Source organism: Luteibacter sp. CQ10, from assembly GCF_040900725.1.
Lineage (GTDB): Bacteria > Pseudomonadota > Gammaproteobacteria > Xanthomonadales > Rhodanobacteraceae > Luteibacter.
In genome coordinates, this window is record NZ_JAEUYM010000001.1 from 1,125,114 (window position 1) to 1,355,799 (window position 230,686).

At 65.8% G+C, this 230,686-nt stretch carries 166 protein-coding genes, 1 tRNA gene and 2 pseudogenes (1 of these 169 running past the window's edge); 79 read left to right on the forward strand and 90 right to left on the reverse strand.

What is annotated here, in order from left to right; genetic code table 11:
- The first annotated feature begins 162 nt into the window (after nt 1-162).
- From JNG39_RS05050 to JNG39_RS05090, 9 genes are all read left to right on the forward strand, one after another.
- A complete protein-coding gene (locus JNG39_RS05050; protein WP_368310065.1) occupies nt 163-735 on the forward strand; it encodes a hypothetical protein in 573 nt (190 codons plus the stop codon).
- 417 nt (nt 736-1,152) lie between these two features.
- A complete protein-coding gene (locus JNG39_RS05055; RefSeq protein WP_368310066.1) occupies nt 1,153-2,688 on the forward strand; it encodes a cation:proton antiporter in 1,536 nt (511 codons plus the stop codon).
- A gap of 560 nt (nt 2,689-3,248) precedes the next feature.
- Nucleotides 3,249-4,529, forward strand: a complete 1,281-nt coding sequence (serS, locus tag JNG39_RS05060) for a serine--tRNA ligase (protein ID WP_368310067.1) — start codon at nt 3,249-3,251, stop codon at nt 4,527-4,529.
- A gap of 97 nt (nt 4,530-4,626) precedes the next feature.
- Nucleotides 4,627-4,716 (forward strand) — tRNA-Ser (locus tag JNG39_RS05065).
- Nucleotides 4,717-5,097: 381 nt separating this feature from the next.
- A complete protein-coding gene (locus JNG39_RS05070; RefSeq protein WP_368310068.1) occupies nt 5,098-6,012 on the forward strand; it encodes a DUF1837 domain-containing protein in 915 nt (304 codons plus the stop codon).
- A gap of 3 nt (nt 6,013-6,015) precedes the next feature.
- Nucleotides 6,016-8,100 (forward strand): DEAD/DEAH box helicase, encoded by a 2,085-nt coding sequence (locus tag JNG39_RS05075; protein ID WP_368310069.1) that lies wholly within the window; start codon nt 6,016-6,018, stop codon nt 8,098-8,100.
- Nucleotides 8,101-8,175: 75 nt separating this feature from the next.
- Nucleotides 8,176-8,961, forward strand: a complete 786-nt coding sequence (locus JNG39_RS05080) for a hypothetical protein (RefSeq protein WP_368310070.1) — start codon at nt 8,176-8,178, stop codon at nt 8,959-8,961.
- Between the two features lie 728 nt (nt 8,962-9,689).
- On the forward strand, nt 9,690-10,013 hold the full coding sequence (locus JNG39_RS05085; protein ID WP_368310071.1) for a hypothetical protein: 324 nt from the start codon (nt 9,690-9,692) through the stop codon (nt 10,011-10,013).
- Between the two features lie 514 nt (nt 10,014-10,527).
- Nucleotides 10,528-10,797 carry a hypothetical protein gene (locus tag JNG39_RS05090; protein ID WP_144914093.1) on the forward strand — a complete coding sequence of 90 codons (270 nt, stop codon included), beginning with the start codon at nt 10,528-10,530 and terminating at the stop codon, nt 10,795-10,797.
- Nucleotides 10,798-10,935: 138 nt separating this feature from the next.
- Here the strand turns inward: JNG39_RS05090 and JNG39_RS05095 are convergent, their stop codons facing one another.
- Both JNG39_RS05095 and JNG39_RS05100 read right to left on the reverse strand, forming a co-directional pair.
- Nucleotides 10,936-12,723: an XVIPCD domain-containing protein gene (locus tag JNG39_RS05095; protein WP_368310072.1), complete on the reverse strand. Its 1,788-nt coding sequence runs from the start codon at nt 12,721-12,723 to the stop codon at nt 10,936-10,938.
- Between the two features lie 17 nt (nt 12,724-12,740).
- Entirely contained in the window at nt 12,741-13,361 is a 621-nt protein-coding gene (locus JNG39_RS05100; protein ID WP_368310073.1) for a hypothetical protein, read from the reverse strand.
- A 341-nt stretch (nt 13,362-13,702) separates the two neighbouring features.
- On the opposite strand from JNG39_RS05100, the gene JNG39_RS05105 reads away from it, so the two are divergent.
- The 3 genes from JNG39_RS05105 to JNG39_RS05115 all read left to right on the forward strand — a co-directional run bounded on the left by JNG39_RS05105 (nt 13,703) and on the right by JNG39_RS05115 (nt 17,357).
- Entirely contained in the window at nt 13,703-15,616 is a 1,914-nt protein-coding gene (locus tag JNG39_RS05105; RefSeq protein WP_368310074.1) for a hypothetical protein, read from the forward strand.
- A 247-nt stretch (nt 15,617-15,863) separates the two neighbouring features.
- Nucleotides 15,864-16,691, forward strand: a complete 828-nt coding sequence (locus JNG39_RS05110; protein WP_368310075.1) for a DUF6216 family protein — start codon at nt 15,864-15,866, stop codon at nt 16,689-16,691.
- A gap of 183 nt (nt 16,692-16,874) precedes the next feature.
- Nucleotides 16,875-17,357 (forward strand): hypothetical protein, encoded by a 483-nt coding sequence (locus JNG39_RS05115; protein WP_368310076.1) that lies wholly within the window; start codon nt 16,875-16,877, stop codon nt 17,355-17,357.
- Between the two features lie 107 nt (nt 17,358-17,464).
- Here JNG39_RS05115 and JNG39_RS05120 read toward each other — a convergent pair whose 3' ends face one another.
- Nucleotides 17,465-17,761, reverse strand: coding sequence for a DUF3761 domain-containing protein (locus tag JNG39_RS05120; RefSeq protein WP_368310077.1), 297 nt, complete (start codon nt 17,759-17,761; stop codon nt 17,465-17,467).
- A 237-nt stretch (nt 17,762-17,998) separates the two neighbouring features.
- On the opposite strand from JNG39_RS05120, the gene lexA reads away from it, so the two are divergent.
- The 4 genes from lexA to JNG39_RS05140 are packed head-to-tail and all read left to right on the forward strand — an operon-like array spanning nt 17,999 to nt 23,726.
- Nucleotides 17,999-18,619: a transcriptional repressor LexA gene (lexA, locus tag JNG39_RS05125; RefSeq protein WP_368310078.1), complete on the forward strand. Its 621-nt coding sequence runs from the start codon at nt 17,999-18,001 to the stop codon at nt 18,617-18,619.
- Nucleotides 18,619-19,242 (forward strand): translesion DNA synthesis-associated protein ImuA, encoded by a 624-nt coding sequence (gene imuA / locus JNG39_RS05130; RefSeq protein WP_368310079.1) that lies wholly within the window; start codon nt 18,619-18,621, stop codon nt 19,240-19,242. The genes lexA and imuA overlap by 1 nt, the downstream gene beginning before the upstream one ends.
- A gap of 12 nt (nt 19,243-19,254) precedes the next feature.
- Nucleotides 19,255-20,652, forward strand: a complete 1,398-nt coding sequence (locus tag JNG39_RS05135) for a DNA polymerase Y family protein (RefSeq protein ID WP_368310080.1) — start codon at nt 19,255-19,257, stop codon at nt 20,650-20,652.
- Nucleotides 20,649-23,726, forward strand: coding sequence for an error-prone DNA polymerase (locus tag JNG39_RS05140; RefSeq protein ID WP_368310081.1), 3,078 nt, complete (start codon nt 20,649-20,651; stop codon nt 23,724-23,726). Before JNG39_RS05135 ends, JNG39_RS05140 begins: the two co-directional genes overlap by 4 nt.
- A 60-nt stretch (nt 23,727-23,786) precedes the next feature.
- On the opposite strand, the gene JNG39_RS05145 is transcribed toward JNG39_RS05140, so the two are convergent.
- The gene (locus JNG39_RS05145) at nt 23,787-24,779 is read right to left on the reverse strand and encodes an SOS response-associated peptidase family protein (protein ID WP_368310082.1); all 993 of its coding nucleotides are present in this window, start codon (nt 24,777-24,779) and stop codon (nt 23,787-23,789) included.
- 42 nt (nt 24,780-24,821) lie between these two features.
- Between JNG39_RS05145 and JNG39_RS05150 the strand changes: the two genes are divergently transcribed.
- The 8 genes from JNG39_RS05150 to JNG39_RS05185 all read left to right on the forward strand — a co-directional run bounded on the left by JNG39_RS05150 (nt 24,822) and on the right by JNG39_RS05185 (nt 38,312).
- Entirely contained in the window at nt 24,822-25,655 is an 834-nt protein-coding gene (locus JNG39_RS05150; RefSeq protein ID WP_368310083.1) for a lysozyme inhibitor LprI family protein, read from the forward strand.
- Nucleotides 25,656-25,881: 226 nt separating this feature from the next.
- Nucleotides 25,882-26,451, forward strand: a complete 570-nt coding sequence (locus JNG39_RS05155) for a hypothetical protein (protein ID WP_368310084.1) — start codon at nt 25,882-25,884, stop codon at nt 26,449-26,451.
- A 461-nt stretch (nt 26,452-26,912) separates the two neighbouring features.
- Nucleotides 26,913-28,433 (forward strand): SulP family inorganic anion transporter, encoded by a 1,521-nt coding sequence (locus tag JNG39_RS05160; protein WP_368310085.1) that lies wholly within the window; start codon nt 26,913-26,915, stop codon nt 28,431-28,433.
- Between the two features lie 98 nt (nt 28,434-28,531).
- The gene (nhaA, locus tag JNG39_RS05165; RefSeq protein ID WP_368310086.1) at nt 28,532-29,755 is read left to right on the forward strand and encodes a Na+/H+ antiporter NhaA; all 1,224 of its coding nucleotides are present in this window, start codon (nt 28,532-28,534) and stop codon (nt 29,753-29,755) included.
- Nucleotides 29,756-30,268: 513 nt separating this feature from the next.
- Complete coding sequence (locus JNG39_RS05170) at nt 30,269-34,027, forward strand: DUF4157 domain-containing protein (RefSeq protein ID WP_368310087.1); 3,759 nt, start codon at nt 30,269-30,271, stop codon at nt 34,025-34,027.
- A 225-nt stretch (nt 34,028-34,252) separates the two neighbouring features.
- Complete coding sequence (locus JNG39_RS05175) at nt 34,253-34,747, forward strand: (2Fe-2S)-binding protein (protein ID WP_368310088.1); 495 nt, start codon at nt 34,253-34,255, stop codon at nt 34,745-34,747.
- Entirely contained in the window at nt 34,744-37,011 is a 2,268-nt protein-coding gene (locus tag JNG39_RS05180; protein WP_368310089.1) for a molybdopterin cofactor-binding domain-containing protein, read from the forward strand. Before JNG39_RS05175 ends, JNG39_RS05180 begins: the two co-directional genes overlap by 4 nt.
- Nucleotides 37,008-38,312, forward strand: a complete 1,305-nt coding sequence (locus JNG39_RS05185) for a cytochrome c (protein ID WP_368310090.1) — start codon at nt 37,008-37,010, stop codon at nt 38,310-38,312. Before JNG39_RS05180 ends, JNG39_RS05185 begins: the two co-directional genes overlap by 4 nt.
- 83 nt (nt 38,313-38,395) lie before the next feature.
- Here the strand turns inward: JNG39_RS05185 and JNG39_RS05190 are convergent, their stop codons facing one another.
- From JNG39_RS05190 to JNG39_RS05205, 4 genes are all read right to left on the reverse strand, one after another.
- Entirely contained in the window at nt 38,396-39,727 is a 1,332-nt protein-coding gene (locus tag JNG39_RS05190; RefSeq protein WP_368310091.1) for a type II toxin-antitoxin system HipA family toxin, read from the reverse strand.
- Nucleotides 39,724-40,086, reverse strand: coding sequence for a helix-turn-helix domain-containing protein (locus JNG39_RS05195; RefSeq protein ID WP_368310092.1), 363 nt, complete (start codon nt 40,084-40,086; stop codon nt 39,724-39,726). Before JNG39_RS05195 ends, JNG39_RS05190 begins: the two co-directional genes overlap by 4 nt.
- A 198-nt stretch (nt 40,087-40,284) precedes the next feature.
- The gene (locus JNG39_RS05200; protein ID WP_368310093.1) at nt 40,285-41,046 is read right to left on the reverse strand and encodes an SDR family oxidoreductase; all 762 of its coding nucleotides are present in this window, start codon (nt 41,044-41,046) and stop codon (nt 40,285-40,287) included.
- A gap of 119 nt (nt 41,047-41,165) precedes the next feature.
- Nucleotides 41,166-42,122 (reverse strand): GlxA family transcriptional regulator, encoded by a 957-nt coding sequence (locus JNG39_RS05205; protein WP_368310094.1) that lies wholly within the window; start codon nt 42,120-42,122, stop codon nt 41,166-41,168.
- A 174-nt stretch (nt 42,123-42,296) separates the two neighbouring features.
- Between JNG39_RS05205 and JNG39_RS05210 the strand changes: the two genes are divergently transcribed.
- The 3 genes from JNG39_RS05210 (at nt 42,297) to JNG39_RS05220 (ending at nt 44,694) form a co-directional block, all read left to right on the forward strand.
- Nucleotides 42,297-42,830: a helix-turn-helix domain-containing protein gene (locus JNG39_RS05210; protein WP_368310095.1), complete on the forward strand. Its 534-nt coding sequence runs from the start codon at nt 42,297-42,299 to the stop codon at nt 42,828-42,830.
- A gap of 91 nt (nt 42,831-42,921) precedes the next feature.
- Nucleotides 42,922-43,947, forward strand: a complete 1,026-nt coding sequence (locus JNG39_RS05215) for an alcohol dehydrogenase catalytic domain-containing protein (RefSeq protein ID WP_368310096.1) — start codon at nt 42,922-42,924, stop codon at nt 43,945-43,947.
- 27 nt (nt 43,948-43,974) lie between these two features.
- Nucleotides 43,975-44,694 carry a hypothetical protein gene (locus JNG39_RS05220; RefSeq protein WP_368310097.1) on the forward strand — a complete coding sequence of 240 codons (720 nt, stop codon included), beginning with the start codon at nt 43,975-43,977 and terminating at the stop codon, nt 44,692-44,694.
- Here the strand turns inward: JNG39_RS05220 and JNG39_RS05225 are convergent.
- Nucleotides 44,613-44,927, reverse strand: coding sequence for an SDR family oxidoreductase (locus JNG39_RS05225; protein WP_368310098.1), 315 nt, complete (start codon nt 44,925-44,927; stop codon nt 44,613-44,615). The two genes, JNG39_RS05220 and JNG39_RS05225, sit on opposite strands and share 82 nt — an antisense overlap.
- Nucleotides 44,928-45,145: 218 nt before the next feature.
- Between JNG39_RS05225 and JNG39_RS05230 the strand changes: the two genes are divergently transcribed.
- The 3 genes from JNG39_RS05230 (at nt 45,146) to JNG39_RS05240 (ending at nt 53,886) form a co-directional block, all read left to right on the forward strand.
- Nucleotides 45,146-50,779, forward strand: coding sequence for an autotransporter-associated beta strand repeat-containing protein (locus JNG39_RS05230; protein ID WP_368310099.1), 5,634 nt, complete (start codon nt 45,146-45,148; stop codon nt 50,777-50,779).
- A gap of 168 nt (nt 50,780-50,947) precedes the next feature.
- Nucleotides 50,948-53,062, forward strand: coding sequence for a TonB-dependent receptor (locus JNG39_RS05235; RefSeq protein WP_368310100.1), 2,115 nt, complete (start codon nt 50,948-50,950; stop codon nt 53,060-53,062).
- Nucleotides 53,059-53,886, forward strand: a complete 828-nt coding sequence (locus tag JNG39_RS05240) for a substrate-binding domain-containing protein (RefSeq protein ID WP_368310101.1) — start codon at nt 53,059-53,061, stop codon at nt 53,884-53,886. Before JNG39_RS05235 ends, JNG39_RS05240 begins: the two co-directional genes overlap by 4 nt.
- 88 nt (nt 53,887-53,974) lie before the next feature.
- Here the strand turns inward: JNG39_RS05240 and JNG39_RS05245 are convergent, their stop codons facing one another.
- Entirely contained in the window at nt 53,975-54,733 is a 759-nt protein-coding gene (locus tag JNG39_RS05245) for a helix-turn-helix domain-containing protein (RefSeq protein ID WP_368310102.1), read from the reverse strand.
- 112 nt (nt 54,734-54,845) lie between these two features.
- Between JNG39_RS05245 and JNG39_RS05250 the strand changes: the two genes are divergently transcribed.
- Entirely contained in the window at nt 54,846-55,676 is an 831-nt protein-coding gene (locus JNG39_RS05250) for an NAD-dependent epimerase/dehydratase family protein (RefSeq protein WP_368310103.1), read from the forward strand.
- A 211-nt stretch (nt 55,677-55,887) separates the two neighbouring features.
- A complete protein-coding gene (gene poxB, locus JNG39_RS05255; RefSeq protein ID WP_368310104.1) occupies nt 55,888-57,609 on the forward strand; it encodes a ubiquinone-dependent pyruvate dehydrogenase in 1,722 nt (573 codons plus the stop codon).
- Between the two features lie 33 nt (nt 57,610-57,642).
- Here the strand turns inward: poxB and JNG39_RS05260 are convergent, their stop codons facing one another.
- Nucleotides 57,643-58,380, reverse strand: coding sequence for a TetR/AcrR family transcriptional regulator (locus JNG39_RS05260; protein ID WP_368310105.1), 738 nt, complete (start codon nt 58,378-58,380; stop codon nt 57,643-57,645).
- On the opposite strand from JNG39_RS05260, the gene JNG39_RS05265 reads away from it, so the two are divergent.
- On the forward strand, nt 58,331-59,197 hold the full coding sequence (locus tag JNG39_RS05265; protein ID WP_368310106.1) for an SDR family oxidoreductase: 867 nt from the start codon (nt 58,331-58,333) through the stop codon (nt 59,195-59,197). The two genes, JNG39_RS05260 and JNG39_RS05265, sit on opposite strands and share 50 nt — an antisense overlap.
- A 76-nt stretch (nt 59,198-59,273) precedes the next feature.
- On the opposite strand, the gene JNG39_RS05270 is transcribed toward JNG39_RS05265, so the two are convergent.
- The gene (locus JNG39_RS05270; RefSeq protein WP_368310107.1) at nt 59,274-61,163 is read right to left on the reverse strand and encodes a S8 family serine peptidase; all 1,890 of its coding nucleotides are present in this window, start codon (nt 61,161-61,163) and stop codon (nt 59,274-59,276) included.
- A gap of 10 nt (nt 61,164-61,173) precedes the next feature.
- Nucleotides 61,174-63,492, reverse strand: coding sequence for a YadA family autotransporter adhesin (locus tag JNG39_RS05275; protein WP_368310108.1), 2,319 nt, complete (start codon nt 63,490-63,492; stop codon nt 61,174-61,176).
- 153 nt (nt 63,493-63,645) lie between these two features.
- Between JNG39_RS05275 and JNG39_RS05280 the strand changes: the two genes are divergently transcribed.
- Nucleotides 63,646-65,361 carry an ATP-binding protein gene (locus JNG39_RS05280; protein ID WP_368310109.1) on the forward strand — a complete coding sequence of 572 codons (1,716 nt, stop codon included), beginning with the start codon at nt 63,646-63,648 and terminating at the stop codon, nt 65,359-65,361.
- Here the strand turns inward: JNG39_RS05280 and JNG39_RS05285 are convergent.
- The 6 genes from JNG39_RS05285 to JNG39_RS05310 all read right to left on the reverse strand — a co-directional run bounded on the left by JNG39_RS05285 (nt 65,348) and on the right by JNG39_RS05310 (nt 71,775).
- Nucleotides 65,348-66,052, reverse strand: coding sequence for a response regulator transcription factor (locus tag JNG39_RS05285; RefSeq protein WP_368310110.1), 705 nt, complete (start codon nt 66,050-66,052; stop codon nt 65,348-65,350). The two genes, JNG39_RS05280 and JNG39_RS05285, sit on opposite strands and share 14 nt — an antisense overlap.
- Before the next feature lie 193 nt (nt 66,053-66,245).
- Nucleotides 66,246-67,139 carry a helix-turn-helix domain-containing protein gene (locus JNG39_RS05290; RefSeq protein ID WP_368310111.1) on the reverse strand — a complete coding sequence of 298 codons (894 nt, stop codon included), beginning with the start codon at nt 67,137-67,139 and terminating at the stop codon, nt 66,246-66,248.
- A gap of 137 nt (nt 67,140-67,276) precedes the next feature.
- Nucleotides 67,277-67,609: a putative quinol monooxygenase gene (locus tag JNG39_RS05295; RefSeq protein ID WP_368310112.1), complete on the reverse strand. Its 333-nt coding sequence runs from the start codon at nt 67,607-67,609 to the stop codon at nt 67,277-67,279.
- A 16-nt stretch (nt 67,610-67,625) separates the two neighbouring features.
- Nucleotides 67,626-68,615, reverse strand: coding sequence for a VOC family protein (locus tag JNG39_RS05300; protein WP_368310113.1), 990 nt, complete (start codon nt 68,613-68,615; stop codon nt 67,626-67,628).
- A gap of 193 nt (nt 68,616-68,808) precedes the next feature.
- Entirely contained in the window at nt 68,809-70,767 is a 1,959-nt protein-coding gene (locus JNG39_RS05305) for a M13 family metallopeptidase (protein ID WP_368310114.1), read from the reverse strand.
- 249 nt (nt 70,768-71,016) lie between these two features.
- The gene (locus JNG39_RS05310; RefSeq protein WP_368310115.1) at nt 71,017-71,775 is read right to left on the reverse strand and encodes an SDR family oxidoreductase; all 759 of its coding nucleotides are present in this window, start codon (nt 71,773-71,775) and stop codon (nt 71,017-71,019) included.
- Between the two features lie 101 nt (nt 71,776-71,876).
- Between JNG39_RS05310 and JNG39_RS05315 the strand changes: the two genes are divergently transcribed.
- Complete coding sequence (locus tag JNG39_RS05315) at nt 71,877-72,803, forward strand: LysR family transcriptional regulator (RefSeq protein WP_368310116.1); 927 nt, start codon at nt 71,877-71,879, stop codon at nt 72,801-72,803.
- Nucleotides 72,804-72,838: 35 nt separating this feature from the next.
- Here the strand turns inward: JNG39_RS05315 and JNG39_RS05320 are convergent, their stop codons facing one another.
- Both JNG39_RS05320 and JNG39_RS05325 read right to left on the reverse strand, forming a co-directional pair.
- Nucleotides 72,839-73,000 (reverse strand): DUF2256 domain-containing protein, encoded by a 162-nt coding sequence (locus tag JNG39_RS05320; RefSeq protein WP_368310117.1) that lies wholly within the window; start codon nt 72,998-73,000, stop codon nt 72,839-72,841.
- 45 nt (nt 73,001-73,045) lie between these two features.
- Nucleotides 73,046-73,510: a hypothetical protein gene (locus JNG39_RS05325; protein ID WP_368310118.1), complete on the reverse strand. Its 465-nt coding sequence runs from the start codon at nt 73,508-73,510 to the stop codon at nt 73,046-73,048.
- A gap of 165 nt (nt 73,511-73,675) precedes the next feature.
- Here JNG39_RS05325 and JNG39_RS05330 point away from each other — a divergent pair, with 165 nt between their 5' ends.
- Nucleotides 73,676-73,927 (forward strand): hypothetical protein, encoded by a 252-nt coding sequence (locus tag JNG39_RS05330; protein ID WP_247374777.1) that lies wholly within the window; start codon nt 73,676-73,678, stop codon nt 73,925-73,927.
- Nucleotides 73,928-74,017: 90 nt separating this feature from the next.
- Nucleotides 74,018-74,485, forward strand: coding sequence for a GFA family protein (locus tag JNG39_RS05335; protein WP_368310119.1), 468 nt, complete (start codon nt 74,018-74,020; stop codon nt 74,483-74,485).
- Between the two features lie 9 nt (nt 74,486-74,494).
- Here the strand turns inward: JNG39_RS05335 and JNG39_RS05340 are convergent, their stop codons facing one another.
- The gene (locus tag JNG39_RS05340; protein ID WP_368310120.1) at nt 74,495-74,752 is read right to left on the reverse strand and encodes a DUF3253 domain-containing protein; all 258 of its coding nucleotides are present in this window, start codon (nt 74,750-74,752) and stop codon (nt 74,495-74,497) included.
- Nucleotides 74,753-74,922: 170 nt separating this feature from the next.
- On the opposite strand from JNG39_RS05340, the gene JNG39_RS05345 reads away from it, so the two are divergent.
- Nucleotides 74,923-76,485, forward strand: coding sequence for a putative bifunctional diguanylate cyclase/phosphodiesterase (locus JNG39_RS05345; protein WP_368310121.1), 1,563 nt, complete (start codon nt 74,923-74,925; stop codon nt 76,483-76,485).
- Here JNG39_RS05345 and JNG39_RS05350 read toward each other — a convergent pair.
- Nucleotides 76,482-77,075, reverse strand: a complete 594-nt coding sequence (locus JNG39_RS05350) for a TetR/AcrR family transcriptional regulator (RefSeq protein WP_368310122.1) — start codon at nt 77,073-77,075, stop codon at nt 76,482-76,484. The genes JNG39_RS05345 and JNG39_RS05350 overlap by 4 nt on opposite strands.
- Before the next feature lie 121 nt (nt 77,076-77,196).
- Between JNG39_RS05350 and JNG39_RS05355 the strand changes: the two genes are divergently transcribed.
- Nucleotides 77,197-78,111, forward strand: coding sequence for an oxidoreductase (locus JNG39_RS05355; RefSeq protein WP_368310123.1), 915 nt, complete (start codon nt 77,197-77,199; stop codon nt 78,109-78,111).
- A 39-nt stretch (nt 78,112-78,150) separates the two neighbouring features.
- Here JNG39_RS05355 and JNG39_RS05360 read toward each other — a convergent pair whose 3' ends face one another.
- From JNG39_RS05360 to glgX, 3 genes are all read right to left on the reverse strand, one after another.
- A complete protein-coding gene (locus tag JNG39_RS05360) occupies nt 78,151-80,043 on the reverse strand; it encodes a glycoside hydrolase family 76 protein (RefSeq protein ID WP_368310124.1) in 1,893 nt (630 codons plus the stop codon).
- Nucleotides 80,044-80,238: 195 nt separating this feature from the next.
- A complete protein-coding gene (locus JNG39_RS05365; RefSeq protein WP_368310125.1) occupies nt 80,239-80,415 on the reverse strand; it encodes a DUF3606 domain-containing protein in 177 nt (58 codons plus the stop codon).
- A 70-nt stretch (nt 80,416-80,485) separates the two neighbouring features.
- Complete coding sequence (glgX, locus tag JNG39_RS05370) at nt 80,486-82,594, reverse strand: glycogen debranching protein GlgX (RefSeq protein WP_368310126.1); 2,109 nt, start codon at nt 82,592-82,594, stop codon at nt 80,486-80,488.
- A 141-nt stretch (nt 82,595-82,735) separates the two neighbouring features.
- On the opposite strand from glgX, the gene JNG39_RS05375 reads away from it, so the two are divergent.
- The 5 genes from JNG39_RS05375 to JNG39_RS05395 all read left to right on the forward strand — a co-directional run bounded on the left by JNG39_RS05375 (nt 82,736) and on the right by JNG39_RS05395 (nt 89,143).
- The gene (locus JNG39_RS05375) at nt 82,736-83,572 is read left to right on the forward strand and encodes a protein-glutamate O-methyltransferase CheR (protein ID WP_368310127.1); all 837 of its coding nucleotides are present in this window, start codon (nt 82,736-82,738) and stop codon (nt 83,570-83,572) included.
- Nucleotides 83,569-84,147 carry a chemotaxis protein CheB gene (locus JNG39_RS05380; RefSeq protein ID WP_368310128.1) on the forward strand — a complete coding sequence of 193 codons (579 nt, stop codon included), beginning with the start codon at nt 83,569-83,571 and terminating at the stop codon, nt 84,145-84,147. The genes JNG39_RS05375 and JNG39_RS05380 overlap by 4 nt, the downstream gene beginning before the upstream one ends.
- The gene (locus JNG39_RS05385) at nt 84,144-85,286 is read left to right on the forward strand and encodes a response regulator (RefSeq protein ID WP_368310129.1); all 1,143 of its coding nucleotides are present in this window, start codon (nt 84,144-84,146) and stop codon (nt 85,284-85,286) included. The genes JNG39_RS05380 and JNG39_RS05385 overlap by 4 nt, the downstream gene beginning before the upstream one ends.
- Nucleotides 85,283-85,657: a response regulator gene (locus JNG39_RS05390; RefSeq protein WP_368310130.1), complete on the forward strand. Its 375-nt coding sequence runs from the start codon at nt 85,283-85,285 to the stop codon at nt 85,655-85,657. Before JNG39_RS05385 ends, JNG39_RS05390 begins: the two co-directional genes overlap by 4 nt.
- A gap of 66 nt (nt 85,658-85,723) precedes the next feature.
- The gene (locus JNG39_RS05395; RefSeq protein ID WP_368310131.1) at nt 85,724-89,143 is read left to right on the forward strand and encodes a response regulator; all 3,420 of its coding nucleotides are present in this window, start codon (nt 85,724-85,726) and stop codon (nt 89,141-89,143) included.
- Here JNG39_RS05395 and JNG39_RS05400 read toward each other — a convergent pair.
- A complete protein-coding gene (locus tag JNG39_RS05400; RefSeq protein WP_368310132.1) occupies nt 89,133-90,383 on the reverse strand; it encodes an ATP-binding protein in 1,251 nt (416 codons plus the stop codon). The genes JNG39_RS05395 and JNG39_RS05400 overlap by 11 nt on opposite strands.
- 236 nt (nt 90,384-90,619) lie before the next feature.
- On the opposite strand from JNG39_RS05400, the gene JNG39_RS05405 reads away from it, so the two are divergent.
- From JNG39_RS05405 to JNG39_RS05415, 3 genes are all read left to right on the forward strand, one after another.
- Nucleotides 90,620-92,119 (forward strand): ATPase domain-containing protein, encoded by a 1,500-nt coding sequence (locus JNG39_RS05405; RefSeq protein WP_368310133.1) that lies wholly within the window; start codon nt 90,620-90,622, stop codon nt 92,117-92,119.
- 70 nt (nt 92,120-92,189) lie between these two features.
- The gene (locus tag JNG39_RS05410; RefSeq protein WP_368310134.1) at nt 92,190-94,136 is read left to right on the forward strand and encodes a response regulator; all 1,947 of its coding nucleotides are present in this window, start codon (nt 92,190-92,192) and stop codon (nt 94,134-94,136) included.
- 57 nt (nt 94,137-94,193) lie between these two features.
- Nucleotides 94,194-94,547, forward strand: a complete 354-nt coding sequence (locus JNG39_RS05415) for a VOC family protein (protein ID WP_368310135.1) — start codon at nt 94,194-94,196, stop codon at nt 94,545-94,547.
- 41 nt (nt 94,548-94,588) lie between these two features.
- Here the strand turns inward: JNG39_RS05415 and JNG39_RS05420 are convergent, their stop codons facing one another.
- On the reverse strand, nt 94,589-95,245 hold the full coding sequence (locus tag JNG39_RS05420; RefSeq protein WP_368310136.1) for a hypothetical protein: 657 nt from the start codon (nt 95,243-95,245) through the stop codon (nt 94,589-94,591).
- A 196-nt stretch (nt 95,246-95,441) separates the two neighbouring features.
- Here JNG39_RS05420 and JNG39_RS05425 point away from each other — a divergent pair, with 196 nt between their 5' ends.
- A complete protein-coding gene (locus JNG39_RS05425) occupies nt 95,442-96,473 on the forward strand; it encodes a YihY/virulence factor BrkB family protein (RefSeq protein WP_368310137.1) in 1,032 nt (343 codons plus the stop codon).
- 183 nt (nt 96,474-96,656) lie between these two features.
- Complete coding sequence (locus JNG39_RS05430; RefSeq protein WP_368310138.1) at nt 96,657-98,666, forward strand: hypothetical protein; 2,010 nt, start codon at nt 96,657-96,659, stop codon at nt 98,664-98,666.
- Nucleotides 98,667-98,736: 70 nt separating this feature from the next.
- On the opposite strand, the gene JNG39_RS05435 is transcribed toward JNG39_RS05430, so the two are convergent.
- From JNG39_RS05435 to JNG39_RS05455, 5 genes are all read right to left on the reverse strand, one after another.
- Entirely contained in the window at nt 98,737-99,549 is an 813-nt protein-coding gene (locus tag JNG39_RS05435; protein ID WP_368310139.1) for a DUF5694 domain-containing protein, read from the reverse strand.
- Nucleotides 99,550-99,622: 73 nt separating this feature from the next.
- Nucleotides 99,623-100,192 (reverse strand): SAM-dependent methyltransferase, encoded by a 570-nt coding sequence (locus JNG39_RS05440; RefSeq protein WP_368310140.1) that lies wholly within the window; start codon nt 100,190-100,192, stop codon nt 99,623-99,625.
- On the reverse strand, nt 100,185-100,907 hold the full coding sequence (locus JNG39_RS05445; RefSeq protein WP_368310141.1) for a PIG-L deacetylase family protein: 723 nt from the start codon (nt 100,905-100,907) through the stop codon (nt 100,185-100,187). The genes JNG39_RS05440 and JNG39_RS05445 overlap by 8 nt, the downstream gene beginning before the upstream one ends.
- Nucleotides 100,904-102,046 carry an acyl-CoA dehydrogenase family protein gene (locus tag JNG39_RS05450; RefSeq protein ID WP_368310142.1) on the reverse strand — a complete coding sequence of 381 codons (1,143 nt, stop codon included), beginning with the start codon at nt 102,044-102,046 and terminating at the stop codon, nt 100,904-100,906. Before JNG39_RS05450 ends, JNG39_RS05445 begins: the two co-directional genes overlap by 4 nt.
- Nucleotides 102,043-103,167: a glycosyltransferase family 2 protein gene (locus tag JNG39_RS05455; RefSeq protein ID WP_368310143.1), complete on the reverse strand. Its 1,125-nt coding sequence runs from the start codon at nt 103,165-103,167 to the stop codon at nt 102,043-102,045. Before JNG39_RS05455 ends, JNG39_RS05450 begins: the two co-directional genes overlap by 4 nt.
- Before the next feature lie 139 nt (nt 103,168-103,306).
- On the opposite strand from JNG39_RS05455, the gene JNG39_RS05460 reads away from it, so the two are divergent.
- Both JNG39_RS05460 and JNG39_RS05465 read left to right on the forward strand, forming a co-directional pair.
- Complete coding sequence (locus JNG39_RS05460) at nt 103,307-103,741, forward strand: nuclear transport factor 2 family protein (protein WP_368310144.1); 435 nt, start codon at nt 103,307-103,309, stop codon at nt 103,739-103,741.
- A 49-nt stretch (nt 103,742-103,790) separates the two neighbouring features.
- Nucleotides 103,791-104,522 carry an alpha/beta hydrolase gene (locus JNG39_RS05465; RefSeq protein ID WP_368310145.1) on the forward strand — a complete coding sequence of 244 codons (732 nt, stop codon included), beginning with the start codon at nt 103,791-103,793 and terminating at the stop codon, nt 104,520-104,522.
- Between the two features lie 118 nt (nt 104,523-104,640).
- On the opposite strand, the gene JNG39_RS05470 is transcribed toward JNG39_RS05465, so the two are convergent.
- Together JNG39_RS05470 and JNG39_RS05475 are read right to left on the reverse strand one after the other, a co-directional pair.
- Entirely contained in the window at nt 104,641-105,162 is a 522-nt protein-coding gene (locus tag JNG39_RS05470) for a hypothetical protein (RefSeq protein WP_368310146.1), read from the reverse strand.
- A 4-nt stretch (nt 105,163-105,166) separates the two neighbouring features.
- Nucleotides 105,167-105,316, reverse strand: coding sequence for a hypothetical protein (locus tag JNG39_RS05475; RefSeq protein WP_368310147.1), 150 nt, complete (start codon nt 105,314-105,316; stop codon nt 105,167-105,169).
- Nucleotides 105,317-105,439: 123 nt separating this feature from the next.
- Between JNG39_RS05475 and JNG39_RS05480 the strand changes: the two genes are divergently transcribed.
- The 4 genes from JNG39_RS05480 to JNG39_RS05495 all read left to right on the forward strand — a co-directional run bounded on the left by JNG39_RS05480 (nt 105,440) and on the right by JNG39_RS05495 (nt 108,068).
- The gene (locus tag JNG39_RS05480) at nt 105,440-107,368 is read left to right on the forward strand and encodes a hypothetical protein (RefSeq protein ID WP_368310148.1); all 1,929 of its coding nucleotides are present in this window, start codon (nt 105,440-105,442) and stop codon (nt 107,366-107,368) included.
- 91 nt (nt 107,369-107,459) lie between these two features.
- On the forward strand, nt 107,460-107,753 hold the full coding sequence (locus tag JNG39_RS05485) for a hypothetical protein (protein ID WP_368310149.1): 294 nt from the start codon (nt 107,460-107,462) through the stop codon (nt 107,751-107,753).
- 10 nt (nt 107,754-107,763) lie between these two features.
- Nucleotides 107,764-107,904, forward strand: coding sequence for a hypothetical protein (locus JNG39_RS05490; protein ID WP_368310150.1), 141 nt, complete (start codon nt 107,764-107,766; stop codon nt 107,902-107,904).
- An 8-nt stretch (nt 107,905-107,912) separates the two neighbouring features.
- Nucleotides 107,913-108,068, forward strand: a complete 156-nt coding sequence (locus tag JNG39_RS05495) for a hypothetical protein (RefSeq protein WP_368310151.1) — start codon at nt 107,913-107,915, stop codon at nt 108,066-108,068.
- Between the two features lie 83 nt (nt 108,069-108,151).
- On the opposite strand, the gene JNG39_RS05500 is transcribed toward JNG39_RS05495, so the two are convergent.
- From JNG39_RS05500 to JNG39_RS05555, 12 genes are all read right to left on the reverse strand, one after another.
- Nucleotides 108,152-108,424 (reverse strand): cytochrome C oxidase subunit IV family protein, encoded by a 273-nt coding sequence (locus JNG39_RS05500; RefSeq protein ID WP_368310152.1) that lies wholly within the window; start codon nt 108,422-108,424, stop codon nt 108,152-108,154.
- On the reverse strand, nt 108,421-109,065 hold the full coding sequence (locus JNG39_RS05505) for a cytochrome c oxidase subunit 3 family protein (protein ID WP_368310153.1): 645 nt from the start codon (nt 109,063-109,065) through the stop codon (nt 108,421-108,423). Before JNG39_RS05505 ends, JNG39_RS05500 begins: the two co-directional genes overlap by 4 nt.
- Nucleotides 109,062-110,651 carry a cytochrome c oxidase subunit I gene (gene ctaD, locus JNG39_RS05510; protein ID WP_368310154.1) on the reverse strand — a complete coding sequence of 530 codons (1,590 nt, stop codon included), beginning with the start codon at nt 110,649-110,651 and terminating at the stop codon, nt 109,062-109,064. The genes JNG39_RS05505 and ctaD overlap by 4 nt, the downstream gene beginning before the upstream one ends.
- Nucleotides 110,638-111,576: a cytochrome c oxidase subunit II gene (coxB, locus tag JNG39_RS05515; protein WP_368310155.1), complete on the reverse strand. Its 939-nt coding sequence runs from the start codon at nt 111,574-111,576 to the stop codon at nt 110,638-110,640. Before coxB ends, ctaD begins: the two co-directional genes overlap by 14 nt.
- Nucleotides 111,573-112,346: an SCO family protein gene (locus tag JNG39_RS05520; protein WP_368310156.1), complete on the reverse strand. Its 774-nt coding sequence runs from the start codon at nt 112,344-112,346 to the stop codon at nt 111,573-111,575. Before JNG39_RS05520 ends, coxB begins: the two co-directional genes overlap by 4 nt.
- On the reverse strand, nt 112,343-112,651 hold the full coding sequence (locus JNG39_RS05525; protein WP_368310157.1) for a hypothetical protein: 309 nt from the start codon (nt 112,649-112,651) through the stop codon (nt 112,343-112,345). The genes JNG39_RS05520 and JNG39_RS05525 overlap by 4 nt, the downstream gene beginning before the upstream one ends.
- Nucleotides 112,648-113,448, reverse strand: a complete 801-nt coding sequence (locus JNG39_RS05530; RefSeq protein WP_368310158.1) for a hypothetical protein — start codon at nt 113,446-113,448, stop codon at nt 112,648-112,650. The genes JNG39_RS05525 and JNG39_RS05530 overlap by 4 nt, the downstream gene beginning before the upstream one ends.
- Complete coding sequence (locus JNG39_RS05535) at nt 113,445-113,975, reverse strand: cytochrome c (protein ID WP_368310159.1); 531 nt, start codon at nt 113,973-113,975, stop codon at nt 113,445-113,447. The genes JNG39_RS05530 and JNG39_RS05535 overlap by 4 nt, the downstream gene beginning before the upstream one ends.
- 137 nt (nt 113,976-114,112) lie before the next feature.
- The gene (locus JNG39_RS05540) at nt 114,113-114,628 is read right to left on the reverse strand and encodes a DUF3341 domain-containing protein (protein WP_368310160.1); all 516 of its coding nucleotides are present in this window, start codon (nt 114,626-114,628) and stop codon (nt 114,113-114,115) included.
- Nucleotides 114,625-115,926, reverse strand: coding sequence for an NrfD/PsrC family molybdoenzyme membrane anchor subunit (nrfD, locus tag JNG39_RS05545; protein ID WP_368310161.1), 1,302 nt, complete (start codon nt 115,924-115,926; stop codon nt 114,625-114,627). Before nrfD ends, JNG39_RS05540 begins: the two co-directional genes overlap by 4 nt.
- Nucleotides 115,923-118,733, reverse strand: a complete 2,811-nt coding sequence (locus tag JNG39_RS05550) for a TAT-variant-translocated molybdopterin oxidoreductase (protein ID WP_368310162.1) — start codon at nt 118,731-118,733, stop codon at nt 115,923-115,925. Before JNG39_RS05550 ends, nrfD begins: the two co-directional genes overlap by 4 nt.
- Nucleotides 118,730-119,377 (reverse strand): cytochrome c3 family protein, encoded by a 648-nt coding sequence (locus JNG39_RS05555; RefSeq protein ID WP_368310163.1) that lies wholly within the window; start codon nt 119,375-119,377, stop codon nt 118,730-118,732. Before JNG39_RS05555 ends, JNG39_RS05550 begins: the two co-directional genes overlap by 4 nt.
- 148 nt (nt 119,378-119,525) lie before the next feature.
- Here JNG39_RS05555 and fdhF point away from each other — a divergent pair, with 148 nt between their 5' ends.
- Both fdhF and JNG39_RS05565 read left to right on the forward strand, forming a co-directional pair.
- Nucleotides 119,526-122,495 carry a formate dehydrogenase subunit alpha gene (fdhF, locus tag JNG39_RS05560; protein WP_368310164.1) on the forward strand — a complete coding sequence of 990 codons (2,970 nt, stop codon included), beginning with the start codon at nt 119,526-119,528 and terminating at the stop codon, nt 122,493-122,495.
- A complete protein-coding gene (locus JNG39_RS05565) occupies nt 122,495-122,971 on the forward strand; it encodes a DUF1641 domain-containing protein (protein WP_368310165.1) in 477 nt (158 codons plus the stop codon). Before fdhF ends, JNG39_RS05565 begins: the two co-directional genes overlap by 1 nt.
- 116 nt (nt 122,972-123,087) lie before the next feature.
- Here JNG39_RS05565 and JNG39_RS05570 read toward each other — a convergent pair whose 3' ends face one another.
- Nucleotides 123,088-123,867 (reverse strand): IclR family transcriptional regulator, encoded by a 780-nt coding sequence (locus JNG39_RS05570; RefSeq protein WP_368310166.1) that lies wholly within the window; start codon nt 123,865-123,867, stop codon nt 123,088-123,090.
- A 162-nt stretch (nt 123,868-124,029) separates the two neighbouring features.
- On the opposite strand from JNG39_RS05570, the gene fucP reads away from it, so the two are divergent.
- The gene (gene fucP / locus JNG39_RS05575; RefSeq protein WP_368310167.1) at nt 124,030-125,316 is read left to right on the forward strand and encodes an L-fucose:H+ symporter permease; all 1,287 of its coding nucleotides are present in this window, start codon (nt 124,030-124,032) and stop codon (nt 125,314-125,316) included.
- Complete coding sequence (locus JNG39_RS05580; RefSeq protein WP_368310168.1) at nt 125,313-125,657, forward strand: L-rhamnose mutarotase; 345 nt, start codon at nt 125,313-125,315, stop codon at nt 125,655-125,657. Before fucP ends, JNG39_RS05580 begins: the two co-directional genes overlap by 4 nt.
- Before the next feature lie 233 nt (nt 125,658-125,890).
- Here JNG39_RS05580 and JNG39_RS05585 read toward each other — a convergent pair whose 3' ends face one another.
- The 6 genes from JNG39_RS05585 to JNG39_RS05610 all read right to left on the reverse strand — a co-directional run bounded on the left by JNG39_RS05585 (nt 125,891) and on the right by JNG39_RS05610 (nt 131,936).
- Nucleotides 125,891-127,033 carry an L-lactate dehydrogenase gene (locus JNG39_RS05585; RefSeq protein WP_368310169.1) on the reverse strand — a complete coding sequence of 381 codons (1,143 nt, stop codon included), beginning with the start codon at nt 127,031-127,033 and terminating at the stop codon, nt 125,891-125,893.
- A gap of 6 nt (nt 127,034-127,039) precedes the next feature.
- Nucleotides 127,040-128,359: an L-fuconate dehydratase gene (locus JNG39_RS05590; protein ID WP_368310170.1), complete on the reverse strand. Its 1,320-nt coding sequence runs from the start codon at nt 128,357-128,359 to the stop codon at nt 127,040-127,042.
- Nucleotides 128,360-128,395: 36 nt separating this feature from the next.
- Nucleotides 128,396-129,253, reverse strand: a complete 858-nt coding sequence (locus JNG39_RS05595) for a fumarylacetoacetate hydrolase family protein (RefSeq protein ID WP_368310171.1) — start codon at nt 129,251-129,253, stop codon at nt 128,396-128,398.
- Between the two features lie 10 nt (nt 129,254-129,263).
- Nucleotides 129,264-130,010, reverse strand: coding sequence for an SDR family oxidoreductase (locus tag JNG39_RS05600; protein ID WP_368310172.1), 747 nt, complete (start codon nt 130,008-130,010; stop codon nt 129,264-129,266).
- A gap of 112 nt (nt 130,011-130,122) precedes the next feature.
- Nucleotides 130,123-130,956: an amidohydrolase gene (locus JNG39_RS05605; RefSeq protein ID WP_368310173.1), complete on the reverse strand. Its 834-nt coding sequence runs from the start codon at nt 130,954-130,956 to the stop codon at nt 130,123-130,125.
- Nucleotides 130,953-131,936 (reverse strand): aldo/keto reductase, encoded by a 984-nt coding sequence (locus JNG39_RS05610; RefSeq protein WP_368310174.1) that lies wholly within the window; start codon nt 131,934-131,936, stop codon nt 130,953-130,955. The genes JNG39_RS05605 and JNG39_RS05610 overlap by 4 nt, the downstream gene beginning before the upstream one ends.
- A 385-nt stretch (nt 131,937-132,321) precedes the next feature.
- Between JNG39_RS05610 and JNG39_RS05615 the strand changes: the two genes are divergently transcribed.
- The 4 genes from JNG39_RS05615 (at nt 132,322) to JNG39_RS05630 (ending at nt 138,496) form a co-directional block, all read left to right on the forward strand.
- A complete protein-coding gene (locus JNG39_RS05615; protein WP_368310175.1) occupies nt 132,322-135,027 on the forward strand; it encodes a TonB-dependent receptor in 2,706 nt (901 codons plus the stop codon).
- A gap of 103 nt (nt 135,028-135,130) precedes the next feature.
- Entirely contained in the window at nt 135,131-136,717 is a 1,587-nt protein-coding gene (locus JNG39_RS05620; RefSeq protein WP_368310809.1) for an alpha-L-fucosidase, read from the forward strand.
- Nucleotides 136,714-137,769, forward strand: coding sequence for a glycosyl hydrolase family 18 protein (locus tag JNG39_RS05625; protein WP_368310176.1), 1,056 nt, complete (start codon nt 136,714-136,716; stop codon nt 137,767-137,769). Before JNG39_RS05620 ends, JNG39_RS05625 begins: the two co-directional genes overlap by 4 nt.
- Before the next feature lie 70 nt (nt 137,770-137,839).
- Nucleotides 137,840-138,496, forward strand: a complete 657-nt coding sequence (locus JNG39_RS05630) for a hypothetical protein (protein ID WP_368310177.1) — start codon at nt 137,840-137,842, stop codon at nt 138,494-138,496.
- A 140-nt stretch (nt 138,497-138,636) separates the two neighbouring features.
- Here the strand turns inward: JNG39_RS05630 and JNG39_RS05635 are convergent, their stop codons facing one another.
- The 6 genes from JNG39_RS05635 to glk all read right to left on the reverse strand — a co-directional run bounded on the left by JNG39_RS05635 (nt 138,637) and on the right by glk (nt 151,112).
- Nucleotides 138,637-140,007: an alpha-L-fucosidase gene (locus JNG39_RS05635; protein ID WP_368310178.1), complete on the reverse strand. Its 1,371-nt coding sequence runs from the start codon at nt 140,005-140,007 to the stop codon at nt 138,637-138,639.
- Nucleotides 140,008-140,029: 22 nt separating this feature from the next.
- Nucleotides 140,030-141,838, reverse strand: a complete 1,809-nt coding sequence (locus JNG39_RS05640) for a beta-galactosidase family protein (protein WP_368310811.1) — start codon at nt 141,836-141,838, stop codon at nt 140,030-140,032.
- A gap of 122 nt (nt 141,839-141,960) precedes the next feature.
- Entirely contained in the window at nt 141,961-144,501 is a 2,541-nt protein-coding gene (locus JNG39_RS05645; RefSeq protein ID WP_368310179.1) for a glycoside hydrolase family 3 C-terminal domain-containing protein, read from the reverse strand.
- A gap of 29 nt (nt 144,502-144,530) precedes the next feature.
- Nucleotides 144,531-146,927, reverse strand: coding sequence for a beta-N-acetylhexosaminidase (locus JNG39_RS05650; protein ID WP_368310180.1), 2,397 nt, complete (start codon nt 146,925-146,927; stop codon nt 144,531-144,533).
- 11 nt (nt 146,928-146,938) lie between these two features.
- On the reverse strand, nt 146,939-149,971 hold the full coding sequence (locus JNG39_RS05655) for a TonB-dependent receptor (protein ID WP_368310181.1): 3,033 nt from the start codon (nt 149,969-149,971) through the stop codon (nt 146,939-146,941).
- 103 nt (nt 149,972-150,074) lie between these two features.
- Nucleotides 150,075-151,112 carry a glucokinase gene (gene glk / locus JNG39_RS05660; protein ID WP_368310182.1) on the reverse strand — a complete coding sequence of 346 codons (1,038 nt, stop codon included), beginning with the start codon at nt 151,110-151,112 and terminating at the stop codon, nt 150,075-150,077.
- A 355-nt stretch (nt 151,113-151,467) separates the two neighbouring features.
- On the opposite strand from glk, the gene JNG39_RS05665 reads away from it, so the two are divergent.
- Complete coding sequence (locus tag JNG39_RS05665) at nt 151,468-151,668, forward strand: hypothetical protein (protein WP_368310183.1); 201 nt, start codon at nt 151,468-151,470, stop codon at nt 151,666-151,668.
- On the opposite strand, the gene JNG39_RS05670 is transcribed toward JNG39_RS05665, so the two are convergent.
- From JNG39_RS05670 to JNG39_RS05680, 3 genes are all read right to left on the reverse strand, one after another.
- Complete coding sequence (locus tag JNG39_RS05670) at nt 151,662-152,573, reverse strand: MASE1 domain-containing protein (protein WP_368310184.1); 912 nt, start codon at nt 152,571-152,573, stop codon at nt 151,662-151,664. The genes JNG39_RS05665 and JNG39_RS05670 overlap by 7 nt on opposite strands.
- A gap of 280 nt (nt 152,574-152,853) precedes the next feature.
- Nucleotides 152,854-153,846 carry an MASE1 domain-containing protein gene (locus JNG39_RS05675; RefSeq protein ID WP_368310185.1) on the reverse strand — a complete coding sequence of 331 codons (993 nt, stop codon included), beginning with the start codon at nt 153,844-153,846 and terminating at the stop codon, nt 152,854-152,856.
- Entirely contained in the window at nt 153,847-154,890 is a 1,044-nt protein-coding gene (locus JNG39_RS05680) for an MASE1 domain-containing protein (RefSeq protein ID WP_368310186.1), read from the reverse strand.
- A gap of 337 nt (nt 154,891-155,227) precedes the next feature.
- Here JNG39_RS05680 and JNG39_RS05685 point away from each other — a divergent pair, with 337 nt between their 5' ends.
- From JNG39_RS05685 to JNG39_RS05705, 5 genes and pseudogenes are all read left to right on the forward strand, one after another.
- Complete coding sequence (locus tag JNG39_RS05685) at nt 155,228-156,817, forward strand: ShlB/FhaC/HecB family hemolysin secretion/activation protein (protein ID WP_368310187.1); 1,590 nt, start codon at nt 155,228-155,230, stop codon at nt 156,815-156,817.
- A 50-nt stretch (nt 156,818-156,867) separates the two neighbouring features.
- Nucleotides 156,868-169,416 (forward strand): hemagglutinin repeat-containing protein, encoded by a 12,549-nt coding sequence (locus tag JNG39_RS05690; protein WP_368310188.1) that lies wholly within the window; start codon nt 156,868-156,870, stop codon nt 169,414-169,416.
- Nucleotides 169,417-169,428: 12 nt separating this feature from the next.
- Nucleotides 169,429-169,941 (forward strand): hypothetical protein, encoded by a 513-nt coding sequence (locus JNG39_RS05695; protein WP_368310189.1) that lies wholly within the window; start codon nt 169,429-169,431, stop codon nt 169,939-169,941.
- 1,522 nt (nt 169,942-171,463) lie between these two features.
- Nucleotides 171,464-171,628: pseudogene (locus tag JNG39_RS05700) on the forward strand (integrase core domain-containing protein); the annotation flags it as partial.
- Nucleotides 171,629-171,708: 80 nt separating this feature from the next.
- A complete protein-coding gene (locus JNG39_RS05705; protein WP_368310190.1) occupies nt 171,709-172,164 on the forward strand; it encodes an Imm63 family immunity protein in 456 nt (151 codons plus the stop codon).
- A 364-nt stretch (nt 172,165-172,528) separates the two neighbouring features.
- On the opposite strand, the gene JNG39_RS05710 is transcribed toward JNG39_RS05705, so the two are convergent.
- The 4 genes and pseudogenes from JNG39_RS05710 to JNG39_RS05725 form a co-directional block, all read right to left on the reverse strand.
- Nucleotides 172,529-172,963 (reverse strand): hypothetical protein, encoded by a 435-nt coding sequence (locus JNG39_RS05710; protein ID WP_368310191.1) that lies wholly within the window; start codon nt 172,961-172,963, stop codon nt 172,529-172,531.
- A 194-nt stretch (nt 172,964-173,157) separates the two neighbouring features.
- A complete protein-coding gene (locus JNG39_RS05715; RefSeq protein WP_368310192.1) occupies nt 173,158-173,985 on the reverse strand; it encodes a sterol desaturase family protein in 828 nt (275 codons plus the stop codon).
- Between the two features lie 54 nt (nt 173,986-174,039).
- A pseudogene (locus JNG39_RS05720) lies at nt 174,040-174,183 on the reverse strand (EF-hand domain-containing protein); the annotation flags it as partial.
- Between the two features lie 151 nt (nt 174,184-174,334).
- Nucleotides 174,335-174,871 (reverse strand): hypothetical protein, encoded by a 537-nt coding sequence (locus JNG39_RS05725; protein ID WP_368310193.1) that lies wholly within the window; start codon nt 174,869-174,871, stop codon nt 174,335-174,337.
- 183 nt (nt 174,872-175,054) lie between these two features.
- Here JNG39_RS05725 and ompR point away from each other — a divergent pair, with 183 nt between their 5' ends.
- From ompR to JNG39_RS05740, 3 genes are read left to right on the forward strand one after another with little or no spacing between them, the layout of a single operon-like run.
- Nucleotides 175,055-175,774, forward strand: a complete 720-nt coding sequence (ompR, locus tag JNG39_RS05730; RefSeq protein WP_368310194.1) for a two-component system response regulator OmpR — start codon at nt 175,055-175,057, stop codon at nt 175,772-175,774.
- 38 nt (nt 175,775-175,812) lie between these two features.
- On the forward strand, nt 175,813-177,036 hold the full coding sequence (locus JNG39_RS05735) for an ATP-binding protein (protein ID WP_368310195.1): 1,224 nt from the start codon (nt 175,813-175,815) through the stop codon (nt 177,034-177,036).
- Between the two features lie 58 nt (nt 177,037-177,094).
- Complete coding sequence (locus JNG39_RS05740) at nt 177,095-177,925, forward strand: alpha/beta hydrolase (RefSeq protein ID WP_368310196.1); 831 nt, start codon at nt 177,095-177,097, stop codon at nt 177,923-177,925.
- Between the two features lie 36 nt (nt 177,926-177,961).
- Here the strand turns inward: JNG39_RS05740 and JNG39_RS05745 are convergent, their stop codons facing one another.
- Entirely contained in the window at nt 177,962-179,275 is a 1,314-nt protein-coding gene (locus tag JNG39_RS05745; protein WP_368310197.1) for a carbohydrate-binding protein, read from the reverse strand.
- A gap of 372 nt (nt 179,276-179,647) precedes the next feature.
- Between JNG39_RS05745 and JNG39_RS05750 the strand changes: the two genes are divergently transcribed.
- Both JNG39_RS05750 and JNG39_RS05755 read left to right on the forward strand, forming a co-directional pair.
- Nucleotides 179,648-180,469 carry a TIGR04325 family methyltransferase gene (locus JNG39_RS05750; protein ID WP_368310198.1) on the forward strand — a complete coding sequence of 274 codons (822 nt, stop codon included), beginning with the start codon at nt 179,648-179,650 and terminating at the stop codon, nt 180,467-180,469.
- A gap of 162 nt (nt 180,470-180,631) precedes the next feature.
- Nucleotides 180,632-181,717 carry an autotransporter outer membrane beta-barrel domain-containing protein gene (locus JNG39_RS05755; protein WP_368310199.1) on the forward strand — a complete coding sequence of 362 codons (1,086 nt, stop codon included), beginning with the start codon at nt 180,632-180,634 and terminating at the stop codon, nt 181,715-181,717.
- A 94-nt stretch (nt 181,718-181,811) separates the two neighbouring features.
- On the opposite strand, the gene JNG39_RS05760 is transcribed toward JNG39_RS05755, so the two are convergent.
- The 15 genes from JNG39_RS05760 to JNG39_RS05830 form a co-directional block, all read right to left on the reverse strand.
- Complete coding sequence (locus tag JNG39_RS05760; RefSeq protein WP_368310200.1) at nt 181,812-183,002, reverse strand: hypothetical protein; 1,191 nt, start codon at nt 183,000-183,002, stop codon at nt 181,812-181,814.
- Entirely contained in the window at nt 182,999-184,168 is a 1,170-nt protein-coding gene (locus JNG39_RS05765; protein WP_368310201.1) for a glycosyltransferase family 4 protein, read from the reverse strand. The genes JNG39_RS05760 and JNG39_RS05765 overlap by 4 nt, the downstream gene beginning before the upstream one ends.
- Entirely contained in the window at nt 184,165-184,803 is a 639-nt protein-coding gene (locus JNG39_RS05770; protein WP_368310202.1) for a polysaccharide deacetylase family protein, read from the reverse strand. The genes JNG39_RS05765 and JNG39_RS05770 overlap by 4 nt, the downstream gene beginning before the upstream one ends.
- Complete coding sequence (locus tag JNG39_RS05775; protein ID WP_368310203.1) at nt 184,800-185,972, reverse strand: glycosyltransferase family 4 protein; 1,173 nt, start codon at nt 185,970-185,972, stop codon at nt 184,800-184,802. Before JNG39_RS05775 ends, JNG39_RS05770 begins: the two co-directional genes overlap by 4 nt.
- Entirely contained in the window at nt 185,969-187,087 is a 1,119-nt protein-coding gene (locus JNG39_RS05780; protein ID WP_368310204.1) for a glycosyltransferase, read from the reverse strand. The genes JNG39_RS05775 and JNG39_RS05780 overlap by 4 nt, the downstream gene beginning before the upstream one ends.
- Entirely contained in the window at nt 187,084-188,439 is a 1,356-nt protein-coding gene (locus tag JNG39_RS05785; protein WP_368310205.1) for a phenylacetate--CoA ligase family protein, read from the reverse strand. Before JNG39_RS05785 ends, JNG39_RS05780 begins: the two co-directional genes overlap by 4 nt.
- Nucleotide 188,440: 1 nt before the next feature.
- The gene (locus tag JNG39_RS05790; RefSeq protein WP_368310206.1) at nt 188,441-189,703 is read right to left on the reverse strand and encodes an O-antigen ligase family protein; all 1,263 of its coding nucleotides are present in this window, start codon (nt 189,701-189,703) and stop codon (nt 188,441-188,443) included.
- Nucleotides 189,691-190,788, reverse strand: coding sequence for a polysaccharide deacetylase family protein (locus JNG39_RS05795; RefSeq protein WP_368310207.1), 1,098 nt, complete (start codon nt 190,786-190,788; stop codon nt 189,691-189,693). The genes JNG39_RS05790 and JNG39_RS05795 overlap by 13 nt, the downstream gene beginning before the upstream one ends.
- A 5-nt stretch (nt 190,789-190,793) precedes the next feature.
- Nucleotides 190,794-191,924, reverse strand: coding sequence for a glycosyltransferase family 2 protein (locus JNG39_RS05800; RefSeq protein ID WP_368310208.1), 1,131 nt, complete (start codon nt 191,922-191,924; stop codon nt 190,794-190,796).
- Between the two features lie 22 nt (nt 191,925-191,946).
- Complete coding sequence (locus tag JNG39_RS05805) at nt 191,947-198,183, reverse strand: amino acid adenylation domain-containing protein (protein WP_368310209.1); 6,237 nt, start codon at nt 198,181-198,183, stop codon at nt 191,947-191,949.
- Between the two features lie 454 nt (nt 198,184-198,637).
- Nucleotides 198,638-205,246, reverse strand: a complete 6,609-nt coding sequence (locus JNG39_RS05810; protein ID WP_368310210.1) for an amino acid adenylation domain-containing protein — start codon at nt 205,244-205,246, stop codon at nt 198,638-198,640.
- A gap of 324 nt (nt 205,247-205,570) precedes the next feature.
- The gene (locus JNG39_RS05815) at nt 205,571-207,508 is read right to left on the reverse strand and encodes a hypothetical protein (RefSeq protein WP_368310211.1); all 1,938 of its coding nucleotides are present in this window, start codon (nt 207,506-207,508) and stop codon (nt 205,571-205,573) included.
- A gap of 30 nt (nt 207,509-207,538) precedes the next feature.
- Nucleotides 207,539-209,611, reverse strand: coding sequence for a hypothetical protein (locus tag JNG39_RS05820; RefSeq protein ID WP_368310212.1), 2,073 nt, complete (start codon nt 209,609-209,611; stop codon nt 207,539-207,541).
- A 73-nt stretch (nt 209,612-209,684) separates the two neighbouring features.
- Complete coding sequence (locus JNG39_RS05825; protein ID WP_368310213.1) at nt 209,685-211,613, reverse strand: hypothetical protein; 1,929 nt, start codon at nt 211,611-211,613, stop codon at nt 209,685-209,687.
- 83 nt (nt 211,614-211,696) lie between these two features.
- On the reverse strand, nt 211,697-213,913 hold the full coding sequence (locus JNG39_RS05830) for a hypothetical protein (protein WP_368310214.1): 2,217 nt from the start codon (nt 213,911-213,913) through the stop codon (nt 211,697-211,699).
- 501 nt (nt 213,914-214,414) lie between these two features.
- Between JNG39_RS05830 and JNG39_RS05835 the strand changes: the two genes are divergently transcribed.
- Nucleotides 214,415-216,955, forward strand: coding sequence for an autotransporter outer membrane beta-barrel domain-containing protein (locus JNG39_RS05835; protein WP_368310215.1), 2,541 nt, complete (start codon nt 214,415-214,417; stop codon nt 216,953-216,955).
- A gap of 368 nt (nt 216,956-217,323) precedes the next feature.
- On the opposite strand, the gene JNG39_RS05840 is transcribed toward JNG39_RS05835, so the two are convergent.
- Nucleotides 217,324-218,022, reverse strand: coding sequence for a hypothetical protein (locus JNG39_RS05840; protein WP_368310216.1), 699 nt, complete (start codon nt 218,020-218,022; stop codon nt 217,324-217,326).
- Nucleotides 218,023-218,113: 91 nt separating this feature from the next.
- On the opposite strand from JNG39_RS05840, the gene JNG39_RS05845 reads away from it, so the two are divergent.
- Nucleotides 218,114-218,764, forward strand: a complete 651-nt coding sequence (locus JNG39_RS05845; RefSeq protein WP_368310217.1) for a J domain-containing protein — start codon at nt 218,114-218,116, stop codon at nt 218,762-218,764.
- 1 nt (nt 218,765) lies between these two features.
- On the opposite strand, the gene JNG39_RS05850 is transcribed toward JNG39_RS05845, so the two are convergent.
- The 4 genes from JNG39_RS05850 to tviB form a co-directional block, all read right to left on the reverse strand.
- Entirely contained in the window at nt 218,766-220,166 is a 1,401-nt protein-coding gene (locus JNG39_RS05850) for a TIGR03013 family XrtA/PEP-CTERM system glycosyltransferase (protein ID WP_368310218.1), read from the reverse strand.
- 158 nt (nt 220,167-220,324) lie between these two features.
- The gene (locus JNG39_RS05855; protein WP_368310219.1) at nt 220,325-221,986 is read right to left on the reverse strand and encodes a GMC oxidoreductase; all 1,662 of its coding nucleotides are present in this window, start codon (nt 221,984-221,986) and stop codon (nt 220,325-220,327) included.
- On the reverse strand, nt 221,967-223,040 hold the full coding sequence (locus tag JNG39_RS05860; protein WP_368310220.1) for an NAD-dependent epimerase: 1,074 nt from the start codon (nt 223,038-223,040) through the stop codon (nt 221,967-221,969). The genes JNG39_RS05855 and JNG39_RS05860 overlap by 20 nt, the downstream gene beginning before the upstream one ends.
- A gap of 12 nt (nt 223,041-223,052) precedes the next feature.
- Nucleotides 223,053-224,321, reverse strand: coding sequence for a Vi polysaccharide biosynthesis UDP-N-acetylglucosamine C-6 dehydrogenase TviB (tviB, locus tag JNG39_RS05865; protein ID WP_368310812.1), 1,269 nt, complete (start codon nt 224,319-224,321; stop codon nt 223,053-223,055).
- Between the two features lie 348 nt (nt 224,322-224,669).
- Here tviB and JNG39_RS05870 point away from each other — a divergent pair, with 348 nt between their 5' ends.
- The 3 genes from JNG39_RS05870 (at nt 224,670) to JNG39_RS05880 (ending at nt 228,553) form a co-directional block, all read left to right on the forward strand.
- Complete coding sequence (locus tag JNG39_RS05870; RefSeq protein ID WP_368310221.1) at nt 224,670-225,320, forward strand: response regulator; 651 nt, start codon at nt 224,670-224,672, stop codon at nt 225,318-225,320.
- Nucleotides 225,321-225,346: 26 nt separating this feature from the next.
- Nucleotides 225,347-227,611 carry an ATP-binding protein gene (locus JNG39_RS05875; protein ID WP_368310222.1) on the forward strand — a complete coding sequence of 755 codons (2,265 nt, stop codon included), beginning with the start codon at nt 225,347-225,349 and terminating at the stop codon, nt 227,609-227,611.
- Nucleotides 227,612-227,686: 75 nt separating this feature from the next.
- Nucleotides 227,687-228,553: an aldo/keto reductase gene (locus JNG39_RS05880; protein WP_368310223.1), complete on the forward strand. Its 867-nt coding sequence runs from the start codon at nt 227,687-227,689 to the stop codon at nt 228,551-228,553.
- A gap of 78 nt (nt 228,554-228,631) precedes the next feature.
- Here JNG39_RS05880 and JNG39_RS05885 read toward each other — a convergent pair whose 3' ends face one another.
- Nucleotides 228,632-230,059, reverse strand: coding sequence for a diguanylate cyclase (locus JNG39_RS05885; RefSeq protein ID WP_368310224.1), 1,428 nt, complete (start codon nt 230,057-230,059; stop codon nt 228,632-228,634).
- Between the two features lie 77 nt (nt 230,060-230,136).
- Nucleotides 230,137-230,686, reverse strand: the end of a protein-coding gene (locus JNG39_RS05890) for an NAD(P)/FAD-dependent oxidoreductase (protein WP_368310225.1). The gene runs 740 nt beyond the window's last position; only the last 550 of its 1,290 coding nucleotides appear in the window; its start codon lies off the right edge, out of view; its stop codon occupies nt 230,137-230,139.

Here is a 230,686-nt window from a genome sequence, read left to right on the forward strand (position 1 = left end):
CGTTCGCTATCAAGGTCTCCATGACCTGCCCTACCAAAGGGGTGGGAGCCGATCGTATCGGCGAACCCTGACGAAGCACGCGCTTCCACCCTGCCGAAAGGCGGATACTCCACGCCCCGCCGCCGCCGTACGCTCTCCCCGAGCCCCCACCGGGAGACGCCCATGCGCATCGCCATCGCCACCCTCATCGGTGGTCTCGTCATGTTCCTCTGGGGCGCCTTCGCCCACATGGTGCTCCCCCTGGGCGAACTCTCCATGCGAGCCCCCAAGAACGAAGACCAGGTGATCGCCGCCTTGCGCGACGGCCTGCCCGCCGAACACGGCATCTACGTGCTCCCGCACTTCGACACCGCGATGCACGCCGACAAGCCCGCCCTCGACGCCTTCTCCGCGAAAACCCGATCCAACCCCTACGCCTACATCGTCTACGCCCCCGAAGGCCGCGACGCCCTGGCGATGGGCCCGCAACTGCTCGGCCAATGGATCTCCGACACCCTCGCAGCTTTGTTGCTGGCCCTGGTGATGATCCGCGCCGGCGTCGGCATGACGAAAGGCGTGATGCTGGGCCTGATGTTCGGCGTGTTCTCCTGGCTATCGCTCAGCGTGCCGTTCTGGAACTGGTACCGCTTCCCCACGGCCTTCACGTTCGGCTACCTGGTGGAGCAGGGCTTCGGTTGGATATTGGCCGGCGCGGCGATGGGGTGGTGGCTGTCGCGCAAACCTAAGATCGCCTGAGCAGGCACGAGCAGGGTCGCCGTAACGCCATTCTTCCCTCACGTCGTTCCCGCGTACGCGGGAACCCAGCGCCTCGCGCCCGAGCAAGCGACACGCTCCCATCGCCACACAGAAACTGACGCGTCAGCCGACGTAGAGCCGCTGCCACCACAGCAACGACGAACCGCCCACTCCCCCTCACGTCGTTCCCGCGTACGCGGGAACCCAGCGCCTCACGTCCGAGCGAGCGACACGCGCCCATCGCCAAAGCACCCGCATCACCTCATCGGCGGAAACCGGCCGCACGGCGCTAGGCTCCTGCCTACGCAGGAGCGACGTGAGGGTATGAGCACGCTGACGAAACACGGAACGTTCTTGAGCCCCCACTCGCCCACGCGTTAGCCTGCAAGGCGGGGACACCAAACCAAGGCCACCACCATGACCTTATTCGAAAGCCTGCTGCTCCTGCTGCTGGCAGCCGTCGTGCTGCTGCAGGTAGCGCGACGCCTCTCGCTCCCATACCCCTCCATGCTCGCCCTTGCAGGCGCGGGCATGGCCTTGCTTCCCGGCACGCCCGATTTTCCCATCGACCCGCGCACGGCCCTGCCGCTGTTCATCGCCCCCGCGCTGATGGACGCCGCTTTCGATTTCCCGGTGAGCACCGTCAAGCGCTTCTGGATTCCGCTCGTGGCCTACGCCGTGGGTGGCGTGATCGTGACGGCGCTGCTCGTGGGCTGGATCGGCTGGGCCTACGCGGCCCTGCCGTTCGCCGCCGCCCTGGTGCTGGGTGCCATCGTCGCGCCGCCGGATGCCGCGGCCGCCACGGCCATCCTCTCTAGCATGTCGATCCCGCGCGCCACCGATGCCATCCTGCGCGGAGAAAGCCTGTTCAACGACGCCGCCGCGCTGCTGCTCTTCGGCGCCGCGCTCACGGCGCAGACCGCCGGCGGACTCACCCTGGGCCAGCTCGGCGGCTTCGCACTCGCCGCTCCCGGCGGCGTGCTCTTCGGCATGGTGGTGGGCATGGTGTTCCCGCCGATGACCCGCGCCATCTGCGGCGCGCTCGACTCCAATCTGATGCAGTTCATCATGACGTTCCTCGTGTGGATCGTCGCCGAGCACCTGCATCTCTCGCCCGTGCTCGCCGTGGTGGCACTGGCGATGACCATCGCCACGCGCAACAGCGCGCCGTCGTCGCCGCGGCTACGCGTGCAGTCGTACGCGGTGTGGAGCATCGTCGTATTCGTGCTCAACGTGCTGGCCTTCCTGATGATGGGCCTGCAGGCGCGCCGCATCCTGACCGGCATGAGCGGCGACCACCTGCGCGAGGCCCTGGCCTTCGCGGGCATCGTATCGGCCATCGTCATCGTCACGCGCATCGTGATGATGATCGGCTTCAATCGCTACGTAGCCTGGTATCGCCGCCTGCGCGGCCTGGAACCGCCCGCGCCATGGCGGCAGGCCCTCTTGGCCGGCTGGTGCGGCATGCGCGGACTGGTGACCCTCGCCACCGCCTTTATCCTTCCGGAAGACTTTCCCCAACGCGACGTGGTGGTACTCACCGCCTTCGCCGTGGTGATCGCCACGCTGGTGGTGCAAGGCCTCACCCTCACGCCGATGATCCGCCTGCTCGGCCTCGACCAGCGCGCCATCACCGAACGCGAACTCGTCGCCGTGCGCCGCGGCCTCGTGCAAGCCGCCATCGATCGCCTCGCCAACGAAACCGGCGACGAGCGTAGCCGCCTCGACGCCACCTACCGCATGGAACTCGACGCCCTCGGCGAATCCACGACCGCCCTCGAACGCCACCGCACCCTGGCCCTCGCGGCCCTGGCCGCCCAGCGCGAAGCCCTGGAACGCAGCCGCCAGCAATTCCAGCTCACCGACGACGACTACAACTTCCTCCTCGAACAACTCGACTGGCGCGAACTGGCCGTCCTCCCACCCGAAACCACCCGAATCGGCGCGGACTAACGACCCGTCGCACCTGCGCACGCAGGTGCCCAGAGCCCCAGTCCGCCAGAAAACCGACCACACCCCAACCCCCGTCGCACCGGCGCAGGCCCCACGACGACACGCTCCCACCCGAAGCCACTCGCATAGGCGCGGACTAACACCCCGTCGCACCTGCGCACGCAGGTGCCCAGAGCCCCAGTCCCCCAGAAAACCGACCACGCCCCAAACTCCGTCGCACCGGCGCAGGCCCCACGGCGACACGCCCCCACCCGAAGCCACTCGCTTAGGCGCGGACTAACGCCCCCGTCGCACCTGCGCACGCAGGTGCCCAGAGCCCCAGTCCCCCAGAAAACCGACCACGCCCCAACCTCCGTCGCACCGGCGCAGGCCGGTGCCCACGGCGACATGCTCCACCAGGGCCTCCACCGCCAAGAGCCGAACTCCGCGCCTGTGCCGACCCAGTCGGCTATTCCCGGGTTACCCGTTAACAACCAGGTGGTTACTCGGTGTGACCTCGGTGGGACATGTTCCCCCGATTTGCGATAATCCCCGGTCAAACCCAACGGAAGCCCCACACCATGCTGGACCCAGCCCTCCTGCGCGGCCGCCTCGCCGAAACGGCCGAGCGCCTCCGCGTCGCCCGGAACTTCGAACTCGACGTCGCCACGATCGAGCGCCTCGAATCCGAGCGCAAGGCGCTCTCCACCGAGACGCAGGAGCTGCAGAACCTCCGTAACACGCGCTCCAAGGCCATCGGCCAGGCCAAGGCCAAGGGCGAAGACGTGGCGCCGCTCATGGCGGAGGTGGCCGGCATCGGCGACAAGCTCAAGGCCAACGAACACGCCCTGGCCGAGGTGCAGGCCAAGCTGGCCGACATCGCCCTGCACATCCCGAACATCCCGGATGCCGAGGTCAGCATCGGCAAAGACGAGACCGAAAACCTCGAGATCCTCCGCTGGGGCCACGCCCGTCCGTTCGACTTCCCCGTGAAAGACCACGTGGACCTCGGCGCCCGCCACGGCTGGCTCGACGCCGATGCCGGCGCCAAGCTCAGCGGCGCCCGCTTCACCGTGCTGCGCGGCCAGCTCGCGCACCTGCATCGCGCGCTCGCGCAGTTCATGCTCGACCTGCACACGACGAAGCACGGCTACCTCGAACACAACGTGCCGCTCATCGTGAACCCCGACGCCATGCGGGGCACGAGCCAGCTGCCGAAGTTCGAGGAAGACCTCTTCCGCACCAAGGTGGGCGACGCCGATCGCTACCTGATTCCCACCTCCGAGGTGTCGCTCACCAACCTCGTGAGCGACACCATCGTCGAAGCCGACGACATGCCGATGCGCCTCGTGGCGCACAGCATGTGCTTCCGCGCCGAGGCCGGCAGCTACGGCCGCGACACCCGCGGCATGATCCGCCAGCACCAGTTCGAGAAGGTGGAAATGGTGCAGATCGCCACCCCGGACACCAGCATGCAGCAGCTGGAGGAAATGGTCGGCCACGCCGAAGCCGTGCTCCAGGCGCTGAACCTGCCTTACCGCAAGGTGATGCTCTGCACCGGCGACATGGGCTTCGCCGCCGCCAAGACCTACGACCTCGAGGTATGGCTGCCCAGCCAGAACACCTACCGCGAGATCAGCAGCTGCTCCAACTGCACCGACTTCCAAGCCCGCCGCATGCAGGCCCGCTGGCGCAACCCAGCCACCGGCAAGCCGGAGCTCCTGCACACCCTCAACGGCTCCGGCCTGGCCGTGGGCCGCACCCTGGTGGCCGTGATGGAGAACTTCCAGCAGGCCGACGGCAGCATCGAGGTGCCCGAGGTGCTCCGGCCGTACATGGCGGGGCTCGAAGCCATCGCCTGAGCTGTTCAGCTACAATCGGCGCGCCGGGGTAGGGGTTAGCCCGGCGCGTCGTTAGCGAGAGACTGTCGAGCTGCAATGGCCCGGCATATGCAAAAACGGAGAGATGGCCGAGTGGTTTAAGGCAGCAGTCTTGAAAACTGCCGTAGGTGCAAGCCTACCGTGGGTTCGAATCCCACTCTCTCCGCCAGAAAAAAAGCCGACACGTCAACGAGTTGGTTTTTTTATGCCTGTTGTTTTTTTTTTGCATGCGCCGACGCGCAGTTTCTAGCTACTCTCCGATGCACCAGGAGAGTAAGGGGACTCTGATGACGATAGCCAAGATGCAGGTTCATCCGCAGCTTATATCTTCGCGTTGCTTTCGCTTTTGTGGGCGCGCGGCCTCGTATCCAGGGAAACGATATCGTCTTCCACGGCCTCCTGCGATTAATAACTTAAAGAGTTATTTCGCTACTTCAACTTAACTAGCACAGGATCTAGATAAGTTGGAAAACGTAGAGTTAGTCATCGGCTCTGAGCTGGTAAACGCTACGGGGAATATGGAACGCTAAAAAGGGGCATGGGGAGTAAGATGGATTTTAAGTTAGCAGTAGAAACAGGATTCGCGACATTTGGCCCTGTCGAATTACATGACGCATGCTTGAGGAAAAGCCTGCTTACGGTTGCTAACGACTTTGAAGATGGGGCTTGGCGTCATAGACGGTTTCATCAATTTGTTTGGGATCACATCGCTGAGACAGCTTTGTCAGCTAGTGAAAGGGCTGCGCTGGGTGATCGGCACGATTCGGTGCTGAGCGAAGCTGTGAAAAATCTTCGCCTGACAGCCTCTAAAAATGACATTGGGCGGGGCGGCGAGATCGCAGAAATTGTGCTGTATGGTCTCACGAGGCGGCACTACGGGGCTCTCGCAGTAGTTCCAAAAATTTTTTATAAGCAAAATAAGAACGACAACGCTAAAGGGGCCGACAGCGTTCACATCGTAGTAGACGGAGACAATTTTTCATTGTGGCTCGGTGAAGCAAAATTCTACTCAAGCATAGAGGACGCTCGTCTGCCTTCTATCATCGCGTCAATTGAGGAGCTTCTTCGAACTGATAAATTAAGAAAGGAAAACGCCATAGTTTTAAACGTCAAGGATATTGACGCGATCGATATAAGCCAGGGTTTACGAAATCGTATACGAATGGCGCTAGCGGATGGAGTGTCTTTAGACGAGCTGAAGCCGAGACTTCACGTTCCAATTCTTCTCCTTCATCAGTGTGAAATTACGGGCAAGGCATCAGTGTGGAGTGATGCCTATCAAACTGAAATACGTAACTACCACGCCGATCGCGCAATTTCTTATTTTTCTAAGCAGTTGAATTTATTGGGAGATAAGATTTCTCTTTACGGAGAAATCTGGTTTCATTTAATTCTCTTCCCGGTTCCAGAGAAAGAGTCGATCGTCGATCATTTCTACAAAAAGGCTTCTTCGTACGAGGATTGAGTTATGGAAGACATATTTGAAGAATGCCGTTCCATCAATCAATATTTAGAGCGCGGTGAAGAACTCGACGCGCGAAATAACCTTATAAGGCTTCTCGATTTTCATGAAAAGAGTGGATTGGCTTACAGTGAATTGGTTAATGCTTTAATTAGGAAGGTGGGATTGTTTCCTTACATGACAATGAAGAATTGTCATTGGTCAGACGAGATCGCTTATCAGTCTTTTGCAGTAGATGCCGGCGACGGGAAAGTTATCTTGCATCGTGAGCAGGCGAGTATTCTCAGTAGACTCCTGACTGGAGACAGCTTGGCTCTGAGTGCACCCACCAGTTTTGGAAAAAGCTTCATTATTGATTCGTACGTAAAAATTAAAAGCCCAAATAACGTACTAATAATCGTACCGACTTTGGCCCTTGCGGATGAAACCCGTCGAAGGTTGCAGCGTAAATTTGGTCGCGAATACAACGTGATTACGTCGACTGAACCTGATCAACTCGGGGAGCGTAATATATTCGTCTTTCCTCAGGAGAGAGCCATCAGTTACGCCGACTCTATTCCAGAACTGGATTTGCTAGTTGTGGATGAGTTTTATAAAGCAAGCATAAAGCATGATTTTGATCGTTCGGCTACTCTAATTAGAGCAATACTCACTTTTAGTGCGCGCGCAAAGCAACGATATTTTCTGGCGCCAAATGTTTCCAGTCTTGCTGAAAATCCATTCACGATTGGAATGGACTTCATGGCGCTTGACTACAATACCGTAGTACTTGATCAGATCGATCTTTATAAACAAGTTGGAAATGACCCCGTAGCAAAGTCCAACGCCTTGCTTGGAGTTTTGGATAAGCATTCCGGGAAGTCGTTGGTTTACGCGGGAACATATAGTGGAATAAAAGAGGTGGCTGCCATTGTTCTTGAAGGACTAAATCCGGGTGAAGGGCATTTGCTTACAGATGCCAGGGAATGGATTGAGTCCTCTTATGGGCCCAATTGGATTCTCCCGCATCTCATGGCTAGAGGTATTGGCATTCATAATGGTCAAATACATCGTTCGCTTAGTCAATTGCAGATCCGATTATTTGAAGAGCGTTTCGGGATACATATATTAATATCTACTTCTTCGATAATTGAGGGGGTTAATACATCTGCTGAGAATGTCATTCTGTGGAAAAATAAGAACGGAAAATCCAAGCTTACCGATTTTGAGTATCGCAATATTATGGGTCGAAGTGGGCGAATGTTTCGTCATTTCGTTGGGCGTATATTCGTCTTAGAGGAGCCGCCTGAAATAAAAGAGAGTCAACTCTCGCTAGAGTTGCCAGAATCCCTTCTTGTCTTTCAAGACGTGCAAGATAATGTTGGTGAATTGACGAGAGACCAAAGAGCCTCCATATCCCGCTTCGACGAATACATGCGCTCCATTTACGGTGGTGAATTACCAGATTTTTCGGCGCTTCATTTGCAGACTAGTGACTCCGAAGTAATAAAAAAAATAGCTGGTGAGTTACGGTATCGCTCTAACGAATGGACTAGATTGGGTTACTTGAACTCAGAAAGAGTCGATGACTGGGACTCGAGTTTATACAAAGTTCTGGCACTTGCTGGAGGAGCGTGGGATGCTCCATATAAAAAATTTGTGGCGTTCGTAAAGATTGCATCTAAGAACTGGATTTGTTCTATCCCAGACTTGCTTAACGAGCTTCAAGATTTCGATATAGATATTGATTTGTTTTTTAAGTTAGAAAGGAACTTAACTTTCAAGCTTGCCACTCTTTTGGGTGATATCAATACACTGGGTAAGACCATTCCCGGGGAGCGGCGATACGATATTTCCGCATTTGTGTTTAAGGCTTCGAATGCTTTTCTCCCTCCTCTTGTGTTTCAGCTCGAAGAATATGGCTTACCGAGGATGCTTTCGCGAAAGTTGCACGATATCGGCTTTATGGATTTTGAAGATCAAGAAATGTCATTGCCCCGTGCTATTAATTTATTTCGCGAGCGTGCCAGTGAATTAAGGTCGCTTGAGTACAAAGGCGCTAAGCGCTTCGAGCGCTATATCATAGACTATTTTTTAGAAGGACTTGGTTGATTTATTGTTAGATGAATATTTATAAGATCTGTCGTTATTAATTGATTTCTTCTGTAATTTGGCCATGGAGGACTCATGCCTGAATTTAGGGTTAAGTTTTTATATCAGCATGCGGACGCTGATGGAGGTCTTCTTCATTTATATGATGCAGCTAAATCATTGGAGGGAATTGCGCGCGCGCTTACAATCACGACGCATGCGTTACTTAATGGAGAAGTTCGAACCAGGGCAGATTCGGCTCACGGTGCGGAACTCTACGTTAAGGCTCCTCAGAGAGGAAGCTTCATATATGAAGCTGTGATCTACGTTGGTGGCGTCGTGACCTCCGGCGTCTTTTACGATTTCTTAAAATATACGTTCAAAGAGGCGATAGGCATCATTGAGGATGAACCACAGAATCGTGCGTTGCAAAGGCGTATTGAGCCAACTATGGGAGAGCTCCCGGCGGTTTTGGAGAATGCCTTGATAGATGTGCACCGACCACTAGTTCGATCGCCCCAGATGACGCTAAAAGTAACTAAGCCACGCGGTGAGGTTTTAGTTGCTTTCGATGAAAATACTGCAAAAGCGCTTCAACCCCAACATATAAATCTTTCGGATCCAATCATCGGACACGTAACTCGGTATAACACTATAAGTAGGTGGGGGAGGATATTCGATTATTCCGAACATCGAGTTATTTCTTTTTTTCTTGCGCCTAATCTTACCGAGCGAGAGCGTTCGCTTGTGACTTGGTCCTTGCATCAAGCTAATACTAATGCTAACGGACGTTTGTATATGAAAGGGACGGCGGTTGTTAGCCCTATGCAACATAAGACGAAGCGCTATCAAATAACGCAAGTCAGCGACCAGCCTTTTTAAGCAATGCTGGTTGATTTCGGTTTGATTGCGATTTAACCGGGTGGCTTGGAAGTCCGGCAGGAGTCAACTTCGTGGCGTTCTTATGCTGATGGAGTTGAGAGCACAGCTGTGCTTGCTTCTTTATGAGAATGCTGGGCGATGTATGTCTCCTTAGCTTGATCGAAAATCTGCGGCGTCACGTCACGTCACGTCATGCATGGCGAAGACCATGCTTTCTCCCCGGGATGCATGCTCCAAATGTGGATTTCCGAACAAATTTGGGTGCTACACCGACAGCTTTGTACCGCCTGTTCAGATGGTAACCCAGGAAGTAAGCTCGACCATTGATGCCGCTAACGGTTCAAATGCCGATGAACTTTAATCGCATGCAACAGGGCTTGAACTGATGAGCGACGGCGAAGTGGGTCTTTTTTCCGGAGTCGCGCCTGGAGTTGGCTGTACGCTGTGGAACCTCACTCTTGGACAGCGAGCGTTGGAGGAGGGCCGGCGCACCATTCATGAGCATAGCGAAATGACGGACATGGCTTCATCGCCGTGGCTGCGATTCTGATACGTATTTCAGCCCTCGTGCTTTGTTCATCCGCAAGTCGGTAAAGGCGTCCGCTAGGCTAAGATGCGGCTACTGGCGATACGCAAATCCTTTATTTGCCGTCACGCACTCGGCGGTTTGCTAGTCATTCTCGAAGGATTTATGGGTGTCGCTGTCGGCCGGGCGTAGGTTCGGGCGCATGAAAGCCGACATGTATAGCGAAGCCTTGTTGCTCGGACTGAGAGCTCTGCTGTCTTCGATTCTGGAAGGCAGAACTATGGATATAGCGGTCCTTCGCCGTGTCGAAGAACTGCGATGTCGCATTGTGCATAGCGACGAAGCCGTCTTTTTCCCCATACGAGCCGCAGTTTTCGATCTGGACGACATTCCAAATGAAGCTCGAGCTTCGTTATTCTCAGAGAAGTTTCTCAATGAGCAGCGGCAAAAAGCGCGGAGTACTTGCGTGACGCTGCGCTCGACATCCGAGCAGCAGCCAAAGCACGCCGGTCTTCCAGCTGGATGAATCACGCTGCAGCCACCCCACCTACAGACAACTGAATGTTGATTTGGTAGGGTCATCACGTCGTCTGCGCTACTGGTCACGTGGTGCCGCAGACGACCATCGCTCGAAGCGGTGAGCGCGGGGCAGAGGTGCGCTAACACCGACTGCCCCGCTGACCACAATCAACACACGAGTTGACCATGGCTAAGCCGAATACTAAGGCATCCACGCGCCCGCCGCTTCCCCGCGGCAGCACCCTCGACGATTACCGGGCCGTCTGGCTACCTTCCAGACGCGGTTGACGAACCGCGGCGCCCGCCGTGTTTACTGCGACTTTTCTCAGCCGTACGACCCGGCGCGTAAGCGCTCGGCCTGAATCCGGCTGACGCCGCACCCCACTTCCCAACCTAAACGCCCGGCGCCCGGACACGGGCAGGCCGTCGAGCCTCATCGTCTTCGAGCGATGGCTCCACCCGCGGCACGCCCTTCAAGGCGTGTCGCACCTAAGGCCGTGGGCAAACACAAGGAGTACCTAATGGACGAACGCAAAGAACCCTGGATGCTCGGCAATGGAAGCTACGGCCTCGTGCCCGAAGCCACCACCGACGAACTGCTCAACGACGCGACCGAATGGCTGCAATACGCCAAAGGTCTGACCGAGCTGGTGAGCGAGATGATCGGTGACTCGGAGATCCTCGATCGCCGTCGACTGATGCTCTCCATGGGCGCCATCAGCGTACTGACCGACATGGGCACGCAATGCGCCATGCAGGCCCATGCGCGTATGCAGTGGGACAAGGTATAGAAGGTGCCGTTTATCTTTCCGACATACCGTGTGCCATCACGGATTCTCGGGCGTAGCGGTCACTCTGTGCGCCGAAAGTCATCCTGGCACTTGAACCGGACGCCCCCGCTTTGGCGGCGTCCGGTGATGTGAGCAGAGTCACATGCCGTGACCACCATGCGTCATGACCGGTCCTTGTGCCTGCTGCGCATTGACTTGCTGGGTTTGGGACTGCTGCTGCTGTGCTTGGGTCTGTTCGAACTGCTGAATGGCCTGCGGCCACCTGGCTCCGCTCTGATCCATAGGAGTCATGGCATCGCTCGTGGGGACGCTGGTTGTCAAGTCAAATAAATGGTCCGTTCGTCCCTGCGGCACCTGTGCACCCCAAAGCCGCTGCCCGTCCGTGGACAGCGCCATCTGGTCGATGCGTTGTAGCCCATCCGCCCTGGCTTGCACGGCAGCGGCCGAGGCCAATTGGTCGGTGTGCCCATCAGTGGCTCGACCCAAGCTTTTGTCGATCGCCACGATGTGTCCACGCGCCTGCTGAAACATGTCGTGGTCGGGATGTGCCGGGTCGTCCAGCCGCTGAGGGGCCACGGGCACGTGTTGGTATGTGTGCGGCCCGTCGGCGGTGTGGTCGAACGCGTGCGGGGTGGCTGGTTGGGTGCTGCTGTCGAGATACGGAAGGGCATTCCTGGAGGGCGACAGGTTCAATCCGGCTCGCTCCATCATCGATTCACTCAAGCCTGCATGTGCCATGTTGATCTGCACCTGCGGCTTAACCCCGTGCGGATGCGCGGCGGCTTGCTCCTCGATGCTGATGACCTGAAGCGCCCAGCCGGCACTGCGGTTGGCGTAATCGCTGACCCCGCCGTGCCCCAGCGCCATGGCCTGCCGGGTGTCGCCCGGTAGCGGGTGCACAGGGCGGTCAAAATAGTTGTAGCCCATCGCGGCGACGTTGGATGGCGTTGCGGTCATGCTGAGGTCGGGATTGAGCGTGACATGGGCTCGCGGCTGCAAGCTACCGTTGGCGCTGACAATGAAGTCGTTCACGCGTCCGGGGGCAATCTTTTGCAGCTCATTCAAGCTGACGCTGCCGTTGTCATGATGCACGCGGCTTCGGAGCGCATTCCACCCGGCGATTTCCGCCCTGGCCTCATCGTCGCGGTTGGTCTGGATGTGCTGTTCGACCAGTGCGGTGTAATCGTGGATCGGGCCCGGTGTTGCTGCCAAGGCGCGCACGCCTTGCACGAAGGCGGCGTCCCTCTGGGCTGCCGCCTGGGCGTTGAATCCGTGCTGCACTTCGTGTCCCACCACGAAGGTGAGATCATGAACGTTGTAGCGCTGAGTCGAGCCCGGCGTGGTGGTGGCCAAGGACTCACTGACCAAGTTCATCGTGTGCGTCGGAGCGCTGAAGCTCCCGCCCACGCCTTCCCCCGGTGCCGTGAAGGCGAAGTGCTCCAGGATGCGATGTTGGGGATGCTGAGGATCTGGTGTAGTCGCCGCCCGCTTAAGTTCGCTGGCAAGCGCAGGCGAACCGTTCATCGTGTCTTGCAGATTCGCGAGCATATCCGGCGTCACCGTATGGGTGGCTCCGCTGCCGTCCACGAACGATTTGCCCGAGAATTCGACAACCATGGCCTGCACCCGTAGCGTCGCGTGCAAATCCGACGATGCCGGAGCGCCCGGTGCCGGAAACGAGGAAGCAGGCAGCGTCACGATGCCTGTGCCTGGCGCATAGTCGCCCACGGGGCGGTCCGGAGCGCCTGGGGCCGACAGGCCAAACCCATGGAGCGTGCCCGCACTGGCGGCTGCGCCGAGGGAAGCCGTCAGGGCGGGGTCGGACGCCAGGGCCGCGCGCAACTGGGCCACCTCATGCGCCGAGACGCCGGCCTGTTGGGCGAACTGGGCAATGGCCGCATCGAGGGCGGGGTGAGGTGTAGCCATGGTTCCCTCCGTATCGCTTAGCGACCGTCCGTGGTTTGCATGCGGGTCAGACATTCGTCCCCGTCGGGTGCGGTTACCAGGTCACGGACGGTGACGGTCAGCACCAAGTCGCCCTTCAGGAAGTCGATCCAATCGAGTCCTCCCGTTTCGGACGGCGTCACGCGTTCAACAAATCCATGCGCCACGAGCTGCTGGCGCAGTGCATTCAAGGTCACCGTACAAACGGGTGTCGGATCAGCCCCCGGCGTCGGGTTGTAAAACCAAAACTCAAAGCCGCGTTTCATGGTCCGGTTGCCCGGCGAGACCGCGATACCATAGTTCCACCCGCCGCCCAGATCGCCACTACGGTACAGGGACCGCTCACCCTCGGCGGTGAGTGTCGCTCCGAACTGCCGACCTACCACGTCGGCCGTTAGGGCCTCACTGGAAGGCACGGTAGTCAGGAAGGTCATCAGCTGCTGCGCAACGTGCGCAGCCGCCGGCGAATGCGACGAAGCGGCGGAGGTCATCGGGTGTCCTTGGGCGGGAAGGCTTGCGTTGGATGTATTGCGCGCGGACGGAAGGGCTGAGGCGGTACACGCGCAGCTCACCGAAGCGGTCAGCAACACAATGCAGGGGGCCAGGAAACGCAGGTTCATCGGTGCGGCATCCTTGATTCCTTAAGCTATCGCATAGCGATGGGATATGGGGCGATGATAACGACCGAGGAGGCATCCCGCATGGACAGCAATGCACACTTTCGGCGCTATATGGCTTGCTCTGGGGGACGCTACCGGTGCGCGACCGGCTAGGGCTCGTCGACGAGCCTGATTCATTGAGGCGGGCGCCTCGCGGTCAATAATTTGGATTTTCGCTGGCAGGTCCATCACGGAGGCCGTATGGCCTTGCTCTGGGAAATTTCGTGGCGAAGGATGCTAAAGATTCTCCGGGTCGTGCCGATAGGCATCGAAAGATCATCAGCGTTGGATGGAGCGCGCACATGGAAAGGATGGACATTGAGGGCGACAGCGCTTTGCTCGCACTGCTCGTCGAATCGAAGGCCGATGACATCGATGTTCTGGTGAGGTATCTCACCGACGATGGAAGGGGCCGGCTGGCATTGCCCGCCGCGGTGAAAGACCTGTTCGTCGAATCGTCCCAACGCGGCATCTATTCGCGCGAGACGCTGCGTCTTTTGATCGGCGAACTGCAGCAATTTGGCGGCCATTCCATCGCCAACCTGGCCCGACGAGGCGGCGTCGCTTATCGTGAGATAGTCGCCGACGCCTTGTCATATGTTGGGGGACAGCCCGATGGCGCCATGCCTGTTGAGCGCATGGAACTCGAGTTCCTCGCCATCCGTTTCGAAAAGGTGTGGCCTGTCATCGACCACGAGCAGCGGCGTGCTTTGAATGTTGGCGAAAAGCTTGTCGACGACAGTGCAGATGCTTCCGCATGGCGCGACGCGATATTGAAGGGTGGCGCCCCGTCGGCTGCCGTTGCACAGTGGTTGTCGCGTACCCCACTGCCGGCCCCCAATACGCCCGCCGCCGTGGCGAAAGCCGTGGGGAAGTTGGCCCTCGGGCGGTTGTTTAACGCGCCCGCCGTGCTGATTGCTGGCGCGAACGACCTTGCCAGTGCGGCGTTTCGGGTCACTATCCCCTGCGTGACTCAGATCGCCTACATGCGCCAAATGCGGCAGTCGACCGCCGCACTCGAATGTAACGGGTGCGGATCGATGGCCCTGGGAAAAGGGCGGTTCTGTGCGCAATGTGGCAAGGCCTTGGTCTGGACGCAACCTGAGGTCAATCAGGGTGACCAGGTCATTTTCCACATCGGTGCGTCGGTTGACGCGCCACTGCTGTCGCTCTCCGGGTTCGACCGTGAGTTGCTGCCCGAACGGGCCCGGCAAGTCGACATCGGTTCCGGACTCGACCGGCTAAGCCCTCTGCTGCAGGCGTTGCCGAGCCAATTGGTGGCCGGTGAAGTCGGTGCGCACCACTATCTCAAATGTGTCGTCAATGGCTCCCTCGCACAGGCCGCTGATGGAAACGGCCTGCGGGGCTTCGTGCATGGTCCCGATGGGAAAATCGTGGAGCATGCGCGGTTCTTCGAAGACGACCGCCTCGGGAATCTGGTCAACGGTGCAGCATTGTTTCAGATAGCCTCGGTCCTTGTCGCGCAAAAGCATCTCGCGGACATCAGTCGCAAGCTCAACGAGGTCCTCGAGGGAATCGGGCGCATCGAGACTTTTCAGCAGAACGAACGAAAGTCCGCCATTGAAGCTGCAATCGGTTATATGCAGGAAGTGGCGCCGCTTATCTTGAGCGGTGACCTCAGCCCTGTTGTGCATGCACAACTGGAGCAGTACGAATCTGGACTTCGTGCGGCACAAAGCCATCTGCAGAAAGACATCGAGGCGGTCATTGCTGAGGTCGCGACGTTCAAGGATCCTGATACTTTTGGCACGGCGGGCGTGACCAAGGCGCTGCGGTTGCGGCAAGAACGCTTCGAGGACCTCGTGACGCAATGGAAATACTGCCTGGCTGCCCGTTTCATGGCTTGTCGGCTTACGGCGTGCTACCCGGAATCGGTGGGTTTTGCGATGAACCGACGAGATGCGCTTGAGAAGGCCGCTCAGGCGCTATCCGGCGCGCAGGGCTTCCTTGAGAGGTTCTCTGCCGCCGTAGAGGCAAGATGTGCCGGCTTCAAGGCGGTTACCGATTCAGCTGTCACCGTCTCTGCCAACCAAGAGCGCCTGCGGCTCTGGGGACAGGCGCGACAACCATCGCTGGCGATGAGCGAACATGTGTCGTTCAATCACCTGGACCGGTTGACCCTGGACCATGCGCAACCCGCTGTCGTCATGCTCGAAGTGCGCGACGGGCAAATTCTCCGCGCGCTGGCCGCCTGAGGATTGCTTCCCGCCCGGCCCGAGGTGGTACGGCAGCGCCTTACCAAGAAGAGTGGCTTCCGCCTCGGTCCCCTGAACGAAGGTGGGCCTCGCTCGAGCAATTTTGGACGCAATGTTTTGCAGAAGCGCTCGATGGGAAAGACGACAAGATAAAGGCGCCTACTGAAAAGGTGCCCACCCCGAAGCGGGAAGTTACCCACTGGCGCCTCTGCTGACATGACTGTAAGCCCCTCCACCCTGGAACCGCATGGACGTCTCAGCCCTTGGCCTGTCGGCCCCGTACGCTTCGGCATTGACCCTCGCACTGGTCATCGCGCCCTTCATCTGGGTCGTTGCGCGGTCGCGGTCATTGTTCATGGTTCGCCACCGTCTTTGGCGACTCCTCCATCGCCGTCCCGAAAACCAGGAGGCGTGGCTCGATGAGGCAATTCGCGAGCGTTTCGAACTCATGCGGTTCCGGGCACTGGTTATGTGGGCCGACTCGCTCGCTGAAGCGCGGCGGATCACGGCATGGGCTAGTGCGCAGGGGATTGATGTAGGGGTTCTGGGCGACTGCGGAAAGTACTTCAATCGTCATAAGCTCGCGCTTCGTGAAAGGCTGCCTCCGCTCCTGAAGGCTAAAGTTGCCACTGGCGTGATCCGGGCGCTTCTCGCAGGAGGCATTGTCATTGCATTGGCGCAAGGTTTCGATCACAGGACCTTGCTTCGTCTTCGGCATGACAGCAGTTGGCTGCTGGCCACACCCACCTCGGCCGAGCCCTTGTGGGGCGGCACCGGCGAGGTCATGACTATCGACGATTGCAAGGCGGGACGCGATCCGTCGGGTTTTGGTGCAGAGAACCGTGCCATTGTCTGCCGCGTGCTCGGTGCCGAAGGACTGCAAAAGTTTCTCGACGAAGGGTTGTTCGCCCAGCGAGCCCTTATAGGCTTCATCATCCTGATGCTTGTAGGCGCCATCGGCGCATTGCAGCACAACCTCTATGCCCTACGGGCTGCATGGGCCATGCATGCGTGCCTGAATTTCAGTGAGGCTGTGCGATCGAGTGCTTCCCCTGAGGGCGCAGCAAGTCGATGAAGAATAGCCCCGCACCCAGGAGGAACAGCTGGGAAGTCCAGTTAAGGCACATGTCTGCACTGCCGAAAACCGTGCTTGGCGGCCGGGATGCTGGACTCGCCACTTGGCGAGTGCCTTTGTAGATATCCGCGCTGCCAACGTTTCACTACTGATCGCCATTGTTGAACTGCTAAGGAACTCACTATGCGCAAGGTCCTCTGTCTCATACCCCTCGTTTTGTCTGGCTGTGCCGCGACGCGTCCGGTGGCGCCCGTTGATCTCCATTGGATTGTTCAGCGTCCCGGAGTTTTCCCTGCTGAACTCACCCAGTCGTTAAATCCCCCGGGCAGCCAGACCGAAGAAACCATCCTCGGCAGCGACCCCCATGTTTCTCCGATGCACTGGCCAGTGCGCATCAAGATCTCCACGACGCTCTCTGCCTTGGATCACGGAGTGCGCCACGCTCACGTCAAAATAGAAGCTGACGAAATGGCCTCCGAGGATATCCGCATGACGAGCACGGCGATGACCATTGGCGGCCAGGTCGTACGCCACCTCCAGCCCGGCGAACATGATATTGAACTCCGCGATGGTGTGCCGGTTAGTGTCGATTTCGCAGACGGCTTTGTGTTCACCGTCGACGCCCGTCTGCCGGAAGACGCTGCCCACCGTGGCTCTATGCGCTGAGCGCTGAGTTCTCTGGATGTTCGTTTTTCGGCGCATCAAGGTAGCGCGAATGCCTCCGCTACTTACGCAGTGACGAAACACGCCACACATTGACCCGCGACGCCGATCTACAACCAGTTCGACACACCCCCATGATGCGAGCATGTCCCGCGACGACTCGCGCTGAAGCTCCATGTGCCATCCCGACACTGCGCGGAGGCTCCCGCCGGCGCGGCACCGTTCGTCGTGTGGGCCGGTCGATGTATCGATTGCCCGTCGTGATTGGTGTAATAGCCACCTTCCACGAGCGTGGCGGCGCTTCCGGAGGGATTGGACAAGGACGATTTACGTCCGCCATCAGCGGCATGGGCAGGCGCTGATCCTAATAGGGCGGTCACGAACAAGCCGATCACTAAACGATGCATTGCCGTACCTCGTCGTCATGGAAAAGGGGGAGGGCCATGCATCGTTCGTTCCACGGGGTAGGGAGCACATGACGAATTCCAGCAAAGACAATCTCGCCCCTTGAGACGCCTTCTCGGCATCGTTTCCCCTGAACCCGCTTCACGTACCGCCTGCGATTGCGGACGCAAGTCCTTGATCCACGCGTGCGCAAAAACCGACCCTTCCATTTTCACCAAAAAGGGTGAAAAGTGACCCCCATGACGCTGCTCCTGACCTCCCGCCAATCGAACATCCTCGACTTCATCCGCGCTCGCCTGACGCGGGACGGCGAGGCGCCGACGCTGGAGGAAATCGGTGCCGCGCTGGGCATCGATCACGTGAGCGCCGTGCTGAAACACGTCCGGTCGCTACAGGCGAAGGGGCGTCTGGTCATCGAGCCAAATCGCGCGCGGGGCATTCGTCTGGTGGAGGAGAGCGATCCCTTGGCGGCCGACACCATGGACCTGCCCCTGGTCGGTCGCATCGCTGCCGGTGAGCCGCTGTTTTCCTCGGAGCGCGTCGAGCGATCGCTGCGGGTATCCCGCTGGCTCTTCAAGCTCAAGCCCGATTACCTCGTCGAGGTGGTCGGCGATTCCATGCGTGACGAAGGGATACTCAACGGGGATCTCGTCGGCGTCCACGCCACGCCGGTCGCACGCCATGGGCAGGTTGTCGCCGCCCGTGTCGGTGGTGATCGCTTCACCATCAAGCGCCTCCATCATCAGGGCGACGTGATTCGATTGCTGCCCAACAGCCCGGGCTATCACCCGATCGACCCCGATCCCACGGACGACTTCGCCATCGAAGGATTGTTTGCCGGTCTGGTGCGGAGAGGCTGATGGGCGCCGTCGTTGCCTTATCCGACCTCGTCGACGCCCGGCGGGTCTGGCGCGGTCGTGCCGAACCGGTACCGGCGGGCGATCAGCCGACCGGATCGGCGGCACTCGACGCCGCACTGCCCACGGCCGGCTGGCCTGATGCCTCGATCACCGAAGTCCTCATGCCGCTGGACGGGGTGGGAGAGTTGCGTCTGGTCCTGCCGACCCTGGCCCGGCTGACCCAGGGCAAGCGGCCGGTGGTGGTCATCGCGCCGCCCTATGTGCCGTTCGCCCAGGGTTGGCGCCAGCGGGGTTTGCGCCTGGCGCAGGTGCATTTCGTGCGCGCGGGCGAGGCCGATGTGCTTTGGGCGGCGGAACAGTGCCTTCGCTCCGGGGCGTGTGCCGCCGTTCTGGTCTGGCCGAAGCAGGCCGACGACCGTGCGTTGCGCCGGTTGCAGGTCGCCGCTGCGGATGGACACGCCCTGGGCTTCGTCTTCCGCGATCGCCGGCACGTGGCGAACAGTTCGCCCGCGCCGCTTCGCCTGGAACTGGCCGCCCAGCCGGCGCCCGCCGTGTGGGTGCGCAAATGCCGTGGCGGCAATCCACCGGCCCGGCCGATCCCGTTTCCGGACACGGTCCATTGAGGGCGGCTGGCGATGCTCTGGGCCTGCGTATTGCTGCCATCCCTGGCGCTGGATGGTGTCCTCCGGCGTCAGCCTGATCCGGGTCCCCTGGTGCTGGTCGACGGGCCGATTCAGACCCGGACCGTGGTTGCGGCCAATGTCGAGGCCAAGGCGGCTGGCCTGCGCGTCGGCCAACGGCTGAGCGCCGCCCAGGCTCTCCTGGCCCAGTTCACGGCGCTGCCCCACGACCCGGCCGACGTGGCGCGATGGCAAACCTTCCTGGCCGGGGTGGCCTATCGGTATTCGTCCGAGGTGGCGCTCCTGCCGCACGCCCTGGTCCTCGAAGTGAGCCGAAGCCGGGGCCTGTTCGGCGAGTGGCCTGCCATCGAGCGGCGTCTCCGTGCGGATGTGGCCGAATTGGGTTTTCGCCACCGATTGGCCGCGGCACCCACGCCGCATGGGGCTTATGTGCTGGCAGGCGTCCGGGACGGTCTGGCGGTGGCGACCGCCGATCATCTGCGCCGCGCATTGGATCCGATCCCCTTGGGCAAGGCGCGGTTACCGGTGGAGGCCGAGCGCCTGCCGGGCATGGGCATCCGAACCGTGGGCCAACTGCTGCGCATGCCTCGCGACGGGTTGCGTCGCCGGTTCGGCACGGGGCTGCTCGATGCGCTGGACCAGTTGCTGGGCGAACGACCGGCGGGGCTCGACCTGTTCGTGCCGCCCGACGCGGTGGACTGGCGCATCGAACTCTCGCACGAAGTGGAGAACGTCTCTGCGCTGGTCTTCCCCGTCCGCCGGATGACGGCGGACCTCGCCGCGTATCTGGCCTGTCGGGATGGCGGGGTCCAGCGCTTCACCCTTCATCTGGAACACCGAGACGGGTCCACCGAGGTCACCATCGGTTTGCTGGCTCCCGAACGCGCGGCCACCACCTTGTTCGAAGCGGCGCGCGGTCGCCTGGAACAGGTGCGTTTGCCGGCACCGGTGCTGGCGTTGCGTCTGCGCGCCGACCAGTTGCCTCCGTTCGTGCCCGAGGGCCGCGACCTCTTCGACGAGCGGCCGGCGAACGCGCTGCCGTTCGGGCAATTGCGTGAGCGGTTGCGTGCCCGGCTCGGCGACGAGGCGGTCTACCAGCTCGCGACCACGATCGATCCCCGGCCGGAGCGATCGCAGCGTCTGGGCTCGCTGGACGAGGGCGAGGCCGAAGTGTTGCCGCGGCCCACCTGGTTGCTGGAACGGCCCATCCCGCTACGCGGTCCCGCGCCCACGGTGCTCGCCGGCCCCGAACGCATGGAAACCGGTTGGTGGGACGGCAACGTGGTGCGGCGCGATTACTACGTGGTGGAAACATCCCAAGGCCAACGCGCGTGGGCGTTCCTGCCTCCCGACGAACACGCGGGCTGGATGCTCCACGGCTGGTTCGCATGAGCGAGCCTCCCGCTTATGCCGAGCTCCACTGCCTGAGCAACTTTTCGTTTCAGCGCGGCGCATCGACCGCGCGCGAGCTGTTCGAGCGAGCCAAGACGTGCGGCTACACCGCGTTGGCCATCACCGACGAATGTTCGATGGCCGGGATCGTGCGCGCCCTCGAAGCCTCGCGACAAACAGGCGTGCGGCTCATCGTCGGCACGGAAATTCAACTGGTGGATGGCCCCAAGCTCGTGCTGCTTGCCGAGACGAAGGCCGGTTACATCGCCCTGTGCCGGATCATCACCCTCGGCCGTCGTGCGGCGGAAAAGGGCACCTATCGATTGACACGTGCGGATCTGGCCGATGGGTTGCCGGGCGTGCTGGCGCTGTGGGTGCCGGGCCGGGAAACGGATGCGGAGCAGGGCGCCTGGGTGCGTCTGGTCTTCGGCGACCGCGCCTGGCTGGCGATCGCGCTGGTCAAGGAGTTCAACGACGCGCGGCGTTGCGCGCAACTCGAAGCCTTGGGCCATCAGTTGGACATGCCGTGCGTGGCCGCGGGCGACGTCCACATGCACGTGCGTCGGCGCCTGGCGTTGCAACACACGATGACGGCCATCCGGCACCGGTTGACCATCGCGGAAGCGGGGGCCGTGCTGTTTCGGAACGGTGAGCGGCATCTTCGGCAACGCGCCGTCCTGGCGTCGTTGTACCCGGCGCACCTGCTCGCCGAAACGGTGCGTATCGCGGACCGTTGTCGGTTCTCGCTCGACGAACTGCACTACGAATACCCGGCCGAACTCGTTCCCTCCGGCTACACCGCCACCGCCTGGCTCAGGGAGCTGACGGAAAACGGCGTGCGCTGGCGCTGGCCCGAGGGAGCACCGGGCAAAGTCCGCCAGCAGATCGAACACGAACTGGGCCTCATCGCCGATCTGCGTTACGAATCCTATTTCCTCACCGTCCACGACATCGTTCGCTTCGCGCGCAGCGAGGGCATCCTGTGCCAGGGGCGCGGGTCGGCGGCGAACAGCGCGGTGTGTTTCGCGTTGGGTGTCACCGAGGTGGATCCCTCGCGTTTCAACCTCCTGATGGAGCGGTTCATCAGCAAAGAGCGCAACGAACCGCCCGACATCGATATCGACTTCGAGCACGAGCGGCGCGAGGAGGTCATCCAATACATCTACCGGAAATACGGGCGTGAGCGCGCGGCGTTGGCGGCCACGGTGATCTGCTACCGGGGCAAGAGCGCGGTGCGGGACGTGGCCAAGGCGATGGGCTTGCCGCTCGAACAGGTGGATTTGTTGAGCAAGGTGTTCGCATGGTGGGACGGTTCCATCCCGCTGGATGACCTGTTGCGTGAACGCGGCTTCGATCCCGCCAGTCCGGTGATCCGGAAAGTCGTCGTGCTCACCGCCGAGCTGATGGACCAGCCGCGTCACCTTTCGCAGCACGTGGGCGGCTTCGTGATCGCCGACGCGCCGCTGCACGAGCTGGTGCCCGTCGAAAACGCCGCGATGGACGATCGGACGATCCTGCAATGGGACAAGGACGACCTCGACACCATGGGGCTGTTGAAGGTCGATTGTCTTGCGCTGGGCATGCTCACGTGCGTGCAGAAATGCTTGAACCTGCTGCGCCGGCACGAGGGCCAGTCATTGACGATGGCCACGTTGCCGCCCGAGGATCCGGCAACCTACGCGATGATCCAGCGGGCGGATACGCTGGGCGTCTTCCAGATCGAATCCCGCGCCCAGATGGCGATGCTGCCGCGGCATCGTCCCGAGAACTTCTACGACCTGGTGATCCAGGTCGCCATCGTGCGCCCCGGGCCGATCCAGGGCGACATGATTCATCCCTACCTGCGCCGTCGACGGAAGGAAGAGCCGGTCGATTACCCCTCCGACGATTTGAAAGTCGTGTTCGAACGCACCCTCGGCGTGCCGCTGTTCCAGGAGCAGGTGATGAAGCTGGCGATCGTCGCCGCCGGCTACACCGCGGGCGAAGCCGACCAGTTGCGCCGCGCGATGGCGGCCTGGAAGCGGCACGGCGGTATGGAAAAGCACCGGGAACGCATCATGGCCGGCATGTTGGAGCGCGGCTATACCACGGCGTTCGCCGAGCAGTTGTTCGAGCAGATCAAGGGGTTCGGCTCATACGGATTCCCCGAAAGCCACGCGGCGAGTTTCGCCGGCATCGTCTACGCGTCGTGCTGGTTGAAGTGCCATCATCCCGCGGCGTTTGCGTGCGCGCTGCTCAACTCACAGCCCATGGGTTTCTACGCGCCCAGCCAGATCGTCCAGGATGCGCAGCGCCATGGCATCGCCGTGCGGCCGGTGGATGTGCGTTACAGCGATTGGGATGGCTCGCTCGAACCGGAACCGGGCGGCGCATGGGCGATCCGGCTGGGTTTCCGGCAGGTGCGCGGGTTTGCCGAAAGCGCTGCGCAAGCGATCGTGCGCGCACGTGCGCAGAAGGCCTTCGTCGACATCGCCGACCTTTGCGCCCGGGCCGACCTCGACAAGCGTCACCAGGACCTCTTGGCCGAAGCGAGCGCGTTGCGTGGGCTGGCGGGTCACCGCCACCGGGCGCATTGGGCGGTCGCGGGTGTGGAACCGCAGTTGCCGCTCTTCGGGGAGAGTCCGCTCGAAACCACCGTCGTGCTGCCGCCACCCACCCAGGCCGAAGATACCTTGGCCGACTATGCCCGTACCGGCGTCACCCTGGGGCCGCATCCCCTCCGACAGATCCGGCACACGCTTCGAGCCGCGCGATGGTTGGACAGCCGGACCCTGCGCGCGTACCCGGATGGGCGGTGGGTGCGGGTGGCCGGTATGGTGAACCTGCGGCAGCGCCCCCAGACGGCCAGCGGCGTCACGTTCGTGACCATGGAAGACGAGCACGGCATGGTGAACGTCATCGTGTGGAAGCGCACGGCGGACGCGCAGAGGCGGGAGTTGCTGGAAACGCAGTTGCTGGGTGTGGAAGGGCAGTGGCAGGTCGCCGACGGTACGTGCCACCTGGTGGCGCGGCGGTTGGTGGACCTGAGTCATCTGTTGGGCGGCCTGGATGCGCGATCTCGCGATTTTCGATAGCCGGGCCGGGAGCGGACGTCGTCGCGTTCGGGCGCCGGGTCCGTCGACACACGATGGATGCTAGTCGCCGGTCTTTTCTCGGTCCACGGGCCGGAACTCGAACATGACGTCGACCGGATCGTCCAGGATCGCCACCATGTCCATGAGTCCTCCCGCCTGCGGATCCAGCCACGCGTCCAGGTGTTCGGGCTTGATCGCGATGACGCTGCGATCGTGGCCGGCGGCAACGAAATCGGGCAGGGGATCGCCGGTGATCGCGGCGACCGTGTAGAACCCCGGTTCGTCGCCTTCGGGTTCGACGTATCGCCAGAGGCACGCCAACAGCAGGTCTTGTTCCGGCTCCGGTCGAAACTCCACTTCTACCGACGTCGGCTTTTCGCCCGGAGCCAAGGGTCGATGCTCGAGGTCATGGAGGGCGACCGACTCATAGATGCGGCGCGCCAGCATGATCCCGTGGGTCTTGCCCCATAGTTCCCGCCAGGCGGTGGTGAGTTTGTCCCGGCGGGCGTTATAGGTGCCGTCCCATTTCTTCTCATCCGCCGTCGTCCAACTGGGCAGCCGGCACCGGTAGCGCATCGGGACCACCCGCCGTTCCCCGGTGGCTGGATCGCGGATGAGCACGGGGGTGATGCCGCCGGGCCAGATGCGGGCATAACCGTCGCCCTTGGCGTGGTCGTGGACTTCGGCGAGCTTGGCCTTCGCGGTGGCGATCTTCTTGGTGGCGACACGCTGGTCGGTTTCGGCCTTCTTCGTCGGTTTCGGTCCGGCCAGGACGGTCCGTGCCTTTGCCAGCCGGGCGGTCTGCTCGGCCAGTTCCTGTTCCAGCGCGAGGGTGGCCGCTTGATAGGCATCGAGTGCCGCGGCCCGGGCTTCCTGCTCGTCCGGTTCGGTGGAGTCGAGGAAGGCATTGCGGATGCCCTTGGGAACGCCTTGTATCCACGTTCCGTTCCGCTTCGACCAGCCGGCCATCTTCACGTAGGCATCGAGGTCGAGGTGACCGCCGAAGCGTTGGTAGGCCTTGAAGTCGGCTTGGATTTGGGCGGAGTAGCACATGAGGCAAAGGATACGTCGAGACGGCGAGCTTTATCGAACGCCATGCGCCATGAAGTTCACATGGGCGGTGGGGTCGAGCTACCCTTCGGGGCAAAAATCCCCACCTCGATAGGACTACTCATGGCCGGTCAAGGGAATCCCAAAAGGCGCCGAAACCGTGCCTGGTTCTTTGGCGTCATCGCGCTTTGCATCTTCGGCGCGGGACACGCCGCGCCCGGAGACCCCTCGGTCGATTACGACACCAAGGACGCGCGCCTGAACGCGGCATACAAGGCACTTCTCGCCTCCCTCGACGATACCGGCCGGAAGGCACTGCGCGACGAGGAGCGTCAGTGGATTCTTGGGCGCAACACCATGTGCAAGGTACCCGCCGACACGGTGGTGAAGAACCCGTGCACCACGACCCAAACCAGCTTTCGTGCCGATGAACTGGAAAAGCGGATGAAGGGCAGGGTGGCCAAGCCCGCTGGCACGATGGTGGCTGCGTCAACCCTGGCCGGCGAGTGGGCTTATCGCAGCGACTGCGATCGCGGGCATTCCGCGGAATTTGCCGTGCAAAAGACCTCGCCCACCGTCGAAGGCACTTGGTCCGACGGGACGAACATTTCTGGAAGCCAAGGCCGGTTCAAGGGTGACTGGCGGGACGGCAAGCTCTACGTTCGCTTTTGCTCGGAAGACGGCGGCATCGGTGACTACCCGGCCTGTCCGGCTTACGCTGACGTGGGCGCTTACGTGGTGCCCGAAGGCACGAAGCTGGCGTGGTATCGCACCGTGGGCGCGCCGTCGGAGAACACCTTCGACAAGTATCTCGTCCTCGGCAGAAAGCCGAATAATGGGGATGTACCCAAGGATTCTACGTGCAAGGACGCTGACTGATCTCTTTCATCATGGGCAGCGTGGTGACGCCCTTGCGGCGGCAGACCGCGCTCTACCGCAACGCGTCGGAGCAAGACCGGGCTCGCATCCTCGCCATGACCGCCATGCGCTCGTTGAGTTGCTTGAGACGGGTCGCATGTCCTCGCGCAGCTGGCTGGCCCGGATTTGTGCATCCTGTTTTCGCACCATACCCCATGCTGCTTCAGTCCATGACCGGAGCGCCAGAATGGCTTTCGCCCGCGTTGTCAGTGTTCTTCCCCTTGTCCTCGCCATTGCTGGGACCGCTTGCACAAGGGACATGGGGCGGGTGTCCCAGGTCCGGATGCACCGGGTCGAGCCGGGCGAGGTCGACAAGGACGTTCTCGCCGGTTTTTGTTGCGGGAAGGCTTCGCCCATCAGGGTGGATTTCGTATCGGACATGGACTACGCGCATCTCATCAAGCATGGCGTACACCTTTCAATCCGGTATGGCTGGTGCCCGATTGACGAGCACCACCACCTCAGTAGCACCGGGCTTTTTGAAGCCAGCGGGAGAGTTGAAGGGACGACCGTCATGACTCCGGTCGGTGGCACCAGGCGGCGTCCGCTGTACGCCTACCACGGCTATCTTCCCGCGTCGTCCCTGCCGCGACGCTACACGGAACCAGGGGAAAGCGATGGCGCCTACGATCTCAGGAAGGCCAAGGGCGACTTTTGTTTTGCTGTCGGGGGCGGGGCGATGTGGTGGGGGCAGCATGGGCAGTCAACGAGCGGCGTCGTACCAAAGGCTGCGATTTTGGAAGCCCTCGGGCCCTAGCCTGTCGTGCCGCTCTCTACTCTTCGCACGAGCCGGCCTTCTCATGGGGCATTTTGACGCCGTGGCTCGGGGCGAGCGTCCCACAATCTCGGCAGGGCCTTTTGCCGACGGTAACGAAGACGCAAGCTAGACGACGTCAGATGAAAGCGCTCGTTCATCGCGTTCTCTGTCGTCGCCGAGGTCCTGGAATTCGTCACTGGGTTATTTTTGCAAGATCGCGCGCACTGATCGCGACGTGGTCGAGGTCGAATCGATTCCGCGCGATAAGCATCCTTGAGGTGACTCCGCGTTGCCAGCTACCGCGGATCGAATCGCCGGACTGGCCGATCGACGTGCTCGGCCGTTATAATCCGGCGCCGCAACACTCACCCGGATCCGCCTTGACCACGCCACCGTAAAGCCAGCGATTTTCCTGAGCTCGCACTCCCGAAACGGAGCGGTGTGTTTTTCGTGTGTCTTTCATGCGGTGGCCTTTCGGCCTCTCCGAGGAAATCCCTTTGAATACGTTTACGCAACTGCGCCAGCAATGGCTGGGCAATGTGCGCGGCGATCTGCTGTCCGGCATGGTCGTTGCGTTGGCCCTCATTCCCGAGGCCATCGCGTTCTCCATCATTGCGGGCGTAGACCCCAAGGTCGGGCTTTACGCGTCGTTTTCCATGGCCGTCGTCATTTCGATAGCCGGTGGGCGGCCGGCGATGATATCGGCGGCTACCGGCGCCATGGCGCTCGTGATGGTCACCATGGTCAAGGAGCACGGCCTCCAATACATGCTGGCCACCACGGTCCTGACGGGGATATTTCAGATCGTGGCTGGCGCGATGAAACTGGGCTCGCTCATGCGGTTCGTGTCCCGGTCCGTGGTGACCGGCTTCGTCAATGCCCTGGCCATCTTGATTTTCATGGCGCAGCTGCCTGAACTGATCGGAGTGCCCTGGCTGGTTTACCCGATGACCGCGGCCGGCTTGGCGATCATCTACCTGTTTCCCTATGTGACGCGGGCCATCCCGTCGCCCCTGGTGGCCATCGTGGTCCTGACCGGCGTGGCCATGTTCTTTCGCCTCGATATTCATCGGGTGGGCGACATGGGCGCATTGCCGGATGCCTTGCCGACCTTCCTGTTTCCGGATATTCCCTGGAACCTCGACACCCTGAAGATCATCCTGCCGACGGCGGCGACCCTGGCCGTGGTGGGCCTGCTCGAATCGATGATGACCCTTCAGATCGTCAACGACATGACCGATACCCGCAGCGACAAAAACCGGGAATGCATGGGGCAGGGCATGGCCAACATCGTCACCGGCTTCATCGGGGGCATGGCCGGCTGCGCGATGATCGGGCAGTCGGTGATCAACGTGAAGTCCGGCGGTCGGGGGCGACTGTCCACGATGGTGGCAGGCGCGTTCTTGCTGATCCTCGTGGTTTTCGGGGCGCCGCTGGTGCGCCAGATTCCGATGGCGGCCCTGGTTGCCGTGATGATCATGGTGTCCTTGAGTACCTTCAACTGGCGCTCGATCCAGAGTCTGAAGACCCATCCCACCGTGTCGAGCATCGTGATGCTGGGCACGGTGGGGGTAACCGTCGCCACGCACGACCTGGCCAAGGGCGTGCTTACCGGTGTGATCCTCTCGGCGGTCTTCTTCGCGCGGAAGGTGGGCAAGGCACTCGACGTCGACAGCTCCGTGCCTCCCGATGGCGACGTGCGGACCTACACCGTCACCGGCCAGGTGTTCTTTGCCTCGGCCGAGGCGTTTGTCGAACTTTTCGATGTCAAGGAGGAGGGCATCGGTCGGGTCCGCATCGACGTAACGGGCGCCCATTTCTGGGACCTGACCGCCGTGAACGCGCTGGATCGCGTCGTCTTCAAGTTCCGCCAGGAAGGCAAACCGGTGGACGTCATCGGATTGAATGCGGCCAGCGCGGGGCTCGTGGATCGCCTGGGAACCCACCACAAGGAAGCGTCGACGCTTCCGCGCGGGCACTGACTCCATCGGCCAGCCGGCGTCCGCCGAGGCGACCCGTTTCATCTTTTTCGCGGGTTGCTTTAGGGTGGGGCGGTTTCTTCTCTACCGATCGCGACTTCATGCTATCCACGTTGATCTGGCGTCCCCTCCAGCGGCTCCTCGACTTCATGTCGGGGTCCGCCACCGGTGGTTTGGTCCTGATGGGCACCGCCGCCCTGGCCATGATCGTGGCCAACTCGCCCTGGGCGGTGGCCTACGAGCACGCCCTCCAATGGGAACTGGGACCGCTTTCGGTGCTCCATTGGATCAACGACGGGTTGATGGCGGTGTTCTTCCTCCTCGTCGGCCTGGAGATCAAGCGCGAGTTCGTGGATGGCGAACTCTCCAGCCCTCGGCTGCGGATCCTGCCTGGGTTGGGTGCGCTGGGCGGGATGGTGGTGCCGGCGTTGATCTACCTGGGCCTCAACGGGACCCATCCGGATTCGCGCAACGGCTGGGCGATCCCGTCGGCGACGGACATTGCGTTTGCCCTGGGTGTCGCGGCCCTTCTGGGGTCCCGGGTTCCCACCTCGTTGAAGGCCTTCCTCGCTGCCCTGGCCATCATGGACGACCTGGGCGCGGTGGTGATCATTGCCCTGTTCTACACCCCGAACCTCCAACTCGGGTATCTGCTCGCCTCGTTGGGCGTGGTCGTGGTCATGGCGGGACTCAACCGGGCCGGGGTCCGGCGATTGAGCCCCTACCTCCTGCTCGGCGCCGCGCTGTGGGGCTTGGTCCATGCCTCCGGAGTCCATGCCACGCTGGCCGGCGTGGCCACCGCCTTGTGTGTTCCCCTGCGCGATGAGCACGGCCGGCCACCCTCCGACGGCGACTGCTCGCACTCGCCCTTGCTCCAACTGGAGCATGCCCTCCACCGCCTGGTGCCGGTGCTGGTCCTCCCCCTGTTCGGCTTCGCCAATGCGGGCATCTCCTTCGCGGGGTTGGGGGCGGACCAGTGGCTCGCTCCCACCACCCTGGGCGTTGGCCTAGGCTTGGCGATCGGCAAGGTCGTGGGGGTGTTCGGTGCCGCGTGGCTCGCGATCAAAGCTGGATGGGCTGAACTGCCCCCGCGGGCCAGTCATGGACAACTCTTCGCCACGGCCTGGCTCTGTGGCATCGGCTTCACCATGTCGCTCTTCATCGGGATGTTGGCATTCCCGAATCACCCCGATCTCCAGGATGAGGTGAAGTTGGGCATCCTGGCCGGGTCGTTGCTGGCCGGCACGGTCGGCGCGGTGATTTTCTCCGCCTTCCCCAAACACTCCGCCCCGATGTCTTCGCCGAACTTACATCTCGAGCGATGAATCCGCGAAGCCGCTCGCGAAACTCGGAATAATTACGCTACCCAGAGTGGGGGAACGTCGGGGGTAGCCTGGATACCCGACGGGGCAAAAAATCAGCATTCTGCTGATAGCACGTCGTCAACCGAGGCGTTACCCTGGGCTGGAGCCTTCACGGGCCTTCAGGGACTCACTACGGAACGCGTGCCGCCCCACCAGGCAGGCGAGCACACGCATGATTGCGGCGCCCCGTCGCCGCGGATCGCCCGGCTTATGGATACGATCCATGACGCATTCCCGGCTCGGACAAAAACATTTCGCTGCTGCGGATCGTCGGGCGACGCTTCATGCATGTCGAGTCATTGAACGGGTTACACGTGCTTTCCCTGTGATGGGCACAGAAGGCGCGTCGACGTGCTTTGGGGCCTATCCCATTCACGCGCACCTTGCCTCAGCCCTACATGAAGTCCTCCGGCGGTTGCGCTTACCGTTGCCGCAAAGGCGTGCCAAGGAAGTCGAGTGGCGCGGGAGGGGAGGGTGAAAACCTTCGTACCCGATTCATCCGGTCATGCGAACCAGGCCGAGTCGCAGCACGGCCAGGTGCAGAGCGCGGCTTCATCCGAGGCGGCCCAGGGGCCGGCCCAAGCCCAGTCGATGGTGGATACGAGTCCGCGCATGGCGGCCTTCCAGGCCAGGGCGGAACGCATGGTTTCCAGCCCACGCGTCGTTGCACAGCGGCAGGCCATGGCACATGCGACCGTGCCCGGTGATCGCGGGCTGCCGTCGTCGCTGAAATCCGGCATCGAAGCGATGTCCGGGTTGTCGATGGATCATGTCAAGGTACATCGCAACTCGACCAAGCCCGCGCAGTTGAATGCGCATGCCTATGCGCAGGGTCACGAAATCTACCTGGGTCCGGGCCAGGAGAGGCATTTGCCGCACGAAGCCTGGCATGTGGTGCAGCAGGCGCAGGGGCGTGTAAAGCCCACGGCGCAGATGCATGGCCGAATACAGGTCAACGACGATGCCTCCCTGGAACAAGAGGCGGATCGGCTTGGCGCGCAAGCGATGCTTGGCGAATCGCCTGTGCATGCGACGCGGGTCGCACCGGTGGGCGCTCCTATAGTGCAAGGGTATTTTACCAAGCGCTCGCCCGGTGCCGTTCAGCCGCCGGGTACGCAGAGGGTGAAACCCCTTGACGTGTACGCGGCCGAGCGGCGTCTCAAGAAGGCGCGCGTGGGTAGCACCTTGGATTTCCGGGCCTTGGCGGATTCAGGCAAGGACGAGGGCGATCTCGATGCCTACGTCGATGCCTACATCCAGGCGCACGAGCCAACGATGGTGTTGATTGAAGGCGATGCGCAGTATGAAGCCTATGTGCCCGATGCATTGATTGCCGCCTACCGTCACGATCTGGCCAACGAGAGTGCCCATTACCTGCAAGAGGCGGAAGGCAACATCATTGCCGAAGAGCTGGGCGTAACGGCGCATGTCATGAACCAGGTGGACGGCATCTTGATTCAGTCGAATGGCATCGACTATGGCACCGGTGGTGACGAGGGCTATCTGCTGCACATCAATGGAAATCACTACATCGTCATTCATCTTTACGAGGGAGACGATCCGCAGTACGTCGATCTGGAAGGCAACGGCTATCAGGAAGGTGAGATCACCGTGGCCGATGGCAATTGCCTGATCGACGGCCTGCATCTGATTCGCCACAACACTCATGCGGAAGCGGAGGAAGTAAGCAGGCTTCGCGGCCTGGCGGCTGCTCCAGAGATCGAGGGTGGTGTGGATGACGACGACATCAGGGCGGTTCTCACCGAGATCATTACCGAGATGGCCAATGGTGAAGCGCCAAACGGCATCGGTTCGAGCACGTGGAGTTACCTGAGGCGCGATCCGACGCTGATGGCGACCTATCGACGCGCCCAGGAAGATGACGCGTCATCGTCCGGGCGGGTCGAAGACGACGACGTGCACGGGCATAGCCATTCGGGCGAATCGGAAAGCTCATCCGGCTCCGATAGCGATGACCGGGGGCGACCATCCACAAAACGCCGTCGATTGGAGCGATCATCGTCACGCATCGTGTCGGACGATCGGGGCTCGCCTTCCGACCTGGAAGAAGAGGAGCCGGACGCCATGGACGAAGGCGACGAGCAAGCTCTCGCGGCGAACGTTACGCGCTACGTGCTCGAATGCAATCGCGTCGGCGAGCATGCGGCGGCCAACACGCCGTTGGCGCGTCGTGTGCAAAGAGGCTGGAAAGCGCGCTTCGATGACGAGGTGCCCGGTCACGCGGCGCTCGTCAAATGGATAGAAAAGCAGGAAAAGGATCTGCACGATTACTTCGGGAGCGATACTGACTCCAGCGAGGACGAAACCTATTCCGATATCGATGAAGCGTCGACGGAGTCGGCCGCCTTCAGCAGGAAAGACCACAAGCTGCTGGAGAAGCTCAACGCCGCCATCAGTCGCGCGAAGAGCGCCGAGGATATCGAGGCCATCCTGAGCGATAAGGCCTATGCACGGTTCGTGGTGCCGCAGTTCCGGGGCATTGCCTATATGACCAACCGTTTCGGCAAGGATAAACGCCGGGAGCACCGCCGGGGGTCGCAGTTGCGCAAGCCGGTGTTCGCCGACGCGGTGCGTCCGGAGGCCATGTCGAGGGAGGATTTCTATACGACGAAACACGGCCAGGGTGGCCCGGTGTGGGAAAACACCCGTGCCTTGAAACGTTGGCTGATTGAAAAGCGCAAGCCCGAACCGTTCGTTGACAGCTCCAGAAAAGTCCAGGGTAGGTCTCGCATCTTCCCCACGTCTTTCCATCTGCTTCAGTCAGACTATTCGCAGAACTACACGAAATCGTCGGCGACGCTAGCCGAGTATTACGCACGCGAACAGCGCCGATCGAAAGACGGAGAGCCCGAAAAGGCCATGGAGGACAAAGTGGCCGCGCCGGTGTCGACCAGCCGGCGCCGGGGCAAGCGCCCGCGCAGGTCGAACAGTGGGCCACAGAGTGCCGTAAATCCGGCCAGGGACAGGGCTTATGCCGGCTTGCCGTTCCGTTCGCATCCCTTCGTATCGACCGCCGACTCACCACGACACGCCGTACGTTATGCCTTGGGCAACAAGCCCATCGCGGCCGAGAAGGCCTTCCGGCTTCGTCCACGCTGGCGATCCGGCGGCAAGCCACAGCACCCTTACTCCGGCAAGGTGTACGTGTCGCTGCATCCGTTGCGCGACTATCTCGCGCCCGATGCGCCCTCGCATGTGTGGAGCGGCCGCAAACTGGGCGCGTTATCGATCGACAACGATACGTCCAAGGAGGGCGAGTCGTCCTTCCTGGGGGCGATCAAGCGCAACCGCGTTGCGCTGGAACAGGTGATCCGTTGGCCTTCGTTGACCGCCGAGAAAGACGACGATGCATCGTTTGGCTTGTCCAAGGACGAGCGGCAGGCCTATCGACGCATTCTGGAAAAACACAAGCCGCACTCCAAGCCGCAGCAGGATCTCAAGAGCAAGACGCTTGGGCCCAAGGTGGAGGCGTATTTTACCCGGCGGATCGAGGCGCTGACGAAGGCCGAGGCGGAGCGGCAGAAGAAGAAGCTGATTTATCGTGGGCTGGATGGCAACTTTCAGCCGACACCGCCCAGCTACGTGACGCCGACCAAGACATCCTCGTCCAAATGGAAGGAGCCCATCCGGGACGCGACGAAAGACGAGGTTTTCAAGCGGATCACCGATGGCCAACAGCCTTTTGGCGGTTTGACCGAAGGCTATTTCGGCGATTGGCCGGATGAAACGTTCTATCAGCAGTTGAGCGACGAAGAAGCGGGCTCGGATGATGGCCATGTCGACTATGGCGAGGAAGACATCGACGATGGCGGCGAGGGGGAATACGAGAAAGATCCGTTCATCGCTTCCCTTCGTGAAGGGTTTGATGGCGTGATCGAAGAAACCAGGGATTCCCTGGGTGCCTTGTCTTCCGCTGTGGGCATAAACGCGACCTTGGAAGGTGCTATCGCGTCGGCGCTGAAATTGGCGAGGCGCGCCGTGCTGGGGCTCCAGGGGTATGGCAAGCTGGAAGACATCCATCTGGAAGAGCTTTATGTGCTATTGGAGGCTCCCGATGAGAGCGCCGAGGCACAGGCGGAATGGTTCGCATCGGAAACCGAGGAGCTGATCGGTCGCCTGTATGCGGTGACCCGGATGCTGTTGGACAAGCTCGTATCCGAGGATGAGGATGCGAAGGAGGGCGGCCCGGCTTCCATGCGCGAGAGCGTGTAGGCCTGGCGAGTCGCGCCCCTGGACGCCAGGCAACGAAAGCCATGGCTTCGCTCCCGAAGGCTCCGCGCCTGCGACGTTCTCGGGCTGGCCGACCTTGGGACATCCGTCCGTCGATCCTTCGAATTCGTCTCTTTCCGACAATGAAGGAGACCCGGGATCGCGGTACGCTACGGGCGTCCGCGCGACAGCCACTCGGGTATCCACCCGACAGCCAGGGGTCCAGTCATGTACACGTTGCATATCAACGGCGATAGCCACCCGGCCGACGTGCCGCCCGACATGCCCCTGCTCTGGGTGCTCCGCGATGTCATCGGACTGACCGGCACCAAGTTCGGCTGCGGCATTGCCCAGTGCGGCGCCTGCACGGTGCATCTCGACGGCCAACCGGTGCGGTCCTGCCAGTTGCGGGTCGCCGACGTCGGTGACCGCGCCATCACCACCATCGAAGGCATCGGCCAGACCCCGGAAGGGGCGAAGGTGCAGCAGGCCTGGCTTGCCGTCGACGTGGTCCAGTGCGGCTACTGCCAGTCGGGGCAGATCATGTCGGCGGCGGCGCTCATCAAGCGCCTGCCGAACCCGACCGACCGCGACATCGACGCGGCCATGGCCGGCAACGTGTGCCGGTGCGGCACCTACGTGCGCATCCGCGAGGCCATCAAGCAGGCGGCGACCGGTCGCCCGTTCGGCCTGCAGGTCGTCGTCGACGGGAGCACGCCATGAACGGACGGCCACACCTCGACGTCATCGACCCGAGCCGCCGGCGTGCCTTGAAGCTCGCCGGGGGCGGCCTCGCGGTGGCTTTCCTCTGGACGGCGGGCCTGGGGCCGGCCGTGGCCCAGATGAGCCCGCGTCGCCAGCCGGGCGATGAAGCGGCGGCCGCCGCCGACGGCAAGCCGCCGTTTGCGCCGAATGCCTTCATCCGCATCGATGCGGACGGCACGATCCGGCTCGTCATGCCGACCGTGGAAATGGGGCAGGCCATCTACACGGGCATCTGCATGATGCTCGCCGAGGAACTCGGCGTGGGCCTCGACCAGATTCGGGTCGAGCATTCCATACCGAGCGACGAACTCTACGGCCAGGTCCTTCTCGGCGGCGGCCAGATCACGGGCGGTTCGACGAGCACCCGGGGGCAGTGGCAGTCCTTGCGCGAGGCCGGCGCGGTCGCCCGCGACATGCTCGTTGCCGCCGCCGCCGCACGGTGGAAAGTCGACCCGGCCACCTGCACGGTCGCCCGTGCGGTCATCACGCACGGACCCACCGGGCGTACGCTCGCGTTCGGTGCCGTGGCGTCGGCCGCGGCGGACATGCCGCAGCCGACCCAGGTCAAGCTCAAGGACCCGAAGGACTTCACCGTCATCGGCAGGCCCCTGCGCCGTGTCGATTCGCCCGACAAGGTCAACGGGACCACCCAGTTCGGCATCGACGTGAAGGTGCCGGGCATGAAATTCGCCGCCGTTCGCACCTCGCCCGAACTCGCCGGCACGCTCGGCGCGGTCGATGACGCGAAGGCCCGGGCCATGCCGGGCGTCATCGACGTCCTCCGGCTCGACAACGCCGTCGCGGTCGTCGGCGAAAACTTCTGGATCGCGTCCCGTGGACTGGAAGCGCTCGATATCGAGTGGCGCCACGGCGTCAACGAACACCTCGACAACAACGCGCTCCTCGACGGTCTGAAGGAAAGCTCGCGCACCGGCCCCGCGTTGGTCGGCCGGAAGCCCAAGGGGGAGGGTGCGGCCGCCGGCACACCGGTGGAGATGACCTTCGTCTCCCCGATGCTTGCCCATGCGCCCATGGAGCCCCTCAACGCCACCGTGCACGTCACCCCGGGCCGGTGCGACATCTGGACCGGCACGCAGGTGCCGACGCGGGCCCAGGCGGAGGCGGCGCGCATCTGCAAGATCCCGGTCGATGCCGTCGGCGTCCACAACCAGTACCTCGGCGGCGGCTTCGGCCGGCGCCTCGAAACCGATCAGGTCGAACAGGCCGTCGCCTTCGCTCGCCAGGTCGGCTATCCCCTCAAGGTCATCTGGAGCCGCGAGGAAGATATCCGCCACGACCGGGTGCGGCCGCTTTACTTCGATCGCATCTCGGCCACGCTCGGCGCGGACGGCAAACCGACATCCTGGAAACACCGGATCACCAGCGGAACGGTGCTCGGCCGTTGGGCACCCGGTGCCATGGGGAAGGACGGCATGGATTCCGACGCCATCGAGTCGGCGGCGGACCTGCCCTACGAGATGGACAATGTCCTCGTCGAATGGGTGCGCCACGACATGCCCCCGGGTCTCGTCACCGGCTGGTGGCGTGGCGTGGGTCCGACGCACAACCTCTTCGTCGTCGAGTCCTTCGTCGACCAGCTCGCCCACGCCGCCGGCAAGGAGCCGCTCGCCTACCGTCGCGCCCTGATGAAGCCCGGCTCCCGTGCGCTCGGTGTGCTCGACCTCGCGGCCGAAAAGGCGGGGTGGGGCAAGCCGTTGCCTCCACGGGTAGGGCGCGGCGTGGCCGTCGGTTCCCCGTTCGGTAGCCATGTCTGCGCCATCGTCGAAGTCGAGGTATCCCCGCAGGGCCAGGTGCACCTTCGGCATGCGGTGGTCGCCGTCGACGTCGGCATCGTCATCAACCCCAGCTCCGTGGAGGCCCAGGTGCAGGGTGGATTGCTCTTCGGACTCAGCGCGGCCCTCTTCAACGGCATCACCATCAAGGACGGCATGATCGAGCAGAGCAACTTCCACGACTACCGGACGTTGCGCATCGACGAGACCCCGATCCTCGACGTCCATGTCGTCAAGAGCGGTGAGTCGCCCGGTGGCCTGGGCGAAGTCGGCACCGCCATTGCCGCGCCGGCACTCGCCAATGCCATCTTTGCCGCGACCGGTATCCGCCTGACCGAACTGCCGGTCGCCCGGACGCCGCTCAACGCGTCGAAGGATGTATTGAACGACGTCACCGACGGCGTGCGTCCCGCGGGAGATCGCGCATGAAACGCTTCCTCTTCGTCGTCGCGATCCTGCTCGTCATCGGTGCGGGCCTTTACCTCTATCTCAACCGCATCGACCCCGCCCCGGGGACCTCCCCCGTGCTCGCCGGCGCCCCCGCCGGCATGAACCCGGTCCAGCGCGGCGAATACCTCGCCCGCATGGCCGACTGCATCGCGTGCCACACGGTTCCCGACACAGGAAAGCCCTACGCTGGCGGGCTTCCGTTCAAGCTGCCGTTCGGAACGATCTATTCGTCGAACATCACGGCCGACGTGGAGACCGGCATCGGCAGCTGGACCGACGACGAGTTCGTCCATGCCGTCCGCGACGGCATCCGCAAGGACGGCAAGCACCTCTATCCCGCTTTCCCGTACACCGCCTACACCGCGCTCAGCCGTGACGACGTGCTGGCCATCAAGGCCTATCTGTTCACCCTGCCCAAAGTCCGGCAGCCCGAGCGCCCCAACGACCTCGGTTTCCCGTTCAACCAGCGCTGGGCGATGGGCTTCTGGAATGCGGTCTTCTTCAAGAACGAACGCTTCCAGGCCGACCCGTCGCGTTCCGCGCAGTGGAACACGGGTGCATACATCGCCGGTCCGCTGGGCCACTGCGCCGAGTGCCACACGCCGCGGAATATCGGTTTCGGCCTCAAGCACGGTGAATCGCTTGCCGGGGCCGAGCTGCAGGGGTGGCGTGCCTGGAACATCACGTCCGACCCGGTGCATGGCATCGGTGGATGGAGCGACGAAGCGCTGACCGCTTACCTGAGCACCGGCCACGCCGAAGGCCACGCCTCGGCGATGGGCCCGATGGGCGAAGCGGTCTCCCACAGCCTGCAGTACCTCACCCCCGAGGATGCGGCTGCCCTCGTGACCTGGCTGCGCACCGTGCCCGCGCGCACGGGCGATCACCCGGTCACGGTCGACCCCCAGCCGGAGGGCGTGCGCACGTCGACCGCCTTTGCGCCAGGCGGCGACGACGAGGCACGGTATGCCGATGGCCGGCGACTGTTCGAGGGGGCGTGTGCGAGCTGCCACCAGTGGAACGGCATCGGGCAGCAGACGCGCTACGCCAGCCTTGCCGGCACCCGGGGCGTCAACGATCCCTCGGGGCTGAACGTCACCCAGGCCATCCTGCAGGGCGTCAAGCTGCACATCGGCGAGACGGAGGTGTACATGCCCGCGTTCGGCCACGCCTACAGCAATCCGGAAATCGCGGCGCTCGCCAACTACGTCATCCACCACTTCGGTGGCAAGGAAGGCACCGTCACGGCCTCGGACGTCGCCAAGCGACGGGACATGTGACGTAGCCTCCAAATTGTTCCTCATCGGTGCCCAACTGGCGCGCCGTGTCCTCGATGTAGACCTCGAGCGACATGGCGCGCGGGTCACCGTCCTTGTGGGCGAGTTTGGGTCGGGATGATGATTTCTCGCCGCATGGCTCGGTGAATGGATTGCGCGGTCTTTTCGGCCACGCCGGCCTGTTCCGCCACGGCCGGCCAGTTTTCTACCTGCGTATGAATCTCGCGGATAACATCCTCGGCTTTTTTTCGTTTGAGGTCACAGAAAACGCCGAACTGGATTAGGTCGGATAGCTCGAAATGATCGCGCTTGCCGTTCAGGCTCATCTGGTGTTGATGAGTCCAGCTGCCACCCGGATTGTAGGCATAGCTGACGTCGAACGCCGGTGACAGCCGCCACTCGCCCTTTCGATTCATGAGGAAGGCGATGTTCTTGACATGGTCGTCCTGGTTTCGGACGAGAATATTGAAAACCGCGCGACGAAACTGCTGCTCGATGTCGTAAGCGGGCAGACCGAGGAGCCGGATCGTCTCGACCGCCTGTTCGTAGGAATAGGCTCCGGCCGCGTTGAAATCATAGTGGCGCAAAGCAGCGAGCGACTGCATGTGGAGCTTCTGGCCGCTGGCGTTGCGATCGAAGCGTTGCGTCATGAAATGCGATCGTCCGCCTTCGTGATGAACGCGGCATTCGGTCATGTCGATGCCGGCGGCGCGAGCCATGAGAAAGAAGCCATACTCGATAAGGCCAAAGCCTTGCGGATCGGCGAGCTCCTTATCACGATTGTTGGAGATGCCGTCGAATTTCATGAGCCAATAGGTGAAGCCTTCACCGGCTTTGACTTGACCGGATCGGAATTCACCTGTCTTCTCGTTCCATGCAAGGATAGCCTTGGCACGCGCACCACCCGCAGACGTGCCGACGCGCAGGATCTCCTGCAAGGTTTCGTGGTCGTCCTCACCCTTGAGGACACCCGCGAGGTTCGCGCGATTGTTGAGGACGTCGTTGGCGAGTTTGGTCAGCTCATCAATTTCAAGGCGATGGGATTTGCGCGGCTCTCTGAGGATCGTGGGATGAAACTCGAGCGCGCCCATGCCGCGTGTACCGATATAGCAAAGGCGCTCTACCGGATTGAAGCTGCCGGCCGAGCGCCCCTGCGTCGCGAGCCATGTATCGATCAGGGCGTTGCCGAATTTGTCGGGGAGGGAGTCGGCGAGCATACCGGGCAGCCCCTTGAAGGCGTCACTCGGCAGACCGGGGAAATCGTATGGGGTCGGCCGCAGCGGCATCATGATCGGCGCCAGAGCGATGGTGCTTTCGACGAACTCAGGCATGTATTGGAATACGCCGATCGCTCTGTCGTCGAGCCAACTAACGGCACCGATGTCTCTGCCCCATAGGCGGACGGTCGCATCCGTCATTGCTCATCCTCCTCGCCCCACGCCCAGTCGCTGGCTTTGGGGGCCTCCGTCTGAGTTCGTGCGCGACGCCGCTCGTGGCCTTCATTTTGAACCCGCTCGACCGGCCGAACATCTGGGTTGGGGAGAATATCGAGAAGGCGGTCGCCCAGGTCGAGTGCTCTTAAGACGCGGAGAAGGGTATCGAGAGAACTGTTCCGGCCGGCCTCCAGCCGCTTGATGCTAGGAAGCGAGGTTCCGGCCTCATGCGCCAACCGTGCTTGGGTTAGGTTGCGGGCGAGACGAACTCTCGCCAAACGCACTCCTAAATCACGCATGGTGATTTCGACGCTCCCTGACTTTGACGCTGCGTTAGGGATCATAAATGAACTCGTATTGGCAGATGACGTACCAATAGTATCAAATATGATCCCTTTTTCAAGGCAACATGAATGCCTTCATGGGATCGCCAGTGATACCTAATAGAGTAAATGTGCTATTAAAGGATCATAAATGATGCGTTGCAATAACGGATGATGCGGCAGGGCGAGTGGCGCGGCGATCAAATGTGGTCGGGATGGTCAACCGACCGGGATGGGGTTGTCGACGAGCGACTGGTTGAAGCGGGCGATCAGCGCGTATTCGCCGGTACCCGGGTTGTCGCGTAGCGCGCGGATGCCGTCGACGATGATTTCTTCCTCATCGGTGCCGAGCTGGCGCATCGTGTCTTCGATGTAGGTCTCGAGCGGCATGGCGCGCGGGTCGCCGCTTTTGTAGATGAGATCGGTGTTGACCCAAGGCGGCGCGATTTCGATGACCTTGACGGGGGTGTCCCGCAAGGCGAAGCGCTGGGTCTGCGTATACGAGTGCAGCGCCGCCTTGCTGGCGGAGTAGACCGCGTTGCCGGCCAGCGGCATGAAGGCCACGACCGAGGTGTTGTGGATGATGGCCGCCGACGGCTGGGCCTTGAGGTGCTCGACGAGTGCCGAGGTCATGCGGATGGGGCCGAGGAGATTGGTCGTCAGGATGGTGAGGCTGACGGCATCGTCGATCTCGGTCGCCGGGTCATCGAACGGCATCAGGCCCGCGTTGTTGATGAGGACGTTGAGCGTCGGGTGGGTACTCACCAGCCACTCGGATACCGATTTGATGCTCTCCGGCGAAGTGATGTCGAGCTCGACGCCCTGCATGCCGGGGTTGGCCGCGGTGACTTCGTCGAGCAGCGCTTTGCGTCGGCCGCTGATGATGACCTGGTTCCCGAGGCGGTGGAACGCTTCGGCAAGACCGCGGCCGATGCCGGACGTGGCGCCGGTGATGAAGATGGTGTTTCCCGACAACTGCATGATGTGCTCCGAACAAGAAGGGAAGGGCGACCGCCCGTGGTCGCCGCCTCGCCTCGTTGTATGGGCGCCATCGGCTCCGTCACATGACGGATGGGCCTCGTTTCCGGACAATCCTCGCGTCAGTCGCCGTTGGCGGCGTCCTGGGCCATCCGGCTCCGCCGGCGCAGTTCGGCCGGCGCCGTGCCCTGCCAACGCACGAAGGCCCGTCGCATCCGCTCGGTATCGCCAAAGCCCGTGTCACGGGCGATGGTTTCCATCGCCAGCGTGCCCTGCGTGATGAGCATCCGCGCCTGCTCCATGCGCAACGCGGCCACCGCTTGCGCCGGGGTCTGTCCGGTCTCCGCGCGGAATGCCCGGGCAAAGTGGCGCGGGCTCAGATGGGCGACGGTCGCCAGCTCGGCGACGCTGAGCTCGTTGCGCAGGTTGCGCCGGGCATAGGCAAGGCTCGCCTGGATCCTGTCGCTCCTCGCATCGATTTCCAGGAGGGTCGAGTGCTGCGATTGGCCGGGTGCGCGTCGGTGGTGGAGCACCATTCCCTTGGCGATCATGGCGGTCAGTTCGCGGCCGTGGTCCTCCTCGACGAGGCCGAGGGCCAGGTCGATGCCGGCGGACATGCCCGCCGACGACCAGATACGCCCGCTCTGCACGTAGATGCGGTCGAGGTCGACCGTGCACTTCGGATACCGCGCGCGCATGCGGTCGCCGAAATTCCAATGCGTGGTGGCCTTCTTTCCGTCCAGCAGGCCCGCGTCGCCGAGCACGAAGCTGCCAAGGCAGATGGAAGCGATGCGTCGCGTGCGCGCACTGGTGTCGACCAGGAAGTCCGACACCGCCGGGTCGTGCGCCGGGACGTCGATGCCGACGCCGACGAGAAGGGTGTCGAAACCGGTGTCGACGAGCGGGACGCACGTCACCTCCTGGCCAAACGAACCCCGCACCGACCTGCCTCCGTTGCCGAGTACCTCGAGGTCATACAGACGCTTGCCCGCCTCGAGGTTGGCGATCTCGAACACGGAGAACGCGGCGAAACACAGCACCTGGAAATCCGGATAGACGATCATCCCCACCCGTTGCATGGACCACACCTCTCTTTGGGACCGCCGAGATTACCATTCGCCGCGCACAACCCCTGCGAGGGACGCGTGTGTTTCAGTCAACGTGCGCGGTCCTTGTCCGTATTTGATGGTATTTCGACCGTCCGATTGTGAAGGCCTTGGGTACTCTCTAACGAAACGGCCCGGAGAGTATCGATGAAGCCGACGGCGGCGCTCTCGCTCCCCTTCATCCCGAATCAGTCCCGGAAAGCGATCCTGGCCCACGGTCCGAGATCGACCACGTGTGACTTCCATGAAACAGCTTCTGGTGAGGCAGCGGTGGCTTTGCGCGTCGTGCACGGCGTGGGATGCCCGGCCCGTGCGTCCGACCAAGCCAGGGGTGGGTTGACGAGCCGCCAGTACGATGTGGCGCTCGCCGGCATCGAACGACAGGTCGGGCGTGCCATCTCCGTCGCCGAACTCGCGCGCGCATGTGGGCTCTCGAAAAACCATTTCTCGAGGGCATTCCGCAAAACGCACGGTGTGTCGCCACGCGAGTGGCTGATCCGGCGGCGCATCGAGCAGGCCAAGGCACTCCTCGTTGGGTCCGACCTCTCCCTTGCCGACATCGCCCTCGAATGCGGCTTCTGTGAGCAGAGCCACTTTTCCCGTCAGTTCACGAAGGTGGTCGGTGCCACCCCCGGCGCATGGCGTCGCGCTGCCCGGGTCGGAGCCGGACGGCACGCGTAAGGTCGCCGGCGATCACGGACGACTTGCTTCTCGAACCCTCTCCCGAGGGAATCATCCTCTCCGGGCCAAAGAGCCCCTCTGGAAACATCGCATGCTGAATAACACGTATCGCGCCGCGCAGGTCACGGCGCCTGGCGTCCTGGACATGGTGACCCGCGACCTGCTCGAGCCCGCGCCGGGATTCGTGCGTATCCGCGTGGAGGCGTGTGGCGTCTGCCACTCCGACGCCGCGACCGTCGATGCGGTCTTTCCGATTGCGTTTCCCCGCGTTCCAGGCCACGAGGTCATCGGCATCATCGACGCCGTGGGGGAGGGTGTCGCCGGCTGGCGCATCGGTCAACGTGTCGGCGTCGGTTTTCTTGGCGGCGCCTGTGGGTGGTGCGAGATGTGCCACGAGGGCGACTTGGTGAATTGTCGCAACCAGGAAATCACGGGCGTTCATCTCGACGGCGGGTACGCCGAGTCGATGCACGCAAGGGCGGCGGCGCTCGTCGCGATTCCTGATGAATTCGAGCCGGAAGAGGCCGCGCCACTGCTTTGCGCGGGCCTCACCACGTTCAACGCGATCCGCAAGTCGCCGGCGCGCGCAGGTGACCGGCTCGCGGTCCTCGGCATCGGCGGACTGGGGCATCTCGCGCTCCAATATGCCCACAAGATGGGTTTCGACACCGTCGCCATCGGGCGGGGCGCGGACAAGGAAGACCTCGCACGGTCCTTGGGTGCAAACCATTACATCGATGGCGACGCGGTCGATGTGGGCGATGCGCTCATGGCGCTCGGTGGCATGCATGTCGTTGTCGCCACCGCCCCCGGCGCGAAGGCTATCTCCGCCTGCCTGAGGGGCCTGCGTGAGCGCGGACGGCTGGTCGTCGTGGCGGCGGCCCACGAGCCGATCGAGATCGCCGCATCGGACCTCATCTTCGGTGGACGTGGCATCGACGGCTCCCTCACCGGTGATATCGCCGCCACCGAGGCGACCCTGGCTTTCAGCCGTCAGGCGAGCGTACGCCCCGTGATCGAAACCATGCCGCTCGAACGCGCGCCCGAGGCGTACGCCGCGATGATGGCCGGCAAGGCGCGCTTCCGCATCGTGCTCACGATGGGCAAGAGCGCTTGACCGTCGCCTTTCGCCCCGGAGTTTTTCATGAACACGTTAGCTCAAGACATCATCAACGCCCACGGCGGACTCGACACCTGGCGAACGTTTCGTCGCGTGAGCGCCACCCTCGACCAGGGCGGCGCGCTCTGGGGTCTCAAGGGCAAGGCCGGCATCCTCGACCTGACGAGGGTGACCGTCGCGACCGATACGCAGTGGGCATCGCATGCGCCGTTCGGGGCGATCGCCGCCCGCAGCGACTTCACGACCCATCGCGTGGCGCTCCTCGATGCGCAGGACCGCGTCGTCTCGGCCCTCGACGTGCCGCGTGACTCGTTTCGGGGACACGCGCTCGACACGCCCTGGAACGACCTGCAGCTCGCCTTCTTCGCGGGCTGTGCCATGTGGACCTACCTCAATACCCCCTTCCTCCTTGCCTGGGACGGCGTCGAATGCGAAGACGCGGGGGAGTGGGTCGAAGACGGCGAGACCTGGCGCAAAGTGTCGTTGCGCTATCCCGACACGCTCGAAGTCTTCAGCAAGGTGCAGGCCCTCTATGTCGGTGCCGACCACCTCGTCCGCCGCCTCGACTACGACGTGGAAATCGCGGGCAATACGCCGGGGGCCCACTACGTCTCCGACTACACGACGGTCTCCGGCATCGCGTTCCCGACGAAGCGCCGCATCTACCCGCGCGGGCCGGACGGGCAGCGCATCCCGGAACCCCTGGTGGTCTCCATCGACCTCTCCGACATCCGCCTTGGCTGAGGTCGGCCCAGGTCCCGCGCGAGGCCCTTGGTCATTCCCCGCAGGGCCGCCTTGGTCATGGCATACACGGCCCCGCCGGCGAACGGCATGCGGTCGGCATGGGTGCTCCCGATACGGATGATGCGACCGCCTCGCGTCATCACGCGTGCGGCCGCGCGGCTTGCGATCACGGCGGCCGTCACAGTGTGCAGGCGGATCGGCACCAACGGTAGAGCCTTTGGACGGGGCGACATCGGCCCGGTGACCGAGCCTCCCGCTTGGACAAAAAAGTGTCACATATCGACTTCCCCTGACATAACTGGAACGCGCGTTGCTGTGACGGGCATCTCACTTTTTTGACAAGTGGCCTTACGTGGGGCTTACAGAAGTCCCCCGGTTGGCATGAATCATGCGAAGGCCATGCGCTACGAGCGTTGGGGCTCGGTCATGTCATCCATCGGGGAAATTCGTTTTGAATAAGGTCTTCAGCATTGTGTGGAGCCGCGCGCTGCGGCAGTTCGTCGTGGCGTCGGAGCTGGTCAACCACGCCGGCAAGGGAGCACGGGCCTCGGGGGGCCGCGCTTCGTCGGGCGCGCTCGGTTCGCGTCGCGCGCTGGTGTTGGCCCTGGGCCTGGTCACGGCGTCCAGTGCGATCGCCCACACCACGTCCATCGGCTACGCCAACTCCGGCAACAATTCGCTGTCGTTCTATTACGGCACCTACCACCAGCTGCCCGAAGCGAACTACACGGAAGGCTCGTTGCACCTGACCAGCACGGCGGGCTTCGACCAGACCGTGTCGTTCAGCATCCTCACGTCGACCAAGCCCGCCGGGCTCGTCGACGGGGATACCAACTTCTATTCGAACGGGACGCAGCTCGTCGGTACCCCGACGATCACCATCTACAACTGGCAGGGCGTCACGTTCAACAACCTGGTGCACGGCACCTACACGTTCACCTACGTGCCGATCGCCAATCCCACGCAGGTGTGGGCTCCGACCGACAACGTCATCCTGTCGAACACCATCACCATCATCAACGCCGACCTGAGCACCGCGCACCGCATCGTGGCGGGTGAGGTCGTCGACCAGACCTATGCCACCGATCCGGTCATCCTCGACGGCGGCAAAGTGCAGAACACGGCCGACGGTACGCTCACCCAGGAGGTCAGCATCACCGCCAACAACGGCACGTTCGACACCAACGGCCACACCCTGACCCTGACCGGCGAGATGGACGGCCGCGGCGCGCTCATCAAGGAAGGCGAAGGCACCCTGAACCTGCGTGGCGACAACACCTCCGTGGGCGAGATCGACCTCAACGGCGGCAACATCAACGTGTTGTCCGACGCCGCGCTGGGCGACGTCAGCAACGACCTCAAGTTCAACGGCGGCACGCTGCAGTGGGGCGCGCAGTTCGACCTGAACGCGGGCCGCGACATGTCGCTCGGCGCCAACGGCGGCACGCTCGACCTGCAGGGCTTCGATACGAACGTCGCCAACGTCATCACCGGCACGGGCTCGTTGACCAAGACCGGCACGGGCACGCTGACCGTTTCGGGCGCCAACACCTATACCGGCGGCACGAACGTTGCCCAGGGCGATGTCGTGGTCGCCAACACGGGCGCGCTCGGCACGGGCGTGCTGACCGTCAATACCGGTTCCACCGTCTCGATGAACAACGCGGCCCAGACCGTGGCGGGCCTCGCCGGCGGCGGTAGCATCGCGCTCGACGGCACGGCGCTCACGCTCAACGGCACGGGCACGAACACCACGTTCGGCGGCGAGCTGTCGGGTACCGGCGGTCTCATCAAGAACGGTTCGGGCACGCAGACCCTGTCCGGCGCCAACACCTATACCGGCGGCACGACGATCAACGGCGGCACGCTCGCCATTTCGGCCGACGACAACCTCGGCGCCGCCAGCCCCGTCACCTTCGGCGGCGGTACGCTGGAGACGACCGCGACGATGACGACCGGCCGCGACCTGCTGCTGTCGGGCAACGGCACGCTGAACACCGATGTGGGCACCACGCTGACCGCGACGGGCGACATCAGCGGCGCCGGCGGTCTCACCAAGGCGGGCCAGGGCAACCTGGTGGCCAGCGGCGTGCTGTCGCAGAGCGGCGGCGTGACCAATACCGCCGGCACGTTGTCGCTCACCGGCAACAACACCTACACGGGCGGCACGCACATGAACGGCGGCACGATCGTCGTCGGCAGCGATGCCAACCTGGGTGACGCGAGCAGCCCGCTCACCTTCGGCGGCGGCGCGCTCGAGCTGACCAACGGCTTCGATACGTCGCGCAACATCACCATGATGGGCACGGGTACGGTCCGGGTCGACCAGGGCGAGGCCAACCTCGACGGTCCGATCAACGGATCGGGCGTGTTGACGGCGGCCGGTCCGGGTAGCGTCTCCATCAACGGTCCGGTCACGGGGCAGGTGGGTCTGGCGGTGTCGCAGGGCGTGCTGGCTGTCACCGGCAACAACAGCTACACCGGCGGTACGTTCGTCAGCGGCACGGGCACCCTGGTGGTGTCCGACGACGCGAACCTCGGCGACGCGTCCGGCGCAATCGACGCCAACGGCGGCAGCATCGTCACCACGGGCGACTTCGCCAGCGCCCGCACGATCGACACCCACGGTGCCGGCCTGCAGTGGTCGGCCGACAACGGCGGCGACACGGTCCTGTCGGGCACCATCCAGGGCAACGGCGGCGTGAGCGTCACCGGCTCGGGCACGACGGTGCTGAGCGGCGCCAATACCTATGCGGGCGGTACCGCGATCCATGGCGGCACGTTGCAGCTCGCCGCCGATGCCAACCTCGGCGCGGCGAACGGTGGGCTGCTGCTGGACGGCGCGATGCTGCACACCACGGCCGACCTGTCCACCAGCCGTGCCGTCACGGTCATGAACGGCTCGTCGTTGTCGACCGACACGGGCACCACGTTGACGGCATCCGGCCCCATCGGCGGCGACACCCTCGTCAAGACGGGTGAAGGCACGCTGGTTCTGGACGGTACGAATACCTACACCGGTGGCACGGTCATCCAGCAGGGCACGCTCCAGGTCGGCAGCGATGCCGCACTCGGCGCGGCCGCCGGCGGCCTGACCCTGCAGGGCGGCACGCTGCACACCACGGCCGACATGGCCTCGGCTCGCGATCTCTCGCTGGCCGGCGGCGACATCGCGGTCGATGCGGATACCACGTTCGCCACCTCCGGCGGCGCGACCGGCGCGGGTGGGCTGGTCAAGAACGGCGAGGGTACGCTCGAGATCGACGGCGTCGCGGCGCACACGGGTGGCACCACGGTCAACCAGGGCACGCTCGTGCTGACCGGCAACAACACGTACACCGGCGGCACGACGCTCAACGGCGGCACGCTGCAGGTCGGTAGCGACGCGAACCTCGGTGCCGCATCCAGCGGTCTGGTCTTCAACGGCGGCGTGCTGCATGCCACCGGCAACGTCGCCGGCAACCGCGCGGTCACGCTCGATGCGGATGCGCAGATCCAGACCGACGCGGGCGCCTCCTTCGCCACCGCCGGTGTCGTATCGGGTGCGGGCGGCATCGTGAAGTCCGGTGAGGGCACGCTCGTGCTGTCCGGTACCAACACGTACGCGGGCAACACCACGCTCGATGAAGGCACGCTCGAGATTTCCGCGGATGCCAACCTCGGTGCGCTGAGCTCCTCGCTGGTGTTCAACGGCGGCATGTTGCATACCACGGCCAACCTCGCCAGCCAGCGCGCCCTCGACCTCGCGCAGACCGCGGTCATCGCCGCCGACGCGGGTACCGTCTTCAGCTCGACCGGCGCCGTGAGCGGCAACGGTGGCCTGGTCAAGGACGGCGCCGGCACGCTGGCCCTGGGCGGCACGCTCTCGCACGCGGGCGGTACCACGGTGAACGACGGCACGCTCGTGCTCTCGGGCAACAACAGCTACACGGGCGGCACGCAGCTCAACGGCGGCACGCTGAGCATCGCCAGCGATGCCAACCTCGGCGACGCCGCCAATGCGGTGACGTTCAACGGCGGCAACCTCACCACGACCGGCAGCTTCTCCACGGCGCGCAGCCTGGTGGTGACCGGTGCGGGCGGCTCGCTCACCACGGCCGCGGGCACCACGCTGACCCAGACCGGCACCATCAGCGGCAGCGGCAACCTCACCAAGCTCGGCGACGGCCTGTTCGTGGTCAGCGGCGCGAATACCTTCACCGGCAATACCTACATCGAAGGCGGCACGGTCCGCATCGACAACGGTTCGTCGCTGGGCTTCGGCGATATCTACCTGCAGGGCGGTACGCTGCAGACGTTCGCCACGCTCGGCACCGGCCAGAACGTGCTCGTCAGCGGCAGCTCGGGCGTGAACGTCACCGGCAACACGACGACCGTGCTCTCGGGCAACATCGACGCCGCGGGTGCGACGGGCTGCTTCGTCAAGAGCGGTTCGGGTGCGCTGAGCCTCACCGGTCACGCCACGCTCGGCGCGGGCACGTGCGTGCAGGAAGGCCTGCTGCGCGCCAACGGCGCGTTGGACAGCGCCTTCGTTCAGGTGGATTCGGGCGCGGCACTGCGCGGCATCGGCAAGGTCACCGGTCCGGTGAACGTCAGCGGACGCCTCGCTCCGGGTAATTCGCCGGGCACGCTGACCGTGGACGGCACGGTGACGATGAATGCCGGCAGCACCTTCGAAGCCGACATCGACGGCTACGGCACGGGCACCGGTCGGGGCAATTACTCGCGCCTGCTCGTGGTCGGCGCCGGCCATCAGTTCATCGCCAACGGCACGCTCGATCCGACGCTCCGCGGCATCACCGGCGATGCCAGCAACACGTTCACCCCGGTGCTGGGCGATTCGTTCCGCATCGTTTCGGCCGAAGGTGGCATCGTCGGCCAGTTCGCCAATATCGCGCAGCCCGCCGAGGGCCTCCCGGCGAACACGCGCTTCCTGGCCTTCTACAACCTCGGCGGTAGCAACAGCATCGACCTGCGCGTGGTGCCTCGTGCCTATAGCGACTTCCTCGGTACGGGCGCCAGCAAGAACACGCTGGCCCTCGCCGGCGCGCTCGACGCCGCGATCGACGCCCAGGCGGCCGGCAACGGCACGGGTTACACCGGTGCGATCAATGCCATCGGTGCGCTCGGCACCGATCGCATCGCCGATACCGTCAAGGCGATGGCGGGTGAAGTGCATGCCGACCAGGCCGCCGCGGCACGGGGCATGGGCCTTGCGCTCAACCGTGACGCCTTCGGTCACCTCGCCGTGGACGGCGTGGACCCGGCGAACAAGGTGTGGGCGAACGTCACCCAGGACGGCCAGCGCTTCGTCGCCGACCACCAGGGCTCGGGCTACAACACCAGCACGAGCCACGTCACGGGCGGCGTGGACCTCCTCTCGAACGAGTCGACCGTGATCGGCGTGGGCGCGTCGCACGGCGAGAGCAACACGATCGCCACGGGTGGGGAAGGCACGATTCGCGGCAACGCCGGCATGATCTACGGCCAGCAGAAGGCCGGTGCGATCTTCCTCGATGGCGTGGTGTCGTACGGCACGTCCGATTGGTCGACCCGTCGCGCGGATCCGTTCGGCAACGGCTCGCTGGAGACGCACGCCGACGGTCACGACACGATGGCCAGCCTCACCGCCCGCCTTCCGCTGGCGACGGCCGGTGGCGTTCGTCTCGAACCGTACGCCAGCGTCATCTGGCAGAAGGTGGAGCGTGACGCGGTGAACGAGACCGGCAACTCGCCGGCCGCGCTGAACCTCGGCAAGCTGTCCGCCACGGGCGTGCGTAGCCTCGTCGGCCTGACGGCCGGTTCGAACGCGGCCGATCCGCTGGCGACCGAGCTGACCTGGCGCGTCGGCGTGGCCGCGGGCGTGGACTCGGGCCGGGCACTCGATCCGGCGGTGCAGGCGAGCGTGGCCGGTCAGACGTTCCAGACCAAGGCTCCGAACGCCGGTCGCGGCTTCGTGCAGGTCAATGCCAACGGCACGATGCGACTGGGTGCGAGCACCTACCTGTTCGGTGGCCTCACCGGCGAGCAGGGTTCGGGTCGCACGGGCTACGGCGTGACGGCGGGTGTTCGCGTCGCGTTCTGACGATCCGCTTCGGTTCGTTTGTGTCGTCAAAGGCCCCGGTCCTCGTGACCGGGGCTTTTGATTTTGGATGTCCGTTCACACCGCCTCGGGAGGTATCCTTGAACCTTTGACGAACGACGACCCAGGGACGAGTCCATGGCGGTCGTCCCGAACGACCGGAGTACGACGATGGAAACTTCTCACCGCATGGCGTGCGCATGGCTTCTGACAGGCGCGGCGTGCGCGTCGATGGCCCAGGAGGCCCCGAGGAAAACGGACCTCGAAGGCTATACGGTCGAGGCCAACCAGGCGTCGTATCGCACCGAGTCGGTGGGCATGGGGCCTCTGGGCGATGTCGCACCCATCGATACGCCTTATGCCGTCCAGGCCGTCAACAACGACCTTGCACGCAACCAGCAGCTGCAGAGCGTGCGGGAAGCGTTCCGCTTTCTGCCGACGGTGCAGGGGGAGAACATCCGCCCCCAGACGCGTGGCCTGCAGGCGGGCGTGGTGCAGAACACCCGCATCGATGGGCTCAACATCGCGGCGACCACCGATTACCCCATCGAACAGTTCGAGCAGATCGAAGTGCTCAACGGACTCGCCGGTGCGCTCTACGGGCCGGCCAGTCCGGCCGGCGTCTTTAACTATGTTTTCAAGCGGCCCACTGATGCGCCGCTGCGCGAAGTCGATGTACGGTACAACTCGCGCGAGTCCGGCCTTGCCCACGCCGATCTCGGCGGCCACTTCGGGGACCATGACCAGTATGGCTACCGGGTCAACGTGCTCGACCAGAACGGGCCCGGCTACGTCGACGGCAGCCGCCTCGCCCGGCGAATGGGTACGGTCGGCTTCGATGTGAAACTCGCCGAGCGCACGGTGCTCGAAAACGACGCGAGCTACTACCACTACACGGCCACGGGATTTCCGGGCACCTTTGCCCTGGGCAAGGGCCTGACCCTGCCGTCGGCTCCCGATCCCGGGCGGGAAGGCTACGGACAGACCTGGGGCGGCGACGACAACATCACCCGCATCCTGAGCTCACGCCTGAAAACCGCCCTCGATGACGACTGGTCGCTGCGCGCGGGCGTGCTCAAGGAATCGAATGATCGCCGCTCCACCGTGCCGACCCTTACGCTGACCACCCCATCGGGCAACTACACGACCACGGCTGCGACGACCACGTACAGCTACGACATGATCGTCAGCAACATGGTCGCCCTCAACGGCCACGTCGACACGGGCCCGCTGGCGCACGACCTCGTCGTCGCCAACAACGGTTTTTACTGGAGCCGCTACACGCCGTTCTCCACCGGTGCCGTGACCGTGGGCAGGGCAAGCCTCGCCCACCCCGTGCGCTTCGATAAGCCGACCGGCTTCCCGCATTTTGCCCACCGCTACCGCTCGATGAATACCCGGCAGCAATCGCTGTCCGTGGGTGACACCATCCACTTCAACGACCAGTGGTCGACGCTGGTGGCGGCAAGCCAGAGCTGGCTGCATGTGAGGAGCTACAACAAGCAGGGCGGAACGACCTCGTCGTATGACGCCCATGGCATCAGCCCGACCGCCAGCGTGATGTTCAAGCCGGTCGCGGGCCAGATGGCGTACGTCACCTACGCCGACAGCCTCCAGCAGGGCGATATCGCGCCGGCCGGCAGCGCCAACGAAAACGAGAGCCTCAAACCCTACCGCAGCCGCCAGTGGGAAGCCGGCTACAAGGCCCGGGCGGGCAGCATCGACCTCGGCGCCGCGCTTTACCGCATCGAACGGCCTTACGCCTATCTCGATGCGGCGAACGTCTATGCCAACCGCGGTCGCCAGGTCAATCGCGGTATCGAGCTCACCGCCAACGGTGACGTCACGCGCGACCTGACCGTGTTCGCGGGCGCCTCCCTTCTCGATCCCCGTCTTTATCACACGGGGTCGAGCGCGACGGAAGGCAACCAGATCCTCGGCCTGTCCCGCGTGGTCTACAACACGCTCTTCGAATACCGCATGCCGTGGGTGGAAGGACTGACGCTGACGCTCAACGTCAACCACGCAACGAAGCGGGCAGGGGACTTCGCCAACACGTACCGCGTCGACGGCTATACCGTTGCCGACATCGGCGGGCGCTACCAGATGCGCATCCACGGTTGCCCGGTCACCTTCCGCCTCGCCCTCGACAACGCCACCGATCGCCGTTACTGGGCCAATGTGAGCCCGGCGAGCCAGAACGGCTATAACGCCGCCGGCAGCGCGACCGGTACACTGGGGGCCCCGCGCACGGTGCGCGCATCGATGCAGGTGGACCTGTTGTGAGACGCCTTGCCGCCATCGCCCTTGCCGCCTCCGTGACGGCAGCCCCCGTTTCCCGGAGTGCCGACGCATCGCCGCCGCTGGTGATCTACGCAGCGGGCAGCCTCACCGGCGCGCTTGCCGACATCGCGCGGCACTACACGGAAGACACCGGCCAGCCGGTTCGTATCGTCAACGGGCCGGCCGGCTTGCTGCGCGAGCGCATCGAGAAGGGTGAATCGGTCGATGTCTATGTGTCCGCCAACATGGCCCACCCGGAACGGTTGGCCGACGAAGGCAAGGCAACCCGGCCGGTGGTCTTTGCCCGGAACGCCCTTTGCGTCCAGGTGCTGCCGTCGTCCCGCATCGACGGCGCCCATCTCCTCGACCAGCTGCTCGCACCCGGTGTGCGCATCGGTACATCGACCCCGGGTGCCGACCCGGGTGGCGATTACGCGTGGGCGTTCTTCGCGAAGGCCGACACCGTGCGTCCCGGGGCGCGCACGGCCCTCGAGGCGCGTGCACGAAAGCTCGTCGGTGGGCCGGTCGCGCCGGTCATTCCCGGCAACGGCAACGCCGTGCGCTATTTCCTCGAGCACCACGAGGTCGATGCCTTCGTCGGCTACTGCAGCTCGCACGACGCGACCCCCGACCCATCGCTGCGCAAGGTCGAGGTGCCCGCCGACCTGGCCGTGCCCGTCGATTACGGCATGAGCGTGATCCTTCGCGATGCCGATCCGGCGCGGCTCGCGCGGGCATACGGCTTTGCGCTCTACGCCATGACGCCGGAGGCGCAGAGCCGCCTGCCTGCTTACGGATTCCGCGCCGTGGGGGCGACATCGCATTGAAGTGCGCGTGGGTGCGGCGCCTGCGTCTAACGGCGTCTTAGGCCACGTGACCGGTGGCTCTATCCTCGTTTTCGCCGTTCATCCACCTTCACCTGAAAGACATCACGCCACGCCGGTCCCGTACTTCCGCCATGAACTTCCGCGGCGTCATGCCCGCTATGGCGTGAAAGTCCGCGATGAGATGGGCCTGGTCGTAATATCCGGCGTCGATCGCGAGGCCTGACCAGTTCGTTCGGCTTTCGTCGAGCGCCTGGCGAACGGCGCGATCGAATCGCTTCAAGCGGGCGAACGTCTTGGGACTGAGGCCGGTCGACTGCTGGAACATGCGGCGCATGTGGCGCTCGCTCACGCCGAGTTGGCGGGATACCTCGCCCACGCTCGCAAAGGCCAGGCGTTCCGCCGCGTGTTGGACGAAGCTGCACGTCGCACCCGGCGGCGATGAGGCATAGCGGTCGGCAAGTGCATGCTCCAGCGCCGAGGTTGCTTCGGCGTCGTCTGGCATCCGCGCGAGCTTTTCCAACAATGCGTGTGCAGCATCGCGCCCCCACAACGCGTCGATTGGAATCGTATGCCCCGCCAATGCCGTGGCCGCCACGCCGAAGACGGCTTGGTGTGCGCCCAGCGGAACCCGCGCGAACACGATGCGTTGCCCCGCGCATACCCGCTTGCGACGAACACGCTCGCGCATGCCGAGGACGTGCAGATCCAGCCCGCCGGGAATGGACGGACCACGGCGAGCCACCAGATAGGCGTCGGTGTTCGGACCGGCCACGAGGTCAAGGAAGCCGGCCGGTGGGAGGGAGGACATGTCGGGATGCTCATGACATGGGGTGATGTCTGCACGCATGGACGCACTTTTAGCACAAGCGCGGCATGTCGGAACCGCTGTCCGGTTTATCCAATCCTCCCTCCGTGCCGTCGATACCCTAGGTATCTGGTCATTCGAAAGGACATACGGCATGAAGATTCTCGTCACCGGTGCGACCGGCAAGGTCGGTTCGCGCCTCGTGGGTCGCCTGCTCGAAAGCGGCGAGCGGGTGAGGGTGCTGGTACGCGATGAGGAGCGTGCCCGGGCGATGTTGGGCGACCACGTGGAGCGGGTGCGGGGCGACCTGCTGGCCCGTGACTCCCTGGTCCAGGCCGTCGAAGGCATGGACGCGGTCGTCCACTGCGCGGCGTACTTCCGGGGAGCGACCAGCGAACAGGCGCACGCCACCAACGACATGGGAACCCGACACCTGGCGGAAGCCAGCAAGAACGCCTCTGTGGGGCGTTTCGTCTTCGCCAGCACGGGCCTCGTGTACGGTCCCAAAGGCGGCGCGCTCGCCAACGAAGACGATTCTTGCGATCCACCGGATGCCTATCCCCTGAGCAAGCTGGCCGCCGAGAGGATGCTGCTTTCCATGGACGGGCTGGACGTGCGCATTCTCCGCTTTCCGTTCGTCTATGGCGCGGGCGATCCGCACATCCAGGAGGTCGTTCCGCTCATGCGCGGGTTTCCCCCGGGCATGAAGATGTCCCTCGGCCATCATGACGACATCGCCCAGGCGGTCATCCGCCTGCTTCATGCGAAAGCGCCGAAGCATCGCATTTACAACGTGGTCGACGACGAAGCCCCGGACATCGCCGAGTTGTTCGCGGCGGTCGGGGAGCTTCCTCCCGATGGATCGCGGGCCGAACGGGCGGCCGCGTTCTCCACGCGGATGGATGGCCGGCGGATTCGGGACGACCTGGGTTTCACGCCGATCTTCCCGCGCTTCCGGGATGCCGTGGAAGCCGCCGCCCTTTGATTTCGCCCATGCAGGCACGCGCACCTTCTTCGATCGAAGGCCCTTCGGAGTGTGATACCAAAAAGACAAGAATCGGGCGCGAAATGGTATATACCGGGAAGCAGCGGTAGCCACGCTCGCGCGCGCGTGCGTGCGTTGCCCCATCGTTTCGCACGGGGCGGCCCTGAAGTCACCGCCTCGCTTCCCTCGACCGATCGCAAAGGAACGGAGCATGGGCAACGTCGCAGAACGCATCGTCGAAGTACTCGAGGCCGCCGCCGTCGAGCGGATCTACGGACTGGTAGGCGATTCGCTCAACGGCATCACCGAAGCGCTGCGAGTTCACGGGCACATCGCATGGGTGCCGGTGCGCCATGAGGAGGTCGCCGCCTTCGCCGCGGGAGCCGAGGCGGCGTTGACGGGCAAGCTCGCCGTCTGCGCCGGAAGCTGCGGGCCCGGAAACCTGCATCTCATCAACGGGTTGTTCGACTGCCATCGCAATCGCGTGCCGGTCCTCGCCATCGCGGCGCATATCCCGGGCACGGAGATCGGTTCGAGCTATTTCCAGGAGACCCATCCCCAGCAGCTCTTCCAGGAATGCAGCCACTACGTCGAACTGGTCTCGGACCCGGCGCACGTGCCGCGCATCATCGAGACGGCCATCCGCGAGGCCGTCGTCAAGCAGGGCGTCGCCGTCGTCGTCATCTCCGGCGACATGGCGCTGCGCGAGGCCGGCGAGTGGCTCGCGGCGAAGCGGCCGGTGCCGCGCGCGCCGCGCATCGTCCCGTCGTCGGACGATATCGATGACCTCGCGACGATCCTCAACGACAGCCGCCGCCTGACGATCCTGTGCGGTGCCGGCTGCAAGGGCGCGCACGATGCCGTCGTGGAACTGGCCGAGCGCCTGCAGGCGCCCATCGTCCACGCGCTCCGGGGCAAGGAGCACGTCGAGTGGGACAACCCCTATGACGTCGGCATGACCGGACTCATCGGGTTCTCGTCGGGTTATGTCGCGATGAACGAATGCGACACCTTGCTCATGCTCGGAACGGATTTCCCGTACCGGCAGTTCTATCCTCAGAAGGCAAAAATCGTCCAGGTCGACGTGCGCGGCGAGAACCTCGGGCGACGCTGCCGGTTGGAACTCGGCGTCGTCGGCGACGTCAGCGAAACGTTGGCCATGCTTCTTCCGAAGCTCGAGGCCAAAAGCGACGGGTCGCATCTTGCCGCCGCGGTCGACCACTACAAACAGGCCCGGCGCGATCTCGATGCTCTGGCGCGTCCCGACTCCACCCACCGGCCCATCCATCCGCAGCTGGTCGCGCGGCTCGTCAGCGAGCTTGCCGACCGGGATGCCATCTTCACCTGTGACGTCGGCGAGCCGACCGTATGGGCGGCCAGGTACCTCGCGATGAACGGGGAGCGCCGGCTCCTGGGTTCGTTCCTGCACGGGTCCATGGCCAACGCGATGCCGCAGGCGATCGGAGCGCAGGTCAGCCATCCCGGCCGTCAGGTCATCTCGCTGTCGGGCGACGGCGGCTTCTCCATGCTGATGGGCGACCTGCTCACCATCCGCCAGCTGAAGCTTCCGGTGAAGATCGTCATCTTCAACAACGGGCTGCTCGGCTTCGTCGACATCGAGATGAAGGCCGCGGGCTTCCTTCCCGTCCATACGGATCTGCACAACCCGGACTTCGCGGCAATGGCGAACTCGGCCGGTATCACCGGCATCCGCGTCGAAGACCCGGCGCAGCTACGCCAGGCATTGGAAACGGCTTTCGCGCATGACGGGCCCGTGGTGGTCGACGTCGTCACCGATCGCCTCGAACTCGTCATGCCGCCGAAGATCACCCGCGAGCAGGCGAAAGGCTTCAGCCTGTGGATGTTGAAGGCCGTACTCAACGGAAAGGCGACGGAAATCGTGGACCTCGCCCGAAGCACCCTCGTTCGCTGAGGGGGGATATCCCATATCGTCGACGGCTCGTCCCTAACGATGTCCGACGCGTAATCCACCGAGCAGTAGGTCGACCATCCGAATCGCCGACGCACGCCATTCGTCATCGGGATTCAGGTTGGCGATCCCGCCGATGGCCCGCAGCAGGTCGACGGGAGAAATATCCCATCGGATATCTCCTGTCGCCGAAGCGGCGTTCGCCAATCGATCGAGCGCGGCGGTCACGCGTACCGAAGCGTCCGATGCCAGCGAATCCGTCCCACCGATCAGCGTGCCCAGCACCTCGGCCATGCCTTTCTTGACAGCCAGGAAGTCGACGAACAACAGCAACCATTCGCGCAGCGCCGCAACCGGTGGATGCGCCGACTGGAGTCGCGTCGCGGCATCCACGAGCGCATCGGTTTCCTGCCGATAGATCGCCTCGATCAACACGTCCCGCGAGGGAAAGTGCCGGTAGAGCGTGCCGATGCCCAGACCCGCGTCGCGCGCGATCTGTTCCAGGCTGGCACTCGCGCCGCGTTCGGCGAAAGCACGCTTTGCGAATTCGATCAGGAGCGCGCGATTGCGTTCGCCGTCGGCGCGGGCTTTACGACGGGGAGGGGAAGGGGAATCTTTGGCCATGGCGACGAGGGAAACTTGATAAACGGAGGCTGCCGCCGTATAAATATTCGGAGGCAGCCTCACCTTATCACATTCCACCCCACGACCTCGGAGCAAGCCCATGAAAACATGGTTGATTACAGGCATCAGCAGCGGTTTCGGCCGAATCATGGCCGAGAAACTCCTGGCGGCGGGCGACCGCGTTGTCGGCACCGTCCGCAACCCTGATCCCCTGGGAAGCCTCAAGGCCTCCTATGGGAAAGCGCTCCACCTGGCCGAACTGGACCTCGCCCGCACCGACACCATCCGTCCGGTCGTCGACGAAGCCTGGGCAACCATGGGGCGGATCGACGTCGTTGTCAGCAACGCCGGCTACGGCCTGATGGGCGCGGCCGAAGAAGTCACCGACGACCAGGTCCGCCACCAGATCGAAACGAACCTGGTCGGCTCGATCCAGCTCATCCGCGCCGCGTTGCCGCACCTGCGGGCGCAGGGCGGCGGACGCATCCTTCAGCTTTCCAGCATGGGCGGTCAGGTGACCTTTCCCGGCGGCTCGCTCTATCACGCCACCAAATGGGGCATCGAAGGCTTCGTCGAGTCGGTCGCGCAGGAGGTGGCGATGTTCGGCATCGGCTGCACCATCGTCCAGCCGGGTGGTGCGCGCACCGACTTCATCCATCGCAGCGCGACCGTCGGACCGCGCAACCCCGCGTATGACGACGCCCCGTCACGCATGGTCAATCGTGTCATAGAAGACACGACCTTCAAGTCGGCGGGGGATCCCGAAAAGATGGTCGACGCCATGATTGCCAGCGTTTCGCAGGATCCGGCGCCCTTGCGCCTTGCACTGGGCAGCGACGCGTACACGCTGTTGTCGAAAGCCTATGCCTCACGTGCCGAGGCTCTCGAAGCGCAACGCGAGCTCGCTTGCTCGACCGATCTGGCCGGGCAGGAGGCCACGCGTTGGTACGAGCGGCAGGACGCCTGATGAAAGCGAATCGGGTCATAACGACTCGCTGCCATCTCCTATCCGCGCGGCTTCGCAGCCGCGCGTGGCAACGTCATCAACGAGGCGAGACGTAACTCGCCATGACGCTCACGTTCGCGAAGTCCTGCACGGCGTAAAGCCGGACGTAATAGGTGCCCGCGACGGGCGTCGGAATAACGACGCTTTCGGTCGTGCCCGGGCGTACCGATCTAACATCGGCGTCGGCGCCGTCGGCGGCCGGGATGCTCCCGACCTTGACGAACAGCGACGCATCGCCCGTGCCGCCCACGCTGCGAATCACGAGGTTGCGCGCACCGGCGGGCACGTCGATGCTGAAAGCGACCGAGCCGCCGGCGGCGCGCTGGCTCGGCGCGGAGAGCTGGTTCGCCACCAGCGGCGTGACCTGGGGTGGCAGCGTCACTCCGAGCACGGCCGCCACCGCCGCTTGCGCGTCGAGCACGCCGCTTCCGATGGCGACGTCCGGCGTGCGGGAAAACGGCCGCGTGTTCGCGGCCAGCAGGTTTTTCAATGCCGCTGGCGTGGGCACGGGGCGATTCGCCTGGATCGCGGCGCCGATCATCAGGGCCGCCACGGCGGAGACGTGGGGCGTGGCCTGCGACGTACCCGCCATGCCGGCGTAGGTGGCGCCTCCGTCTTCGACGGCGACCGGCGAGGTCGTGCCGGTGTTGTAGGCCGCCCAGATGAAACCCGCCGGATTGGCGATAGCGCCGGTCGACGCGTCGTTCGCGTAGATACCGCCGCCAGGCGCGGCCAGGGTAACGATGTTGCCGAAGTTGGAGTAGAACGCGCGACGGCCGGTGATGCCCGTAGCGGCGACGGTCACCACGCCCGGACAACTCGCTGGCGTGTAGTTGGCGGCGTCGTCGTCCGCGTTGCCGGCGGCCACCACGACGAGCGCGCCGTTGCCCATCGCGCTCGCGATGGCATCGCGCGTGACGCCGTCCGAGGCGCATCCGCCGCCGCCGCCGAGGCTCATGTTGATGACCTTCGCCGGATGCGTATTGTCCGGCACGCCGTCGACGTGGCCGCCCGCGGCCCACACGATGGCATCGGCGATGTCCGAGGTGTAGCCGCCGCAATGGCCCAGCGCACGGATGGGAATCACCTTGGCGCCCGGCGCGACGCCCGCCGTACCCATCCCGTTGTTCGTGCGCTCGGCGATGACGCCGGCGACGTTGGTGCCGTGCCAGGTACTTTGCTCGGGCGGATTCGCGCCGTCGGTGCACGCGCTTTGCCAGGGCTCGCCGTTGGTCCAGTCGCCGATGTCCCAGCCGCCCGGCACGCGGCCGTCGGTGTCGCGTCCCGATACCATGTGGTCGACGATGAAGTCGTAGCCGGCGTCCGCCAGCGACGTATCCAGGTCATCGTGCGCCGTGATGCCGGTGTCGATCACCGCCACCGTCACGCCGGTGCCGTCGACGCCCACGAACGTGTCCCACAGCGCGGGCAGGTTGATGCCGCCGACGGGGTCGCCGAAATCCCATTGCAGTTCCGCGTATCCCGGATCGTCCGGCGCGACGGCGGTGGCGCGCGACGAACGCACCGCATGCATCATCAGATCGGGCTCGACGTGCAGTACGGCGGGATCGGCGGCGAGGGCGTTCATGGCCGCGCGGGCGCCGTTGGCGTCGAGCGGACGCGACAGGGTCATGACCGTTCCGCCGGCCGTCATGTGGCGCACCGCCCTGGCGGTCGCGGGAAGCGCGCGACTCGTCGTGGCGCCGCGGTTCAAGGCGGCGTTGGCGTTCTGCGCCGCGGCGTCCAGCCGGATGCGTTCGGTGCTGCCGTCGCGGTAGCGCACGATGAAGCGTTGGTAGCGGCCGGTGGCCTGGAGGCCCGAGGCGTCCACCTTGCCGTCGGTGGAGGCGGCGAGGGCATCCACGGGAAGGGCGCCGAGGACGGCGACCGCGAGGAGGCAGGGCGTGATGAAGTGCTTGAAGATCATGTTGCGGTCCTCACAGGTCGACGCCGAAACCGACGCCGGTGGATTTCTCGGAGCCGCTGAAAGCGCCACCGATGCTCATGCGGGCGTGCTCGCCCAAGGTCGTGGCGTAACCGACGGACAGCGCGCGCTGATTGCCCTGTGCGCCGGCACCGACCGCGATGCGGCCGGCGGCCGAGGTCACGCCCGCCGCGTTGATGGCCATCTGCGTGCTGGCGGCCCCGATGGCGCCGATCCGGTCGACGCGCCGGTCCAGGTTGCGGAACCGGTCGTCGAACTGCCCGCGCATCGCGTCGAACCGTTGATCGGTGTACGCCTTGGCGCTGTTCAACGTGGTCGCGTCCTGCTGGTCGGCATAAGTCCGGGCCGATTGAATGGCCTGGTTCACCTGGCCCACGTTGGCGGCATCGCTCGCCGCCGTTCCGACGGCCACGTTGGTCACGCGACGCTGGCTGGTGGCGTTGCCCACCGAGACCGTGTCGGCCTGGTCGGCGATCGCGCCCGCACCCAGCGCCACGCTGTTGGCGGCCGTCGCGGTAGCGCCCTGGCCCACGGCCGTGCCCGATGCCGCGGTGACGTGCGTGTCCGCACCGATCGCCACCGCGTTGGTGGCCGTGGCATCGATGGTCGCGTTGCTGCCCACCGCCGTGCTGCCGTCCGCGCCGATGGTGGCGTTCTTGCCCACGGCCGTGTCGCGGCCGTCGGTCGCCACGCTGCCGTCGCCGATCGACACGCCGTTGCCGTGACCATGGCCGGGCCCCTGGCCGCCGCCATGGCCCAGTTGATCCTGCAGGCCGCGGATGTAGTGCAACGCGCCCGACAGCGAGCCATCCAGCGCCGCGAACGCCGAGCCCACGTCGTTATAGGTGGCGCCCTGGACGAGGTAGGCCGGTGCCGTGAGGCTGCCGGCCACGTATGCGGCACCGCCGCCGAATGCCGCCGCCACCGCCGCGCCGTTCTGGCCCGCGCCCCCCGTCACGCCCGCCACGGCGTCGTTGAGCTGGCCCAGGTTCACCGCGTCCGTGGCCTCGGTGCCCGCCGCGAGGTTGGTCAGTTGGCGGGTCTGAATGGCGTGTTCGTTGCCTTGCGAATCCGTCCATGGGGCGGCCGCGCCGATCGAGACGGTGTTGTCGCGGTCGGCCTGCGAACCCACGCCCAACGCGACGCTATTGGCACCCAGCACCATGGTGTGGCTGCCGAGGGCGAGGCCGCCCGTGCCGAACGCCTGGGCGGCGTTACCGAGGGCGACCGCGTCGACGGCGTCCTCCACGGGATTCACGGCCTGCGTGCCCGCGCGACAGATCCAGCAACCACCGTCATCACCACCGCCATCGTCCGGCGGCGACGGTCGCTGGCCGCCCGTCATGGCGCCCGAACCGATGGCGATGCTGCCGGCGCCACGCGTGTAGGCCTGGGGACCGATGGCGACGGCGAAGTCGTCCTGGGCCAGTGCCGATCCGACCGCGACGGAGGCGTAGCCCTGGGCGTTGGCGGCCGTGCCGAGCGCGCTCGACAGGCTGCCGGTGGCTTGGGCGCTCGTGCCCACCGCGGTATCGGCGCCGTACTCGCTCATGGCGATGGCGGTTCCGCCGAACGCGGTTTCGTCCTGGCCGATGGCGCGCGATCCGGTGCCGACGGCGATCGACCATTCGCCCGAGGCCTTGGCGCCATAGCCCACGGCCACGGAGAACAACGTGTCGGCACTCGAGAAGTTGCCGATCGAGGTGGATGCCGGTCCCGTCGCCTGCGCCTGGAGTCCGATGGCGACACCCTGGTCGCCGCTGGCGTTCGCGCCCACGCCGAGGGCCAATCCGAAGTCGGCCTGCGCGGTCGCGCCCGCGCCCAGGGCCACCGCGGTGTAGCCGGTCGCGCTGGTCACCGAATCCACGAGGCCCGTACCCGATGGAGGAGGAATGGCGGCCGCGCCGCCCAGCGCCATGGCACCCGTGCCCGTCGAGACGCTGCCATAACCTACGGCCACGCCGTTGTCGCCGGTGGCCGTCGCGAATGCGCCGACGGCCGACGAGCCCACGCCACCCGCGAAGCTGAAGCCGCCCAAGGCGAGCGTGTTGTCGGCGAACGCTTGGCTGGCATAGCCGAACGCGGCGCTGGCCACACCGAGCGCGCTGCTGGCCGCACCCGCCGCGATGGCGTTGGTGCCCGGCTCGGCGTAGGCGTCGTCGCTGCCGTCGTCCGCGCCGTCGGCCGCCACGTGGCGGTCGGCGGAGGTGGAGGGCGGCGGCGCATCGGCTGCGGCAGCCCAGGTCGGGATGCTCAACGCCAGCACGATTGCAAAACGCAGGCGCCAAAACGTCTCTGGTAGTTGTTTCACACGGTTCTCCCCGAAAACGAACGGAATGGGCGTCGCCGGTGCCCCCAGGGTCCTCCCGCGCGGCGAGCCTGATGTCCTGAATCGCCGGCGTTGCGCCGGGTCGAGGGGATCGTAAGATTGTCATCGCCGCTTCACACGCACGGACATTCACCGATGCTCACGAAGATTCACCGGATGAAGGGATTCGTCGACTGGCTGCAGCGCGCGCCCATCGCGGACAAGGTGGAACGGCGCTATGCGCCCGCGTTGCAAGGCCTGATGGCTTTCATCCTCGTGACGATTCCGGGTAACTGGGCCTATCACCTGGCGGTGGTGCGTACGCCCTTGCGGCGAGACATGGCCGTGGATATCGGTGCCGATGTCGTGGTCTGGGCCGGTGCGGGATTGGCCTTGTGGTTGATCCGTCGCGGCCGATTGCGACGCGCCGTCCAATCCTTCGTCGCCGCCATGCTGTTGGCGCTGACGGCCATGTACGTCAGCGTGGGCCTCACGCGGCAGTTACTGGACCAGACGTACCCCGTTCTGACCATCGTGCTTGGCGGCCTGGTTCTCGGACGCCGGCAACTGTGGACGATCTATGGGCTGCTCCTCGCCATGTTCTGCGGCGGCGCCGTTACGGACGTGCTGATGCTGACGGCCCGTGCGTATGCGAGGCCATGGATCGGCGCGGCCAACCTGCCGTCGTTGGCGATGAGCTACTTCGCCATCACGTTCATCGTCGACCGCTGCGTCAAGGCACTCCACGACGAGATGCTGGCACGCGAGCTGGCGCAAGAAGAACTGCTTCACGCGCAGAAGATGGAAACCGTGGGACGCCTGGCCAGCGGCGTAGCGCACGATTTCAACAACGTGCTCGCCGTCATCGCCGGTTACGCCGACCAGGTGCGCGACAGCGCCGACGCACGTCGCCTGCGCGACGCGGTCGGCGGAATGGCCCTGGCCGCCAGGCGAGGCGCGGCCGTCAGTCGCAAGCTGCTTACCTTCAGTCGCCGGGAGACTCCCCGTCCCGAGGTGATCGACGTGGGTGCGGCCGTGGCCGAGGCCGTTCCCATGTTGCGCCAACTGTTCACGTCTCCCCAGTCGGTCATCCTCCATGATGTGCTGCCGCAGGCGGCCCATGTCCGTATCGATCGCGCGCAGTTCGAATTGTCGCTGCTGAACATCGCAGCCAATGCGCGTGACGCGATGGATGCCGCCGGCGTTTTCACGGTGACCGTGCGGCCATGGACGCATTCGGCCGTCGCCGGTGTCACCGTCGAACTCAGCGACGATGGAACAGGCATACCGGAAGAGGTCGCGTCGAGGGTGTTCGAGCCATATTTCACGACCAAACCCGCCGGCGCCGGCACGGGATTGGGCCTGGCGGTCGTGCGTGAGGTCATGGCCGCGGGAGGAGGGCAGGCGGCCGTGGTGAGCCAGCCGGGAATGGGCACGACGGTGCGCCTCTGGCTGCCCATGGTGGCGGCTCCCATGCCCGTGTTAGCCACGCCGGCTCACCGTGCGCTTCGCGTCCTGCTGATCGAAGACGAGATCGAATTACGCCATCTGCTGCTGGATGCGTTCGACGATGCCGGTCATGTGGCCATGGGCGCGAGCACGGTCGATGAGGCCGTCGATGCGCTAGCCCAGGTGAACGACGAGTGGGATCTGGTCATCAGTGACGGTCATCTTCCCGGCAACGTCGATGGGCGGCTGGCATGGCTCGAGACGGCGGCGGCGCCCATCGTGCTCATCTCGGCGACCGCCGAACCGGAAGCGCATCGTCTGCGCGCCTTGGGCCGCAGCGTGCATTGCCTGCCGAAGCCGTTCGCGCCCGCCGCGCTCGTGGCCATGGCGCCCAGCCTGGCCCAGCGTGTCAGGGCAGCATGACGTAGCCGGCGCCACGCACGGCACGCAGGGGAAGCGACTCGTTCGAAGCGTCGGCGATCTTCGCGCGAAGCCGGTGCACGAGCATATCCAGGCGGTGGAGATCGAAGTCGTAGATGTCCGTCGTCAGCGCGCTGGCCATTTCGGTTCGCGCCACCGGCCGCCCCGGGGCGGCGAGCAGCAAGGCGAGGACCCTGCGCTCGGCGTCGTTCAACGCGACGGAGCGGCCCTTGGGGGAAACGAGGCACCAGCCGCTTTCATCGAGGTGCCATGGGCTGCGCCCGGGCTCGGACCCGTTGTCCCGCGGCGGCTGCAATCGTCGTCCCAGGCTATGCAGCGTCGCGGCCAGCTCGGCGACGTCCACGGGCTTGGCGAGGTAAGCGTCCGCACCGCCCATGAGGCCGCGAACGCGGTCGTCGATGGCGCTCCGGCCCGTGAGCATCACGATGCCGACGTTCGAACGGGCACGCAGCGTATTTGCCAGGTCGAAGCCGTTCGCATCGGGCAAACCCACGTCGAGGATGACGATGTCATAGGTGTGTCCGGCATCGGTGAACTCCGATGCCGTTCCGTAAGCGTCGCAGGCGAAGCCGAACGTGCGCAGTCCCGGCATCAGGATCAGGTCGCGTAGCGGCACGTCGTCTTCGACCAGTGCGATTCGCAAGGCGTGGGGTGGCGGCGTCTGGGCATGCATCACGCATGGATAGACAGCCGCTTGCAACGTGTCAAGTTACCTTTCCGCGGGTGTCGCCTGGGAATACGACCAGGGCGACGCCGTTTATGCCCTGACGCCAGTGGATGGTGCGCTTGCATGGCGGATATTCGCCGCAAAGCCGGCCATGCCACCGTTTCAGCCTTGCAAATCCGGTCTGTTCGGGCGGTATCGCCTAGGAGCGCTGGCGCCGCCATTCCGACGGAGTGCAGCCCGAGAAGCGCTTGAAGGTGCGTGCGAAATGCGACCCATCGGCGAAGCCACAGCTCTCCGCGACCTCGTCGAGCGTGCGGCGACCCGATGTCAGCAGCTGCTGCGCGCGCCGGATGCGCATGTCCAGTTGCCATTGGTACGGGGCCAGGCCCGTCGAGAGCTTGAACGCCCGGCTGAAGTGGGCCGTCGAAAGTCCGGCGAGGGCGGCCAGTTCGGCGAGATCGACGCGTTCGGGAAGGCGGTCGTGGAGGAACCGGGTGATGCGCCGGAGCTGCCATGGGGCCAATCCTCCGCCGGGCTGTTCGACGGGCCGCCGGGGGCTCATGAGGCACGCGACGAGACTGGCGATGAGGCCGTCGCCATAGAGCTGCACGGAGGGATCGTCGTTGTCGACGACCTCGCTCAGCAATTGCAGAATGGATGCGATGCGCGTGTCGGTCATGCGCACGCGGGGTGCGAGAAACACGCGGCGGTCGAACAATCCCTCGAATCGCCGCTCGAGCACGTCGAGGTCGAAGGCGATCGTCGCGTCCTTCATGTAGCGGATATCGTCGGAATGGCCCCACAGGTCCATGCCTGCCGGGACGAGCGTCATGTGACGCGGCTGGTATTCGACGGTGCAGGGCTTGTTCGCGCTCAGCCTCGGCTCGGCCCGCCTCGTTCCCGACTCCGCGAGCAGGGCCGACAACCGCGTCTCCTTCTCGTAGCACAGGTGATAGGAGACGCGACCGACGCTTCGTTGTTCATGGACATCGACGCGCGCACCGCTCCATTGGTGGCGCCGCATGTCGAGCGACACCACGTTCTCCGGCAGCGGCATGAAACGTTCGAGGCGGTTGTTCGGCGCGATGTCCATCAAGGAGTCTCCAAACGGCCGGTGGCCGGGAGGGCGTAGCGATTGCCCGTGCATCGGTAGCTTATGGACATCGCAAGGGGCCGGTCCAGTACGCGTCGAACACGACCGTCACCCGGGAAGTGCTCATCCGGGTGGCCCTAGCCGAGCGGACCGAACTCTCCCCAGACCTGGACGGGCACGTCCCAGGTCACCTTGACGCCCTCGACCAGGGGCAGCGTCGCCTCGAGATAGGCCTTTCGGTAGGGGCGGTTGCCCTGGGTCCGGGCGAATTCCTCCTTCGTGCCGCGCCAGAGCTCATAGAGCGTCAGTTCCAGCGGGCGTTCCGGCGACTGATGCAGGACGGCGGTGATGAAGTCGTCTTCCTTGGCGCATTCGTTGAGGATGGTGCGGAGGTGGCCGAGCATCTCGTCGACCTTGCCGTCCTTCACCACGTAGTGCAGGTACAGCGCCGAGCAGGGGGCGTGAATCATGACGTGGTCCCGGTGGTCAGTGCGGAACGGACAGCAGGAACACCACGGTCGACGCGACCTTGCCGTCGACCAGGGTGACGATGTCCTCGCCGATAATGGTTTTGGGGGCGGACGCCGGACCGTACGTCCAGGGCACGCGGGCGGTGCCGTGCTGAACGACGATGGGGCCGTTGATGCGGAACATGGAGCCCTTGTGCGCGGATTGCAGATTCCCCACGAGCGTATTGAGTTCGGCCTTGCCCTGGATGAATCCTTCCGGGTCGTTGAAGACCGTGTCATCGGTATACGTCGCATCGATCGTGCGCGCACGGCTCGCGGCGTCGGGGTCGTTGAGCATGGTGACGTAGGTACGGATCACCTTTTCCGCCGCCGCCTGGCTCATGGCTTCCGACGTTGCCTGACGCGGCGCCTTCCACAGGTGCACCCCGGCGGTCTGCTCCCCGGCCTGGCCATTCGGATAGCTGACCAGTTCCATCTTCGAACCCCAGGGCGTGAGGAAATAAACCCACGCGTTGCCCGACGCCGGTCCCTGCGTCATCCGGATGGGGTCGGTAAGCACGGTCACCCCCTTGGCGCGAAGTGCGGCGACGGCCTTGTCGATGTCGTCGGTGTAAAGCGCGATGTGCGACGCACCGATGTCGTCGTAGTAGGGCTCCTGGACGACGGCGTGCGGCGAGTCGTACTGGAAGAGCTCGATGTTGGCGCCGTCGCCCGCGCGCAGCATGCGGATGCTCTTGACCTTCGCATCGTCATGCATGTGGAAGGTCTTCTTGAACGCGGCATCCACCGGGATGTCGCGCATTTCCGTCACCGGAACGAAGCCGAACATGTCGGTGAAGAACCGACTGGCCGCCTCGACGTCCGGCACGTTGATGCCCACGTGGTCCACGCCACGGACATCGACCAACGGGGCTGCCCGGGTCGGCGACGTGGCGGCGAGGGTCGTGGCGGGAAGGGTAGCGATGAGCGCGGTCGCGATGGCGGCGCTCAGGAAGTGCGTTTTCATGAATAGGCTCTGGGTGGATGAGGCCCGGTGCGGGCAGACGATTCGGCATGAATCGCACGGGATGTCGCGAACGGTGTGCCCCGATGGGGTCATTGTTGCCGAATCGGGGCCGCCCACAAGGAACGTTTCTGCGCTTTCGGTTCGATCCTGAGGTTGGAAATCGCACGGGTGCAGGGGCGGTCCCACCCGGGCGCTACCAGATGCTCACCCGGTCCTTCGGTGCGAGGTAGAGGCCGTCGCCGGGTTTGACGTCGAACGCGTCGTACCAGGCGGTGATATTGCGCACCTCCCATGCACGTTCGTGTCCCGGGGCGTGATCGTTGAGCAGCTGAGCGCGAAGCCGCGCATCGCTGAACTTCACCCGGTGGTCTTCGGCGTAAGCGATGAAGAAGCGCTGGTTGCCGGTCAAACCGTCAATGACCGGAAGCTCCCGACCCGCCAGGGATGCGCGGAAGGCGTCGAAGGCGATGTTCAGGCCGCCGAGGTCGGCGGTGTTTTCGCCGATGGTGCGTCTGCCGTCGACGTGTAGCCCCGGCGCGACCTCATAGCGGCCGTACTGTTCCTCCAGCCGCCGGGTGCGCGAGAGGAAGGCCTCCTGGACGGGCGCGGGCCACCAGGGATTGCGGATACCGTTCTCGTCGACCGTCGCGCCGTTGGGGTCGAACTGGTGGGTCAGCTCATGGCCGATGGTCGAACCGAGGCGGCCATAGACGTCGGCGGCGTCGTATCCGGGGTCGAACAGCGGCGGCTGCAGGTAGGCCGCCGGGAAATAGAGCACGAGGCGCCCCGTGTCGGAACATGCATTGACCGTGGACGGTTCGAGGCAATCCCACCCACGACGGTCGACGGGCTTGTCGAGCTTGCCGAGCTTGTATTGCCAGCTCCATTCTTTCGTTCCGATGACATCGCCGAGCAGGTCGCCCTCCTTGAAGTCGAGCCCTGCGTAGTCGTTCCAGACGTCGGGATAGCCGATCTCGATGCGGACGTTCGCCAGCTTCGCGAGCGCGCGTTTCTTCGTTTTCGCATCCATCCAGCCTTCGCCGGCCAGGCGCTTGCCGAAGGCCGCCTTGACGTTGTCCGCGAGTTCCCGGATGCGGGCCTTGCTTTCGGGGGGAAAATAACGGGCCACGTAGATCCGTTCGATCTCGTCCGGAACCAGATCGTCCACCAGAAGCGTGCCCGTCTCCTCGCGGCTCTTCTGCACCTGGATGCCACGCAGGAAACCCTTGTTGAAGTTGAACGCCAGGTCCTTCACGTCATCGGACAGGTACGGCGCATAGGCGTCGAGCAGGTGGACGATGAGGTAGGCGCGCAACGTATCGAGAGGCGCCCGGGTAAAGGCCGCCATGCGGGACTTCATGACCGCCGGTTCTTCGATGCGCATGCGACGCCCTGCGGGCCATCCGAACGCACGTATGACGCGCGCCCAGTCGATGCCCGGCATGCGGCGCCCGAGGTCGGTCGCGGAGACTTCGTCGAAGATGACCTCGCCGGCCTCCGGCGGTTTCGGCGCGGCAAGTTCGCGCTCGAACGATACGACGCGTTCGGCCAGGGGAGCGGAATCCTCGATGCCCGCGACGGTCAGGAGCTTCCGCACGTAGGTCGTGTAAGCGCCGAGGGCCTCCGTTCCCCGGGGACCGTCGGGCTGGTAGTAGCCCCGGTCGCCCATGCCCAGGCCCGCGCTCGACCACCATAGCGTGTTGCGGTCGGGATGGCGGTCATCGCCACCGGCGTAGCCGGAAAAAAGGGTGTCCGTGCCGCGGCGGGCAAACCTCGCCATGGCCTCGGCAAGGTCGTCACGCGTGCGAAGCGCCATGACCTCGTCGATCATCGGCATCACGGGCTTCAATCCGAGGCGGTTGATCGTGACTTCGTCGGTATAGGCGCGAAAGAGCATGCCGGCCCGCGAGGCGGGGCGGTTTGCTTCCTCCTTCACGATGGAGGTCAGGCGCTGGATGGACGCCTTGCGAGCAAGGGCATCGCCCCGGACCACGCCATCCTCCGGCGGCACGGGAGTGTCGCGCTGCCAGGCGCCGTTGGCGTAAAGGTAGAAGTCGTCGCCAGGCCGGACGTTCCTGTCCATGCCGCTGGTGTCGTACGTCGCTGCGGTAGCGGCCGAGATGGCGATCGCGGCGATAAGGATCTTGATCACGGAAACCTTGCTCGAAAGGGGCGTTGGGAGCTGCCCATTCTTGCCGCGGTGCTCCCGACGGCAAGGCATCATCCTGCGCTTTGCGGTCCGATCCTGATGTTTTCAGGTCGATCCGGGGTTGCCTGGAGTCCGGGTAAAAGACATCACCTCCGCCCCGAACACCGAAGCGAAGGTAATGGCCTGTCGGCGCTGAACCCGCCGTCTCGTTCCGCCGTGATCGCCGGTGGCGACCTCGGCGGATTCGTGCGGTTACACCTGCGCCTGTCCACCGTCGACGAAGAACTCCGTGCCGTTGACGAAGCTGGCGTCGTCCGAGGCGAGGAACACGGCGGCACGAGCGATTTCGATCGGCTCACCCACGCGCCCCATCGGCACCTGGCTGGCGAGGTAATCGAGCAGACCCTGTTGCTGAGCCGCGTCGGGACCGGCGAGATCGACCAGGCCGGGTGTGCGGATCGGGCCCGGGCTCAGGGTGTTGAAGCGGATCTTGCGGCTCTTGTCCACGTCCAGGATCCAGTTGCGCACGAACGAGCGCACGGCGGCCTTGGTGGCGGCATAGACGCTGAAGGCGGGCGTGCCGCTGCTGCCGGCGGTCGAGCCGGTGAGGATCACGGACGCCCCGTCGGCTAGGATCGGCAGCGCGGTCTGCACCGTGAACAAGGTGCCCTTGACGTTGCGATTGAAGGTGTCGTCGAAATGCTCCTCGGTGATGGCGCCCAGCGGCAGCATCGAACCGCCGCCCGCGTTGACGAAGAGCACGTCGATCCGGCCGTGGTCCGCCTTGATGGTGTCGACGAGGTGCTGGAGGTCGCCCAGCTTCGCCGAGTCGACCTGGATGCCGATGGCTTGCGGGCCGATGGAGGCGGCCGCGGCGTCGAGTTCGGCCTTGCGGCGGCCGGTGATGTAGACCGTGGCGCCCTCGTGGGCGAATTGGCGGGCCGTTTCCAGGCCGATGCCGGTACTGCCGCCCGTGACGACGGCGATCTTGTTTTCGAGCTTGCGTGACATGGTGGCTACCTCGATGTGTATGTGGTTGATGGTGCATACGTTATCGACGAACCGCCGGTAACGAAATAGAATCAAATGAAAACCATCGTTGCAGAATTGATATGTCCCGATTGCCTGACTTCGAGGGCCTGGCCCTCTTCGCCAAGATCGCCGAGCTTCGCTCCTTCGCTGCGGCGGCCCGCGACCTCGATCTCTCCGTGCCGACGCTGTCACGCGCCATCGCTCGCCTGGAGAAGCGTCTCGGGGCGCGCGTCTTCAACCGGACATCCCGCCAACTGGCGCTGACGGCCTTCGGTTCGACGCTGCTGGAACGCGCGGCGCAGATCTACCGCGATGCCGAAGAGGCGGAAGCGCTGGCCCGCGACCAGTCCGCGTCGCCCCGAGGCACGGTTCGACTCGCCGTGCCGATGTCCTTCGGCTTGCGATGGGTGGCGCCGGTGCTGCCGGGGTTGCTGACGCGTTATCCGGAGTTGTCCGTCGACCTGCATCTTTCCGATGCCGTCGTCGACATCATCGGCGACGGTTTCGACGCGGCGCTGCGCATCGCGTCGTTGCCCGATTCGTCGCTGGCCGCGCGACACCTCTGCGACGTGTCGCGCTTCACCGTCGCCGCGCCGGCGTACATCGAGCGGCATGGAAAGCCACGGCATCCGCGCGATCTGGAACCTGCCGATTGCCTTGCGTACGCCTTCCGCGCGGGTAGCGACGTGTGGCGCTTTCGCAAAGGGCGCACGGAAGAAGTCGTGCATCCCCTTGGACGGCTGCGGACGACCAACATGGAGGCCGCGTTGCCGGTATTGCTCGCCGGCCACGCGGTAGCGGAACTGCCCGAGTTCATCGCCGCGGAATACCTGCGCGACGGACGCCTCGTGCCCTTGCTCACCGATTGGGAGCATCAGGGTGGGGGGCTCTATTTCGTTTCACCGACGACCCGCAATCGGCCGGCCAAGGTGGAAGCGGTGTCCAACTATTTCGCCGAAGTGCTGAGTGAGCCCGAATGGCGATGGCCTGCGCGCGCGAGTCGGTAACCTATGCGTCGACACGCAGGCGGTGGTGGGTGCCGTCATGACGTCGAGGGTGCTTTTTTCCTCGCCTGCCGGCACCGGTCCGAGCAGTAGCGCACCTCGACCCAATCGCGCGCCCACTTCCGGCGCCAGCTGAAGGGACGTCCACAGGCGGCACACACTTTTTGGGGCAGGTCGATTTTCTTCTTCATCCTGGCCATCGAGCCACACCTTATCGCGGCTTCCTTAGGACGGCGTGCTTTCGCTCAGGTACCGGCATGGGTCGAAGGCAGCACGCTGCGAAGATCGTCGGGAAGGGCATCGACCGGGCAGTAAGCGTACTTGCCACCGCTCGTGCCCGGCATCGAAAAATGCGTCGCATCCCTGACCACGATCGTCTGTTTTTCCGTGAACGGCTTGCCGGAACCGTCGCCCGCGTCGTTGCACGTCTGGCTCACGTCGAACGACGTACCGGCCTTTGTTTTTGTCGTGGAGGTCACGCGGGCGACGCAGGCGCTGGTATGGGCGGTGCCGAGGCCCTTGCCGTCGTAGAGCTTGATCGCCGCGTTGGACGGGCTGCCGCAATCGGTTCCCCGGACGACGAAAATGCCCGGCACGAGCGGATAGATACCCGACGCCTTCGGTGACGTGGCCGTGCCCGCCTGCACGGGAGGCATGCCGACGACGCCCAGCATGACGGCGGTGGCGACCCATGCCATGGAACGATTCATGTCGATGCCCTCCGAAGGAGGCGCCATTATCCATGGCGTCGTCCGACATGTCGCTTTTTCCCGCCGTTTTCGCAAATGTGAAGGTTGGCTTATTCAAGCGAACTCCGGGAAGGCCGACACAGGATCGATGCCGGCCTCCCCAACCGGCGATACGGAAGGTGGTTCATGCTAGGCAAGGTCATCTGGTTTCATGAAGAACTTCGCATGGCGCTCATCGAGCGCGCCGGGGGCTTCACGGTGGGTTCGGTCGAAGCCGGCTTCCTGACGCTGGGCGGACGGGTCGAGGGCGATTTCCGCCATGAAGGCCCCACGGTACTCCATGACGTGGAAAGCGCACGGTCCGTCGCGTTCCTGGTCGAGGCCGACGCGGTCACCGAGGAAGAAGCCAACGAGCTGCTGGGGATCATGCGCGGCTGAGGCGCCGAGCGACAGGCCGTCCAAGGTCGGATAATGGTCCGCATTCCATGAAACCATGCGAGTTTTCACCATGCCGAACGGATCCGTGCCATGACCGATACGACGAAGCGGGTGCACGCAGGCCAATGTCACTGCGGTGCCGTGCGATTCGAAGCCACCTTGACCGACGGTTTCCATACGATCCGTCGCTGCACGTGCTCCTATTGCCGCATGCGGGGCGCCGTCGTGGTGTCGGCGGAGATGGGCGGCATCCACTTCCTGCGCGGTGAAGACGTGCTGACCCGCTACCGTTTCAATACGGGAGTGGCCGAACATTTCTTCTGTTCGCGATGCGGTATCTACACGCATCACCAGCGCCGTTCCAATACCGCGCAATACGGCGTGAACGTGGCTTGCCTGGACGGCGTCAGCCCCTTCGATTTCCATGAGGTACCCGTGATCGACGGCGTGCGGCACCCCAAGGACCACGACGGGCAATACCGGTGGGCGGGAACGCTGAGATTCGAACCCGCGGCCGTCAGCGACGACGTCCCCACGCCGTCTCCCGCCCGTTCCTGAGTGATCGGCTCAATGGGGGAACGCGGGCCCTCGCCGAAGCCGAATGGGGCCGTGAATGGCCTCGTCGGGGCCGACCTCGCGCGAGCGCTGCGTCATGACGATACAGCCTTCGCGCGCCAGCGCGACGGCTTCGTCGCGCACCGGCTGCATCAGGGCGCGCCATGCGCGTTCGTCGCTCGCGAGCGCGCGGGCCACGTCGGACGGACAGATCGAGGCATTCGGAGCGCGCTCGCGGAGAAGATCGACGATCGTGGCGGCGATATCCATGTCGTGAATCTACGGCGGGAGGGGTGATAGGCCCGTCGAGCAGGGAACGTCGCTGCGGTTATGCAAAATCGGCCGCCATCCCACGAAGTTGTCGTCCACTTCACCGTGACCCAGGCACATGGATGGCGTGGCCGGAGACATCTATGCACAACGGGGTAGGGGATTGGGTGATGCGCCATCGCTTTCAGCTCTGGGACTTCGCCGTGGTGCTGGCCGTCACCGGCATGCTGGTGTTTCTCGGGCTGGAGTACGACTTCCTGCGCAAGCGCGGGATGTCGACGGGTGAAGCCGGCGGGCTGGAGCTCGAGGAGCTTGGCATCATCGCCCTGGTGGTCGCCGCCTTCGTCTACGTGATGCGGCGGCGTATGCAGGTGCAGGCGAGGGAGGTGCAGCGCCGGATCGATGCCGAGCGCCATGCGCGCACGCTGGCGATGCAGGATCCCCTGACGGGCCTGGCCAATCGGCGCCGCTTCGACGAAGCGGTGTCCTCGGCGATCGTCGCGCCCCCCGGCGCGGCCCGATTGCATGCGGTGTTCATGCTCGACCTCAATCGCTTCAAGGCCATCAACGACGTGTACGGCCATCCCGTCGGCGACGAGGTGCTTCGCGTGGTCGCGGCGCGCCTGGCGGCCGCCGTGCGTCAGGACGACCTGGTGGCCCGGCTGGGCGGCGACGAGTTCGCGGTGGTGGCCACGCACCTGTTCGGCCCGGAAGAGGTGACCAGCATCGGCATGCGACTCATCGAGGCGGTGCGCGATCCCGTGCAACTGGATCGCCAGGCGCACACGGTGGGCGTGGGCATCGGCGTGGCGCTGTTTCCGCAGGATGCGCAGGATGCGGCGGAGCTGGTGCGTCGCGCGGACATCGCGCTCTACCGCGCGAAAGCCGAGCGCGTGTCGTCGATGAACTATTTCCAGGCCGACATGGACGAGCAGATTCGCGCCCGCGCCGAGTTGGAAATGGCGTTGCGGGAGGCGGTCGCCGAGCGGCGCATCGAGGTGCATTACCAGCCCCAGGTGGACCTGGAGACCGGACGGCTCATGGGTTTCGAAGCGTTGGCGCGATGGCACGACCCGCGCTGGGGCGATATTCCGCCCGAACGCTTCATCCCGGTGGCCGAAGAGTGCGGCGTGATCGACGACCTGGGTACGTGCGTGCTGCGGCAGGCGTGTCGCGATGCCACCACGTGGGGCGATGACATGCTGGTGTCGGTGAACATCTCGCCGGTGCAACTGCAACGACCCGATTTCGGCGATTTCGTGACCGACACGCTGAATGAATACGGCTTGCCGCCGTCGCGGCTGGAGCTGGAGATCACCGAAAACACGCTGGTGCGCGACCTGCACGCCGCACGGCACGCGCTCACGGGCTTGCGCGATGCCGGCGTGCGCATCGCCCTGGACGACTTCGGCACGGGCTATTCGAGCCTTTACCACCTGCGCGCGTTCAAGGTCGACCGCATCAAGATCGACCGCAGTTTCGTCGACAGCATGGCGACCGAACCGGAGAGCGTGGCGATCGTGCGTGCCCTCATGGGGTTGGGACACGGCCTGGGTGTCAAGGTGACCGCCGAAGGCGTGGAAGACGCGGCGCAGCGGGTAGCCCTGCTGGGCGAAGGCTGCGACGAAGCGCAGGGCTTCCTCTTCAGCCAGGCCATGACGGCCGCGGAGGCGCTGGACGCCATTCGCGCGGCCGGCGGGACATCCGCGCGAAACGATCCGTCACCAGGCTAACGGGGCTCCACCCGCAGGCTCTCGAACGTCTCGCGCAGCATCTGGGCGATCGGCCTGCGCTTGCCCGTCTGCTCCCGCCACGCCTGCAGGGTCAGCCTCATCGCGCCGACGGCGACCACGGCCACCATGCGCAGCGCGACCTGGCGCTCGGGCTGTCGCCACACCTGGGCCAGCGCCTCGTAGATGGCGTGCTCCAGCTCCGCGTAGTACGCCGGCTTGCGGGCGAGCAAGGCCTCGCTCGAACGCATGAGATCGTCGACGGCCGTCATCTCTTCGGTGGTGTAGCCCGCGATGTGCTTCACCATGATGTCGCGCACCGCGTCCAGCGGGGAGGCGTCGGGCGATGCCCGGAGAAGATCGGCGACGAGGCGGTCCGAGTCGGCGGCCTGCCAGAACAGGATGATCTCGTCCTTCGACCTGAAGTAGGCGAAGAAGGTGCGGCGGGAGATGCCCGCCTCGGCGGCGATGGCGTCGAGCGTCGTGGCGTCGTAACCGTGGATCATGAAGAGCCGTTGGCCGGCCTCGGCGATGCGCTGGCGGGTTTCCCGCCGCTTGCGCTCACGCAGCCCTTCGTCGGGAAGCGTATTCATGGGGACGCGGGGGCTGGCATGCGAACGATCCTCTTGCATTCGTGCACTGAGTGCATTAAAAAATGCACTCAGTGCAATAATATTCATGGCGCGAAAGCGACTTCACACCGGGAATCCCATTATGGCGAAGTGGACGACGGCGGACATCCCGCCGCAGCAAGGCCGCACGGCGGTGGTCACGGGCCCGGGCGGGCTCGGGTTCGAGGATGCGTTGGCCCTGGCACGCGCCGGCGCGCACGTCATCCTGGCGGGGAGGAATCCGGCGAGGGGCGCGGCGGCGGTGGCGCGCATCCACGAGACGGTACCGGGTGCGAGCGTCACCTACGAGGTGCTGGATCTTGCAAGCCTCGCGTCCATCGAGTCCTTCGCCGCGCGGTTGCGCGACTCGCTCGGCGGCCTGGACCTGCTGATCAACAACGCGGCGGTCATGAGCCCGCCGACGCGCCTCACCACCGTCGACGGTTTCGAATCGCAGCTTGGCACCAACTACCTCGGGCATTTCGCGTTGACGGGCCGACTCTTGCCCCTGTTGCGCAAGGGCAACGCGGCGCGCGTGGTCAGCGTGTCCAGCGTCGCGGCCCGGAGCGGTGCGATCCGGTTCGACGACCTGCAATCGGAGCGCGACTATGCGCCGATGTCGGCCTACGCGCAGTCGAAGCTCGCGTGCCTGATGTTCGCCCTGGAGCTGCAACGCCGCGCCGACGCGGCCGGTTGGGGCATCCGCAGCATGGGCGCGCATCCGGGCATTTCGAGGACCGACCTGATTCCCAACGGATTCGGTCCGCGCAGTGCCGCCGGCGTGGTGCGGCGCCTGTTCTGGTTCCTGTTCCAGCCCGCCGCGCAAGGCGCCTTGCCGACGCTCTTCGCGGCAACGTCCCATGAGGCCCGGGGCGGCGCCTATTACGGGCCGGACAGACTGAGCGAAGTCCGTGGCTTCCCCGCCGTGGCGAAAGTTCCGGCACAGGCGCTGGACCGGCAAGCCGCCGAGCGCCTGTGGAGCGAATCGGAACGACTCACCGGCATGGTCTACGCGTAACGCCGGGAAGCGGGCCGGCGAGGCCCGCTTCGACGGAGGTCACTGCGTGATGTTCGCCGTGACGTGATATACGCGTCCGCCCCAGCCGTCGTCGGGGAACGCATCCGATACCCTCAGGTAAACCGGCTTCGAGCCGCCGGTGCCGTCACCGAGGAACGGCGTCAGGTCGATGCTTCGGTCGGCCTTGTTCGAGCCGTCGGTCACGGGGCGATCTTCCTTGAGTACGGTGGTCCAGTGCACGTTGTCCGAGCTGGCTTCCACGAGGAACTCCGCATCGATGGTCAGCGTGACGTGCGCGGCGCTCGTGTCGACGGGGAAGGGGAAGCGGTAGGTGAAATGGGCATGGCCGTCGGCGAAGCGGTTCTGCACGCCGTTGCTCTGCGAACCGTCGGGATCGAAAAGCCACGGGTTTTCGTCGACGGTGCCGGTGTCGAAATCGATGGCATGCGCCACCAGCACGTCGGCTTGCGCGGTGAAGCGAAGGCCGGCCGCCACCAGGTTCGCGTCGACCGGGTGATGCCCGTCCGTCGCCGCGCTGGGCACGGTGATGTTCAACGAAACGCTGCGATCGACCGGGTTGGCGTTACCGTGCGGCTGCAAGGTCACCAGGGTGGCCCGCGGTGTGGCCTTCCATCCGGCGGGTGCGTCGACGGAGGCGAGGGCGATCAGCGGGAAGTAGCCGGTGGCCGAGACGCCCAGATCGAGCGGGATGGTCGTGACGCCCGAGGCGGACGGCATGACCACCGGCTGCGCGGGCGACAGGGTGGCGGCCAGCGACGCGAGCGGGGTCAGGGTCGGCACGTCGCCGATCAGCGCGCTGAGGGCGCTGGCCTGGGTGCGCCAGTCGAAGACGTTGGGATGCCCTTCGCTCGTGGCGCCGGTCCAGCGGGTGCCGAGGCGGTTTGCCGCGTCGCGGTCGTCGTTCCATACCGCGTCGGCTTGCCGTGCGAGGAAGGTGGCGTAGCCGCGGTCATGCGTGGTGTCGACCAGATCGGTCCAGTAGCGCATGAAGATACCCTTGAACTGCTTGGCGTTGTCGTCGCAGCTCTGGTCCGTGGCATCGCAGGTTTCCTTCAGCGTGCCGTCGTCGGTCACCAGCGCGTTCGGGCCGACGGCGGCGTCGGCCAGGCGACGCACGGTGCTCAGGATCTTCGGATCGCGGGTGGCGCGCCAGAGTTCCAGGCCCGCGCCGATCGCCAGGCCCTGGTTGTACGTCCACACGTTCTGGCCGTTGTTGGTGCAGGCGTCGGTGAGGCCGTCGTTGACCAGGCCGTCGGCGTTGATCATGCCGCTGCCCTGGAACCATGCCCAGGCCGTGCGCGAGCGATCCAGCCAGAGCGTGTCGCCGGGGATGCGGTTGTGCAGTTCGGCGGTGAGTCGGATCCACAGGCCGTTGGTGATGGCGTTCTTGTAGGTGCGTTCGGCATTCCACCAGACGCCGCCGCCGCAGGTGCCGGGGTCCCAGTAGCCGTAGACGTAGTTGGCGATGGTGACCGCCATGTCGAGGTACTTCGGATTGCGTGTCAGGTCGTAGGCCTGCAGCCAGGTGAGACCCCACCATTCGGAGTCGTCGATGGCGCGACTGGTGAAGTTGCCCAGCAAGGGGTCGCCGGACAGCACGCCGGCGGGAAACACGCCCTTGTCCTTCTCGAAGGTGTTGTCCAGCTGGGCGAGGTAGCGGCGATCGCCGGTACGTTGCATGTAGTCGCCGATGGTCTGCAGGGCCACCGCGGAGTTCCACCAGCTGGAAGGGAACCATGCCTTTTCCGGCTCGTAGGAGCTCATCAGCACGTCCGCCGCCACGCGGGCGCGGGCCATGGCGGTGGGCCCGTCGGCTACGGGCATGCGGTTGCGTTCCCTGGCCAGGGCGGGAAGGGCGGCCACCAGCGTCAGGCTGGCCGCGGCCAGCAACGTCTTGATCGTCGGGTTCATGATCGGCGAATCACTCCTCTTGGGCCCACGTGGGCGATCCGTGGCCGGCCCGTGGGCGAGGTCGGCCGGGAACATGTGCCCAGGGAGTCATTTAGACGTCTAAAAAAAGAGAGAAGCGACTCGTACGGGCCCGTGGAGTGTTGCAGAGCCCGGTCAATGATAGTGAGAACCCCGTCAACGGGACCGCGGGAAGGCTCAGGACTTCAGCGCGGCGCGCACGTCCTTGGTCATCGGGCCGACGCGCCCGACGACCTCCCGCAACCTGGATTCGCTGATGCCCAGCTGTTGGGTCCAGTAGCGAACTTCGTAGTCCTCGTTGACGTTGATCCGCTCACGATCCGCCCCGCCCCGGTGGCTCTTGCTGTCGCTCATGACCGTCTCCGCATGCCGTGTAGCCGGACGTTGCGACGGGCGACGTGACGAATCCGTAGGCCCGGCGTCGTCACTCCGCGCTGCACACCATGACCGTCAGGGCTCGCGGCGGACAGACGAAGGATTCCCCGCCCTGGCCTTTCACCCCGGCAGCCAGTTCCGGTGCCGTGGACAGCACCACCGACCACGTCGGGCACTCCTCGCGCTGGGGGAGCTGGAACGCCACGCCTTCGCTCCAGCCGTTGATGAGCACCAGCACGCTCACGTCGGTGCCGGGTTTGCGCACGCCGGTCTGCTGCGCACGGCCGTCGACGAGCGCGGCGATGGAACGTGCGTTCGGATCGGTCCAGTGGGCCTCGGCCGCTTCGCTTCCGTCCGGCGCGAGCCAGACGATGTCGCGCACGCCGCTGTCGTCGTCGTAGCGTCCGTCGAGGAACCGGCCGCGGCGGAGCAGGGGGAAACGCTGGCGCAGCGTGGTGAGCTCGCGCACGAAGTCGGCCAGGCGTCCTTCGGTCGGATCGCGCTCCCAGTCGATCCAGGCGATCTCGCTGTCCTGGCCGTAGGTGTTGTTGTTGCCGCCCTGGGTCTGCGCCCGCTCGTCGCCGGCCAGCATCATCGGCGTGCCCTTGGACAGGAACAGGGTGGCGAGCAGGTTGCGCATCTGCCGCTCGCGCAGCGCGAGGATGCCCGCGTCGTCGGTATCGCCCTCGACGCCGCAGTTCCACGACCGGTTGTCGTCCGAGCCGTCGCGGTTGTCCTCGCCGTTGGCTTCGTTGTGCTTGCCGTCGTAGCTGACCAGGTCGTGCAGGGTGAAACCGTCGTGCGCGGTGACGAAGTTGACGCTCGCCCACGGGCGCCGGCCGCGTTTGTCGAAGAAGTCGGCCGAGCCGGTGAGGCGCTTGCCGAAGTCGGCCAGCGTGCCCTCGTCGCCCTTCCAGAACGCCCGCACGTCGTCGCGGAACCGGTCGTTCCACTCCGCCCAGCCTGGAGGGAAGTGACCCACCTGGTAGCCGCCGGGGCCGCAGTCCCACGGCTCGGCGATCATCTTCACCGAGGCCAGCAACGGATCCTGCGCCACCGCGTCGAGGATGCCGCCACGCTGGTCGAACCCGGTGGGCTCACGTCCCAGGATGGTGGCCAGGTCGAAGCGGAAGCCGTCCACGTGCATCTCGGTGACCCAGTAGCGCAGCGAATCCATCACCATCTGGATCACGCGCGGGTGGCTGACGTTCAACGTGTTTCCCGTGCCGGTGTCGTTGATGTAGAAACGCGGGTCTTCGGCCAGCCGGTAGTACGACACGTTGTCGATGCCGCGGAAGGAAAGGGTGGGGCCCAGCTCGCTGCCCTCGGCCGTGTGGTTGTAGACCACGTCGAGGATCACCTCCAGGCCCGCGCGGTGCGCCGCGCGCACGAGGTCGCGGAATTCGTCCCGATGGCCGCTGGCCAGGTAGCGTCGCTGCACGGCGAAAAAGGCGAGGGTGTTGTAGCCCCAGTAGTTGCGCCGCCCCGCCTCGAGCAGGTGGCGGTCGTCGAGGTAGGCATGCATGGGCAACAGCTCGATCGCCGAGACGCCGAGCGAGCGGATGCCCTCCAGCACGGCGGGCGTGGCCAGTCCGGCACAGGTGCCGCGGATGTCCTCTTCCACCGACGGGTGGCGCATGGTGTAGCCGCGCACGTGGGTTTCCATGATGACGGTGTCGTCCCAGGGAAGCTGCGGACGTTCGTCGCCGTCCCACGCGTACGCATCGTCGACGACCACGGCTTTGGGTACGAAGGGGGCGCTGTCGCGCTCGTCGTAGCTGAGGTCCTGGTCGGGATGGCCGATGGTGTAGCCGTAGAGCTCGTCGCACCAGACCAGGTCGCCGGTCAACTCGCGCGCGTAGGGATCGATCAGGAGCTTGTTGGGATTGAAACGGTGGCCCTTCGCCGGCTCATAAGGGCCGTGCACACGGTAGCCGTAACGCTGGCCCGGCTTTACGTTCGGCAGGTAGCCGTGCCAGATCTCGTCGGTGTACTCGGGCAGGTCGACGCGGGTCTCGCGGCCCTCGTCGTCGAACAGGCAGAGTTCCACGCGCGTGGCGTGGGCGGAGAACAGCGCGAAATTCGTGCCTGACCCATCATAGGCGGCGCCACGGGGGAAGGGCCGGCCTTCGCTGACGGCCGGGATCGAGATATTCATGGGAGAGGTCATGCGGCGTGCCAGGACAAAGGTCGCGGGAGCGTGGCAACTCGCAGGTGGAAGGAACGTCGCGATGACCTCCACGGAATTTTCACATGGCAATCGGGTTAAATTCGCGACCGCCTTTTCCGCCCGACGCCCGTGACCGACGAGGCCACCTCATTGTTCGACATCGAGTTGCGTTTGCTGCTCGATGCCGTCTACCTGCGATATCACTACGATTTTCGCGGCTACGCCTTCAGCTCCCTGAGGCGTCGCGTTCGCCATGCCATGACCCGGTTCGGCTGCGAGCGGGTCAGCGACCTGCAGCATCGGATCATCCACGAGCCCGAGTTCTTCGCCGAGGCCATACAGTATTTCACCGTGCAGGTGTCGGAGATGTTCCGCGACCCGGGATACTTCCGTACCCTCCGGGAAGAGGTCGTGCCCGTGCTGACGACGTACCCCTCCATCAAGGTCTGGGTGGCGGGGTGCAGCAGCGGGGAGGAAGTGTGGTCGCTGGCCATCCTCCTGGCCGAAGAGGGCTTGCTCGAACGCTCGATGATCTACGCCACCGACATCAATCCGGATGCCCTGGCCAAGGCCCAGCGAGGCACCTACCGCGTCGATCGCGTGGCGCAGTTCACCCGCAACTACCTGGCGGCCGGAGGGCGGGGATCGCTGTCGGACTACTACACCTCCGCCTACGGCAACGCCATGTTCGACCGGCGGCTGACCCAGCAGGTGGTCTTCGCCGACCACAGCCTGGCCACGGATTCGGTGTTTTCCGAAGTGCACTTCGTGTCGTGCCGCAACGTGCTCATCTATTTCAACCGCGCCCTGCAGGATCGCGCGGTGGGACTGTTCTGCGATTCGCTGGTCCGGAAGGGATTCCTCGGCCTGGGCAGCAAGGAGTCGCTGCAGTTCGGCGCGCATGCGGACAAGTTCGAAGCCTTCGCGCCCGAGCAGCGCATCTACCAGCGCAAGGTGCCGGGATGACCGATCTTCCCGAACCCTTTGGCGCCGTGGTCATCGGCGCGTCGGCGGGTGGCATCCAGGCGCTTCGCGTGCTGCTCGAGGGCCTGCCGGCCACGTTCGCGCCGCCGATCGTGGTCGTGCAGCACATCCCGCCGGATCGGCCCAGCGCGCTCGCGGAACTTTTCGGTTACCGGTGCCTGCTGCCGGTCGTCGAGGCGGACGACAAGCAGCCGCTCCGATCCGGGACGGTGTTCTTTGCGCCGCCGGACTATCATCTGCTGGTCGAAGACCGCCAGACACTGGCCCTGTCGATCGACGCGCCGGTGAAATTCTCGCGACCGTCGATCGACGTGCTTTTCGAATCCGCGGCGGCCGCGTTCGGGACGCAATTGCTGGCTATCCTTCTCACCGGCGCAAGCTCCGACGGCAGCGAGGGCCTGGTGTCCGTTCGCCGGGCCGGCGGCAAGGCGTGGGTGCAGTGCCCGTCGGAGGCGGCCGTGCCGACCATGCCCGAGTCGGCCCTGGCGTTGGCGGGCGCGGATGCCGTCCTTCGTTTGCGGGACATGTGCGACAGGCTTCAGGGGAGCTTCCAATGAGTTTCATCCACAGTGCACCGCTGGCGGCGGTACCGTCGCCTCACGTGACGCACATTCTCATCGTCGACGACGTGCCGCAGAATCTTACGGCGATGGAGGCGCTGCTCGCGCGCGACGGCGTGGCCATCCTCAAGGCGGCCTCGGGCGCCGAGGCCCTCGAGCTGCTTTTGCGGTTCGACGTGGCGCTGGCCCTGCTCGACGTGCAGATGCCGGAGATGGACGGTTTCACCCTCGCCGAGCTGATGCGCGGATCCTCGCGCACCCGGCACGTGCCGATCATCTTCCTCACGGCGTCGCCCAGCGACCCCGCCCGTTCCTTCAAGGGCTACGACACCGGCGCGGTCGATTTCCTGCACAAGCCCATCGAGCCCCGGGTGATCACCGGCAAGGTCGACGTCTTCATCCAGCTCCACCGGCAGCGGCTGGAGCTGGAAGCGCGCAACGAGCAACTGGAGCGGGCGCTCGAGCTCAACGAAACGATGGTGGCGGTGCTGACCCATGACCTGCGCACGCCGCTCTCGGCGATCAGCCTCTGCGCGGATCGGCTCACCGACGAAGCCGCCGGCACGGGATTGGCCAGGACGGCATCCCACGTCAAGACCAGCGCGATGCGCATGGCGCGGATGATCGAACAGATGCTCGATTTCTCCCGCATCCGTTCGTCGGTGCTGGCGATGGACCTGAAGGCGGTCGACCTCGGGCGGATCTGCGCCGACGTGGTGGACGAGACGCAGCGGGCCCATCCCGATCGCGACATCGCGCTGACCACCGAGGGTGACCTGGGCGGACGCTTCGACGAGGTGCGCGTGGGCCAGGTGATTGCCAATCTGCTGGGCAATGCCGTGCAGCACGGGCAGGGCGGGGAGATCGCCGTGCACGTGGACGGCACGCATGCCGATGTGCTCGTCATCGGCGTGCGTAACGCCGGGCGCATCGGCGATGCGCTTCTCCCGCGCCTGTTCGAGCCGTTCAAGGGAGCGTTCAATCCCAGCCAGGGACTGGGCCTGGGGCTCTATATCGTCGACCAGTTCGTGCGTGCCCATGGCGGCGCGGTGCGCGCCGAAAACGCCGACGCTTTCGTGCGTTTCGAGGTCCGCCTTCCGCGCAGGCCTACCGTATCCCAGGGAGACGGGCGGTGAGCGGGGTCAGCGCACTGCGTGGATGCGCGGTCCTCCTGGCGGAAGACGATCCCATCATCGGTTCGCTGTTGCAGGAGCTGCTCGAAGACGCGGGGGCGACCGTCATCGGTCCGTTTCCCTCCCTGAGGCAGGCTCAGTCCGCCTTGGCCCTCGACATGCCCGCCATGGCCCTTCTCGACGTGAACCTGGTCGACGGCGACGTGTTTCCCCTGGCCACGCACCTGCAGGAGCGTGAGATACCTTACGTGCTCTTCTCCGCGTCCGATCCGGCGCTCGTGCCCGACTCGCTCAAGCCGAGGAAGTTCCTGGCCAAGCCGGCGTCGTCGCGGGACATCCTCGCGGCGGTCACCGAGATGCTCGGCCATTCCTGAGGCCGCGGCGACCGTCGTCCGCGTTGCCATTCCCTTCATTCCGTCCGTCCATACGTGCCGCCATCCATGCTCTCTACCTTGAAGTCCCGCCGATCGGCGGCCCGTTCCGGCCGTGACACCCGCACCCTCGTCGCGCTGGCGGCGGTCGTCGTCTTTTTCGTATGCAGCGGCATGGTGGCCTGGTTCAACGTGCGCACCATCCGCAACGACAACGGCATGGTCATCCGCTCGCAGGAGACGGTCGGGGCGCTCGGCGATGTCTTTTCCAGCATCCAGGACGCCGAAACCGGTCAGCGTGGCTTCCTGCTGACGGGGAACGAGCGATACCTCGAGCCGTACCAGAACGCCGTCGGTGTCATCCCCGCGCGGATGGACGCCATTCGTGCCGCGATGTCGGACGACGCCGCCCAGCAGAAACGCCTCAACGAGTTCGCCGCGCGGGTACAGAGCAAGCTCGAGGAGTTGCGGACCACGATCGAGACCCGGCGGAGCCACGGAGCGGATGCCGCCCTGGCGATCGTCGCCTCGGACCGCGGCAAGGCCGCGATGGACGACATCCGTGCGCGGCTGGCGATCATGCGCAGCTCGGAATACGACCAGCGCGCCAAGCGCCTGGCCGAAATGGAAACGGCGTACAGCACCGCGCTGACGTCCGGGGCCGCCAGCGCGTTCCTCGGTATCGCGCTGACCGTGTTCGTCGCCGTGCTCGTCCGTCGCAATGCCGCGGCCCGCGAGCGTGAGGCCTGGTTGCAGGCCGGACGACTCGAACTGGCCGTGGCCATGGCCGGCGACAAGGACATCGACGCGCTCGCCGGCGTCACCCTCACGTTCCTCACCCGGTTTCTCGGTGCCGAGGCAGGCCTTCTTTTCACGCCGGACGGTAGGGGGTTCCGCCGCGTGGGCGCCGTGGGCGTCGTGGCGGACGGCGACACCACGTCCGCGCCGGGGAGCCTGCTCGATCGCGCGGTGGACGAGCAGCGGGTGGTGGTGGTGTCCGACGTGCCGGAGGGCTATTTCAGGATCGGCTCGGGCATGGGGCAGGCGATGCCCCGCCATCTGGTGATCGCACCGGGTACGCACGACGGCGCGGTGCACGGCGTGATCGAACTGGGTTTCTTCCATCCGGTCGACGACGACGTGGTCGCCCTGCTCGAGCAGGCCGCGCCGGCCATCGGCATCGCGCTGCGTTCGGCCGCGTACCGCGCCGAGCTGGGGCGGCTCCTGGAAGAGACGCTGCGCCAGTCCGAAGCCTTGCAGGCGCAGGGCGAGGAGCTGCGCGTATCCAACGAGGAACTGGAAGAGCAGAGCCGCGCCCTGCGCGAATCCCAGCACGAGCTCGAATCGCAACAGGCGGAACTGGAGCAGACCAACGCGGACCTGGCCGGGCAATCGCAGCAACTGGAAGCGCAGCGCGACGAACTGGCCCTCGCCAACGAGGCCATCGAAGCCAAGGCGCGGGAGGTGCTTCGGGCGAGCCAGTACAAGTCCGAATTTCTGGCCAACATGAGCCATGAACTGCGCACGCCGCTGAACTCCGCGCTGATCCTCTCCAAGCTCCTTGCCGACAACCCGGGCGGCAACCTCACGGAGGAGCAGGTCAAGTTCGCCCGGACGATCCATACCTCGGGCACGGACCTGCTCACCCTCATCAACGACATCCTCGACCTGTCCAAGATCGAGGCCGGTCACGTCGACGTGCGTGGCGAGGCGTTCCCCGTGCAGGGTCTGCTCGATGACCTTGCCGCGCTGTTCTCGCCGGTGGCGGCGGAAAAGGGCCTGAGCTTCACCGTCAAGGCCGCGGACGGCGCGCCCGGCGTGATCGAGAGCGATCGCCAGCGGCTGGAGCAGGTGCTGAAGAACTTGTTGTCGAACGCCCTGAAGTTCACCCAGACCGGTGGCGTGACGCTCGACATCCGTCCGGCGGGCGAAGGCACCGTCGTCTTCTCGGTGACCGACACCGGCATCGGCATCGCGCCGGACCAGCAGGCGCGGATTTTCGAGGCGTTCCAGCAGGCGGACGGGTCCATCAGCCGGCGCTACGGCGGCACGGGGCTGGGGCTGTCGATTTCCGTCGAACTGGCGCGACTGCTCGGCGGAAGCATCGCCGTGACAAGCCGTCCCGGCGAGGGCAGCACGTTCACGCTCACCATGCCCGTCAAGCTCGTGGAAGGCGAGGTTCGCGCCGCATCCGAGGTACCGCCGATGCCCACACCGGTGCCAGTGCAGATACCGCGGATCGTGCCCGAGCCGGCGCCGTCGCGTTTCGATCAGCCCGTGGCCGGCGAACCGCTGGACCCTCGTCGCCTCATCCTCATCATCGAGGACGACCGCGCGTTCGCCGATATCCTCGCGGGTCTCGCCACCGAAATGGGTTTCCGCGCGTGGGTCGCGCCCACCGCGGCCGAGGCACTGGCCGCGGCCCGTGAGCAGATGCCGCATGCCATCGTGCTCGACATCGGTCTGCCGGACCAGTCGGGGCTGTCCGTGCTCGACATCCTCAAGCACGATATCCGCACGCGCCACATCCCCATCCACGTGATCTCGGGGGAAGATCACTCGCGCACCGCGCTCGCCCTCGGTGCCGTCGGCTACCTGGTCAAGCCGACCACCCGCGACGAGCTGGTGCAGGTGCTCGATTCGCTGGAAGCCCGCCTCTCGCAGCGGCCACGCCGCGTGCTGGTGGTCGAAGACGATGCCGTGCAGCTCGATGCCATCCGCCGGCTGCTGGCCTCCGCGGACGTCCTCACCGTGGGTGCCGCCACGGCGGCGGACTGCCTGTCGTTGCTTCGCCACGAAACCTTCGATTGCATGGTGCTCGACCTGTCCCTGCCGGACACGTCGGGCTTCTCGCTGCTGGAAACCCTGAGCAGCCAGGAGGCCTACGGCTTCCCGCCGGTCATCGTCTACACGGGGCGCGTTCTGTCGTCGGCCGAGGAAGAGCGCCTGAGGCGCTATTCCAGCTCCATCATCATCAAGGGCGCCCGCTCGCCCGAGCGCCTGCTGGACGAGGTGTCGCTGTTCCTGCACCGCGTCATCGCCGAGTTGCCCGAGGCGCAGCAGGGCATGATCCGCGCGGCGCTGCACCGCGACGCGACGCTCGAAGGCCGGCGCATCCTTCTCGTCGAGGACGACGTGCGCAACGTATATGCGCTCATGAGCGTGCTCGAGCCGCACGGTTGCGTGGTGACCATCGCGCGCAACGGGCAGGAGGCCATCGACGCGCTCGACGCATCGGCCGGGGATGGCGCCGACGGGATCGACCTCGTGCTCATGGACGTCATGATGCCGGTGAAGGACGGCCTCACGGCGACCCGGGAGATTCGCCAGGACCCGCGCTTCGCCCGTTTGCCCATCATCGCGCTCACCGCCAAGGCCATGCCGGACGACCAGCAACAATGCCTGCAGGCGGGAGCCAACGATTACGTGGCCAAGCCGCTCGACATCGACAAGCTGCTGTCGCTGGTGCGCGTGTGGCTCACGGCTTGAATGCGCCGTCCGGGCCTGCCGTCGGAAGGCTCAGCGTGAAGACGGTGCCGTGTTCCTGGCACGAGGTCGCGCTGAGGGTGCCGCCATGCCCGCGGGCGATTTCCGCCGCGATGTAGAGGCCCAGCCCCAGGCCGGGGGCTGGGGAGCTGCTTTCCTGGCGCACGAAGGGCTCGAACAGGCGAGGCAGGATGTCCGCGGGAATCGGCTTCCCCCGGTTCGTGACCGCGATATCCACGCCGGCCGCGGTTCGGGTAGCCGCGACGTGGACGGGTGTCGAGGGATCGCCGTGCGCGACCGCATTGTTGAGCAGGTTGGCCAGCAATTGGCGCATGCGCTTGCCGTCGAATCGCACCGGTCCATCGACCGCGGCGGCGACGTGGATGGCGCAGTGAGGCTGGCCTTGCCGCACTTCGTCGGCGGCCGCCGCGACGACGTCGTCCAGGTCGCCGCGTTCGGCCAGCGCCAGCGGCACGCCGCTACCGAGGCGCCCGCGCGCGAAATCCAGGATGTCGTCGATGAGACCGGACATGCGCGTGACGCAGCGCGAGAGATGGCCGACCAGGCGGCGTCCTCGTTCCGTGTCCTGGAGGGGCTGCAGTTCATCGGCGATGAGACGCGCGCCCTGCAGCGGGCTGCGAAGGTCGTGGCCTACCACCGCCAGGAACTGCTCGCGCAACACGCCGGTATCGACCTCCGAGCGCAGCGCGCTCTCGGCGTCCAGAACCCGTAGTTCGAGGGAGAGGTTCGCCGCGATCAGGGAGGCGAACAACGTGAGGGTGTCGACGATGGTGCCTTCGTCGAAATCGCGCGGTTCCGAGTCGATGGCGCACAGCGTGCCGAAAAATCGTCCGCCCTCGGTCAGGATGGGCACGGATACGTAGCTCTCCAGTCCGTATATCCGCGGCGTATGGTGCGTGGAAAAGACCGGATGCCGGCTCGCGTGCCTGAAGATCACCGGTTGCAGGTGATTGCGGATTTCATCGCAGATCGTGGAGTTCAGCACCAGGTCGCCCCCGGGCTTCAGCCCGAAGTCGAGATGATCGAGCACGGCGCAGGCCGTCCAGCGATCGTCTGTGACGCGCGCGATGGCCGAGAAACGCATGCCGGTCAGGCGGCACACCGTTTCAAGGATGGAAGGAACGATGGACAGGCTCTGTATCGCCTTCACGGAGGACTCGACCGAGGCCTCGACGATCGGGGGAGCGGACGCGGCCTTCTCCGTGGGTGTTCGCCAGTTCAATGATGCTCCCGTCTTTCCGGCGCCGGATGGCGCGCTCGATTATGCCGCTTTTTTCGGGTGGAGACCTGTCGACCCGGCCTGAGCCACGAGCCTACACGTCCGCTTCATCCCGCTACGGTATCGTTGTCGCCCGGCCCGTTGACTATCGTGACGAATGGCTGTTCCCGACGCGAGTGGACGTGACCCGACCTTCGCCCTTTGGGCAATCACCTTCATCCGTCGCGGAGAACCCGTTGATGACGCCACTCCCCCGCTGTAGCACCGGCATCCCCGGTCTCGACGTGATCCTCGGCGGCGGGCTACCCACCAACCGGCTCTACCTGCTCGAAGGGCAGCCAGGCTCCGGCAAGACCACGCTCGCGCTGCAATACCTTCGTGAAGGCGTCCGGGCGGGCGAACGGTGCCTCTACGTCACCCTGTCGGAAACCGCCGATGAACTCGCCGAGGTGGCGGGGTCGCATGGCTGGACGCTCGACGGCATCGACCTGTTCGAACTCGCCGCCGCCGAATCGGTGCTGGGCGATGGCCGCCAGCAGTCCGTGCTGCATCCATGGGAGATGGAGCTGGGCGGCACCATCCGCCTCATCCAGGCCGAAGTCGAACGCTGCAAGCCCTCGCGCGTCGTGTTCGATTCGCTCTCCGAGCTTCGCCTGCTTGCCCAGGATCCGCTTCGCTATCGTCGGCAGGTACTCGCACTCAAGCAGTTCTTCGCGCCACGCAACGTCACGGTGGTCCTGGTCGACGACCTGACCGGCGAGGGCGGGGAGCGCGACGCCCACCTGCACAGCCTTTGTCACGGCGTGATGTCGTTGGAACGGCTCACCCTCGAATTCGGCGCGGCCCGTCGACGCATGCAGGTGCAGAAGCTGCGCGGCGTCGATTTCGTGGCCGGTTATCACGACATCGCCTTGCTCACCGGCGGCCTCGAAGTCTATCCGCGCCTCATCGCGGCGGATCATCATGCCCCGTTCGCCGGGGATCCCGTGCCCAGCGGCGTCGAGGAACTCGACCGCCTGCTCTATGGCGGCCCGCTCCGCGGCACCAGTACCTTGCTGACCGGCCCCGCCGGCGCCGGCAAGACCAACGTGACGATCCAGTACGTGATCGCCGCGTTGAGACGCGGAGAGCGGTGCTGTTTCTTCGAATTCGACGAACGGATCGGCACGCTGCTGACGCGCGCGAAGGCCCTGGGCAACGACCTGCAGCCGTACATCGACGCCGGCCTGCTCGAGCTGACCCAGGTGGACCCCGCCGACATCTCCCCGGGGGAGTTCGCCTGGACCGTCCGGCGCGCGGTGGAAGAGCGGGACTGCCGGATCATCGTCATCGACAGCCTCAACGGTTACATCGCGTCGATGCCGCAGGAGGCGCAGCTCTTCCTGCAACTGCACGAGCTGCTGTCCTACCTCAACCAGAAAGGCGTGACCACCTTCCTGGTCAATCCGCAGCATGGCCTGATGGGCAACATGTCCACCGGCGCGCTGGACGCCTCCTACATCGCCGATACCATCGTGCTGTTCCGCTTCTTCGAAGCCCGCGGGCGCATCAGGAAAGCCATCAGCATCCTGAAGAATCGTGGCGGCGGCCACGAAGACACCATCCGTGAGCTTCGCATCGATGCAAGGGGGTTGCGCGTGGGAGAGCCCCTGGACCGGTTCCATGGCGTGTTGACGGGGATCCCGCGATTCGACGGGGAAGGAGAGCACCTGCTGGAAGAGCGCAGTGCCGACGCGTAGGTCCGTCTGCATCGTCGCTCCTTTCGGGCAGGATGCTCAAAGCATCGCTTCGGTACTCGCGTCGCATGGCATGCGTCCGGCCATCTACGGCGATCTCGATCTCTTGGCGCAGGCCATCGGCGATGAGATCGGCACGGTGGTGGTCACCGACGAGGCGCTGGCGTTCGACGATACCGCGCTTCGGAAGGTGCTCGCCGCGCAACCGTCCTGGTCGGACATTCCCTTCGTGCTCCTGCGCGCTCCACGCTCGCGCGGCGGCTGGCGCGCATCGTCGCTGCCCCCCGAAGTGATCAACGTGGTGGAGATCGAGCGGCCGCTGGGTTCGGCGTCGCTGGTCAGCGCGGTGGAAAGCGCCCTGCGTGCGCGCTTCAAACAATTCGTCATCCGCGACCAGATGATCCGCCTGGAACGCAGCCAGGCGGCGCTCGCCGCGAGCGAGGCGGAGCTGCGGCTCGTCGCCGACGCGCTGCCGGTGTTGATCGCCTTCATCGATGCGGGCCTCGTCTACCGGTTCGCCAACCTCGCCTACGAAGAATGGTTGGGCATGCCGATCGCCGACATCATCGGCCGACGGGTCGAGGACGTGGTGGGCGCCAGGCTGTGGAACCAGCGCAAGGGCGACATCGAGCGGGTGTTGCGCGGCGAAGGCATCCTTGCGGAGATCGCCTGGCCCATGCCGGACGGGCGTCGGCGGGATGCCGAGGTCCGCTACATTCCGCGCTTCGATGCGCTCGGAACCATCGATGGATTCCACGTCTTCGCGGTCGACATCACCGATCGCAAGATGGCGCTGGAAACGACGCGGCAACAAGCCGCCCTGCTGGAACGGCGGGTGGCGGAGCGCACGGCGGAACTCGAGGCCGAGATGGCCGCGCGCCAGGCGAGTGACGAGGCGCTCCGCCAGGCGCAGAAAATGGAGGCCGTAGGGCAGTTGACCGGCGGCATCGCCCACGATTTCAACAACATGCTCACCGGCATCCTGGCCTCGCTGGAATTGATGCGCTCGCGCGTGGACGAGGGGCGGGTCGATGGCATGCAGCGCCTCATCGATATCGCGGCGACGTCGGCCCAGCGAGCGGCCGGACTGACCCAGCGATTGTTGGCGTTTTCCCGGCGGCAATCGCTCGACCCGAAACCCGTCGACGTCGGTGCGCTGATCCATTCGATGGACGACCTGCTCACCCGGACGCTCGGCGAGCGTGTGCGCCTGAGCCTGTCCGTGGCGCGTGGCCTGCCGCCGGCGATGGTCGACGCCAACCAGCTCGAAAGCGCGTTGCTCAATCTCGCCATCAACGCACGCGACGCCATGCCCGACGGCGGGAAGCTCGATGTGAGCATTACCCTCGGGCGGTACGCCGAACACGACGATGCGGATGCGTACATCGTGATGACCGTGGCCGATACCGGCGTCGGCATGGATGACGCCACGCTGGCGAAGGTGTTCGAGCCTTTCTTCACGACCAAGCCGATCGGCCAGGGAACGGGCCTGGGCATGTCGATGATCTACGGTTTCATCAACCAGTCGCGCGGACACGTCCGGATCCGTTCGGCGGTAGGGAAGGGGACGACGGTATGCCTTTACCTTCCGCTTGCGGGCCAAGCGGGTAACGCCGAGGACGCAACGCGCACCGCCAGGGTGACGGGCGGCCAGGGCCAGCAGATCGTCGTCGTCGATGACGATCCGCAAGTGCGCCTCCTGGTGACCGAGCTGCTGAAAGAGCTCGGCTACGATGTGCTCGCCGCCGATTCCGCCGAAGCCGCGTTGCCGATGCTCTCCACCGGGGCCGCGCCCGATCTCCTCGTCACGGATGTGGGCCTGCCCGGCCTCAACGGCCGGCAACTGGCCGATATCGTGCGCCGCGACCGGCCGGAACTGCCCGTGCTGTTCATCACCGGCTACGCGCACAATGCGACCAACCAGGCCGCTTTTCTCGACCGCGGCATGAAGATGATCTCCAAGCCCTTCAGCCTGGCGACCTTGAGCGAGGCGGTCGGAACCATGCTGCATCGGCCGTGAGCGCCAGGCGGCCGCCTTGGGTTAGCATGGACGCCTGCGAACCGTGAGGGGACAGCCATGGCGGTGACGGGAATCGGCGGGTTTTTCTTTCGTGCGAAGGATCCGAAGGCACTGGGTGCCTGGTACGCCGAACACCTCGGCGTGGGGGAGGGCGCATACGGCATGTGGGACACACAGGCCGGCGCCAGCGTTTTTTCGCCGTTGCCGGCGAATACCGACTATTTCGCCGCCGAGCGCCAGTGGATGCTCAACCTGCGCGTGACGGGGCTCGATGAATTGTGCGCTGCACTTCGGAGTGCCGGTATCGACGTGACCCCTTGGCCGGACATGGATGGCGTCGGACGCTTCGCCCGCATCCACGATCCCGAAGGTAATCCGATCGAGCTATGGGAGCCCGTCGATCCGGCCTGATTCGATCGCCAAGGGCTTCATGTGTCCGTGGCCGCCCCGGTTCAGGGTGACGGTGCGGCCGGGGTCCGTACCAGCCTCGCGTTCGCCCGTGCGTGGGCGTGCACGAAAAGCATGGCCCGCACGTCCACCTCCACGTCCATGGCGGTCGCCAGCATGGCATCCGGACGCGTCGTGTCCGGTTCGAACGCATAGGACAGGTCGAGCTTCTTCACCTTGGCGAGCCAGTTGCCGGACGGTGCCTGGAGGCGCAGGTCGACGTGGCTGACGTAGGGCTTTCCGCCAGCGTCGTTGCTGACTTCCGCCCTGCCGTCGAAGGTTTCCTCGTCATCCTTCCCGTCCATGCTGACGCTGACGCTCCCGGCCTGGGAAAAGCCGCGCGGCACGTGGCGGGTAGTGAATGCATAGGTGGTGCGGCCGCCCGATTGCCCGGCGACGTGGGCATCCGCGCCGATCACGTCCTTGAGTTCCGCATAGGAGGGCAGGGCCTTCTTGGGCTCTTTTTTGGGGTCGATGGACTCGCTCGTGGTCTCCGGCGTGTCACCCCCGAACACCGTCGAGGTGACGCGAATCGTGCCCGGGACATCGGCCGGCGCGACGGCGGTCCGCGCCAGGGCGGCGTCGAGCAGCGCGTCATGGGCATGGACGGCACCCGCGCCCCAAAGGCACGCCAGGGCGACGCAGACGGTACGCATGATCATGGCCATCCCTCCCTTCTCGGAAAGTATCGTTACGGTACCGAGGGCAACCCCGCCCTCCATGAGCCATTGGTCACGCGAAGGTCGAGCGTCGCGATGTCTGTCCATCCGGCACGTGCCTCGGACCACGCGGTCCTCACGCCGCCTGCGCCTAGGCTTGATGTGCGCGACGTCAAGGTGGTCGCGGAGGAGAACCGCCATGTTTCAGTCAGCCCGGTCCCGTACGCTGCGGGTGCTTCGGTCCGCGATCGACGGCTTCAGCGATGACGAACTCATGACGCGCGCGGCGGCGCTCGCGTTCTATGCCGCCTTGTCGGTCGCGCCGCTGCTGCTGCTGCTGGTCTGGATCATCGCCATGTTGAACCCCGGTTGGCAGGACCAACTAGTGGAGGCGCTGAACACCGTCGTGGGAAAGAAGGCGGCCGAGGTGTTGGTGACCGTCATCCAGAGCGCGCAGGATCATCCCCGGCTGGGCAACATCGCGGGGATCGTCGGCCTGGGCGTGACCTTGTTCAGCGCATCGGCGGTATTCGCGCAGCTCCAGGGCACACTGGATCGGGTCTGGCGGGTGAAACCCAAGCCGGGACAGGCGGTCGGCGCGTGGTTGCGGGCGCGGGCGCGCGCTTTCGCGTTGCTGGTGGGCGTGACCTTCCTCCTGATCGTCTCGTTGGTGGTCAGCGCGCTTATCGAGGGCATCCTGGGGCGGGACGGGACGGCGTGGAGCGCGCTGAAGTACGGCGTGTCGGTACTGGTTTTCGCCGGCGCGTTCGGCATGATGTTCCGCCTGCTTCCCGATGCGCGCATCGACTGGAGCGACGCCATCTTCGGTGCGGTGCTCACCACGGTGCTGTTCCTCCTGGGCGAGTTCGTCATCGGGCTTTACGTGGCCCATAGCGACGTCGGCGGCTCCTACGGCCCCGCCGGCGCCTTCGTGGTGCTGCTGGTCTGGACGTATTACTCATCGCTCATCGTATTGATGGGCGCGGAGCTGACGCGCGGCGTGGCGGAGGCGCGGGGGAAAGGCATCCGTCCGAGCACGCATGCCGTGCGGATCGAAGCCGCGCCGGCGGAGATCAGGGACGGGAAGAAGCGTACTTCCGGCGTGGCGAAGGGTGTGCCGTATCGGCAGCGTTCCCTCGGGAACATGGTGCTGATGGCGTCGGGTATCGTCGCTGGACTGATCGTCATACGTCGTCGGTCGGCGTACCGGTCGCCCGCCAAGCGCTACTGACGTAGCGATCGGCGCTGGCTCGGTCGTTCTTCCGCTAACCCGCACACGCGCTTTTCAATGAATCTGCAGATAACGTGCATGGATGGACTACGTCTTCCGTAGGGTGGATGGACGCACCCGTGGAAGCTACGTTGGAGGAGGCCCGGCGTGGTGCCGGCGCGATATGACATAGGAGGTCATACCATGGCGGATGAATCGTCTCTACCCGTTCTTCGCATCATTACCACGGAGCCTGGCCGATTGGGGGTCAGGGATGTTTCGGTGGACCCGGAAGACCGACTCGTCATGTGGATCGGTCCCTTGCACAGGGTGCCGGAAGGAACGCTGCTTTCGGTATTCATCAACGATATCGAAGTGCCCGTGGACATCGAGAACGTGCCGGCCACACCCGATACGCCGCAGCAGGTGATCATCAGCGGGATAAGGGTGCAGGTTTTCGAGCGGATTCCCGATGGACCGTTCACCGCCCGCTACACCTGGAAGTATCCGGACGGTACCGAGGCAACCTCGCCAACGGCCGACTATAGTCTCAAGCGCACCGTGCCGGGCAATCCCGGCGAACCCATTGGTGCGCGTACCAACGCCGGCTTGCAGCCGCTGGCGTACTCGCCCCGTTTGATCAGCCCGGATAGTTCACAGGTGAGTTTCGTCTATGGCCCTTGGGAAAACGCCTCCGCCGGTGATCAGGCGGAGCTGATGTTGAACGGTAAGACCATCAAGATCGAGCCTATCCTGGCTGGGCAGTTCGAGAAGTCCTTTCGAGTATCGCTCGACAGGGAAAGGCTCGTCGCCATCGGCACTGGCATGGTGGAGGCCACGTGGTCGGTCCGGGACGACCACGGCAACTGGTCGCTTTATGCACCCACGGTGACGATTCCGCTGGCCATCGAAGACGAGTCGCTACCTCCCGCGCCGAACCTGCTCAAGCCCGGGTCGTCGGCGGATGAACCGGATATCTTCGAACAGGGCTCGACCATCGAAATCGACAAGTTTTCTGATGCGAAAGAAGTGGTCGTCAGCGTCGCGGCGCCCGCGTCCTGGGTGCAGAAACTTCGTGATCTCCTGGGCATCACCTTGTTCTGGCACGGCATCGATGCTGACGGGACGGCATGGGAATTCGAGATCAGAAAAGATGTTCGCTCCATGATCATTCCGCGCTTCACCATTCCTTTCGATCGCTTCGTCCAACTCGGAAACGGAGGCAGGTTAGTGCTTTCCTGCGTACTCGAGGTGAAGCAGGGCGATGAGAAGGTGTTCGTCAAGTCGAACATCGCGGCATGGGAGATTTCAGGTGTCGTCGAGTCGACGATCGAGGCGTCCATGGCGCCCATCATCGCCCAGGCCGACGCGTACTCTCGTACCCTGAAGCTCATCGAGGAAATGCCGACGGTCACGGTGTCGACCGGAAGCGGATGGCTGGAAGGCGACATCATCGAGTTGGTGGTCAACGGCGACAGCGACAAGGCCCTGAGACAGGTGGTGGACGCGTCGGGTGCACGCCCGTTCGAGGTGGCCGAGGACATCTACGTGCCGACGGACCGCGAAGTCATCGCGTTGCAATACACCGTACGTCGCGGAGGAGCGAGGATGACCTCGTCGATGACGAGCTATACCTGGGAAGATCGGCGAGCCGTGCCGCTCGGGGAAGTGAAGATCGAGGATCCCGGCACGCCCATGGAGGTCGAATATGCTTCGAAGGATCCTATCAAGGTGCCTTCCGATGCGGGCATCGGGGACAAGATCGGGGAGATCGCCACGGATCACGACGGTAACAGGTTCCCGACGGTGATTCGAATCCTCGACTCGGTCTACGAAGGTGTGAGGAACCGCAGGGGACCGCAGCCTTCGTCCACGTCGGTGCTCTATGCCGTGGAAACCGTGCCTGGCCTGAGCTTGCGCCTCCAGCGTTGGCCGGGCGTCGATCCGGCGGAGCCGTCGGGGCCGAAGCCTCACAAACGTGGATGGCCGACGACGGGCGGTAACTTCGGCAAGACGCATCCCTACAAGATCGAATTCATCAAAACGGGAGAGCTGAAACTGCCGTTCGTGCTGAAAGCCGGGGCCCTGATGGACTACGAGATGGGTGCCAACCATAACTTCGGCACGCCGTCCCATGTCGATGCGACGGACGGCGTAGGGAGATCCAAGGTCGTCGAACATCACGTACTGATGAACGATCTGGCGTTCGAGTAGCACCGTTGCTACCGAGGTGCCGGGTGCGGAATCGACGCCGCACCCGGTCTCGCACACTACCCGACGAGGGCTACTTCGATGTCAGGTAGGTCGACGGTTCCACCAACGTGAACCGCCCCGATTCGGTCGCGTCCTTGCGCAGGTAGGTCAAGTGGCCCGCGCCGTATACGACGAAGATCCGATCGCTCGGTGACGTTGCGAGATCGCTGATATGGTTGAAGATGCGCAGGTTGCGCGCATACCACTGTCCCACCCAGGCGGCGCCCGGATTCATGGTGTCGTCGCCGATCTGCGCCAGGTCGAAGTAGAGTTTCGCATCGGTGGCCATGTACGACGGCGAGTTCAACTGCAGGAACCACTCGGTGACGCTGTGCGAGCGGCGGAAGCCAGCCTCGTCGCCGACCCAAGCCTTCACCTGGGCCAGATAGGTGTCGTATTGCGCCTGTCGGCCATGGGTCTTGGCCCAGGCGATGAAGTCGTAGTCTTCGTCTTTGCCGGGAGCGTCCTCGTTCCAATCGACGGCGTCCACGCGCTTCAGTCCCAACTTCTTCGCCAGGCGCAGGCCGATCTGGTCGCGTTCGTCGGCCGTCAGCTCGTAGGTACCGGCGAGATAGGCCGCATAGCGTTCGTCCAGCTTGGCCTGTTTGCTGGCGGCCCACTCGACGGCGACATGGGTCGGCCTGAAGGCGGCGAGTCGATCGACCATGTCGACGATTTCCGCCTGGCGTTTCGGCGCCAGCACGTTTTCCACCGTGGTGTTGACGAGGTCGTGTCCCGGGTTGTCCAGATGGGCCGATCCGAGGATCAGCAGTTGGGGACGGTCGGTGGCATGGGCCGTGGCGGCCAGAAGAAAGGCGAAAAGGGCGACTAGCGTCGGTTTCACGTGGTGCTCCCTGGGTTGGCGTGCGGGTGGGATGCACCGGAAGCGGAATGGGTTGAAAGCGGCGAAGGGGCGGTTACGGCGAGGCGGTCAGGCGTTCGATGCGGTATTCGGGCAGGCGTTCGTGCATGTCGACCGCGTGCGACGCGCAGTGGGCGATGAAGCATTCCACGGCCTCGTCGCCGCGGAGCGGGTAATCCGTCTCGCCCGTCCAATGCACGAGCACGATATCGGCCTTCGGGGCGAAGCATGCGATTCGTCCGGCGAGCGTCGCGATCGCATCGGGTTGCAGGTAGTAAAGGATTTCCGAAAGCACCACCGCGTCGTAGTCGCCGTTCCATTCGCCGCCGGGAAGGAGCGCTTGGACGAAACGGATGTTCGGCAGCGCTTCGCAGGTCTTTCGGGCTGCCTCGAGCGCAATGGGCGACACGTCCACCGCTGTCACCCGCTCCGCGCGCAACGCGAGGTGGCGGGTCAGCTCGCCGATCGAGCAGCCCAACTCCAGCAGGTGCGAATAGCGCGCGCGAGGCAATGCGTCGAGGGTTCGCGCGTATTTTCGTTGTTCGTAGCGGCTCGTCCGGAAGTGCCAGGGATCCGGGTTCGCCTCGTACAAGGCATCGAAGTAGGCGCGGCCGAAATCATTCATGGATGCGGATGAGCACCTCGTGGGGCTGGCAGAGGCGTTCGACCATCTGCCGGGGCAAGGTGAAGGCTTCTTCGGCATCATCGATGACGAGGCCATGTTGCGAGCGATGCGCCGCGATGGCGCTGCGCTTGGCGTCCAGGCGGGCCGACACGTCCAGGCGCACGCCCGAAAGGCTCTCGTCCGCCGGCGTGTCCGACATCCATGTCCATACCGGGTAGGTCCACAACGTCGCGCCCGTCTTGCGGCTGGCTTCGCGGGCCCACGCGAAGGATTGGCGGTGATCGGGGTGCGGATCGGTATCGGAAGTGACGCAAACGATGGTGTCCGGCGTCATGCATGCCGCCAGTGCCTCGACGGCCTCCCAGGGGCGAGGCAGGGTCGAGAGTCCCCCATCGGGGAGGTCGAGAAAATGGGCGGCGTTCCGGCCGGGTGCGAGGATATCCACCGCCCGCGTGGCTTCTTCGCGACGTACCCGGGCCAACACGGCGGGCGGGTGGGTGGGAGAGCCGCGATGCGAACCTTCGCCGCTGGTCACGAATACCACGTCGACCGCGCGGCCCAGCGCGGCGGCCGACGCGATGAGGCCACCCATGCCCAGGCTCTCATCGTCGGGATGGGGTGCGATCACCAGCAGCGACTTGCGGCCGAGCCACGACGCGACGTCGACGAGGGGGAAGCCGGCGAATACGTCGGCGTGGGAGCGGGGAGGTGTCATGTCGCCCAGCATTCCAGCAGCGGGAGACCTTTCGCAAGCACGCGGCCGGCGACGCCGTCGCGGATGGCGTCGGGCACGGGTTGGCGCAGGTAGGTGGCCAGGTCGCGCACGATGCGCTCGACGGGATCGCCCGTCATCATCGACCGCAGGCCGAGCGAACGCTGTGCGAGGTCGATGATCTCCATGCTCGCGCGTTCGACCGTAAGGCGCGCCATGCCGACGTAGGCGATGGCGTCGTCGATATCGACATCGACGGTTTCGGCCCGCTTCGCCGCGCCCCAGGTCCATAGGCGAGCGGTTTCGACGAGCATCGCGGCATCCGCCAGCCGTGCGCGTTGATGCGGATCGCCATCGCGCCGGGTAGCGGACAGCGACTCGCGCATGAGGTCGACCAGGGCCGCGGCCGCACCGAGTTGCGCGGCGACGAAGCGCCACGCGCCCGCGGAAAACGCGGGCTGGCGATGGTAGTCGTCGTGTTCGCCGAACAGGTCCTCGCGGCGTACCTCGACGCCGTCGAAATCCACGGTGCCCGTCATGGTGGCGCGCATGCCATGGACCTTCCACCCGGAGAGATCGACCCGGGCGTCCGACACGTCGGGCCAGGCCATCAACAATTCGCCGTCGCGCTCGGCCGTGACCAGGGGGCGGCGCAGGTCGCCCGCGCCCGAGCAGTAGATCTTCCGCCCACGCAACACCATGCGTGAGCCGTCATCCACCAGCCGCAGGGGACCGTCGGGCGACGGGGCGTTCCAGACGCCCATCACGCCACCCCCGTCCACGTAGTCCACCAGCCGGTTGCGCTGCACTTCGTCGCCATGGGCCCATAGCAGCGCGAAGGCATTCACGTGCCCTTCGTACAGGCGGGCCAGCGATAGGTGGGCGCCGCCGATGCCCGTGAGGATGTCGAAGAGCATGGGCGTGCCCGAGGGAATCCAACCGAGTCCTTCGCCGCCCTTCGTCGGCGGCAGCACGGCCGCCAGGAGTCCGGCCCTGCGCAGCAGGTCCATGCCCCCGGACGGATAAGTCCCCTTGGCATCGTCCTCGGCGGCGAACTCGCGGAGGCGTGGCAACACGACCTCGGCGAGGGCGCGCTGGGCGTGGCCGAGGACCTGAGATCGGCGCAATCGATGGAGGGTCATGCAGCGACCTCGCGTCGGCTGGACGCTTCGGCCGTGCGCCGCAGCCAATCGCGCGCCAGGTCGATCTGAGACGGCAAAGCGGCCGGGGACAGCGGCCGACGCGCCAGGGCGGATACGTTCGCCTCGATCCACTGCCAGGCCCGTTCGAAATGGATACAGGGCTCGTCTGTGAGGCGGCCGGGGACGAGGCCCAGATGCACGGCCAGGTGATGGGGCGGCATGCCGGACTCGAAGACGGTGCGCGCCCTCGCGCGAAGGGAGGCCCGCACGACGAGACGATGCGCGGCCTCGAGCATCGGATCGCAACGTGCGTTCTGCCGACGAATACGGTATCGCAGCGTATCGGCCATGCCCCCACGGGCACGCCCGGCCAGGCGCGGCGAGGTGCCTACGCGGATGCGCGTGTCATGGCGTATGCGGGCGCCGTGGGCGGCGAGGGCCGCGACCAGGGCGCGGTCTTCGCCGCACGGCGGGGCGGGCAGGGACGGCAGGCGGCGCAGCGCGTCCGCGCGGAATCCGAGCGAGGCCCCGGAGCGCGTGCGATGGTTGGGCCAGGGGTCATGATCCAGCGGATCGCAACAGGCCTCGATCTCGTCGAGCAAGGCGCCGTAGGTTGCTTCGAGCCGTTGCCGCTCGATCAGATGTGCCGGAAGGGCCAGCCGCTCATCATCACGAATGTCCACGTCCCCGGCCACGACGTCGCCGTGGTCGAGCGCGGCCAGATTCAGGGCGACCCAGTCGGGCCCGACCAGGGAGTCGGCATCGGTGGTCAGCACCGCGGGCGTTCCCCGTTCCAGGGCCATGCCGAGGGCCGCGGCACGTGCGCCCCCCGCGTGGTCGAGGCCCATGGGCAAGACGCACTCCACCATGCGCCAGGGGCGTCGCCAGTGGGAGAGCACGTCGAGTGCGCGGTGCCAGCTCGCGTCGGTGCAACCGTTGAGTACCAGGAGCAGTTCGAACCCGTCGGTCGGGAGCCGCTGGTCGTGCAGCGCGCCGAGGCACGAATGAATGCGCTCGGCCTCGTTGCGCACCGGTATGGCCACCGTGCAACGGGTAACGCGGGCCTGCGACGCATGGCCGACTTCCCTCGAGACGAGGGAGACGTGGACGGGGTGGGGCATGGATCCTCCGGGGCGGAACGCGCCATGCCAGTCTTGCCGGGTGCGTCGTGGAGATTTCGATGGCTGGGCGTGAGGGCATATGCACCGACGTGAACGGATCGCTAGTATCGGTCACCACATCCTGAGGGGGAGGAGGTCCATGATCACTCGTCTTTTCGTCGCCGCCGCCATCCTGACCGCCGGTCCCGTCCACGCCGCCGCGAAGGACGCCGACGTGCTGGCGCCGGTCCATGCCTTCTTCGACGGCATGGCGGCATTCGACCAGGCGGCAATGCGCGCCACCGTGCTGCCCGAGGGGAGCGTGGCGCTGTTGCGCAAGGGCAAGGTGGTGCGCCATACGCTGGGTGAGTTCATCGACGGCATCAAGCCAGGCAAGGATCGCATCGAGGAACGCATCTACGATCCGTTGGTGCGTGTGGACGACGATCTGGCCGTGGTGTGGACCCGGTACGACTTTCGCATCAACGGTGAAGTGAAGCATTGCGGTACGGACCTGATCCATCTCGTGAAGATGGAAGGGAAATGGGTGATCGCCGGTGTGGCCGACAACAGCCGGGATACCTGCTCGCGATGAGTTCGGCAACACCCCGGCAAACGTGCGGCAACCACGGGAGGCATGGCTCATGAGCAAGCGTTGGCTGGCGTACCTGGCATTACTCGGCTGGACGGGACTGTCGGCCGCTCAATCGGCCGTTCCGGTGACCTTACGTGCCGTCGACGGCGTCGAGGTGTCCGCGCTGTCATACGAGGCCGCGCATCCCCGCGCCTTGATCCTCCTGTTCCACCAGGCCGGTTCGGGCAAGGGCGAATACGCCACCATCGCTCCGCGGTTGGCGAAAGCGGGTTACAGCTCGCTTGCCGTCGACCAGCGATCCGGCGGCGGACTGTTCGGAACCAACCAGACCGCGGCAAAGCTCGGTCACGACGTGGGTTACCTCGATGCCAAGCCGGATCTCGTCGCCGCGCTGCGCTGGGCGGAAGGCAAGCACCTTCCCATCGTGCTTTGGGGAAGCAGCTATTCGTCGTCGCTCGTCTTCGTGGTGGCGGCAGAGAACCCCGGCAAGGTGGCTGCGGTGATGGCGTTTTCGCCGGGCGAGTATTTCGACGACAAGACGCTGATTCGTCGCGCTGCCGCGAAGGTGACCGTGCCCATCTACGTGACGTCGTCGAGCGAGAAAACGGAGGTGGACGCGGCACGGGACATCCTTGCCGCTTCGCCGTCCACGCGAAAGGTGCAGTACGTGCCGCCCCACGGCGTGCATGGGGCGTCGACGCTTATCGCGGGAAAGGATCCGCAGGGGGCTGACGAGAACTGGAATCAGGTGCTTGGCTTTCTCGGACAGCTTACGCCCTGAGGAAGGACGAGCCGTGTGATCGCCTCGCAACGACCGGTTCTCGTCGCGCTAGGTTCCTGCGTGCGCAGGAACGACTGGGCTCGCGCTGAAACAGCAGTGCAAGTTATCCGACGCGCCTTCAGCGATGGGGGTCGTGTCGCGTCTTCAGGCTGGGCCCTTCGCCGGGTGGCGGCAGGTTTTCTCCTCTGTTCTCGCTTCCACGCCGCGCCGCATCCACGGCGCGTTCCACGTCTACCGCATCGCCCCTCGGCGCCTCCGGCCAAACCCCGGGTGCCTCGGTCGCCATCGGCGACGAGGAAGCATCCACACGATGGGCGCCCGCCTGCTCGAGAAAGCTCCGAACATCCGAATCGCTCATGTCGCCCTCACCGGTGTCCAGTTCGAGCCAGGCGGCACCGAGCGTTTCGGGCCCGACCTCGTCCACGCGACGACCCGCAGGCCAGCCTTCGGTCGGCCGGCCCGCGCGATGACTTAGGCCCGACACGACGTTCGACGGCGCATTGTCGGTGCCCGCCGAGCCGCGTACGCCACCGTCGGTCACGGGGAACACGCGGGACTGCGGAAAGCCGCGTGCCACCAGCTGCTGCATGGCCGCCATGGCGCGGCCCTGATCGGGAAAATGAGCGATAAGATGGGTCACGGGCCTACTCCGGCGCCTTGGCGGGGACGAATGGCGACACCGGGTCGCTGGCCGGGAAGGTCTCTTCCAGGGCCTCGTCGTGATTGTCCTCGTGATGCTTCTTCTCGCGTTTTTCGTCGGCCTTCGTGGGTTGCTTCGGATCGGGTGCGTTCATGGATTTTCTCCTCCTCTCGTGAGACCACCATGCGACCTGGCGCGTAACGAAGCCCGCGAGACGGCGTGAACGACGTTTCACGGGTATCCTTGTCGCCGAAGACGTAGCTGTTGGAGTCACACGGTGTCGAGCGGTTCCGAATCGACCTTTTACCTGCCCCTGCGCGAGCGCTCCGCGCTTCGCTTCCTCGAAGAAGAACACGTGCCGGATCTCGGCGCGGAGCGGGCGGGACTGTTCGGTCTGTTGCTGCTGGCCCGGCAGCCCGACGTATCGACGAAGGCGTTGTCGCGCGCGGTATACGACGCCGAGCGAACGCTGGCGTCGCAGGAGCCGCGCATCGTGCGCCGTAGTCTCGTCGCCTTCTGTCCGCCGGATTCGCTCGTACCGGCCGAACTGGCGGCCTTGATGGAAGCGCGCGGCGTCGCCTTCGTCGCCGACGACACCTTCCAGGGCATGGCGTGGCGCGGTCCGGACGGCCTGCTTTCATCGGATTTCCAAAAGGCCTGCCAGGAGACCTTGCTCGATTACGCGCTGCCCGTGTTCGCCGGCCGGCGTGAACTGGACGATCCCATCCCGCGCAAGAGCGTGCATGCCACGACCGACCAGGTGCGCGCGTTGTCGGCCATCGTGGCCGACCTCGGCGATCGCTACGCCATCGAGGCCTACGCCGGCACGGGCAAAACGCACCTGACCTTCGCCCTGTTCGAGACCGGGCGTCGGTTCACCTACCTCACGCCGGGCACGGCGCAGCGCAAGGCATTCCACCAACGCGGGGGGAAGGGCGGCGACGCTGCCATCACGCTGGCGGAACTCGCCACGCGCATGGCCCGCTCGTTCGTGCGCGCCGCCGGCACGCGCTGGACGCGGGTGCCCAAGCGAGTGGAAGCCACACGGTCCGTCGCCGAGCAGGCGGCGATGATGGGCATCGAGTCGATCGGACGCGACACGCCCCAGGCCGTGCTGTCGCGCGCACTCGATGCCATCCGCCGCTGGTGCTACAGCGACGATCGCCGCATCGGTTACAAGCACTTCCAGTGGCCCGACAGCTTGCCGGTGGCCGAGCGCGCCGCCTACGTGGCCCGCGCCGTCGACGCCTGGGAAATCATGTTCTCGCTCGACGAGCGCCAGGATCGCTTCGGTTTTCCGGTGCGCATCTATCACATCGTGAAATGGCTCGACCTGGTCGGCGCCGAGATCCCCGAGCTCGGCACGTTGCTCATCGACGAAGTGCACGATCTCGCCGCTCCCTGGATGTCGCTATTACGCCGCTACGCGGGCGGCTACGTGCTCATGGGCGATCCGTACCAGCATATCGGCGGTGGCCGCGTGCAGCGTCCGCATGACGCCAAGCCGCTGGGGATGATGCAATCGGTGCGTGCGGGCGAGCAGGTGATGCCGCTGGTACGTTCGGTGCTCCGTCGGCACAGCGAGCCGCTGATGCCCGACGAGATCAGCGGTTCACGCGATCGCCTGACGCGTCATCACCTGTTCGGCGAGAAAGCCGCCGATCTTCCGCCGACGGGGCTGCGCGCCTACGGCAGCCTGTGGTCGATGCTGGAGCAGGCGCTTCGCCTGAAGGACGCCGGCGTACCCTATCGATTCGTGGAAGCGAGCGCGGGGCAACTGGTGAAGGCCACCCAGGATGCCATCCAGCTGCGCATGCACGGCGATCGTCCGAGGCACTACAGTCTGCAGGGATTTTCCACCTGGGAAGGGTTCGCGGCACAGATGGTGTCGTCGGGACATACCAAGGTCGTGCGGCTGTTCGAGCGCAACTTCGGCCACGGCAACCTGCAGGCGCTCATGATCGGCCAATCGCGTGGCGAGGGCGAGGTACTTACGCTGGGCCTGCTCGAAGACGCCAGAAACCTCGAATTCGGCACCGTCTACCTTTCCCCCTGCTGCTTCTCGCGCCCGCCGGGCAGCCGATTCCTCGAAGGGATGGATGCCGCCGTGAAGGCGATCTACCTCGCGATGACGCGCGTGCAGAACGAACTGTGGCTGCCCTACGACTGGGAAGACCGCCTGGCCGACCTGTCGCGACAGGGGTAAGCGCCGCGTCAAGACGTTGCGCCCATGTGGTCACGGCCGTGTGACTGACGGGAGGCCAGGATGGTCGTGTCATCCGGATCGAGGCCTTCCCATGAAACCGTTCATCGTCGCTGGCGTGCTGGCGCTCCTGGCTTGGCAAGCGCATGGCCAGAGCGCCGATACGCCGACCCACGTCACCAAGCAGACCGCGGGCAGTCATCCGCAGCGCGTGGAGGAAACGCCGCGTTCGCGGGCCCATGAGGCCAAGGAGCACTGGACGGACGGCATGAACACGAAGCGCTCCAACGACACGCGCGAGCGCGACGAATATGGCGCGCCGAAGGTGACGCCGCCCAAGGGGCAGGGCACCGATAACTCGGGCGGTCTGCCGAAGACGCACAAGTGAGGGCATGAGCATGAGTGAGGAAAAACGGGGTAACCCCCCGTCGCCGCGCGACTACGACCGCGACGTGGGCAATCGGGTGGAGAAGAAGCCGGAGCGCGATCGCGGCGGCGATTCGCCGCAGCAGACGCATGACGACGAAGACAACGGGTAGGAGGGTTTATGCAGGATCAGGTTCACAAGCCCCAATCGGGCGACCGCAATCAGAACGACGTGGACAAGGGTGACAAGGCCATTCACGAGAAACGCGATAAAGCCATCAAGGAGGGCGAGGAAAAGATGGACGACGCCTCGAAGCGCGATGAGGGCATTCGCTAACACCGTGCTCACGGCGCTGGATTTCTGCGTACGCAGGAGCCCAGCGCCGAGAATAAGGTACGCGCGAAGCGATCATTCGGCTTCTAGTGCGCCGCTACCGACACCCTCGACAAAAAGTCCCCCAGCGTCAGTGCCATCATGATCCCCACCCACGCCAAGCCGCAGACGAGCGCCAGGCGGGTCGACGGATGGCCTTGGCGCAAATTCATGAACACCATGACCACGATGCCCGCCTTTGCCGCCGCGATCGCCAGCGACGCGACTACGTTGAGTGCGCCCAGACGAAGCTCGGCCAGCCACACGCTCAGAAGAAGCAACGCCAGCAACGCGACGAACGCCCAGGCTTGCGTCTTCATGCGCGTCCCACCTGGTAGTAGAGCGGGAACACGAAAATCCAGACGATATCGACCAGGTGCCAGTAAAGCGTTCCCACTTCCAGCGGCGCGTGGTTTTCCGGAAGGAAGTCGCCGCGAAAGGCGAGCCGGGCCAGGATGCAGAGCAGCACCACCCCGATCAGCACATGCAGGGCATGAAAGCCGGTGGTGACGTAATACAGCACGAAGAAGAGCGCCTCGCGCGGTGCGTTATCGCCCACTTCGTCGTACCGGATGCCGGGAATCACGCCTGACAGGTAGTCGTGGCGATACTCGGCGCCGTGGATACCGAGGAACGCGACGCCCATCGTCGCGGTGAACAGCAAAAGCCATCCCGCCTCGCGGGGGCGTGACCGCTTCACGGCCTGCAACGCCCACGCCGCGGTGAAGCTGCTGGTCAACAGCACGCCCGTTTCGATGGCGCCCAGCGGCAGGTCGGTGTGTCGGCTGCCGGCCACGAAGGCGTCGGGCCAGAGCAAGCGCATCACCGTGTAGCCGGTGAACAGCACGCCGAAGAACAGGATCTCCGTGGCGAGAAAGGCCCACATGCCCAGTTGCGCGGCCTCGTGCTGCTGGGCGAGATCGTCGAAGGGCGACGCCGGTTCGGGCATCGTGGCGCTCATGGGTGCACGTAGGCGTAAGGGCCGTCGGTCACCACCGGCGGACGTTCGAAGTTGTGGGAAGGGGGCGGCGACGCCGTTTCCCACTCCAGGCCCTTGGCACCCCACGGATCGGGTCCGGCGCGCTCGCCGAAACGCATCGACCACAACAGGTAACCCACGGGCAAGAGGTAGGACGCGGCCAGCAACACGGCGCCGGCGGACGACAGTACGTTGAGCAGCGCGTACTCGTCGGGGTAGCGGTAGTAACGCCGCGGCATGCCTTCGGCTCCGGCCAGGAACTGGGGGAAAAAGGTCAGGTTGAAGCCGAGGAACATGAGGATGGCGGCGAAGCGCGCCCAGCCTTCCGAGTACAGGCGCCCGGTAATCTTCGGCCACCAGAAATGGATGCCGCCCAGGTACGCCATGACCGCTCCGCCGACCATGATGTAATGGAAATGCGCCACCACGAAGTACGTATCGGTGAGGTTCACGTCCAGCGCCGTGGCGGCGAGGAACAGCCCCGTGAGGCCGCCCAGCATGAACAGGCCGACGAAGCCGAGCGCGTAGATCATCGGCGCGCCGAAGGTGATGTCGCCTTTGTAGAGCGTCGCCGTCCAGTTGAATACCTTGATCGCCGAGGGCACGGCGATGATGAAGCTCAGGATCGAGAAAACGATACTGGCGTACATCGACTGCCCGGCCACGAACATGTGGTGGCCCCAGACCAGGAAACCGACCACGGCGATGCCGATGATCGAGTACACCATGAAGCGATAGCCGAAGATCTTCCGGCGCACGCTGGCCGTGATGAGTTCGCTCACCACGCCCATGGAGGGCAATACCATGATGTAGACGGCCGGGTGGGAGTAGAACCAGAAGAAATGCTGGAAGAGCAGCGGATCGCCGCCGAGGGAGGGGTCGAAGATGCCCACGCCGGTCAGCCGCTCGATGGCCAGCAGCGAAAGCGTCATCGCCAGAACCGGCGTGGCGAGCATCATCACCAGCGATACGCCGTACATCGACCACACGAACAGGGGCAGGCGGAGCCAGGTCATGCCTTCCGTGCGCAGGGTGTGGATGGTGACGATGAAGTTGAGCCCGGTGAGGATCGACGAGAAGCCGACGATGAACACGCCCACCACGGCCAGCACCACGTGCGTGTTGGAAAACAGGGTGGAGAACGGCGTGTAGAACGTCCACCCGGTATCCACGCCGCCTAGGAGGAGGCAGGTCACGGTGAACAATCCGCCGAGCAGGTAGAGGTACCAGCTGAACAGGTTCAGACGGGGGAAGGCGACGTCGCGTGCGCCGATCATGAGCGGCAGAAGGAAGTTGCCCAGCGTGTTGGGTATGGACGGGATCAGGAAGAACCACACCATCACCACGCCATGAAAAGTAAAGGTCTTGTTGTACGTGTCGGCGCTCATGAGGTCGCCATGGGGTGTCGCCAGTTCCAGGCGGATCAACGCCGCGGCAATGCCGCCGAGGAAGAAGAAAAAGGTGATCGCCACCGCGTAGAGGATGGCGATGCGCTTGTGGTCGTGCGTGGTCAGCCAGGAGGCCAGGGTCGACCCTTCGGTGAGGTAGCTGGACTCAGCGCGGTGCATGGGGCGACTCCCGTTCGGTGCCACGGATCTTCAGGTAGGCGATCAGCGCGAGGATGTCGGCTTCGTCGATGCGATCTTTGTAGCTGGGCATGATGGGTGCATAGCCGGCGGCCACTTCCTCGGCGGGGAGCACGATCGAATCGTGCAGGTAACGTTCGTCGGCGGTGACCTGGCGGCCGTCGGCAAGCGGCACGGTGCTGCCGTAGAGGCCCTCCAGGCGCGGCGCATGCACGGACGAGCCGGCATCGTGGCAGCCGGCGCAGCCATAGCGGGTGAAGAGCGTCCGGCCGCGCTCGGCGAGGGAGCCGCTGGCGTGCGCCGCGAGCCAGCGGGCATGGGCGGCGGGGGTTTCCACCACCACGCTGCCACCCATGCGGGAATGGTCGGTGCCGCAGTATTCGGCGCAGAACAGGTCGTAGGTGCCCGGGCGCGTGGCGGTGAACCACAGGTCGGTGTAACGGCCGGGCAGGATGTCCTGCTTGACGCGGAAGGCCGGTACGGAGAGATCATGGATCACGTCCTGCGAGGTCATCACCAGCCGCACGGGATGCCCGGTGGCGACGTGCAGCGTATTGATCTCCCGCTGGCCACCGGGATGCTGGAACTCCCACATCCATTGCTTGCCAACCACGTAGATCGTCTCGGCGTCGGCGGGCGGCGTGCGCATGTCGATCCACAGGTGAATGCTCCACGCGAAAATGCCGACGAACAGAGCGAAGGGGATGAGCGTCCAGGTCAGCTCGATGCCGAGGTCGCGATGCGATTCGCCGCTGCGGTCGACGTTGCGGCCGCGGCGGAAGCGCACGGCGAACACGGTCATGGTCACGAAGACCGCCAGCATCACCACGGCGCTCAGCACGAGCATCGCGAAGAACAGGCCGTCGACGCGACCGGCAAAGCTGGAGGCTTCGGGTAATCCGCTCATCGGGCCTTCCTGCGGAGGCGAAGCCAGCCGGCGATCATCAGCAGTACGAACGCGCAACCCAGTACCATCATGATCCGCGAGACCAGCAGGCTATAGCGTCCGGTGGCCGGATCGTAGCCGCAGCACAGCAGCACCAGACGGTCGATGACGCCGCCCAGCCGCCCCTGCGATGCCTCGACGAGGGCCAGCCGCAGCGCGCCGGGATCGAACGAGACGCCGAAGAAATATCGCGAAACGTGCCCGTCGGGCGTGACTACGAGCAGACCCGCCGGGTGGGCGTATTGGCCGTTGCGCGGATCGAGGAAGTAGCGGAAGCCCGCGGCGGCCGCGAGCGCGGGCGTGGCGTTCGAGGCCTCGGCGAAGGTCCAGCCTTCGGCGTGGGCCCCCGGCTCCATGCGCGCGATCATCGCACGGGCGTCGGCGGCTTCGGTGCCAGTTTCGCGCGGGTCGACGCCAGCGAAGACGATGCCGTAATCCTTCCCCGGCACGAGCGGCATCGTGGCGGCGGCACGGGCGATCCCGTGCAGCGTCAGGTCGCAGAGGTTGGGACAGCGGTAATAGCCGAAGGCGAGCACGAGCGGCTTGCCGTCGGCGATCTCCGCGAGGGTACGCGTGACTCCGTGATCGTCGGTCAGTCGGGTCCGCGTGGGTAGCATGGCGCCCACGTGCTGGTCGAACCCGGCGCGCCGGTCCAGGTCGGGCGGCGGCGGTACCGCGGCCATGAGCAGCGGCAGAACGATGATCAGTAAGACGAGGCGAAACACCTTCATCGCGCCGCTTCCTTTGCCATGATGTCCATGGCACGGCGCACGGGAATGTGCGCGCTCCGGTGGTCCGCGCCATTCCAACCATAGGCGTCGGCCTCGCGTGCCGCCGCCCGATACCCGGCGAGGTTGCGCGAGGGGTGATCCTGCAGGCGTGGGGGCCCCGGCAGGTGGGCGAGCGGATGGGGCTTGAGCGAGTCGCCTCCCCAGATGGCCCAGCACAGCGCCGCGGTAACGATGGCTCCGGCAGCGACCGCGAGCCCGATCCCCGCGAGTCGGCGCAGGGCGATGGCCTGCGGTTCGTGGCTCATGGGAGCACCATCCAGGCGAGATGGCAGGCCTCGCCCAAGGCGACGGATACGGCGGCAGCACGCAGCACGCCTACGCGACGGCGGGCCTGGCGGGCGACGAGCAGGGCGAAGGGCGCGGCCAGGTGTAGCAGGGCTGCCGCCAGGGCCAGCGTGGCGAAAGGGCCGCGCACGCGCGGCAGGTACCAACCGGTCTCGTAGGGCTGGTCGGCGATCCACGCCGTGAGGTAGTCCACGCCTGCGAGGTATGCCCAACCGAGGCAGGCGGCGAGGAGCAGGGCACCGAGGTCCGCACGCACGTCCGGTGACGCTTTCGTCGCGGCGAACCATGTGGCGATCGAAAGGGCCAAAGAGAGCTGCATGCAGGCGAACGTGAGGCCGAGTGCCGACGAGCGCCAGGCGGGAGCCAGCGAGGCGATCCAGTCGGTGGAAAACACGCCGCACGCGAGGAGCCAGAGGACGAGGACGAGCGCGGGAAGGCGCCGGGCGAGCCATGCGCCGACCGCCCAGATCGCGATGCAGGCCAGCGTGCGCACGGCGAGGAACGTTCGATCGAAGTACCAGTGGCGCTGGGGTTCCACGGGCGTGTCGATCCATGGCAGCACGGTGCCGGCGGCGACAAGGAACGCGACGGCGCCGAGTGCGGCGAGCGGAAGCAACCACGGCAGTTTCCCCAGCGTGGCCTGCGATGCCTGCCCCCATGCACCGCCGGTCAAACGGTGGATCGCCCGCCATGCGACGGCACCTCCCGTCATGGCGATCACGAGCAACCAGGCGAACAGCGACAAGCGAGCCATCATCGGGCCGCTCCCGGCAATGCGCGCAGCCGGGCCAGGTCTTCCGGCTGGAGACGATCCGCCGGTACGTCGCGGCTGAGCTGCAGCGCACGGATGTACGCGACGATGGCGCGTCGGTCGGTGGGCGATACGCGATCCCGGTACGGATACATCACGCCCCAGCCGTCGGTGATCACGTCGTAGAGGTGATCGTCGCCGGCCTGGCGAAGGCGCGGTTCGTGGTAGCTCGGTGGCGCGGGAAACCCGCGTCTCACCACCATGCCGTCACCGTCACCGGTCGCACCGTGGCAAGGTGCGCAGAAGATCGTGTAACGCTGCCGGCCGCGTTCCAGCAGGGCCATCGTGATCGGCGGCACGGGAGCGCGGGATGTCGTTGCGTCGATCGGTACCGAGCCCTGGGGCGGCAGTCGCGCGGCGACGTGGTCGGCGAACAGCGGGGCCTCCGCGCCGCGCTTATAGCGCGGCTGGTCGTACATGTCGTGGACGCTGCGTTCGCAGCCCGACAGCATGAGGATCGAGGCCAGCCCCACCGCCGATACGATCGGCTCCCACCCCTTCGGTAGCCGCCTTGCTACCGAGCGGGTGGGCCGGGAATCCTTCGGTAGCGAACCTACTGCCGAAGGGGTGGGGGCGGGCGCTGTCCACGAACGTGACGGAGCGAGTACTTTCATGCCGGCACCTCCGCATGGCGGAGCGGATGCAGCCGTTCGGCATCGTGCGTCGAACGATGTTCGTCCCAATACGGATCGTCCGCGCGAATCAGCAGCAGGAAGCCGTCGCGACTCGCCTCATCGAACCATTCGACGTTGAATTCCGGGCGGTACAGAGCCGGCCGGGATCCAGCGAAGAACGCGAAGACACCGGCGATCACGGCGAACAGGATCGCGACTTCCAGCGCCGCGGGCACGAAAGCGGGCCAGCTCGCCAAGGGGCGTCCGCCGGCGTCGATGGGATAGGCATGGGCCGACACCTGCTGAAGCACCAGGGTGCCCACACCGCCGAACAGCCCCGCGATTAACATCGACGGCGCGATGCGGCGTCCCGTACGCGGCGGCTCGAGCCCTTCGAGGGCCCATGGGGCGAAAGTCTCCATCCGCGAATACCCCATTTCACGCAGGTAACCGACGGCCTCGACCAGTGAGGCTTCGTCGCGCATCTGCAACAGGCGTCCGTACACGGTCATCGCAAAGCCTCCGTCCGCCGCAGTTCGGCGATGGCAAGCACCGGCAACCAGCGCACGAAGAGCAGGAACAGCAGGCCGAACAGGCCGATCGAGCCAAGCAGGAACACGATGTCCCAAAGGGTGGGATAGAACATGCCCCAGCTCGACGGCAGGTAGTCGCGGTAGAGGCTGGTAACGATGAGCATGAAACGCTCGAGCCACATGCCGGCCAGCACGCCGGCAGATACGAGTACGAGTACGAGGCGGTTCCTGCGCGCGGCGGGCCACCACAAGGCCTGGATCGCCACGCTGTTGAGCGCGACGGTGGACCAGAACGTCCATGCGTAAGCGCCGTGGAGGCGATGTGCGATCACGGCGGTTTCGAAGGGATCGCCCCCGTAATACGCGGTGAATACCTCCGCGGCATAGCCGTAGGTGACCACGCAGCCCGCCGCGAGCATCAGCTTGGCCAGCTTGTCGAGGTGAACGTCGGTGATGTAGCGGCCCAGCCCATAGGCCCGTCGCATCGCCAAGCTGAGCAGGATCACCATCGCGATGCCGGAGAACAATGCGCCTGCCACGAAGAACGGTGGAAAGATCGTCGAATGCCATCCCGGCAACAGGCCTTCGGAGAAGTCCAGCGCCACCATGCTGTGCACCGAAAACACCAGAGGCACCGCGAGCGCGGCCAGGAGGCGCGTGAGCGTGGCATGCCGTCGCCAGTCGGCGGCTTCGCCGCGCCAGCCCAGTGCCAGCAGGGCGTAGAACACCTGGCGACCGCGCGTGGTGGCCCGATCGCGCACGGCGGCCAGGTCCGGCAACTGGCCCACGTAAAAGTACAGCGCCGATACCACGACGTAGGTGCCGATGGCGAAGAAGTCCCAGGTCAGCGCGCTGCGCCATTGCGGCCACAGGCCCATCTTGTCGGGGTAGGGCATGATCCAGTACGCGAACCACGGCCTGCCCAGGTGAAGCACGGGAAACAGGCCCGACACGGCCAGGGCGCACAAGGTCATCGCCTCCGCGTGGCGGCTGAGGGCCGAGCGCCACCCCTGCCGCGTGAGGTGCAGCGCCGCCGAGATGAACGTGCCGGCCATGCCGATGCCGATCCACCAGACGTAGTTGGTGATGGCGAACGACCAGGCCACCGGCATGTCGATGCCCCAGATGCCCACGCCGCGAACGAGCAACACCACGATGCCACCGGCGAGCATGACGGTGAGGGCGAGCGACATGGCGAACAGGATCCACCAGCCGCGGCCGCCATGCCGTCGCAGCGCGATGCCGGCGATCTCGTCGGTGATGGCAGCGGCGCTCATGCCTCGCTCCAGTCTGGATGCGGGTGTCGCCATGCGGCGAGGTAGATGGTGCGCGGGCGTGTATTCAGTTCTTCCAGCAAGGCGTACTTGCGCGGTGAGGCATGCGCTTTTGACACCGACGACGACGGCGTGCAAAGGTCGCCGAACACGATGGCGCGGGTGGGGCAGGCGTCCTGGCAGGCGGTGGTGACCTCGCCATCGGCGATACGGCGACCTTCGCGATCGGCGGAGGCGTGCGCCTGCTGGATACGCTGCACGCAGTAGGTGCATTTCTCCATCACGCCCTTGGCGCGTACGCTGACCTCGGGATTCCGCATGGCGTCCAGGCTCTCCCGTGCGAAATCGGCGTAGGCGAGGAAATTGAATCGTCGCACCTTGTATGGGCAGTTGTTCGAGCAGAAGCGCGTGCCGATGCAGCGGTTGTACACCTGCAGGTTCAGGCCTTCGCCGTCGTGCACGGTGGCTTCGACCGGGCACACCACCTCGCAGGGCGCGTGTTCGCAGTGCATGCAGGGCACCGGCTGGTGATAGGTGGCGGGGGCGGTCGGTGATCCCTCGTGGTAGCGGTCGACGCGTATCCAGTGCATGCGACGGCCCAGCTTGACCTGGCCCTCGCCGACCACGGGGATGTTGTTCTCCGACTGGCAGGCGATCGTGCAGGCATTGCAGCCGATGCAGGCATCGAGATCGATGGACATGCTCCAGCGGTACTCGCCGGAGGGCGCGTCGGGGTAGAAGCTGGGGGGAGTGCCGCGCGCAGGTTGTGGGGGATGGCCGGGCGTTCCCACGCGGATGATGTCCCGCCGTTGCATGTCCTGGTGGGCCTGGATCAGGGCGAGCTCGGTGCGTTCGCCCAGGGGCGTGAGGGTGAGGCCGCGTGCGTGCCACTGCCCGTCGCGGGCGCGTAGCGCGTAAGCATCGTAACCGTGACCCGCACCCAGTCCCGTGCGGCGACCGTGGCCGAGGGTGACGGTGACGCTGCGTTCGGCCTGGCCGGGTACGACCAGCACGGGGGCCTCGACGTGGCGGTCGCCGAGGTCGAGCCTCACCCTGTCGCCGTCGCGCAGGCCGCGGGCATTCGCCAGCGCGGGCGATATCCATGCGGCGTTGCCCCAGGCCTGGGTGGTGACGGGATGCGGCAACTCCTGCAACCACGCGTTGTCGGCATGGCGGCCGTCCCAAAGGTGCGGGTCGGGGCGGAAGACGAGTTCGAGGGTTTCGTCGGCGGGGCCCGGCGGGTCGTCCTCCGTCGGCGGGGCCGCGGGATCGGCGGGGGTGTCGGCGTGGAAAGCCCCGTCGCGTAGCGCCTCGGTCCAGGCATCGTCGTCCGCAAGCGTGGGCCATGTGTCCCTGATGCGACGCAAAGGATCGTCGGTGACGCCGCCGAGCAGCAGGGCCAGCACCTCGTGCGCGGAGCGGCCGTCGACGAGCGGTGCGATCACGGGTTGCACGATGCTCGCCACATCCTCGTCCCGTCGCAGGTCGGACCAGTATTCGAACGGGTGCAGTGCCGGGAGATGCCACTGCGCCTGCCGTGCCGTTTCGTCGACGTAGCGGCCGAGGTGGATCGTGTTTCGCGCGAGGAAGCCGAATTCGGGGAGGGTGTAGGCCGGGTTGCTTTCCAGTATCAGCAAGGTGTCCACCCGCCGGGCCGTGAGCTGCGCGAGCAGGTCGGCGGTGTCGCTCGGCGGAGCGTGCGTCGGTGCGGTATCGCGGCCGAGGTGCCGATTGATCGCGTGCACGGTCGCGTGAGCCGAAAGCGGCAGGTAAGGACCTGCCAGCACCTGCGCTTGACCACGGTGATCGAGCAGGTCCTTCGCGATGAGCCCGATGCGATCGGCGACGTGACGGTCGCCGATCACGCCGCCCACGCCGGCCACGGCGGGTGAAGGAAGTCCGCAGGCTTCGGCGAGCATCCCGATGAGAAAGGGCATGTCGCTGACCGCCACGGGCCATACGTGATCGGCGTTGCGCCCCGTGAGCGAGGGCGTGGGCTCGATGGCATATAGCCGGGTGGTCTGCTCGGTATCGGCGCGTGCCGCAGCGAAATCGCGCGCATGGCGGACGTGCCCGGGAGCCGTGCCGAGGGGGTCGGCGTCGAATGCCACGATGATGCGCAAATCCGCCAGGTCCCAAGTCGCATTCGCCCCGCCAGCCGGTTCATGGACGTGCCAGCGCGCGCCCGGGTACCGCCTGAGCAAGGCATCGCGCTGTCTTGCCAGCGTCGGCGAACGGATGGCTCCGCTCAGTACGTGCAGGCCGTCGCCCGAGGCGGCGAAGCGGCGCCGGAGATCGGCGGCTTCCGCTTCGAAGTCGGCCCAACTTGCGGGTTGGCCTTGGCGCAACGGCGCACTCGAACGGGCGGGGTCCCAGAGATCGAGGACGGCTGCCTGCATGCGCGGGTCGCTGCCGCCGAGCGTGGCGGGGTGCTTCGGATTGCCGTCGACGTGCATCGGCCTGCCGTCGCGCAGTGCCACGAGCAAGCCGACGACGTCGTTTCCGGTATCGATCGCCGTGGCATAGCGCGCGCGGTGCCGCGCCGTGTCGCCGCCACGACCCAGTTCGGGCACGATGCGTTCCGGCGGAGGACCCGAACATGCACCGAGGCCGGCGAACGCGATCGAGGCGCCGAGCAGGCGAAGGAAACCGCGCCGATCCAGCGTCGGTTCGATGGTGGCCAGTCCGGGCCAGGCGTTCTCCAGCAAGGGACGCTTCGATGCATCGTCGAGCAGTTCCTCGAGTGCGCGCCAGAAGCGTGGCGTGCCGGGAGCGGGCAGGGCATCGCGGAGGGCGTCGGTGGCGTTCATCGATGGCAGACCGAGCAATCGGTGAGGCGGCGGCGGTCGACGCGGTAGGCGTCGACCAGGTGCATGCCCAGGGCGTCGTCGTTGGGGGACGGATCGCGCAATGCGAAGACCTCGTCGCGCGATCGCACGGCGCGTTCGGGATGACGATGGCAGTCGAGGCACCACTTCATCGTCAGCGGAGCCACGCGCCGCATCAGCGGCATGCGTTCGACATGGCCGTGACACGACACGCAGCCCACGCCCTTGGCGACATGCACGGAATGATCGAAATAGACGAAGTCCGGCAAGTCGTGCACGCGCACCCAGCGTAGCGGCACGCCGGTGCGCCAGCTATCGACGAGTGGCGCCAGTACGGGCTGGTCCGTAAAAAGTTGCGAATGACAGGTCATGCAGGTGGACACGGGGGGCATGCCCGCGAAGGCGTCGGTTTCCACGGTCGAATGGCAATAACGGCAATCGAGCCCGACCTCGCCGACGTGGTGCTGGTGGCTGAATGGCACCGGTTGTTCCACGGCCTCGCCTTCGCTCCCCGGTCCTGCGGTGACCACCCGCCATGCCGCCACGCCGGCAACGGCGACGACGAGCATGGCGAGCGCCATCAACGTGGCATAGAGGCCGGAACGTGGGTGAAAGATCTGGGCCATACCCCTCGTGACTCCGGCATATCCCGGTCGACGCTAGTGGTGCGGCCGTGCGCGAGATGTGAAGCGCTCCATGCGCGACGTATACCCGGCGTGGCCGTTTTCGGGCGGACGATGCATGCCACCGAGGCCCCGCGCGAGAGGAGTAGGCATGTCCGGCCTGGAATTCAGCATCGTCGTCGACGGCCTTCCGCGCGATACCCATGAGGGCGAACGACTTGTCGACCTGTTCGTGCGCCACGGCATCGAGATACCGCACGTCTGCTACAACCAGGCGCTCGGGCCCTTGCTCACGTGCGATACGTGCTGGGTGGACGTGGACGGCGAACCGGCGCGGAGCTGCAACGTCATCGTGCGGGACGGCATGGCGGTTTCAACACGGGATGCGCATTCGCTCGCTTCACGCGAGGAGGGCATGGATCGCGTGCTGTCGAAGCACGAGCTGTACTGCACGGTGTGCGAACACAACACGGGCGACTGCACCCTGCACAACACCGTCGTGGCGATGGACATGCCGATCCAGCGTTACCCCTTCGTGCGCAAGCCCTACCTGAAGGACGCCAGCAACCCGTTCTACACGTACGATCCCGACCAGTGCATCCTCTGCGGCCGGTGCGTGGAAGCCTGCCAGAACGTCGAGGTGAACGAGACGTTGAGCATCGACTACGCCTCCGGGCATCCGCGCGTGCTCTGGGACGGCGGCGAACGCATCGACGGCTCCAGTTGCGTGTCGTGTGGGCACTGCGTGACGGTTTGCCCATGCAATGCCTTGATGGAAAAGACCATGCAACCGGACGCCGGTCCCTTCACGGCGATGCCCGAGGAAACCAAGCGCCCGCTGATCGATATCGTGAAGAACCTGGAACGCAACATCGGTGCCCCGCCGATCACCGCGGTCTCGGAGATCGACGCGAAGATGCGGCAGGCGGAGATCCGTCGCACCAAGACCGTATGCACGTATTGCGGCGTGGGCTGCTCGTTCGAGATGTATACCCGCGACCGGCACATTCTCAAGGTGCAGCCGAGCGAGGGACCGGCCAACGGGATATCCACGTGCGTCAAAGGCAAGTTCGGCTGGGATTTCGTCAACGATCCCGAACGGCTCACCACGCCGCTGATCCGCGAGAACGGCGCGTTTCGCGAGGCGGGGTGGGACGAGGCCCTCGACCTGGTCGCCTCGCGGCTGCGCTCCGTGCACCACCGCTATGGCCCCAAGGCGTTGGGCTTCATCGGTTCGAGCAAGGCGAGCAACGAAGAGGCTTATCTCACGCAGAAGATCGCCCGCCTCATCTTCGGGACCAACAGCGTCGACAATTCGTCTCGCTACTGCCAGAACCCCGCCACGATGGGTCTGTTCCGTACCGTGGGCTACGGCGGCGACGCGGGTTCCATCGCCGACATCGCTTCGGCCGATCTGGTGGTGCTGGTAGGCTCCAACACGGCCGAATGTCATCCGGTGATCGCGTCGAAGATCAAACGCTCGCGCAAGCTCGGTGGGCAGAAGCTGATCGTGGTGGACCCTCGCCGCCACGAGATGGCCGAGCGCGCCGACATCCATCTGTGCGGCAGGCCCAGCACCGACCTGGTATGGGCCAGCGCCACGGCACGGTACATTTTCGACCAGGGGTGGGAAGACCGAAGCTTCCTCGCCGAGAAGGTCAACGACGTGGAAGCCTATCGACGTTCGCTGGAGCCCTTCACGCTGGAGTTCGCCGAGCGGGTCACCGGCCTGTCGCGCGACGACCTCGTCGCCGCCGCCACGATGATCGCGAAAGCGAAGAGCGTGTGCCTGCTATGGGCCATGGGCATTACCCAGCACACGCACGGATCGGATACCAGCACGGCGCTGTCGAACCTGCTCCTGGTGACCGGTAATTACGGCAGGCCCGGCACGGGCGGCTATCCCATGCGCGGGCACAACAACGTGCAGGGCGCCAGCGATTTCGGCTGCCTGAAAGACGTGTATCCCGGGTATGAGAAGGTCACCGATGCCGCCGTGCGGGCGAAGTGGGCCGAGGCCTGGAAGGTGCCGGTCGAACGGCTCTCCGACGAGGCGGGCCTGGACAACTTCCAGATGGTGGTCGAGGCCGCCAAGGGCAACGTCAAGGCCATGTGGGTCATCGGCGAGGAGACCGCCATTTCCGACGCCGACACCGCCAACGTCGAGAAAGCCTTTTCAGGGATCGAGTTCTTCGTGGTGCAGGACATGTTCCTCGGTCGCACGGCGCAATTCGCCGACGTGGTGCTGCCGGCGTGCCCCAGTCTGGAAAAGGACGGCACCTTCACCAATACCGAGCGCCGCATTCAACGGTTCCACCAGGTGTTTCCGCCGCTGGGCGACAGCAAGCCCGACTGGTGGATACTCAACGAGGTCGCGAAGCGGCTGGGCCATGACTGGGGATATACGGGACCTGCGGACGTGATGCACGAATGCGCGGGCATCGCGGAGATGTTTGCCGGCGTGACCTACGAACGGCTCGAGGGTTGGCGGTCGTTGCAATGGCCGGTTCGCGAAGACGGCACCGACACGCCGTTGCTCTATACCGACGGCTTCAAGTTCCCCGATCGCAAGGCGAAGCTGTATCCGCTGGAATGGAAGGAGCCCGGCGAGCAGGCCGACGCCGAATACGACCTGATGGTCGACAACGGTCGCCTGCTCGAGCATTTCCAGTCCACCAACCAGTCGGGGAAGGGCGGGCGCATCACGTCGCTGTCGCCGGAATGGTTCGTCGAAGTGGGGCCCGACCTCGCGCGGGAGCGCGGTATCGAGGACGGCACGTGGGTGCGACTCGCATCGCGCCGCGGCAGCGTGGAGCTGCGTGCGCTCGTGACCGACCGGGTGCGTGGCAATACGCTGTACCTGCCCATCCATCATTCCAAGCCCGGTGTGAACGCGCTTACCGGCGAGCATCACGACCCCGACGTGAACACGCCGGGTTACAAGGAACTCGCCGTGCGCATGGAGAAGCTCGATCGTCCGCAGGGCGAAACGCCGCTACCCCGCCGTAATTTTCGTTACGGCACGCGCACGCCCAACCATGGGCCCGACGCCACCACCAAGTGGTCGCGCGACGATTACGTGCCGCCGCCGACGCGCATGGCCCATCCGGAGAAACTGTAATGGCCGAGCCTGTCGAATACCGCCCGAGGCCCACGCCGACCGAGCCCTCGGCATACGAGGAACTCGACCGCCTGGTGCAGACGCTGCATGAGCAAGGTTTGTTGCGACTGGCGAACGATCTCGCCTCCGCGAACAAGGGCATTGTGGAGATCCTCGTTCGGGGCCTCACCACGCCTGGCGCGCAGAATGCGCTGCAAAACCTGGGCGCCGCCGCCATGGTGTTGGGACGTGTGCCGCCCGGAACGTTCTACCGCGTCGCGGACGCGGCGCGGCTGGCGCTCGAGCGGCTTACCGAGAGTTCCCCCGATCACCCGGCCCCTGGGGTTCGGGGTGCCTATCGCCTGCTCAACGACGACGACGCGTGGCGTACGCTAGGACCGCTCGTGGAGGCGCTCGGCGTATTCGGTCGGGCCATGTCGCGCCCGCCGCCGGAGCGACCGATCACGGAGTATTCGGGGAAGGAAAGCGAGGCGTGAAGGCGCCATATCTACGGTGACCTTCGCCGATACGATCGGCTCCCACCCCTTCGGTAGCGGCCTTCCTACCGAAGGGGTGGGAGCCGATCGCATCGGCGAACCGGGCGAAGCGGCGCCTATGCCATGCCCGCGCCGGGCGCCCCATGCGAGAGTTCCCGCGAAATCTCCGCCGCCGCGTCCATCACCAGGCGCGACGTCGCTTTCATGTCCACCTTTGCGCCGCGACGCGCCAGGAACGGCACCGTCAGGGCGCACACCGCGTGGTTGCCTTCGACGATCGGCGCGGAAAGGTCGGTCACCCCATCCACCACTTCGCTCGGGATACGCGCGAGCCCGGCGGCGCGAATGTCCTTGATGGTCGTTTCGATCTTGGCGCGCTTGAGGCCGGGCTCGTGTTCGAGCAGGGTGCGGAGCCAGCGTTCGCGGATGTCGTCGGTCTGCCAGGCGAGCAGTACGTAGCCCGAGGCCGAGTGGGACATCGGACGGCGGTGACCCACGCGCACCACCAGACCCGTTTCGCCGGGCGGATCCACGCGGGCGATCACCACGATCTGCTCCTGCGAAGGCACCACGAGGTGGCATGACTGGTCGATGTCGTCGGCGAGTCGATGCATCACGGGCATCGCCGTCTCGACGAGGTTCTTCACCGGCGGCTGCTCCATGCCCAGGCGGAACAGGCGCGGTGTGAGCGAATAGGCTCCCTCGCCATCGGGACGCGCGATGTAGTCGCGCTCCTCGAGCACCTGGAGCATGCGAAAGATTTCGCCGCGCGAGCGGCCGACGCCCTCGGAGATCTCGGCGATGGACAGCGGCTGCGTTGCCCGGGCGAGCAACTCGAGGATGTCCAGCCCCTTGTCGAGGGCGGGAGCACGGTATTTCGGCGACTCTGCGGGCATGGCATTCCGTGGCGGCGTGAAAGGATGGCGCGTGGCGAGTCTAGCTTCGGGGCGAGCCGGATCGCCATACGCGCGCGTCTATGTTGCGTCGCAGCTTGTTATGCAGGTAAATATCGAGTTTATATTTGCACAATATACGGGGCGGGTCATGAGGAGGGAAGCATGCAGCAGCACGTGGCACTAGAGACCGCGGCCCGGCACGGTGTGGTCCGGACGGCCCTGTTCCCGTTGGCCCTGATCGTCAGCCTCTTCTTCCTCTGGGGCGTGGCGAACAACCTCAACGACGTGCTGGTGGCCCAGTTCAAGAAGGCCTTCACGCTATCGGATTTCCAGGCCGGGCTCGTGCAGAGCGCGTTCTACCTGGGTTACTTCCTCGTCGCGCTTCCGGCCGGCATCTTCATGCGCCGCTTCGGCTACAAGGCCGCGGTGGTGTTCGGCCTGTTGCTCTATGGCGTCGGCGCCTTGCTGTTCTGGCCGGCCGCGGCCACGGCCACCTATGCCACGTTTCTCGTCGCGCTGTTCGTAATCGCGGCGGGATTGGCCTTCCTGGAGACGTCCGCGAATCCGTACGTCACCTTGCTCGGTCCGCGCGAATCGGCGGCTTCGCGACTGAACCTCGCCCAGGCCTTCAATCCGCTGGGTTCCATCACCGGCGTGCTGATCGGCCAGCATTTCATCTTCACCGGTGTCGAGCGTTCGTCCGCGCAGCTGGCCGCGATGGACGCCGCCGCCCGCACGGCGTTCATGAAAAGCGAAGCGGCGGCGGTGCAGATGCCTTACCTGGTGATCGGTCTGGGGGTGATCGCCTGGGCCGTCATCATCGCGATCACGCGCTTTCCGCCCGCCACGGTCGCGGACGAAGCGCATGCGGCGGAGAAGGGCGTGCTGGGCCGCCTGCTGCGCGACTGGCGCTTCATGGCGGCGGTAGCGGCGCAGTTCTTCTACGTGGGTGCTCAGGTGGCGGTGTTCAGCTACATGATCCGCTATGCGCAGGCGACCATGCCGGGCACCGCCGAACGCACCGCGGCCAACTACATCACCGCGGGCCTGCTGTGCTTCATGGCCGGGCGGTTCGCCGGCGCCGCGCTGATGAAACACCTGCGGCCCGCGCGCTTGCTGGGTACGTTCGCCGCGATCAACGTCGCGCTGGCGGCGTTCGCCGCCTTCGTGCCGGGCCAGATGGGCATTTATGCGCTGGTAGCCTCCAGCTTCTTCATGTCGATCATGTACCCCACCATTTTCGCGTTGGGGATCGAGGGACGCGGGGATACCGAGCGCAAGTTCGGCGCCTCACTGTTGGTGATGTCCATCGTCGGTGGCGCGGTACTCACTGCGGTGATGGGGGCCACGTCCGACTGCCTGGGCATCGCGCATGCGATGGTCGTGCCCATGCTCTGCTTCGTGGCCATCTTCGCCTTCGCGCTGATTCGCCGGGGGGCGCGGGCATGACCTGGCAATGCCTCGCCCTCGACCTGCGCGACGATCCGGCACTGATTGCGGAGTACGAACGCTGGCACCGGAAGGAATTCATCTGGCCGGAGATCGTGGCATCGATCCGTGAAGCGGGGATCCTCGACATGCAGATCTTCCGCACGGGGAACCGGCTGGTGATGCTGATGCGGGTGGGAGGGGACTTCGACGCCTCCGCGAAAGCGGCGGCCGATGCGGCCAGCGAGCGCGTGCAGGCGTGGGAGGCGTTGATGTCGACGTTCCAGCAGCCGTTGCCCTGGGCGAAGGCTGGGGAGAAGTGGGTGCCGATGGAGCGGATTTTCGACCTGGCGGGGTGTTGAAAGAGCCGCAGGGGATGTTTCGCCAAAACCGGAAGCACGGCGCCAGGTTCCTGCGTGCGCAGGAACGACGTGAGGGATATCCCCGGGCGGTAATCTCGTAGCTCGTCGTTCCTGCGTGGGCGGAAGCGACGTGAGGGAGATCCCTCGGCGCTAAATTTCGTAGCTCGTCGTTCCTGCGTACGCAGGAACCCGGCGCGATGCGCACGGTCGTCGCGATGAGGTGATGCGGCTTTTCACCCGCGCCAAAGAATGTCCGAAGATACCCGCGTGGCATCCAGCGCGCCGGTCAGCGCCATGCTCACGCTCAACTCCCGCCGGATGATCTCGATGGCCCTCGTCACCCCGGCCTCGCCACCCGCACCGAGCCCGTAGAGAAACGCCTTGCCGATCAACCCGGCACGCGCTCCGCGCGCGAGCGCCTTGAGCAGATCCTGTCCGCTCGTGATCCCGCTGTCGAACAACACCTCGATATCGCCGCCCACGGCGTCCATGATCGACGGCAGCACGTCGATGGTCGCGGGCGCGCCGTCGAGCTGGCGACCGCCATGGTTGGACACCACGATCGCATCCACGCCGTGCGCCACCGCCTCGCGCGCGTCCTCGGCGTCCATGATGCCCTTGACGATGAGTTTCCCCGGCCAGATCTCGCGGATCCATTCCAGGTCGTTCCAGGTAAGCGTGGGGTCGAACTGCGCGGCGATCCACTGCGCGAGCGTGGTGAGGCTGTCGGCGCCCTTGATGTGGCCGTCGAGGTTGCCGAACGAGCGGCTGGGCGCGTTGAGCACGCTCCAGATCCAGCGTGGCTTGCTCGCGATGTCGAAGAGGTTGCGCAGGGTCACCTTGGGCGGCACGGTCAGGCCGTTCTTGATTTCGCGATGGCGCTGCCCTTGCACGGTGAGGTCGGCGGTGAGCATCAGCGCGGAGCAGCCCGCCGCATGGGCGCGGCGGATGAGATCGCGGGTGAAGCCGCGATCGCGCATCACGTACACCTGGAACCAGAATGGCGTTTCCACCGCCGCGCGAACCTGCTCGATGGAACAGATGGACACCGTGCTGAGGCAGAACGGAATGCCTGCCTTCGCCGCCGCGCGCGCGCCGTGGATTTCGCCGCTGCCGCATTGCAGTCCGGCCATGCCGGTGGGGGCGATCGCCAGCGGCATGCTGACGGGTTGGCCCGCGATGGTGGTGGCGAGCGAGCGGTGGTCGACGTCGCCCATCACGCGCTGGCGGAAGCGGATGCGTTCGAACGCACGGCGGTTCTCGCGCAACGTGACCTCGTCGTAGGAGCCGCGATCGGCGTACTCGAAGAACGCGCGGGGCACGCGACGGCGCGCGAGGTCGCGCAAGTCGGCGATGTTCGTGATGGGCGTGGGCATCCCGCGTCAGCCGTCGGCGGCCACGGGCAGGGCACGCCACACGATGCCGTCGGGGAACAGGTGGTCGCGCACGGACGACTCGTGCATCTGCGCGGAGAAACCCGGTGCGCTCGGCGCCAGGTAGCGCCCGCGTTCGATGCGTACGGGGTCGACGAAATGCTCGTGCAGGTGGTCCACGAACTCGATCGCGCGGTCTTCCTTCTTGCCGGTGATGGCGACGAAGTCGGCCATGGCCAGGTGCTGCACCAGTTCGCACAGACCCACGCCGCCGGCATGGGGAAAGACGCGCACGCCGAAATGCGCCGCGAGCAGCAGGATGGCGAGGTTTTCGTTCACGCCGCCAACGCGCGCGGCGTCGATCTGGATGAGGTCGACCGCTTCGGCCTGCAGCAGCTGCTTGAAGATGACGCGGTTCTGCCCGTGTTCGCCAGTGGAGACGGGCGTGGGTGCGATACCGCGGCGGATGGCCGCGTGGCCCAGCACGTCGTCGGGACTGGTGGGCTCTTCCACCCAGGCCAGGCCGATGTCTTCCAGTGGACGCAGCCATTCGATGGCGGTGCCGACGTCCCAGCGCTGGTTGGCGTCCACCGCGATGGCGACATCGGGCCCGACCGTTTCGCGGGCGAGGCGGCAGCGGCGGATGTCGTCTTCCAGGCGCAGACCCACCTTGAGCTTGATGGTGCGGAAGCCGTCGTCCACGGCCTGCCGCGCGAGGCGCTGCATCTTCTCGTCGGTGTAGCCGAGCCAACCGGGCGAGGTGGTGTAGGCCGGATAGCCTTCGGTTTCCAGCTGCGCGATGCGCTCGCGCTTGTGCGGTTCGGCCTCGCGCAGGATCGCCAGTGCCTGCCCGGGCGTGAGCGCGTCGGTGAGGTAGCGGAAGTCGATCTGGTCGACGATCTCCTCCGGCGTCATGTCGGCGATGAAACGCCACAGCGGTTTGCCCGCGCGGCGCGCGGCGAGGTCCCAGGCGGCGTTGATGACGGCGCCGATGGCCATGTGCATCACGCCCTTTTCCGGGCCCAGCCAGCGCAATTGCGAATCGCCGTTGAGTTCGCGGGCGAAAGCGCCGAGGTTGCCCGCGATGTCGTCGACCGCGCGCCCCACCACGACGTGTTCCAGCGCGGCGAGGGCGGCGGTCTGCACGTCGTTGCCGCGACCGATGGTGAATACCAGGCCGTAGCCGGCCAGGCCGTCGGGGCTGTCCGTGCGCAGCACCACGTAAGCCGCCGAATAGTCGGGGTCGGGATTCATCGCGTCGGACCCGTCATGGGCCAGCGAGGTCGGAAAGCGGACGTCGAACGTGTCCAGCGCCGTGATTTTCACCATGCGATCCGGCCTCCAGCGCCGGCAGCTCGAATAAGGTCAGGATCGGTCCGACGGGTGGGCCACCACGTCCTGGCGTTGCCGGCCCAGTCCCTCGATGCCCAGTTCGATGACGTCGCCGGGCTTGAGGTAGGTGGGCGGCTTCAGTCCCAGTCCCACCCCGGCCGGCGTGCCGGTGCTGATGACGTCGCCGGGCATCAGCGTCATGTAGCGGCTGATGTAACTCACCAGCGCGGCGACGCCGAACACCATGGTGCGCGTGTTGCCGGTCTGGTAGCGATGGCCGTTCACTTCCAGCCATAGCGACAGGTTCTGCGGTTCGGGCACCTCGTCGCGGGTGACCAGCCACGGTCCGATCGGGCCGAAGGTGTCGCAGCTCTTGCCCTTTACCCACTGGCCGCCGTGCTCCAGCTGGAATGCGCGCTCGGAAAGGTCGTTGATGACGGCGTAGCCGGCCACGTGGTCGAGTGCGTCGTCGACGCTCACGTCGCGGGTGACCTCGCCGATGATCACGCCCAGTTCCACTTCCCAGTCGGTCTTCACCGAGCCGCGGGGAATCACCACGGTGTCGTTCGGACCACCGATGGCGGTGGTGGCCTTCATGAACAGCACGGGCTGTTCGGGTACGGGCGCGCCCGTTTCCGCGGCGTGGTCGGCGTAGTTCATGCCGACGCAGATCATCTTGCCGATGCCCGACACGGGCGCGCCGTAGCGCGGCTCGCCTTCGACCCGCGGCAGCGTGGCGGGATCGATGGCGGCGAGGCGCCGCAGGCCGGCGTTACCGATGGCGTCGCCGGCGAGGTCGGTGACCACGCCGGAGAGATCGCGCAGATGGCCGTCGCCGTCGATGAGGCCTGGTTTTTCCTGGCCGGGTGCGCCGTAGCGGGCGAGTTTCATGGTGTTTCCCTTAGTTCGACCAGCCGCCGTCGATGACGTGCACGGTGCCGGTGGTGAAGGACGATTCGTCGGAAGCGAGGTAGACGGCGAGGGCGGCGATCTCGTTCGCGTCGCCCAGGCGGCCCATCGGCTGGCGTTCGATGAAGCCTCGCCATGCGGCGTCCTCGTCGCCGCCGAGGGCGCGCACGCGGTCGCCCAGCGACGGTGTTTTCACCGTGCCGGGGCAGATGGCGTTGCAACGCACGCCGCGCGCTACGTAATCGGCGGCGACCGAACGGGTGAGGCCGATCACGGCGGCCTTGGTGGTGCCGTAGGCGAAGCGGTTGGGCACGCCCTTGATGCTGGAGGCCACCGAGGACATGTTCACGATGCTGCCCTTGCCGCGTTCGAGCATGCCGGGCAGCACGGCGCGGCACGTGTGGAACATGCTGTCGACGTTGATCGCGAAGGAACGGCGCCAGCTCGTTTCGTCGGTGTCGAGGATGGTGCCGGCGTGCACGAAGCCCGCGCAGTTGAACAACACGTCGATGGCACCCGCGCCGTTCACCACGGCCTGGATCTGCGCCGGATCGGTCACGTCCAGGCGATGCGTGGCGATCGACGGGCGCTCGGCCTTCAAACCGGCGAGCGCCGTTTCGTCGATGTCGGTGGCGACCACCGTCGCGCCTTCGGCGGCGAAGGCCAGGGCGGTGGCGCGGCCGATGCCGGCGCCCGCGGCCGTGACCAGGGCATGTTTGCCTGCGAGGCGGCCGCTCATGCAAGGCTCCCTTCGCCGATGCGATCGGCTCCCACCCCATTGGCAGGAAGGTGGCTACCTAATGGGTGGGAGCCGATCGTATCGGCGATTCCCGCGTGGCTCGTTCTCCGGGTCATGGCGAAGTCCTCGTTGCGATGGCATAGGTGGCGAGCGCATTGCCGCCGAAGATGGCGTCGATCGCGCCGGGCGCATGGCGTTGCACGAGCCCGCGAGCGCAGGTCTTCCACGCGTCGTAGCTGGCGTGCGTGGTGAGCACCGGCCAGTCGCTGCCCCAGATCAGGCGCGACGGACCGAAGGTGTCGAAGAGGTGAGAAACGTAAGGCTCCAGCGCGCGTTCGTCGGCGATGGGGCCGGTCAGCGTGATCAGCCCGGATAGCTTGCAGTACACCTCGGGCATCCGCGCGAGGCGCGCGATGGCGCGGCTCCATCCGGCGAATCCGTCCCCGGCGATGTCCGGCTTGGCCGCGTGATCGATTACCGTGCGTATGTCCGGATGCCTGGCAAGGCGTTCGTGCAGTGCGGGCAGGTGCCGGGCATCGACGAGGGCGTCGAAAACGAGACCTCGGTCGCGCAGGGCGTCGAAGGCGGCGTCGAGCGAGGCCGAAGCCAGCCATCCGGTGTCGGCAATGTCCTGCACCATGGGGCGGATGCCGCGAAGCAGCCCGTGTCCATCGGCGATCAGTGCATCCAGGCGCGAGGCCACGTCGGCGGCTTCCATGTCCACCCAGCCGACCACGCCGAGTACGTTGGGCACGGTGGCCGCCAGTTCGAACAGATAACGCGTTTCGCGCTCGTCGGGCGCCGCCTGCACGAGGATGCACGCATCGGTGAGGTCGGTGGCATCCTCGGGGAGGAATTTGCGTTGCAGCGCCGCCGGTGCATCGGCCAGCCAGCCGTAATGCAAGCGCGATGGATTCCAGTAATGCCGGTGGGCATCGACGATCATGGCGTCGGTACCCCGGCCTCGATCAGGCCCGCCGCACGGAGCGCTTGCCACGTAGCCGCAGGAACGGCATCGCGCCGCCGGGCCAACGCGGCGTCGACCTCCCGCACGGAACGCAGCCCGCACACCACGCTGGCTACCGCCGGATGAGCCAGCGGGAATTGCAGCGCGGCGGCACCGACGTTGGCTCCCGTCTCGCGACACACCTCGTAGAAGCGTTGGGCACGTGCACGGATGTCCGGCGTGGCCGGTGCGTAGTCGTAGGTGTCGCCGGGGCGGTCGTTGCCGCCGAGCAGGCCCGAGTTATAGGGCCCGGCGACCAGGATCGAGATGCCCGCGGCGTCGGCGCGCGCCATGACCTCGCGACTGGCGTGCTGCTCGAACAGCGTGTAACGCCCGGCGAGCATGATCGTGTCGAGGGGGAAGCGAGCCATCACCTCCAGGCAGACCGCCTGTTCGTTCACGCCGATGCCGATGGCCCCGACCAGGCCTTCCTCGCGCATCCGCGCCATGGCGGGCAGCGATTCGTCGAGCGCCTGGGCGAGGATGCGCGGATGATCGGCACCATGGGTGAGGGCGCCGATATCGTGCAGGAAAAGGATGTCGACGTAATCCGTGCGCAGGCGGTGCAGGCTGGCCTCGAGGCTGCGCCGCAGGCCGTCGCGGCTGTAATCGAAGCGCGCGCGACGCCCCTGTACGGCGAATCCGTCGGCTCGGCCGTCACGGCCTTCGGCGTCCTCGATGACGCGGCCCAGCTTGGTGGACACCGTGTAGCTGCCGCGCGGTACCTCGGCCAGCGCCGTGCCGAGCCGGGATTCGCTGAGGCCGAAGCCGTAGTAGGGGGCGGTGTCGAAGTGGCGGATGCCTTGGTCCCACGCGTGGCGGATGGTGTCGAGCGCCTGGACCTCGGGTACTTCCGCATAGAGATTGCCCACGGGCGCGCCACCGAAGGCGAGGGGCGAGAGCGGCTTTCCCTGGGTCATCGTAGGGTCCCGAAGCGTATGAGCGTTAATGAATACTACGTTTATATGTGAACTTGTCTAGTACTGTATCCAAACCCGTCGCTTCGAGCATGCGCCTTGACGGTTTGCGAAAACGCCCGTGCGCTTTCATAAAAAGTCCGTTGCATCGCAGCTTGCCCCCTACAAAACGTATGTGAATACTCAGTTCGCCAGTGAACGGATTCGCGGGAAACGTGCATCCTGAAAATGACAACGTTGTCGGCGAGGGGTCGGCGGGTTGTCGTGGTGTTTCCCGCAGGCACTGAAGGCGCCAAGGCCAACGGCGCGATGTCCATCCAAGACCAAGAAAGAAACGCACGCCCGCAAGGGCGGGGCCCCACCACGCCATCGTTTCGGGGGAGACACCATGACCAACGGCAAGACCTTGCTGTGCGCGAGCATCCTTTGCGCGCTCGCCACCGCAGCCCACGCGCAGGACGCGGACGCCACGCAGCCCACGCAGGATGCCAAGCCCCGCACCGCGCAACAGCGAGCCGAGGAAAAGCAGGCGCAGCAACTGCAGGAGGTGACCGTCACCGGTTATCGCGGCAGTCTGGAAAAAGCCATCGACGTCAAACGCAACGCCAATGCCGTGGTGGATGCGATCAGTGCCACCGACATCGGCAAGTTTCCCGATACGAATGCCGCCGAATCGCTGTCGCACCTGCCGGGCATCACGGTGGATCGGCAGTTCGGCGAAGGCGAGAAGATCAGCGTCAACGGCACCGATGCCGCGCTCAATCGCGTGCTGCTGAACGGTCAGACCATCGCGTCGGGCGACTGGGGCGGCAATCCCACCGATACCAGCGGCCGCACCTTCAACTATTCGCTGCTGTCGCCCGAGATCATCGGCCTGATGGAGGTGTACAAGTCGCCCGAAGCGCGCATCGACGAGGGCAGCATCGGCGGCACCGTGATCATCCACACGCGCAAGCCGCTCGACCTGCCAGCGAATACGCTGCGAGGCTCGCTGGGCTACAACTACAACGACCGCTCGGAAGAGGGCAATCCGCGCGGCTCGGCGTTGTGGAGCTGGAAGAACGCCGACAGCACGTTCGGCTTCCTCACCAGCGTCACCCACGACAAGGAAAACCTCTCGCGCGCGGGCATCGAGTTCTTCGGCTACACCACCGGCTCGGGCATCACGAGCAACCCGAACGTCACCGGCGACCCGAACTACGCCAACGCCAAGATCCCGGTAGGCATCAACAGCGCCTATTTCCAGCAGGAACGCGAGCGCAACGGCATCCAGTCGGCCTTGCAGTGGCGTCCCGACGACCGCAACGAGTTCAACCTGACCGGTCTGTACGTCAAGGGCAAGTACAACAACTTCAGCGAGTCGCGCTATGTCTGCCCGGGTTGCGGCGATCTCAACAAGCTGACCGACATCAACGTCGACAACGGCTACATCACCTCGGGCACGGTGTCGTCCACCACGGGTAACGGCCAGCCCTACGCCGAACTGGACGCCAACTATCGCAAGACGACGGTGTCCACCAAGAGCATCAACCTGCGCCACGATTTCAACGGCGACGCCTGGGTATTCACCAGCCAGGTGGGCTACACGGCCGCGCGCGGCGGCAAGAGTCCCGAGTACCTGATGAAGTACCTGCTGCAGAACGGCGGCTACAACTTCGGTTACGACGGCCGGAATACCAGCGTGGACTACCAGAACGGCTCGGCCGCGAACTGGGGCCTGCCCGGGTCGCCGCCGGGATCGCCCCCGGGCGACACCAGCCTGCCGGGGCAGAACCAGGCTGGCGGCATCTACTACGAGACCACGAAGGATCGCGAGCGCTACGCGCAGTTCGATGCCTCACGCGACCTGGAGTGGGGGCCGATCAACAAGATCCAGATGGGCCTGAAGTACACCAACCACTTCAACGGCACCGACTCGCGCGGCAACCGCATCAACACCACCGATCCGGTGTCGCTGGACGACTTCGAGCCGGGCATGACCCCGGGCGGCCTGTTCGACGGCCTGCATGCCAGCGGCGACCTCACCGACTGGCCCACGGCCAACCAAGGCGCCGTGGTGGATTACCTGAAGTCGCAGCCGCAGGGACCGTACACGCTGAACTACCCGGCGATGTTCGGCGTGGCCGAGGTGACCAAGGACGCCTACCTCCAGGTGGATTACCAGTCGGGCCAGTGGCGCGGCAACGTGGGCGTGCGTTACGTCGATACCAAGGACACGTCGTCGTATTACCTGAACAGCGACGTCGACCCGACGTACAACAAGGTCACCACCACCACGCACTATTACAAGCCGTTGCCGTCGTTCAACCTGGCTTACGACATCGACGAGGACAAGGTCGCGCGCCTGTCCGTGTCCAAGGTGCTCGCCCGCCCGCGCTACGGCGACCTGGCCGGTGCCACCACGCTCAACGGCGCGAGCACGGGTAATTTCACCGCCAGCGCGGGCAATCCGAACCTGAAGCCGTACCAGTCCACCAACGTCGATCTCTCGGCGGAGTGGTATTTCGCGCCGGCCAGCCTGCTGTCGGCCGAGGTCTTCGTGCGCAAGATCGACAGCTACATCGTCACCACCACGGCGGATCGTTCGATCACCGACCCGACCACCGGGCAGACCAACGTCTATTCGGTGACCTCGCCGATCAACGCCTCCAACGCCAAGGTGTCGGGCCTGTCGCTGATCTATCAGCAGGATCTCGGCTACGGATTCGGCATCCAGACCAATTACACCTACAGCAAGGCCACCACGCAAACACAGGACGATGGCGGCAAGCTCAACCTGCCTTACCTGTCGAAGAACACGGTCAACATCATTCCCTACTATGAGCACGGACCCTGGTCGGCGCGCATCAATTACAGCCGCCGATCGCCGTACTTCACCCAGGTCGGGCGACTGAATTCGAACGTATTCGCCGATGCGTACAAAGAGCTGGATGTCAGCGCCTCGTACCAGATCAACCAGTGGATGGGCGTTACCTTCAGCGCGACGAACCTGCTCGATTCGACGTATTACCAGTATGCCGACATCAAGTACGCGCCCATCGGGGAGTACAAGAGCGGGCGGACGTACTCGATGACCCTCAACTTCAAGCTTTAGCATGAGACCGGCGGGGGCCTCATCCCTGGGCTCCCCGCCGGTCGCTTTTTATATGAAAGTAGCTACCACCTCGCCGGACGTGACGGTATGGAAGGAGATGCTCATGATGCGATTGGCCTGTTTCATGGCGGCGGCCCTGTTCGGCTTCGCCGTCCACGCCGAGACCTCGCCGCAAGCCCAGGACATGGCCTGGCAAAAGGCGGCGGCGAAATTCGCCCCGGAGCGCAAGGCGATCCTCGATAAGGTGGCCAAGGGCGTGGCGGCCGGTCCGTTTCGGCCGGACTGGGCCTCGTTGCAGGGCTACCGATCTCCCGGCTGGTACGACGACGCCAAGTTCGGCATTTTCGTCCATTGGGGCGTCTACTCGGTACCGGCGTTCGGCAGCGAATGGTACTCGCGCAACATGTACCAGCAGGGCACCAAGGAGTTTGCCCATCATGTGGCCACCTACGGACCGCAATCGCGCTTCGGCTACAAGGATTTCGTGCCGATGTTCAAGGCGGAGCATTTCGATCCGGATGCCTGGGCAACGCTGTTTCGCGAGGCCGGCGCGAAGTACGTGGTGCCGGTGGCGGAGCACCACGACGGCTTCGCGATGTACGACTCGAAGCTGTCGGATTGGACCGCGGTGAAGAAGGGTCCCAAGCGCGACGTGATCGGCCTGCTCGCCAAGGCGATCCGCGGGCAGGGCATGCACTTCGGCGTGTCGTCGCATCGCGCCGAGCACGACTGGTTCTTCGACGGCGGTCGCCGTTTCGATTCGGACGTGAACGATCCGGCCAACGCGGAACTGTACGGCCCGGCGGTGGCGCACCTGAGCAAGCACGACGAGATCCTTTCCGACGACTGGACCTACGTCTCACAGGCCTGGCTGGACGACTGGCTGGCGCGCACCGCCGAGCTCGTCGGCGACTACCACCCCGACCTCATTTACTTCGACTGGTGGATCGGCCACCCCACCTTTCGCAACACGCTGCCGGACTTCCTGTCGTATTACTACAACGACGGCGCGAAGCGCGACGGCGTGGTGGTGAACTACAAGCTGGGCGACCTGCCCGAGGGTGCCGGCACGCTCGACATCGAACGCGGCCAGCTCACCGGTATCCATCCCACGCACTGGCAGACCGATACCTCGATCAGCAACGAGTCGTGGGGCTATATCGAGCACGACACCTACAAGTCGCCCACCTTCATCATCCATTTGCTGGTCGACGTGGTCAGCAAGAACGGCAACCTCATGCTCAACGTCGGACCGCGCGCGGACGGCACCATCCCGCAAGCGGCACAGGACACCTTGCGCAGCGTGGGGGCTTGGCTAAAGACCAACGGCGAGGCGATCTACGGCAGCAAGCCCTGGCGTACCTTCGGCGAAGGACCGACCGAGGTGAAGGGCGGCATGTTCCAGGACACCAAGACCAAGCCGTACACGCCCGAGGATTTCCGCTTCACCACGGGTCACGGCAAGCTCTACGCGATCGAGCTGGGCTGGCCGAAGGGCAACGACGTGACGGTGCATTCGATCCAGCCCACGGACAAGGTCACCAAAGTGGAACGCCTCGCCGATGGCGGCACCGTGGCGTTCACGCAGGACGCCAAGGGCCTGCACCTGCGTCTTCCTTCCCACCCCGTCGGCAGCGATGCGTACGTCTATCGCATCACGCTGGCGAATCCCATCAAGGCCTCCCCATGAAACGATGGTTGTTGTCGCTCGCCGCTTGCGTCCTCTGGATGCCCCTCGGCGCCTTTGCCAAGGCGCCGGTGGCGCTGTTCTACATGATGAACACGCAGAAATCGATCGCGTCGCTCGAAGCGCACGTCGACAAGATCGACCTGCTGGTGCCGACCTGGTATGGCGTGGACCAGAACGGACTGGTGTCGGGCGGCCCCAACGAGTACGTGCTCGACATCGCGAAGAAGCACCGCCTTCCGGTGATGCCGATCGTTTCCGCCGGCGGCGACCGGGCGAAGTTCCATGCGCTGCTGGGTGACGAAAAAGCCAAGCGCGCCATGATCGAGAGCCTGATCGAGCAGGCGAAGCGACATGGCTACGTCGGCTATCAGTTCGATTTCGAGAACATCGCCTGGACCGACCGCGATGCGTTCACGTTGCTGACGAAGCAGACGTACGAGGCGTTGCACCGGCAGGGACTGCAGCTGTCGGCTGCCGTGGTGCCGAACGCGCCGGGCCATGCGGGGGAGGGGGCTTTCAGCAAGTGGATCTGGGAGTACTGGCGCGGAGCCTACGATCTGAAGGCGCTGGCGCAGGTGCTCGATATCGTCTGCATCATGACCTACGACCAGCACACGCGCTGGACCACGCCTGGCCCTGTCGCCGGGATGCCGTGGGTGATGGAGAACCTCGAATACGCGCTGAAGGTGGTGCCGAAAGAGAAGCTGTCGTTGGGTATCGGCCTATACGGTTACCACTGGTATGCCGGCAATCCGGTGAAAGCCGGCGGAAAGGAAGATTCGAACATCTCGGCGAGCTACATCGACGCCGACGAATCGTTTCCCCTGGCCAGGCAGTTCAACGTGACGATGCAGTGGGATCCGGTGGAACACGAGTCGTGGTTCTATTTCTACCGTGACCAGATGCGGGAATGGGTGTTCCTGCCCGACGCGCATGCGTTTCGCGATCGTTATGATGTAACGAAGCAATATGGGTTGCAGGGCTTCTGCGCCTGGGTGCTGGGGGCGGAGGATCCGAAGATCTGGGACGTGTTGCCCGACGCCGTTCGCTGACGCGATTGACACTGGCATGGAGCCTCCCGACAATGCGCACGCCTTCCGGCGGCCCGTAGGGAGACCCTCCATGCGCTTTTATCTTGCCGCCGCGCTGACGGTGGCGCTTTTCCTCGTTCTTCTTCCCGTGCACGCCTCCGGCGGCAGCTATCTCGTCGACGATGCTTCGGTCGTCGGCGCCGGTAAGTGTCAACTGGAATCCTGGCTTCGTGCGTGGTCCAACGGCTCCGACGGTGTCTGGGCCGTGCCCGCGTGCGGCGTCGGGCCGGTGGAGTTCGGTCTGTCACTGCATCGGCAGCAGGATGAGGTTGGGCTCGGTCTCTCGCCCGCGGTGAAATGGCAATTGCGCAACGGCGACGATCACGGCATCGGGCTCGCGGTCGAGGTCAACACCACCTACCAGCACGGTCGTTACATGGCTTCGCAGGCTTATGCGTCCACCTCGTTCGGCCTGGACGATGTCCGGCGCTGGATGGTCGATCTCGATCTCGGTGTAGATCGTGAGCGCGATCGTTCGGCCCATCCGATCGAGGGTGCCGGCGTGTCCTACGCGTTGGACGAGCGTTGGTCGTTGCTGGCGGAACGCTTCTGGAGTCGTGGTTCGGTGAGCGACCAGGGGGGCGTGCGGCTCGCGTTCGGGGATTCGAGCCTGGATCTCGTCGTTGGGCGCGAGATGGCGAGACTGCGGTCGCACTGGGTGAACGTCGGGTGGAACGCGGCGTTCTGACCCGTTAGGGTTCGCCGATGCGATCGGCTCCCACCCCTTCGGTAGGAAGAAAGCTACCGAGCTGGCAGCCCTTCGGTAGGAAGGTTGCTACCGAAGGGGTGGGAGCCGATCGTATCGGCGAATCCTGCGAAGCGAGACCTTCACGGCTTCACGTCGAACAGCTTGAACTCCCGGATACGTGCGGTGCCTACGGACGAAAGGATGTTCAACCGCACCTTCCGCGCCGTCACCGGCGCGAAGCGGTCGATCTTCATGTGTCCGATGGCCTGCGCCTGGGCCACGGTCTTCCACGTCGAACCGTCCCACACCTGCACCGCGTAGGCGTGCACGTTCTGCCCGGCATCAAGACGTTCCATGCTCATCGCCGTATTGAACGTCACATCGCGGCCGAGATCGACCTCGAGTATGGCGTTCGCCGAACCGGCGGGTGCCGACCAGAACGTCGACGGATCGTCGTCGATCGCCGCGGCCGTGTTGTCGTCGGTGGCGGCGTGTTTCGCGACCAGGTTCGCCTGATGGCCATAACGCGCCTTTAGTGCCTGGCCGAACTCGGCCAGGCGACGCACGTCGGCCTCGGGAAGCAGTCCGTGCGTGTCGGGCGCCACGCCGAGCATGAGCTGGCCGCCATGGCCGACGCTGCTTTCCCAGTTGTCCATCAGCTCGCCCACGGTCTTGAGCGATGCGGCGAAGTCGGGCTTCGAGCTGAAGAACCAATGGTTCTTGTGCAACGGCGTGTCCACTTCCAACGGGCGCCAGCGCAGTTGTCCATGGCGGTCGATCACGTTCCAGTTCTCGCCCTGCACGATGCCCTGCTCGTTGCCCACCCAGCGGATGTCGCCGTAATCGAACAGCGCCACGTCGGCGAAGACCATGGTGTTGGCCTGGTAGGTGCGCAGCGTTTCCACGTACTTCGCGAAGTCGTAGACATGGCCCGCGCTTCCCGCGCCGTCGAGCCACCACTCGGTGAGCGGGCCGTAGTTCTGCACCAGTTCCCCCATCTCGGCCAGATAGTATTTGTCGTACGCCGCGGAATCCTTGTATCGCGGATCGTGGCGATCCCACGGCGACAGGTATACGCCGAAGCCCAGGCCGTTCTTCTTCGCCGCCTCCGATGCCATGCGCACCAGGTCGCCCTTGCCGCCCTTCCACGGGCTGGCCTTCACCGAGTAGTCGGTCTGGCCCGTGGGCCACAGGGCGAAGCCGTCGTGATGCTTCGCCACCAGCACCATGTACCGCACGCCGGCCGCCTTCACCGCGTGCGCCCACTGGTCGGGATCGACCTTGTCGGGGTTGAACACGGATGGCGCGGCGGTGCCGTCGCCCCATTCGCGATCGAGGAAGGTATTGGTGCCGAAGTGCACGATGACGCCGAACTCGAGGTCCTGCCAAGCCATCTGCTGCGGGGAGGGCTTCACGTCCACGAAGGATTCGGCTCGCGTGATCGCGGGCAACGCGGCCAGCAGCGCCACCGCGAGCACGGTTTTCAGGCGAAAGGGAGCTTGCTTCGACATCGGAGAGGTTTCCTTGGACATATCAGGGCGTGCTCCACAGGCGCTGGTCGACCCCGCGCATCACGGGCTTGTCTCGCGTTTCCAGGTCGAACGCCACCACGCTGTTTTCGCCGTGGCGGAACCAGGGCGCGGGGGCGTACAGGTCGTGTTGCGGGCCGATCGACCAGGTGCGGCCGAGGTTGGCGCCGTTGAGCCAGACGGCGCCCTTGCCGAGCGCGCGCGTGTCGAGAAAGGTGTCGGCGGGCGCATCGACGGTGACCTTGCCGCGATGGAACGCCGGCCCCTCGACCTTCGCGGTGGTCCAGCCTCGGATCGCATCGGTCGAGGTCATCGGCAAGGGGAAGGCCTGCCAGCCGTGCAGGACGGTGTCGCCCAGCAGTACCGGGTCGACGATGCCGGCGCGGCTGTCTTCCATGCGCGGGCCGTAGTTGATGCGCCCGGTGTTCTCCACGAGTACGTCGAGGGTGTGTTCGCCCGCGCTCATGTCGATGTCGACGGACACCTGCTTGAAGCGGCGATCCACGGTCCCGTTCGACTTCTTGTCGACGTACACCACGGCGTAGTCGCGTACGTCGCCGAGGTAGAGCGCGCCGTGGAAGGGGCCTTTCACGGTGGTGCGATACAGGATGTAGCCATAGGACTGGCCATAGGCTTCCATCGGCTTGGGCTGATCGGAAGCCTGCGGGGCGGGCAGGTTGTCCCACAGCGAGGCGGACTCGTCGAGCGTGAACGGGGGAAGGGTTCCCACGGGTCGCGAGTTGGGCACGGGCGGCGGTGTCCGGCCGGTCGCCTTGGCGATCGCGTCGCGGAACATCGTGTATTTCGCCGTCGGTCGTCCGGCTTCGTCGAGCGCGGCGTCGTAATCGTAGCTGGTGGTGGTCGGCGCGTAATGGTCGGAGGGATTGCCCTGGAAGTTCGCGCCGTTCATGAAGCCGAAGTTGGTGCCGCCGTGCACGAGGTAGATGTTGACCGAGTAGCCCTGTTCGAGCATCCACGCCAGTTCGTCCGCTTCGCGCTTGCCGTCGGTGTGCGCGTGCTTCTCGCCCCAGTGGTCGAACCAGCCGGCCCAGTATTCGCCCGCCATGCGCGGTGCGCCGGGACGGTAGCGTTCGAGCATCTGGAAACTCTTCTTCGCCTCGCCCGGCGCGAAGTCGATCACCGCCGTGACACCGGGCAAGCTGCCGTTGGCGAGCAGGTCGGGGCCGTCGTAGGTCATCAGCAGGTCGTCGGCGAGCCCGGCGCGCTGGAGCATGGCACGCACGTCGACCAGGTAGGCCTTGTCGTCGCCGTACGACCCATATTCGTTTTCCAGTTCGGTGGCGATGATCGGGCCGCCGCGGCTGGCCATCAGCGGTGCCAGTTCCTTGCCGAGTCGCACGAGGTAACGCTCGGAAGCGGCGAGAAAACGCGGATCGCGCGTGCGCACGCGCATGCCCGGTATGGCGAACAGCCAGGCCGGATATCCGCCCGCGTCCCATTCGCCGCAGACGTACGGGCCGGGACGCAGGATGAGGTTCATGCCCTCGGCCTGCACCGCCTTCGCGAAAGCGGCCACGTCGTTGTTGCCGCTGAAATCGACATGCCCGGGGGTCGGTTCGATCAGGTTCCAGAAGACGTAGGTGGTGATCGTGTTCAGGCCCATGGCGTGCGCCTTGCGCAGGCGGTCGCTCCAGTACGCGCGTGGAATGCGCTGGAAGTGCAGGTCGCCCGAGATGATCTGGTAAGGCTTTCCGTTACGGACGAAATGCGTGCCTTCCACGGTGACCGGCGGGTTGGCGAAGACCGGGGAAGCGAACGCGATCGAAGCCAAGAGCATGACGCGTTTCAACACGTCGCAACGGTGCAGGCCGGTGCCTACCGCCCCGTTGGTCGGATGAGCCTCGCCGCATCGCCCGATCGCCCCGCCGTAGGCACCGGCCTGCGCCGGTGCGACGGTCGTCGGTGTCACGGCGCTCATTTCGGCAGCGCCTGTCGGCCGTCGATGTGGAACGACGCACGCTCACCGCTGGCGTCGCCGGGCTGGCCGCCGCCGAGGAAGAGGCCATAGTCGCCCGGCACGACCTCGCGCCGTCCCGCGGCATCCACCGAACTCAATCGGCGAGGATCGAGCGTGAAGCTCACGCGGCGAGCTTCACCGGGCTTGAGGTGGGTGCGCGCCAAGCCGACCAGCGTATGCTTCGGCGCGAGCGCGTCGTCCGACGGATAGGTCAGGTACGCTTGCACCACTTCGTCGCCCTCACGGTCGCCGGTGTTGCGAACTTCGACGCTCGCGGTGAGCGTCTGGCCCGCGTCGAGCGTGGTCGACGATACCTTCGCGGCACCGTAGGCGAAGCGTGTATAGCTCAGGCCGTAGCCGAAACCGTAGAGCGGCGTACCGTCGAAGTAACGATAGGTGCGCCCCTTCATCTGGTAGCTGGTGAACGGCGGCAGGTCGCGTACCGAGCGATAGAAAGTGACGGGCAGGCGGCCGGCCGGGTTGTAATCGCCGGCCAGCGCCTGCGCGATGGCCGTGCCGCCGCTCTCGCCGGGATACCACGCGGCGACGATGGCCGAGGCATGCTCCTTGGCCCAGTTGAGCGCCACCGCGCTGCCGGACATCAACACCACCACGAGCGGCTTGCCGCCGGCGGCGCTGCGTTCGAGCAGGGCCTGCTGCGCCGCGGGCAGACCGATATCGGTGCGATCGCCGCCATCGAAGCCGGGCACGTCGACGTGCAGTTCTTCACCTTCCACGTCGGGCGAGAGGCCGACGAACGCCACCGTGACGTCGGCGCCGGCGATGGCGCGCCCGGCTTCGGCCAGTTGCGCGTTCGCGGGTGGGAGCCATTGCAGGCGCACGCCCTGGTCTTCGCCGCTGTGGACGAGTTCCAGTCGTACGTCGTGCGGACGCGTATCGTCGAAATGAAGCGTGGCCTTCGTGTGCTTGTCGTCGCCGGCATCGTCGATCACGGGCTTGCCGTCGACGAACAACCGCACCGGATCGTGGCCCGCGCAGTCGAAGCAGCGTTCCACGTGCACGGCGAGCGTGTAGTCGCCAGGGCCGGGCGGCAGGATCGCGCCGGTCCAGCGGACGGCGTAGGGCCCCTTGGGCAGGTGGGCGGGCGAGACGTGATCCCAGTCGAAGTCGATGGTGCGATCGGTGCGAACGGTACGCGGCTTGCCCTCGAAGGCGGCGTTGTCGAAATAGCGGCCCGTGAGGCCGATCGCGCCGTCCGGAGTGCGCAGTGCCGTTTCCGGCAGCGGCACGGGAACGCCCGCGGCGATCGGCGATCCTTGCGCGTAGGTCACGTTGCCGCCCCCGAACCGCGTGCGCAAGCCTTGCAGGGGAGTGACCGGCACGCGCGGCGTGGCGTGGTAGTTCGCTTCGAGCGTTTCCACGGTATCGGCGTTGGGGCCGACCACCGCGATGCGCGGTTTGCCTCGCTGGGGCAGCGTACCGTTGTCGTTCTTGAGCAGCACCAGCGATTCGAGCGCGGCACGCAGCGCGAGCGCGGCATGGGCTTTTTCGTCCACGGCGGCGGGCTTCACCGCCGGCGCGCCGAGTTCGCCCAGGCGGTAGCGCGCCGCGAACAGGCGTACCAGCGAGGTGTCGAGCACCGACTCGGGCACGTCGCCACGACGCACCGCTTCGCCCAGGTCGGCGTACGCGTAGCCGCAGTCCAGGTCGGTACCCGCGCGGATCGCGGCGGCCGAGGAGCCGGCGTTGTCCGGGCGGTAATAGTGGAACTTCGTCATGTCGTCGATGGCGTCGCAATCGGACACCACGTACCCGGTGAAGCCCCAGCCCTTGCGCAAGGTATCGTCGAGCAAGCCCGCGTCCGCGCAGACCGGCGTGCCATGCAGCGCGTTATACGCGCACATCACCGAGCCCGCGTGGCCTTCGGTCACCGCCGCGCGGAACGCTGGCAGGAAGGTGGCCTCCAGGTCGTGTGGTGATACGTCGATGTCGAAACCGTGGCGGCCCGCTTCGGGGCCGCTGTGCACGGCGAAGTGCTTGGGCGTGGCGATGGCGCGCGGATGGCCCGGATCGGAGCCCTGGATGCCCTGGATGAAGCCGACGGCGAGGCGTCCGGTGAGGTAGGGATCTTCCCCATAGGTTTCCTGCCCGCGGCCCCAGCGGGGATCGCGGAAGATGTTCACGTTGGGCGACCAGATGGTCAGGCCCTCGTAGCGGGCGTGGTCGTGGCCCGCGCCGATGGCGTCGAACCGCGCGCGGGCTTCGCGCGAGACGGCATCGCCCACCGCGTGCATCAGCTCGGGGTCCCAGCTCGCGGCCAGGCCGATGGCCTGCGGGAACACCGTGGCGTAGCCCGCGCGCGCGGCACCGTGCAGGCCTTCGTTCCACCAGTCGTAGGCGGGAATGTCCAGTCGTTTCAGGGCGGGGGTGCCGCTCTGGAGCTGCGCCACCTTCTCGTCGAGGCTCATGTGGCCGACGAGGTCGGTCGCGCGCTGTTCCGGCGTGGCGGCGTGCGCCGCGCCGATGAGGGCGGCCATCGTGGGGGCTATCAGTTTGCGTAGGTGCGTCATTGCGGGGATCGGGAATGGGGGCGCTGGGTTTCCGCGTGCGCGGGAACGACGTCAGGGGGCGTGGTGCGTGATTGCGGATCGTTCGGTGCCAGGAGTTTGACCGATCCGAGGCCGTAGAGGGGCCCGTCGATGGGTGCGGTCACGCGCATGCACAGGTCGTGCTGGCCGCTCGCGCGGGCAAGGTCGCCGTCGAGTACGAACCGTTCACCGAGCGCCTTGCCCGGCGGCAAGGGCAGGCTGGCCAGCAACGGGCCCGCGCAGGTGTCCTGGTGGATCTCCAGTTCGCCGTTGGGAGTCTTCGATGGATACGACACCACCTTCGATTGCTCGTGCGCGAGGCCATAGTTTCGCGCCAGTCGCGCGGCTTCCACCCGAACACGGGACACGCCGTCGAGCGGCGCCTTGGGATACAGCCAGCAGGAGTGGAAAAGGTCGACGTCGTAGGTGGTGGCCGCCATGTCGCCGAGGTCGGGCAGCAACGGCAGGCGCAGGCCGAGACCGCCGTCGGGGCACTTCATGAACTCGCCGTTGCGGCGCGTGAGCAGGTGGTCACGGTCGACGATGCGCGAACGTACGGCCGCCAGCGGCGTGCCGTCCGGCGCGATGGCGATGGCACGCACCGTCGCCGGCAGGCTCACGGTGAACGGGGCCGAGTAAGCGCTGGATGCGACGGTGGGCATGCTGCCGTCGGTGGTGTAACGCAGCGTGCCGAAGCCGGTCTGGTTGTCGAGGCGCACCGTGGCCTTGCCCGAGTCCAGCATGGCGGGCACGGTGTCGTCGAGGTGGATGGCGGGTGCGAAAGCGGTGTCCGAGGCCGCGATGTCGAGCGCCGCGTAGCGGCGCATCTGTGCGGGAAGACGTTGCAGGAAACCCTTCCAGTCGCGCACTTCGACGGGTGACCAGGCGACTTCCGCCATCGCGTCGAGGCGGGGGAACAAGGCATGCTGCACGTGCCGTTCGGACGGTAGCAGCTCGCTCCACAGCGTGGCCTCGGTGCCGAGCACGTGCCTGGCTTGCTCAGGGGTAAGCGAGGCGTCGACCGGTTCGAAGCCGTAGACGCGTTCCAGCGGCAGCACGGAGAGGCGGCCGCTGGGCTCATCGGCGCGGTCGCTCTGGTGATTGTCGAAGTACATCCAGCCGGCCGGGGCGAGCACCACGTCATGGTCTTGCCTGGCCGCGTCGATGGCGCCCTGCACGCCGCGCCAGGACATCACCGACGCCGTGCGCGGGAGGCCTCCTTCGAGGATCTCGTCCCAACCGATGAGGCGGCGTCCGTGCTTGCCGAGATAGTCGCCGAGGCGATCGGTGAACCAGCTCTGCAAGGCGTTCTCGCTGGCGATGTTCAGCGATGTCATCTTCGCCTGTACGGCGCGCGAATCCTTCCATTGATCCTTCACCGCCTCGTCGCCGCCGAGGTGGATGTACGTGGAGGGAAACAGCGCCATCACCTCGTCGAGTACGTGCTCGATGAAGGTGAAGCTCTTCTCGTCCACGTTGTACAGGTAGGGATTGACGCCCCAATCCACCGAAACGGCGGGACGGTCGCCGTTGACGCCGACGATGTCGGGATACGCCGCCACGGCCGCCTGCGCATGCCCCGGCATGTCCAGTTCGGGCACCACGGTGATGTGTCGCGCCGCCGCGTAGGCGACCACGTCGCGGATCTGCCGCTGGGTATAGAAGCCGCCGTATCGATCGGGTTCGCCGTGCGTTCCCGCGCCTGGCGGCGTGCGCCAGCCGCCGATGGCGGTGAGGTTGGGGTAGCGCTTGATTTCGATGCGCCATCCCTGGTCGTCGGACAGGTGCCAATGAAGCACGTTGAGCTTGTGCTCGGCCATGGCATCGATGGCCTGCTTGACCTCGGCCACGCTCTGGAAATGACGGACCACGTCGAGCATCAGTCCGCGCCAGGCGAAGCGCGGCCAGTCGCGTATCGCCACGTCGGTTATCGCGGTGTCGCCTTGCCTGCCGTCGGCGCTGGCGAGCTGCCAGAGCGTGACGGCGCCGTAGAAAAGGCCCGCGCCATCACGCGCGGCGACGCGGACGCCGTTGCCGTCGACATCGAGCGTGTAACCCTCGCGCGCGTCCACCGGGTTCGTCGGTTCGGTGGCGAATACGATGGCGCCTCGCGGTGCGTGTGCCGACGCGCTTACCGTCAGGGCGAGACCGCGGCTGCGGCGCAGTTCGGCCGCGAAGTACGTCGCGGCGGCTTCGGCTGCCGTGTCACCGGGCGCGAACGCGATGACGGTGTGCGTGCCGATCGCCAGCGTCCCCGGCATGGACCGTGCCTCGGCGGGCATCGGAATCAGCGGCAACGGCGTCTCGGCGTGGACGATGCCGCCGCCCAGCAGCAGGGCGGCGGCGAGGCGCAGGGTCTTCAAGCCGTGGATCATCGGTTCGGTCCTTACTGGAACGTGTAACGGAGCACCATGCTCGTCGTGCGCGGCAGCTGCCACGTGGCGGCATGGTAATTCACGCTCCGGATCGCCGAATTGTCCTCGTTGAGCGTACCGGTGTCATAGACCTGGTTGACGTCGATCGTGCCCTGGCGGTTGGTGACGTTGGCCATCCTCAGCTGGAGGCTCAGGTCGTTGTCCTGGTGGATCTTCCAGCGATAGGTAGCGGAAAGGTCGAGTTGCCAGAAGAACGGCAGGCGGCGGTCATCGCCCTGCTTGCGCACTACGCCGTCGCAGTAATGCGACGACTGCGGCGCGTTGAACGCGGGATCGTCCTTGTCCGGCACCGTGCCGAGGCAACTGGTCGGCGCCCCGGTGTGCGCGCTGAACACGCCGCCCAGCGACAGGCCGCTGGCGAAGTCGTAGGTACCCGTGGCCGTGAGGCTATGGCGGATATCGCCGGCCAGGTCGCCATTGCCGCCGTATTCCAGGGCGGGATAGTTGAAGGCCTGGGTCTGGCCGATCCAGCCCGCGCTGCGGCGCTCTTCGTCGATGAGGCCGTTGGTGTTGCCGTACTCCCGCGCATAGGTGTAGCTGAGGTTGAGGAAGTACGGTTCGGCCGGCGTGGAGGCATGGGTGAGGGCGAGCTTGAGGTTGTAGTACGTGTGCCTGGGCTTGGGCAGGTCGAGTGCTGCACCGGGAATGCGCAGCGCTTCGAGCTGGCCGTCGCCGTCGTAATCGCGTTTCAGGGTAAATGCCTCGCCCGGATTGATCAGCCAGCAGGTGTGGTTGTCCTGCTGATAGCCGGCGTAGCCCTGGGCTTGCGCATAAGCCTGGACGCCGCCGCCGTAGCAGGTGTCCTCGACGATGCGACGCAGGTCCACCCAACCCAGCTGCACGAGGCCGGACCACGTCGGGGTGAGCTGCTTCTGCGCGTAGAGCTGGGCTTCGTACTGGTAGGGCGCCTTGACGTTGGTCGCCGCGATCTGCGCGGGCGTGGGCACGCCCTGGTTCTGGATGTAGGAGCTGCCGATCTGCGTGAGTCCGAGCGGCGCCTGGGTATTCGGATCGACGCCGGTATAGGTGTAGTAATTGGTATAGGTGCTGCGTGGCTCGGCCACGCCGAAGCTGAAGGACGACGGTAGCGGAATCGTGTACTTGCCCAGGCTGCCGCCCACCTTCAGCGAGCTGTCGCCGTCGACGTCCCAGGACACGCCAAGGCGTGGCGAGGTGATGGGCAGGCGCATGAACTGATGGCCCACGCCGTCCTTGTAGATGTAGTTGTCCCAGCGCAGGGCGCCATAGATCAGCACCCGGTCGGCCGCCTGCCAGTAATCCTCGACGTAGGCACCCTTGTTGATCGTTTCGAACGAGCCGCCTTCGATGTCGACGTACTGACTGACGTAGCGGCCGTCCGCGGGCGAGATCGAACCGTTCTGCAGCGTTACGTTGGGCTGGTCGTAATAGGTGTACCAACCGGCCGGCACCGAATCGGTCGTGCTGGCGAGCGAATGCTTGTAGTACTCGCCGCCGAACACGAGCTTGTGGTCGCCGAGCTGCCAGGTGAGATCGCCCTTCCAGCCGCGACGCCAGTAATCCGAGGGCGAATAGACGTAAGCGGCGGTGTTGCGGCCGATGTTGGTCTGCACCTGCGTCGCCGCATCGTACGAGGTGACGTACGGAAACTCGGTGTTCTGCTCGCCGGAACTGGGCGAGTACACGATCGAGCCGAGATAGCCGCCCATCAGGCGCAGCGAGAGGTCGTCGTCGATCTGCCAGTGGTAGTTGCCGATGAGGAAGCGGCTGTCGGTGCGCGTCTGGCTCCAGCCGAAGAAGCCGCCCACCGAGCGCGGATCGTAGTTTTGCGTGAGGTGATAGTAGTTGTTGAAGGACTGGCTGTAATCGCGGTGGGCCAACACGTTCAGCGACTGGTCGTTACTGATGTTCCAGGTGAGGTTGAGCAGGTAGTTCTTGTCACGGACGCTGGAGACCTGTTTCTGCGTCTGGCTGTACGCATCGGCCTTGCTCGCGGGTTCGTTGCCGAGCAGAGCGAAGAAGAACAGCTTGTCTTTCACCAGTGCGCCGGAGGCCCATAGGTATTGCTGCGCGAGGCCGTCGTGCGTGTTGGCCGATGCATAGCTGTAGTAGTCGCCGATGGCGTTGAGCGAGTTGTGGCTGCGCGGGTTCAGCAGGCGCGAGGTCGGTGGCGTGAAGTACAGCGAGTAGCCGGCCTTGAAGTCGTTGGTGCCCTGTTTGATGGTCGACGACAGGATGCCGCCGGTAGCGTTGGTCCACGAGGCGCCCGCGCCGCTGGTGATGAGCTGGGTATCGCTGATCGCTTCGGCGGGCAGTTCGGTCGAACCCAGCGAGGTCTTGTCGTTGGTGACGTCGAATTCGTTGTAGTAGTAACGGTTTTCGGCCGGGCTTGCGCCGCCGATGGAGACGAAGCCGGTATTGTGCTGGTCGAAACGAACGCTGGAATCCAGGCGGGCGATGCTTTCCGGGCTGCGGTCGACGGGCAGGGCATCGATCAGCCTGTAGTTGTAGCTGGTGCTCAGTTCGGGAGTGCTGACGTCGATCGGCGTGATGTCGGTCGCCATGGTCGCGGCGGAAACCTGCACGCCGCCCAGGTCTTCGGTGTCGGCCGGGGCGGTGGTCGCCGTTGCCGCGGTGCCGCCGAGGTCGGGCACGGCCGCGCTGCGGTTGGGATTGACCGTCACATCCTGCTGGCCCAGCGTCTCGCCGCCCCGGACCAGGCTTACCTGGTAATCGCCGGGATTCAGTCCCGCCAATGCATAGCGGCCATTGGCATCCGGCGTCACGTCCTTGGTGAAACCGGTGGCGCGGCTGGACACGCGCACGATGACGCCGTCGCCCGCCGACTCATGACCGTACAGGCCACCGGTCAGCGATTGCGCCATGACGCCCTGTGCGCAGGCCAGCAGGACCGACGCCGCCAGCACGCGACGCACGACTCGTGCGCCGAGATGGACACCCAGGGTGCGTGCCCCCGCACGACCGCCTCCGTTCGAACCGCTCATGTTGACGACTCCCCGTTCAGGCCCGCTCGAGGTTCGCTGCGCTGGGCCCGGCAACAACGAAAAAAGCGGCGTGCCATCGCGGCCGCCGCCTTCGGTGGATGGGTCAGGGACCGACGCCCACGCGCGCCCTGGCATGCAGCGTGGCCGCGCCGACGACACCGAGATGTCCGTGATCGACGAGCCAGACGGGCACTTGCTGCAGGAAGGGGCGCATCACGCCCTTGTTGAAGAAGCGTTCGGCGAAACGGCTGGAAAGGATGAATTCACGCATCTGCGGCAGGATGCCGCCGGCGAGGAACAGGCCGCCACGTGCGCCGTAAAGCATGGCCAGGTCGCCGGCGAATCCGCCGAGGACGGCGCAGAACACGTCCAGCGCGATACGCGCCACGGGGTCGGTGCCGGCGATGCCGGCCGCGCTCACCGCGTCAGGCGTCGTCCAGGTGGCTTCGCTGCCTTTCAATTCGGCGACGGCCCGGTAGGTATTGAGCAGCCCGGGACCGGAAAGGATCGCCTCGCAGGAAACGTAGGGACGCGTGCGCGAGAGGATGCGCAGGATATCGAGTTCGAGTTCGTCGCCCGGCGCGAGCGCGATCTGTCCCGCTTCCGTGGAGAGCACCTGTGAGTGGGGCAAGCCCGGCAGCAGCACGGCCGAGCCCAGCCCGGTGCCCGGACCCATGACGACGACCGGTCCGCGGTGGTCGCCGACGGCGCCGGGGAGGATGGTGGTGGCATCGGCACGGTCGACGAACTGGCTGGCGTAGGCGACGGCTTCGAAGTCGTTCACGACGTCGAGCGCGTCGGTGTGGAGCACCGAACGGATGTTCGACAGCGATACGCGCCAGGGCAGGTTGCCATTGGTGACGCTGTCGCCGAGCACGAAGCCGGCGATGGCGATGGCGCAACGCTCGATGCCCAACGGGGCGACGTGCGACTGGGCGGCGAGGAAGTGGTCGAGGATCGCGGCGAGGCTGCTCCAGTCGGCACCGACATAACGGTGGTGGCAGAGCACCTGCACGTTGCCGTCGCCGTCGTTCGCCACCAGTGCGATGCGGGCGTGGGTGCCGCCGACATCGGCTGCGAGGATCGGTCGTGCGGTTCGCGTGGATGCCGCAACAACCGACTGATTGACGAACTTCCCCATTCGACGTCCCGTACTTCCGGCCGCTCGCATTGCGCGAGAACGACCCGAGTTTTTCCCGTCGGTGACAACGTTGTCAATGAATTTAATGTTTACTGGTGAAAACCGGTGAAAATCGTAACCAGGGCAGGCTCGTTTCATAAACGGCCGTTGGGATGGTTTTCCGATGTTTTTTTGGATGAAAACGTTCTCTTCGGCGCGAATGCCGCCATTACTCGGCCCTTATGCCGTGCCGAGTGCGATGATCGGCGTCTCGCGTAGCGAGACGCGCGAGTGCGGCGCCGAGACAGCCTGCACCATCCCTCCGCTATCCCCCCAAGGGGATGTGGGTGCCTATCTATACGGAAGAAGGATCGTCATGAAACAAGTCGCTCGTCTGACTTTTGCCACACTGCTCGCCTTGGCGTCGCTGCCGGCCGTTGCCGCCGACGGATCGTTCTCGTTCTGGGACGAACTCTGGTCCTTCATGACCGGTCATGGCAGCGCAGCTACCCAGTCCGAGAATGATCCGGCCTATTGCAAGGCTCATCCGCTCGAGTGTGCTTCCGGGTTTCAGTAAGTCTCGGGTGCCCGGAGCGCGCGATGCGCGATCCGGGCACCTGCTACCAGGGCGCCGGATATGACGAGTGACAAGACGACCTGGGCGCGGATCATGCCCGGGTCCAGGAGAACCGTCGCCGTACTGGCCATGGCGACGCTGGCGAGCATGCCGATGACGGCACCTCCCTGCCACCCGTGCCTCAGGGCGGCCGCTACGACGGGTAACACCAAGGTGAGTCGTGCGAACTCGCGGATGTCCTCAGGCCCGGTATCGCGGCCGGCGAGAGCACACGCGACGAGTACGGGGATGAAGAGAAGCATGTCGCGCATTAGCGGGTGACGGAGTGCACGGCGCGGATCTAGCCCGTACGACGTCACGTGTTGGTGACAGATCAGTGCCACGGGTACCAGCGTAAGCGCCCCGAGGTAGTTGCCCAGCAGGCAGGCCATGAAGTCGGGCACCGCTTCGGCCGACCATATCTGAATGCCGTCGGGGCGGCCTATATAGGCGGTGACCAGCGCTGCGTCGGTTCGCAACGCGGTAATTACCGCGCATCCGAGCGTCGCGGTAAGCACGGTGGACATTTTCAGGCGGCCATCGGCCTCGTAGAGAGGCATGCGGCGAAGGACGAGCGATACGACCGGCATGCAAAGCAGTATAAACGGGACGGCCGTTGCAAAACCCCACGCCAAGCCGAACGGATTGCACAGGATCGCTTTCTCCATGAGTGGAAGCGCTTCACCGACGACGAGAGCTGGCCAGAACCGACGCGGCGCGAACAACAGGCACGCGAGACGCAAGCCTGCGGTAAGCATCCAATGAGAAAACGAGAAGTACCGCACCACCTCGTAGCACGCGGCGTAGGCGGCCGCGACGGCAAAGTGATGCCCCAAAGAAACTTGTGTGGCGCTGGTTCCCCGCATGGCCGTCTCCGCGTCCGTTCGATGAATGTCCATCGTTCCGATCGCATTCCCGTCCTCGCGCCACGGGAGAATCGTCGGTTGACGGTACCCGAGTCTGCCTCAATATTCGTTGCGGGTGGAATTGGCCGCGGTCGACGGCGGCGCAAAGTGCTTACTGGTACTCATTCGCGAATGGTCTTATAACCGCAATACCTTGTCGGTCAGCCCTCGGCCATGCCGAATACGTGCCAATGGGTCGAATGCACCGTCGACGAGGGGTAATAGGTGCGAGGAGCGCCGGTCACCGTCCCTGCGATGGATGGCGGAAGCGGAGCGGAAGCCTTGCGAGGCCCTGCTTGAAGAATATCGATGCACGATCAACGTAGGCTTTGGTCGCTGGATAAGCGCGGAACGTTCGAACGGGACGGAACGGCCTCGTGGCGATAAGGGCGACGGTAATCACCGCGGCGAGCATGCCTTCGCCGCGTAGCATCGCGGGATCGAGCTCCTTGCTGAAGACGTAATGCATGGCAACGCTCGAAAGCATCGCCCCCAGCGCGGCTCCTGGTCTGCCATGGTTGGCGGTCATCGAAACGACGGGAAGCGCGATGGCTAACTGCGCGAAGGTCACGGCTTCGAAGCTATCGGTCTTCGCCGTGGCGATCACGATCGACAGGTATGGGACGACGATCAGGATCGCCTCGTGCAACAGTGATCGCCAGTGAAGGTTGCGGCGTCGGCCCGATATCCATTCATGCAGCACGATGACCATGGGAACGATCGTCAACGTGCCGAGGTAGTTGCCGAGCAGCATGCCTAGCGAAAACGAAACCATATTCTCCGACCATGCTTTCACCGGATCGGGGTATGTGAGATATCCCGGAAAGCTTGCCAGGTTGACTTCGATGGCGGTGACCACGGAAAGGGCCAGGCAAATCTTGAGCAAGGTATCGATGCTCAGATAACCGTCGCGGCCGTGCAGCGGCATGCGCCTCAGCAAAGCGCCGATGACGGGAATGCACACCAGAATGAAAGGAATCGATGACGTGACAGCCCACATGACGCCAAACTTGTGTGCGTTGGTCACCGTTTTTTCGACGATGGGAATCCATTCCCCCAGCACCAGCGCGGGCCAGTACCTGCGCGGCACGAGCAACAGGCAGCTTACGCGTAGCCCGGAGGTGATGACCCAGTTCGATTGCATGAACGGGTACAGCACCTGGTACGCCGCGGCGTAGGCGAGCACGACCGCGATATGGTCGCCGTAGGGAACCGGGTGACGTTCGACGCGCAATCAGGGCTTCTCTTGAGTTCTGGTTGCAGCTTGCAGCGATGGACGCCCGGCTCGCCATGGCGAACGTGCCAAGCCCCGCTCGACGAAGAACGAAACGCGATCGAGCCGGGTCTGTATCAGTTGGAATCCCCGGAACGTGCGAACCGTCCGGAACGGCCGGGTCGAGAACAAGGCTGCGGTGATGACCAGAGCCACGAACGCCTCGGCAACCACCGTGGCGGGGGCGAGCTCGGTGGTGAACGCGCAGGTCATCGCAACGCTCGACAGCAATGCCCCAAGGGCGGCGCCCCGCTTTCCATGGTGCATGGTCAACGCGATGAGGGGCAGGACGATGGCCAGCTGGACAAAAGCGCATTCGGCGAAGGTGTCGGTGCGCGCCGTGGCGACCACGATGGCGAGGTAAGGGATGACGAGCAGGAACGCTTCATGCATCAACGGCCACCAATGGGAGGTGCGTCGACGGCGGCGCAGGTACTCGTGCACGACCACGACGATGGGTACGACCGTCAGCGTGCCGAGGTAGTGGCTGATCAGGAATGAAGGGGTGAAGGTGCCGACGGAAGCCCACCAGGCTTGCACAGGATCGGGATACGACGAATACCCCAGGAAACCGATCGTCATGGTCCATAGCGTTATGACCACGGCGAGCACGACGTTGAGGCTCAGCAACGTGGTGATGCGCAGATTGCCGTCGGCGTCGCGCAGGGGCAAGCGCCTGACGACCGCGGTGAAGAAGGGCATGCAAACGACGATGAAGGGAATCGATGCTCCGATCGCCCACGGTATGCCGAACACGTGCGCATGGGAGATGGTTTTTTCGAGCACGGGAAGCGTTTCGCCCACCGCCAGGGCCAGCCAGTACCGACGCGGCACCAGCAGTAGGCAACCGAGGCGCAGCCCCGACATGAGGTTCCAATGGTCGAACATGACCAAGTTGAGCAGGTAGTAGACCAGGGCGAACGCCATGACGACGGCGATGTGATCGCCGAAGGGAATCGCGAACCGGTTGCTGCGCAAATTCAAACCACCCACCCCTGAAAACATGATGCCGCGTCATGGCCGCACTGGCCCGGCATGGTGCCGGAGCCTATACCTTCCCGGCGGGAAAAGTCACGGCGGCTGCCGATTTCGCATCCCTTTCGGGGTTGGGTAAGTCCTTACGAAATCACGCCTAAAGTTCCTGCGATTCCTGCCGAAAATGTACCTGAGAACCGGGCGCGGCCACCCGAGACGGGTTCCCGCGTGCCATAACCAGGACGGTCGTGGAGTAGTGCAACGTATGAGGTGTACAGGGGGAGGCCGTTGGCGCACAACGGCACACGGGCTGATTTCCCTGCTTGCGATCGGTGCCAGCGGTACGGCGCCCGCGCAGCAGTCGACGTTGGACAAACAGGAGCAGCTGCGTCGCGCGCAGCAGCTCGAGCAAAGGGAAGAGCAGCGCCAGCAGGCGCCGTTCCAGGGGACGCCGCCGACGCAGGTCGAGCGGCTGGATGCGCCGTTGCCCAGGGAAACACCGTGCTTCACGCTGCGCAGCCTGAAGCTCGAGGGTGAGCGCGTGGACGATTTCGCCTGGGCGCAGCGGTATCTCGATCGCTTCGTCGGGCAGTGCGTGGGCCGCGAAGGCCTGGAAACCCTGCAGCGCCGATTGTCCAACCTCGTGATCGCCCGTGGTTTCGTCACCACGCGCATCGGCGTGCCGGCGCAGGACATCTCCAGCGGCGCGCTTCGCATGCTGCTCGTACCGGGCACGCTGCGGCATGTCCGCTTCGCGCCCGGCTCGCCCGAACTGGATTGGCGCGCGGCCTTTCCCATCCACGAGGGCGACCTGCTCAACCTGCATGCCGTCGAGCAGGGCCTGGAGCAGCTCAAGCGCGTGCCGTCGCAGGACGTCTCGATGGACATCGCGCCGGGGGAGAAGGTGGGCGAGTCCGATGTGGTGCTCACGGTGCACACCACGAGGCGCTGGCACGTGGAGACCGACGTGAGCGACTCGGGCCTCGAGGGCACGGGCACCTACCAGGGCAACCTCAACCTGTCGTTCGACAACCCGTTGGGCTGGAACGACATCTTCTCGATCGGCGCGGGCCATGCGCTGTTCACCCACCCGGACGGCGGCAGCACGTTCAGCGAAAACGCCTCCTATAGCGTGCCGTGGGGCTGGTGGACGTTCAGCGGTAGCGTGTCGACGTACCGGTACCGGCAGTGGGTGGAGGGCTTCGACAGCCGTTTCCGTTCGACCGGCAACTCCACGTCCAGCGACATCACCGTGCAGCGTCTCCTCACCCGCGGTACGTCGAGCAAGACGTCGATCGAGGCTCGGTTGGCCGCGCGCAGCGCCCACAGCTATATCCAGGGCGTGGAAGTTGGCATCCAGCGGCAGCGTGTCGCCAGTGCCGAACTGGCGCTCGTGCATCGTCATTACATCGGCCAGGCGCAGGTCGACGCCCGCCTGGGCTACCAGCGCGGCACGCCATGGTTCGGCAGCCAGTGGGCGGGATACGACCCCGAGGTCGGTTACCCGACCAACCGGTATGGATTGACCACGCTCGACCTCTCCATCAGCAAGCCGCTCACGCTGGCCGGGAGGCAGGCGATCTGGGACAGCAGCCTGCGCATGCAGCGTTCCACCGACCACCTGCCGGCGGCCGAACTCATCACGCTCGGCGGCCGCTACACGGTTCGCGGTTTCGACGGCGAGCAGACGCTGGCCGGTGAGCGCGGCGCTTACCTGCGCAACACGCTCACGCTTCCGCTGGGCATCTTCGCGCCGTATCTCGGCATCGACGTGGGGCACGTATCGGGTCCGTCGACGCAGGCCGGCCATCGGCAACTGACGGGCGGCGTGCTGGGTCTTCGGGGCAGTTACGTGGGACTGAGCTGGGATCTCTTCATCGGACGGCGCCTGCACGCGCCGCGGGCGTTCGACACCGAACAACCCACGACGGGTTTCCAGCTGATCTACCAGTACTGAAAAAACACGGGCAGGGGCGCCGGGGACGGTGCCCGACAAGGGGAAAGGTCATGACGACGATCAGGGAAACGATGGTGCGCGCCTCCGGCGCGAAGGTCTGGACGGTGCTGCGTACCCTCGCGTACGCACTGGCACTGGCCATGGTGGGCACGCCGGTGGTGTCGTGGGCGCAGCAGGTGCCCGATGCGGCGGCGGGGGCGCATCGGCCGACGATGGACTCGGCGGCCAATGGCGTGCCGGTGGTCGACATCGTCGCGCCCAACGCGCAAGGCGTGTCGCACAACAAGTACCAGCGCTTCGACGTGGACAAGCGCGGCGTCATCCTCAACAACAGCGCGGGGATCGTGCGCACCCAGCTCGGCGGCTACGTCGCCGGCAACGACAACCTCAAGGGCGGCGAAGCCTCGCTGATCCTCAACGAGGTGACGTCGGCGTTGCCCAGCACGCTCAACGGATACATCGAGGTGGGCGGCAAGCCGGCCGCGGTGGTGATCGCCAACCCCTATGGCATCACCTGCGACGGCTGCGGCATCATCAACAGCCAGCGCTTCACGCTCACCACCGGCACGCCCGTGTTCGGCGGCAGCGGCAGCCTGGATGCGTTTCACGTCACGGGCGGCGGCATCGCCATCGGCTCGGGCGGCCTCGACGGCTCCGTGGTCGATCGTACCGATCTCATCGCCCGAGCGGTACAGCTCAACGGCAAGCTCTGGGCGAAGCAGCTCGACGTCGTCACCGGCAGCAACGACGTCGGTTACGCGGATGCGAGCGTGCGTGCCAATGCCGCGGACGCCTCGCGTCCGGCGGTCTCCATCGACGTGGCCGCCCTGGGCGGCATGTATGCCGACAAGATCCGGCTGGTGGGCACCGAGGCGGGCGTGGGCGTGGTCAGCAGCGGCGCCATCGCCGCTCAGGCTGGCGATCTCCAGCTCAGCAGCGCGGGCGAGGTGCGCCTGGGCGGCACCGCCGTGGCGTTGAACGACGCCACGCTGGACGCGGCCGGAGCGGTCACCATCGACGGCAGCGTCGGCACGCAGAACGGCAACGTCTCGCTGTCCGCGCGTGGCCCACTGACCGTGAACGGCGGCCTGATCGCCGGCGGCTCGCTGGCCGTGAATGCCGCGACGGATGTCGACGTGTACGGACGCCTGAGTGCCGGACATGACCTCACGGTCTACGCCGCGGGCAGGCTGCGCAACATGGGCCTGCTCTATACGGACCGCTCGTTCGACCTGCGCACGGGAAGCCTCGTCAACGGCGGCACCATCTACGGCATGGGGGGAGGGTCTGCCACCGCCGCAGGCACGTTGACGACATCGGCTGCGAGCACGCTGCATGCGGGCGGCAATCTGTCGGTCGATGCGGGCACGCTCGCCAGCGCCGGCGTGGTCGACGCGGGAACGCGGTTGTCGGTCTTGAGTCGCGGCGATGCCACGCTCGCGGGCGCCGTGCAGGGCGGCGGCGACGTCAGCCTGCGCGCTGCGGGACTGCTCGACAACGCGGCCGTCGCCGTCTCGGGCGCTGGCTTCACCGTGCAGGCGGGGCGCGTCGTCAATCGCGCGGGCGGCGTCGTGTCGTCGGGCGCCGACCTCGCCACGACCGTGGCGGGCGTTCTCGCCAACCAGGGCACGCTGTATGCGGTGGGCGGCATCGCCGTCAACGCCGGTACGCTGACCCAGGCCGCGAGCGGACAGATCTATGGCATCGGCGGCGCGCGGGTCGAGCTCGCGGGTGCGCTCGACAACGCGGGTAGCCTCGTCGGTGCCAACGGATTGTCGGTAACGGCGCAAGGCATCGACAGCCGGGGTGAGCTCGGTACCCAGCAAGGCGACGCGACACTTGTCGCTCGCGGCGACATGACGCTGGCAGGCAACACCGTCGCGGGCGGGGCGCTCACGCTTCGCGCGGCCGGCATGTCGCAGAAAGGCCGATTGACGGCCGGCCGACTCGACGCGGACGTTTCCTCGCTAGACAACGCCGGCGACATCTACGCGCGTGGCGATGTCGCCGTGCGCGTGGCGCACGATGCGGCCAATGCCGGTTCGCTGTACGCGGACGGCAGCCTGTCCCTCGCGGCCGAGGGCAACCTGGAGAATACGGGCACGGTCCACGCGGGCTCGGATCTCGCCGTGCACGCGTCATCGCTCGACAGCGGCAAGCAGATCGATGCCGGTCGCGATCTCGCCATCGATGCAGCCAGCCTGCATCTGGCGGGTAACGTGCAGGCCGGTCGCGACCTGTCCCTCACGACCGGTGGCACGTTGACCAACGAAGCCGACGTGGTGGCGGGTCGGGACGCGACGGTCCATGCGGGCGGTTTGATCAACGCGGGCTCGCTGTCGACCAGTCGCGACCTGGCGCTCACGGCGAGCGGCGACGTGAACGACACCGGCAAGCTGTACGCGGGCCGTGCACTGACGTTGGACGCGAATGCGTTGACGGTAGGCGACAAAGCCTCGGTGAGCGCGGCCGACACGGCCGCACTGCGCCTGCGCGACGCACTGCGCAGCACGGGCAGCGTCGTCGGCGCGAACGGGCTGACGGTCGATGCCGGGACCATCGATTCGTCCGGCTCGTTGGGTAGCACGCAGGGCGCGGTGCGTTTGACCAGTTCGGCCGGTGACATCCACCTGGGCGGCACGGTGTCGGCGGCGACGGCGTTCCATGGTCAGTCCGCGCAGGACCTGCTGCTCGACGGCACGCTCACCGCGAACGCGGTCGACTTGGCCGCCGCGCGTACGATGACGTTGGCCGGGGCGCTCCACGCGACCGGCGACGCCGCGATCGATGCCGGGCAGGATCTCCTGCTGGCCGGCGATACCTTCGCCGATGGCGTGCTCGTCGCGCGCGCGACAGCCGGTATCCATCAGTCCGGCACCACCCACGCGGGCGGGGACCTGTCGCTCGACGCGGCGACCCTCGATGGCGAAGGCACCCTGGACGCGGGCAACGACCTCGCGCTGCATGCCGACACCGCCACGCTCGGCGGCCGCTTGCAGGCGGGTCGCGACGTGCGCGTCGCGGCGGGCACGTTGACCCAGGCGGCCACGGTGGTCGCGGCTCGCGACGCGATACTCGGTGCGGAGCGGTTCGATGGACGCAAAGGCGGCACGGTGAGTGCCGCGCACGATCTGACGTTGACCGTCGCACAGGACGCCACCGATGCCGGCCTGCTCTTCGCGGGCAACGTACTGACGCTCGGCGCGAATACCTTCACCCAGACCGCGGACGGTCGCCTCGACGGCACGCAAGGCCTGGTCGTATCGGTCGACGGTGCCCTCGAAAGCGACGGCGCCATCGTCGGTGGCAACGGCGTGAGCGTGACCGCAGGCAGCCTGCGCAGCGGCGGCCAGCTCGGCAGCACGGCGGGCGACGTCTCGTTGGTCACGACGAGCGGCGACCTGAGCCTGGCCGGTACCACCGTGTCGGCCGGACGGCTCGACGCCACCTCGGCCGGCGCCCTGGCGCAGACGGGCGCCCTGAACGCCCATGCGTCGACGTGGGTCGCCGCGGAAGATATCGATCTCGCCGGCGATACCTCGATCGACGGTACGCTCGCGCTCGACGCGGAACGCGACCTGCGCAACACCGGCAGCGTCTATGCCACGGGCACGCTCGACGCGCACGCGTCCGGCGACCTCGACAACCGCGGCGACATCGCCGCCGAGCAAGACCTGAAGGCACGGGCCGGCGGTTCGCTCACTCAGGACGCGAACGGCAAGCTGCAGACCAACGGCACGCTTACCGTCGCGGCGGCGCGCATCGACAGCGCCGGCACGCTGGCCGCCGCCCACGACGTCGGCCTGACGTCCCAGGGCGACACGCTGCTGTCCGGCACGACGCAGGCAGGCGGTGCACTCGATGTCCAGAGCGGCGGCGCGCTGACCAACGCGGGCAAGCTGCTGGCGTCCTCGGCGCTGTCCATCGAGGCGGCGAGCGTCGGCAACACGGGCGACCTCTCCACCGACGGCACGCTCGCAGTGCACGCCACCGGTGCGATCGACAACCAGGGCACCGTCTACGCGGGCAAGACGATCGGCATCGGTGCGGCCGGCTTCACGCAGGGCGCCTCGGCGCAGCTTTCCGGCGCGGACACCGTCACCATCGACGTTTCCGGCGCGATGGCCAACGCGGGCAAACTCGTCGCCGCACGGACGCTGGACGTGAAGGCGGGCAGCCTGAGCAGCACCGGCACGCTCGGCACCCAGCAGGGCGACATGCACCTGCTCGCGCGGCAGGGCGATCTCACGCTCGGGGGCACGGTGGCCTCCGCCGCCGACCTCGACGCCCGGGCCACCGGGGCGATCCGGCAGAGCGGCCAGCTCGCCGCCCACGGCCTGACGCTTCACGCCGATGGCGACCTCGCCGTGCAGGGCGACATCGCCGCGAAGACGGCGACGCTGTCCAGCGGCGCGACGTTGAGCCAGGCCGGTACGGTCGGTGCCGACGACATTTCGCTCGATGGCGTTACGGTGACCCATGCCGGCCGCACGCTGTCCGCTGGCGATCTTCGCGTGCATGGCGCCACCGTCGACGTGGCGGGCACGCTCGCCGCGGGCGTGAAGGACGACGGTACGCTGGACACCACCGGTGACCTGCGCGTGCTGGCCGATAGCGCACTGACGGCGCATGGCAGCCTGCTCGCGGGCAACCTGCTCGACGCGCAGGCGAACACGCTCGATCTTTCCTACGGCACGCAACGCGCGGGTGGCAACGCGAGCCTGCTGGCGCGCACCGGCAACATCGACCACACCGCCGCCGACCTGGGCGCGGGCGGCAGCCTCACCGTGCAGGCCGCCGGGGCGCTGGTGAATCGTGGCGTGGACGGTCGCGACGCGCGCATGCAGGCGAACGCGCTGCTGCTCACGGCGGCATCCATCGACAATACGCGGGGCAAGTTGCTGCAATCGGGTTCGTCCGTGCTCGTCCTGCGCACGGCCGGAACGATCGACAATACCGGCGGCACGATCGTCAACAACGGCAGCGACCTCACCCTGCACGGCAGCCGGGTGGTCAACACCGGCGGCAGCGTGCAACTGGCCGGCAACGGCCTGCTCGACGTCGGCGCCGACCAGGACGTGGATAATCGCCAGGGCACGCTCGCCAGCAACGGTACGACGCGAGTGGTCGCCACGACGGCGCTCGCCAACGACGGTGGCCTGATCAACGCGCACGGCAATACGACCGTCTCGGCGTCGTCGTTGAGCAACACGGCGAATGGCGCGATCTCGGGTGCCACGCTGGGCGTGACCGTCGCCAACGGCCTGAACAACACGGGCGGCCTGCTCCAGGCGACCGGCGGCAACCTCGGCGTCACCGCGGCCAACCTCTCCAACGGCGGCGGCACCATCCAGTCGGCGGCGGGCGCGACCACGCTCGGCGTCGGCGGCACGCTCGACAACGGCAACGGCACCATCGCCGCCGGTAGCGGCACGACGCTGACCACCGCACGGCTGATCAATGCCGGCACCATCTCGGGCGCGCAGCTCAACGTGCAGGCCACTGACACGGTGGTCAATACCGGCCGCCTGCAAAGCCTCGGCGCGCTCGACCTGCGCGCCACCAACGGCCTCAACAACAATGGCGGCCGCATCGAAGCCAACGGCACCACGACGCTGGCCTCGGCATCGATCTCCAACATCGGCGGTCGCATCGCCAACGCCAGCGCGGCGCTCACCCAGGTGACCTCCGGCGGCGGCATCGACAACCGCGGCGGCACGCTGGGCGGGCAGGGTGACGTGAGCCTGTCGGGCACGGCGATCTCCAACGCGCAGGGCGGCACGCTGGTGGCCGCGAACAACCTCACCCTGGGCACCGGCCAGCTCGACAACGGCGGCGGCACGGTCTACGCGGGCAATACGTTCAACTTCGTCAACGCCGGCGCGTCGGCATCCAACGTCAACGGCAAGATCACTGCCGGCCGCCAGCTCAACCTCACCTTGTACGGCTTCGACAACAGCGGCGGCACCGTGCAGGCCGGCATCGACGGCGTGGGCGGCGTCGGCAATGTGATGCTGGACATCCGCAACCTCGTCGGCCAGGGCACCATCGTCGCCAACAACACGCTGGGCATGCACCTGGTGGGCGACTACGTGCAGGCTGCCGGCTCCAGCATCAAGGCCGCCGGCGGCTTCAGCCTGGCGGTGGACGGCCAGTTCACCAACAACGGCAGCATCCAGGCGGTGAACGGCCTGACCATCAGCGCCGCGGGCATCACCAACAACGCGGGCGCGCTGCTGAATTCAGCCAATACGCAACTGGTGACCGGGGGCACCGTCACCAACGCGGGCAGCATCCAGGGCAATACGGTCGGCGTCACCGCGGGCGTGGTGAACAACACCGGCAGCATCATGGGCGGAAACGTCACGCTGCAGGCCGGCACGGTGATCAACGGCGCCGATTTCGGTCAGTCCATCGGCAACCCGGATTACCAGAGCGGCACCATCGCCGCGACGAACAGCGTCGATATCTACACCAGTCACCTGGTCAATCGTGACGCACAGATCTTCAGCCTCGGCAACATCGACGTCGCCGGCGCGGGCCGCAATGGACAGGGCCTGTTCGACACGCGCGCGGGGCTGATCGACAACATCTCCGGCTCGATCCAGGCACAGGGCAGCATCCTTCTGGCGGCGAACCAGATCAATAACGTGCGCCGTGTACTGAGCACGACCAGCCGCACGTTGAGTGCCGAGGAATCGGCGGCATCGCAACCGTTGCCGATCACCGACTACAAGCACGCGATGAACAAGGTGCAGGAGTACGAGACCTGGACCGAATACCACACGCTCGACGAGACGGTGGTGAACGCCGCCAGCGCGCAGTCGCAGATCGTCGCGGGCGGCAACATCTCGTTGTACGGCTCGGTGAAGAACAACACCTCGACCATCGCGGCCAACGGCTTCCTCGCCGTGAACCAACAGGGCGCGGGCGGCGGCACCGGCATGGTGGCCGGTAACGAAAACGTGTCCAATGAGTCGCTGGCCGCCGGGCGCACCATCCAGAAGGTGGCAGTGGAGCACCACATCGGCTGCGGCACGGACCAGAGTCTGTGCGATAACGCCGGAGGCGAGGAAGAGAGTTACTACTATCGCCCCGATACCGACCCATCCGACCTGATGCACGACAACTACACCGCGCTGGGCGCGGTGATGTCCGGCGCCGCCGGCGTCGCCATCGGCGGACTCAACGTGTCCAACGGCGGCGTCACGCCGGACGGCCGTTCGGTCGGCAATACGCGGCTCGACCCGAACGCGCAGGCGATCGGCCTGTCGTCGGTGAACAAGGGCAACGCGCAGGGGGCGACCGGACTGCCCCCGGGCGCTCAGGTCGATCCGGCCACCGGGCACGCGCCGCAGGTGCTCGGCGGCGCGGGCCAGCCGCTGGCCGGGGTCACGCTGCCGACGGGCGGCATCTATAGCGTGCATGGCGGCCAGGGGAGCGACGGCACGGCCGTCGATGGACCCGCCGCGGGCGGGCAAATCGTCGCCGCCTCGGCCGGGGAACGCAGCACCGTCGGTGGCGTGGACGCGGGCACGTTGTCCGCCGGTGCCACGGGGGCGTCGGCCCGCAACGTCGGCCTGCTGGGCAACGCCTACCTCACGGCGTTGCTCGGCCATGCGCCGAGCGGTAACTACCTCATCGAGACCAACGCGCGCTTCGCCGATTACAGCCAGTTCATCAGCAGCGACTACCTGCTCGACAAGCTGGGCGTCGATCCGGCGCGCACGATGATGCGCCTGGGCGATGGTTTCTACGAGCAGCAGCTGGTGGTCAACCAGGTCACCCAGCTCACCGGCCGTGCCTACCTGTCCGATTACGGCAGCGGCCTGGACGAATACCAGGCGCTGATGAACAACGGTGCGCACGCGGCCCAGGCGATGAACCTGAGCGTGGGCGTGGCGCTCACCGCCGACCAGGTGAGCGCGCTCACCCAGGACATCGTGTGGATGGTGCAGCAGAACGTCGACGGACACGACGTGCTGGTGCCGGTGGTGTACCTCGCCAGCGGCAACCTCGGCCTCACGGCGCAGGGCGCGGTGATCGCGGGCAAGGACGTGAGCATCGACGCGTCGGGCACGCTGAGCAACGACGGCACGATCCGCGGCCAGAACAGCACCCTGCTCACCGCGAAGGACCTGCTCAACAGCGGCCGCATCTCCAGCGACGGCCTGACGGCGATCAGTGCCACCGGCAACATCACCAACGTCAACGGACGTATCGACGGTGCGGGCGTCAGCCTGGTCGCCGGTGGCGATATTCGCTCGGAGAACGTTGGGGGCCTCATCGGCAGCGGCCTCGCCCCGGCGAGCATCACAGCCACGCAGGGCTTGCAGATCAACGCGGGCCATGACCTCTCGCTCGACCACACGACGGTGAGCTCCGGCGGCGATGCGCTGCTTACGGCGGGCCACGACCTGACCCTCGCGGGCAAGGGCATCACGACGGGCGGAAGCCTCGCCCTGGCGGCGGGTCACGACGTGACCCTGGCCTCTAGCACCGTCACCACGCAGCCCAGCCGCTGGACTACCGGCACGCGTGCCGAAGGCATCACCCTCGATGCGGGCAAGGATCTGTCCGTCGTCGCGGGCAACGACGTGAACCTCTCGGTGTCGACGCTGAAGGCGGGCGGCGATGCCGCCTTGCAGGCGGGCCACGACCTCACCCTGGGTGCGCAACAGACCGGCACGCGCTGGACGACACAGACTCAGGGCAGTTCCGTGACCGCGGGCGGCTCGTTGTCGATGCAGGCCGGCCACGACCTGAGCGCGCAGGCGGCGACGGTGAAGGCCGGCGGCGACATGGCGTTGCTGGCCGGTCACGACCTGTCGCTGACCGCGAGCACGGACGGCACGTCCACCAAGGTCACCCACCAGGTCACTGGCCTCGAGGCGGGTGGCAATCTGGCCGTGGCAGCGGGCAACGACGCCCTGCTCGAAGGCACGACGATCAAGGCGGGCGGTACGGCCGCCTTGCAGGCCGGCAACGACCTGACCCTGACCACCGTCACCGACAGCTCGACAACCACGGCGAGCTGGAAGGAAGGCAAGAAGCACATCACCCAGACCACCACCGACGAGACGGTACGCGGGGTGACGTTAGACGCGGGCAAGGGAGTGCAGATCGGGGCCGGGCACGATGCGACGCTGGATGCCACGACGGTGTCGAGCGGCGGGGATATTACGGTCGCGGCGGGGCATGATCTGACGCTCGGCGCGGAGGACGAAACGCATACGGTCGTCACCGATACCAAGAAAAAGAAGAGCGGCCTGTTCAGCAGCAAGACCACCACGACCCACGACACCAGCAACGAGACGCTGGCGGTGGGCACCACGCTCAGCGGCGACAACGTGCATCTGGTGGCGGGCAATGACCTGACCGCCGAAGGCGCGGCGGTCAAGGCGACGGGCGACGTCGCCCTGGCCGCCGGCCACGACGTGAACCTGCTGGCGACGACCGACAGCTACAGCTCCACCCACGACGAGACCGTCAAGAAGTCCGGTTTCACGCTCAACCGTGGCGGCGGCATCGTCCAGGCAGGCAAGAAGACCGTCACCAACGACGACAACACACAGCACGTGGCCACGGGCACGCTGCTGAGCGGCGACTCCATCTCGGTGGCTGCCGGCCACGACGTGCTCGGTGAGGGCGCGAAGATCGCGGGCACACATGACGTGACCGTCGCGGCGGGCAACGACCTGAACCTGACCACGGCCGTCGACGTTTACGACGACAGCCACAGCAAGACGGTCACCCAGACGGGCTACTCGCGTAGCGGCATGACCGAGGTCTACGGCCAGCAGAAGGACAGCCGTGCGGAAACGTCGCATCAGGTGACCCATACCGGCAGCGTGGTCGGTTCCACCGACGGTCAGGTCACCCTGACCTCCGGCGGCAACCTGCACCTGACCGGCACGGACGTGATCAGCCAGACCGGTACGACCATCGTCGGCAAGAACGTCACCATCGACGCGGACACCGACACGCTGGACACCACGCAGTCGCAGAAGCATACCCAGGGGGGCGTGACGGGTGGTCTTGCCGGCGGGCTGTATGACCTGGCGATGGAGACACGCGGGTCGACGGTGCATGCGAGCCACACCGACGACGATCGCCTGAAAGCGGTGTACGCCGCGCAGGCGGCCATGACCGCGACCCAGGCGGTCGGTAAGGCACAGGACGTCATCAATGCCGGGAGCGCCCAAGGAGCCGCCGCCGCGGCCGGTGTGAACGTTCAGGTCGGCATCGGCGGAAGCAGTGTCAGCAGCAAGACATCGACGCACGACGACACGTCGTTCGGCGGTCACATCACCAGTGGCGGCAACGTCACCATCGGTGCGACCGGGGGCGACCTGACCCTCATCGGTGCCGACATCTCGGGAAAGAACGTCGCCCTGGCGGCCACCAACGACATCAACCTGCTGAGCCAGTCGGAAGGACATAGCTTAAAGAACGAATCGAAGAACTCGGCCGGCAGCATCGGCGTGAGTTTCGGCACGAACGGTCTGGGCATCTACGCTTCGGCCAGCGTGGGCAGCGGCAAGGCGCACGGCAACGGAGAAACCCACGCCGAAACCACGGTCAACGCCGACGACAAGCTCACCATCGTCAGCGGGCACGACACGACCATCGAAGGCGCGCAGTTGAAGGGCCAGCAGGTGGTGGCCGACATCGGGAACAACCTGACGATCCGGAGCGAACAGGACACCGACGACTACGCAAGCAAGACCATGCAGGCCGGCGGCCAGGTCATGGTGGGCATCACCCAGAGCGGCTTCGTGAGCGGCAGCGCGTACTACGCCGCCAGCAAGGTCGACAGCAACTACACCGGCGTCAACGAGGTAAGCGGCATCAAGGCGGGCGACGGCGGCTTCCAGATCGATGTGGGCGGCACCACGCACCTTGTTGGCGGACAGATCGCCAGTACAGCTGATGCGTCCAAGAACGTGCTGAGTACCGGCGACTTGGTCTGGGAAGATCTGCATAACGAGTCGAAGTACAACGCCAGCCAGATCAGCGTCAGCGGCGGCAGCACGATGTCCAGCAACATCGCCGGTGCCATCGGTGCGGGCTTGTCGATGGCGGTGCCGCAGCATGGAAGCAGCAGCAGTGAGACGAAGTCAGGTATCGCCGAGGGCACGATCATTGTGCGCAACGATCCGGACAAGGATCTGAGCGGGCTTGATCGGAATCCGACGCTGGATGACGAAGCACTGAAGAACAGCTTCGATCCGAAGAAGATCGCCGAACGTCAGGAACTGGGAAAGATCGCAGGGCAGCTGGGATTCCAAGCGGCCGGCGACATCAGCGAGAAGATGGGTTGGGCGGAAGGAAGCCCTGAGAAGACGGCACTTCATGCGATCGTAGCCGCTGGCATGGCTTCGCTGGGTGGAGGCAACGTCGGCGACGCTGTGGCAGGAGCGGTAGCCAACCAGCTTGCGATAAACGCAATGGCCGATGCCCTCGAGAGTGCAGGCTTCGAGCATGGAACACCGGAGTTTGCGACGCTGATGAAGGCCGGGAGCCTTGCAATCGGCGCGGCGGTATCCGGCGACACCGGAGCGGTCGCGGCCCTTGACGCCACCAGCTTCAATTACCTCAACCATGACCAGCGTACGCAAAAGAACAAAGACCTCGCTGACTGCAAGGACGACGCGTGCCGTCAGCGGGTCAATAAGGAGTGGGACGATACCAGCGCAAAGCAAAGCCTTGCATTGACAGCGCAGTACGCGGGGTCGATGAACAAGGATATCTATCAAGCTCTTTTGGATACCAATCCATACTCCGGTGCGTATGACGCTCTCCTCGCGAAAGGATTGCAGACTGTGCCCGGGTTGGGTGGCAGTTCGTCCTATGTCTACAGCATGGTTACCGGCATGGATGGTGAGCCGAGGATGAGTGCGATACCTGGTGGTTTGACGCCGGGAGGTAAGGCCGCGCTTGAGATGGGAGCGTTGGGACCTGTGTTTGGAATGCCGGCAGCACTCACGGCGGCTTTTGGTGGGACGCCTCAACAGGTCTCTGCTGCCAACGATTTCGGTATGCAGGGCCTTCTAGTTTACACAGCAGGTTCATGGTCCAAGCCCTTTGCCGAAGGAAATGTCTTGGATCCTGCAAATGGCGCGGGGACACATATTCAAGAGCCGTTTTCGCAAGAAATCCGATTGGACGGACTCGTAGACGGCCTGGTGGGCGGGAAGCAAACGGTAGCGACCCGCTCGTCAGAAGCGACCGGGTCATACATCGAGCTCAACAGTCCAGAGGGTATCGCAGCGAAGGATGCCTACTACGAAGCGCTCAATAGCGACAAAGTACCAGTTATCGGCCGTCTTCAAGATACGGCTGTAGGCGAAGAACTCGGGATGCTACGACTAAACTCTCCAAATTGGAGCGTCAATGTGAACGATGCTTGGATCCAAGGCGGCATCGACTCAGGAAAGACGTTCTACTTGGGAACTGGTATTTCCATTGGAAACCTCCGCTCCGGAAATATCGAGTACCCAACGACTGTATACTTTAGGGAGTTGCTGCAACTCAGAGATGCGGGCTACTTCAAGCAAGGCGACTATCTGTTGCCTCCGCCTAAAAAGTCGCTTTGATGGAGACATTTAATGATTTATGAAAAGCTTTCTCAGTTGAGTAAAACTAGTTTTCGATTCAAGCCTAAAGGTCCCGACGTAAGGGCGCTCGGCATGGAAATTTTTCGGGAGTATGCGGCCTTGAGTGAAGACGCTCGTGAGCGTGTGCGCTCGAGCATAGATTATGAGTCTTCCAAAAAGCTCCTCTCGATGAGCAGCGTGTTGGCTGAAGAGGCGATGAACTCCGTTGATGTTCGCTGGATTGAAGCTTCCGTTTGCATGCATGCCATCGAAGACTTTATGAGCGATTACCGAGAGAACTACCGATATCTGGTTTTGTCCTCTTATTCGGCTGGCGCTTTAGGTGTCGTCTTTGCTGAGTTGGTCGATGGTCTTAAATTATTATTTTCTCCTAGTAGCGCGATACGTATGCGAGACTTTTGTAGCCAGGACGAATCGTTTAAGAGATTGTCTTCTTATGGTATTCAAGTGAAGGTTGTTGATGGACGAAAAGTCTTTGCTCCGCTTAGTGGTGGTTTTAAGTAGGATGTCGCGGTGGCTTTTTAAGTCCGATAGCAGCCCCGTCGCCAGATCCCCATACATACGCTTGAGCTTGTTGTGCTCGGTCTAGGTCGTGCAGCCAATGTGTCGCCTCCACGTAAATTTGGTCCAGACATAGTCCGAGGTCTCCGGGCAAACTAAGCCTCAAGGAGCGCCCCGATGCGTAAGAGTCAATTCACCGAGAGCCAGACGTAAGCTGTCAAGTAACGGCGTGTACCTTCAAGGGAGCGTCCGTGAGCAATTGCTTCGGATGGAAGCGGCGTGGCCCACTGCCGAAGGGGAGGACGACTTGGGCGGTACAAGACTTTGGTTCTTGGTTGTGGCGCCAGAAGGGCTGGCATGCAGTGGGAGGATGGAACGCGAACTTGGACGTGAAGGTACTCTCTTGTAAGCCGAGGATGGTCTTGACGTTGCGCATGCGAGGATAACTAGGATGCATAACATGTTCGATGGATTCTGGTCTGGCGTGATCGGAGCTCTTCTTTCGACGAGGAGAGGCCGGCCCCCGACACCTGCCGTTTACATAGTGTCATTCCTCTCGGGTGCGATTTCGGCAGTCATCATTCTTTTCATTTCGATCGCATGGGAGGTTGGGACGGCTAAAGCGTTGTCGTTGATGGCTGATAAGTTTGTAAGTGCACCGACGGTGCTGGTTCCACTGTTTGGCGGGCTTATGGCCACCTCGGTATTCTGGTTCCCGAGAAACGACAGGTAGCGTATTAGTGACGACCGTGGAACCTCCACCGTTGCGGGCAGGGGATCTTGCGCTCACTTGGTAGGTGGATACACGTTGTGTGGCCGCTATGCGTCCGAGTAGTTACGACGCCTGCTGGCATGAGCTCGAACCAGGTCATCCTCCTCTCCGCAACCTTTCAGGCCCGATTGCAACCAACCTTGGCTTCCAAATGCGATAGGGCGAGGTGACAATTCTTTATGGCTACACGTCCGGCGTTCGATGTCGTGGACGTGAAGACTGGGTTCAACATGCTGGCTCGTCCCGATCCCGCTACTGGGCAGATGGAACCGAGCGGTGTTTGGCGTAAATGCTTGATGATACGGCGAGCGGGTTACGCCTACAGGGAATGAGTTACGGTGATGTGAGCGGTCTCAATCTGGCTTCGGTTGTGAATAAGTCTGTGGGCGAGATGATGTCGGCATTACGCAATGCAGTTGGTCCGCGTTGATGACGACGAGGTCTTGCTAAGGTCTACGTTGTACACCCTCGACGTTTTTGCCGAGAGAGAAGGGGTGAGTATCGTTTGTCTCGATGCGAAAAAAAGCCCATGACTTTCGCAGAAGACCGCATTAACTATGTAATATCCCATGCGTGTAATGATTTTAATGGCGAGATAAGCGATATCTGTATTCGCAACCTCTTGACGGGGGCAGGTAGTCGTGCGGGTTCCCTAAGTATTCTGGAAAACTATGCGCACGCTATGGGTGTCTATTCATGGTTCGTGAACCAGAATCTGGCGAGTCTCAGGAACTGGTTTTCACCATGGCTAGTATGGACATGCACATCTTTCGCAACCTGAGCGAAGTACGCGAGCGGGCCGAACGCTGGCTAGCCGACTACAACCGGGAAGTCCCACGCGGCAGCCTCGGCGGGCTGACGCCCGTCGAATTTAGACAACAACACGATCCGGCAACCTTGGGCTATGGGTGGCACTAACTAACGGGGGGCGACACATTCGGAGAAGTCGGCGGCGGGACTCAAATACTTCCTGATTTCCTTGCCAAAGTTCATGTCAGGTGGCTAATCAAGAATGGCTACGTGAGAGAGGCGAAAAAGTGATTGACCCTCAAACATTGCAATCCTTGCAGCAGAGAATGTGGGACCTTGGACAACGTATCGGGGCTCCGAAGGACCTGCTGGTGGTGCGGAAGGAGGCGTCAGGGGTTGGCGACCCCTACATCGATTGCGATGGCAAATCCTTCCTTTACATTGTTTCGGAGCGAGGCACTGAATTTTCTAGAAAGGTTGTAAGTTCTGAGGAGGAGCTTCTTCACTTACTTCTTTCGGACGCGGTATCACAAATGGCATGGGACTATGAGCTGGATCATCGAGTTGATGGACGTGATCCGCGTAGGATTGCGTTCCAGAAAATGATTGAGTTGATGGATCGCTTGGACCCGAGCTGGGGTGCGCAGATGAGGGCAGAAACTGAGGAAATTCTTCTGAATGCTCCCTACAAGGACGATATCTAGGGGAGGTGCGAGGTGAGCGACGGGTGGTGTAGGTTACCCTGCTGTCCTGGGAAGCGGACTCCGGGCGGTTAGCGGTTGGCTGGGCGATTCGGCACCCGCGCTCTATGGCCAGGTCGTTACAGCGTAAGGAGGCATCCTCGGCCTGACCACGATGCCGGGCTTCGACCCGTCGCCATCGGGCAACCCGGCAACGGCGGTGCAGACGTAATCGCCGCCAAACGGCAGCTTCTGGGGTACTCCGGTACGTATGATGCCAAAAGCTCGCCGTTCGTCGAGGAGTTGCCGGACCATATCGGACTGTCTGAAGACGAGTGAGCTATCCATGCACGGTCCATATAAACTCCGCCTGCTCATCGACCGAACCTCAGAACCATTTCCACCAAGGTCGCTTTGGAGCTTGCGAATCGGGCGGAATGTCGTGTTGGCTGAAGTCGTCCGTCGCGACCATCTCGCCGTCTGCATCGTATTCCTCGTCATCGTCGCCCACCACCCTTGCGCCGAGCATTTGGGCGATTTGGAACATTTTTCGGAGGATTTCGTTGTCCGGGTTCTTGGCGACGATCCCGCTGGAATCGAGCCAGATCCATGCCGTGTTATCTTTGGAGTAGGCCGTCCAGACAGCCATCCCTTCGTTCTTCACGCGTAGCACGGCTCCATTGCCCACCGTCGTCTCGGCATAGCCGTCAAGGCGGAGCTCGGGATCGGAGGCGATGTAAGCTTTCCATTCCTCCATGGAAATGGTCGGGCCTTCGTCATCGAACCAGTGCGTTTTGCGAGTGATGTGGATGTCGTAGCCCATGGCGATCCTTCAGACCGTCTGCTCGGAATGTCGTATTACGTATGCCGAGTAATAATACCGTGGGCTGCACCGAGCTGCATCGAAAACGCCCGACTTTCAAATAAAAAAAAGGAGCCGGTGGGTGCATGACCGACCAAGGGTCGTCCAGTCGCAACGAGGTCCGCCGCAATGCCCCGGCCCGAAGTGAGCGCACGCTACTCCGGTGGCCCGAAAAGCACGCGTCCATACTGTTTCCAGCCTCGCGCGGCTTTCAAGCTACCAAACATATGTACCCATCCATGGAAGGCGATGCGGAAGGGATTATGGCTGTAAATCGGCTTCACCAGACCGTACCGAGGCGGTTCGTCCTCGCGTTCCCGGCGGAACGAACCGAATAGCCGGTCGAACACGATCAGTACCCCGCCGTAGTTGCAATCGATGTAATCCGGGTTGCTGGCATGGTGCACGCGGTGGTGCGAAGGCGTGTTGAACACGAACTCGATCGGCCTTGGCAGTCGTCCGATCAGTTCCGTATGCAGCCAGAACTGATACAGCAGGTTCACCGCCAGCGCGGCGAGCACTACGGGAACGGGAAACCCGATCCATACCAGCGGGGCGAAGAACACCGTCGCACCGGTGATCTTTCCTGTCCAGCCGAGGCGATACGCGGACGACAGCGTGTACTGGTTCGATGAGTGGTGCACCGAATGGTTCAGCCAGAACCAGTGGATGCGGTGGTCGGCACGATGCATCACGTAGTAGCAGAACTCCTGGCCCAGGAAGAGCAGGGCCCAATGCCACCAGCGGTCCATGGCGAAGGTGGCGATGCGCCATTGCCAGACCGCATAGAGCACCGCACCGGTGATGCCGGCCTTGAGCAATCCATTGACCAGCACGCGGCCCAGCGCATCGCCGAGCGATGCCCAGTAGGCCTTCCAATCTTGGCCGAGGCCGCGGCGTTGCCGCAGCCACCCTTCGGCGGCGGCGATCAACACGAACAGCGGCAGCGGTATCACCAACAAGCCGAGCGAGGACGTATCCATGGTGATCGCCTAGCCGGCTCAGCGGCCGAAGCGCTGTCGCGCGGCCCCGGCGGCCTGCTTGAGTTCGTCGGTCGACAGCTTTCCATCCTGGTTGGTATCGATCTTGTCGAAGTTCTTGGCGATACGCGGCAGGCCGGCTTCGGCTTCCTGGCGATCGATGAAGCCGTCGCCGTTGGTGTCCGCGGCCTTCAGGCGTGCCTGTACGTCCTGTTTGGCCTGGGCCGCGCGGTCGCTCTGCGCAAACGATGACGTGGAGGTGACGATCAGGGTCGCGGCGAGCAGGTAGGTGAGTTTCGGCATGGGATACCTCATGAGTTGGAAAAGAAGACCATCCCTGGTCGTGGGGGGATCAGTTGCCGCGGCAGGCTATCGTCTCGCCCGCGGCGTTGCTGCAGGTGCCGGTGTGGGTGATCACGCCGTTCTGCACGCTGGTCGAGCCGCTGTAGCTGTTGCCGTTCTTTCCGGTGGCGCTGGTGCTGCGGCTGCCGTTGACGTTGCCGTCGGCATCGCGGGCGATGCTCCCGCTGGTGGTCGCGGAGCCGCCGTTGGGGCCGTTGATCGACGCGCTTCCCTGCCGGCCGGCGCTTCCGTCGGCGTTGCGGTAGAAGCTGCCCTCGCGCTGCGCGGTACCGCCGTTGGCACCGGCGGCATACGCCCGGCTGTGGCCGTCCACGTTGCCCTGGCCGTCGCCGTGCACCTGGCGGCCCCGCGCAAAAGCGCCTCGCTCGCCACGGGCCGCGGCCCCGGTGACGGCGGTGCGGCCTCCGTCGCCGGTATGGGCTACCGCATGGCCGCGGATTCGGCCTTGCGCCGACGCATCGGGAATCGCGGCGGCCGACGTGCCGGTCAGCACCAGAGCCGCCAGTAACAGGGTCGTTCTTTTCACGGGATGTCTCCATCGGGTCGGCGCGAGGCGTTCTCGCGGTAGAGCCAGGCTAGTGCCCGCCGTCGGCACAGGTGTGTCGCGATCGCCACGACATGTTTCCGCGGCGCGCCCGGGAAACATTTGCTTACACATGCCGCGGAAAGGGCGTTGCGCGGGCCCGCGGCTAGCCGCGATAGTGGCGCCATGGACGACACCCTGGCTCGCATTCTCCTGGTCGACGACGACGCGCGTTTGCGCGAACTGCTGCTGCGCTACCTGGAATCGCAGGGCTTCAAGGTCACGGGCGTGGGCGATGGCGCGCAGATGCGGCAGGCGCTGGATCGGAGCCACTACGACCTGATCGTGCTGGACCTCATGCTGCCCGGCGAAGACGGCCTCGATATCTGCCGCCGCCTCCGTGGCCAGGATGACGACACGCCGATCGTGATGCTTACCGCCAAGGGCGACGAGATCGACCGCATCGTGGGCCTGGAGATCGGCGCCGACGACTATCTTCCCAAGCCGGTCAATCCCCGGGAGTTGCTGGCGCGGATCCGGTCGGTGCTGCGGCGCGCCCGGCCCGCGCCCGGGGCGCCGGCGCCGGACGGCGGCGAGGTCCGGTTCGGTTCGTTCCGGCTGGACCTGGGGCGCCGCGAACTCAGCCGGAACGGTGAGTTGCTGCGCCTGACCTCGGGCGAATTCGCGGTACTGGCGGTACTGCTTAAGCACCCGCGGCAGCCCCTCAGCCGCGACCGCCTGATGAGCCTGGCGCGTGGCCGCGAGCATGAGGCCTTCGAGCGGAGCATGGATGTCACCATTGCCCGCTTGCGCCGGTTGCTTGAGGACGACGTGCGCAACCCGCGCATCCTCCAGACGGTCTGGGGCGTGGGTTACGTCTACGTGCCGCCGGACGATCGCGCATGAGTCGCCTCCCTTTACCGCGCAGCGTGTTCGGGCAACTCGTGCTGGTGATCGGGCTGGTGTTGCTCGGCGCGGCGGTGCTGGCGGTGGCGATAGGCCGACAATTGACGACCCGCCCCGCTGCCGGGCAGTTGCTGAATGCCATGGACGGCTTTGCGGATGTCGCCGAGGAGCTGGCACGCATGCAGCCCCACGAACGCTTCGTGGCCTATTTGCACGATGCCGGACTGGCGGTGACCGAACAGCCGCCGGCGCCGCGTGATCTGCGTGCCGAGCCTTTCATGCGGGAGTTGCTCGAACAAGCGCCGCAACAGCTCGAGCACGGCCGCGAGATGCGCCTGGGGCGCATCGGCACGGCGAACGTGGTGTGGCTGAGGCTCAATACGCAGCCTGCGTTGTGGATATCGTTCGCTTTCGATCAGCGCGGCAGTCGCGTGTTGCGCTTTTCGGTACTGATGCTGCTCGTGGGTGCGGTGCTGGTCTGGCTGGCGGCGGCTTACTATGCGCGCCGCCTGGTGGTGCCGCTGCGCGGCCTGGCGCGATCCGCGCCGGCGATCGTGCGCGGCGAACCGCCACCGCCGGGCGCCCTGGCGGGGCCGCGGGAAGTGCGGGATCTCGCGCGCGCCCTGGCCGATTCGAGCCGGGACGTACGCGAGGCCGCCGAGGAACGGGCGCTGATGCTTGCCGGCATTTCGCACGACCTGCGCACCCCGCTGACGCGGCTGCAGTACGCCGTCGAACTCGTGCCCGATGCCGACCCGGAACTCCGCGCCGGGATGCACCGCGATATCGCCGACGTCGACGCGATCCTGTCGCAATTCATCGCTTACGCGCGCGACGGCCGCGACGAAGCCAGCGAACCCCTCGACCTGGCCGCGCTGTGCCGCCATGCGATCAGCGCGTGCGAACGCGAGTGGCAGGTGGAAACGCCGACCTGCGCGCCGATGACCGGCAAGCCGATGGCATTGCAGCGTGCGGTGGGGAACCTGCTCGTGAACGCGCAGCGGCACGGTGCGCCGCCCTATGCGCTGCGGCTTTCGCGGCAGGGCGAGGCTTGGCGGATCGAGGTCACCGACCACGGGCCCGGCTTATCCGAGGAAGCGGCGCAGCGCGCCCGCCAGCCGTTCGTGCGTGGCGAAGGCGGCGGCACCGGGCTCGGACTGGCGATCGTCGAGCGCGTCGCGCGCCAGCACGGCGGTGAATTGAGGCTGCTTCCGCTGCATCCCCATGGTTTGGCGGCAACGCTCGTGTTGCGCGGAAGTTGATCATGTCGTCGACGAGGCGGACGTTATGGGTATGAGGCGAGCGTGCATGGTAGCCGGCATGGCATGGATCGCGTGGGGCCTGGCCGGCATCGCGCATGGCGCGCGCGACGAGGCGCGGCCGGCTGACATCCGGATGATGCACGACATCGCGTATGGCAGCGATCCTCGGCAGCGTTTCGACGTTTACCTGCCGCCATCGCCACGTCACGCCCCGGTGATTTTCATGGTACACGGAGGCGCCTGGGTGATCGGCGACAAGACCGGTCCGGGCGTCGTCGACAGCAAGGCCGCTTACTGGCTGCCGAAGAACTATGTGCTGGTATCGGTGAACTATCGGCTGTTGCCCGACGCCAAGCCGTTGGACCAGGCCAAGGACGTGGCACGGGCACTGGCCGCCGCGCAACGCATGGCGGCGTCGTGGGGCGCGGACTCCCGCCGGTTCGTCTTGATGGGCCATTCGGCGGGTGCGCACCTGGTCGCCTTGCTCGGAGCCGACCCGGAACGGCTAGCCGCCGCCGGTGCCATTCGGCCGCGGGGCGTCGTTTCCCTGGACAGCGCCGCGATGGACGTGGTGCAGATCATGGAATTTCCGCGCCATCCCAGGCTCTACGACCGGGCCTTCGGCGAGAACCCGCGCGACTGGGTCGCGGTGTCGCCATATCACCAGCTCCGGTCCGGGGCGCTGCCGATGTTGGCCGTGTGTTCCAGCCGTCGTTTCGACGCCTGTCCGCAGGCGCGACGCCTCGCGCAGAAGGCGGCAACGTTCGGTGCGCGGGTCGACGTGTTGCCCGAAGACTTGTCGCACGCCGAGATCAATCGAACACTGGGGCAGCCGTCGGATTACACGGCACGCGTGAACGCTTTCATCGCCGCGCTCGTTGCCCGGTAACGGGAGCCGGTGAGGGCCGGCTCCCGTCGTTCCCGCTCAGTACCCCAGGTTGCTCAGGAACCGCTTCGTGTACTGCAGCACGCTCGTGCTCGGCAGCGAGTTGCAGGTCGGCGAGGCGGTGCTTTGCGAGCACGGCGTGTCGCGGTCGAGTGACCAGAAGTGCACGCCGGCGAGCTTGTTGGCCTCGGCATAGGTCGTCACGTCGTCGATGTCGGCGATCGTGAAGATCTCACTCGAGGTGTCGTTCACGCCGATCATCGGCGTCACCTCGATCTTCGAGAAGGGCAGGCCATACGTGTGCTGGAGGTTCTTCACCGCCTGGATGGTCGATTGACCCATGTCGCAGCTGCCGTTCACCACGACGCACAGGCCGCTGCCCGTGGAGCCGTAGTCCATCGTCATCAGGTTGACGGTGTAGTTCTTCAGGCTCGAAGCCTTCAACAGCTTCACCACCTTGTCGCCGGTGACGTTGAGGCCGCCGAAGCTGCCATCGGAGGCCGCGAGCGTGGCCAGGGTGAAGGAGAAGCGCAGGTTGGGGTAGGTGGCCTGCACGGCCGCGGAGTTGTTCACCAGGGCCTGCAACTGCGCGTCGCTCTGGCCGCCTTCGATGTCGTAGTCGATACCGACGAGGTGGGCGCTGTTGTATCGAGCGATGAAGTTGCTCAGGCCCGTGGCGCTGCCGCAGGTGAACACGCCCGCCTGGCCGCCGGTGGACACGACGTAGTTCACGCCCGCGCTGTTGAGGCGCTGGATGTTGGCGGAAGCGAATGCCTGGCCCGGGATGCCGCCCCAGTTTTCACTGCCGCATTCGCCGGTGGCGAAGGCGAGCGTGATCGCGCCGAGGTTGGGCACCTGCGTGGATACCAGGCTTCCCGAACCGACGACGGGCAGACGTGTGCCGGTGACCGACGAGGACATGATGTTCGTGTTCCAGTCCATGCTGATGGTCACGTCCTTGTACGGGCTGAACAGCAGGTCGCCCGCGCCGGGAGGCGGATTGCCCGGATTGCCGGGGTCGCCCGGGTCGCCAGGATCCCCCGGATCGGTGCCGCCGCCGCTGCATGCGCCCTGCGAGGTCCAGGGCTGGCCGGACCCCGCGCCACCGCTGTGGGTGGCCGGATCGTCGCCCTGGGTCCACCAGTTGGCGATGTAGTTGCTGCCGCTGCGGCTGGCCACGTTGCCACCCGTGTACACGGTGGTGGACGTCCATGCCGCGGCGCAGGCGGTGGCCGCGTGCGCCTCGCGCATGGGAATCACGGACGAGAAAGCGAGCGCGATGGCGACGCCGAGCGTACCGGCGCAGCCGCCGGCGAGCGCGCCGGAGCGCGCCTTGAGTGTTTTGGAAAACATGTTGCCTCCCTGGATCGAGTGGTATGGACCAACGCGAAGGGGAGGAAAGCACCTCCCCCGAGGTACTGCCGACCGCACGAATCGCAAACCGGTTTAGTCCTCGATGACAACGTTGTCTATCCCTTCGATCCGCAAAGTGTGACTGTCTGCGTGAATATCTTTGCCGCACAGCGGCAGGAAATGGCGAAGCAGGGCCAGTTCCAAGACGGCGCGAGGCTGACGCATCGCACCACCCGATCAGTAGGTGTTTTCGGCCATTTTGTCCTGGGCATGACAACGACGGCCATCACCGAACGGTCTGGACATTTGCCATATGGGCAGGCCGTCCGCACCGGCGCATGCTCGATTCACACCACCCGAAGCGGCCATGCCATGAATGCGCAGCTCTTTCCAGCGGTGCGGCAGGAAATGCCCAGCCGTCTGCCCTTCCTGAGGGCATGGCAGGAAGCCCGATACGCCCGGCGGTTCTTCGCGCACACCGCGCTCACGCACCACCTGTATCGGGGCGTTTTCGCCACGTTCGACGAGGCCCAGGCGAGTATTCCGGCCGATCACGCCAGCGGTTACGACAACACGGACTCCGCCGAGCTTTACAGGGAGCGGACGCGACGCGTATTCATCAACGACTATCCGATGATCCATTGGCTGGGCCGGTGCTTCGACGAGGGCATGGACGAGGTGTTCGATATCGGCGGCCATATCGGCATCGCGTACTACGCCTACCGCAAGTACCTCACATACCCGAAGGACTTGCGCTGGACGGTCATGGACGTGCCGGCGGTGAACGCCGCGGGGGAGCACTGGGCTGCGGAGCATGACCTGGCCCACCAGTTGCATTTCGCCGACGACGTGGCCGACGCGTCGGGTTGCGGCGTGCTCTTCGCGGCGGGTTCGTTGCAGTACCTGCGATACAGCCTGGCGAGCGCATTGCGGCGCATGCCCACGAAGCCACGCTACCTGTTGCTCAACTCCGTGCCCGTGCATTTGCACGAGTCCTATTTCACGGTGCAGAACATCGGGGTGGCCTGCTGCCCCTACCGGGTGACGGCGGAAAGGGAGTTTCTCGGCGGCCTCACCGGCCTGGGTTATCGTCTGCTGGATCGTTGGGAGAACCCGCAGCGTCACTGCACAATTCCCTTCCATCCGGAGCTGTCGCTGGACAGGTATTTCGGGTTCGCGATGCGATGTGACTAGGTCGCGGACCGAGAACGTCGGAGGCGAAGGCCTACGAGGTGGCTGGTCGGTCGCCGGCTGGAAGATGTCGGCGCGGATGATCGTATGGGCGGCAGCCGGGAATAGCGATCGGCACGAAGCCGCATCGCGTCACTCCCGGCCTCACCACCAGGAGATTCATTCATGCGTACCGCTTCCGGCTTCCGCCGGCGCGTCGGCCTGTGCACGGCCGGCGCCACCTTGCTTTCGATGTGTGTCCTTTCGGCCCATGCGCATGCCTCGCTGCCTTCGCCGCCGGAGCGCGGCAGCGTGCCGAGGGCGCAGGTGTTCCGCAGTCGTCCCGCGCTGGTCCCCCAGATGCCGTCGTATCTCGCGCTGGCACCGGCGCTGTTTCATTACGACGAGGTAGCGGCGCGTTCGATCCAGGCGGGTTCCGCGTCCGCGGCGTCTGCCGACGACTCGCGCCTCGTGCCCGTGTTTCATCGTACCGAGGCTCGCTCGCAGTACTCGCCGTACCGGGCCCTGGGCCGGTATGGATTCGGCTTCAGGGAAACCCTGAGCAGCACCGCGATCGGTTTCGATGCGCTCGCTTACGACGACGTGGGCCAGTTGCGCGTGGGATTGGCCCTGGATCGCGGCACCGTGCGGGTGCGCCCGAAGGCCGCGGACGGACGAAGCCTGTCGTCGTATACCGCGGACGGATTCCATGCCCGCGTATCGTGGATGCACGCCGACGGCGCATGGCTGGAAGGTGGCTGGCGCGAGGTCAGCTATGCGGGTGACGTGGCCACGCTCTATCGGGGCAGCAACGCGGCGCGCCTGCACGGGCATGGCCGCACGCTGAGCCTCGGTGGCGGTCTGGCCTGGAAGGCCGGCCATGGATGGTCGGGGCAGTCGAAGGCTCGCCTCGTCAGCCAGCGGCTGGGCGTGGACGACCTGGTGGATGCCGACCGTCTTCAGGTGCGCTGGGAAAATACGAAACGCACCACCTTCACGCTGGGTCAGCGTGTCGAGTGGAACGGCGGCACCTTCGTGCCGTTCGCGGCGTTGGATGCCACGTGGTCGCGTGGTGGCGAGTCGACCGTGAAGGTCGGGCGGCGGCACTTCGCCTCCGGGCGCGCGGGGCACGGCTTGCGGCTGGCGGCCGGTAGCGCGGTGAATCTCGCGAAGGGCGTGCAGCTCTACGGCGAGGGCGTGCGGCACCGGGCGATCGGGGCCGGCGGCTTCGATGGGTGGGGCGTGAACCTGGGGATGCGCGCGGCGTTCTGATCGTCCTTTCGCCGATGCGATCGGCTCCCACCCTTCGGTAGCAGGCTTGCCCAAGCGCTGCTACCGAAGGGCGGGAGCCGATCGTATCGGCGAATCAGGCTTGCGATACCGCCACCGGTTCCGAAGCGGTCCTTACGGTCGTACCCGGCTTCCCCAGCTCGAAATCGCGATACCGGTTCGGATTTCCCACATGCCCCGCCTCGGCCGCCTTGGCGATGTTGTACATCTCGCGTGCCGTCACGTAATGCAGCACGTAGCGTTTGCCGTCGTTGTAGTGCGATTCCAGGTACGCGTGCATGTCGTCCACCGGCTGGCCCAGCAGGGTGTCCATGTCGCGCTCCTGCGTGCCGTGCGTATGCACCTTCACGAACACCCATTCGGGCCGGCCTTCCACGTGCACGCCGGTGCGCACCCATTGGTCGACGCGGTCGCGCGTCGGCGGGCAGCCGCGACGCACGTCTGAGTTCTCGATGCGCGGGATGAGGCCGAAGCGGCGGTTCTTCCAGTTCAGGCCGAGCACGCCCTGGATGATGAGCAGGTCGCCGCTGGGCTGGCCGCCCACGCGCATGCGCACGCCGGTGTCGTGCGACTTCGACCGATGCGGATCGTCGGTGGCGTAGTAGATGGCGTTGGACATCCGCGTCTGCGTGTCGCTGGGCGCGGAGGGCAGGGTGAAATCGGCGTAGCAGCCCAACTGGCGCAGCAGCACCAGTTCGTTGTCGATGCCGCACCAGCGGCCGTCGGCGCGCGAGTTGTCCAGGCACCAGTTGCCGTGGATGAAGGCGAAGCGGAGCTGGCCCGTCTTCGGGTCGCGCGGGAGGGCGTCGTGGCGCTCGTGCAGCAGTCGGTTGAAGCGATCGATGGTGGCGAGGAAGTTCTCGGGCGTGTCGTTGTCGTGGTGCAGGTGGATCTCGATCTCGCCGTAGCCGTCGGCGCATAGCGCCTGCAGCTTGTCGAGGTGTTCGGGCACGTATTCCTCTTCGGGGTAGAAAAAGCTGTGCTGCGGCACGTGGCCGTCGGCGTCGCGGTGGCGTGAGGCCATGGCGCGGTAGTCGCCGCACCAGCGGTCCACACGACGACGCTGCGTATCCATGTCCACGCGGCCCCAGTTGGGCTCGAAATGGTCCACGAAGCAGAACATCACGTGCACCGGCCCATCCACGCGCGGCGGGGGCTTGCGGACGAGGTAGTCCCATAGCCAGTACTGCATGTTGCGCGCGCGGATCGCTACCGTCACGGCGGCGGCGACCAGCAGGAGGATCACGAGGACGGCGAGGGCGGTCACGCGGCGGCTCCGGTCGGTACCAGCGTAAGCAGCTGCTCGGCGTTGTTGCGCCACTGCCGCTCGCTGGCGATGTAGGCCCGCGCGGCATCCCCCACGCGACGTCGTTCATCGGTCCGGGCGGCCAGCGCCAGCACGCGTTCCACGCAGGCGGCGGCATCGCCATGCGGGAATAGCCAGCCGGTGTGGCCGTCGGCGATCACCTCGGCCACCGGTGCGTAATCCGGTGCCACCACCGCCACGCCCATCCCCATGAACTCGAACAGTTTCATCGGAGAGCCATAGTGGTTGGAATTCGGCAGGACGGCATAGTCCATGCAGGCGATCCAGCTGGCCACGTCCTCGTGCGGCACGCGGCCGGGCAGGAGAACGCGGTCGGCAAGGCCCCGGGCGGCCACCAGCTCGCGCACGGCGGGCAGCGTCTTGCCGTCGCCCACGAAGACCAGGGCGAGGTCGGGGGCTTCGGCGAGGCGGTTCGCGATGGCTTCCACGAACGCATCCATGCCGTGCCAGTGGGCGAAGGCGCCGATGTGGCCGCAGACCGTTCGGCCTTCCAGCCCGCGCTGGCGACGAAGTGCCGCGCGATCGAAGCGTGAGGGATCGAAGCGCGGCAGGTCCACCGCGTTGGGCGACACCACGGACGGGGCGATGTCGCCATAGGCGGCCAGCGCCTGATCGCGGAAATAGGTGGAGATGAACACCAGGCCCGTCGCGTTGCGCAGGCACCAGCGCTCGATGCGGCGGGCGAGGCCTTTCATGGTCAGCGGGCGCACGCGATCGACCAGGGCCGAGTCGTTGATTTCCAGCACGATCGGCAGGCCGCGACGCTTCGCCAGCCACACGGTGGCGAAAAGGAACAACGAATAACGCTCGTACACGAGCGACGGCGTGCCCTTGCGCCAGGCGGTCGTCATGCGCAGCAGGGTGACGAGGTTGTAGAGCAGTTCGAACATCTCGAACACCACGCCGGGCAGGCGGGTGACGAACCTGGCGAGGCGCCCCGGCTTGCCGCTGCCCGCGGTCTCGTCGTGCTCCTTCTCCGGATCGGCGCCGGGAAAGGACATCACCGACACCGTATGGCCCAGTTCGCGCAACGCGTTGACGATGCCGCGGATGTGCACGCCTTCCACGTGCCGGCCGCGCGTGCGGTGGTGATAGAGGATATTCATGGCGAGGTGCCCGAAAGCGCGGCGAAGCGCAGGCCACGTGCGTGCCACTCGGGAAGCACGGTATCGAGGGCCTGGGCGGCCTTGTGGCTGTCGTCGTGCATCAGCACGATATCGCCCGGCGCGGGCGGATCGGCGAGCAGGCGCGAGACCAGGGACTCGACGGGACGGTCCTGGTAGTCGAGGCTGTCGTACGACCAGTACACCAGGTTGCGCTTGTGCCTGGCGAAGTGGATCAGCAGTTGTGCGCCGACGTAGCCGCTGGGCGGCCGCATGCGGTGGTGCGGACGATCGTCGAAGCGGCGCAGCAGGGCATCGGTGCGGTAGACCTCGTCGAGCTGCTTGGCGATGTCCATGTTGGAGAACGACCAGTGGCTGTACGAGTGGTTGCCCACCATGTGCCCTTCGGCCACGATGCGCTCGACGATCTCAGGGTGCGCTTCGATTTTCTCGCCCACGAGGAAGAAGCTGGCCTTCACGCCGTGCCGGGCCAGCACGTCGAGCAGCTCGGGCGTGTGTTCCGGTTCGGGGCCGTCGTCGAAAGTGAGGTAACGCAGGGCGCTGTCGCGCGTGCGGGTGATCACCAGCGTGTCGGGCAGCAGGGCCAGGAGGTCTTGTTTTTTCGGTTTGCGGATCATGCCTTGGCACCCAGGTGGAGCGGTTCGCCCGCGGCGACGCGCGCGAGCACACGCTCCAGGCGGTCGATATTGTCGTCCCAGCGGAAGCCGGCGGCATGCGCCGCGATGGCCTGCGCATCGACATGGCGTTCGAGGGCTTCGACCAGCGCCGTGCCCAGTTCGTGCGGCTGGTGCGGCGGTACGAGGATGCCCGCATACGAGGGCACCACTTCGGGAATGCCGCCCACCGTGGTGGCCACCACCGGCGTGCCGCAGGCCATGGCCTCGAGCACCACGTTGGGCACGCCTTCGTTGTGGCTGGGCAGGCACAGCACGTCGGCGGCGCGGAACCAGTCGGCCAGCCCGGCGTGGTCGGTCGCCCCGGCGAAGCGCACGGCGGTGGCGCAGCAGAAACCGCTGGCCAGGCTCTCCAGGCTCGCGCGGTCGGGACCGTCGCCGACGAACACGAGGCGAGCGTCGTGGTGCCGCTCGGCAAAGACCGGGAACGCCTTCACCAGGTCGTGGCAGCCCTTGCTCAGCTTGAGGTTGCCGGCGTAGAGCACCACCGGCACCTCGGGCGGCAGGCCGAGTTTCCTGCGCGCTTCGGTGCGATCGCCGGGATGGAACAGCCGCGTGTCCACGCCGTTGTAGAGGGTTTCCACCTTGGCCTCGGGTATGCCCAGCGCCACGACCTTGGCGGCCAGGGCCTTGCTCACGGCGAGCACGGCGCCCGCGCCGCGAAGCGCCTGGCGGATCTGTGGGCGGCGCAGCCGCGCCTCGGCCTGCACGTTGAGGTCGCTGCCGTGCACCTTCACCACGTAGGGGATGCCGAGCAGGCGCGCGATCCAGCCTGCCGCCACGGCGTCGGGAAAGGCCCAGCTGGCGAGCAGCACGTCGTAATGCGCCGCGCGCAGGGCACGGCCGTGCTGCCACATCGCGCACAGGAAGAAGCACAGGGCGTTGAGGAAGCGGCCGATACCCGGTGGGTGGTAGAAGGTGAAGCATTCGGTGGCCACGCCGGGCACCGTCGCGTCGCCCTTGCGCTCGCCCATGCGTTCACGGAAATCCACCGCCACCAGCACGTGCACGTCGTGGCGCTGCGCCAGCCGCTGGAACTGCTGGCGGTTGAACGCACCGCGACGCGGGTCCCACGGCGTCGGAAACAGGTTGGTGACGGCGAGTACCTTCATGGGCAGGTCTCCACGCCGCCGAAATAGAGCTGGCCGTAACGCGCCGCCATCGTGTCGAGCGAACCGTGGGTCTCGACCCACGCCCGCGCGGCACGGCCCAGGCCGGACGCCTGCAGCGAGCCGTGCAGCATGTCGAGCATCGCCTCGGCGAGCAGGGTCGGGTCGGAGGGCGGCACGATGCGTCCGGTGCGGCGGTCGCGCACGATCTCGGCGTTGCCGCCCACGTCGGTGGCGACGATGGGCAGGCCGGTGGCGCAGGCTTCGAGCAGGGCCATCGAATAGCCCTCGGTCACCGACGAGAGCACGAACAGGTCCATGCCCTGCAACAACTCGCGCACGTCGTTGCGGTCGCCGAGGAAATGCACGCTGCCCGCCACCCCCTCGTCGAAGGCGCAGGCGCGCAGCGTGTCGCGCAGCTCGCCGTCGCCGACGATCACCAGGGCCGTGTCGTGATGGTTGCGCCGCACGATCCGGAACGCCCGGATCAGGCTGGCGTGATCCTTGGCCCAGTTCAACCGTCCCACCGTACCCAGGATGCGCGTGCCCACCGGCACGTTGATCATGCGGGCCAGGCGCTCGTGCATGGTGTCGGAGGCCAGTTCGAAATGGTCGAGCGCGATGCCGTTGGGGACCACGCAGGTCTTGTTGGCGGGCGCGATGCCGCGACGGATGGCGTCCTCGCGTGCCGCCTCGCATACGGCGACCACGGCATCGGTGGCGCGCATGGCCCGGCGGAACAGCCACTCGCGGCGGCCCGGCCGGCGCGCCGCGCCCATGCCGTGGCGCGTGTTCACCACCTGGCGGATGCCCATGCCGGCGCTCGCCAGCACGGCCTGGTAATGGGCTACGGCGTTGTGCGTGTGGAGCACCTCCGTGCGATGGTCGAGCAGGTGCGCGCGGGCGCGGCCCAATGCGCGAAGGTCGAGGCCGTCGCGCTTGCCGCAGGCGTGCACGGGGATGCCGAGCGCGTCGAGTTCGCCCGCCAGCGTGCCGCGCTCGTAGAGGCAGACCACCTGGACCGCGTCGCCCTGCGCATGCTGGGTTTTCACCAGGTCGAGCACCATGCGCTCGAGGCCGCCGCGGTTGAGGTTCTCCACGAAGTGGGTGATGTTCACGAGGCCAGCTCCGACACGGTCACGCGCAGCTTGCCGCTGCGGGTCAGGGGAATGTCGTCGACGAAGTGGCAATGCAGTTGGGCGCTGTCGCCGAGCACGCGGGACACCTCGCGGCGGATGTAATCGAGCGAGGCGTCGTCGAATTCGCGGCCGCGGACGATGGAGAGGTCGAGCCGGTCGAGCTGCCGTTGCACGAGCTGGAAACGGGTCAGCCCCGGTACGTCCTTGAGCATGTGCGGAAAGAATTCGCCCGGCAGGATGTGGCCGTCCGGCGTGCGGATGGCGTCGAGCTTGCGTCCGTCCACCGAGGCCAGCATGGGCAGCCCGCGGCCACATGGACACGGCCGGGCTCGCTGCGTGGCCATGTCGCCGTTGACGTAGCGGATGAAGGGCATGCCGTGGTTGAACAGGTCGGTGATCGCCACCTCGCCGCTGCCGTCGCGCGAGGGCCTGCCGTCGGCACCGAGGGTTTCGACGATCAGGTGATCGGCGTTCACGTGCAGGCCGTCCCGGTGCTCGCACTCGGAGGCGATGAGCATGAACTCGCGGCAGCCATAGGTATTGAACGCGGGCGCGCCGAAAGCGCGCTCGATGAGCTCGCGCTGGAACGGATGCAGGGCTTCGGCGGCACCGATGATCGACGCGGGCTTCGCCACGCGACGTCCGGTGGCGATGAGCCATTCGGACAGCCGTACCAACGGGCCGACGTAGCCCACGATCACCTCGGGGCGGTAGGCGTCGATGGCATCGGCGTAGTCGGCCATGTTCGATTCGCTCATGGGAAAGCTGTCGAGCAGCTTGCGGCCGAACACGGCGTTGTAGGCGCGGTCTTTCCACTTGTGCGAAAGGCTCTGCTCGCCGACCGGGCCGCCCCACAGGAACAGCGTGCGCCGGCCCATGCGCGAACCGGCCCAGCCGTAGCCGCGCCACATCACCGCCACGCGGCGGTCGTTGCTTTCGCGGGTGAAGCCGAAGCGCAGCGGTTCGCCGGTGGATCCCCCGGTGGCCTTGTAGCCGAGCGCGTCCTTCAACGACACGGCTTTCATGTCGTCGAAGTTCTCGCGGATGTCGGCCTTGGTCAGCACCGGCAGGAGCGCGATGTCCGCAGGCTTGCGGATGTCGAAGGGAGTGATGCCCAAGGCATCCCAGCGGCGCCGGTAGTAGGGCACCTCGCGATGGCACCAATGGATGAGGCGGCGCAGCCGCTCGAACTGAAGGGCGGCGAGGTCGTCCGCGGCCAGCCATTGGTCGCGTTCGTAGCGGCGCATGTGGCGCGGCGTGTCGCGACGGCGAAGTCCGCCTTCGTAGGCGGGCCAGATCACGTGGCGCAGGGCGGAGGCGTAGAAGCTCATGTCAGGTGGTCCGTAGCAGCACGGCGACGAGGACGAAGATGAAGGCCACGCCGCCGGCCCCGAGGGGGACCCATCGCCAGCCCTGGTTGGCCAGGCGGAAGCGTGGCAGCTCGGGCCAGCGGCGGCGCGCGCCCACGTAATAACCCGCGACCATCGCGGCGATGAGGTAGAGCACCACCATGTAGCTGCGGCTGAGGAAGAACGCGGCGGCGAACAGACCGCACAGCGAGAGCAGCAGGGTGAGCGCCATCTGTCGTTCGGCCGCCCATTCGGCGGCTTTCGCGGCATCCTGGGTCTCCGGCGGACGATGGCGCACCACGGTGAGCATCATCCAGAAGCCGTAGCCGACGAAGGCCAGCCAGAGCACGAAGCCGGCGAAACCGGTTTCCGCCAGCACGAGCACGAAGGAGTTGTGCGCGGTGAGTTCGTTGTACTCGGTAAAGTTGCCCGCGCCCACGCCGAACAGGGGATTGTCGCGGAACATTTCCAGGCCGGCGTACCAGGCGTCGACGCGACCGGCGGCGGATTCCTCCCCCGCGTCGAGTTCGTCCATGCGGGAGGACACCAGCTTGAGCGCCACCAGGCCCAGCACGCCGAGCGTGCCGGCCACCACCATCCCGCGGCGATACCAGATATAGCAGCCGGCCACCACCAGCACGGCGAGCATGGCGCCGCGCGAGTTGGTGAGGTAGGTGCCGTAGAGCAGCAACGCGGCGCAGCCCAGCCAGAACACGCGGGAAAACCCGCGTCCGGGACGACCGAGGAACACCGCCATGGGCAGGGTGGCGGCGAAGAGCAGGCCCAGGTCGTTGGGATCGTTGAAGATGCCCACGTACTGGATGCGGTTTCCCTCGCCGATGGGAATGGCCGTCCAGCCCATGCCCGTCTTCGCCTGCTGCACGCCGTGCAGGGCGAGGATCGCGGCGCAGACGACGAATACCGCCATGGCCGTGCTTACCCGGCGCTGCGTGGTACAGGCCGCGCCGAAGACGAAGAAGGCGATCACGACCGGACCGAAACGGGCCAGTTCGTCGATCGCGCCGCCGCTCCAGCCGTTGGTGACCTGCGAGATCATCAGGATCAGCAGGAAGGCGGGCAGGATCACGAACTGTGGCGCTTCGAACGTCTTGGTGTTCGAGAACATCCAGGCGCCGAAGGCGAGCAGCAGCACCACCGGCAGGATCGGCACGAGGTCGAGCCCCGGCACGTAATCCTGCGGCCGGATGATCGTCAGCACCACATAAACGAGGATCAGGGGGAACATGGCTGTTCCCGGGGACCCTGCACCTCGTGGGCGACGGTGGGATAGCTCATCAGCTGCGGCAGCGCGAGCATGGCCGCGAACCAGCCCGGGCCCATGTTGCTTTCCACCGGCAGCCGGTACAGCGCATAGCGATTCTCCGAAGGCTCCGGGTTGGTGCCGCAGACGTAGCTGCAGGCGAGCTGGAAGCCCGCTTTGCGCGTGGCGGAGACCACGGCGTCGTTGTAGGCGCGGTCGCCGCCCACCGGATACGACATGAGCAGGGCCGGGTTGGCCAGCTCGCGGTCGAGCGTGGCCTTCGATTCGCGCACCTCGCGCTCCATCTCGTCGATCGGCAGGCGCGCGAGCATGCGGTGATGCACGCCGTGCGAGCCGAATTCCAGGCCGGCCGCTTCCATCTCGCGCGCCTGGTCCCAGGTCATCGGGCGGCAGTCCCGCGGCCGGGCGCTGGCCGAGGGCATGTTCCATTCCGTTTCCAGCCGCTCGATCATGGCGGCCTGGCCGAAGGCGTCGAGCCACTTCATGCGCAGCAGCACGTTGCCCGCGATGCGACGGCGCAGCGCGCGCTCGCGCGGTATCGCGACGTCGATGCCCAGTTCCGGCAGCACCAGGCGCGGCCGGTCGGTCATCAGGATCATGTGCACCAGCCAGTCGTACGCATACGGCTTGCCCGTGTCGATGTGCCCGGTCGATACGAAGAAGGTCGCGGGCACCTTCAGTTCGTCAAGGATGGGGGCGGCGATACGGTAGTTGTCGTCGTAGCCGTCGTCGAAGGTCACGGCCACCGTGTCCGGCGGCAGCGCTTCGCCCGCGTCCAGCGCGGCCACGACGTCGGTGAGGCGCATCGGATGGAAGTAGCGCTTGATCCGGCGCATCTGTTCGCGGAATTCCTCCGGCGGCGTGCTGATGAGTTCCAGGTCGAACTCATAGGTATCCGGATCGGGCAGCGGCATCACGCGGTGGTAGGCGAGGATGCGCAGGTCACGCTGCCACCAGGCGCGGACGCGCTGCAACGAATACAGCAGGCCACTGCTGTAGCACAGCTGGCCCAGACGGCCACGGATGCCGGGAGCGCCGCGTTGGTTCATGGAAGTCACCATAGGTGCAGCCTTCGGTTACGGGCGAAGGCGAGCAGGGCCTGTGCCGCGAAGAGGTTGAGGTAGAAGAACGCCACCGCGACCCGCAACGGGAACCAGCGGCCCAGGGCCGGGCGCAGGCGGGCCACACCGACCATCGCCGCGGCGACGGCCACGCCGGTGAAGCCCGCCGCGTACATCGGGTGGCGGGTGAACAGCAGGCCGCAGCCCAGCGTGAATCCGACGATCAGCCAGGGGGCGAGCAGGCGCAGCAGCTTGTGGCTCACGAAACGGAACCACAGCGGATTGCTCCAGGGCAGCAGCAGCCATGGGGCGAGCTGCACGAGCTGGTAATTGCCCGCCAGGGTGCGGATCTTGCGGCGGCGCTCGTCGTCGGGATGCTGCGAGGGCTGGTCCCAGGCGATGGCGCGCGGTTCGAACACCACGCGAAAGCCATGCGCGGCCACGCGCATCGGCACCAGCACGTCGTCGAGCACGGTGCCCTCGGGCAGGCGCTCGAACAGATCGCGGCGCATGGCGTACAGCGCGCCGCTCACGCCGATGGTGGAACCGGAAAGCGCTTCCGCGCGGCGAATCATCTTCTCGTAGCGCCAGTAGAAGTCCACGCCCTGGGCGAATCCGCCGCGCACGTTCTCCATGTGCAGCTCGCCGCCCACGGCGCCCACGGTGGGATCGGCGAGGTTGGCGACGAGTTCGCGCAGCGCGCCGGGCGCGAGGCGCTGGCGGATGTCGGTGAAGAGGATCACCTCGCCGCGCGCCTGGGCCACCGCATCGTTGAGGCACGCTGCCTTGCCGCGGCGATGGGCGAAGGCGAGCACGCGCAGGCGCGGGTCGGTGTCGCGACGGGCCACGGCGACGGTGTCGTCGGTACAACCGTCGCAGGCCAGGATGATGTCCACGCGGTCTTGCGGGTAATCGAGCGCGCGCAGGTTGGCGAGCTTGGCGCGCACCAGGCGGGAGCCGTCGTGCACGGCGATCACCACGGTGACGCTCGGCTGCGCGGCGCCGCGCGCGACAGGCAACGGACGCATCCGGGCCCAGCACGCCATGATGAGCGGGTAGCCCACGAACACGTGGACCAGCAGTCCCGCGGATATCCAGCACAGCAGCCAGGCAATCTGAGTCATGTCGCTCCCCCTGTCGTGCCCGTCAGCCGCGGTGCAGCAGGCGACTGAAGAAGCCGCGCTGCTTCGTCGGCGACGACGCGGGCTTCGCCAGGGCGAGGTCCGCGGCCAAGGTGCCGAGCGTGCCGTTGGCGATGTCGAGCAGGTTCATCTGCACGCCGGTCAGCTTCTGCACGCGCGTGGCCATGTCCACGGCCAGCAGCGAATGCCCTCCCACGTCGAAGAAGTTGTCGCTGGTGCGCACGCGGCTCATGCCCAGCAGTTCCTGCCACACCGAGGCGAGCAGGCGCTCGCTGTCGGTAGCGGGCGTGACGTCGGCTTCGGCGAAGGCGGTCGCGGCGCCGGTGGGTATCGGCAGGGCGTCCACGTCGACGTCTCCATGCGCAAGCAGCGGGAAGGCGTCGAGCGTGACCAGGTGCGCGGGCATCGCCCAGGCCGGCAGCGCGGTGGCGAGCGCGGCGCGAAGCTGTTCGTCGTCGACCGGCGCGCCGGGTGCACCGACCGCGTAGGCGTCCACGCGCACGCGGCCGTCGACATCGCGGCGGGTCACGGCCAGGGCCTTCACGATGCCGGGTTGTGCGAGCAGCAGGCTTTCGATCGCCGCGGGTTCCAGGTCCATGCCATGGCGGCGGATGCGGCGATCGTCGCGTCCGAGCACCTGGACGTGGCCCTCGGCCAGCCAGCGTCCCGTGTATCCGGTGGGCCGCGTGGCGCTCGTGGGTGCGTCATGGCGTGCGCGTTGGCCAAACGGCGTCGCGGTGGCGGGGCCGCTCACCACGATGCCGCCTGCCGCGCCGATCGGGCAAGGCTCGCCGTCCTCGTCCACGATCCAAACGCCGCAGCCGGGAATCGGTCGGCCTTCGTGGAGCGTATCGCCACCACGCTCGAGCCGCCCGACGGTGGCGACCGGCGCGATGGCCGGATCGCCGAAGACGTTCCATGCGTCGTTACCGCGCTGGATGCGGACCGTCCAGCCGTCGGCCGACGCGAAATGCATGTCGGCGACGCGTTCGGCCTCGTCGACCCAGGTGGCCCCGTGCGCGAGCGCGACCAGTGGCGCGAGGGCCGATAGCGGATCGCCCGGCAACGCGTCGCCGGAGAGCGTTTCACCCGGCGCGGGTGCGATCAGCCGGCCGAGGGCGTCGACGATGCGAGCCGTGGCATCGCGCGACAGCGCGGCGCCGTGCGCGCGACCGTCGGCGTCGACGCCGTGCCAGGCGAGCAGGGTGGTCTCGGCCGTGAGCGCCGCGAAAGGCAGGAGCGCGTCGTCGTCTTCGGGCAGGTGCGCATCGAGCCAGAGGGCGCAGTCGGCGGGCCAGTCGAGCATGGCTTCCAGTGCCGAGTCGCCCACCATGAGGGTGGCATGCGCATCGGCGAGGATATCGCGCAACCGCGCGACGGGATCGGCGCGATCGAGCAACAGCGCGGTGGCACCCGTGCGCATCGTGGCCAGCAGCGCGGCGAGGCGGGCTTCGCCCGGATCGACGCAGATGCCCACGGCCACGCCCGGAGCCGCGCCGCGTTCGGCGAGCGCGCGGGTGAGGCGCAGGCTGTGCGCGTACAGCGTGGCGTAGCTGACGGCCTTGCCCGCGTGGCGCAGCGCGATCGCGTGGGGCGACGCGGCGACGTGGGCGTCGAAAGTTTCGATCAGTTCGGCCGGCGCTTCCGCCGAGGCCGTGTTCCATTCGTTCATGCGACCGCGCTCGTCGCCGGTGGCTGCCACGAGGCGGCCCACCGCGATCGCCGGGTCGCGGATGACGGCCTGCATCATGCCCAGGTAGCGTTCGCGCATGAGCCTGGCCGTGCTGGCCTGCAGCAGGTCGGCGTTGTAGGTCACGCCGCCGACCATGCCGGCATGGTTCTCGAGGAACCACAGGCCCATGTCTTCGGTGGCGGCGCTCTGGAACAGCAGGATCTGTTCATGGGCGAGGCCGCCCCAGTCGACGTTGCGCTGACGGGCATCCTGGAACGAGAACAGGGCCTGGTAGAGCGTGGCGCCGTTGCCGTGGCCGATCTTGAGTTCGCGCTGCAGGTATTCCAGCGGTACGTCGGGATGACCGAACGCGTCGATGGCGGTGCGCTTGACCTGGCGCACGAACTCCACGAACGACAGCGCCGGGTCCACGTGCACGTGCAGCGGCAGCAGGTTGTTGAAGTAGCCCATGACCGATTCGAGTTCGGTCTGGTTGCGTCCGCGCACGGGCGTGCCCACCACGAGGTCGCGCTGCCCCGCGGAGCTGGAGAGCATCGCATAGTAGAGCGCGAGCAGGGTCATGTTGAGCGTGGCGTCGGCCTGTCGCGCCACCTCGTGCATGGCATCGGTGGTGTCGTGGTCGACGTGGATCCATTCCGTGCGGCCCAGGCCGGACATGCCGGGGCGCCGCGGATGGTCGGTCGGCAGCGGGCGGATCGCACCCATGCGGGCCAGGCGGTCGCGCCAATATCCGAGCTGCGACTGGAACGCCGGCGTCTCCAGCCACTGCGAATGCCATTGGGCGAAGTCGCCGTAGGTGACCGGCAGCGGCGCGAGCGGCGAGGCCTGGCCGGCGGCGAACGCGCGGTACAGCGCCGACAGTTCGTTGTAGAGGATGTCGAACGACCAGCCGTCCCAGATGATGTGGTGCGGCATGAAGAACAGCGCGTGTTCGTCATCGGCCAGGCGGAACATGCGTGCGCTGAAGAGCGGCGCGGTGCCGAGGTCGAACGGCGTGTCGGTGAGTTGCTGCAGGCGCTCCATCAGGTGCGCTTCGCGCTCCTCGGAAGGCAGGTGGGTGAGGTCTTCGGCCGGGAACAGGCGATGGTCGAGCTGCGGTTGCACCACCTGCACGAGGTCGCCGCCTTCGTCGCGGAACGACGTGCGCATGGACGGCTGGCGCTGGATGAGCGCCTGGAAGGCCATGTCGAAGGCGTGTTCGTCGAGGACGCCACGCAGCCGATGGGCCGACGGCGCGTTATAGGTCACCCGCCCGGGATGCATTTTCTCCAGTGCCCACAGGCGGCGCTGCATGAGCGACAGCGGGGCGCGGTCTTGCGCATCGCGGTGGGCGATCGGCGCGATGGCTTCGGCTTCGCTGCCCGAGAGCGAATCGATGGCGGTGGCGAGGTGTTCGATGGTGGGCGCATCGAACAGCGTGCGGAACGACAATGCGATGCCGAACTCGCGGTTGAGGCGCGCGGTGAGCTGCGCGGCCAGCAGCGAGTGGCCGCCCAGGGCGAAGAAGTCGTCGCGCACGTCCATGTCGGGAAGGCACAGTACCGCTTCCATCGCCGAAGCCACGCGGCGTTCGGTCTCGGTGCGAGGGGGGATGCGCTCGCCGGGGGACGATGCCGCGTGGCCCATCGGCGGCGGCAGGGCCTTGCGATCGGTCTTGCCGTTGGGCAGCAGCGGCATCGCGTCGAGCACCACGAGGTGTTGCGGCAGCATGTATTCGGGCAGGCGTGCGCGCAGCCGGGCGCGCAGCGCGTCTTCCTCGACGCTGGCGCCATCGCGCGCCACCACGTAGGCCACCAGGCGCACGTCGCCGGGGCGGTCTTCGCGGGCCATCACCAGCACGCGTGACAGCTCGGGCGCGTCGGCGAGCACGGCTTCGATCTCGCCCGGTTCGATGCGGTAACCGCGCACCTTGATCTGGAAATCGAGGCGGCCGAGGTGCTCGAGCAGGCCGTTGGCCAGCCAGCGCCCCTTGTCACCGGTGCGGTACATGCGGCTGTCCGGCGTTTCCGACCAGGGATCGGCCACGAAACGCTCGGCCGTGAGTTCGGGACGTTCCAGGTAGCCCAGCGTGACCCCCGCGCCGCCGATGTGGATCTCGCCCGGCACGCCGAGCGGGCAGTGGTTGCCGTGCGCATCGAGCACGTGCACCGTGGTGTTGGCGATCGGGCGGCCGATGTAGATGCCCTCGCGCGGATCGGATACCCGCCAGAACGTGGAATACACCGTGGTTTCGGTGGGGCCGTAGCCGTTCCACACTTCGCCGCAACGGTCGAGCAGGGCTTCGGCCAGGTCCACCGGCAGCGGCTCGCCGCCGGAGATGGCGCGGAACGCGGGGCGTCCCGTCCAGCCCGCGTCGACCAGCAGGCGCCAACCGGCGGGGGTGGCCTGCATCATGGTGGCGTCGCTTTCCTCGATGAGCCGACGCAACTGGGCGCCGTCGCGCACGTCGTCGCGTCCGGCGATCACTACCTCGGCACCGCTGGTGAGTGGCAGCAGCAGTTCCATGAAGGCGATGTCGAAGGACAGCGTGGTGACCGCCACGAGGCGGTCGTCCGGCGCGATGCCTGGCACGCGTTGCATCGAGGTGAGGAAGTTCGCCGCCGAGCGGTGCGGCACGCGCACGCCCTTGGGGCGGCCCGTGGAACCTGAGGTGAAGATCACATAGGCGACGGAGTCCGGCGTGCCGGCGCGGCGATCGCGCTCGGGACGATGGAACGAGGCGTAGGCCACCTCATCGCTGTCCAGCGACATGACGCGCGAGGCATCGAACTCGAACGCGAGTGGCGTGGCGTCGTCGACCACGAGGGCGGCCAGCGAGGCGTCGCTGGCCATGAAGGCGAGGCGGTCGGCGGGGAAGGCCGGGTCGAGCGGCACGTAGCCCGCGCCCGACTTGAGCGTGCCGAGCACGGCAGCGAGCATGTCCACGCCGCGGCCAAGGCACAGGCCCACGAGGTCGCCGTGGCCGATGTCGCGCTCGCGCAACGCGTTGGCGATGCGGTTGGCGCGCGATTCCAGTGCCGCGTAGGTCAGCGAGCGGTCGGCGTGGCGCACCGCGGAACGTTCCGGCGCGCGGTCCACCTGCTGCTCGAAGAACTCGTGCGCCAGGCGCAATTCGGGGAAGGGCGTGGGTGCCGGTTGCAGGGCGGCCAGTTCACGATAGACCGCGTCGGACACCACGGGCAGCGCCGTGGCGAGGGTGTCCGGGGCGCGCGCCGCTTCGCGAAGCAGCGTGGCATAGGCATCGAGCCAGCCCTGCACGGTGGCCCCTTCGAAGAGGTCGGCGTTGTACTGGCATTCCAGGCGCAGGCCATCGCCGGTCTGTACCGCGTTGATGAACAGCTCGAAGTTTTCGTACTCGCGCGGCACCGCGTCCACGTCGAAACGCAGGCCCGGAAAACGCGCGGTGCTTTCGTCCAGGCGGGCGTCGAGGTTGAACAGCACCGACACCAGTGGCAGGCGCGAGGGATCGCGCGCGAGCGAGAGGTGGCCCAGCAGGCTGCCGAGGGTGTAGCGCTGGTGCTCGAAGGCGTCGAGCAGGTCGCCACGCACGGTGCGCAGCAGCGTGCCGAACGACTCGTCGTCGGCCACCCGCGCGCGCAGCGGCAGCACGTTCACGGCGTGCCCCACCAGGGTATCGAGCCCTTCGGCCGCCTGGCCGGCGGTGGGGATGCCGATCACCACATCGTCCTGGCCGGCGAGGCGGTGCAGCAGCACCGCGAAGCCGGTCAGCAGGGTGGCGTAGAGGCTGGCCTTGTGGCCGGCGCCCAGTTGCCTGATCGCCATCAGTTCGGCGGCATCGAGCGTGCGGTCTTCGCGCCGTGAGGCGAACGTACGGCGTCGCGGGCGCGAGCGGTCGGTGGGAAGGTCCAGTACGGGCGCCGCGCCGGCGAAGCGGTCGAGCCAGTACCTTTCGTCCCCCCGTGCCGCTTCCGTTCCCCCGTGCGCCGCCTCGGCCAACGCGAAGTTCGAGAACGCGCCGGCGGGGGCCGGGCCTGTGCCCTGGCCCAGCCGCTGCGCGTAAAGGGCGGCGAGATCGCGCACGATCACGCCGAACGACCAGCCGTCGCACACGATATGGTGCGCGGCGATGGTCAGGATGTGCCGGTCGTCGCCGAGACGGAACAGTTCGGCGCGAACCAGCGGACCGTGTTCCAGGTCGAACGGCGTGGTCACGATGCGCGAATAGGCATGCATGATCCGCGCGTCGCTGTCGAACGGCGGCAGCAGCGAAAGGTCGTGGAAGGCCAGCGGCAGGGTGAGCCGCTCGGCGACGAACATGCCCTCGCCATCGCCGCTGAAGGTGGCGCGCAGGGCTTCGTGGCGATCCACCACGTCCTGCAACGCGCCTTCGAGGGCCGGCACGTCGGGCAAGCCCCTGAACGTGATCGTCACGGCTTCGTTGTAAGCCAGGGAGGCTTCCGGCTCCAGCCGGGATGCCAGCCACACCTCTCGCTGCGCGGCCGTCGTCGGCACGAGGCGCGTCAGCGGCGCGCCGGCGAACGGATCGTAGTCGACCGCCGTGGCGGCGGCCAGCTCTTGCGGCGTCATGCGGTCACCTTCAGGTACTTGCCCGGCGCATCCGGGTTGGAAACGAACCGTGCCGGACGGCTGTCCGGCGCGGCGAAGTCGATATCGAGCGGCGGACGGGCCCGGTGGAGCGGCATAGGCCGAACGGCCAGGCGGGTCCCGCGGCGCGTCGCGACGACGGTCGTTCCCTCGCTCGCCCCTCTCCGATGCCGTTGCAACCCTGTCGTCCCGTCCGTTTTCATGCGATCCCCCTGATGCGACAAGGCGCCGGTCGACTCCTTGCGTGTGCAGGTTATTTATAGCCCTGGGGGAAAAGCGGGCCTATACGACAGGCGGGCTAGCCGGGTGGCGCCATCGGCCGGTGGACGTATGGCCATGTCGATGCGAAAGATGACCGACTTCCGTAAGGCGAAAGAACGAAGATCGCGTCCCTCGCGAGACGCGATCTTCGTTTTCGCCACCCGCTTCCAGGGCCTTAGGCGCTGACCTTCAGGTACTTGCCCGGCGCATCCGGGTTGGGCACGAACCACGCCGGACGACCGTCCGGATCCTTGCCCAGGCGCGCGCCGGGCATCGGCGGGCGCGCGGCGTCGAACTGGCCGGTTTCCTGCCGTCGCGGAATGAAACCCGCCTCCTGCATCTCCAGCACCGAGTCGCGGAACGCGTCGGCGATGGCGGCGAAATCCGCCTCGGCGTGCGACGTGGTGAAGAAGCAGGGGAAGTTGTCGAGGATGTGGATGCCGCGGCTGCGCATCATGGCGAAGAGCAGGTCCTGCAGCGGGTGGTCCTCGGTGAACTGCGTTTTCCACACCGATGCGAAGTGCACGATCTTCATCGGCGCGCCGACATCGGCGCAGAACGCGTTGAGTTCGTCGGCCATGGCGGAGACGCGCGCATTCAGCGTGGCCTGCAGTCGCGGGCCTTCCTCGGCCAGGTGGGTGAGCACGGCATGCGCGGCGGCCAGCGCGAGCGGATGGCGCACGAACGTGCCGGCGAAATAGGTCACGCCGACCGTGGGCGTGGAATCGTCGCCGAAGCGCCAGTCGCCGCCGTCGAGCGCGTCCATGAAGCGGCGCTTGCCGGCGATGACGCCGATCGGGAAGCCGCCGCCCACCACCTTGCCGTACGAGGCCATGTCCACGTCGATGCCGAGCATCGCCTGGGCGCCGCGCGGGTGCGAGCGGAATCCCGTGACCACCTCGTCGAAGATCATCAGCGAGCCGCTTTCCTCGGTGATCGCGCGCAGCTCACGCAGGAATTCCACCGGCTGGAAGTCGGGGCGGCGGCTCTGCACCGGTTCGATCAGCACGGCGGCGATCTCGTGCGCGCGCTCGCGGATGATCGCCAGCGATTCGGGCGTGCCGTAGTCGAGCACGAGCACGTGCTCGGCGGTGTTGCGCAGGATGCCGGGAGCGGCGGGCACCGACTTCAGCTTCTTCGTGCCGCGCACGATCACCTCGTCGAAGATGCCGTGGTAGGAGCCGGTGAAAATCACCAGCGTGTCGCGGCCGGTGACGGTGCGGGCGACGCGTACGCAGCCCATCACGGCCTCCGAGCCGGTGTTGCACAGCGCGGCGCGGTCGAAGCCGGTGAGTTCGCAGACCTGCTTGGCGACGGCACCGGCCAGCGGGTGCTGCGGGCCGATCTCGTAGCCCGCGTCGAGCTGGGCGCGCACGGCGTCGAGCACGAAATCGGGCTGCCAGCCGAACAGGTTCATGCCGAAGCCGTTGAGTGCATCGACGTATTCGTTGCCGTCCAGGTCCCATACGCGCGAGCCCTTGGAACGCTCGACCACGATCTGGTAGACGATTTCCTTCAGCAGCGGGCGGAAGCCGTTGACCACGCGCGGGTCGGCGAGGTGGTCGCGGTGTTCGGTGGTGTAGGCCTTGGAGGCCTTGGTGCGCTCGATATAGCGGCGCATGAAGGCATCCAGGCGCGCACGCTGGCGCGAGGTGAGTTCGGTGTTGCCGCTATGGATGCGGGCGATGGCGCCGAAGGCTTTCTTGACGTCGTAGTGGGTGTGTTCGAGGGCTTTTTCCTCGGCGTCCGGGGTGGCGTCGTCGCGAGCACCCTTCGCCGACACGGTCGGCTCCCACCCCTTCGGTAGCTCCTCCGAAGTGAGCACCGACGGGATGGCTACCGGAGGGGTGGGAGCCGATCCTATCGGCGAACCGGCGCCGGAGGCGGCGGCCGACGGAGCGGTGTTGCCGGACAGCAACGCAAGCTGCGCCTGCATGATCTGCATCTGCTGGGCGATGACGTCCTGGATCAATCCGCCGCCGGCGACGGGAGCCACGGGTGCCACGGTCGCCGGTGGAGTGACGGGAGTCGGCGCAGCCACCGCCTCCGCAGGCAACAGCCGATCGATATGCGCGGCCAGCGCCCCGAACGACGAACACCCGTCCATCAGCTCGCGGAAGGTGATTTTCAGCGCGTAGGTCTTCTGCAACTGCAAAGCCACCTGCGTGAGCGACAGCGAATCCAGGCCCAGCTCCACGAAGTCGGCCTCGGCGCCGGCGCCCTCGAGTTCGGTGCCGGAGACGTCTTCGAACAGGGCGACGAGTTCGCCCACGAGGCGTTGCGTGCGGGGGGACGAGGTGGCGATGGGCATGGTGTGCTCCGGTGCTTCGGGTGCGGCGGAAAGGGAGAGGGGCAGCGCGGCGGCGATGGCCGTGACGGAAGCCGGCGGCCGGGCATCGATCCAATGGCGCTTGCGCTCGAACGGATAGGTAGGCAGTCGCACGCGGCGGCGATGGCCACGATGGTCCAGTGCGGCCACGTTCACCTCGACGCCCGCGCTCCACAGCGCACCGGCGGCGTCGAGCCATGCGGCGCGCTCGCCGCCGGCATCGCCGCCCAGCGAGGCCACGATCGTGCGGCCGCGGCTCTGCGCATGCTGGCGGGCGAGCTGGGTGAGGCTGGCGCGCGGACCCACCTCGAGGAAGGCGTGCATGCCGTCGTCCAGCGCATGGAGCAGCGCGGGCGAGAAGCGCACGGTGTGGCGCAGGTGGCTCGTCCAGTAGTCGGCCGACGTGGCCTCGGCGGCGGTGAGCGGCTGCCCCGTGGCGGTCGATAGGATCGGCAACGAGGGCGCGTGCAGCGTGACGGCCTCGACCTCCGCACGAAACGCGTCGAGCGCCGGATCCATCATCGACGAATGGAAGGCATGCGAGGTGTGCAACGCGCGACAGGCCACGCCATCGGCATCGAGCGCGAGGCGGAACGCCTCTACCGCGTCGTGCGGACCGGAGACCACGCTCGCGTTCGGCGCGTTCTCCGCGGCGAGGGACAAGGTGTCGGGAAGCCGCGCGGCCACCTCGGCGGCACCGAGCCGGACGGACAGCATCGCGCCCGGCGGCAGTGCCTGCATGAGGCGTCCGCGGCGCGCGACCAGGCGCGCGGCGTCGGCCAGCGACATGACGCCGGCCAACGCCGCGGCGGCGAACTCACCCACGCTATGGCCGATCATCGCGACCGGTCTCACGCCCAGGCTCATCCACAGGCGGGCAAGGGCGTATTCGATGGCGAAGGTGGCGGGCTGGGTAAGCGAGGTGGCCTTCAGGGCGTCGTCGTCGCCGTCGAACAGGCGCTCGCGCAGGTCGAAGCCCAGTTCGTCGCGCAAGGCGTCGGCCACGTCTTCCAGGGCGGCACGGAACACCGGTTCGGTGGCGTGAAGCTCGCGGCCCATCCCCGCGTACTGCGAACCCTGGCCCGGAAAAAGGAAGACCAGGCCCGGACGCGGATCGCGGCAGGCATGGCAGATGGCCGCGGCCGCGATGTCGCGCAGCCTGGCCTCGGCATCCGTGGCGGATGCCGCCACCACGTGGCTGCGCTGGGCGAAGGCCTTGCGGCCCACGCACAGCGTCCAGGCGATGTCGGCGAGGTTGGCGTCCGGATGCGTCGCGAGATGGTCGGCGAGGCGGCCGGCCGTGGCGGCAAGGGCCGAGGGTGAGCGAGCGGACAACACCAGCAGCTGGCTGCCGCTGCACGCGTCGGACGGCGCACGCGCGGGCGCTTCGCCGAGGATCACGTGCGCGTTGGTGCCGCCGACGCCGAACGAGCTGACGCCGGCCAGCAGCGGCGCGCCGGACGTCTGCCAGGGACGCAGCGTCGCGCCCACCGTGAACGGCGAGGTGGCCAGGTTCAATCGCGGATTCGGTGCGGTGTAATGCAGCGACGGCGGCAGGCGGCGCTCGCCCATCGCCATGGCCGTCTTGATGACGCTGGCCGCCCCTGCCGCCATCACGAGATGACCGACGTTGCTCTTGAGCGAACCGATGGCGCAATAGCCCACGTCGGCCGTGTCCTGGCGAAAGGCATGGACGAGGCCTTCGATCTCGATGGGATCGCCCAGCGGCGTGGCCGTGCCGTGGGCTTCCACATAGGAGATGTCGCGCGCGTTCACGCCCGCGTCGCGCAGCGCCATCGTGATGACCGCGGATTGTCCGGCGGCGTTCGGCGCGGTGAAGCTGGCCTTGGCCGCGCCGTCGTTGTTCACCGCCACGCCGCGGATCACGGCATGGATGGTGTCGCCGTCGCGCAGCGCGTCGGAGAGACGCTTGAGCAGCACCACCGCGGCGCCGTCGCTGAACACGGTGCCGCGCGCCTCCGCGTCGAACGTGCGCGTATGCCCGTCCGGCGACAGCATGGAGCCTTCCTGGGCGATATAGCCGCTGTGCGGTGGGCAGGTGATGGAGACGCCGCCGGCGAGCGCCATGCCGCAGCGTCCGGCGCGCAGCGCATCGAAGGCCTGGGCGATCGCCACCAGCGAGGTGGAGCAGGCGGTGTTGAGGCTGACCGCCGGGCCGGTGAGGTTGAGCTTGTGCGCCACGCGCGTGGCGAGGTAATCCTTCTCGTTGCCGAGCATCACCTGGAATGCGCCGAGTTTGTCGATCAGGTCCTGGCGGCCGGCGATATGGCGCTGGAAATAGGTGGCGTTGTGCATGCCGCCGAACACGCCCACCGGTACGTCGTGGGTATCGGGCACGTAACCGCCGCGCTCCAGGCATTCCCAGCACAGCTCCAGGAACACGCGCTGTTGCGGATCGGTGAGTTCGGCCTCACGTGGCGACATGCCGAAGAACGGCGCGTCGAAGTCCTCCACGCCGTCGAGCACGCCACGGGCGGACACGTAGCCGGGATCGTCGCGTTCGGCGCCCACGGACGGGTCGAGTTCGTCGGCACGGAAGAAACGGATCGATTCGCGACCGGCGCAGAGGTTATCCCAGAACGATTCCACGTCGGGTGCGCCGGGGAAGCGACCGGCCATCGCGACGATGGCGATCGGCTCGCCGACGGCCGCCGTGCCCTCGGCGATGCGCCCGGCCGATGTCGCGCCCGCCTGGCCATCGATGGTGGCGGCCACGGCGGCGGGCGTGGGCAGTGCGAAGAAGCCGACGAGCGTGGGACGCGTGGATAGCTCCGCATGCACGCGGGCCATCGCACGCGTGGCGAGCAGGGAATTGCCGCCCAGGTCGAAGAAGTTGTCGTCGCGACCCGCCCTATCCAGGCCCAGCGTCTCGGCGAAGATCGCGCAGAGGCGGGTTTCCGTGGCACCGCGAGGCGCGGCATAGGGCGCCGCCAGCTCCGGACGCTCCGAACCCGGGTCGGGCAGGGCGTGGCGGTCGAGCTTGCCGTTGGTGTTGATCGGCATCGCGTCCAGCCGCATCCACGCGACCGGCAGCATGTAGTCGGGCAGGCTCGTCGCCAGCATGTCGCGCAGGCGGCGGGCGTCGAGCGAGGTGTCGCGGGTGACGTACCAGGCGACGAGACGCTTGCCGCCGGCCTTGTCGTCGCGGGCGGCCACGGCGGCGTCGACGAGGCCGGGCAGGGCGCGCAGGGCGAGTTCCACTTCGCCGGTCTCGATGCGGTAACCGCGTATTTTCACCTGTCCGTCGACGCGGCCGATGAAATCGAGGTTGCCGTCATCGCGCAGGCGCACGATGTCGCCGGTGCGGTAGAGCGTGCCGTGCTCGGAATCGACGAAGCGCTCGGCGGTGAGTTCGGGGCGATGCAGGTAACCCTTCGCCACGCCCGTGCCGCCCACGTAAAGCTCGCCGTCGATGATGTGCAGCGACGTTTCGCCGATCGCCTTTCCGATGGGAATCGCGCCCGCGTCCGCGGCGAGGTCGCGCGGGATGACGTAGGTGGTGGTGAAGGTGGTGCACTCGGTCGGGCCGTAGCCGTTGATCAGCGTGGTGCCCGGCAAGGCGGCCAGCGCCTTGCGCACGTGCGGCACCGACAGCGCTTCGCCGCCGGTCAGCACGCAACGCAGGCCGGCGAGGTGTTGTGGATCCTCATCGACGATGGCGTTGAACAGCGCGGCGGTGAGCCAGGCGTGGTCGGCGCCATGCTTGCGCACGGTGTCGGCGATGCCGGCGCCGGTGGGCACGCAGGCGGTGTACACCACGCAGGTGCCGCCGTTGAGCAGCGGCGCGAAGATTTCCAGCGTGGAGGCATCGAAGCCGATCGGCGCGGCGTGCAGGAAATTCGGCGCGTCGAAATCGATGAAGTCGGATTTCAAGACGAGACGAAGGATGGACTTGTGGCGGATCTCGACACCCTTGGGTTGACCCGTCGAGCCCGAGGTGAACATGGCGTAGGCCAGTCCCTCGCCGTCGTTTCCGCGCACGCGGGAACCCGGCGCTCCGGCGTCCGGACCCGCCTCGGACGTTGTCGCGATGACCGTACGCCCCGCACTGGATGCCCGTGTGCGCGGGAATGACGGCTCGTCGGTGACCACGACACGGACCTGCGCGTCGTCCAGCGCGAAATTCATCCGCTCCGCGGGCCAGCGCGTATCGATCGGCAGATACGCCGCGTCCGCCTTGAGAATGCCGAAGATCGCGACGATGGCGTCGACCGAGCGATCCATCGGCAATCCCACGTACGAGCCGGCGGTGACGCCCTCGGCGATCAGCCGGGAAGCCAGCGCATCGCTGCGTGCGTCCAGTTGCGCGTACGTCAGCGCGCCTTCGTCGGATGCCACGGCGATGCGTTCTGGAAACGCCCGCGCCACGCGCACGAAGCGCCCGTGGACCGTGCGGTCGACGATCGAATCATCGAGGGAAACTACGTCGTTCATGGCCAGGCTCTACCTCCCGTCAGCTCGGCCGGTGGAGTGGCATAGACCGAACGGCCAGAAGGGCGCAGGGAGGCATCGCGACGGCCGCCGCTTGCTCGCTGTTCTTCTGCCCTTTGCGCTCACGTCCCGTCGTCCCACCGGCTTTCATGCGATTCCCCCGGATGCGAGAAGGGGCCGGACGACCCCTTGCCTTCGCAAGTCATTTATAGCCCCCGGGGGAGGACGGTCCTATACGACAGGCGGGCTAGCCGCGAGGATTCACGGCGTCCACGGGGACCGGCCAGGTACCGATCTTCCGGATGGGCGCAGTGGGAAGGTTCGTCGTCATGGCCCGGTTCCGACCGTGATGACGGTGGGATACGAGGTGCCGATGCGTTTCCCGTCCCGATCGACGGCATAGGTGACGAGGATGTCGGCGCCGCGATTGCTCTCCAGCCAGCCACGGTCGAGATGGAGGGTGACCGGCTCGCCCGCGGCGCGTACGAGCAGGGTGTCCTCGAGCGGATGGGGAGCATCGATGGTGACGGCGACTTCGTCGCCCCGCTTGCCGTCGGGCACGCGTATCTCGATGTCGGCGCCGCCGGCGTCCGGCGGTATCAGGTTGTCGGCGCCTTCGGCGAGCAGCGGCGCGTCCAGGCGGTCGTTCGATGGCACGGCGACGTTCACCAGCGCGGAAAACGCCTTGATCTGCCCGCTGGCATCGACGACCGCGTAGTGCACGGGCACCGTGCGTCCGAGGTTCTCGCGAAGCCAGTCCTGCCGTACGGGCAACAACAGCGGCTTGCCGGGCGTCACCGCGATGGGATCGGTCTGGTGCTCGGGCGTTCCGCCCCAGAACACGCGCACGCGATCGCCCGCCTGCCATTGCGGCCACTGGATAGACAGGCGATCGCTGGCGTCCAGGTACGCCGGCGCGGTCGGCGTGAAGGGCTGGGCCTGGATGGCGACGGTGTGTATGGCGGATGCTTCCGTTCGACCATCGACGCGATGCACGATGGCCTGGATCGGCAACCCTTGGCCGGTCGCCTGGATGAGCGCTTCGTAGGGTAACGGGACGCTGGTGACGCCCGTCAGGTGCACGTCGACCGGTTCGGTGTCCATCCCCGGCGCGGCGCCGATGCGAAGGGCGACGCGATCACCGGCGCTCATGCCCGCGTAGGGCGGCACGCCGACATGGAACCGGGTCGACGAGGCCAGTTGCGCCAACGACAGCGGATCGGCGCCCTCGAGCGATGCCTCCAGCACGTTGGTTCGCAGCGTTTCGACCGACGGCGGATGCACGGCCTGGCTCGCTTCTTCGTACACCGGCTCCAGGTCGTCGGATTCGGTCGGAGGAAAGTTCAGGCGGATGACGGGCACGGCGATGCCGGTCCGGTCGTAGTAATCCTTCTGATACACCTTCGCCCAATCGCGCACGGTCGCCTCGGGTACGGCGAGGTAGTTCCGCGGGTCGTAGTAGAACGCGGCGATCGGCAAGCGATGGCCGATATCGTCATTCCACGTGGCGATGCGGGTTTCCATGTGCACTCCCCGCCCCGTGGCGCCCAGGAGCGCCTTCGCCTGCAACGCGATCACGAAGTCCCGGGCGTCTTCGTCGCCCTCCCGGTCGGTGACGTCGAAGCCGCATTGCCCTTGATACGTGACGACACCGGCGGGAACCCCGACATAGTCGGCCCAGGCCTGCGCGTTCGCGATGTTCTCGCAGGGTGCGGACGTGGCGAAGCCCGGGTATGTGCCGCAACCGCGTCCGTCCCGGCCGTTCGTGGTGCCGTCGATGGGAAACGCGCACAGCGTGTGCATGATTTCCGTGCCGTCCGCCGTCATCATCGTCGGCAGGAGAACGAAACCGACTCCCAGCCACGAACGGTCGAACTTGCCGTCGCGGCGGATATAGGCGAACGACACGCCACCGCTCGTCTGGGAGGCCGGACTTGTGTTCCAACTGTGGAAGGCGGTGGTGAGGGTGGCTTGTCCCCGGTACATCACGCCCGTGCACAGATACGCTGGCCTGCCCGGGCCGCAATCGCTCCGGGTATCGTCGTACCAGCGGGCGATGTCACGTGCGGTGGCCTCGCCCCAAGGTGCGGACGGCGGAGCCGACGCGGTGCCGATGCCCCTCGACGCGAACGACGTGGGGGCGGATGGAGCCGGCGCGTGAGCGGGCGCCGCGGGCGTCCCGGCGGGTAGGTGAGCGACCGGCGTGGCACATGCCGCCAGCAGCGGCATGAGTATCCAGGTGAAGCAACGCAGGATGCGGATCACGGCACGACCTCCTTGTCGTGGGTGGAGACGTCACGCGGCGGGCACGTCGAAGCGCGTGACCTTGGAGAAGATGTACTGCGTGCCCAGGGACGGCCTGACGACCGAATAGTTCACGTAGATCGCTTGTCCGGCGTTTTCGGTGAGCCATGCGTCGGGGATGAGCAGGTCGAGCGTATCCCCGGTCATGGAGGCCTGCGGCGAGGTATCGCGGTCGGCCACGCCCGCGACACGCGCGCTCACGGCGTCGCCCGACGCCAGCGGCGGTGCGGTGACGGTCACCGTCCAACCCGTGGGCGTGCGCTCGAACGTGGGCGCCGACAGCGCGATCGGCTGCGCCTGGACCTTCAGCCGGAAGGCTTCCGACAGCGACCACGGGCCGTCTGCCGATTTGCGCACGTAGTAGCGGATCGTGGCTTCGCCGCCGATGACGTCGAGCACCTCCGACCGGGGGATGGTGAAGGTCTGCGGGCCGACCGTGCCGACCGCGCGGGCATCCGTCTCGTAAGGCTTCGGGTAGCCACCCTTCCACGATACGTAAACGGTATCGGTGGCTGCCATGCCCTCGTAGGCCGGCACCTCGACGCTGAGCGACGACATACGGTAGTAGTCGTCATGGGTGAGCAGCGTGCCTCCCTCTCCGGTCGCCTGCGGCACATTCGGCAGGACGAGCAGCTTTCCCGATAGCGACAGTTCGCGCACGGCCGAGGCGACGGGGGCTGCACCTTCGCCGTCCTTGAAGCGCAGGTTGGTGTAGTGGATGCGCAGGATGCCGGTGGCGAAAGGGGAGAGATCATCCCAGGGCAGCTCGAAGGGCAGGTCCTTGCCGGCCATGGCCTTGGACACCTCGCGCGTGGCGGTCTTCGTGACCGGCTCCATGCCGTCGGCGCTGAAGTCCCAATGGAACGTCACGACATCGCCGAAGGCGTGCTTGGCCTCCTTCGGCACGACGAAGGTGGCGCCGAATTCGGGAATCTCCGTTTCGAAGTCCAGCGTGTCGTCCGCGTTCGCATCGTCGGTAGCGAGCGGGGCGGGGAGTTCCACCACGCCGGTGACGGTATAACGCGCATGGGCCGACGTGGACACGCCGTCGATCGGGTCCACGGAGTAGGAGATGGCTAGCGTGCCGCCGTCTTCGAGGACTTCCAGGTCATCGAAATCGACGGTAAAGGGCAGGTCGTAGACCGGCCAGGTAACGGTCAAGGGTTCGCTGTCGAAGCGGTGCACGACGCCCTCGGCGTCGGTGCCCACCCAGTGCATGGTGACCTGCTGGTCTTTCGCCAGGCCCGGGTAGAACGGTGCGCGCACCACGAGCGAGGTGTCGCCCATGCCGGTGATGTCGAGCACGCCCTCGGCGATACCCACCAGTTCGGGCTTGGGCAGCGAGCCGGGTGCGTCGATCTGCACGTCGACGGGCACGGAAGGGGCCTTCAGCGACCAGTTGCGGTTGGTGTCCTCCACCCACCAGGTGGCCTGCAGCGAGCCCAGGCCCATGTCGAGCAGGGCATCGTGCCCGAGGATGAAGACTATGGGTCGACCGGCCGTTTCCTTGGTGAGCGGCTGTCCGCGCATGACGGTGCGATGCCATTGCAGTGACACCACGTCGCCCGCCGCGGCATTGGTCCACGGATCGATGGTGACGGTAACCGACGCCTGGCCGTCCGGGCCGGGATCGGGTACCGGGTTGGGCTCGATGCGGGCGGGACGCAGGTCGGGATTCGTCCAGGTGCCGATGGGTTGGCCCGGGCTGCCGGGGGCGGTGCGCTCCAGGTGAAACTGCCCCGGTTCGGAGGTCGCTTCCTCGCCGCCCGCGGATCGCCAGCGGTAGGTCATCGTGAATGGACCGTCCTCCCGATCGGCGAAGATGCCCGCGGGCAGGGGCATGACGTGACACGGCCAGTCGGACGAGGCCACGGCGATCGGGGTTTCGACGACGGGCAAGGCCTCGTCGTCGATGTAGAGCGACAAGATATCGCCCGCGGCCGCCCCGGCGATCGCGCCGGTTTCCACCGGCACCACGATGCCGGGGCCGTAGAGCACGTCGGCGATGCCGATGTTTCCGTCGGGCGCGCCGGGGATGCGCGGTGGCGCCAGTGGTTGCGGCATGGTGAAAGTCTCCTCCAGGCGGCGCCGTGTCAGCGCGCGCGCCCCGTTGGTTGAAGGTATCCCTCGGTTCGCGTCACGACCTGCCCCTGAATTTGAAGAAATCCAGGCGGATGACATCCTTGCAATGGATCTGGATACGACGGATGCGCATCCCCGGATCGGTGAATGTCACGAAGTGCGCCTTGCTCACGCCTTCCGGCTTGAGACGGATCAGGTGGTCGTGAAGAGGCGTTCCGTCCACGTTCTGGTATTCGACCGTCGCTTCGTTGTCGACCGAGGTGGCATAGAAGCTGACCGTCGTCCATCCGACCGGCATGTGGAGCACCATGCGGACTTCCTTACCCCCGAACTGGGGAGCACTGAGGTACAACACCTTGCCCTCGTATTTGCCCGGTTGTGCCGAGAACGAGATCTGGTCGATGCCGATCTTGACGGCGGGGTCGTGAAGGAATCCCCGGAGGAACGTCGCCGTCATGACATCTTCCCCGGCGGATGAGAACGTCAAGGATTGATCGATGGGATTTGGCGTGATGTACCTGATCGCCTCGAACTCGAAATCGAGGTCCCTGTCGGCGCCATTGCCCGCCGCTATGATGGTGAGTGGCCGCGTTGGCGAAGGGATGCTGACCTGTTCCGCGGTCACCACGGTGTAGATCAACGTGCCCACGCCGCCGGCTGCGGGCCTGACCTTGTCCGACGGAACGCGGATGCTGAGCGAGGATGCCCCGGCGAAGTCGCTTCCGTTGCGGTTCTGCACATCGGTGTAAGTCACGCCTTCCTTGGTGAAGGTCGACGTGAAGGTGATGCGATCGGTGTCCTTGAGAAACGGATAGCGAGGAATGTCGACCAGCAAACCCGAAGCGGAGAGCTTTGCCGGGTCGATGACGAAATCGGGAAATTCCGGTGTGTTCGGCGGAGCCAGCCCCGTCGCGGCGCCCTTGACCTTGGCGACGGTCGCTTCGGAGTGTCGTACGGGAGCGCCGGCTACGTCGTAGCGGCAAGTCAGCTGGCCATTGGGAATGGCGGCGACGATCGCATTGGGAATGTCGAGGAAGAGAACGGCACTGCCCGATCCGGTCACCGTGAAAGACGGTAGCGCCGCGCCATCGGCGTTGATGCGGTCGACGATAAGCGTAACCTGGTCGGTGGGTACCATTCCGCTATACGTGATCAGTACGCGAACCGGGTTCGCGCCCACCTTGTCCAGGTCGATGATGCCGTCCGAATAGTCGACGAGTATGGGCGCGGGAAGCCGTTCCACACCGGCGTCGATCACTTCGGCCTTGGAGAAGAAGGAATGGTTGTTGACGACGTCGAGGATGTAATAGTCCACCCGGGCGATGCCGCCGTCGGTGGTCTGGATGACCGACCACGGTATGATTACCGGGACGGGGCGACCTACCTGCGTCTGGGGAATATCGAAGGGCCCTTGCAGCGCACTGCCCCAGCGGACGAACAGTCGGTCGCCCGCCGTCATGTTCTCCCACGCCGGCACGTTCATCACGAGATCCTGGTTGGCCGCGATGGGCGCGAGGAGTTCGGGAATCGGGGCGAGCTTCGTGTTGACGTACGACGGGTCGCCGAAGACCGGAATACCTCCCGGCGGGGCGAAGTCGACCAGGTAGCCTGCCAGGCGTTCGGATTCCAGGGCTTCCAGTTGCCGCACGATCGCGTACCAGATGTCGACCCGGGCGGTGCTGTTGTCCTGGACGTAGCGTAGAAGCTGTCCCGCTGGTGCCTGTACTTCCACCTCCCTGTTGGATTGGGCAGGCCCGACGGGAAGGCTGGCGAGCGGCACGAGGTCGTCGCCGATAAACAGGTGCAACACGTCCCCCGTTTCGAGATTACCGAAGGGTCCCGTGAAAAATACGGCGTGTTTTGGGTCCTGCGACACCACGAAGCGATTGATGCCGCGATCGAACGAGTCCTTGGCGTAACGGGGAGGGGAAAGCGTTGCTTTGACGGCTCCCTTTTCTCTCAGGGATGCCAGATCCGTCTGCATGGTTCTGCTCCTTATGCGGGTCGGGGCCACCCGTATCGCACGGGTGGCCCACGTCGTCCTGAGGTGATTCGTGGCGGGATCGATCAGCCACCCGGCGCGCGGGCGTCGACGTCGAGATAGATCTCGCTGGCCGGGTCGGACTCCCCGGTGCCGGCATCATTGGTGACCGTGAAGCTCACCTTGATGGAGCCTACGCCGGCGTGGTCTTCAGGGCTCGTGAGGCGCTGGATGGTCTCGTAAGGAATCTTGAGGTCTGCGAAACGGGATTCCTCGTTCGTCGGTGGGGACAGCTGGGGGAACGGGGGCAATTCATTTTTCAGCAAGTCCTCGGGAATTGCGGTTGTCTTGCTGCCACCCGCATCGGCCGCGGATACCACGTATTCATCCAGGGTTTCGGTAAACGCCGGCGTACCGCTGGCGAAGCGGTTGTTGTACCCGTTCACCGTCATGAGGATCCTGTCGTTCGCCGCCATGTTGGCGTAGTGATATACGCGGAGGATCACGCCCGCATACTGGATTCCATCGTTGGTATTGCCATGGGAACGACGGTAGTTCATCGACGGCTGGGCACCACCAGGCTTTCCCTCCACAATGCGCTGGCGTGCGTCGCGATAGAGCCAGATCGACACGGGAATCGGCTTGCCCGCCCCGGGTACGCGGTCGCTCGACGTGACCGTTACCACCCAGGTCGGCGAGCGCTCGGTGTTGACGGCATCCCCCGTGTTACGCCGATTCTCGTAGTAAACATAGTTCGAACCGTCGTTGAACGAGCCGGCGGGAACGGGGTAGGTGAGATCTTCTTCCGCCGTGGCCGACGTGGCGGTGCCGATGAGCACGGGATTGCTGCCGTCCTGGTTGGCCCGGAACAGCGAGATGCTGTCGTTCGTCTGGAATGCCTCGGTGCCGTCCTTCACCAAATGCGGGATGGTGGCGAAGAGTGGGCCGGCCGAATCCTCGGGTACGATCACGTCGTCTACGGTACTGTTCGGGCCACGGACCACGCCCTTGAGCAGTTCGGATTGCCATCCCGAAGCGCGCAGATCGCATTCGATGGTCTTCGGCAGGTTCACAGGAATGGTGAAATTGCCGCGCAGCAGCTGGTAGTCGATGACGAAGTTGAAGCGTCCGTCGGTGTCCGCGCCGAGCTGGACGATGAGTTCGGTCGGAATCTCGCCCGAGGCCACCGGGTCGCCATCCGCGCCCACAACGACGGGCAGCGTGATTTGCTCCACGATGGTGCCGCGGGTGATGATGACGCGGACGCGGTCGCCCACGAGGGGGGTCGTGTAATACGGAATGATGAATTCGGGCGGCGTGCGCGCGTCCTCGAGGTCGATCAGGCCGTCGTCGTGCAGCGGAACCAGGATCTGCTGAAAGCCGGAGGGCGCACCCGAGATCAAAGTGTCGACGGAGTGGATGAGGCCGGTGCGCATGTTTCCGGCGACGTCCACGGCCTTCGGCGCGATGTCGATCCGGCCGTCGATGTCGTTCGCGAGAAAGAAGTCGATCGGAATCTTGAGAGCCACCGTGCCGTTCGGTGGCAAGCGGCCGCCCTTGAACTCCACGGTGGTTCCGTCGCTCTTGGTGAAGACGACGGAGACGTCGTCGTCGATGGCGTGATCCTTGTACGCGACGATTTTGACGTCGAAGCCATCGTCCGCCTCGATCTGCGCTCGTGTCACGCCGTTCCTCAGGTATTCGTCGGGGAGCACGACGTGGCCCAGGTCTTCGGCGTTGGCTCCCGGTTTGCGCTTGTCGATGCGGAAGCGATACACGTTGGAAATGAACGGATTGCTGATCTCGCCACCTTGGCCTACGTAGAGATCGAAGGGGCGATCGTCGCCATCGGCCACGCCCAACTGGGACAGATCCAGGTTGATCTGGATGTCGCCGGTGAAATCGCCCGACTTGACGAAGTCGCTCACGGCGAGAAAATCTTCCGTCGGGTTTTCGGGATCCTGACCGGGAGTCACCACGATCGCGTAGGCGTCGTCGTCCGGTTGCGTGTTTTCGACCTTCGGACAGGTGACCGTCACCACGCCGTCCGCCATGTCCACCGGAATGACTTTTTTCGGCTCGTTCGGGTTGTTGAAGTCACCGGTGATGGTCCGGGCGACGGGAATGGCCGGGTCGAGGTCGACTCGCGCGAACGTGCCATTGCGAAGCGCCCTCTGGTTGATGGCGAGGGCCAGCGCTCCCTTGGATTTCAGCGTGACTGTCGGCTGCTGCCACAGGCCGTCGGCACGTGCCGAGCCTTGTCGCCGGACGCTTACGGTGGGTGAGGAAAACTGCTTTGCCATGACGGACTCCTTTTGTCGTGTTGCTCCGTGGGTGTTCCTGCGACGCGTCGGAAGACGCTGAGGAACGCTTAGGTTAGGTCCGTCGACGAGGCTTCGGAATAGGGCTGAGGTCGTAGGCGTCGTCGGGTTGAAATCGGCAAGCGCATTCGCGCACGGCGCGAAACGTGCCGTAAATCGCCATCATGATCGGCAATTCACCGTGTTTTCACGATTCGTCGGCTAGCTACACATCGTCGTGACAGGAAACGCCGGAACCGTTTCATGCCGCGAAGTACGCCGTCTCCCCGACATCCGACCGCAGTCAAGGACGCGGAATGGAGGATCGTCCCATGAAGTTTCCCGTTTTTAGGACTACGCCTCATTCCGGGGCGCCTTTGATCGTGGTGTCATTGGATGTTTCAAGTGCGGCTCGTTTCGAGCCCTCGGCTGTCCGCGTGCGGTCAGCCAAGTGGCGCCACGCGCTCGACTCCCTGTCGTAATCATTAAAAAAGGACACTCACGATGAGCCAGACGAACTGCTCACCGCAGTCGCGCACGCCTGTCTATCTGCTGACGATGATTTCGCTCGCGCTGCCCTGCCAAATGGCCAGGGCCGATTCGATTGCAGGTCCCGGGCAATCGGCGCAGGTGGGTCCCGGCTCCCCGGTGGTGAACTGGAGTGTGAGTAATTTCGCAACACTTCAAGTCGTCGACGGCGGCGCGACGGGGCACATCATCGGCTCATCGGGCGCATCGATAAGCATCGTTGGCGGCGAAGTCACGGCCGATACCAACCCCGTCATCCTGAGCGACGCGGCCATCCGGTTGACCGGTGGCATGGGCAGCGGCGCCAACCTAATCATCGAACGGTCGCGCGTCACGGATACCCGTGGGAGGGCGCTGTCGCTGCTGCATGCCGAGGCCGATGCGGTGCAGGCTTCGGCAACCGTCAACGCATCCCAGTTGAGCGGAGCCCAGGACGGCGCCTTCCTCGCCAGCGGTGGGTTGCTGCATATCGACCAGGGGTCCCGAGTCGACGGCATCTCGGGCAGCGGCATTGTGTTCTCCACGGGGCGGCTCGAGGTCATGGGCGGCTCCGTCGTGAACGGAGGCGCCAATGGCATCACCATTACCGATGGCACGCGGTTGCCGGAGGAGCAGAAAGGACGCACGCTCGTCATCGACGGCTCGTCCGTGACCGCGCAGACCGGGTCCGGCATCGTCGTGGGCTCGGTAAGCAATCCGAATCCCACCGTCGCCACGATCGCGTTAACGAACAACGCCAGTGTCACCGGTGGCGACGGCGTCGCCGTGCGGACGGCGGCGAACGGCAATACGAACCTGTTGATCGATGCCAGCGACATCGTGGGCGACATGGTATCCGACGGCGGGCGTTTCGACATCGCCATGAATGGGGCGTCGTCCGCCACGGGCAGAATGAGCCAAGTAGGGGCGCTCACCCTGCAGGACGACTCGACCTGGGACGTCACCGGTGATTCGGACGTGGGTTCGCTGGAGCTTTCGTCCTCGACCCTCGCATTCCAGTCCGCGCAGGGTGGGACGCACGTTTCGGCGACAGTGCACGGCGATTTCTCGGGCGGCAATGGACTCCTGCGCTTCCAGACCGACATGAACGCGGGTGGACCGCTCTCCGCCCAGTCGACCGATCGCCTGCTGATCGAAGGCAACGTGACGACGACGGCCCCCACCTTCGTCGAGGTGGTCGCCCATGGCGACGGTGACGCCACGGACACGAACGGCAACGGTGCTACCGATGCCAACGAAGGCATTTCGCTGATCCAGGTGGCCGGCAATTCGCGCGCGGACGCGTTCGCGCTTCGTGGTGGCTACGTCGCCGCCGGACCGTACCAGTACACGCTGCATGCGTTCGGCCCGGGGCAGACGGACGCGTCGCAGAACGCGCTGGCCAGCGGTTCGCTCAACTGGGATTACCGCCTCGGAAGCACGCTGTGCACCACCGAGGGCTGTAACCCCCCGCCGCCGCCGCCCCCGCCGCCGCCGCCGCCGCCGTGCGAGGGCGACGATTGCGAGCCGCCCCCGCCGCCCCCGCCCCCGCCGCCGCCCCCGCCGGTGGAGCGCGAAGCCGTGGTGCCGCAGTTGCCTTCTTACCTCTCGGCACCGGCCGCATTGCTCACCTACGGCGACATGCTCAACGACGGCTTGCGCCAGCGCCTGGGCGAGATCCGCAGTGGCGACTCGGGCCAACCGATCGGTGGCGAAGCGTTCGCCCGTTATCTCGGCGGCCAGTCGCGCTATTCATCCAATCGCTCCTTCGAAAACTACGGCTATGACTTCGACCAGCAGGTCAACGCGCTGCAGGTCGGCGCCGGCCTGATCTCGTTGGATAACGACAGCGGCACGCTGCGCGCTGGCTGGGCGGCCGACCATGGCACCACGCGCGTCTCGCCGCACGCCGTGGACGGCGACAGCTCCGCGAAATACCGCGCCACCGGCGTCACCGCCTGGATTACATGGCAAGCCGGCAGCGGCTGGTGGCTCGACGCGATCGTGGCCGGCCAGCGTTTCCGTGGCGACGTCGCCACCGACCTGCGCGGTTCGAACATGGCCCGCCTTCGCGCGGCGGGACGCACGTTGTCGGCGGAGGTCGGCAAGCCGTTCGCGCTCGGCGGCGACTGGATCGTGGAGCCGCACGCGCAGGTGAAGTATCAGACGGTGAACTTCAAGCGATTCACCGATGCCGACGGCCTCGCGGTCGACCTGGGCAACGCCCGCCAGACCAGCGTACGCATCGGCGCCTTGATCAGTCGCATTGCCAATCCACGCCTGATGCCCTACGCGAGGCTAGATCTCACCCACACGAGCAACGGCGATCCGTCGGTGGATGTCAGCAGCGAAGCGTGGAACCTGAGCGATCGCTTCACGTCCGGCCGCGTGGGTAACGCCGTTCGCGTGGCGGCCGGTGCCACCAGCCAGGTCACGCCAAACATCCAGCTCTACGGCGAGGGCAGCTACCAGCGCTTCGTCGGCAGCTACGGCGTACGCGGCTGGACGGCCAACCTCGGTATGCGCGTCACGTTCTAAAGCATCCTGCCTTAGGCCCCGGCCTCCTCCTTGCGGAGGCCGGGGCCCTGAAGGCTCTCCTTGCCATTCGATACCACTCCCGCATGCCGGTCACTTCCTGTGATCCCTGAGCTTCCTTCGGCTCCGTAGGGCTCCCCTCCCTGACCATCCGTGAGCCTCCATCGCTCACCGGCAAAGCCGGAAGTGGTATCGAGGTATCAAGGTATCGTGTTGGTTTGCTTCGGAAAATAGGCCGGTGGTTGTAGGCGCGAGTGTCCATAATCGGACGGAACCGGACACCCTGGCGCCCACGGCGCGACGCATGCCGCATCCGTCCGGGCTTTCGCTGTCCGGAAGCGGACAACCGTCGCTCGCACCCGCTATGTCCTTTAGCGAATGGCGACGATCCACAGCGACGCGCCCTGCGCGGGCTCCACTTTCCACGACACGTCGTAGGTGCCGGCGGTGTCCACCTGCTTCCATGCCACCACGCCCTGCACGCCGCTCTCGTCGGGCAGGCGGGTGAATTCGTCGATGGTGGTGAATCCGTCGCCGGGCGTGACGCTCATGCGCTTGACGCCGCCATCGCCCCACCAGAACGCCAGCAGGGTGGCCGGGCCGTCCACGGTGATCTTGCCGCTGGTCACCTCGCTGGACGGGGGGGCATACACCTGCACCACCTGCGGCGCCCGCGTGGCGTGCATCACTTCCACGAAGGGTAGCGACAGCTCGCCGCGGGCGTTGCCGGGCTTGTCGAGGCTGACGCGGTGTTCGGGACCACCCTTGCCGCCGATGGCGTAATACGCCTTGACGTTAAAGGCGTCGTATCCCTCGTAGGTTACCGGCTTGCCCAGCGGTTTCCAGGTGTTGCCGTAGGTGTCGGTCGGCCGGGCATCGTTGCTGGCGTAGCCGGCGTTGAACACGATGAAGACGCTGCCGTTCTCATGCGTGCCGACGCCCGGTGTCACGGCCGGGTTTTCGCCGAGACCTTCGGCCTGGCCCAGGAAAACATGGCCGCCCAGCGCGGGCGGTGGCGTGGCCGCCAGCGTGGGCGACGCCATCGCCATCGCGGCAAGAAACACGTTCAAGCGCATGATTTCCTCCAAAAGGCCTACTTGTCATTCGTGAATGCGTGGTTCACGCTGCATGGGTGCACGCGAACGTGCAGGGGCCTCGCACGTGACGGACGAAACCGACTTCCTCGAGTTGTACGGCAAGCTGCGCCTGCGGCCGGACTGCTCGTTGGACGAATTTCGCCTGGCGTATCGCCGTTACGTCGGCCAATGGCATCCCGATCGCCGCCGCGGTCCCCGTGCCCAGAAGCTGGCCGCCTCGCGCCTGCAGCGCATCATCGCGCAGTACGACGCGGCCATGGCATTTCATCGTCGTCACGGCCGCCTGCCCGGCGCGGGATTCGGCGCGGCTCCCGTGCGTACGCCGATGGCGGTTTCCGCTTCCGTTGAACCGGTGAAGGCGCCGGTGGCCGAACGTCGGCAACGCATGCCGAGGTTGTTCGTTCCGCTCGCGGTGGTCGCGCTGATCGCACTGGCGTATCCGTTGCTGTCGCCCGGAACGAAACCGTCCGTCGACACGGTCGCCGATACCGGAGACGTCAATGCGCCCGTGAATGACGCGCCGGTCGAGGGTCGGCTGAGCCTGGGCATGTCGATGGACGAGGTGCGCGGTGTCGAAGGCGAACCCACGCGCCGGGGCGAAGAACGCTGGGAATACGGGGCGTCGTGGGTCGGTTTCGAAAAGGGTACCGTCACCGACTGGTACAGCTCGCCCTGGCAGCCGCTGCACGTGGCCAGCGCGCACGCGCCGCGCTGACTCAGCGGGCGCCACGACCGAACAGCACCACTTCCACCGTCTCGATCAGGATCACCAGGTCGAGGAACAGGTTGTGGTTCTTCACGTAGAAGAGGTCGTACTTGAGCTTCTCGGCGGCGTCTTCTTCGGACGCACCGTAGGGATAGCTCAGCTGCGCCCAGCCGGCGAGGCCCGGCTTGATGCTGTGGCGCAGGCCGTAGAAACGGATCTTGGTTTCCAGGTCGGACACGAACTGGGGGCGTTCCGGACGCGGGCCGACGATGCTCATGTCGCCGCGGACCACGTTCCACAGCTGCGGCAGCTCGTCGAAGCGCAGCTTGCGGCAGATGCGGCCGACGCGGGTCACGCGGTCGTCCTTCGCCGAGGCCCAACGGGCCACGCCGTCCATCTCGGCGTCGGTGCGCATGCTGCGGAACTTGTACAGCCAGAACGTGGCGCCGTTCTCGCCGACGCGTTCCTGGCGGTAGAGGATCGGCTGGCCGCGCCCGGATTCGATGCGGATGGCGAGCGCCACGCCGAGCATGATCGGCCAGCAGAGCAGGGCGATCGCCAGCGAGGCGCCGATGTCGAAGGCGCGTTTGACGAACAGCGCCAGCGGCGAGGCGTTGAAGCCGCCGGAAAACACGAGCCACGACGGGTCGAGCATGGTCAGCTGCACGCGACCGGCCTCGCGCTCGACGAAGGTGGTGAGGTCGGTGATCTGTACGCCGAGCTGGCGGCAGGCGAGCAGGTCTTCCATCGGCAGGCTGCCGCGGCGATCGTCCACGCCGACGACGATCTCGTCCAGTCGCTCGCGGCGCGCGAGTTCGGCGAGCGACGCCTCGCGCGGTATCAGGAACTCCCTCGGTACCAACGGCGTTTCGTTAACGCCGGGCACGTAGCCGACGAGGCAGAAACCGCGGCGATCCGAGCGGCGACGCATGCGCGTGTGGATCTGCTGCGCACGCTGGCCGGCACCCAGCACCACGACCCTGCGCTTGAGCGCGTCCAGTTCCACCAGGCGCATGAACAATCCGCGGAACGCGGCGGTGGCGATGAAGCCGATGAGCAGGGCCATGCCGAGCACGCCGCGTCCGACGTAAGCCTGGGGGATCACGTAGTAGCCCACCACGAGGGCCAGGCCGCCCAGCCCGAAGGCGATCGCGTGGCGGGCGAGTTGCCCGCGCCAGCTCATGCGCAGGTTGGCGCGGTATTCGCCCAGCGCGGCCATGCCGAGGAAGATGACCACCGCGAACATGACCGCGCGTGCGATGAGCAGGCCGTGGGACGCGGTCTGGTCCTCCGGTGCGGGCGCGAAGCGGATCAGGGTGGCCAGTTGCAGCGATACCGCCAGCAACATGAGCTCGCAGGCCGCGAGCAGGGTGATCCATCGAAGGATCGGTTGCCGGAACAGGCGAATCATCGGTGCGTCCCCCACGGTGTCGTCGCCACGTTAGGTGCGTGGTGGGCGGGTGTCGATGTGCCGAAGCGGGTGCCGTAAGGCTAGGCCGTTCGGGTGTAAAGCCCGTGTTGCATGGGGGCGGGCATCGCGCACGACGTGCGCGATCGCCTCGCCGGGGTTCAGATCAGTCCCGTCTCGCCGAGCAGCTCGCGCAGCCGGTCGGCCAGGCGCAGGCTCAGCGCGATGAGGGTGAAGGTGGGAAACGCCCAGCCGCCGGTGGGAAACGTCGAGCTGCCGGCCACGTGCAGGTTGCCCATGCCGTGGACCTTGCCGTGCGGATCGACGACGCCTTGCGCAGGCGATTCGGCCATGCGCGTGGTGCCCATGTGATGCGCGGTACCGTGCACGCCCGATGTCGCGCCGTCCTCCTGAAGCCACGGCGAGGGCTCGAAATGCCCGCCGCAGGCCTTGGCCAGGCTTGGTCCGGCGACGGCGGTGAGCGCGCGCCAGGTGTGGCGATCCAGGTCGCCGAGGCGCCAGTCCACCTGCACCTTGCGCAATCCGAGCGCGTCGCGTTCGGTACCGAGGGTGATGCGGCTGTCGCGGTTCGGCGCCTGCTCGAAGAATCCGACCAGGTCGACGCGATCGCTGGGCACGGTGGGGCGGTCGTTGAGCTTCTGTCCGACGGCGCGGATCACGTCGCCGATGTGCAGGCCCAATCGCATCGCGCTTATCGCGAGGCCTTGCGGCACCGCGACGGCGCCACTGGGCCCGTTCTGCAGGGCGGCGCAAAGGCGGGCCTCGAGCAGCGCGCTCTCCTCGCGCGACGGCGGGCGCAGCGCGGCCCGCATGTCGCGCAGGGCGCGGATGCCGCGCGGTATGTCGCCTTCGACCGCGAAGGGGTGCACGCGCCCGTTGAGCATGCGGTGCCGCCGTTGCGCCTCGGTCGCGAGGCCTATCTCGGCGGCGATGGGTGCCCGCACCTTCCCGACGGTGCGCTCGTAGGGCCGCGTGAGGCGATCGGGTTCGGGTGAATGCACGCTGCCGATCGTGCCGCTGGGATGATCCATGAAATAGCGTCCGACCAGATCGCGGTCGTTGCCCAGGCCGTTGGGCGCCACCTTATCGGAGAGCAGCAGGATGCGCGCGTTCTCGATGCCGCCGGCGGCGAGCACGTAATGGCGCGCACGCACCCGGCCGCGGCGGCCGTCGATCGAGCCGATGCGCAAGGCGGTGACGGCGGTCGCCGACGGGTTGGCCTCCAGCTCCATCGCGTTGGCATGGAGGAGCACGGTGACGTTCGGCTGTGCGCGCAGCTCCTCGCGATAGCCGTCGCCGAAGTTGATCGGGCTGCGCGCGAAGATGAAATTGACCATCGCTTCGGGATCGAGGTCGAGCAGCTTGCGCGGGGTGGGGCCGTCGAAACTGCCCGGCCCGAAATCGTGCGAAGGGTCGATGCGGCAGAAGTCGCGGGCCATCTCGTACCACGGCGCGAGATCGGCGTACCGTAGCGGCCAGCCGCTGTCGGGCACCCAGTCGCGCGGCTCGAAGTCGCTGTCGGCGAAGGGAATGCAGCCGCCGCCCCACAGGGTGCAACTGCCACCGAGCACGCGCATGCGCGCGGTGCCGGCGTCCAACGCGTAGGGGCCTACCGAGCGGCCGTCGTAGAGCGCCTGGCTGCTGTCCTCGCCCGCGAGGCCGCCCCCTTCGACGAGGCATACGCGCAGGCGGCTGCCCTCGAAGGCGCGCGCGATGGCGATGCCCGCCGGACCGGCGCCGATGATGCAGAGGTCGGCCTCGTGCTCGTCGGGTACCGAGGGGTCAAGGTAATCCAACAGCACGGTGATCTCCCATGAACGAATGAGCTTCGGCGGCGGCCATGGTCGGCCTGCCGTAATACGCGAGATACCAGTCGACGAAGCGGCGCACGCCTTCTTCCACGTCGACACGCGGTTCGTAACCGGTGTCTTCGCGCAGCGACGCGATGCTGGCTTCGGTATCGGGCACGTCGCCGGCCTGAAGGGGTAGCAGATCGAGCGTCGCCTTGCGCCCGAGGCATGCCTCGAGCACTTCGATGTAGCGCAGCAGTGCCACCGGCCGTTCGTTTCCGATGTTGTAGATGCGGTACGGCGCCACGCCGCTGGAGCCAGGGTCGGGCGCGTCGCCGTTCCAGCGCCCGTCGGCCGACGGCAGGCGATCGAGCGCGCGCAGCACGCCTTCGACGATGTCGTCCACGTAGGTGAAGCTGCGCTTGTGGCGGCCGTGGTTGAACACGGGCAGGGGCTCCCCGGCGAGGATGGCGCGGGTGAACAGGAACAGCGCCATGTCGGGGCGTCCCCAGGGCCCGTACACCGTGAAGAAGCGCAGGCCGGTGCAGGGCAGGCCGTAGAGATGCGCGTAGCTGTGCGCCATCTGTTCGTTCGCCTTTTTCGACGCCGCGTAGAGCGTCAGGGGGTGCTCGGTCGGCTGCCGCTCGCTGAAGGGCATGAGGGTGTCGGCGCCGTAGACCGAGCTGGTCGAGGCGAACACGAGGTGCTCCACCCCGTGATGACGGCACCCCTCCAGGACGTGCAGGAAGCCGGTGACGTTGCTGGAGACGTACACGTGCGGATTCGTCGCCGCGTAACGCACGCCCGCCTGCGCGGCGAGGTTGACCACCCGCCGGGGCCGATGGGTGGCGAAGACCTGCTCCACCGCGGCGCGGTCGGCGAGGTCGGCATGCACGTGGGTGTAGCGCGGATGATGCCGGAACCGTTCGAGCCGGGCCTTCTTCAATCCCACGTCGTAGTAGTCGGACAGGCTGTCCAGGCCCACCACGTCGTCGCCGCGCTCGAGCAGGCGCATGGCCAGGTGCGATCCGATGAAGCCCGCCGTACCCGTCACGAGCACCTTCATGGCATCACCGCGTCAGAGCCGACCGTCCACCGCGTCGCGCGGCAGCACGTACTTCACGTCGTAGACCAGCGACACGGGCTTGCCGAACGCGCGGATGCCGTCCGGGCCCAGCTCGATGAACTGGACGTGGCCCACGGCTACCACGATCGCGTCGTAGACCCCGCGTTCGGGGGCGTCGATCGGGCGGATACCGTATTCGTGGACGGCTTCGTCGGCCTGCACCCAGGGATCGTGGACATCGATGCCGACGCCGTAGCCTTCCAGCGCATGCACGATGTCGACCACGCGCGTATTGCGCAGGTCGGGGCAGTTTTCCTTGAAGGCCAGGCCCAGGATCAGCACGCGCGCCTTCACCGGGTTGATCCCCTTGCGCACCATCAGGCGCACGACTTCGCCGGCCACGTAAGGGCCCATGCCGTCGTTGGTGCGCCGCCCGGCGAGGATCACGTCGGGATGATGTCCCACCTGCTGGGCCTTGTGGGTGAGGTAATAGGGATCGACGCTGATGCAATGACCGCCCACCAGACCGGGGCGGAAGGGCAGGAAGTTCCACTTGGTGCCGGCGGCTTCCAGCACTTCCAGCGTGTCGATGCCCAGCTTGTTGAACAGGATGGCGAGATCGTTGACCAATGCGATGTTGAGATCGCGCTGGGTGTTCTCGATGACCTTGGCCGCCTCGGCCACCCGGATCGAACTGGCCTGGTGCGTGCCGGCGACGATTACCGAACGATAGAGCCGGTCCACGATATCGGCCGTGGCCGGCGTGGACCCCGAGGTGACTTTGAGAATTCCCGTAACCCGATGCGCCTTGTCGCCCGGATTGATCCGCTCCGGGCTGTAGCCGGCGAAGAAATCCTGGTTGAACCTCAGGCCCGATTCGCGCTCGAGGATCGGCACGCAGATTTCTTCGGTGCAGCCGGGATATACGGTGGATTCGTACACCACGATGTCGCCGCGCTTGAGCACCTTGCCGATCGTGGCGCTGGCTTTTTCCAGCGGCCCCAGGTCGGGGCGCTTGGCCTCGTCGATGGGCGTGGGCACCGTGACGATGTAGATGTCGCACTCGGCCAGTTCGCCGATGCCGGAGGAAAATTTGAGGAGTTTCGCTGCCCGCAGTTCGTCGCCGTCCACTTCCAGGGTGGCGTCGCGACCATCGCGAAGCTCGTCGATGCGACGGGAATTGATGTCGAATCCGAGGGTTGCGTAATGCTTGCCGAATTCCACGGCGAGTGGCAGGCCGACGTAACCCAGGCCCACCACGCCGACGCGCAACGTCTCCAGGGAGCGCGAGTCGCACGGCCCAATGGCAACGTACGGTTGCGATGTCGCAATCGGCTCGCGCGTGTTCGCGCTGCCGTCGGTACGGCGGCTGGGAGTGTCCATGCCCGCTTCCTACCCCTGGTCGGCTGTCGAATTGCCCCGGCGAGGGGCAGGAAAAGCGTATCAACGACACCGGGATTTGCCTGTACCGCTTATGGGGATTGGCCGAATGGCCGATACGACGCAGGCTGAACGAGCGTCCGCGAAACGTGAACTTGGCGTTTACAATGCCGTGCCCCCGCGATATGTTTCTTCGGCCTCGTCCATTCGGACGACGTTCGAAACACCGCATAGCGAATTGGTCCACTCATGTCCGCGCGAACCTACATCGGCTCTGTGCGCGTGGCCTTGCTGGACGATCATGCGCTCGTCCGGAAAGGGCTCGTCGCGCAGCTCGAAAAATCGTCCTCGATCATCGTCGTGGGCAGCCACGGCAGCAGCAAACCCTTCCGTGCGTTGCTCGCCGGCATGCCGGTCGACGTGGCGCTGATCGACTACTCGCTCTCGCGCGACGACATCGACGGTGTCGCCCTGGTCAAGCAGATCCGCGCCGCGCACCCGCGCGTGAAGATCCTGGTGGTTTCCGCCCACGAGGAAGGCCTGGTCGTGCAGCGATTGCTGCAGGCCGGTGCCGACGGTTTCGTGGCGAAGAGCCAGGACCCCGACGACGTGATCAAGGCGATCGATGCGGTGATGACCGGGCAGCGCTACGTGTCGTCGTCGTCACAGCACACCGTGGCGCCGGCGTCCCTCGCCCTGCTTTCGCCCAAGGAAACCGAGGTGGTGCGTTGCCTTCTCGAAGGCAAGGCGGTGTCGGAGATCGCCAGGAAGTTCGATCGCAGCGTGAAGACCATCAGCGCGCAGAAAAGCGCGGCCTATCGGAAGCTCATGATCGCCAACGATGCCGAGCTGTACAAGCTCAGCGCGCACATCCTCGGCCAAGGTGGTAGCCAGACGTGAGGAGAATCCTGGCCAGGATGGCTCTCGTGGCATCCCTCTGCATCGCACCGTCCGCGGAGAGCGCCAAGGCGCCGCCGCCCGATTCCGAAACCCTGCGCCGCTGGGTGGTGGCGCATCCGGTGGTGCGTGTGGCGATCGACCCCCAGCAGGGCTCGGAGATCTCCAGCGGCAACGTCAACCCGCTGATCTCGGGTTACCTCGAACTGACCGCGAAAAAGGCCGGTGTCAGGCTGGATGCCGTGCGCACGGCCTCGTGGAACGATTCGGTGAAGGCGTTCCTCGACGGTCGCGTCGACCTCCTGCCGTCCACGAACGACCGGATGCTGAAGGACGTCGAGGGCAAGGCGCTTCTTTCCGCGCCGATCTACGAGGGACGGACGCTGATCATCGCCCGCACGGTGGGCCCGCCGCGCCTGACCATGCGCGACCTCGACGGCCTCCGGGTGGCCTACAAGGGCGGCGGCGCCTACGATGCCTGGCTGGTCCGCGAGCATCCCTCGGTGCGGCGGCTGCCGCTGGCCGACCTGCACCAGGTGCTGGTCGCGGTCGAAAGCGGCATCGCCGACGTGGCGATCGGCGCCGACGTGTCCTTCGGGCCCATCCTGCGTCGCGATTACGCGGTGAGCCTGCGGGTCGCCGGCGACATACCCGAATTTCCGGTGACGGTGCGCGTGGCGGCGCACCCCGACCAGCCCGAGCTGGTGGCGCTCATCGAGAAATCGCTTCGCAGCATCGGTCCGAAGGAAAACCAGCAGGTCATCGAGCGCTGGCTGCAGTTGGCCTACCTGCGCCCGCCGACGTTCTCGCAGGTGTTCGCCACCTATGGCGTCGAGATCGGGCTGGCGCTGGCCCTGGTGGCCATGCTGTTGTTCGCGATGTTGCAGATGCGCCGAGCGCAACTCGCCTCGCGGCGCAGCGAACGGCAGAAAACCATGCTGCTGGCCGTGATGAGCCACGAGGTTCGCAATGCGGTCAACGCCGTGGCGTCGTCGGTCGATCTGCTGGCCCGCATGCCGGGCGAGGGTTCGCGTCGCGACCTGCTGGCCATCGCCGTGTCCGGTAGCCGCAACCTCCAGAATCTCCTGAAGAACGCCCTCGACTTCTCGCGCGACGAGGCCTCGGGTTTCACCCCCGACCTGGGACCGTGCGACGCGTATGCCGTGGCACGCGACGTGATCGAGGCGCACCGCGGCGCCATCGAGGCGCGCGGCGTGGCGGTCAAGCTCGACCTGCCCATGGGGCCGCTGCCGTGGTTGCTGCTCGACGAGACGCGGCTGCGCCAGGTCATGGACAACCTCGTGGGCAACGCGGTCAAGTTCACCACCGAAGGCCACGTGGGGCTGGCGATCTGGCAGAGCGTCGACGAATCGTCCGTGGAGGAGATCCGCCACGTATACGTGGAGGTGTTCGATACGGGCGAGGGCATTCCCCTCGACCGCCAGCGGGAGATCTTCCGGCCCTTCGGCCAGGCCCACGGGGGGCTTTCCCGCCGGCTGGGCGGTACGGGGCTGGGGCTTCCCATCTGCCGCGAAATCGTTCGACAGCTGGGCGGCACGCTGGCGTTGTCGTCCGACGCGGGCGTGGGTACGACCGTGCGCGTGGTCTTGCCGACCAGCCTGGTGCCCGCGCCGGCCGACATCGCCGCCGACGGCGCCGCGGAAGCCGATGCGCCGCTGGGCGTGGTACTGCTGGTGGAGGACCATCCCGCGAACCGGCAGATCCTCGCCGCGCAGTTGCGCTACGTCGGTTACGACACCGTGGCGGTCGATCGCGGTCAGGCGGCCATCGACGTGTTCGAACCGGGTCGCTTCGACGCGGTGCTGCTCGACTGCGAATTGCCCGACATGCACGGCTACGACGTCGCCGTGGAGCTGCGGGCGCAGGAGTCCGCGATGCCCGGCATTCGCACCCGCTTCGTCGCCGTGTCGGCCAGCAGCGGCGACGACCACGTGCGCCAGTGCGAGGCGTCCGGCATCGACGTGGTGCTGGGCAAGCCCCTGTCGTTGACGGCGTTGCGCGATGCCCTGGCACGATCGGAAGACCACGCGGCGGCACGCGCGGTCTTCCGCAAGGAATCGCTCTCCGACCTGGGGAAACTTCGCGAAGCGCTCGCTTCGGGCGATGGCGACCTCGCGCTTTCGCTGGCCCATCGCATGCGTGGCAGTGCCCTCGTCTTCGGTGCGTACGGTCTGGCCGGCGAACTCGCGCGGCTGGAGGCGGCGTTGTCGGATCGCACCCCGGGCGCCCCCGCGGTCGACGAGATCGTGCAACGCGTGGCCGCTCGCCTTTGACGGCGTGACACCCTTTAAACGGGTCGGGGTGTACCCATGTCGATCGGGTTACCCCATCACACTGGAGACGACACCATGTCAGGCATCCATGCATCCGCAAGCGGCACGTTCAAGATCGGCGGCGACCTCGAGGTCAACCGCCTGGGCTTCGGCGCCATGCGCATCACCGGCGAGGGCATCTGGGGCGAGCCGAAAGACAAAGGCCGGGCGTTGCAGACCTTGCGCCGGGTTCCCGAGCTGGGCATCAATTTCATCGATACGGCCGATAGTTACGGGCCTTTCGTCAGCGAAGACCTGATCCGCGAAGCCTTGCACCCGTACGACAAGTCCGGCGTGGTCATCGCCACCAAGGGCGGCCTTACCCGGCACGGGCCGAACATCTGGATGCCGTTGGGACGGCCGGAGTACCTGCGCCAGTGCGTGCTCATGAGCCTGCGCCGCCTGGGCGTGGAGCGCATCGACCTGTGGCAGCTGCATCGCATCGACGCGAAGGTGCCCCGGGACGAACAGTTCGGCGTGATCCGCGACATGCAGAACGAGGGACTGATCCGTCACGTCGGCCTGTCCGAGGTAAACGTCGAGGAGATCGAAGCGGCGTCGAAGTTCTTCAAGGTCACCACGGTGCAGAACCTCTACAACCTCGGCAATCGCCAGAGCGAGGCGGTACTGGATTACGCCACCCAGAAAGGCATCGGCTTCATCCCCTGGTTCCCGCTGGCCGCGGGGGAACTGGCGAAGGAAGGCTCGGTGCTGTCGAACATCGCGCAGAAGCTCAACGCGTCCAACGGTGAGGTGGCCCTGGCGTGGTTGCTGAAGCGTTCGCCGGTGATACTGCCGATCCCGGGTACGGGCGACCCGGCTCACCTGGAAGAGAACGTGAAGGGGGCTTCGTTGCAACTGTCCGACGAGGACTTCGAGGCGCTCGAACACGCGGCGAAGTAACGCTTCGCGGGATTCGCCGATGCGATCGGCTCCCACCCTTTCGGGGCAGGAGCGGTGGGAGACCGGTCGCAACGGGCATCAGGGTTGGAAGCGGGGCTGTCCGGCGCGATGCGAGCGCGCTTTGTAAAGCTCGCCGTCCGCTGTCGCCAAGGCCTCGTCCAGTGACATGCCGATCCGTTTGAACGCCGTCCCCAGCGTAAAGGCGATGGGCGCAGCCGCGGCATCGTCGCGCAGTCGATCCCCCACCTGCTTCAGCATCGCGCCGTCGGCCTCCCGCAACACCACGAGAAACTCGTCACCTCCCAGCCGCACCACGGCATCGTGCGAACGCACGCGATCGTGCAGGAACGTCGCGACTCCCACCAGTACCTCGTCGCCTCGCTGGTGGCCGTACGTATCGTTGACCGCCTTGAAATGATCGAGATCCACGGCGATGAGACCCAGCGTCTCGCCACCTGCCGTCTCTTCGAGCTGGGCGAGGTAGCGCCGGTTGAAGCAGTGCGTCAGCGGATCGCGCACCGACCACTCGCGCAGCTGGCGCTCCTGTCGCGACTGCTCGGTGATGTCCTGCGCGTGGCCCAGCACGTAGCGATCGTCGTCGTCGTCGTCGATCACGTTGTGGTAAGCCCAGATACGCAGGTCACCGTTCGCCGCACGCAACTCCAGCCGCCCCGAATCGGTGCCCCGCGTCGCGATGCGCTCCAGGTAGGCGGCGAAGGAGGCGTGGTTCTCCTCGCGCATGAAGTCGGTCATGGGGCGGCCCAGCAGCTCGGCCAGGGGATAGCCCAGCGAGCGCGCGGCGGCGGGGTTCACCGACAGGAGGGTGCCGTCGAGGTCGTGGGTGCAGATCAGTCCCAGGCTGTAATGGAAGAGTTGCCGGAAGCGGCGCTCGCTGTTCTCCAGCGAGCCGATCACCCGTCGCAGCTCTTCGTTGGCCTGGGCGCGCGTCTGGGTATGGCGCAAGCCACGCTCCATGGCCACCTCGCGCGCGAGGCTGGCGCTGCGGTCCAGCGCGTCGGCTCGCTGGGTGAGCGCCAGCCCCGTGATGCGACCGAGCAGGGTGAGGATCTCTCGCTGGCGCGGATCCAGTTCGCGCGGAACGTGATCGAGCACGCATAGCGTGCCGATGCCCGAGCCCTCGTCGAGGGCGATCGGCATCCCGGCATAGAAGCGCACGTTCGGGGCGTCCTCCACGAGGGGATTGTCGGCGAAGCGTTCGTCTAACACGGCATCGCCGACCTCGAGCAGATCGTTGCCGCGTATCGCATGCGAACAGAAGGCGATATCGCGGGGTGTTTCCTCCATGCCCTCCAGGCCCAGGTTGGCCTTGAACCACTGGCGGTCCCGATCCACGAGGCTGATCAGGGCCATCGGCGTGCCGGTCACCATGGACGCGATGCGGGCGATCGCGTCGAACAGGGGCTCCGGGGCCGTGTCGAGCACCGCCAGGGCGTGCAGGCGCTCCAGGCGCTGCGCTTCGTCGGGGGGCAGGGGCGCGGCGGGCATCGCGACTCCTCGGGTCGTCACGGCCACTTCACGGGACCCCATGTGGTGGGTGCGTGAAATCCGCCGGAAACGTGCCCTCAGTGCAGCTTCACCGGCGGCAACGTGGTGTTGCGCAGACCGTCGGCCATCCATAGGGCCACGGCGCGGGCCCAGCCGTGCAGGGTGACGCGGTGCATGAACTGCAACGACACGTAAAGCAGCTTGGCAATCCAGCCCCGCATCGATATCACCCCATGGCCCTTGCCGCCCGAGGGCACCTCGCCGGTGGCCTGGCGAACGCCCAGGGACACCAGCGTTCCCTTGGACCGGTAGGCGAAAGGCGCGACGCGTTCGCCGTGCAAGGCACGGGGCAGGGCATGCGCGAGGTATTCGGCCTGCTGGTGCGCCGCCTGGGCGGTGGGTGGCACGATGTCGCCTCCGGTCGACGCGGGCGCATAGGCGCAGTCGCCCATGGCATAAATCGCGGCGACGCCCCGGGCGGCGAGCGTGCCATCGACGACGATGCGCCGATCCCTCGACAGTTCGAAGGGACCGAGGTCGCTCACGAAATCATGGCCCACCACGCCGGCCGCCCAGACCTGGATGTCGCACGCGACACGGCTACCGTCCTTTAGGTCGAACGCGCCG

Excerpts from the sequence above, each read along its gene's own strand:
- JNG39_RS05050 (WP_368310065.1), top strand. The coding sequence starts at position 163 with ATGCGCATCGCCATCGCCACCCTCATCGGTGGTCTCGTCATGTTCCTC.
- JNG39_RS05055 (WP_368310066.1), top strand. The coding sequence starts at position 1,153 with ATGACCTTATTCGAAAGCCTGCTGCTCCTGCTGCTGGCAGCCGTCGTG.
- serS (WP_368310067.1), top strand. The coding sequence starts at position 3,249 with ATGCTGGACCCAGCCCTCCTGCGCGGCCGCCTCGCCGAAACGGCCGAG.
- JNG39_RS05070 (WP_368310068.1), top strand. The coding sequence starts at position 5,098 with ATGGATTTTAAGTTAGCAGTAGAAACAGGATTCGCGACATTTGGCCCT.
- JNG39_RS05075 (WP_368310069.1), top strand. The coding sequence starts at position 6,016 with ATGGAAGACATATTTGAAGAATGCCGTTCCATCAATCAATATTTAGAG.
- JNG39_RS05080 (WP_368310070.1), top strand. The coding sequence starts at position 8,176 with ATGCCTGAATTTAGGGTTAAGTTTTTATATCAGCATGCGGACGCTGAT.
- JNG39_RS05085 (WP_368310071.1), top strand. The coding sequence starts at position 9,690 with ATGAAAGCCGACATGTATAGCGAAGCCTTGTTGCTCGGACTGAGAGCT.
- JNG39_RS05090 (WP_144914093.1), top strand. The coding sequence starts at position 10,528 with ATGGACGAACGCAAAGAACCCTGGATGCTCGGCAATGGAAGCTACGGC.
- JNG39_RS05095 (WP_368310072.1), bottom strand. The coding sequence starts at position 12,723 with ATGGCTACACCTCACCCCGCCCTCGATGCGGCCATTGCCCAGTTCGCC.
- JNG39_RS05100 (WP_368310073.1), bottom strand. The coding sequence starts at position 13,361 with ATGAACCTGCGTTTCCTGGCCCCCTGCATTGTGTTGCTGACCGCTTCG.
- JNG39_RS05105 (WP_368310074.1), top strand. The coding sequence starts at position 13,703 with ATGGAAAGGATGGACATTGAGGGCGACAGCGCTTTGCTCGCACTGCTC.
- JNG39_RS05110 (WP_368310075.1), top strand. The coding sequence starts at position 15,864 with ATGGACGTCTCAGCCCTTGGCCTGTCGGCCCCGTACGCTTCGGCATTG.
- JNG39_RS05115 (WP_368310076.1), top strand. The coding sequence starts at position 16,875 with ATGCGCAAGGTCCTCTGTCTCATACCCCTCGTTTTGTCTGGCTGTGCC.
- JNG39_RS05120 (WP_368310077.1), bottom strand. The coding sequence starts at position 17,761 with ATGCATCGTTTAGTGATCGGCTTGTTCGTGACCGCCCTATTAGGATCA.
- lexA (WP_368310078.1), top strand. The coding sequence starts at position 17,999 with ATGACGCTGCTCCTGACCTCCCGCCAATCGAACATCCTCGACTTCATC.
- imuA (WP_368310079.1), top strand. The coding sequence starts at position 18,619 with ATGGGCGCCGTCGTTGCCTTATCCGACCTCGTCGACGCCCGGCGGGTC.
- JNG39_RS05135 (WP_368310080.1), top strand. The coding sequence starts at position 19,255 with ATGCTCTGGGCCTGCGTATTGCTGCCATCCCTGGCGCTGGATGGTGTC.
- JNG39_RS05140 (WP_368310081.1), top strand. The coding sequence starts at position 20,649 with ATGAGCGAGCCTCCCGCTTATGCCGAGCTCCACTGCCTGAGCAACTTT.
- JNG39_RS05145 (WP_368310082.1), bottom strand. The coding sequence starts at position 24,779 with ATGTGCTACTCCGCCCAAATCCAAGCCGACTTCAAGGCCTACCAACGC.
- JNG39_RS05150 (WP_368310083.1), top strand. The coding sequence starts at position 24,822 with ATGCGCCATGAAGTTCACATGGGCGGTGGGGTCGAGCTACCCTTCGGG.
- JNG39_RS05155 (WP_368310084.1), top strand. The coding sequence starts at position 25,882 with ATGGCTTTCGCCCGCGTTGTCAGTGTTCTTCCCCTTGTCCTCGCCATT.
- JNG39_RS05160 (WP_368310085.1), top strand. The coding sequence starts at position 26,913 with ATGCGGTGGCCTTTCGGCCTCTCCGAGGAAATCCCTTTGAATACGTTT.
- nhaA (WP_368310086.1), top strand. The coding sequence starts at position 28,532 with ATGCTATCCACGTTGATCTGGCGTCCCCTCCAGCGGCTCCTCGACTTC.
- JNG39_RS05175 (WP_368310088.1), top strand. The coding sequence starts at position 34,253 with ATGTACACGTTGCATATCAACGGCGATAGCCACCCGGCCGACGTGCCG.
- JNG39_RS05180 (WP_368310089.1), top strand. The coding sequence starts at position 34,744 with ATGAACGGACGGCCACACCTCGACGTCATCGACCCGAGCCGCCGGCGT.
- JNG39_RS05185 (WP_368310090.1), top strand. The coding sequence starts at position 37,008 with ATGAAACGCTTCCTCTTCGTCGTCGCGATCCTGCTCGTCATCGGTGCG.
- JNG39_RS05190 (WP_368310091.1), bottom strand. The coding sequence starts at position 39,727 with ATGACGGATGCGACCGTCCGCCTATGGGGCAGAGACATCGGTGCCGTT.
- JNG39_RS05195 (WP_368310092.1), bottom strand. The coding sequence starts at position 40,086 with ATGATCCCTAACGCAGCGTCAAAGTCAGGGAGCGTCGAAATCACCATG.
- JNG39_RS05200 (WP_368310093.1), bottom strand. The coding sequence starts at position 41,046 with ATGCAGTTGTCGGGAAACACCATCTTCATCACCGGCGCCACGTCCGGC.
- JNG39_RS05205 (WP_368310094.1), bottom strand. The coding sequence starts at position 42,122 with ATGCAACGGGTGGGGATGATCGTCTATCCGGATTTCCAGGTGCTGTGT.
- JNG39_RS05210 (WP_368310095.1), top strand. The coding sequence starts at position 42,297 with ATGAAGCCGACGGCGGCGCTCTCGCTCCCCTTCATCCCGAATCAGTCC.
- JNG39_RS05215 (WP_368310096.1), top strand. The coding sequence starts at position 42,922 with ATGCTGAATAACACGTATCGCGCCGCGCAGGTCACGGCGCCTGGCGTC.
- JNG39_RS05220 (WP_368310097.1), top strand. The coding sequence starts at position 43,975 with ATGAACACGTTAGCTCAAGACATCATCAACGCCCACGGCGGACTCGAC.
- JNG39_RS05225 (WP_368310098.1), bottom strand. The coding sequence starts at position 44,927 with ATGTCGCCCCGTCCAAAGGCTCTACCGTTGGTGCCGATCCGCCTGCAC.
- JNG39_RS05235 (WP_368310100.1), top strand. The coding sequence starts at position 50,948 with ATGGAAACTTCTCACCGCATGGCGTGCGCATGGCTTCTGACAGGCGCG.
- JNG39_RS05245 (WP_368310102.1), bottom strand. The coding sequence starts at position 54,733 with ATGCGTGCAGACATCACCCCATGTCATGAGCATCCCGACATGTCCTCC.
- JNG39_RS05250 (WP_368310103.1), top strand. The coding sequence starts at position 54,846 with ATGAAGATTCTCGTCACCGGTGCGACCGGCAAGGTCGGTTCGCGCCTC.
- poxB (WP_368310104.1), top strand. The coding sequence starts at position 55,888 with ATGGGCAACGTCGCAGAACGCATCGTCGAAGTACTCGAGGCCGCCGCC.
- JNG39_RS05265 (WP_368310106.1), top strand. The coding sequence starts at position 58,331 with ATGAAAACATGGTTGATTACAGGCATCAGCAGCGGTTTCGGCCGAATC.
- JNG39_RS05260 (WP_368310105.1), bottom strand. The coding sequence starts at position 58,380 with ATGATTCGGCCGAAACCGCTGCTGATGCCTGTAATCAACCATGTTTTC.
- JNG39_RS05270 (WP_368310107.1), bottom strand. The coding sequence starts at position 61,163 with ATGATCTTCAAGCACTTCATCACGCCCTGCCTCCTCGCGGTCGCCGTC.
- JNG39_RS05280 (WP_368310109.1), top strand. The coding sequence starts at position 63,646 with ATGCTCACGAAGATTCACCGGATGAAGGGATTCGTCGACTGGCTGCAG.
- JNG39_RS05285 (WP_368310110.1), bottom strand. The coding sequence starts at position 66,052 with ATGCATGCCCAGACGCCGCCACCCCACGCCTTGCGAATCGCACTGGTC.
- JNG39_RS05290 (WP_368310111.1), bottom strand. The coding sequence starts at position 67,139 with ATGGACATCGCGCCGAACAACCGCCTCGAACGTTTCATGCCGCTGCCG.
- JNG39_RS05295 (WP_368310112.1), bottom strand. The coding sequence starts at position 67,609 with ATGATTCACGCCCCCTGCTCGGCGCTGTACCTGCACTACGTGGTGAAG.
- JNG39_RS05300 (WP_368310113.1), bottom strand. The coding sequence starts at position 68,615 with ATGAAAACGCACTTCCTGAGCGCCGCCATCGCGACCGCGCTCATCGCT.
- JNG39_RS05310 (WP_368310115.1), bottom strand. The coding sequence starts at position 71,775 with ATGTCACGCAAGCTCGAAAACAAGATCGCCGTCGTCACGGGCGGCAGT.
- JNG39_RS05315 (WP_368310116.1), top strand. The coding sequence starts at position 71,877 with ATGTCCCGATTGCCTGACTTCGAGGGCCTGGCCCTCTTCGCCAAGATC.
- JNG39_RS05320 (WP_368310117.1), bottom strand. The coding sequence starts at position 73,000 with ATGGCCAGGATGAAGAAGAAAATCGACCTGCCCCAAAAAGTGTGTGCC.
- JNG39_RS05325 (WP_368310118.1), bottom strand. The coding sequence starts at position 73,510 with ATGAATCGTTCCATGGCATGGGTCGCCACCGCCGTCATGCTGGGCGTC.
- JNG39_RS05330 (WP_247374777.1), top strand. The coding sequence starts at position 73,676 with ATGCTAGGCAAGGTCATCTGGTTTCATGAAGAACTTCGCATGGCGCTC.
- JNG39_RS05335 (WP_368310119.1), top strand. The coding sequence starts at position 74,018 with ATGACCGATACGACGAAGCGGGTGCACGCAGGCCAATGTCACTGCGGT.
- JNG39_RS05340 (WP_368310120.1), bottom strand. The coding sequence starts at position 74,752 with ATGGATATCGCCGCCACGATCGTCGATCTTCTCCGCGAGCGCGCTCCG.
- JNG39_RS05345 (WP_368310121.1), top strand. The coding sequence starts at position 74,923 with ATGCGCCATCGCTTTCAGCTCTGGGACTTCGCCGTGGTGCTGGCCGTC.
- JNG39_RS05350 (WP_368310122.1), bottom strand. The coding sequence starts at position 77,075 with ATGAATACGCTTCCCGACGAAGGGCTGCGTGAGCGCAAGCGGCGGGAA.
- JNG39_RS05355 (WP_368310123.1), top strand. The coding sequence starts at position 77,197 with ATGGCGAAGTGGACGACGGCGGACATCCCGCCGCAGCAAGGCCGCACG.
- JNG39_RS05360 (WP_368310124.1), bottom strand. The coding sequence starts at position 80,043 with ATGAACCCGACGATCAAGACGTTGCTGGCCGCGGCCAGCCTGACGCTG.
- JNG39_RS05365 (WP_368310125.1), bottom strand. The coding sequence starts at position 80,415 with ATGAGCGACAGCAAGAGCCACCGGGGCGGGGCGGATCGTGAGCGGATC.
- glgX (WP_368310126.1), bottom strand. The coding sequence starts at position 82,594 with ATGAATATCTCGATCCCGGCCGTCAGCGAAGGCCGGCCCTTCCCCCGT.
- JNG39_RS05380 (WP_368310128.1), top strand. The coding sequence starts at position 83,569 with ATGACCGATCTTCCCGAACCCTTTGGCGCCGTGGTCATCGGCGCGTCG.
- JNG39_RS05385 (WP_368310129.1), top strand. The coding sequence starts at position 84,144 with ATGAGTTTCATCCACAGTGCACCGCTGGCGGCGGTACCGTCGCCTCAC.
- JNG39_RS05395 (WP_368310131.1), top strand. The coding sequence starts at position 85,724 with ATGCTCTCTACCTTGAAGTCCCGCCGATCGGCGGCCCGTTCCGGCCGT.
- JNG39_RS05405 (WP_368310133.1), top strand. The coding sequence starts at position 90,620 with ATGACGCCACTCCCCCGCTGTAGCACCGGCATCCCCGGTCTCGACGTG.
- JNG39_RS05410 (WP_368310134.1), top strand. The coding sequence starts at position 92,190 with ATGCGTCCGGCCATCTACGGCGATCTCGATCTCTTGGCGCAGGCCATC.
- JNG39_RS05415 (WP_368310135.1), top strand. The coding sequence starts at position 94,194 with ATGGCGGTGACGGGAATCGGCGGGTTTTTCTTTCGTGCGAAGGATCCG.
- JNG39_RS05420 (WP_368310136.1), bottom strand. The coding sequence starts at position 95,245 with ATGATCATGCGTACCGTCTGCGTCGCCCTGGCGTGCCTTTGGGGCGCG.
- JNG39_RS05425 (WP_368310137.1), top strand. The coding sequence starts at position 95,442 with ATGTTTCAGTCAGCCCGGTCCCGTACGCTGCGGGTGCTTCGGTCCGCG.
- JNG39_RS05430 (WP_368310138.1), top strand. The coding sequence starts at position 96,657 with ATGGCGGATGAATCGTCTCTACCCGTTCTTCGCATCATTACCACGGAG.
- JNG39_RS05440 (WP_368310140.1), bottom strand. The coding sequence starts at position 100,192 with ATGAATGATTTCGGCCGCGCCTACTTCGATGCCTTGTACGAGGCGAAC.
- JNG39_RS05445 (WP_368310141.1), bottom strand. The coding sequence starts at position 100,907 with ATGACACCTCCCCGCTCCCACGCCGACGTATTCGCCGGCTTCCCCCTC.
- JNG39_RS05450 (WP_368310142.1), bottom strand. The coding sequence starts at position 102,046 with ATGACCCTCCATCGATTGCGCCGATCTCAGGTCCTCGGCCACGCCCAG.
- JNG39_RS05455 (WP_368310143.1), bottom strand. The coding sequence starts at position 103,167 with ATGCCCCACCCCGTCCACGTCTCCCTCGTCTCGAGGGAAGTCGGCCAT.
- JNG39_RS05460 (WP_368310144.1), top strand. The coding sequence starts at position 103,307 with ATGATCACTCGTCTTTTCGTCGCCGCCGCCATCCTGACCGCCGGTCCC.
- JNG39_RS05465 (WP_368310145.1), top strand. The coding sequence starts at position 103,791 with ATGAGCAAGCGTTGGCTGGCGTACCTGGCATTACTCGGCTGGACGGGA.
- JNG39_RS05475 (WP_368310147.1), bottom strand. The coding sequence starts at position 105,316 with ATGAACGCACCCGATCCGAAGCAACCCACGAAGGCCGACGAAAAACGC.
- JNG39_RS05485 (WP_368310149.1), top strand. The coding sequence starts at position 107,460 with ATGAAACCGTTCATCGTCGCTGGCGTGCTGGCGCTCCTGGCTTGGCAA.
- JNG39_RS05490 (WP_368310150.1), top strand. The coding sequence starts at position 107,764 with ATGAGTGAGGAAAAACGGGGTAACCCCCCGTCGCCGCGCGACTACGAC.
- JNG39_RS05495 (WP_368310151.1), top strand. The coding sequence starts at position 107,913 with ATGCAGGATCAGGTTCACAAGCCCCAATCGGGCGACCGCAATCAGAAC.
- JNG39_RS05500 (WP_368310152.1), bottom strand. The coding sequence starts at position 108,424 with ATGAAGACGCAAGCCTGGGCGTTCGTCGCGTTGCTGGCGTTGCTTCTT.
- JNG39_RS05505 (WP_368310153.1), bottom strand. The coding sequence starts at position 109,065 with ATGAGCGCCACGATGCCCGAACCGGCGTCGCCCTTCGACGATCTCGCC.
- ctaD (WP_368310154.1), bottom strand. The coding sequence starts at position 110,651 with ATGCACCGCGCTGAGTCCAGCTACCTCACCGAAGGGTCGACCCTGGCC.
- coxB (WP_368310155.1), bottom strand. The coding sequence starts at position 111,576 with ATGAGCGGATTACCCGAAGCCTCCAGCTTTGCCGGTCGCGTCGACGGC.
- JNG39_RS05520 (WP_368310156.1), bottom strand. The coding sequence starts at position 112,346 with ATGAAGGTGTTTCGCCTCGTCTTACTGATCATCGTTCTGCCGCTGCTC.
- JNG39_RS05525 (WP_368310157.1), bottom strand. The coding sequence starts at position 112,651 with ATGAGCCACGAACCGCAGGCCATCGCCCTGCGCCGACTCGCGGGGATC.
- JNG39_RS05530 (WP_368310158.1), bottom strand. The coding sequence starts at position 113,448 with ATGATGGCTCGCTTGTCGCTGTTCGCCTGGTTGCTCGTGATCGCCATG.
- JNG39_RS05540 (WP_368310160.1), bottom strand. The coding sequence starts at position 114,628 with ATGACCGTGTACGGACGCCTGTTGCAGATGCGCGACGAAGCCTCACTG.
- nrfD (WP_368310161.1), bottom strand. The coding sequence starts at position 115,926 with ATGAGCGCCGCTGCCATCACCGACGAGATCGCCGGCATCGCGCTGCGA.
- JNG39_RS05550 (WP_368310162.1), bottom strand. The coding sequence starts at position 118,733 with ATGAACGCCACCGACGCCCTCCGCGATGCCCTGCCCGCTCCCGGCACG.
- JNG39_RS05555 (WP_368310163.1), bottom strand. The coding sequence starts at position 119,377 with ATGGCCCAGATCTTTCACCCACGTTCCGGCCTCTATGCCACGTTGATG.
- fdhF (WP_368310164.1), top strand. The coding sequence starts at position 119,526 with ATGTCCGGCCTGGAATTCAGCATCGTCGTCGACGGCCTTCCGCGCGAT.
- JNG39_RS05565 (WP_368310165.1), top strand. The coding sequence starts at position 122,495 with ATGGCCGAGCCTGTCGAATACCGCCCGAGGCCCACGCCGACCGAGCCC.
- JNG39_RS05570 (WP_368310166.1), bottom strand. The coding sequence starts at position 123,867 with ATGCCCGCAGAGTCGCCGAAATACCGTGCTCCCGCCCTCGACAAGGGG.
- fucP (WP_368310167.1), top strand. The coding sequence starts at position 124,030 with ATGCAGCAGCACGTGGCACTAGAGACCGCGGCCCGGCACGGTGTGGTC.
- JNG39_RS05580 (WP_368310168.1), top strand. The coding sequence starts at position 125,313 with ATGACCTGGCAATGCCTCGCCCTCGACCTGCGCGACGATCCGGCACTG.
- JNG39_RS05585 (WP_368310169.1), bottom strand. The coding sequence starts at position 127,033 with ATGCCCACGCCCATCACGAACATCGCCGACTTGCGCGACCTCGCGCGC.
- JNG39_RS05590 (WP_368310170.1), bottom strand. The coding sequence starts at position 128,359 with ATGGTGAAAATCACGGCGCTGGACACGTTCGACGTCCGCTTTCCGACC.
- JNG39_RS05595 (WP_368310171.1), bottom strand. The coding sequence starts at position 129,253 with ATGAAACTCGCCCGCTACGGCGCACCCGGCCAGGAAAAACCAGGCCTC.
- JNG39_RS05600 (WP_368310172.1), bottom strand. The coding sequence starts at position 130,010 with ATGAGCGGCCGCCTCGCAGGCAAACATGCCCTGGTCACGGCCGCGGGC.
- JNG39_RS05605 (WP_368310173.1), bottom strand. The coding sequence starts at position 130,956 with ATGATCGTCGATGCCCACCGGCATTACTGGAATCCATCGCGCTTGCAT.
- JNG39_RS05610 (WP_368310174.1), bottom strand. The coding sequence starts at position 131,936 with ATGACCCAGGGAAAGCCGCTCTCGCCCCTCGCCTTCGGTGGCGCGCCC.
- JNG39_RS05615 (WP_368310175.1), top strand. The coding sequence starts at position 132,322 with ATGACCAACGGCAAGACCTTGCTGTGCGCGAGCATCCTTTGCGCGCTC.
- JNG39_RS05620 (WP_368310809.1), top strand. The coding sequence starts at position 135,131 with ATGATGCGATTGGCCTGTTTCATGGCGGCGGCCCTGTTCGGCTTCGCC.
- JNG39_RS05625 (WP_368310176.1), top strand. The coding sequence starts at position 136,714 with ATGAAACGATGGTTGTTGTCGCTCGCCGCTTGCGTCCTCTGGATGCCC.
- JNG39_RS05630 (WP_368310177.1), top strand. The coding sequence starts at position 137,840 with ATGCGCTTTTATCTTGCCGCCGCGCTGACGGTGGCGCTTTTCCTCGTT.
- JNG39_RS05635 (WP_368310178.1), bottom strand. The coding sequence starts at position 140,007 with ATGTCGAAGCAAGCTCCCTTTCGCCTGAAAACCGTGCTCGCGGTGGCG.
- JNG39_RS05645 (WP_368310179.1), bottom strand. The coding sequence starts at position 144,501 with ATGGCCGCCCTCATCGGCGCGGCGCACGCCGCCACGCCGGAACAGCGC.
- JNG39_RS05650 (WP_368310180.1), bottom strand. The coding sequence starts at position 146,927 with ATGATCCACGGCTTGAAGACCCTGCGCCTCGCCGCCGCCCTGCTGCTG.
- JNG39_RS05655 (WP_368310181.1), bottom strand. The coding sequence starts at position 149,971 with ATGAGCGGTTCGAACGGAGGCGGTCGTGCGGGGGCACGCACCCTGGGT.
- glk (WP_368310182.1), bottom strand. The coding sequence starts at position 151,112 with ATGGGGAAGTTCGTCAATCAGTCGGTTGTTGCGGCATCCACGCGAACC.
- JNG39_RS05665 (WP_368310183.1), top strand. The coding sequence starts at position 151,468 with ATGAAACAAGTCGCTCGTCTGACTTTTGCCACACTGCTCGCCTTGGCG.
- JNG39_RS05670 (WP_368310184.1), bottom strand. The coding sequence starts at position 152,573 with ATGCGGGGAACCAGCGCCACACAAGTTTCTTTGGGGCATCACTTTGCC.
- JNG39_RS05680 (WP_368310186.1), bottom strand. The coding sequence starts at position 154,890 with ATGTTTTCAGGGGTGGGTGGTTTGAATTTGCGCAGCAACCGGTTCGCG.
- JNG39_RS05690 (WP_368310188.1), top strand. The coding sequence starts at position 156,868 with ATGACGACGATCAGGGAAACGATGGTGCGCGCCTCCGGCGCGAAGGTC.
- JNG39_RS05695 (WP_368310189.1), top strand. The coding sequence starts at position 169,429 with ATGATTTATGAAAAGCTTTCTCAGTTGAGTAAAACTAGTTTTCGATTC.
- JNG39_RS05710 (WP_368310191.1), bottom strand. The coding sequence starts at position 172,963 with ATGGGCTACGACATCCACATCACTCGCAAAACGCACTGGTTCGATGAC.
- JNG39_RS05715 (WP_368310192.1), bottom strand. The coding sequence starts at position 173,985 with ATGGATACGTCCTCGCTCGGCTTGTTGGTGATACCGCTGCCGCTGTTC.
- ompR (WP_368310194.1), top strand. The coding sequence starts at position 175,055 with ATGGACGACACCCTGGCTCGCATTCTCCTGGTCGACGACGACGCGCGT.
- JNG39_RS05740 (WP_368310196.1), top strand. The coding sequence starts at position 177,095 with ATGGCATGGATCGCGTGGGGCCTGGCCGGCATCGCGCATGGCGCGCGC.
- JNG39_RS05745 (WP_368310197.1), bottom strand. The coding sequence starts at position 179,275 with ATGTTTTCCAAAACACTCAAGGCGCGCTCCGGCGCGCTCGCCGGCGGC.
- JNG39_RS05750 (WP_368310198.1), top strand. The coding sequence starts at position 179,648 with ATGAATGCGCAGCTCTTTCCAGCGGTGCGGCAGGAAATGCCCAGCCGT.
- JNG39_RS05755 (WP_368310199.1), top strand. The coding sequence starts at position 180,632 with ATGCGTACCGCTTCCGGCTTCCGCCGGCGCGTCGGCCTGTGCACGGCC.
- JNG39_RS05765 (WP_368310201.1), bottom strand. The coding sequence starts at position 184,168 with ATGAATATCCTCTATCACCACCGCACGCGCGGCCGGCACGTGGAAGGC.
- JNG39_RS05770 (WP_368310202.1), bottom strand. The coding sequence starts at position 184,803 with ATGATCCGCAAACCGAAAAAACAAGACCTCCTGGCCCTGCTGCCCGAC.
- JNG39_RS05775 (WP_368310203.1), bottom strand. The coding sequence starts at position 185,972 with ATGAAGGTACTCGCCGTCACCAACCTGTTTCCGACGCCGTGGGACCCG.
- JNG39_RS05785 (WP_368310205.1), bottom strand. The coding sequence starts at position 188,439 with ATGAGCTTCTACGCCTCCGCCCTGCGCCACGTGATCTGGCCCGCCTAC.
- JNG39_RS05790 (WP_368310206.1), bottom strand. The coding sequence starts at position 189,703 with ATGTTCCCCCTGATCCTCGTTTATGTGGTGCTGACGATCATCCGGCCG.
- JNG39_RS05795 (WP_368310207.1), bottom strand. The coding sequence starts at position 190,788 with ATGAACCAACGCGGCGCTCCCGGCATCCGTGGCCGTCTGGGCCAGCTG.
- JNG39_RS05800 (WP_368310208.1), bottom strand. The coding sequence starts at position 191,924 with ATGACTCAGATTGCCTGGCTGCTGTGCTGGATATCCGCGGGACTGCTG.
- JNG39_RS05805 (WP_368310209.1), bottom strand. The coding sequence starts at position 198,183 with ATGACGCCGCAAGAGCTGGCCGCCGCCACGGCGGTCGACTACGATCCG.
- JNG39_RS05810 (WP_368310210.1), bottom strand. The coding sequence starts at position 205,246 with ATGAACGACGTAGTTTCCCTCGATGATTCGATCGTCGACCGCACGGTC.
- JNG39_RS05820 (WP_368310212.1), bottom strand. The coding sequence starts at position 209,611 with ATGCCGCAACCACTGGCGCCACCGCGCATCCCCGGCGCGCCCGACGGA.
- JNG39_RS05825 (WP_368310213.1), bottom strand. The coding sequence starts at position 211,613 with ATGCAGACGGATCTGGCATCCCTGAGAGAAAAGGGAGCCGTCAAAGCA.
- JNG39_RS05830 (WP_368310214.1), bottom strand. The coding sequence starts at position 213,913 with ATGGCAAAGCAGTTTTCCTCACCCACCGTAAGCGTCCGGCGACAAGGC.
- JNG39_RS05835 (WP_368310215.1), top strand. The coding sequence starts at position 214,415 with ATGAGCCAGACGAACTGCTCACCGCAGTCGCGCACGCCTGTCTATCTG.
- JNG39_RS05850 (WP_368310218.1), bottom strand. The coding sequence starts at position 220,166 with ATGATTCGCCTGTTCCGGCAACCGATCCTTCGATGGATCACCCTGCTC.
- JNG39_RS05860 (WP_368310220.1), bottom strand. The coding sequence starts at position 223,040 with ATGAAGGTGCTCGTGACGGGTACGGCGGGCTTCATCGGATCGCACCTG.
- JNG39_RS05870 (WP_368310221.1), top strand. The coding sequence starts at position 224,670 with ATGTCCGCGCGAACCTACATCGGCTCTGTGCGCGTGGCCTTGCTGGAC.
- JNG39_RS05880 (WP_368310223.1), top strand. The coding sequence starts at position 227,687 with ATGTCAGGCATCCATGCATCCGCAAGCGGCACGTTCAAGATCGGCGGC.
- JNG39_RS05885 (WP_368310224.1), bottom strand. The coding sequence starts at position 230,059 with ATGCCCGCCGCGCCCCTGCCCCCCGACGAAGCGCAGCGCCTGGAGCGC.